Here is a 230,686-nt window from a genome sequence, read left to right as displayed (position 1 = left end):
GTCCGGGTCATCCCACGCAATCGACCCTTCGTCTGTGGGATCGTAATAGTCAGTGCATTTGTATTCGAAGTCGGCCATGTCACTGACGACAACAAAGCCGTGAGCGAAGCCGGGAGGTACCCAGAACTGGCGTTTATTATCTCCACTCAAGTAAACACCTTTCCACCGACCGAAGGTTGGCGAATCTCGCCTTAGATCCACAGCAACATCGAAGACTTCGCCGCTCACAACGCGTACCAGTTTCCCTTGAGGCTTTTCGATCTGAAAGTGCAGGCCTCGTAACACTCCCTGGCCAGAACGAGAATGGTTATCCTGGACAAACGGCAAGCAAATGTTCGCCTCACTCGCGTATCTTTCCGCTTGAAACGTTTCCAGAAAAAAGCCTCTATGGTCTCCAAACACCTGGGGCTCAATCACCACACAATCCTTAAGGTTCGTCGGAACAACCTTCATACCTGCTCCTCAGCCAATCTCATTAGATACTGCCCGTAACCGGTCTTGGCGAGCTGCTGCCCCTTTTCGGCAAGCCAACCCTGGCTTACCCAACCGTTCCGGAACGCAATTTCCTCAAGACAGGCAATTTTTAATCCCTGGCGATGCTCAACCGTTTGAACGAAATGCCCCGCTTCGATAAGCGAGTCGTGAGTTCCCGTATCCAACCAGGCGAACCCTCGTCCCAGCAAACTCACATTCAAATCACCCCGCCTGAGATAGGCATTATTTACATCGGTGATCTCGAGTTCGCCTCGATTTGAAGGCTGAATTTGTTTTGCGATACTCACTACATCGTTGTCGTAGAAATACAGACCTGTCACAGCGTATTGTGACTTGGGATGTTCGGGCTTTTCTTCAATCGACAGTGCCTTACCCGATCCATCGAACTCTACAACCCCGAAACGCTCTGGATCCGTCACATGATAACCAAACACCGTGGCCCCGGTTTCGCGACCAACCGCCTCACGTAACATTTGACTGAAACCATATCCATGGAAAATGTTGTCCCCCAAAATCAGACACACACTATCGTCGCCAATAAACTCTTCACCAATAATGAACGCCTGCGCCAGGCCATCCGGAGAGGGTTGTGGTGCGTAGCTAAGTTCAATACCGAATTCAGAACCATCCCCAAGCAGCTTGGAAAAACTGGGCAAATCCTCCGGGGTGGAAATTACAAGTATCTCTCTAATACCAGCCAACATCAGAACCGACAGAGGATAGTAAATCATCGGCTTATCATAGACTGGCAGCAACTGTTTAGAGACTCCACGAGTGATAGGATGCAGCCGGGTTCCAGAACCGCCGGCTAGAATAATACCCTTCATGCGTTTTCTCCCAGACGATCCAATCGATACTCTCCACTCAACACTCGCTGCCACCACTCAGGGTTATCCAGGTACCACCGGACAGTTTTACGAATGCCCGTATCAAAAGACTCTTGCGGTAACCAACCCAGCTCGCGTTCAATCTTACTGGCGTCTATTGCATACCGTACGTCGTGTCCGGGCCTGTCCTTTACAAACGTAATTAACTCTCGGTAGTGGGCCACCTCAGAAGCAGGCTGCCATTTCAAGTGCGGATAGGTGCCAGGTGGAGACATTTCCTGCAACAGATCACATATGGTTTCCACCACCTCCAGATTTTTCTTCTCGTTGTGGCCACCAATATTGTAGGTCTCTCCTACCCGACCCTCGGTAGCCACGCGCAGCAACGCACGCGCATGATCTTCCACATACAGCCAATCACGAATCTGAGAGCCATCGCCATATACCGGCAAAGGTTTGCCCGATAAGGCATTCAAAATCATGTGCGGTACGAGTTTTTCAGGAAAGTGATACGGCCCATAATTATTGGAGCAGTTGGTGATCACAACCGGTAGACCATAGGTTCTATGCCAGGCCCGCACCAAATGATCGGAACTGGCTTTAGAGGCCGAATACGGCGAACTCGGCGCATAGGCCGTTGTTTCGGTGAACAGGTCGGAAGTACCTTCCAGATCTCCATAAACCTCGTCTGTCGAAATATGGTGAAACCGGAAGATTGATTGTTCCGATTCATCTAGACTCAGCCAATACCGACGAGCTGCTTCTAACAGCCTATAAGTCCCTACAATGTTGGTTTGAATAAAATCTGATGGGCCATCGATCGAGCGATCAACATGACTTTCCGCCGCCAAATGCATAATGTGGGTTGGCTGAAACTCAGAGAACACGCGATCCAATGCCGAAGCATCGGAAATATCTGCCTGAAAGAAGTGGTAACGAGGAGATCCAGAGACCCCCTTAACCGATTCCAGATTGCCCGCATAGGTCAGCTTGTCCAGGTTAGCTACGCTGCACCCAGACATCCGGGCGATATTTCTAACCACGGCTGACCCAATGAATCCGGCACCACCTGTAACCAGAATTCGCATCACTTCGTCCCCGCAAATGGCCCAAGCCAATAACCCCGGTACATTCCGATCTTCCTTTTTAATCGAACTGACAACTTACGCTCACGCTGCCCCAACTTATAGGCTATCAACTTAAGGGCGTTGCGCAGTATGGCCCCAGGCCACAAATAGATTCTCCTAATGCCTAAAAACCCAAGCTCAGATTTCACATACTTCAAGCCTTCACCGCCGGCACCTCCGAACTCCTGACGTATCCATGGCTCCCGGGCATGAAACACGCCCATATCGAAATACCGTCGGAACTCTTCGGAAATAGAATAATTATGAGAGTGACGACAGCTGGCGTCTCCGGCATACGCAACCTTAAAGCCGGCGAGTAACATCCTTGCAGCTACATACATGTCTTCAGCAAAAATAACATGATCAGGGAATCCTCCGACCTCTTGCAATGCCTCCCGACGATACGCAGCGAATGAATTAGATATAAAGGCGGCCTTAATACCTAAAGCCGGTATGTCATCCTTAGATTTGACCCGTGGAACCGGAGGATAGTTAAAAAACCTAGCATGTTGCGCCAAAGGATTTGCGTCGTAGTGGGGTAGCTGACGACCACAAACTGCACCAACGTTGCTGTCCGTGAACGGTGTCAGAATATTTCGAATGGCATCTCTATCCTCAAGATAAGCGTCTTGAGTAAGAAACACATAAACATCATAGTCGGGAAAATCATCCACCATCTTCTGACGCGTACCGCCGTGGTTAAATTCTGACCCGGGAATAACAACAAGTTGCTTTACTTCCCCGGATAAATGTCGACGTTTCGCCAAATCTGCAGTCCCGTCAGACGAGCTAGAGTCGACGATAAACAGGTCAAATTGGGTGGTTTGACATTGCATGCTGTCAAGCAGCCGCTCTAAGTCGTGCCTCCCATTGAACGTAGGCACGATACACGCAACGCGTAACTTGGTAACATTCTCGTTAATCATCAATTCTTAACTCCATTCCTCAGGACATTCTTTCTTCCAATCTTCAAATGCGGCACGCAAAGAATATTTATAGGAATACCCTTTATTCAAAAGATACTGGGGTCGTATATTGTTTGATCGCACCAATTTTCTAATTCTCACCGGACTGAAAGGATGACTTATATTCAAAGGTTTGGCGAAGAATTCAATGAAATATGAACAGGTTAAAAGCAGCCTGTACGATATATTAGGGACCCAACGTTTAACGCCAGCGACATTACAAATAGTATTAACATACTCTTCTATAGATGGACCCGGGTTCATGCTCATATTAAACAGGCTTATTTTTTCGCCATGCTTATCCTGGTTCTCCAGAACCCAGTAAATAGCCCTACAAAGTTCTTTAACGTACGTACCGGCTTTCCTTGTGTTTCGGTTGCCCATATAAAAAAAGTAGCGTCCAAGAACAGCTTTGATCAGCCGAGATACGTTACCGCCTTCGCCAGGACCAAATACTACACCTGGGCGAACAATCACCAGACGACGATTAACTTCGTCCCTGGCCTGCCAGGTTTGATGTATTTTTTCGGCGACCAGCTTCGACCCGCCGTAAGCAGTTACAGGAACCGGCAACGACGCTTCTGTTTTTACCTGTTCACTCGGTCCATAAGGAGAGATAGAGCTGGTGAACACTAACCTGTTACAGTTCACCTTTTCTGCAAAAGCGCACACATTCTCGGCACCTAGCAAGTTGGTCTCGTAATATTCAAGGTCTTCGTGACCAGGCTCTCGATGAATTGCTGCAAAGTTTGCAATCAGTGCTACGCTCTCCAACGGATGCCAATCTACTTCTTCACGTACATCACCAGCTCTATATTCAATACGCGGATCACAGTCAAAAAGACGCATTCTAAATTCACTGTGCTTTTCTTCAATAGATTCACTATCAACGATGTAGACCTTACCTATAGAGCTGTCTTCTAAAATATATTTAGCAAAATACAAACCTATAAATCCAGCACCACCAAATATAACGACACTATTCAAACCTAAACCTCCCTAAAACCGGGCTTTTTAAATCACTATTATTTCGAAAGGACAATCAAGAATTGAAGGTTTTTCGGATACTAAGAACTTGAGCAAAAATACCATTACGGGAACCGACTAATGTCAAATGAACCTTACTCGTTTGGAATTGGTCGAAACCTGCGCTTGAATATTTTTACTAAAAATATCGTCGTGAAAAACGAAACCAATATATAAACACCAAGAGCACTCTGAATTAAATTTACTACGGGAGCAAAAAAAACCACTGCTGACATGTAAGCGTAAAGCGGGAGATACTCTATATTACCACTACAAAATTTATAGTAGCAGACGGTCATAGCTCTCCCCCAAAGGGCTAAAAATAGAAAAGCAAAGAAACCAAAATCTACCCATAGCGGGCCTAGGATTGTTGTATAAATCCCAGAGCGAGGCGAAGCTGACTCCAAAAAATCAGGTCCAACAGAAACTCCGAAAAACTTCGCTATTACGCTAAACGTGTATATTCCAAACTTATGATCGTACTGCTCAAAATTATCAAACAAAAACGAAAACTCTAAAGCCCCGTGAAGATAATATTGTGCAAAATTTATTACTACAAAGTAGAATACCGAAAAAATACCTCCATCTTCGGCCAACTTCTCTCCGAAGCTACTAGGAACTAATGTGAATGCATAATTACTGTGAAAAGCGCTATACAAAGGAGAGATTCCATGCGCCTCAAGCCTATTCAACAAAATCATACCCGAAACGTAGAATAGAGTAATGCCAACAGCTGAAAGCAGTGCCACCGATAGCATTTTTACCTTAAAAACAAACCTAGTATAAAAAAACAAGATAAACAAGGTAACAAGCACGATACCGCGACTTCCTATAAACAAAATCTCAACTGCGGGAACAAAAAACAGTATGATTACAAATAACTTTGACAGGCCCTTTAAATTAAGCACTGTTACAAAGGCAGGCAAGCTTAAGCATAAGGCATAAAATGGCCCCGCAAGAATTCCAAATATCGAAGTTGACTCTAGCGAATATCGTCTTTCCGCAGCGCTACCATATGAAAGAACGTCCCGAACGAGAACCTTGTCCACAAACTTGAAAAACACGCTCAAAACGGCTAATAGAAGAAGAATTTTAAACGCCGCCCTTAAGCTTCGAAGGTACGAATCGGTTAACTCAACCTTGACTGGCCTCGCGCTTGGTGGGACAAATATTCTGCAAGACATCCATCCGATTATCAAGGAAAGCTGCCCTATTAAAAGTAAAAGAATGGCTTCCACCGAGGGAGAGTATTTTACTTCCACTGGAGAAACTAACCACACGGTTAAATAAAAAAATATAGATCCAAAAATAACACTAAATGGTGTCATTACTTCCTTTATCTCCCAACACGCGGAGCAAAGCATGAGCTAACCTTGAAACATTAGCCGCTCGCAGGCATTTTGGATCGGATACTGGCTCACTCACTTCTCCTGGCATAGCATGCTCCAAGAGGTATTTGGCCACTTTAAAAGACACATTGTTATCTGACTGGTATTCCGAGACTCCAGAGATGTCCGTTTCAGAAAGGGAATCAATATTACTTTTTATTACGCTGAAATCTCTGAACGGTGTGTCACCGATTATGTAAACAGACTTACCGGCCAATAGCCGCTCTATTTGAATAGTACCGGTGACAGTAGCAACGAGATCACACATTTCAGAAATGTCAGCCATAGGTACAGCGCGATCTAGAAAGTAGACGTTCCCTCTTGAGTAAAGATTACTGATTTCCAACCTATTCATTTCAAAATACGGTTTTGGATTAGCCTTCAACAACAATACCCAGTCACTGGGCAAAGCCCGCGCAAGTTTTTCTATTATGGCTAATTGTTTATTATTCGGAGCCCCCCACACCTCAAGATTAAATTCCGGCTGCATTTGAAGCGGATACAAAAGAACTTTCTTGTTTATTTTACGAAGTCCATCTAAATCGACTCTGCACTTGTCCCACAATCGTAACTGGGAGATCACCTTTTTCTTTTCAACAAAGTTTTCTAATGGATTTTGTGTATTGAATGATTCTCCCGATAAATATCCCAATAACACCTTTAGAGTATCGAGCTTTTTTAAAAGCGCCTTCTTGAGCCTCGAAATTTTTTTAGTATTTTTTCCCATATAATCGGGAACCGGTCTATTTGTTTCGTAATACTTCAGATAATCCCACACCTGAGAATCAGAAACATCCTGAAGCTTTACGGGATTCCATCGATCGTATTCGAATATACTAATACATCCATTAGGGAACCGTGCGCTTTCTATATCGTAAAAGGGGATGCTGAGCTGTTTCGCTATTAAACATGCGTAATGAGCATAGAAAGTCCCAAGCTCTCCAATTATGAAATCGGGTTTCTCTTGAGCTATAGCCTGCTCAATCATTTTTCTGTAGTACGGGTAGTACCACGGTTCTCGGTTAAAATGGATCGAAAACCTATCGCTTGAAATGACTTTTTCATCTAATCTATCAAATTTTAGATTTTCTATGGTTTCTATTTTTGGAAAACCTAGCTCATACAGCGCCCCTCGCTTTGGTCTATAAAACGGATTCATTATTAACCAACTCAAAACGAGTTCAGGTTTCAAGTCGGATAGTTCGTGTGCGAGACTTTCAAATAGCTTAGTCTTAGATCTTACTTCAACAAACATTAGTTTCATTATCGGAGCCTATTAAGCATGGCAAACTTTATGAAAAGCGAGCACGTTTCTCTTAGTTAGCAGTGTAACGTGAAATTTTCCGCAGAAAACGGAATTAAGGTGCGGGGAGGTAGTGTCTTTTGAAGCTCAAAAGAGATCGGTCAGGTTTTCTTTGACCCAAAGTGGCCCGTTGCTTCCAAGACCTCTCTGACTACAGGAGTATATGCTCTTATTTTCTTGGATACTTGAGTTCCGATCACCCAGTCTCTATTTTTTGGCGGTAAGCCATAACCTGGCCTTACACTTCTAATGCAATCAGCGCTAACTATTTCACCTTTGTTCATGTCCTTGACAAAATATAAAGAGCGCCTGAACTGCACATTTCCTTGTTCACTAGATTTTTGACCATAATCCACATTTCCCAATGCCTTCCAAGCAGTCTTGCTATCTCGACAAAGGGCTGCAAGATCGGCCGGCTCTAGAGAGAAACTGTCATCAGGACCACCACCATTCCTGTCTAGTGTAAAATGCTTTTCAATCAGCGAAGCACCCAGAACAACACTTGCGATGGCCGTAGTATTATCAATAGTGTGATCAGACAAGCCGGTTACCAGGCCAAAGCGCTCGATCATATCCGGAATGGTTCGAAGGTTGTAATCTTCCGCAGGTGCCGGATACCCACTTACACAATGTAATATTGCCAATTGCTGGCAGCCGCCGTCGCGCGCTGCAGCGATCGCTTCTGCTATCTCTTCCGCATTGGCCATACCGGTTGATATAATCATGGGTTTTCCGGTGGATGCAACGTAACGGATCAGGGGCAAGTCAACAGCCTCAAATGAGGCTATCTTGTAGGCCGGTGCATTCAAATCTTCGAGCAAATCCACAGCGGTATTGTCAAAGGGTGAGCTAAAAATCGGAATACCCACCTGGCGTGCATGCTCAAACAGGGGCTTGTGCCACTCCCATGGCATATGGGCCTCTTCGTACAACTCATAGAGTGTGCGGCCATCCCACAGCCCCCCCTTGATTCGAAACTCATCTGCATCAGAATCAAGCGTGATTGTATCGGGCCGATAGGTTTGAAGTTTTACGGCATCTGCCCCTGTTTTTTTTGCTTCCTCAATGATTCGCATCGCCGTCTCAAGCTTCCCGTTATGGTTTGCTGAGAGTTCTGCAATGATGTAGGGAGGATGATTCCGCCCAATCTTACGGCCAGCAATGGAAATTTCCTGAGTCATATTCAGCTCCCTACCATACGAATAAGTTTTTCTTGCATTTTGGGACGTTGGTCGGCCCACTCTTCCGCCAAGAGGCCAAGGCGGTAGATATCAACGTACTTGCCGCTTCGCTGGTATTGATCTCTCAGGATACCCTCCACTTTGAACCCGAATTTTTCATGAAGCTTGATTACAGGTGTGTTGAATGCAAGCACTTCACAGCAGAGTTTATGAAGCTTTAGTTCATCAAAAGCATGATTCAACGCCAGTAACTCCATTCGACTACCCGTACCCTTCGGCGCTGCCGGTGAAGCGTAAAACGCCCAGAATGAATTGGCATTGGAATGGTCGATGCCAGTAAAACCCACAACGCCCAATGGTTGCCCGTTCTGTTCGTAGATGAAATATCTCTGGGTGTCAGACGCCTGAACCTTGGCCCACCACGCCCGATGTTCCGCCAGTGTTATTTCGTGAGTTGTATACATGTTGTCTCGGACGGAGGGTTCATTACGCCACGAAAGCATTAACTCCAGTTCAGTTTCCTGTATCGACCTGAGAGCGCCAAATTGGGCCGGTAGTTCAGTCATTGTCTTACGCCCTTATTACTCGGTTCTTAGATGATTTACTACTCGCACACACCCCAGCCCATCGACCAGGGAAGCACCTGCATTGCTCATAGCGAATAAATTCGCCGCGAATTGTTCATCCGCCAATACGTGTTGGACAGCAGTTTTCAGATCACTGTTGTCTTGGATTACCGCGGCGGCTCCTTGCCTGGAAATAGCTTCTGCGGCGTCTTTCTGGTTTTCGGCTAATACCATTGTCATGGTTGGCAACCCCAAACAACAGCGCTCCCAAGAGGTACTGCCCGCTGCGCCAATACAGAGGTCCGCAAGAAACATGCGTTCTGCCATGTCACTCACGTTCACACTCACGGATATCCTGAAAGGTAACACCTCCGCTTGTCGGCGAACCTCATCCAACGCGGGTGCTGATGCTCCCATCACTACATCCAGTTCGGTTTCCGGTGGTAATTGGCTTTTCGATAACACATCCAACACCTGACCTGTCACATTATCCCGATCGACACCGCCCAGTGTAATCAGGATGCGTTTAAGCTCGGGCGTGCGTCTACGCTCAAGACTGCGTTCCCGGAACTCGGCAAACTCAGGCCGTAGCAGCGCGTAGTGGGGACCAATAAGGCGGATGCAGGTTTCCGGGACCAGTCCGTCGTAGTCCTCAGCCTTTCTACCGAGATTCTGATCTAGCAGCAGCTTACATTCGTGCGGCCTGTCAGCAATGTCATCGATAACCATTACATCTTTTACTCGCCTGGAAACCCTGCGTTCCCAGCGCGCATCCAGAGCGTAATGATCCACTACCAGCCAATCGATGATTGGGCCGTTAAGGGCCTCAAGAGTTTGTTCAGCATCCTGCTGCCAAGTCACTCCCAGCCAGTCTGCGTGCGCCAGCGCAGAATCACCCTCGCTATCTATGTTCCGCTCACCCCAGTCTGCCTGGCTAAGAAGACTCAGCTGAAATCCGCGTTCTGCGATCAGTGTCCCAAGGTTTCCCGAATGATTCCGACAAATAAAGGTGCACTCATGCCCCTGACTGCGCAATGCTTCTGCCAGCGTCAGACACCGCATTGCGTGGCCGGTGCCCATTTGAATGGAGGCATCTACTCGAAAGGCGATGTGCATTAGTCGGCGCCCTGCCCCTGCATGGCCCTGAATAGCCATTCTGCGCGCACCCAATCCTCAGGTGTATCGATATCCTGAACTCGATGTCTCGGCAAGGTTACTGGCACGGCATCTTCCGAGAAGATGGGCTTTTCGTCCTTCCAGGCTTGTGCAACGCCCCAGTAGAACTGGCCGGCATCGTGCCAGGCTTCTTCCAGATCCTGGGATCGAGTCTGGAAATGTTCGGGATTGAACATCGCCACTCGCCCCTTGCTCGTGATGCGAATGGCTCGCTGAATTGGAAAGGCGTAACTGGTTACGGAGAAGGCATAGCTGCAGGCTTCGCTTTGCAGCATTTGTTGACCGCTCTTCAAATCCTCCGGGGAGACAAAGGGAGCGGTAGCATAGAGGCAGCACGCCTCGGATACCGTACTGCCATTATCGCTCAGCCATTCAACAGCATGGCGGATAACGGGTAGGGTCCCAGTGTAATCATCCGATAGGCTGGGTGGGCGCATAAAAGGGATTTCCGCGCCGAATTGCCTGGCAACTTCGGCGATTTCTGGGTCATCCGTGGACACGACGATACGGTCAAAACAACCACTTTTGCGGGCAGCCTCGATAGACCACGCAATCATCGGTTTGCCACAGAACTCTTTGATATTTTTGCGTGGAATGCGCTTGCTGCCGCCACGGGCGGGGATAATGGCTGCAGTGCTCATTGTCAGCCCCCCGCCAGCGCCTTGCGGAGCACCGCAACCACTTCGTCCTGCTGCTCTTCCGTCAGGCCCTGGAACATCGGCAGGCTGATTGCCTCCCGGTAATAGGCCATGGACTGCGGGAAGGTCTCTGCCTCAAAGCCCATATCGCGATAATGAGGTTGGGTGTGCACCGGAATGTAGTGCAGATTTACCCCGATGCCTTGCTCGCGCAGAGACTCAAACACTTCCCTGTGGCTCTTGGTAATGTTGTCCAGCTTAAGGCGAATAACGTAAAGATGCAGGCCGGAATAACTGTCCGGGTGCTGCCACGGCAAGACGATGGGTAGATCCGTCAGCAGCTGATCATAACGCTTCGCTAACTCGTGCCTGCGGGCGACAAAGGCATCCAGTCGTTCCATCTGGCTTACACCGAGCGCTGCCTGTAGTTCGGTCATCCGGTAGTTGAAGCCCAGATCCACCTGTTGGTAATACCAGGGTCCATCCGGCTCTTGAGTCATCAATGCCGGGTCTCGGGTAATGCCGTGGCTACGAAGGAGGTTCATTTTTTCTGCCAGACCATCGTCGTTGGTGACAGCCATGCCGCCTTCGGCCGTGGTGATAATTTTTACCGGGTGAAAACTGAATACGGTTATGTCGCTGTAACGGCTGTTGCCGATAAATTCGCCCTGATACTTCCCGCCAATCGCATGGGAAGCATCTTCAATGACTTTAAAACCATATTCCTTTGCCAGGGCGGCAATCGCTTCTATATCACAAGGCTGGCCAGACAAATGAACTGCTACCACCACCTTGGGCAGACGGTTTTCATGCTTGGCCTGCTCAAGCTTTGCTTTCAAAGCCACCGGGCACAGATTGTAGGTTTTCGGATCGATATCGACAAAATCAACCTGCGCACCGCAATACAACCCACAGTTGGCCGAGGCCACGAAGGTGACCGGCGTTGTCCATAACCAGTCGCCCTGCCCCAACCCGAGTGCGAGGCAGGCAATATGCAATGCAGACGTAGCACTATTTACGGCCAGGGCGTGGTTGGCGCCCACGTGATTGGCAACGGCTTCCTCAAACTTTGGCACCATGGGCCCTTGAGTCAGGAAATCTGACCTCAAGACCCCCAGAACCGCATCGATGTCTGCCTGGTTAATATCCTGCTTACCGTAAGGAATCATAATCAGATTTTGCCAATCTCGTTGAAATGCCGGTCAATCCAGACTTTCAGGTCTTCATCGGCCATCCATTCGGTGTTGTTGTCGCTGGAGTAAACGAAGCCTTCGGGAACGAGCTTACCATCCTTGATTCGCTCCTGACTTGTTCCCCAATTATTGATGTTCGGCAGAATCTTGAAGTGTTCCGGGTATTCGTAAGTAAAGTATGAATCTTCTGCGCCGATCATCTGCTCGTGCAATTTTTCGCCCGGCCGAATGCCCACCACTTCTTGCTCAGCCTCTGGCGCAACAACGCGTGCCAGGTCCGTCACGTTCATGGAAGGGATTTTCTTGACGTAGATTTCACCGCCAACCATGTCTTCAAACGCGTGCCATACCAGCTCCACGCCCTGCTCCAGGCTGATCATGAAGCGAGTCATTCGCGGATCGGTGATGGGAAGTACGCCTTTATCCTTGATTGACATAAAGAACGGAATTACCGAGCCGCGGGAACCCATCACATTGCCGTAGCGAACCACTGAGAACTTGGTTTGATGGCCACCGGCGTATGAATTGCCTGCCACAAACAGCTTATCCGAAGCCAGCTTGGTGGCACCGTACAGATTGATGGGGCTGCTGGCCTTATCCGTAGACAGAGCAACCACCCCTTTGATGCCTTTATCGATAGCTGCATCGATGAGGTTCATGGCGCCGTGAATGTTGGTTTTTACACATTCAAACGGGTTGTATTCGGCGGTGGGTACGATTTTGGTAGCCGCAGCGTGAACCACGTAATCCACACCATCCAGCGCGCGGTAGAGGCGGTCTCTGTCGCGTACATCGCCAATAAAGAAGCGCAGACGATCATCGTCCTGAAACAGTTTGGCCATTTCCCACTGTTTCATTTCATCTCGAGAAAACACGATGATTTTCTTAGGGTTGTACTTTTCCAGGGTCATCGGAATGAATTTATGGCCGAAAGAGCCGGTGCCGCCAGTAACGAGGATGGTGGAGTTTTCGAGCATAGTCACTTTCTCTGGGTTTTACTGTAAAGGTGAATGGTATCACCGCCAGTCAGCGGGTGTTAATCGGTAGAATTGCAGGGTTTTCCAGGCCATTATGAAAACGAAGGCTGATATCAGCCCAAAGGGGACTGCCAATTCTGCAAAAACAGGCGCAAAAAAGGCAGTGCTGGCCAAGAACACCAGAAGGCCGGCAATGTGCGATACAATCAATGGCTTGTCATTGCCTCTGGCATACAACCCGTAGTGAGGGATCATTCCCACTACAAAGAGCCCGGTTGCAAGCAGTAGCCAGCCGAACAACTCGATTTTTTCAAGATAGAGCGGCTTATCAAGCCACTGCAGCAAGGGCATGATCGCCAGCCATGCACAGGCGGAGAAAAAAGCAGTCAGGACGACAGTTTGCCAGGCCAGCTGTCGGAATTTCTTTCGAAATTCTCCAGCATTATTGTTTGCGTGGGCAGAAATCATGGCTGGGTAAAGAAAGGTGAATACCCCCGCATCCATAAAGCCCAGCAACGCCATACACATTCCAATAAACAGTACGTATGCGCCCAGCACATCAAGCCCAGCCAACGCTTCAAACCAATACCTGTCGACTGTGTAGATACCACGTAGAGCAAGTGTGGCAATCAACATGGGTAGAGCAATCTTCAGGCCTTTTCTGAGCCAATCCCAATCGACAGCCTTGAGCCAGCCACCCATCGGTATCTGCCAAAGAACTGCAATCCCAATAAGTAACCCGATGCTGCTGCCTGCAATCCAACCGGTCAACACGGTTGTCAGCTGTTGGCTGGATTTATTGAGGTACATGATAGCCACCACCGCCAAGCACCAGGCACCAGCTCTGAAAAAAAGCACCCAGCTCGCAACCAGTTGCCTTTGAAGGGCAACCAGAATCCGGTTCAGCTCTTGCGTTATATGTTCCAGAACCAGCAACACCAGAAACCAAGGTAGCAGCCACCAGGGGAGCAAATTTAGGCCAAACAGTCCTATGGTAAGTGGTAAAAAGACCGCATACAGAATCAGATTCAGGGCAGCCTGGCTCTTCAGCAGCTGACCACGCTTTTCAGGGCACGCTTTCAGAATTTCCCGTGTTGTGAAGATGTAGAAATCAAAGCCGACAAAATAGAGCGCATAACTGATAGTAACGGTAAGCAAACCGTACAATCCGAGCTCTGCGGGCTCCAGAAACCTCGCCAGCATGAAGATCAGCAAGAACTTGCTGACTAACGTTGTGCCCCGAAGCCCGAGGTTAGTGAGCCGTATCAGAACCTGTTTCATTCAGCGTCAGGACTTGAGGTTCCATTGTTCTTGGGGCTGGCGTCGCGACCACTTCCGATAAACGCCTTTATGAAAACAATGAAAACACCGAGCATACCACCCAGGAGCGTTGCAATTACGCAGATGAGCGCTCGCTTGGGCTCCGCCTTTTCCTCGGCTACAACAGCCGGGTCCACCGTTTTAAATACATACTCTTTCTGAGCATTGGCAAGCATTACCGTGCGGGTTTCATTCTCGATCAGCTGATAGAACACCTGCTGCATCCCTGCAATATTGGTCTCATCCAACTTTTGCTCAAGATAAGCTATGCGTGCCTCGGCCTCGTCAACGTCTGCCTTTCGCATGTACTCATTAATGTCCTGGACCAGCTTTTCAGCCCACTGCTTCGCCAGAACCGGGGAAAAGTGTTTGACGCTGACAGTAATCATGCCTGTATCTTTGGCTTCGCTGACGCTGAAGTGCTCCTCTCTGAATGCTTCTACCATGTCCCAATCAGTGGGTTTATAGGTTTCGCCATCGCTGTCGAGAAGCCACTCGCCTGTGCCAGGGTTGTACTTATCCCGGTCGTACGCCCACTCTTCACTCTTCTTATTCCAGCCTTCAACTGCCATCAAAGGTATTTCCATATCATGGCGATGGAAAAATTTCGTCAGGAAAGCCCGGGATTGAAGGACCTCTTTGGCAATAACGGTCTGGTTGGAGCCGCCACCGCCAAGGTTAATACCGGCAAGACTGGCTAGCCCCCCAAACTGACTGGCTAGCCCGCTTAGGCCGCCGCCCTCTTCCTGAGCCGGGGCAACCAGCACGCTGGATTGGTAAATATTGGGCTTATACAGTGCATAGCCAACGCCCATGGCTGCGAACACCACCGTTGTCAGGACAATGATCCATTTTCCTCGCCAAAGTGTCGCAAACAACTCACGAAGATCAATCTCATCATCCGGATAGTAGGTCTGTTGCGGGATTGTCTCGTTCATCAGAGGTTACCTACTGCTGCCGCGCCCAGCGCGATCTGGTAAACGATCTGGCTCACATTGGTCCAAAGCTCAAGTTGGTTCAGACGGTCTACGTCGATCGGCATAATGATGGTATCCCCCGGCTGCAACTGTTGGCTACGGCCACCAAACCAGCGGCTACGTTCAGGCAACATGACGGAGCCGTCGGCTTTTACCACGTACACCCTGTCTTCATCTGCTTGCCTGGTAGGGCCACCAGAGCGCTCAAGGTAGTCGTCCACTGTCAGACCTGACTGGTGGAGATGACTGGTTGGAAACTGCACCTCTCCGAAGACCGTTACCGATTGGGGAATGGTTGGTACTGTCAGAGTGTCACCGTCCTGCAACCGAATGGCTTGGTAGTCTGGATCATTCAAAACGCTGGCAAGGTTAACAACCAGCCTGCCTACCGGTTCACTGCCCTGCACTTCGTCAAGCAAATCCTTTACTTCCCGAGTTCTATCAGCACTCTGGGCGGAGAAGCTATCACTCTCCAGCTGGACACCAAGCAGGTCACTCTGCAGCCTCTCTTCTGCTTCTCTGAGTCTCTGGGCCTCGAGCTGACGGAGCTTTTCTCGTGAGAATACTGCACCTCTGGGGAAGGCATTGGAGGTAAGCCCTCCAGCCCTTTCCAATACGTCTCTCAAGGTTTCGCCATCCCGGAAGGTGTATTGGCCGGGGTAACGAACTTCGCCTTTCAGTTCAACGGTTCGGGTTTTGGCAAAGTCCGGGATGGATTTGATCAGGATTCTGTCCCGGCTTTCCAACTGCAACGAGGTGTTGCCGGCCATGACGTCAGCGAGATTGATGTTGAGTATCCTCGTCTGACCTACGCCGTTCTCGTCGGTGGTGTAGCGAGCTACTTCCGCCTCGTACAGAGAAGCCGAATCTTTGAGCCCGCCGGCCACAAACACAGCGTCTGAAATATTGCGAGTGGCCGGCATAGGATATTCACCGGGGTAACGAACCGGACCGCTGATACGGATCGTCTGCTGGGGGTCTTCTGGGCTAGCCTGGGCTTTCAGGCGCTGCAGCACTGGCGTGAAGAGGCTCTCGCGGGTGAAATTCCGCCCTTCTTCTCCGCCGTTCACCTTGCCGGCATCCGAGAAAATAAGGATGCGGTCTTTTTCTTCCAGCAGAAGGTCTTCTTTTCCGCCTTTCTGACGCAACGCCTCCCTCAACCGGAGGTTCATCACGGATATGGTGTCTGTTTGCTGATCGGTTCTTACAATCGCTGCATAGCGTTTGTCCGCTGTCGGCATCAGATCGGCATCCAGGTTTTGGAGGAGGGAGCTCACTCTCATTCCCGGCATCCAGGCGAACTTACCGGTGCGGACAGCAGCACCTTTCACTTCAACATATTGGCCGGTGATGTCCGAGATCGAGGGAATTTCAACTTTGTCCCCGGCTTTGATGCGGGCCTGCCGGCCTTTCGGAGCGGTATAGTCGGCTTCGGCAATGATACGTAAGAAATCTTCGTTGGTACGCTCGATATTGATGCGCTGGGGATACGCCTGGGCAGTCAATCCGCCAGCCATTTCTACCAACTCAGCCAGGGTGTTCTCACGTTTCAACTCGTAGAGGGCCGGGCGATAGACTTCACCATCTATGCCAGCGCGTTTACCCACAGACGGTATAAAAATAACGTCGCCCGGCTGTAAACGGTTATCACCCGAACTGTCACCTGCCATAAGCAGATCATATAGGTCCAGCGTGCCTACGAGCTTGCCGTCACGTTTGTGCTGGACAGTACGGAGAGACCCGGTTTGCTTGATGCCACCAGAAACATACAGCGCATTAGTAATGGTCGATAACGAGCTAACGCTGTAGGAGCCGGGATTTCGGGACTCCCCCAACACGAACACACGCATGCTGCGAAGTTCACCTAGCGAAACGCTCGCGTCTACGCCAATGTACTGCTGGGAAACCCGCTTTTTGATTTGCTGCCTGGCTTCATCAAAGCTCAGGCCAGCTATGTTCATTGGGCCAGACTCCGGAAAGCTGATAGAACCATCACGGCTGATCGGCAACTCAAGATTCTGGTTTTCTTTACCCCAAAGTTGAATCCGTAATACGTCGCCTGGCCCAAGAGTATAGTCCGAGGGTACAGGGATCTCAGTTACAGGCGCGAAGGTAGTGGGGTTACCGGCAAATAGGTCGTAGCCGTAAGGTCTTAGGCCATCGTTCTTCTGGGCCTGTTCATCTTCTTTTTGCTTTTCCGCCTGGACTCTCTCGCGCTCCTTGTCGGCAACATCGGAGACTGGCTCAACCACCTCTACCCTCTGGGGGCGCTGCGCTTGACTGCCGATACCAGTCAGGCTGTCAAGATCTACCCCATACTGGCGGGCCAGTGATTCCTGCTGAGCTCTGGGTAACTGCTTGAATTGCTCGATCTGGGCGGGGGATATCGATTGCCCGTAGCTGGTAAGCGGTAGCGAAAGAAGAAGGGCAATAAAAAGTTTTTTAGCCGTCACTGTTTAAATCCAAGCCTATAGAATTTGAATTAGAAGCGGTATTTCCAGGACGCAGAGAGAGACCAACGGTCCTTCTCACCACCCAGGAGCAGAATTTCTTTATCGGTTAGCTGAAGGTTGAGATCCAGCCATCCGCCAAGCAAATCGTTACCGTATCCAAGATTTGCGATAGCCACCTTCTGGGCGCCATCCGGAACGTTGTAAAAAACCTCATCATCAGGCTGGGTAACACGGTTGCCACCATCTTTGTTCAGGTTGGCATAGGTCAGTGTAGCTGTCAGGTTGCTGCCGTCCGGCAAAAAATTTAGTAACCCAAGGGACAACGCTTCGGAATCTGCATCGAAGGTGGAGCCAATTGTTCTGCCGTAGTACTGGTAGCCTGTGGTGTAATTGCCATGGTCGTAGGCATAGTTAGGCCTCGGATCACCAATGAGATCCTCTGCTAGCGTGTTAGTGAATTCAACGAACCACTGCTGATCTGACCTCAGAAGCTGAGTTGTCCAGTCAATGCCAAAGAGCCATGATTTCCGAGAGGGTAGGTAACCGGCTTCATCCTCCCCCATCATCTGGGCGTAAAGCCCCATGGTGTGCTCCCCCAGACGGAATCCGTAACGAACATCAACGGTGGCTATCTGGTTGCTTACATCGTCCTCGCGAGTCTCACCTTCATCTACTTCAATATTATCTTTGCCGATTAAAGCATCCCATACCGTAGAAAAGCCCTCTGGCCTTCCTTCTCCACCGAACATAATGATTCGAGAAAGACCAATCTCAAGTCGTTCAACTGGTACAAAGCTTACCCTCATGCCCAGAATTTTTGCATCGGGGATGGCGCGCTCTTCTTCCAATTGCCCAAGAAACACATTCAACTTCCATGGGCCGATCCATGAGAGCAGGTCCGATTCCGGTGCCAGGCTGTTTTTTCTGTCAATCCATACGGCTGGAATGGGCCTGGCGTTGTTAGAGAGAATCATGGTGGATTGCCAGCCCGGGCCCCACCACCGGTCGATAGCCCCAACACCGAGCACCCAGTTCCCTGCTGTTGCGGCAACGTAAGAGCCATCAAGCCTGAACTCCTTGCCATCGCCAGGATCTGCAACTGCCGATGGTGAAATCCCTGCTGCCCAGGCTTCGCCCTGCCATTGAAGCGTTGCGGTAAGCTGGCCTTCCTCCCGGGGCAGATCGTGGAAGCCACGGAGGAAGGCTGGATCGTTGGCGCCCTCAAGCTTCACTTCTCCACGGAAACCAGTTTCCGCCTGCTGCTCTCTCTCAAACCCCAGATAGGCGCGCTGAGTGGCCACCGAGCTGTCACTGCTTTCATGCATCCCCTGCTCCAAATCTGCCCAATTGATTGGCCAGGTGGTTGTGGATGCATCGAGGTGACCACGGTCGGAAAGTTTCTGGATGGAGTGGCGCGCCCGCGCGTCTCCGGGCCCAAGCCAGGGGGCGGCAAAAGCTTGCAACGGGGCTGCCAGAAACACACCCGCAGACAGTATTGTTATTACACGTCGCATTGATTCAAGCCGAAAAGGTCTGTTTAGTAGATGTCTTTAGAGATTAGTGTCAGCGGCGTTTTGATGAGAATCTTGACGTCCAGCCACAAGCTCCAGTGGTTGATGTAATCAAGGTCGAGCTCTACCCGCTTCTGCATCTTGTCGATGGTTTCTGTTTCTCCACGGTACCCGCTTATCTGAGCCAACCCGGTTATTCCCGGCTTGATGCGGTGCCGCGCCATGTAGGCAATTATTTTATCGGAATAGTAGTCATTATGGGCAATAGCATGCGGCCTGGGGCCGACGAGGGACATATCCCCTTTAAGCACATTGAAAAGCTGCGGCAGCTCATCGATTGAGGAGCGGCGCAGGAATCTTCCAACCGGCGTTACCCGGGGATCGTCCTTGCTAGCCTGCTTAACTTTCTGGTCGTCATGCATACGCATTGAACGAAATTTAAGCACTTCAATGATGTTGCCGTTCCAGCCATGGCGTTTTTGCCGAAAAAGCACGGGGCCGGGAGATGACAACTTCACGGCGACCGCTACAGCAAGCAACAACGGGCTGAGAATCAGTACTCCTGCAAGCGCAAGGGTTCTGTCCATCATTGACTTAAAAAATGCACCACCAGGATATGAGGTAAGCGGGCTTTCATTCAGATTGATGGCAGGCATGCCGCCGAGGTTGTAGATGCTGTGATTCAGTAGCTTGAGATTGGCAAAGTCCGGCACCCAGACCACATCGACACTTGCGTCCAGAAGATCTACGTATAGGCCTTCAATCTGATCGGTTTCCCTTGCGGGCAGCGCGATGTAAACCCGGCTCACAGAATTGCCCCGTATCACAGAGCGAAGCTGACTCACTGTACCTAAAGTTGGAAAATACGGAGTTTCGGCAGCTTGCTCGCAGGCATCTTCATCATCGAGACAAACCATACCAATCATGGCTTCCTTTCGCTCATAGCGAAGCTTGGAAGCGAGTGTCAGTGCGATGTCGCCACAACCGATGATAATCGAAGCGTTGGCAAACCGATGCTTCTTATCGATGCGGCGCAACACTTTGTGGATCGGTACAAATGCCAGAGCTTGAAATGCAAAACCAAGAGACATCCACTGAAGAATAACCTCTCTTGAATAGCTTTCACTGGTCTTCGCAACGAACGCAATGAAAGCGAGACTGGCAATTAAAGTTGCCCATGCGCCAAGTATTCGCGCGATTCCAACCAAATAGCCGTTGCGAATGCTATAGGCACGGAAAAAGGCAAACATCGGTATCGCCAGCATTGAGGAAACCACAGCGAGTAGCCGATAGTGTGAGTCAACATTGTCACCAGCTTTTTCTGTGGCAAGCCAAACAAGCAGACCACACTGAACAATCGTCGCAACCATCCAATGTAGCCAGAAAGCGAGCTGGACGCTGCCATTGGCTTGAGGAGCCAAAGGAAACTCATGAGTCCGCTTGTTCAGCGATACCCGGTTGAGGGAGCCAACCGCAGATTGAATTCGGGACATGTCATTCATTTGAACTGGAGTCTCTCATGCACGCTACCGCCCCACCGACCAGGGCCCAGTGTTTTAAGGTCATGAAGTTGAATTATCTTTAAAGCGACGGGAAACAGGCAAAAGGAAGGGGACAACTGACTCCCAACTGATTCCCTGTCGGTAGATGAATGAACTATTTCAGAAGCGTGGCGATTTTACGGCAATGTCTGTGACAAGCAAGTGACAAAAAGGCTGACACATGGGTTTTCAGGGAGTTAGGTTGGTAAAGAATTGTTAAAGGATTGGAAGTGCAACTACTTCCATTCCACCCTCTCTTCCGGACCGGTCGAATGTGCTTGAGATCCTTCGAAATAGGGGGCAGATGAAGACCTCATCTGACCCCTGAACCACCCCCTGGTTTGGCCAGAGCTGCTTAGTTCATGCCCAGCGTCTGGTCCAACTTGCAGCCCATGATGGAGCAGTTGTGATCGACACGGACTTCATCACCAATGTGGATTCGGGAGATCACTTCCTCATCCACAACCACGAAGGCACCGCTTTGAACGAGGGGCTTTGCGATCTTGCCTTCGCCCACCGGATAACGGTCGCCCCCTTCAGTCACGTTTACGATGTGAACAGCTTTTCCTTCCCTGGCTCCGGTCGCTTTGGTCAGGGAGGTTTTCAGGATGAATTTACCATCGGAGGTCTTAAACCCGTGCAGCACGTAGCCGGTGGGAGCAAAAAAGGCTTTGAGGTCCTCCTGAATCTCGTACACGGCATCTTCTGCTGCGCCACGTACCAGGCTCGGACTACCCTTGTTGCAGTTGGAGCTGCGGGCATCTTCAGAGGCAGAGGCACTTCCCGTGCCACGGAATGATTTCACTCGCTTCAATTCCGGCACCGTGTAAACATCAACCGATAGCCCGACACGGCTTGCGTAGTTGCAGCTCGGCGGCGTTACATGGGTTTCGCCGTCGTCATCGGTCCAGCGGCTGGCCTCCTCGAACTCGGCCCCAAAACTGGCGCCGGTTACGGTGGTGCGTACAGCGTAGTCGGCTACCGGTGCGCCCTGATAGGCGCCAGCGCCGCCCATTTCTGCACGGATAACTTCGTCTTTCAGCTGCGCGGCAAGGTTGCGGTCAACCAGCTCTGCGCCTGCCTGGTTGATGTAGCCGTCCAACGCAAACTGAATGGAGCCACCAGCCTGGGATTCTTCTGCAACGGTTGCATTGGAGGCGTCTACTTCAAAGATCACCACTTTGCTGGTTACAGCGCCATCCGGTGACGGGTTGGTTGCGGAAAGCGGCAGCTGCACCCGGTTATTCATGTCGGTCGGATTCACCTCAACCGAGGCACAACCACCGAGGCTCAGGCCTGCAACAACACCCAGCACTAGCGACTTCTTGATCATTCTTATATCTCCTTTGGTTTTAACAAGATGCATGACGGTTCAACGTCACGTTCCCTTATGCATATTCAGAGCGCGCCACACGCCCCGCTCTTGAACTTCTTCAGCAATCTGGCGATTTGCGGTTTTCTGGGCCGACTCATGGTCCGAAAGCGAACTCGCAGCTGCCTGGTATCGCGCTGACGAAATCTCACTCCCCTGGTTGTCTTCGAGGGCCACGACGGTATCCAGCTGAACGTGGTATTCATCGAATATTTCGCGCTTGGCGGGGACGCCGGAGATAACGATGCGCCCGTCGTAACGCGCTCCGGATTTATCCGCCTCGGCATGCAAACCGAGTTCGAGCAGCATGGTGAGCACTCTTTCTCCGATCTCTGGGGTATTTCTGTCCCACGAGACCGCAAGTGTGAGGTTTTGCTGCAACCGCTCCCGCTCATCCAGCAGGCTCTGGTAATGGGTTAACCGCTGTTGTTTGAGGGCACTGCTCTGGCTTACCGACTGCACCAGCAAGACTTTATCCAAGGCCTCTGAGATAAGAGCTTTTGCCAGTGTCAGGCGATACAGGCGCTTCAGCCTGGAGCTGTTGTCGCTGTCAGAGAGCCGGGCTTCGATTTCGCTATCCAGGCGATTCAGATCGTTGAGGGTGGAGGTAACCAGCGCCTGCCGTTTAACCGAGAGCAACACGAACAACCTGCTGGCCACCTGGGCGCTGTTCTCGGTTTGGTACTCGGAGAGTTCCAGAGCTTCGGTGGTGGTTCTCACCCGGTTTCGGGTGCGCGACTCTTCCCGGCCGTTTTCCAGGCGGGTTTCCGTGAGCACATCCGAGGAAACGCGGGTTTCAAGCTTTCCGGCAATCACCGCCAGGGCATCGTCACGAGCGGTGCGCAACGCTTCGCCCTCACCCACTCCGTAGATGGTGATTGCGTTGTCTGCCGGGGGGTTGAGCACCCATTCTGGCAACTGGGGCACGCCACTGGTGGCGCAGCCGCCCAGGAATAGCATCGGCAGACAAAGTGCCACTCGAACTGCGGCTTGCCATTCACGATCAACCATTACCCAGGGCCTCCGTGTAATTGCCGAGGCGTGTGTTGACCTTCTGCAGGTAGTTCACGGTTTCCTCGTAAGGCAGGTTCTTGAGCAAATGCTCGTACACCTCATCCGGATTCATGGTATTAGCGATATTAATTGCCGGGCGGAGCCTCATGTCTTTTCCGGTAAGGGCCAGCGAGACATTGCCAGGGCCCGTGTTATAGGCCGCGATCGCGCAATAGAGCCGCGACATAGGGTTTTCGATGCCCTTGAAATAGCGGTAATACAAGATGTTGAAGTAGGCCGCCCCCACGCGGATGTTGTTGTCGGCGTTATAAAGGTAGGACGGGGCAAGTAGTCTGGGCTTGCCGAACAGTTTTTCAGTGGCATCCTGGCCTGCGCTGGCAGGCACGATTTGCATCAACCCGAAGGCAGGAATCGAGGATTTCGCCATGGGATTAAAGGCAGACTCGGTTTCGATGATGGCCAGTAGCAATTCAGCGGAAAGCTCGAATTCGCTGTTCTCTTTATTGATGGCAGCTACAAAAGGTCTCGCCCGAGCGGGCAACTGCTCATGCTGAGGTGATTCGATAACGCGGGTGTTCCAGACATTAACGCTTGGCTCGGTGGGAACTGGCCTACTCTCCGCCGGCACAATTTTCTTTGGCGCCGCTTTCTGGGGTATCGCTGTGGACGCAGCTAATGCAGGTTTCTTTTCCTGAATGTTTTCTTGCGCCTTTTCTTCTATCTTTTCTTGCGTTTTTTCCTGAACGGATTTCGCCAACGGCGCTTCAGGCGCTTGAGCACTCTCGCCTGAAGTCAGTGGAAACACCCAACTGACAATGGTCTGGCCCTTCTGGCTGCGAGTGACTTGGTCGCCTGCGGCAAGCATTGCTTCAATCGCCCTTTCCCGCCGCGATTGAGCCACGCTCTCTTGACCGAACAGGTAAGTCGGCAACACAGGGCTGCTATCATCCAGAGTCGCTGTTTCCAGATGCTTGAACTGGCTCAGGCTTTTCTCTTCAACTTCTCTGGCAACCTCGTCTTGCTCGAAAGCATCCCGACGGGTCATCGCCATGAGTGCTTGCAGCATCTGGCGAGCGTTGCTTTTGGTAAAACCAACAGAGCTCACCTGACTCTCGGGCGTGGACCAGACAATCTGCTGCCACTCAAAGTCCACGACCCGCTTCAGGCGGTAGCCGTCTTCATAATGCACCCAACGGGTTTTTGAGGATTGTTCAGGCTCGGCCCATACGTCGGAGATGCGCTTCTCATAGCGCTGCGAGACCTGATCATGGAGTTTGGCGAACTGCTGAAACTCCTTCTGAACCTGCTCTTTATAGCTTGTAAAGCCTTCAAGCCGGTTCTTTTTGAAAGCCTCGAACCCTGAACTTCCGGTGTAACTGTTACCTGCCTCATCCTCAGCGGTCGTGAAGCTCTCCTGGGCAGAGACCAGTAACGGCCACGCAAACACGATCACCGATAATGCAGTACGAAGACGGCTCATTCCTTAACCCTCCAGGGCGTCTTCCAGTTCCTCGGCGGCACGCTTCGCCCGAAACTCCTGGTAAAGCAGCGCTTCGTTGTCTGGTGACATCTGGCGGTTGGAACGATCGATAATCTGCTCGAAAATTTTGCGGTTCTGTTCGGGGGCCATCACGACCATGCTGCAAAACTGGGTGGTCTCGTTTGGGCCTGGAATGTAATCCACCCGCTCCGTAATCGCGCCGTTGAGCATCTGGTCTGTGACTTGTTTGGAAACGCTGGAGAAGGTTGAGCCGGAAGCCGACTCAGCGCCATTTTCAGTCAGGTCCTGATAGGTCTTATCCATTGCCTGAACGTTTACCTGAATCTGCTGGGCCAGGGTGGCACGGGCAAGGGCGGTAGACTTGGACTTGAGAATGCTCATGCTTGCATTCGCCGGCACACACTCCGTCGCCGCCAGGGCACCCTCGGGAACCAGCTTACCCGGGGTAATTACCCATGCCGGCAGGCCACTGGTGGAGCTTTGTTGTTCGGACGGCGCGTTACCGGCGCAGCCGGCGAACAGGCCAGCAGTTACGGCCGCAGCCATCAGTTTTACGGTTGTTCGAATCATTTCGCACTCCTCGCGATTTTGGTGTTGTTACTGGTAGGCGGACAGATAATGCGCAAGATCTGTCGGGCTCAGGATGGAATTCCGGATATCGGCAAGGCTCAGGCGGCCCCAGCCATAGAGGTTCGGATGCACCGCCTCACGAACGCTGTTGCGGTTGCTTTCCGTGGCCTCACCCGTCAGCACGCTTTTATAGAGAGCGCTCAAGCCATAGGCCTCGGTGCCCGCACCGTAGTTGACCCAACCGGCGTATGCTTTCTGGTTAAGTGAGCCACCGCCGAGGTTGACGAGTTCGAGGTACAGGGCGCTGTTTTTGGTCCAACCCACAAGAAAGTCCCCCGGCATGCCTTTAAGGGCGGCAAACGAAAACTCGCCCAGCGGACCACCCCAATCATCGAACACCTGCGGCGAAAACCCTTCCTGCAGGCTGATTACGGTAAACGCAGTTACTTCCCCTGATTTAACCAACAGGGTGAGCAGATACTTCTTGTGGAAGTAGTATTCGGCGCTCAGGCTTTTGCCGAGGTCTTTGGTGACCTGGGGCATGCCGAAGATCTCACGGGCATAGTTCCGATCGATGCCAGCTCGTAGGTAGGAAAGATCTTCGTATTCGGGCAGATTGGTGAATGTGGAGACAACCCTGTCTACGCTGTCTTCAACAATCATCAACGCCTCGGAGAAATTGCCGAGGGCAATAACAGGGAGCGACAGCGCCGCCACCCAGGTAACCATTTTTTGGCGAAAGCCAGCCTTGGGCGCGGCAGCACCCTGCTCTACTGCATCGCTCATGATTAGTCCCCGCTCAGCTCATCAACGGCTCTGGAGACTCTTTCGGAGGCGGTTTCCTTGGCGTTATCCAGTTCCTCGCCAACGCGATCGGAGGCATCATCGGCCATATCGCGCGCGCTCTGAACAATGTCTTTGCTTTTATCTGCGATATCGTCAATGGCGGATTCGGGGCTTTCAGAGCACCCTGAAAGCAGGAGTAGAAGTACAACAGGGGCAAAAAGGCGGTACGACACGACGACTCCTTGTTATAACTAAACGTCCATGAGATAAGATTTTTCGGAACGAATAGTTACAGCAACTACGTGTCGCCGCAATAGTCACATTGTAAAACTTAGTAAACTATATGATTTTATGCGTTTGATTTTAAGGCAGAAATGGGCACCTTCACTGCCTGCTGCTTCTGCATGAAGTTAATCAGTACGATAGCGCGCGCCTCGCCATCGTAGGCCTGGAAGATGGCATTGATACCCTCAAACGGCCCCTCATTCAGCTGTACCGCCTGGCCGGGCTTGATACCACCAAGCTCTGCCACCGACTCCAGGCTGGCTTTGATGTGCTGGATAACATCGTCACTGATGGGCGCAGGCTTGTTGGCGAACCCTACAATTCTGAGCACGCCACGGGTTGAGCGGAGTTTCGCCCACATGGGATCGGTTGTTTCCAGGTTTACGAACAGGTACCCGGGAAAGAGCGGCTCAAGCTTCTTCGTGCGCTTGCCCGCCGTGATTTTTTCAACGGTGATTTTTGGGTAGAAGCAGGCAATTTCCTGATTCTGGAGGTGTGTAAGGGCGCGATCGCCCTGGGCGGGTTTGTGCTGCAGTGCATACCATGTCATGGATGCGGAATATACCAGCTTCCTGCCGCAATGAAATAAGGATTTAACACATCTTGTTTACCGTATTTCAGTGGCTTGCCATCCACCGTTTGAACCTTTCCTCCGGCAGCCACCAGCACCGCCTGCGCCGCACCAGTGTCCCATTCGCAAGTTGGCCCCATACGCGGATAAATGTCAGCGTGGCCTTCGGCAATCCGGCAAAACTTCAGAGAGCTACCAGCCTGCACCAGCTCGTGCTCGCCGAGCCTATCTATAAACTCTCTTGTTTCCGGGTTCAGGTGATTCTTGCTGGCCACCACGCGCTTTACGTCTTTGGGTTCCGTTACCCGAATTCGGTGAACTTTGCCGGTGCGATCGCGCATATGGGCGCCCTCACCGACCACACCCCAGTAGGCTTCTCTCAAAGCCGGAGCGATGACTACGCCCATAACCGGCTCACCGTCCTCAATCATGGCGATGTTGACGGTGAACTCCCCTGTACGCTGAGTAAAATCCCTGGTGCCATCGATGGGGTCCACCAGCCAGAATCGGCGCCAGTGCTTGCGCTCATCCCAGGGAATGTCTTTGCCTTCCTCGGAAAGGATGGGGATGTCGCGACTTATGCTGCGCAGGCCGTGGACGATAATGTCATGAGCGGCTGTGTCTGCAGCTGTGATGGGCGAATCGTCAGCCTTGTAGCTCACCTTGAAATCTGACTGATAGATATGCAGAGCCTTCTCGCTGGCCTCGTCTGCTACCTTTATGACATCCGGGAGGATGGAGCTGTAATACATGCGATTCGCTTCCTGCTTCAGATCAAAACGTTATGAACTATTATGAGTAATAGTAACACTCCCCCAACAAAGAACCAGAAGGACGCCTCTATGAAACTTCGCTTCCTGGGCGGCACAGGCACAGTTACCGGCTCCCGCTATCTACTCTCGGATGACAAGCACCGGTTGTTGGTGGACTGCGGCATGTACCAGGGCGTGAAAACCCTGCGCCGGCGCAACTGGGCGAAGTTTCCGGTGGATCCCTCAACCATTGATGCGGTGGTGCTTACCCACGCTCATATTGACCATTCCGGTTACCTGCCGGCCCTGGTGAAGAACGGCTTCAAAGGCAAGGTGTACTGCACCAAAGCAACCCACGAATTATGCAAGGTTCTGCTTCCAGATGCCGGCTTTCTGCAGGAGGAAGACGCCAAGTACGCCTTCCGCAAGAAGTTCTCTAAGCACGAGCACCCAGAACCGTTGTTTACCGAGAAAGACGCCTGGGAAGCCCTGAAACATTTTGAGTCCCTGCACTACCATGAGACGTTCGAGCCGGTAAAAGGGTTCAAGGTAACCTTCACGCCGGCTGGGCATATTCTGGGTTCCTCCTGCGTTCATGTTCATCACGAGGGCGCAGACAGAACGGTTGTGTTCAGTGGTGACGTGGGGCGGCAGAATGACATCATCATGCGGCCACCCGAGCCGCTTCAAAAAGCGGATGTGCTGTTGTGTGAATCCACCTATGGAGATCGCGCCCACGGTGAGACGGATCCGGAGGCCGAGCTCGCAGAAATCATTACCAAAACGGCTGGCCGTGGCGGCATCGTACTTTTACCGGCGTTTGCTGTTGGGCGGGCGCAAATGCTGCTCTATGTGATTCACAAGATTATGGGCGACGGGAAGATTCCCAAACTGCCCGTGTTCCTGAACAGCCCGATGGCTATCAAGGCGACTGAAATCTTCTGTAAGCACCACAAGGAGCACAAATTAAATGCCGCTCAGTGTGAACTGATTGATGAGAAAACCACGTTTGTTCGCAAGGTGGAAGAGTCCATTGAACTAGACGCCGTGCGTTATCCCTGCGTGATTATTTCTGCCAGTGGCATGGCTAGCGGTGGTCGCGTATTGCATCACCTGAAAACCCTGCTTCCGAATCCTCGAAACAGCATTGTTTTTGCTGGCTTTCAGGCGCCTGGTACTCGTGGGGATGCGTTGGTGAATGGAGCGGAATCGGTAAAGATTCATGGAGAGTACTGGCCAGTTAAGGCTGAGATTCATAATCTGGATTCGCTTTCTGCACATGGGGATTATAACGAGATTCTTGCTTGGCTAGAGCAAGGTTCACTGCAGCCGGAGAAGGTATACGTCACTCACGGGGAGATGGTTGCAAGTGACGTTATGCGAAAGAGAATACGTAACAGATTCGGCTGGGATGTTGAGGTGCCGGAGTTGTTTGAGGAGGTTCAGATATAACGTTCCGCTCGCACGGTAAACTCAAATAACGGTGCAGGCTGCTGGACCAAAAGTAGCTTTCCAACCTGAGGCCAAGTTTGAATCTATCACGCACCGCCATCTACCAGAGCTGTCTCGCTCGAACCGGAGAATCACCCCCGACAAACGCGGATGAGCATTGCCCCCCATCGTCACTTGAACGTGCCCCGAACCGTCACCATTCAGGGTTCCAATGTTGACAGCCGCTGACCCCGAAGTGATATTCGATACGACATAACCTAAGTCTTCATTTGTGACAGCAGCTCCATTTGAGACTTGAGCCTCAAATGGAGCTTTGTATGCTGCGAGCTCTGAAACAGCGCGATTTATCTGAGACTTAAGAACATAGTCTTGATACAGGGGCAGTGACACAGCAGCCAAAATGCCGATGATCGCGACGACAATCATTAACTCTATTAACGTAAATCCGCGAATTTTTGTGGCTATCACCAATGTCACCCTCACCATTTTTTAAAGACACTACTCTTTCAGCAAGCAAGGTTGGGGCCAGCGTTCAATCCATAAACAACTTTATCCATGCGCCTCCTCGGCATAGCAATGTTGTTAGTCAATCCGCCCTTTCAGCCATTCCCTGCAACAGGCAAAAACTGAAAAAGTGGAGGTCGATATCAGCTCCTGCTTCGGCAAGGTAACCCAAATCGTCCAATGCCGTATCGAGAGTGAACGGAAACTCCCGAGCAGTAACCCTCAAAAGATCACACGACAGATCTTTATCTAAAACAATACTTGATAAAACAGCATGCCTCATCACGAAAACAGGCTCTGGCCTGACATCAATCAGACCCGAAATTTCCGAGAACTCGCGCTCAGCGGCTGCGAAGCTCGGCTGACTCTTCACAATATCCACCTTATATGCAGCATGCCCAATTAATGGACTCAACTTTATTAATTCAAGTGAATGAGCGTCGCTGGAATTCATCTCGCTTGAATTAAAGATGCTCACCAGAGAATAATAATCCATGGCAGTGCGCAAGCCAGTGGGAAGAAAAACAATAAAAAATAGTCCACATACTAGCCGAGGTAGCCAACGATCTTTCACGCCTAAGTGAATTCGCGGAAGAAAGGTCGATACGCAGAACATGAAGATCGCAAGGAAAGGGAAGTACCAAAACGAAAATTCAACCATATTTTGGGCCAAAATAATGCCCGCTATGGAAAACATTAACATATTTGAGAGGGAATATTCTGACTTTACAAAATGATAAGCAATGTACATCAGCGCTACCACTAAAACTAAAAGACCGACCAGCCCCCACTCAACCAAAGCCAAAAGGAGTATGTTATGGGGGTGCGACCACAAGTTGTTGCTACTCGCTACAGGGTTCTTCTCCGCTTCTACCCTGAAACTGAAGTTGCCATAACGCCCCAATCCATGACCGAAAACGAAACTATCCATATAGTCCAGGTTTTGAAGAGACTTCTGCCATTCAGAGAATCTCTCTGGGCTAGCAAGGTTGGCTCTGGCCGCAAGCATTGCGCCAGCTGATGCGCGCTCAAGAAGACCGAGCTCCTTCATTTTTTGACCAATTGAATCATCAACGGTCGGCGCAAAGGCCTTAACTAAAGCAAAAAGCAATAGAATAGCTACATACTTTTTTAAATAAGAAGAAATTTGAGGCCTCTTGGATACATTTGAATATCCCGCTTTCAAGTAATAAAAAGCGGGCACCAAAAATCCAACAATGAGGAACAAATACCAGGATCTGCTACCCGTAAGAACAGCACAGAACAAAAACAGAATAACGAGGAGATAGACACCCGCTTTTCGGAAGCCACTGATAGTTTGCAAATAGTAGATGGCGGCCAAAACCGATAGAACAAGAATCAGCGCTGTAAGATTAGCCTGCCCCCAAGGCCCCGCCAGCCTGTCTCCATCCAAAGCCACCCATGGGAGAAAGAACTTTAAAATCCCATAATAGCGAAGCAGCGCTATACAGGAGACGACAACGCCGCTATAAAAAATACCTTTAATAAGGATTAAAGAGACCATCTCCCTGTCGGTATTTTCGATAAGAGTTGGTACCGCAACCGCTATGAGCAGGATCGCGAAGAAGAAAATGAGGTAGGCTTGAAAATACTGCCCTGCTAGTGACCCTTCGCCCTGAAATGCTGTAAGCAAAAAGCTTAGACACAGCAGCAGTATCGCAAAAACACCGGTGGAGCTATAAATCTTAGGAGAATACTTCCATACAATTGCTAGAGAAAAAATGGAAAAAAGCACAATGCCAAGAAAGTCTTTGGGGAAATCACTTAAAGGGTAAAGGTTCAACGGCAAGCCAAAACTTATAGCAAGCAGTATTGGGAAGAATCTCATGATTTTCTCTCGGTGAAATAAAACGCCCACCTAATAAGGTGGGCGTTCTAAAGTCAAGCTAGTGGGAAACGCTTGTTACGGAGCAGCGCCTTCCTGACAACCAGCCGGTACGTAGTTAGACTTCCAGTCGCTTGCACCAGAGCCGTCCACGTAACACGTCCAGGTGCCATTGGTTTCGCGATCCAATTCGATGGTCGCTCCCTGAATGCCTGCGCCAGCGTTGCCACCCAGAGTGACGATCAATGTACCGTCACCGCCGGAGAAGTCGATTGAGTCAGTCACGGTCACTGCATTAGTCAGGTTAGACTGAACAAAACCAAGGTCTTCCCAAGTAAAGCTCACATTGCCGCGGGTTAGGTTCTCTTCCACGGCAGTTCGCAGCGCAGAAATCTCACTGTAGGAACGGTTTACCTGGGTCCGCGCGGTGTAGTCCTGATACTGGGGGATAGCGATTGCAGCCAAGATACCAATGATCGCGACAACGATCATCAATTCGATAAGAGTAAAGCCCTTCTGAGCATGATTGATTTGAATATTTTTCATTCTCGACCTCTGTGTATGTCGGTTTATAAACCTTGCTGGCCCGGGCCCGGTGGAGTCGTGCCCCGCGACCGGTAATTTGAGCCTACGGGAAGCAGTGCACTGACTGTGCCAAGTTTTAATTATTGCAAGAACCCAAAACTTTATTGTTATTTAACAGCAAGTTAGAGAGATCCGTATCGATACCTCTAGACTTACCCGACTAGGGGCTCGCATGCTCATTGGCGTCAGTTGGTGACATTTTTGGTCAGCTGGATAGCAGTGCGAAGCCTTATTCAATGAGGGTGGACCCAAAAAAGGCTTCCCTCTAAACCATACTGGAGTGGCTTATTGCCATCGGTCCTTTCCAAACCGAGGCCAGCCATCTAAACTCACTGGAATTGACAAAACTCCGGTTTCAATAACTTAGGCTGCGTTTCTTATTTAATTTATGTCTACCAACAAAAGCAATATTACCTTAACTGGCCTTGCGAGACGTTTCGTGGATGACGGGCTGCTGGATGAGTCAACGGCAAAAGACGCCTTCCTGCAAGCTTCGCAAAATCGGATTCCTCTGATCACCTACCTTACGCAGAACAACTTGGCTGATAGCTCGAAGCTTGCTTTTTCAGCCGCCATGGAATTCGGGGTATCGGTCCTTGATTTATCTGCATTTCTCCCGGAAATGATGCCGGAGAAAGTGGTTGACGAGAAGCTGGTCCGCAAGCACAACGCTCTTCCTCTCTATAGGAGAGGGAATAGGCTCTTCATTGCTGTTTCAGACCCGACCAACATACAGGCCCTAGACGAGATCAAGTTCAATACTGGTCTAAGCACCGATGCGATATTGGTGGACGACGCCAAACTCCGGGAGGCAATTGATAAGTATCTCGAGTCCCAGGACACGACGATGGGGGATCTGGACGATTCCGATCTTGAAGGTGTTGAAACTGAAGGCGGCGAGCAAGAAGATGACAGCGCAGTTGTTGCCAGCGAAGTAGACGATGCCCCCATCGTAAAGTATGTGAACAAGATGCTTTTGGATGCCATTCGTGGTGGCGCTTCTGACATTCACTTCGAACCTTATGAAAAAGTCTATCGGGTAAGGTACCGCACAGACGGCATATTGAAGGAAGTCTCCCGTCCATCCATCAAGTTGGCCCCAAAGATCTCTGCTCGCGTAAAGATCATGGCTCAACTCGATATCTCCGAAAGACGGACACCCCAAGATGGCCGTATTAAGATGAAGCTGTCCAAGACCAAAGCGATCGATTTCCGGGTGAACACTCTGCCTACGCTCTGGGGTGAGAAGATCGTTTTGCGGATTCTTGATCCCAGCCAGGCAAAACTGGGCATTGATGTACTCGGTTATGAGGAGGACCAGAAACAGATGTACATGGATGCCCTGAAACAGCCGCAGGGCATGATTCTGGTGACCGGCCCTACCGGCTCTGGTAAAACAGTTTCTTTGTACACCGGCCTGAATATTCTGAACACCCCGGATATCAACATTTCCACCGCGGAAGACCCGGCGGAAATCAACCTTGAAGGCATTAACCAGGTAAACGTGAACAACCGTGTGGGGCTTGGCTTTGCCGAGGCGCTACGGGCATTCCTCCGTCAGGATCCCGATGTAATTATGGTTGGTGAGATTCGAGATCTGGAAACGGCCAATATTGCCATTAAAGCGGCACAGACTGGGCACTTGGTTCTTTCTACCCTCCACACGAACAGTGCCGCAGAGACTCTCACGCGGATGATGAACATGGGCGTGCCCTCGTTCAACATCGCTACTTCGGTGAGCCTGATTATTGCCCAACGTCTGGGCCGAAGACTTTGCAGCTCATGCAAACAGCCCTTTGACGTCCCGAAAGACGTGCTATTAGAGGAAGGGTTCACACAGGAACAAATTGATACAGGCTTCACGTTGTACCGCCCCAAGGGCTGTGATAAATGCAATGGAGGATATAAGGGCCGCGTCGGGATTTACGAGGTGGTCAAGATTACCGACGAGCTGGCGAACATGATTATGGAAGAAGCCAGTTCCATCAAAATTGCAAAGCAGGCTCAGGCCGAGGGCTTCCGTAACCTGCGCCAGTCGGCACTTTTGAAAGTGATCGAGGGCGTGACAAGTCTTGAGGAAGCCAATCGCGTGACGAAGGATTAAGCATGGCAGAGAAAGCACAGAAGCTGGAATCATACGTTTGGGAAGGGAAAGACCGAAAGGGCAACAAGTCCAAGGGCGAGTTAACTGGCTCCAACCTGGCACTGGTTAAGGCACAACTTCGCAAACAAGGTATCATCCCGGATAAGGTCAAGAAGAAGCCAAAGCCGCTTTTTGGTGGCAGCAAGAAGATTACCCCCTTCGATATTGCCATGCTGACTCGACAGCTTGCCACGATGATGAAAGCTGGCGTGCCGTTGGTTCAGAGCTTTGACATTGTTGCTGATGGACTTGAAAACAAGGGACTTCAAGAGCTGGTCATGGGGATCCGGAACGATATTTCGTCTGGTACCAGCTTCGCAGGCTCACTTCGAAGACATCCGAAATATTTTGACGATCTTTACTGCAATCTTGTGGATTCCGGTGAGAAGGCCGGCGCGCTTGAAGCAATGTTAGATCGAATTGCGACCTATCTGGAAAAGACAGAAAACCTTAAAAAGAAAGTAAAAAAGGCAATGACTTACCCCATCGCGGTTATCGTCGTTGCGATCATCGTTACATCAATTCTACTGGTGAAGGTTGTTCCGCAGTTTGAAAGTCTTTTCCAAGGATTCGGCGCAGAGCTGCCTGTATTCACTCAAATGGTGGTAGAGCTATCCGAATGGTTACAGAGCTGGTGGTTTGTGGTGCTATTGGGCATTGTTGGCACCATATTCCTCTTTAAAGAAGCCAAACGCCGTTCCCCGAAATTTTCGGACTTTGTCGACAAGTATGTTCTCAAGCTCCCTGTAGTAGGGGAGATTCTGGACAAATCCGCCGTTGCAAAATTCGGCCGCGTCCTTTCAACCACCTTCGCTGCGGGTGTTCCACTTGTTGATGCGCTTGACTCTGTAGCCGGGGCTACCGGCAATGCTGTCTATCGAGACGCTATAGACCGAATCAAAAACGATGTATCCAGCGGTACTCAACTGCAGGCCTCAATGCGCCAACAAGACGTATTCCCTGTGATGGCGGTTCAGCTGACGGCGATCGGCGAAGAGTCAGGTAATCTCGACGAGATGCTGGCAAAAGTTGCCGAGCATTACGAAGCGGTAGTCGACGACATGGTCGATAACCTGACAGCACTGATGGAACCAATGATTATGGCAGTTCTGGGTGTGCTGGTTGGCGGCTTGATCATCGCCATGTATCTGCCAATCTTCCAGATGGGTCAGGTTGTTGGCTGATCATCTGACCCCTTGATTCAAAGTGGGGCACATGAAATTGGGGTCAGAAGAAAGCTTTCTTCTGACCCCGGGTTCATGACCCCGAGTTCGCCCGCCTGATTCTCGGATAATTAATGATTACTCTGGACGCCTTTCTCGCCACTCCCTGGCTGCTTTTCATTTCCGTTACCCTCGTTTCCCTATGCATCGGCAGCTTCCTGAATGTCGTGATCCTCAGGCTGCCGAAAATGATGCACCAGGACTGGCGCTGCCAGTGCGAGGAATTCCTGGAACTACCTGAAAAACAGCGAAAGCAGGAAGACCGTATTACGCTCTCCTCACCGGCCTCCACCTGCCCTTCCTGCGGCCATGGCATTCGGGCCTGGGAGAATATTCCGGTGGTCAGCTGGCTAATTCTTAAAGGCAAATGCGCCTCCTGCAAAGCCCCCATTTCGCTCCGCTATCCGATTATTGAGGCCGTCACCGCGATTTTCTCGGTGGTGACCATTGCTGTCATCGGGCCGAACGAGTCTGCGCTTTGGGCGCTTTTGCTGGTTTGGTCTCTCGTAGCGCTGACGGTTATTGATTTCGATACCCAGTTATTGCCAGACAGCATTACCCTGCCCCTGATGTGGCTGGGCCTGGTACTGAATTATTTTGGTGTGCTTACGGACTTCAACAGTGCCTTTTGGGGCGCGGTAGCCGGTTATCTCTCGCTTTGGTCGGTTTACTGGATGTTCAAACTGGTTACCGGAAAGGAAGGTATGGGGCATGGGGATTTCAAGCTGCTGGCCGCGCTCGGCGCCTGGCTGGGGTGGCAGTTGTTGCCGGCGGTGATTTTGCTTTCTTCGGTGGTTGGTGCGGTTGTGGGTATTAGCCTGATGGTGTTCAGGAAGCATGGGCGCGAGGTGCCCATTCCGTTTGGGCCTTACCTGGCGACGGCGGGGTTGATTTGTTTGTGGTTTGGGAGTGAGATTCAGGCGGTTTGGTTTGGGTTTTTGGGGGTTTAAATGGCAGTTATCGGCCTCACCGGCGGGATTGGTTCCGGAAAATCCACTGTTGCTCGCTTGTTCGGTGACCTTGGCGTGCACTGGGTGGATGCTGATGATGTTGCCCGCGAAGTAGTTGAGCCCGGGACGCCAGCACTGGCAAGGATTGCGGAGCATTTTGGGGAGGAGATTCTCACTTCCGACGGTGCTTTGGATCGCGCGCAGCTTCGCGGGATTGTCTTTCAGGAGCCGGAAGAGCGGGTTTGGCTGGAGGCGCTGCTGCATCCGATCATCCGGGAGGAATTGATTCGGCAGTTGAATCCGGCAAACTACCCGCTTCCCTATGTGCTTCTGGTCTCCCCTCTTCTCCTCGAAACTGACCAGCACGAACTGGTTGACCGCATTATCGTGATTGACGTACCCAAGGACGTTCAACTCGAACGCACCATGGCCCGGGATACCAATTCCCGGGAGCAGGTTGAGCGGATCATCGCGGCTCAGATGTCGCGTGAGGATCGGCTGGCGCGGGCGGACGAGGTGATTGATAATGATCGCCCTCTGGATGATGTAACGCGTCAGGTGCGGGAGCTGCATGAAAGGTTGTTGGTGGATTTTGGCTGACTGGTTTTTCCGCTATCGTTTTGCAGGTCTTGCCGCTGCACTTTCTCTGACGTTCTCTTCCCCAACCTACAGCCTTGAGCCGGTGTTTGAGGTTCAAGAGCGCTCTGTGGCCGAGATTCTGTCTCCGACTCAGCTGCCGATCGGGTTCTACACCTTTGAGCCGGACGAATACTGGGCGGATCCACGGGATTCCTACTGGCTCAAGTTCAGTAACTGGGTGCTGCGGCAGGAGCGTCTTCACGGGCGGAAGATCCAGTCTGTTGGCCAATGGGCCGACCGGACGCTTTCCGGCAGCGCCCAGAGCCTGCCCAACAATGAGAGCTATCTGCGAGTTGGCTTTGCAACGGAATCCGAATACGGGGACCCGGCACAGTTTGAGCCGGAGGCTCGATTCCGGCTGGATATTCCCACCACCCGCCGGAAACTGCGCCTGGTTATCGAAAGCGAGAGCGAAGACCTGATTCCTCTCGGAGAGCGCCAGCGGGACCGCCAGCTTACCGAGCCGGAACGCTCCGACACGGAAGCCACGGGTGCGCTGCGGTACCTGACCCAGATTGGCGATGCCATCAACTTCTCCAACGATGTGGGTGTGCGTCTCCGGCTCCCTCCGGATGCCTTCTGGCGGGCAACGGCCGAGAAGCGCTGGCGCCTGGACGACAAATGGGTGCTGAACGCCCAGCAGCGATTTTATTATTTCCATCAGGACGGCTGGGGCGAGCGGACCTGGATAGGCGCAGGCCGTCCTGTGGGGAATGGTTGGTATTTCCAGTCGTCCTCCGAACTGGAGTGGGTGCACAACGACAAGGAATTTGTGGCGGGCCAGATATTCAGCATGCGCAAGCGCATGAATAACCGGCTGATTGTAACGCCGAGGCTGGGCCTGCTGGGGGAAAGCAAACCTTCCTGGCGCACCACCTCCGCGTTCACAGACCTTACGTTTCGCTACCGGCTCCACAGCAACTGGCTATACGCTGAGCTGATTCCCGCGCTGGAATTCCCCCGGGAGGAAAGCTTCAAAGACCGGGCTTCTGTGGTGTTCCGGGTGGAGATGTTTTTCTCCGGTACTATCGAGGATGATCGTTTGTAATGCCAAGACACCCCTCAAAGCCTGCGGTCGAGGCCCTTACCCTTACGCCAGTTGCCATTACACGCTCCTGCTTCCAGGACAAGTTCGGGGTGCCGCGCCAGCCGGGTCTGACCCGACATGCCCAGGCCGAGTTGATTATCCAACCCCCGTTTGACCGGGAGGATGCGTTCCGGGGGCTGGAGACAGCCAGCCATCTTTGGCTGACCTTTCAATTTCACGAAGCTGTGCGGGCCGAATGGCGGCCAGTGGTGCGCCCTCCCCGCCTGGGCGGCAACCGCAAGATGGGTGTGTTTGCCAGTCGTTCACCGTTCCGCCCCAACAGTCTTGGCCTGTCGGTGGTGCGCAATGAGGGGCTGATTCGCACTGATGGCCATCTCATCCTCCGCATCAGCGATCATGATTTGATCGAAGGCACACCGATCCTCGATATCAAACCCTACCTGCCCTTCGCCGATTCCGTGCCCGATGCCACTTTGGGCTGGGCAGACTCCCCACCAACGGAAAGACTGGAAGTGGTGTTCCTGCCGGAAGCGGAGGCGCAGATCAGCCAACTTTCAACAGACGACTACCCGGAACTACGGCCCCTGATCGAGGATGTTGTGGGCTATGATCCGCGCCCGTCATTCCGACGCGGCCGGGAAGAGGAGCGCATTTACGGCGCCCATTTATACGACCTGAACGTGCGCTTCCGATTCGTGAATGATCATTCACGAAAACGTGTCGAAGTGCTAACGGTCTGTTAAACTGCTTGTTGGTGTTTTTGTAGTCGACACAGGGAATATGTGCCTTGCCTTCAAAGCGGTTGTTCAAACGATTGGGAATACGGCCATTGGCGGCAAGGTTGCTCGCCTACGTGTTGCTGTTCAGCCTGTTCTTGTCTCTGGTGGCAACGGGTGTTCAACTGATAGGCGAATTCGAGCGCCGGAAGAACGACCTGTTGAACGACCAGACACGAGCCGCCGAGCTGGTTTCCGGGAGTATGAGCAACAACATCTGGCTGATGAATTTCAGCGAGGTGGCTAACAGTCTGGATGACATGAAGGCGGTGCCCGCTGTCCAGTATGGCCGGGTAGTGACCAGCACCGGTGAAACATTCAGTACCGGCACTTACCCTGAGGGCCGGGCAATCTCGCAGACCTTTCCACTGGTCTTCGACCGCTCCAGCATTCGCAGTCCTGAGAATGTGGGCACGCTCACTGTTACCTCCTCCATCGACCAGATTTACACAGACCTTCGGAACCGTGCTCTCCTGAATCTGCTATTCCAATCGATTGTGGTAATGCTGGGCACTTTAGGCTTACTGGTGATCGTTCGTTTGACGCTATCCCGGCATCTGGAATCCATGGCCGATTACGCCGCCCGACTGAACCTGGACGCCCTGGTCGATCCGCTGAAACTCAAACGCAAAGCCCGTAAAACGCCGGACGAGCTCTCGGAGCTGGAGCAGGCCCTGAACAAGATGCGCCTGCAGATTCTCGAGGACACCCGCTCCCTGCGCCAGACCACGATCCAATCCCAGGGAGAACGGGACGAGGCGGTGCGGGCCAACCATGCCAAGAACCAGTTCCTGGCCAATGTCAGCCACGAGTTGCGCATCCCGCTGCAGTCCGTGCTGGGCTACGCCAACCTGCTGACCGACACGCCTCTCGATCAGGAGCAGCGTGAGTACGTGCAGACGCTGCTGAGTGCTTCCGAGAGCCTCTCTGCCATCATCAACGATCTTCTGGACATCTCCAGCATGGAAGCGGGCAAGCTGGTGCTGGATGACATTCCCTTTGATCTTCGGGAAACCCTCAATGATCTCGTGCACATGTTGGGTTCCCGCGCCCGGGAGAAAGGGCTGGCACTTGAGCTTCGAATTGACGAGAACCTGCCCTGGGCACTGAAGGGCGACCCGGTGCGAATTCGCCAGATCCTGCTGAACCTCACCTCCAACGCCATCAAATTTACCGATTCAGGTCATGTGCTGATCAGCATCGAGGTGCTGGGCCGCCGGGACGGCAAGGCACGCATTCGCATTGCTGTTGAAGATACCGGCGTGGGGATCAACCCGGAAGATGTTCCGCTGGTTTACGAGCCCTATGTGCAACTGGGCCAACAGTTCCAGCGCCAGTTGCCCGGTGCCGGCCTGGGCCTGACCATCTGCCGCCAATTGGTCGGTCTGATGGACGGCTCCATGGATCTGGAGAGCCGCCCGGGCGAGGGCTCCACCTTCTGGATGGAACTGATCCTGCCCGTGGCACCGGAGAACGCCGCCCGGGTTCGGCCGGATACCCGGATGGTGAAAAATCGCCGGATTCTGGTGGTAGATTCCTACGAGCTGTCCCGCAAGATCACCCTGGAAATGTTATCTCGCCACGAGGTGCACATCGAGGCGGTAAAGTCCGCCGGCGAAGCGCTGACGTCCCTGCGCACGGCATTCGATGGCCAGCAGCCTTTCGACGCCATCATCCTGGATGGCTTTGTACCGGACATGGACAGCGACCTCCTGTGCCGGCAGATCCGAAGCAATCCGCTCTGGTCCGATATGCGTTTGCTGATTCTCTCATCCAACCCCCAGCGGGGCGACGCCGAACATTTCCGGCAAGCCGGAGCCGACGCTTTCCTGAGCAAATCGCTGAGAGAGTCCTGCCTGACTCCGATTCTTAACCAGTTGTTTGCCGACGCCGCCAAAGAGGAAAGGCGTTTCCTGACCCGGTTTTCCCTGCAAGCAGTCACCGATACCGCCCGGCTCCGGGAACTACCCTGTGGCCGGATGAAGGTGCTGCTGGTGGAAGATAATCCGGTCAACCGCACCCTTACCCGTCGACTGCTTGAGAAACTCGGATGTGACGTGATGACCGCAAACGACGGCGAGGCTGCGGCCAGCCTCTGGCAGTGGCACCCGTTCGATCTGGTGTTCATGGATTGTGTTATGCCCCGCGTGGATGGTTTCGAAGCCACCCGACGCCTTAGGGAGTGGGAGAAAACGCACAACCGCGTGCGAATCCCTGTGGTCGCCCTGACCGCCAGCGCCATGGAAGAAGACGAAGAACGCTGCCGCCGGTGCGGTATGGATTCTTTTGTTGCCAAGCCTGTCAATATTGAAATGCTGCGGGCAGTACTGGAACAATACTGTCAGGCGTCTGCTGCCTCCTGAAAGCTGTTTTCTTAAATCAGGGCACAGACATCCAGACACGTTTTCAATACCCGAAGGCAACCATGAACGTTGAATGCCCAACCTGTAAAAAGTCCGTGGAATGGACCGAGACCAACCCCTGGCGCCCTTTTTGTTCGGAGCGCTGTAAACTGATCGATCTGGGGGCCTGGGCCAACGAGGAATACCGGGTACCCGCAGAGAACGCATCACCGGAGGATCTGGACCAGGGCGGCGAGACCACCAAGCACTGATCTGCGAAAAATTAAAGTTAACGGGGACTTACTGGCATTTAAGTTGAGTGCTCCCGGGCGCCCCGTTACCATACCGCCAATCCTGCTAATAACTTAATGAAGGTGCATAACTATGAAAGCGTCCCGGATTTCCCTGATGGTTCTCTCACTGGCTGCCGCGCCTGCCTTTGCAGGTGACGTCGACCTCAGCCTCACCAACGATTCGGTGAAGGGCCAGGTGAATTTCTTCGGTACCAACAATGACATCCAGCTTGGCACCGGTTACACCTACCACGAGGGTGGCCGCGATATCTTCAACGTGGATTTCCATGCCCAGGGCCGGACGGCTATCGGCAACCTGCCCACCACAGCTGGCATCGGTATGCGCGGTATCGCCTGGGATCAGAGCCGAGCAGATGGCGGGGCTCTGGGTCTTGGCGGCTTTGCCACTGTCAACATCCCGAACGTTCCGGGCCTGTCTTTCACTGGTGGCCTGCACTACGCACCCAGCATCCTCTCGTTCGGCGATTCCGATGATATGACGAGTTTGGAGCTGCGGGGCAGCTATCGGGTTATCCGCAATGCCGAGCTTTTCGCCGGCTACCGTTACCTGAACACCGATATCGAGAACTCCTCACGAGACGTCAATCTCGATGAAGGCGTTATGGCGGGCATGAAGATTTTCTTCTGATTCCTGCCTTGTCTGGAACGGGCCCGGCTTCTTGGGCCCGTTTCGCTTTCTCTCCCTGACTTTTTCGTGCTTTTCCTCACGCTTTCCCGAGAATCCGACTGTTAGACTGTTTGCCTGTATTTTCTGCACGGATAGCCAGGCATGCGTTTCACACTCAGTTTATTGCTCTCCTCGACTCTGTTGCTCACCGCCGGATGCGGAAGCGGCGAAGATGCCCTTGAGGGAGCGGCCAACCAGCCCAATGACTTTGCTGGAAACAAGAATCCGGTCGATGATTTCAGCTCCGGCAGCACCGGCGATTCCACCAACACCGGCGGCCTCGCCAGCAACGAAGTCCGGGTGACCATGGAAGTGCCAGGCGGTGTCACCAGCGAGGGCGAGCCTACCCGGCGCAACCTGAGAATCGTACAACCAGACAGGGTAAGTGTTTACTTCACCAACCCCGTCCTACAGAACCTGGGTGAGCCGCCAATCTCCACCCGCACCGACAGCGAAGGCTTCACCATAATTGAATTCACTGAGGGCCTGCCACTGGGGCCGAATGTGATTATCGATGCCAGTTACGGCAACACCCGCATGCGTGCCCTGGCCGCCGATGCCGATCGGGATGTTAAAGTGAACCCTTTTTCTGAATATCTGGTTCGCAACACTCTCAGCAGTTACACGGCAGGCGAGTTCCAGACAATCATGGATTGCGTTGCCGATGAAGGTGGCGAGCTGTGCCTGAACAAGTATGTGTGGTCTACCCTGGCCGATCAGGTGCACGACTTCGAAATTGACATCCCGCCCAATGTTGGCCTGAGCGGCGCTCTGGATGTACTGGAAAATCGGGGAGACTTTGCCCGTTACGTCGGCGCTATGGCCGACTACGCGGTGCTGGATGAGACCTCCTCGGGCAAGATCAGCGCCAGTTCCGCGGACTACAATTCCGTATTCCTCGGCATTGAGTTGGGGCAGACCTTTCTCGAGTCGACCCTGAGCGGGTCCGGACAATGGGGTGTTCGTACCGCTCAGGAAGAGGTGCTTACGGATGAGAACGGCACCGGCTACGTCTACCCTGCCCTGACCCTGACCAGCTTTGATGCGTTCAACATCCGCGTTACCTCTCTGGCCAATGACATCCCCTACGACCGGGAGGCCCTGATTCATCAGGATGGGAACAATTTCTTCGTGCGTGGCTCCGAATACTGGGAACGTAACACCCACTCCTCCTCGCCTGGTGCCGCCACACTTATGGACGATACACGCCTGCTCGCCGGCCGGGCCCTGTACCAGAGCATTACGGGCCGTGGCAGCTCAAAAATCATCGGCTGGACCCGAAATCCCTATTACCTGAATGCCTTCACCAGCCTTCCCGTGGATGAAACCTCAGGGCCTGACCGGGTGATCAGCGGCTACTTCAGTGCCGGCAAGGCTATTGAGCTGGTCGCTGAAGGAGACCGTCTGGAGCGCCTGGGCACGCTGGAAGATCAGTATCTGTCAGTTCTTGAAGTTAACCTGCTTCGGCAAGAAGGCTTCGACGCGGGTACCCTGAGCGGCCGGGATTACAATGTGGTTTACCTGGCAACCCGTTTCAGCGACGACACAACGCCCCTTACCATTGAAGCAGGCGTTGGCCAGTGGCAGATCAATACCGGCACGGTCAGCCAGTCCCAGAGCTTTACAACGGTGCAGCGGGATAGCACAGGAACTGTCACCACAGATGCCACCGGCACCAGAACGGAATCCTGGACCCTGAGCAATCGAACCTCCCGGCTCAGCAAAGGTGATGTGGATATCGGCCGGCTTAACCTGGACATTACCACCGCCTCCGGTGATTTCGAGCAGCCGGATATCGGTATAGGCGCCAGCAGTCCTGATGGCACCCTGATGGCGTTCAATCTGGACGACAGTCCCTTGGGTGACGGCATTCTGATTGCCAACGAGCAAACCGCCAACAGTGCCCCCGCCACCGGACAGTTCCGGCTTCAGGGCGTGGCCCTTGCCCTGACCGCTGACACAAACCGCCTCCGGCATTTTGACAACGCACTGTTAACCATCGACTCCTCCAGCGCGGCGACCCTTTCGCCGGTTTTGCTAACCAGCACCCATTCCGTCAACGACCAAACGGTGACAAAACCCGTTCTGGAGCGCCTTCCGGACGTTACCCTCACTTACAGTCAGTCCGGCGACGGCCAAGTACAGTTTACCGCCGGGAACCTAGTACTCGAGGGCTTTCACACCGCCAGCCAGGACCAATTCTATCTACGCTTCCGAACCACTGAGGGCAATGGGGAACAGATCGGCCTGGTAATCGCGACTCGCCTGCCCTGACCGTAGAAACCACCCGACGAAACCCAACAGGCAGACGCTCTCGTATAACCTGTTATAATTCTTGCTATGTCGACTTTAACGAGAGGCTTTATGTCTGCGGGTAAACGGGCGGTCATGCTAATGGTTCCCTTGATTGCATTCGCGATCGGGGGCGGTTTCTACACGCCAGAGGCGAGCGTTGACCAGAACTATTCCGAAAACTCGGGTTCCGAGCCTGCATTATCCTCCCTGCCGTCTCTGCCGCATTGGGCCAATGACGACCTGCCGGACTTCTCAAAGTACCGGGACACTACGGAGAAAAAGGCCGCTTTCTTTTCGTTTCTCTACCCCAGGATTGTTCTGGCCAATTCCAGGATTCTGATTGAGCGCGACTATCTGGACAACCTCGCCGGAAAGGAAACTCTGACCAGCAAGGAGTATAACTGGCTGGCCCAGCAGTCCGAGCGGTTACGAGTAGACGCAGAGCCTGGCAGCGACGAGCAGTTTGCCCTTTTGCGTAAGCGCCTGGACGTAATTCCACCGTCCCTGATCCTGGCCCAGGCTGCCAATGAGTCCGCGTGGGGCACCTCCCGGTTTGCCACCAAGGGCAACAACCTGTTCGGGCAGTGGTGTTTTTCCCAAGGCTGCGGTCTGGTTCCTCTCAGTCGTGCCGACGGCGCCAACCATGAAGTGGCGAAGTTCTCTTCACCGTACCGGTCGGTTCGGGCCTACATTCAGAACCTGAACCGCCACCCCACTTACCAGCTGTTGCGGGACGTTCGGCTCAAAGACCGCCGCAAGAATGCGCCGCTGTCCGGCCTGGAACTGGCTGAAGGCCTGCTCGGCTATTCCGAACGTGGCGAAGAATATATAGAAGAAATCCGGGCCATGATTCATTACAACAACCTGGAATTCTATGACGACGATTTCCGCACCGTCGTCCGGAACCTCGAACCCGGTAGCCTCGAGCAACTGGCCTCCACGGAAACGGAAACCGGCTTGTTGCCGCGCCAATCATCACTGAACACCAACCCGGCTGAAGGTTAGAGACCCTACCCCATGCTCGATTTTCTCCCAGCGCCGCTGAAGGGCACTTTGGCGGCCCTGCTCATTCTTTGTAACACGTTGGTCCTGTTTCCCGTTCTTCTGGTATTCGCCTTGCTTAAACTCGTGCTGCCGCTTACCGGCATTCGCAAGGGTTGTACGGTGGTCCTGAACAACATCGCATGGGTCTGGATTGGTTTCAACAACCTGCTGATGGATCTTCTGCACAGGGTCGCGTGGGATGTTCGGGGCGTTGAAAACCTCAGCCGGGAGCACTGGTATTTTGTTACCTGCAACCACCAGAGCTGGGCCGATATCCCCGCCATTCAGTATGTGCTCAACAGCCGGATTCCCCTACTAAAGTTCTTCCTGAAGAAACAGCTGATCTGGGTTCCCTTTCTGGGTGTTGCCTGGTGGGCGCTGGACTTCCCATTTATGCACCGCCACACCAAGGAGCAGATCGCCAAACGCCCGGAGCTCAAGGGAAAGGATGTGGCCGCCACCCAGGCTGCCTGCGAGAAATTTCGCTACACCCCGGTGACGATCTTTAACTTTATGGAAGGTACCCGGTTTACGCCGGAGAAACACGACCGCCAGGAATCACCCTACACGCATCTTCTGAAGCCGAGGGCAGGTGGAACCGCGTTTGTGCTGGGCGCTATGGGTGAAATGATCCACACCATGCTGGATGTCACCATTGTGTATCCGGAGGGACGCGCCGGCTTCTGGGATTACCTGTGCGGACGAATCCGCAGGATTGTTATCGACGTGCGGACACGGGAAATACCTGGCGAGTTCCTGGGGATGGATTACGAAAACGACCGGGAAACCCGAATCGCGTTTCAGCGCTGGGTGAGTGAGATCTGGGCGGAGAAGGATGCGCGGATCGATGAACTTAAAGCAGCCCCAGCTCCCGCGCCCGGACAATAGCCTGAGTCCGTGACTTCACTTCCAGCTTGGCATTGATACGACGAGCGTGGGTTTTTACCGTGTGCAGGGAAATGTGCAGTTTGTCAGCAATTTCCTGGTTTGACAGCCCTTTGGCGATCAGTTCAAGCACGCCATGCTCCCGCTCGCTGATGGGTTCCGCCAGGGCATCGACGCCCCCTGCAGCCTCCTGCAGTTCGAACAGCTCACCCAGCGCCTCTTTGAACGTACCATCCGGAAGCTGACCAAAGCCTTTCGCCATCAGATCCTGCAACTCACTCCTCAGCTCTCTGAAGGGGCTGATGAAGTGCTCGGCAGCCGCTTCGGTAACAACGGTGCACAGGATTTTCTGGGCAACCACAGGCCCCTTTTCATCCAGAACAATCACCGACTCGAGCAAGCGCATATGCAGTTCCACGCCCCACGGAATGGTGCCCTCATACCGCTCACGAATGCCCTGGAGGGTTTCCCGCGCTTTTATAAGGTCACCACGGGCCAGATCGACCCGGACCTGAAGACAATCGAGCAGCCCCGGCATCATCGGGAACAGCTCTGGCACGCAGCCGGCTTCCCGGTAGGGGGCCAGCTTCCGGACAGCCTGATCGGCACTATCTATCTGGTTCTGAGATAACCAGCAATTGGCTTTGAGGGCTTCAAGCACCGGAACGAACAGCGATTCGTCGACCTGCCAGGAATGCATGGTGCGCTCCGCCCGGCCAATCCAGACAAAGGCATCCTCGAGCCGGCCCTGGGCACGGCACATCAGCACGCGGATCGTCATCGCCAGCAGCAGACCCAAATCCCGGGTCTGCTCGGCGTGACGCCCGCAGGTAACCAATAGGCGATCTGCCTCCGCTTCACGGCCCTGGTGCCAGAGCACCAACACCAGATTAAGCTGCAACCGCGTCTCACCGATACGGGCGGGACGAGCCAGCTCCTGCATGGCCGTATCCAGACCGGTCCGTAAAAGTTGCTCAGCGTGTTTGAGAGCACCTTTGCCAAGCTCGATCCGGGCATGGGCGTATACTGCCAGGGCTTCCGAGCCGGAATCGCCTGCTTCCCGGGCGAGTCTCGACGCCGCCCGATTGGCTTCCCGGGCTTCCTGGAAACGACCCGCTGCGCACAGGGCACTGGAGCGTACCATCTGGGTTACCAGTTGGCCCTGGGTGCTCAGTTCCCCTTCAGCCAGGGCTCGATCGGCCATTTCCAGGGCCGTAGCTACACTGCCCTCGCCCCGCAGGATAAAAGCTCTCAGAGCACAGATTCGCGCCACCTGTTCCTGTTGGTCAGGCTCGGCCAGACCGTCTATCAGGGCTCGGGCCTGGCGGAACTGACCACCGATAGCATGCACCCAGCTGTAGACAATCCTCAATCGTACACTCCGCTCCAGAAGCTGTGACGGCAAGCTTTTGCGAAGGCGCAGGAGTGAAGCCGTATCCTGCCCCAGCAGCAGAGCCTCAGATCCCTCAGAAGCAATGCGGATAATCTCCTCGGCATCGCCTGCCAGCAGCGCGTACTTGAGGGCTTCCGGGAACTGGTCGCGCACACCGAACCAGCGGCTGGCTTGTAGCATCCGTTCGGCGTGACCGGCCATCACTGGTGATTTCAGCCATTCCTGTAACAGTGGATTGATTCGGTACCAGCGACCGCGGCCCGGCATGGGCTTCAGTGGGAACCCCCTCTCAACAGCCTGGGAGGGGACAAACCCGGTCTCTGGCAGAAGGGGCTCAAGCGCCAGGAACAGTTCATCGGAACACAGTTCAAGCTCAGCGATGCCACGCATGGAACGCATCTGGCCTGGCGTCAGGTTGCCAAGAACCGATTCTTTGAGAAATCGCTCAACGCTTGGGGTTTCCTGAATCGGCTTCCTTTCAATATTCTGGTACACCTCTCGGCGATACAGCGCTAAGGGCGTCGCCCAGCCCTCAGTCATGTCATAGAGATTATCGACGGCGACACTGGTGAGCCCACTGTTTTCCGTGGCCGACCGAAAGAACTCAAAGGTTTCTGAACGAGAGAATTCGAGGGTCTCAGGCCCGATACGGGTAAATCGATTTTCCAACTCAAGGCCGTGAGTTTCGAAAGGCAATGCCTTACGCGAAATCAGAACAATGGAAGCGCCCACCGGAAAATCAGCAACCAGTTGATGAAGCAGATCCACAACGGCGGGGTTGCTGAGATTATGGAGGTTGTCCAACACCAGAACCCGTGGCTGGTTGGAAATATTCCGGGCCAGCGCCGCCTGCATCATCGACAGAGTATCCGAGAAGGTGGCACCACTCTGCAGACCCTGCTCCGGAGTTTCGGGCAGGTCCAGGGCAATGGCAAGCAGCGTCAAGAAACGGGATGGCGCGTTGTCCTGAGAGTTCAGCGCAACCCAGCGAACCTGATCAGCCGCCGTTTCTGCGCTGTCTAACGCTAAAGCACTGACCACGGCATGGGATTTTCCGTAGCCACAGGGCGCCTCAAGAAACAGAACGCTTCTGGAAGCCAGTGCATCAGAAATCTTGCCATCGAGCTTTGGCCGGGCCAGTGAATCAGACGGAACCGGAGGAATCTGAACCCGTTGTCTGAGCAGGTCCCTGACCAACTCGCCCCGTTGAAGACCACTATTCGCCGACTGAAATTCATCGTTGGCTGCACAGCCATCATTGAATGGTTTCACGCACTGCCCCATTTAACTCCGGCCTTAACTGCCTTGCACCGCCGGATAAGTGGATCTTGCACTGACTTTTGAGTGGCGACCGGCATTGGGTACGCCTTTAGTATGATAAGAAGGTTAAACCAATTGAGGGGTAGGCTGCAAAATTTTGACGTGAAAGGATTTTCTCATGTGTTAAAAAAACGGCGGGCCCTAAGGCCCGCCGCTTTTAAAGTCTGCTGAACAACCGCTTATCGGGTACCGGCGCGGCGAAGTGCCGCCGGCGTGTAATCCCTGGAGCGACGCTCAACGCCAAACTCATACGGGTTTTCTTCTTCGTTAGTCAGACCCAGAGCAAGGTAGCGGCCAGAGAGCAGGTCGTACAGAGTCTCAATGGCGTACCAGGGTACGTTCTGGTCGTAGAACTGCATGTTATGGGCTTCAGCGACGCGCCAGAGCTCACCACGACCGTCGTAGTGATCAATGACAGACGCCTGCCAGGAGTCTTCATCAATGTAGAAGTCACGCTGTGCATAGATGTGACGCGAGCCATCCTTCAGGGTTGCCCTTACGTGCCACACACGGTGCAGCTCGTAGCGGGTGTAGTCCTGATTGATGTGGCCAGCCTTGATGATCTGGTCGTAGCTCAGACTACGATCGGTCAGCTTGTAGGAGTTGTACGGAATGTACATTTCCTTCTTGCCGACCAGCTCCCAGTTGTAGCGGTCCGGAGCACCGTTGAACATGTCAAAGTTATCAGACGTACGCATACCGTCAGATGCGGTACCCGGTCCGTCATAGGCAACCTGGGGTGCGCGACGAACACGACGTTGACCGGCGTTGTATACCCACGCCCTGCGAGGCTCAGCTACCTGGTCAATGGTTTCGTGAACCAGCAGTACGTTACCCGCCAGTCGTGCCGGAGCAGTGATGGCCTGCTTGAAGTAGAACAGCACGTTCGGATCCATGCCCGGCTCAAAGTCAGACAGGTAAGTACGCCAGGTCAGCTCGTCCTGGAATTTCACCACCGAGAAGTCGCCGCCCTCGGTCGGGGTTACCTGGCCGACGTTACGCTGGACAGAGCCACCGCGATAACGGGTGATGTGGTTCCAGATCGCTTCCAGACCGTTCTGGGGAATCGGGAACGGAGTGGCGGACTTATAGTCGCCAAGACCATTACCATCCTTGATCAGTTCAACCGTAGTTGCGTTATCAACCGTCTGCTCCATAACCTCTTCAGGGTAGGCGGCGGTACGATGGGTTTCGTACACCGGCATGAAGTAGTCGTCGTAACGCTTAATCATGGCCACCTGGCCCGGTGACAGATTGTCTTTGTACTGCTCGACGTTGCTCTGATCGATCGTGAATTTCGGCTGCTCATCTGCGAACGGATTCAGGTAGATACCATCGCCTTTGTAACCAGCCGGAGGGGTCGTCAGACCCCCGGTCCAGGCCGGAATCGCTCCGCCGTTACCGGCCTTCTCGGCACCCATCGGTGTCAGCGAGTTGCCCAGCTTGGCCGCTTCTTCAGCAGAAACCGCACCCCAGGCCTGGCCGGCAAACATGCTCGCTGCCAGAACGCCTGTGGCCAGTAGTTTCTTGTTCAGTTTCATTTAAATTCCCTCGTTCAACGAATTCTTTCCGGGTTCAGAATGAGTATGAAACGCTAGCACTCACGAAATCGCGGTCAGTCAACTCGTTATACGGCTTGCCGCCGAAAAAGTTTGTGTAACCGACATTACCGGTAATCTTGTTCTGGTATACCGCCTGCAAAGACAGACCGATAGCCTTGCTACCTTCGTTGAAAGCGCCGCCCGGCTGTGGGCTGTAGCCTTCAACATCGTGGCTCCACGCCAGCTGCGGTGAAAGGTTAACACCGGCCAGGGCGTTGGGGTAATCCCAAACCAGGCGCGCACGGTAGCCCCAGGAGAAGTCTGTTGTGAAGCCCTCGTTCTCACAGTAATTCGTATTGATATTCAGGAGCGGACAGGCATCAACACCACCTGCGCTGGGAACAGGGCCAACCCCAAACGTACCCGAACGGCCGTAGCGAGCCTCATCGTAACCCGGCAGGTCGTGGATGTAGGTCGCCCCGAATTCGGAGATCAGTGAGAGTCGACTCGCACCCATCACCTGATCAAAGAACTTGATCAGCGTAAACTGGGCCTGGGACACATTGAAACGGTCGTTACCAGCAACGCTCACACCCGGCTCCAGTGTACCGCCGGCCTCTTCAAGCCTTTGCTTTTCGAGCAAACTGACCGGAGTACCGTCGATAGGATTACGCAGCTGGGTGCCACCATAGAGCAGTTCAAACGCGTTCCACTGGAGGGGAACCTTGTCCCTGAAGGAGTATTCAGCACCGAGAGACCAACCACCCGGGGTGGTCGTGTTGATACTGATGCCATAGAGGTTAATGCCCTCGGGATACTCTACGAAGTATTTCGGGAACTGCTCACCGGTGTCTTTGATTGTGCCGCTTACATAAGGAAGGCGGCTGTTGTACTTGATGTAGTAGAAGCCGAGTTCCGAATCATTGAGCTCCGGCACATACCAGCGCACGGCAACGCCGAACTGATCTTTCGAGTCTGCTTCCTGATCACCAATCCGAGGCGCTACAAAGCCCTGCGCAAGCGCTTGTGAATCGGAAAGCTGCCCTGCCAGAAGCACGGGACCACAGCCATCAGCCGCGAAGTCGTTGGTTGAGAAGAAGGTACCGCAGTCGTCCGGACGAACAGGCTCCCAATCCGCCTGAACGAATGTTTCGACCGTGACATTCTCGGTGATACCCGCAGACATGTAGAACATCTCCACCGGCAGAAGGGCATCTTTCAGCTCGGAACCCGGAGCGCGGAAGGCAGGAACATCAACGGGGTTGATTACGTTAATACCACCCTGGATAAAGGTACTCTCACCCCAGCTTAAAACTTGTTTACCATAACGAAGACTCACTGGCACATTTCCGAAGTACCAATCGGAGAACACATAGGCGTCGAGGATTTCACCACCAGAGGCATTGTCCTTTGCTTGGGGATTCAGTTCCCGCTGCTGACCTACGTAATCTACAGCCCTGCTCTCATCTTTCAATTCAAAGTCGTACCAGTAACGACCACGCAGAAGACCGCCAACACGAGTCAGATAGGGGTTATCAACGTAATAATTGAGGTAAAGTTCGCTGTTACCCTTGACGATTTTGGAGTAGGTGTCTCCGCTTTCGAAGTTAAGGTTACCGTCGTCGTAGTTGTTGGTGGAGGAGCCAATATTTTCCAGAGAGCCGCCGGGCGCGTACTCCGGGCCGAGGTTGCCCTGGGCAATCAGACGCTTGTCTCGATCTTCTACCCGCCAGCCAACGCCCGCAGACAGCGTGGTGTTGAACTGGGCTTCCACATCTCCCACATAGAACGAATAGGCTGCTGCCTGACCGGATACCCCGGCTGCAACTGCCACGGCAAGCGGTAATTTGGTCCAACGCTGCCATTGATGTGTTTTTCTTGTCATTGGAAGGCTACTCCATTGTTGTTCTGAGTCGCTGCTCTGATTATTGGTGTTCACGATGTATTGGAGGCTTCGTGCACAGTGCTCGTGATGTTGGCACTATAGCTAACGCCTTCGGGCGCTTTGATCAGTCAAAAGTATGATTTTGCTCTCACACCTCTATTACCGCCGTTTGCCGCCGGGTTTCTTCGCACAAAATCACTATAGACAACAAATTTGGATGCAACCACTTTGGTTTTGGTGGTTTTTTTTCGGCGGCTGTTAGTTGCGAGGAGCGCCAAGGTGGCGATGGTTCCTCCGAGAACCGCTACTAGCACATCCATGTGCGCTTGGCGTCGGCCATCCATGGCCGCCGACATTCTCGGAGGAACCATCGCCACCTCGGCACCGGGCTTGGGAGTTCGCTATTAACCCACGCCGCGAAAAAAAATGTATGGGAACGAATACCCGGAGGCTCGCCTGGCCGGGGCGGGAGCCCTTCCCGAAACTGTCGGCAGCAGGGATGCTGCCGTCAAGATTACAGGGACGTATTTACAGCGTGTTTCGGGAAGGGCTCCCGCCCCGGCCAGACTCCGAGGCTTAGAGCATCTCGATTGCCATGGCAGTAGCTTCGCCACCGCCGATGCAGAGGGCTGCGATGCCTTTCTTTTTGCCGTACCGCTGGAGGGCGTACATGAGGGTTACCAGCAGGCGGGAGCCGGTGGAGCCGACGGGGTGACCCTGGGCGCAGGCGCCGCCGTGGATGTTGACTTTTTCAGGGTCGAGACCAAGTTCGCGGATGGGCATCATGGCGACCATGGCGAAGGCTTCGTTGATTTCGAAGAGGTCTACGTCGTCTTTGCTCCAGCCGGTTTTTCCGAACAGGGTTTCGATTGCACCAACCGGGGCACAGGTGAACTCGGAAGGATGCTGAGACTGGGTGCTGTGGCCAACTATGCGGGCGAGCGGCTTGAGGCCGCGCTTTTCGGCTTCGGACTCGCGCATCAGGAGCAGTGCAGAAGCGCCGTCTGAGATCGAGGAGGCATTGGCGGCGGTGACAGTGCCGTCTTTGGCGAAGGCCGGGCGTAGGCTCGGGATCTTATCGATGTTAGCGTTGTGAGGTTGTTCATCGTCCTCGACAACCACTTCCCCTTTACGGCTTTTCACGGTCACCGGGACGATCTCATCTTTCAGCAGGCCTTCTTCGATGGCTTTCTTGGCCCGGGTGAGAGAGGTAATGGCGTACTCGTCCATTTCTTCCCGGGTGTAGCCTTTCTTGTCGGCCATTTCCTGAGCGAATGCGCCCATCAGGCGACCGGTTTCAGCGTCTTCCAGGCCGTCCAGGAACATGTGGTCCTGGGGTGCCTGGCCCGGTCCCATGCGGTAGCCGCTCCTTACACCCTGCAGGATGTAAGGAGCGTTCGACATGCTCTCCATGCCACCGGCGACCATGATGTCGTTGCTGCCGGCCTTTATCAGGTCGTGGGCGAACATGGCGGCTTTCATACCGGAGCCGCAGAGCTTGTTGATGGTGGTAGCGCCGGTGTTGTCGGGCAGCCCCGCCTTGCGCATGGCCTGGCGAGCCGGCCCCTGTTTGAGGCCGGCGGGCAGGACGTTGCCCATGATCACTTCCTGCACGTCCGCAGGCTGAAGACCGGCACGTTTGACGGCTTCGGCGATGGTGATCGAGCCCAGGTCTGTGGCGCTGACGCTGGCCAGGCTGCCCTGGAATCCGCCCATGGGGGTACGAACCCCGCTTACGATAACGACGTTGTCTGTGCTCATTTCTGAATCTCTCTGTTGGTTGTCTGGTAGGTTTTGTCGGATTAGCGACGCGTAATCCGACGCCACTTAAGGTTTATGGGGGGCTTCGAGGTACTCCTGGGACTGCATTTCCAGCAGGCGGGATTCGGTGCGCTCGAATTCGAAGCCCAGGCGGCCGCCGGTGTAGAGCTCGGTTATGGGTGCGGCTGCCGAGATGATGACTTTGACGTTGCGGTCGTAGAACTCGTCGATCATGTTAATGAATCGGCGAGCCTGGTCGTCTTTCTCTTTGCCCAGGATGGGCACGTTGCTGACGATAATGGCGTGGAACTGGCGGGCCATTTCGATGTAATCGTTCTGGCTTCGGGGGCCGTCGCAGACGTCCTTGAAATCAAACCAGACTACGTCGTCCGCGTGGGCCTGGGCCGGAATTTTTCGACCGTTGATTTCCATGGTTTTACTGTGTTTCGCTGCCTCGACCGCCAGGGCATCAAAGCTCTTGCGAAGGCTGACGTCCGCTTCCTCATCGAGGGGCGAATGGAACAATTCCGCCTGCTCGAGAGTCCGCAACCGGTAATCTACGCCGCCATCCACGTTGACCACATCGGTGTGCTTCTTGACCAGCTCAATAGCCGGCAGGAACCGGGCCCGCTGAAGACCATCCTTGTAAAGACCATCCGGGACGATGTTGGAGGTACAGACCAGTGTGACACCGCGGCTAAACAAGCCGTCCATCAGGGTGGCGAGGATCATGGCATCGCCAATGTCGGACACGAAAAACTCATCGAAACAGATAACCCGGGTTTCGTCGGCAAACTTTTTGGAGACCAGCTCGAGTGGATTCTTCTCGCCCTTGAGGGATCTGAGCTCGCTGTGGACCCGCTGCATGAAGCGGTGAAAGTGGACCCGCATCTTGCGATCAAAAGGCAGCGACTCGTAGAAGGTGTCCATCAGGTAGGTTTTACCGCGGCCTACCCCACCCCAGAAATACAGGCCCTTGACCGGATCTTCCTTGCCTTTCTTGAGCTTGCGCAAAAGTTTGGCCTTGGGCTTACTGCGATCCCTTTCGGCTTCCACCAGTTTGTCGTACAGTGACTGAAGGCGCTTGACCGCATCTTCCTGGGCCGGGTCCTTCTGGAAATCGGGGCGCTCAAGATCCTTCTGGTAACGTTGCCAAGGGGTCATGGTCGCACTGGTTTCGGAAGACATCGCTTCTGTCATCAAGGTAGTCCCGGAAGTTGATCGTAAATTTGGGCGCCGTATTGTCTCGCATTTGGCGATTTTTCGCCACGTTGGCCGCCTGGGCAGCAATACGACGATTGGCGCAGGCCACAATTATGGGATGATGGAGCCTGGGGCGTTATACTCGTCGGACAGGGGCTTGGCTCACTTCTAGGTAAAAGGACGACACAGCATATGACAAACCTGATTCTGGCAGCGATTGCCGCATTGGTTGTTGGCATTGTCATCGGGGTATTTGTTGGCCGTTCCGGGCAGGGAACGACGCTTCGGCAGCGCCGGGCGGAACAGCAGATAGAGGAACTGAGAAGCGAATATACCCGCTACCAGGCCCAGGTGAATGAGCATTTCATGGAGTCGGCACACCTGCTGCGCCGGTTCAACGATGCCTACCGCGATGTGAACCAGCACATGGCCCGCGGCGCCAACCGTCTTTGCAATGACGAAGACTGGATGGAGGAGTTGGCGCAGGAAACTTCCAAGAAGCGCCTGGAAGAAGTCCGCGAGGACGCTTCCGAGCCGCCACGGGATTATGCGCCAAAGACGGATCCGAAGGATTCCGGGACGCTTGCTGAAGACTTCGGTCTCAAGAAGGGCGAAAAGCCTCAGCAGGCCTGAGTTCTTTTTTGCTCTGGCGGAAGCTTGGGAGTTTATTCTCGATAAGACTGCTAAGTTCGGGGAGGGACCGGGTTAGTCACCCCTTTCCGAGAACCGCTACGAGCACATCCATGTGCGCTTGACGTCGGCCATCCTTGGCCGCCGACATTCTCGGAAAGGGGTGACTACCCCGCTCCATCAACTCTGTGCAATTCGCATCAAGCCTTCGTCTGACCACCTATTCGCGATCAGACCGGGTTGTCGCAATCAATGAATTTGTGGGCAACGCCAAACTCCTCGGCTAACGCCTTCCCGAGCGCTTGTACACCGTAACGCTCGGTCGCGTGGTGCCCGGCAGCGTAATAATGAATGCCACATTCCCTTGCCGTGTGCGTCGTCGGCTCAGAGATCTCCCCACTAATATAGGCGTCCAGGCCACCATCCAGCGCAGTGTTGATGAATCCCTGTGCAGCGCCGGTGCACCACCCGACCCGCTTGATCGCAGTCGGACCTTTGCCGACCCAGAGCGGCTCGCGATGTAGCTGTCTGGCGATGTGGAGACCAAATTCCTCGGGAGACATTGCTTCTTCCAGCTCGCCTTCCCAAACCAAGCCGCCTAACGGACGCGGGTTCTTGATATTGAGAACATCCGCCAGCTGACGGTTGTTTCCGTATTCGGGGTGGTCATCCAGCGGAAGGTGATAGGCGATCAGATTGATATCGTTGTCGAGAAGCTGTTTCAAGCGTTCTCGTTTCATCCCCTGAATGCGCTGGTCCTCACCTTTCCAGAAGTAGCCATGGTGGACCAGGATCATATCGGCGTTTGCTTCGATGGCAGCCTCGATCAAGGCTTTTGAAGCTGTAACGCCGGAGATAACGGTTTTAATTTCGGACGTGCCTTCAACCTGCAGACCATTGGGACAGTAATCCTGGAAATTATCGGGTTGGAGCCATTCGTTGATTTTCTCAAGGATGTCGCTTCGATTTGCCATAAAAACTCCACTCCGGACTATTTCAGAGAAGCTCGACGAGTGAGGCAGACGCCCCTTCCCGGGAATGTCGGCGGCCATGGATGGCCGACGCCAAGCGCACATGGATGTGCTCGTAGCGGTTCCCGGGAAGGGGCGTCTGCCTCACTCTGCCCGCCAACCTAGCAGGCTAGAGGGACCGGAGCCCCCCGATCAAGGCATCGTTCTGCTCAACAGTGCCGATGGTAATGCGCAGGAATTCGCTGATTCGAGGCTTGTTGAAGTGCCGGACAATAATGCCCTGCTCCCTCAGGCCTTTCGCCAAAACCTCGCCCGGCTGATCTTTATGACGGGCAAAGATGAAGTTTGCCTTGGAGGGTAACACCTCAAAACCCAGCCCCTCGAGGGCGGCCGTTACGCGCTCCCGCTCGGAGATCACGCCATCGCAGCACTTCCGGAACCAGGCCTCATCCTCGTAGGCCGCCTTCGCACCGGCCAGGGCCAGGCGGTCCAGCGGGTAACTGTTGAAACTATTCTTCACCCGGTTCAGGGCCTCGATCAGGTCCGGATGGCCGACGGCGAAACCGACTCGCAAACCGGCCAATGAACGGGCCTTGGAGAGCGTCTGGGATACCAGCAAGTTCGGGTACTTGTCCACCAGGGTGATCGCCGACTCGCCGCCGAAATCAATGTAGGCCTCATCCACAACCACGACGCGGTCCGAATTGGCCGCCAGGATCTCTTCAACATGCTGCAACTCGAGATACCGACCAGTTGGCGCATTTGGATTCGGGAAGATGACGCCGCCGTTGGGTTGCTTGAAATCATCCGGGTTGATTTCAAAGCTTTCTGTCAGCGATATCTTTCGGCTCTCAATGTTGTAGAGGCCACAGTAGACCGGATAGAAGCTGTAGGTAATGTCCGGGAACAGGATCGGTTCGCCGTGCTGGAACAGGCCAAAGAAGATGTGGGCCAGAACTTCATCCGAGCCATTGCCCAGGAAGATCTGTTCCGGCTTGACCTTGTGGTATTCCGCGATCGTCTGGCGCAGGCTTTCGCCTTCCGGATCCGGATAGAGGCGCAAGCCGTCGTTCAATTCGGCCTTAATGGCTTCGATGACTTTTGGTGAGGGGCCGAAGGGGTTTTCGTTGGTGTTCAGCTTCACCAGGTTGGCCATTTTTGGCTGTTCGCCTGGGACATAGGGAACCAGGTCGTTTACCAAAGGACTCCAGAATTTACTCATAAATCAGTCCTTAATCCGATATTCCGCCGACCGGGCGTGAGCGGTTAAGCCCTCGCCACGTGCAAGAACCGACGCCACACGTCCCATGCGGTCAGCACCGGCAGCGCTGAAGCCGATGATGGAAGACCGTTTCTGGAAGTCGTAGACGCCCAGAGGTGAGGAGAACCGTGCGGTGCCGCTGGTGGGCAGCACGTGGTTCGGGCCGGCGCAGTAGTCGCCGAGGGCTTCGGCGGTGTAGCGGCCCATGAAGATGGCGCCAGCGTGGCGGATGTCTTCAAGCATGGCCTCAGGGTCTTCAACCGACAGCTCCAGGTGTTCCGGGGCGATGCGGTTGGACACCTCGGCGGCTTGTTTCAGGTCGGCGACGTGGATCAACGCGGCGCGGTCGGTCATGGAGGTGCGGATGATGTCGGCACGCTCCATGGCTGGCAGCAGTTTGTTGATGCTGGCTTCGACAGCGTCCAGGAATTCGGCATCCGGGCTGATCAGGATGGACTGGGCCTGCTCGTCGTGCTCTGCCTGGGAAAACAGGTCCATGGCAATCCAGTCGGGATCGGTTTTGCCGTCACAGATCACCAGGATTTCCGACGGACCGGCGATCATATCGATGCCCACTACGCCAAAAACCTCTCTCTTGGCGGTAGCAACAAAGATATTGCCGGGACCGACGATTTTATCGACGGCCGGAATGGTCTCTGTCCCGTACGCCAGCGCGCCCACGGCCTGGGCACCACCAACGGTGAATACACGATCCACTCCAGCAATGGCTGCGGAGGCCAGCACCATGTCATTCACCACACCATCCGGTGTCGGAACAACCATCACCACTTCGCTGACACCCGCGACCTTTGCGGGAATGGCGTTCATGAGCACGGATGACGGGTAAGCGGCCTTGCCCCCGGGCACGTACAAACCAGCGCGATCCAGAGGCGTTACCTTCTGGCCAAGCACGGTGCCATCTTCGTCCTCATACTGCCAGGACTTCTGGTTCTGCCGCTCGTGATAGTCCCGGATCCGCTCGGCCGCTTTTTCCAGGGCAACACGCTGGTCCTGCGGAATCGCTTCCAGAGCCTTCTGCAGTCGGCTCTGGTCCATTTCCAGTTCGGCGACAGAGCCAGCCTTCAGGCGATCGAACTTCTCGGTAAATTCCAGGACCGCCTGATCACCGCGGGTTTTCACCTCATGCAGGATATGACGCACTGACTCGTTCACCTGATGATCAACGCTGTCGTCCCAGGCCAGCAGTTTGGCCAACGCATCATTAAAGTCACTTTGGGAAGCGTTCAATCTGGTGATCTTTGCGGTCATAACTCAAATCCTGTGTGGGATTAACGACTAACTACTGCTGACCGACTCAAACTCAGAGCCGGCGTTTCTCAACGGCTGCGGACATCTTTTCAATGATGGGATTGATGCGCTCGTGTTTCATCTTCATCGACGCGCGATTAACCACCAATCGGCTGCTGATATGCTCAATCAGCTCGCGGGCTTCAAGGCCATTCGCCTTCAGCGTATTGCCGGTATCCACGATGTCGACGATCTCGTCGGCCAGACCCAGAATCGGAGCCAGCTCCATGGCGCCGTATAGCTTTATGATGTCAGCCTGACGCCCCTGGGCCGAGTAGTATCGGCGGGCCAGGTTCACGAACTTTGTTGCCACCTTGATACGACCGGGCGGCGGAGTCTGATCTTTCGGGCCGGCGGTCATCAGACGACAACGGGAAATATTCAGATCCAGTGGCTCATAAAGTCCTTCGCCACCGTGCTCCATCAATACATCCTTACCGGTCACCCCAAGGTCGGCCCCGCCGTACTGAACATAAGTCGGCACGTCCGTGGCCCGGATGATCAATACCCGCACATGGGGATCCGTTGTCGGGAACACCAGTTTGCGCGACTTTTTGACGTCGTCGATCAGCTCAATGCCCGCTTCTGCAAGCAGCGGCAGGGTCTCTTCCAGGATTCGTCCCTTCGACAAGGCGATGGTTATGGAATCTGTCATGGATCGTTCCGGTTTCCCGTTGTTGTCTTTTACGCTGGCAGGCGGCGGATGGTGGCACCCAGCAACTGCAGTTTCTCTTCAATACACTCGTAACCGCGATCAATGTGATAGATGCGGTCTACGATGGTATCGCCGTCAGCCATGAGACCGGCAATAACCAGACTGGCCGAAGCCCTGAGGTCCGTGGCCATGACCGGCGCGCCGGTGAGATGGTCCACGCCCTTGATGATAGCGGCGTTACCTTCGAGCGTGATATCCGCGCCCATGCGGATCAGTTCCTGCAGGTGCATGAACCGGTTCTCGAACACGGTTTCCACGATGGTGCCAGTGCCTTCAGCCACAGCGTTCATGGCGGCAAACTGGGCCTGCATATCTGTGGGGAAAGCCGGGTAAGGCGCGGTACGCAGGCTCACCGCTTTCGGGCGATTGCCTTTCATATCCAGCTCAATCCAGTTCGGGCCGGTATTGATGTGGGCACCGGCTTCCTCGAGCTTGAGCACCACCGCTTCCAGCAAGTCTTCACGGGTATCCTTGAGCTTGACCCGACCGCCGGTTGCAGCAGCAGCCACCAGGTAGGTACCGGTTTCAACGCGGTCTGGCAGCACGTTGTAATGGCAACCGTGCAGACGCTCAACACCGTTGATTTCGATCGTGGCGGTCCCATGCCCCTTGATGTCCGCGCCCATGGCAATCAGACACTCGGCAAGGTCAACAACCTCCGGCTCGCGGGCCGCATTTTCCAGGATGGTTTTTCCGTCTGCCAGCGCAGCGGCCATCATCAGGTTCTCAGTGCCGGTTACGGTAACTGTATCCAGGAAGATGTGGGCGCCCTTCAGGCGACCGTTAGTCTTGGCCTTGATATAGCCATTCTCAACCTTGATGTCCGCACCCATCATTTCCAGGCCGTGGATGTGCAGGTTCACCGGACGGCTACCGATTGCACAGCCACCTGGCAGGGATACCTCTGCTTCGCCGAAGTGAGCGACCAGGGGTCCCAGCACCAGGATAGAGGCACGCATGGTTTTCACCAGCTCGTAGGGCGCGTGAAAGTGCTTGATGGTATTGGCGTGAATTTCCACGCTCATTTTCTCATCAATAATGACTTCAACGCCCATGCGGCCCAGAAGCTCGATCATGGTGGTTACGTCGTGCAGGTGCGGCAGATTGCCGACAGTCACCGGCTCATCCGCCAGCAGGGTCGCTGCCAGGATCGGCAGTGCGGCGTTCTTGGCACCGGAGATCCGAATCTCACCATCCAGAGGCTTGCGGCCCCTGATCAGAAGTTTATCCACAATAAATATCCTGTTTTGTTCGGGCCACTCAGCCCTGGCGCTCAGCCCATTCAGCCGGAGTAAATGCTTTCGGATGAAGAGCGTGAATTGAGCCATCCATGATCTGTTGGAATAGTGCCTTGTTGATCAGCTGCTGGCGCTTGATAGTCGGCAGGCCTTCGAATACATCACCCACTACGACGACCATGTAATGGGTACCATCAACCTGTACCTGAACTTCACAGCCGGGCAATGCTTCCTTGACCAGCTCGGTGACTTGGGCGGCATCCATAGAAAATCCTCGGGTGTTTTGAAATCAGGGGCGAGATTGTAACCAATTCCGGCGCTCGGGTCAGCTTTACTGTCCGGTAAACAAAGGGCCGAGGCCGGGAGAGTCAGTGGGCGGGGTGGACGGTTTCCGGACCGAAACCCGCGAGCTGATCATCAAGGTTGCTCAGGGACGCCAGAGAGACCAGGCGGCCACTTACCCCCCGGAACGACAGGGAAATACCTGTTTGATGCGCCAAACGTTGCCAGCAGAGCAGCATGGACAGAACCACACTGTGGGCGGTGGCCAGACCATCAAGATCGATAACCAGATCGACAGATACCGAGCGGATCAGTTTCTCGCCCTCTTTTCTCAGGCCGACCACGGTGTCTATGGTCACGTCCCCGGAGACGATAAGGGCTCCGTCAGAGAGCTGAACCCGAGGCTCAACCGCGGTCATGAGTTGTCCACTTCCTGCTCCAGATTCAGGGATTCGACGGCATCACTCCAGCCGTCGATGACCGCTTGAATCTGGCCCCGACTTTCTTCCATTTCCTGACTGAACCGATCCCGAAAAGCCAGACCAATGTTCACGCCCTCAACAATGACGTTTTCCATCAGCCATTTACCCTCGGAGTTCTTGTACATCGAATAGGTTACGGGGTAACGGTTACCGGAGGCACTGATGACTTCCATCTGGACAGAGGCGCGGTTGTCGCTCTGGGGGTTGATGGTCGCTTCCTTGACCTGAATCTCGAAGTTGTCCGCGTTGACCAGAGCCTGCGCATAACTATCAAACAGGCTGCGCTTGAACTTGGCCACAAACTCATCACGCTGCTCGGGAGTCGTCTGACGAGCGTAGCGCCCCATAACGCGGGCAGCTATTCGACGGAAGTCCACGAAGTCTGTCAGGGCCTGATCCATGCTCTCATAGAAGGCTTCCGGGTCCCGCTCATAAAGACCGCGCTCTTCATTGAGTTTCTCGACCAGCCGCTGGGTGTTCTCATCCACATAGTCGCGAAGATCCTCCGCTTCCGCCGCCTGCGCCGGCGTAACCAGAACCAGGGCCATCATAAGGCCAAGCAGAATGTGGTGTTTCAGTGCAAACATCAGGATCTCCTGTTAAATCTGACCGGCCCGAATCAGCGGCCCGATGCAAAGTTGCTGATCAGCCGCTCCAGGTTCATAGCCGACTGTGTCGAATAGAAGGTGTCGCCCTCGTTCAGCGAATCCATCTCGGCCCCGATGGATATATCAATGTACTGCTCACCGAGCAGGCCGGATGTACGTATAACTGCGGAACTGTCCGAGGGGATATTGTCGACGTCCGAATGAATCGACATTTCCACCCGGGCCTGGAACGTCTCTTTGTTCAGACTGATGGATTCAATGGTGCCGACTGTCACCCCAGCCATGGAGACCCGCCCCCGGGGCGTAAGCCCGCCGGTATCATTGAAATTGGCGTAGATGGTGTAGGTACTCTCGGCCGACTTCGGCGACAGCCCGCTTACCTGCAGCGCGAGGAAAAGCAGCGCCGCGCAGCCTGCGATCATGAACAGGCCAACTATGATTTCAGTGGTTCTCTGTGCCATTTCCGGCTCCGGTATGTTTTATCTCGTTAATCGATGATTCAGAAATCGCCAAACATGACAGCGGTAAGCACGAAGTCCAGCCCCAGCACCGCCAGCGATGAGTACACAACGGTTTTGGTGGTCGCCGAACTGATACCTGCCGATGTCGGCACACAGTCATAGCCCTGGTAGACCGCAATCCAGGCGCAAACGAAGCCGAAAACGACGCTCTTGATGACGCCGTTCAGGACATCATCCACAAAATCGACCGACGACTGCATATTGCCCCAGAAGGAGCCCTCAAACACGCCCAGCCAATCGACACCCACCAGCATACCTCCCCAGATGCCGACCACCGAGAAAATCACCGCGAGCACCGGCATGGCTATGAAACCAGCCCAGAGCCGGGGCGCAATGACACGCCGCAACGGATCCACGCCCATCATCTCCATGCTGGACAACTGCTCGGTGGCTTTCATAAGGCCAATCTCTGCCGTCAGCGCCGAGCCTGCCCGGCCGGCGAACAGCAATGCAGTCACCACCGGCCCGAGTTCGCGCACCAGGGTCAGAGCAATCATCTGACCGATCGCCGCTTCAGAGCCATAGTCGCTCAGGATCGTGTAGCCCTGCAGCCCTAGCACCATGCCGATAAACAGACCCGAAACCACAATAATGGCGAGGGACAGGACACCGACGGCGTAAAGCTGCTTCATCAGAAGCGGGAAACCGGTTGCCGGCCTGGGCACACCACCCAGAACGCCCGCAAGAAACCGGCCAGAACGACCGAAAGACGAAACTAAATCAAGCCCGAGGCGCCCGAATGCCGCGATCCTGTCGATCAAGAGACACCTCCGGACAACGCAAAGTCCTGGGCGGCATCCTCGGCCGGGTAATGAAAAGGCACCGGGCCATCTGGCTGCCCCTGGAGGAATTGCTGGACCTTCCCGGACGGATGCGCCCTCAGCTCCTCGGGCGTGCCCTCGCCAATCACCTTACCGTCCGAGATGATACAGGCGTAATGGCAGATGCTGAGGGATTCCGGCACATCATGGGAGACCAGAACACTGGTCAGACCCATGGAACTGTTCAGATCACGGATCAGCTTGACCAGAACGCCCATGGCAATCGGGTCCTGGCCGGCAAATGGCTCGTCATACATAATGAGTTCCGGATCCAGGGCAATACTGCGGGCCAGGGCTACCCGGCGGGTCATACCTCCGGAAAGCTCCGAGGGCATCAGCTGGCGGGCTCCGCGCAAACCGACCGCTTCAAGCTTCATCAGGACGATGTCTCGAATCATATCTTCCGGCAGTTTTGTGTGCACACGAAGCGGGAAGGCGACGTTCTCGAACACGCTCAGGTCGGTGAACAAGGCCCCACTCTGGAACAGCATGCCCATCTTTTCCCGGAGGCTGTAGAGCGCCTTGCGCTTGAGCTTTGGCACCTCATGGCCATCCACCATAACACTACCAGCATCCGGCCTGAGCTGGCCGCCAATAAGCCGAAGCAGGGTGGTTTTACCGGTTCCGCTGGGGCCCATGATAGCGGTTATTTTGCCACGGGGAATATCCAGGCTGACACCGTCGAAGATACGGCGCCCTGAGCGGGAGAACACGACATCCTTGAGCGATATGTAAGCCGGTGAATCCATAGTCCTTACCTTTCAAAGAGGCGCTACATTATGCCATGGGGCGTTCAAGCTCAATCCAAAGAGCGCAAAATGTACTGATAGCAATGATCAGTTTGACTGAACTTTCAGTAACCGGGCATCGTTGCGGGGTGAAAATGGTATACTCTCACCAACATTTTCAATGTCCCGACAGCCAGGCCTAAAGCCCGATGACCGAACAGACTTCCAGCGATTTCCGAACCTCTGCCATCCGCGCCATTCGCATTGAGCGCGATGCCATTGATGCCCTTGAGAGCCGAATCGATGACCAGTTCACACTGGCATGCGAAGTCATTATGAACTGTAAAGGCCGCGTGGTTGTGACCGGCATGGGAAAATCCGGCCACATCGGCAACAAGATTGCAGCCACGCTGGCCAGTACCGGAACGCCATCGTTTTTCGTTCACCCCGGCGAGGCAAGCCATGGTGACATGGGTATGATAACGCCTCAGGACGTGGTGATTGCCATCTCCAACAGCGGCAACACCAGCGAGGTGATCACCATTCTACCGCTGATCAAACGCATGGGCGCGCCCCTGATCAGCATGACCGGCAACGCCAACTCCACCCTGGCCCGGGAAGCCGTGGCCAACCTGGATGTGAGCGTCATGGTCGAAGCCTGCCCACTGGGTCTTGCTCCCACGTCCTCAACAACGGCCACCCTGGTCATGGGAGACGCCCTGGCGGTTGCCCTTCTTGAAGCCCGCGGTTTCAGTGCCGAGGATTTTGCCTTCTCCCATCCCGGCGGCAGCCTGGGTCGCCGGCTCCTGCTTCGGGTATCCGACATCATGCATACCGGTGATCAGATTCCGGTCGTCACAGAGGGTACGCCACTGAGTGGCGCTCTCCTGGAAATCTCCCGCAAGGGTCTCGGTATGACCACCGTCGTCAACCAGGAAGGCTCTCTTACCGGAATATTTACGGACGGTGACCTGCGTCGGACTCTGGATCGATCCGTGGATTTTCATAATACGGCCATCAACGAGGTGATGACCCGGAATGGCAAAACCATACAGGCCGATCACCTGGCTGCGGAAGCGCTCAACATCATGGAGGAAATGAAGATTAACGCCCTGCCGGTGACCGACGAACAGGGCGGTCTCGTTGGCGCCATCAACATGCATGACCTGCTGCGGGCCGGGGTGATCTGATATGAAGCACCCATGGCCGGACTCTCTTCTGGAAAAAGCCGCGAAAATCCGCCTGATTGCTCTCGATGTCGACGGTATCATGAGCGACGGCAAGCTTTATTTCAGCGCCAACGGTGATGAGCTCAAGGCCTTCAACATCCTTGACGGCCTTGGTCTGAAACAACTTATGGCAGCGGGGATCACCGTGGCCGTGATCACCGGGCGAAAATCACCTCTCACCGAAAAGCGCATGCGGGATCTGGGCATTCCGCACCTGATGCAGGGGCGCGAGGATAAGAAGATAGCCCTTCAGGAACTGGTCAGCACCATGGATATCAGCCCGGAGTCCATCGCCTACATGGGCGATGATCTTCCAGACCTGCCAGCGCTCAGGTTCGCTGGACTGGGCATCACTGTTCCCAATGGTTACTGGCTGGTGCGTCAACATGCCGACTACTGCACCCATGCCCGGGGCGGCGAGGGCGCGGTGCGGGAAGCCTGCGATTTGCTGCTGACTGCCCATGGCAAGCTTGAGTCTGCACTTGCGCCCTATCTGGAGCCCGAGGCGTGAACTGGCTCCCGGACCGGCCCTGGCTGCGAACACTGGCGCTGGCTGGCACCGTGGTGGCAGCGGTCTTTTTGCTCTGGCAAAGCGATGAGCCACCGGTGATTGATGATGAGGCAGCGGCGCTGCGAGGCGATGCCGAGCCGGACGGCTTCGTGGTTAATGGCCAGTACACGTCCTTCGACGAATCGGGCAACCTGAAGATCCGATTCACCAGTCCCCGCATTGAACAGTTTGAGGAAGGCAACCTGGCCACCATGGAATCCCCCCGTGCCGAACTGTATGGCGGCGAGAATGCCCTGCCCTGGATTGTTGAAGCCGAGAATGGCAGCCTGCTGCAAAACCAGAATCTGGTGTACCTGACGGACAATGTCCGGATTCAGCGCACTGTTGGTGAACGGGACGCCACCCTGACAACATCTACCCTGACCCTGGATAACGATCGGGGCATGGTATATACAGACGCACCCGTAGAAATACGCGACGTTACCGGTATTACCCGGGCCACGGGCATGAAGGCGTGGATAGACGAGCGGATTCTGGAACTGAACTCCCAGGTGGAAGGACGCTATGAAACCGGAAACTAACCGATACCGGAGCCTGATGGCTGCCCTGCTGACGGTCACGATGACTGGCCCGGTGGCTGCTTTCGACCTTGATTCCGACACCCCCATCAAGGTCACTGCCGACAATGCCCGCCTGGACGACGGCCAGGGCATTGCCACTTATACCGGGACTGTAGAACTCGAGCAGGGCAACACCCGCCTGAGCGCGGACCGTGTGGTTCTCTACCGCACAGAGGGCGGCCTGAGTCGGATAGAGGCCTCTGGCACTCCTGCCAGATACCGGCAACCGACCCAGGAGGGTGAAGGCGAAACCGACGCACGGGCGCTGAATATTACCTGGTCAGCCACCGACAGCCGACTGACCTTTGAACGGGAAGCGGTCATCGAACAGAATGGCAACCTGTTCCGCGGCGATGTCATTCATTATGATACCGCTGGCCGGGTAGTGACCGCTGAAGGCGGCGCGGACACCGGCGAGGGCAGCGGCCGGGTAGAAATGGTGATTCAGCCACGCAGCGCCGACAGACGCACTGATAAACAGGAAACCGATGGCAGTTCTGAGAGCCAGTAATCTGGCGAAGAGTTACAAACAGAAAAAAGTGGTAATCGACGTCTCCCTGGAAATCCGCAGCGGGGAAATTGTCGGGTTGCTTGGTCCCAACGGCGCCGGGAAAACCACCTGCTTTTATATGATCGTGGGGCTGATACCCGCCGATCACGGCCGAATCACGATCGACAGCCGGGATATCACGCCTCTGCCGATGCACGGCCGGGCCCGCCAGGGCATCGGTTACCTGCCCCAGGAAGCCTCGGTGTTCCGCAAACTGACGGTGCGAGACAATATCATGGCCATCCTCGAGACTCGTCAGGGCCTTGGCAAGGCGGAGCGAGAAAAAAAGCTAGAGGAGCTATTGGAGGAATTCCATATAACCCACATCCGGGACAGCGTTGGTATGGCCCTGTCCGGCGGTGAACGGCGACGGGTGGAAATTGCCCGGGCGCTGGCCATGGAACCGGCCTTCATCCTTCTGGATGAGCCCTTTGCCGGTGTCGATCCCATATCTGTCAGTGACATCAAACACATCATCCGGCATCTGCGGGACAAGAGTATCGGCGTACTGATTACCGATCACAACGTGCGAGAGACCCTGGACATCTGCGAGAACGCGTACATTGTCTCCGGCGGCCACATCATCGCCTCCGGCAATGCCGAGGCGATCCTGGCCAACCAGCAGGTCAAGGAAGTCTACCTGGGCGACGAATTCAGGCTTTGACAGCGAATGGCTCATTGTTTTGATGATCTGTAGCAAGTAAACTCGGCAAAGAACTTGCTAGGGTAAAATAAAACCACGGCAAGTAACCGGCATATAAAGATTTTTTCACGACTTATGACACAAAGCGCTGATGAGTGACGGATCCTGAACCATGGTTATGAAAGCCTCCTTACAGTTAAAGCTGGGTCAGAGCCTGACCATGACGCCCCAGCTGCAACAGGCGATCCGGCTTCTCCAGCTCTCCACCCTCGACCTTCAGCAGGAAATCCAGCAGGCACTGGAATCCAACCCGATGCTGGAGACCTCCGAGGACGATGATCAGACCGACGCAGCCACCGAAAACGACGAACGTGATGCCAATGCAGCCGAGTCTGCAGCAGAAGCCGCTCCCGAACCGTCCAGCGACTGGGACGAATCCGAGAACGGTCCGGACTGGTCCTCGGAGAACGAAATTCCGGATAACATTCCGGACGATCTGCCGGTAGACACTGCCTGGGACGACATTTACCAGTCCGCGCCTGCCCCGGCAGCCCGCAATGACGACGAGAACGATCACGATTTCGAGACTCGCAACTCGCCCACGGAAACCCTTCAGGATCACCTGGAATGGCAGCTCAACCTGACCCCCTTGAGTGAGCGGGACCAGGCCATTGCCCATGCCCTGATGGATGCTGTGGATGAGCGAGGCTATCTCACCAGCCCACTGGAAGAAATCCACGCCGGAATGCTGGATGAGAACGAAGAAGACCCTCTTGAACTGGATGAAGTGGAAGCCGTCCTGCATCGCCTCCAGCACTTTGATCCCCCCGGCGTGTTTGCCCGGGACCTCCAGGAATGCCTCCTGATCCAGCTCAACCAGTTGCCACCGGAAACCCCCTGGCTCGCCCAGGCGCGCCTGGTGATCACCCACTACATCAACCTGCTGGGCAACCGGGACTACGCCCAGTTGCTGCGTCGCAGCCGCCTGAAAGAAGACCAGCTGCGGGAAGTCCTGGCGCTGATTACCGGCCTGAACCCACGGCCGGGCGACGTTATTGACCGCGCCGAACCCGACTACGTCATTCCGGATGTGATCGTTCGAAAACACAATGGCCGCTGGCGTGTTGAACTGAATCCGGAAATTGCACCGCGCATCCGGGTCAATGCCAGCTATGCTTCACTTATAAGGCGTGCGGACAGCAGTGCAGACAACACCTACCTGCGCGATCAGTTGCAGGAAGCCAAGTGGTTTATCAAAAGCCTGCAGAGCCGCAATGAAACCCTGCTGAAAGTGGCGACCCGTATTGTTGAGCACCAACAGGGATTCCTGGATCACGGCGAGGAAGCGATGAAGCCGTTGATTCTTTCAGACATCGCCCAGGCGGTGGAAATGCATGAATCAACGATTTCACGGGTAACCACCCAGAAATACATGCATACCCCCCGGGGTATTTTCGAACTGAAGTATTTCTTCTCCAGCCATGTCAGCACTGATGAGGGCGGAGAATGCTCTTCCACGGCCATCCGCGCGATGATCAAGAAGTTGATTGCCGCCGAAACACCCAAAAAGCCGTTGAGCGACAGTAAAATTGCAGCCATGCTAGGGGAACAGGGTATCAAGGTTGCGCGACGCACCGTTGCCAAGTACCGGGAGGCCATGCACATTCCGCCGTCCAACGAACGCAAGCGGCTGGTCTGAATACCCCGGGACGGGACGCAACACCGTATTCGCCGGCGCACAATGCGCCAGCACCCAGACCGGCTCCCGGGAGCCGGCATGATGACAACAGGAGACGCCTATGCAACTCAATATTTCAGGCCATCACGTAGAACTGACTCCCGCACTGAAGGATTACGTTTCAGAGAAGTTCGAGAAGCTCGAGCGTCACTTTGACCACATCAGTAACTGCCAGGTGACCCTGGAAGTGGAAAAGGTGCGCCAGATTGCGGAAGCCACATTGCACGTGGTAGGTGGTGAGATTCACGCAAAGGCAGAAAACGAGGATATGTACGCGGCCATTGATGCCCTTATCGACAAGCTGGACCGTCAGATCCTCAAGCACAAGGAAAAGAATGTAGAACGGATGCACGGAAACGGCTCTCGCTAACTGGCTGTTTTCATGCAAGTCATCTAATCGAGCTGCGACATGAGTAACGTGTCGCAGCCTTTTTTTTAACGGAAATGCAGTCGATCCATGAGCGACACATCCCTGACCATAGACAACATTCTTGCGCCGGAGCTCACCCTCTGCAGGGTACCTGCGTCCAGCAAGAAACGGGCCCTGGAGTTTATTGCCGAGCAGATAAACCATCAGGACAACACGCTCAGCGAGACCCAGCTTTTCAACAACCTCATTTCCCGTGAGCGCCTGGGCAGCACCGGCATTGGCCAGGGGATCGCCATTCCCCACTGCCGTCTGGAAGGGCTTGATCACGTGGTGGGCGTGCTGATGACGCTTGAAGAAAGCGTCGAGTTCGATGCTATCGACAATCAGCCGGTGGATCTGATCTTTGCCCTGATCGTCCCGAAGGAGGCAACGAGCGAACACCTGGAACTGCTCAGCCAACTGGCCGAAAAGTTCAATGAGCGGTCGTTCTGTGATCGCCTCCGGCAATGCGAGGACGCCAGTACGCTGTACCAGCGCATGACCGCCTCAGGCGGATGACATTCATTGCAGTGGAGGTAAGGTGGTCATGAAGCTGATTATCGTCAGTGGCAGATCCGGCTCGGGCAAGAGTACCGCTCTTCATGTGCTGGAAGACCTTGGGTTCTATTGTATCGACAACCTCCCCATCGGCCTGCTCTTCCCCCTTACCCGGGAAGCGGCCAGCCAGACCAAACCTGGCCGGCTGGGCAAGATGGCCGTAAGCATCGATGCACGGAACCTTTCCGGAGAGTTGGCCAATTTCGAAGATATTTATCGGCGCCTTCAGGAAACCGGGGTTACCGTTGAAATCATCTTTCTGGATGCCGACGAGCAGTCTCTCCTTCAGCGCTTCCACGCGACCCGCAGAAAGCATCCGTTGAGTGACGACAAGACCTCCCTTCGGGAAGCCATTACCAGCGAAAAGAAGCTTCTTGAGCCCCTCTCCAAACTTTCCGACCTGTACGTGAATACCACTGGCATGTCCATGTACGAACTCCGGGATATGGTGAAGCAACGGGTGGTGGGTCGAAAAGATCAGGAGTTGGCCCTGTTGTTCCAATCATTCGGCTTTAAACACGGTGTACCGCTGGATTCCGACTACGTCTTCGATGTTCGCTGTCTGCCCAACCCCTACTGGGATACCAGCCTCCGCAAGTACGTCGGTACCGATCAGCCGGTTATCGAGTTTCTGGAAAAAGAACCGGCAAGCCGGAAGATGATCGAAGACCTGAAATCATTCCTGGATACCTGGCTGCCCTCTTTCGCAGACAGTAACCGCAGCTACATGACCATTTCCATTGGCTGTACTGGCGGTCAGCACCGGTCGGTGTACGTGTGCGAGCAGTTGGGTGAGTACTTCCGGCAACGTTACAGCAATGTGCAGGTACGCCACACCGAACTGCCACACCTGCAGACTCGGGAAGAGATCTGATCGAACCATGATTCGCCGCCCCATTACTATTATCAACAAACTGGGCCTGCATGCGCGCGCTACGGCGAAGCTCGTCAACACGGCATCCGAATTCGACAGCAGCGTGCGTATCAGTGGCAAGGGCCGGGATGTGGACGCGAAGAACATCATGCAGGTGATGATGCTGGCCGCCAGCAAAGGGACCGATGTGGAACTCATTGCCGAGGGGCCGGACGAAGAACAGGCCATCGAGGCGCTGGTGGAACTGATCAATGACTATTTCGGTGAGGGTGAGTAATTCCCTTTCCGTACGGCATTCACCTACAACTCTTTCTCACCGATAGCGGCTAACTCCGCTATAATACAGGCGTTTTCTGACGCCGGGTGATTCATGACCGATATTCTGGAAAAAAGCCAGGCCCGCCAGCGCCTTCGTTCTCTGAGCGAAGCCCTGGACAGTGGCGCACTGAAGCAGGTTGCCCGCATCCTGAACGGTGGCCTGAGCCCCAGTGACATTGCCCATCTGCTGGAGTCCTCCCCGCCCCGGCAGCGTGCCCTGCTGTGGAATCTCGTCGACAAGCAACTGGAAGGGGAAGTTCTCCAGTATCTGAGTGACGATATCCGTGGTTACTTCCTGAGCCAGCTGAACGCACAGGAACTGGCGGATATCATCGAGGATTTCGAGTCGGACGACCTGGCCGACTTGCTGCAGCAGCTGCCGGATACGGTGATCCAGGAAGTCCTGGACACCATGGACGAGCAGGACCGACAGCGCGTGGAGGAAGTTCTCTCCTACCCGGAGGACACCGCCGGCGGCCTGATGAACACGGACACCATTACCGTGCGTCCGGACATCAGCATCGACGTTGTACTGCGTTACCTGCGCCGACACCGCAATCTACCGCCGATGACCGACAACCTCATCGTGGTCAGTCGCCGCGATGATTTCATTGGCATGCTGCCAATCACCAAAATGCTGGTGTCCAACCCCGCCTCCACCGTGCGGGAAGTGATGGATACCGACATCGAGCCTATTCCCGTGAGCCTCTCCGACACCAAGGTAGCGACATTGTTTGAGCGCTACGATCTGATCTCGGCGCCGGTGGTAAATGAGGAAGGCCGACTGCTGGGTCGCATCACCATCGATGACGTGGTTGATGTTATCCGGGAGGATGCGGACCACTCCCTGATGAGCATGGCCGGTCTGGATGAAGACGAGGACACTTTTGCGCCGGTGTGGAAAACCACCCGTCGCCGTGCCGTCTGGCTGGGCATCAACCTGATTACGGCACTGACCGCATCCGGCGTCATCGGGTTGTTTGAAGACACCATCGCCAAAGTGGTGGCGCTTGCGGTGCTGATGCCGATTGTCGCCAGTATGGGCGGCATTGCCGGCAGTCAGACCCTCACCCTGGTGATTCGCGGCATGGCCGTGGGCCAGATCAGCGGCGCCAACGTAGGCTGGCTACTCAACCGGGAATTCCTGTCAGGGATATTGAACGGCCTGCTCTGGGCCGCCGTGGTGGCCGGTGCCGCCATGCTCTGGTTCCAGGAGGTACTGATTGGCGCGATCATCGCCGCTGCGCTGGTGATCAACCTGGTTGCCGCGGCATTGGTGGGAACGGTACTGCCACTGTTTCTCAAATCGCGGAATATCGACCCGGCCCTGGCAGGCAGCGTGATTCTTACGACCGTCACGGACGTGGTCGGGTTTATGGCCTTTCTTGGCCTCGCTACGATTTTCTATGCCTGACCAGCTGTCGGATTACGCTTTGCTAATCCGACCTACGGCGGGCGGGAATTTCTATACCTAATCGGGTGTCGGATTACGCTTCGCTAATCCGACCTACGGTTGGGTGCTCTTTTTTTGTAGGTCGGGTTAGCGAAGCGTAACCCGACAACAAGGCTGAACTTATGAAAGACAACCACGACAACGAGACACCAGAATACGACGGCCCCAGCAAATCCCAGGTAAAACGGGAGATGCATGCCCTGCAGGATCTTGGCAAGCGGATGCTGGACCTGAGCAATGATCAGCTGGAAACGCTGCCGATCAGCGACACCCTTCGTGCTGCCATTGAAGAATCGCGTCGTATCCGCCAGAACGAAGCCAAACGACGGCACCTGCAGTACATCGGCAAAGTCATCCGCCAGGAAGACGATCCCGAAGCCCTTGCGAAAGCCATCGATGCCTTTGATGCCGGTAGCGAGGAACACACCCGCCGGCATCACCTGGCAGAGCGCTGGCGGGACCGGATGATTGCAGAGGGTGACTCAGTTGTTGGCGAATTCTTCAGCTATTGCACCACTGCCGATATGCAGCATCTGCGAAACCTGGCGCGCAACGCTCGCAAGGACGTCGAAAAACAGAAGAACACCGGCCAGGCCCGGAAACTGTTCCGCTATCTTCGGGAATGCATCGACGACGCTGAGGCCATGTAAGCTTGTGAATGAGGGGTCAGATGAACGTTCATCTACCCTGCTTTCAGCCTTTGAGCCGACGATGCCCCCACACCGGCATACGGGTACGCAGATTGGCTACCTGATCTGCATCCAAATCAGCGCTAACCAGACCCGGGCCTTCTCCCATTTCCGTCACCACCCTGCCCCAGGGATCACAAATCAGACTGTGGCCATAGGTGCGACGCCGCTCGCTGTTCTGGCCGCCCTGGCCCGGTGCCACCACCCATACCTGGTTCTCAATGGCTCGCGCCCGGATCAACGGGTACCAGTGAGCATCACCGGTCTGCCAGGTAAAGGCGCTTGGCAGGCAAATCCAGTCGACCTCCTGCTCTCGCAGTAGCCGGAACAGTTCCGGAAAGCGCAGATCGTAACAGATAGCCAGGCCCAGCTTCCCCGCGGGTGTCTCCACGGTAACCACCTGCTCACCAGGCTCGAAGGTGTCGGATTCGCGATATTGGCCATGGGCATCCTCTACCATGGCATCAAACAAATGGATCTTGTCGTAACGGGCAACTTCCTTGCCCTGGTCGTCAAACACCAGGCAAGTTGCCCGAACCCGATCGTCCATTTCTGAACCATCCGGCCGCCTGGCCACAGGCATTGATCCACCAACAATCCAGATCCCCAGTTTTCGAGCCTGCTCCGCAAGAAATCCTCTGATAACCGGGTCCGGGCCCGCTTCCTGGCGACCACAATCGATCATCTGAGAGGTGGCCAGGACCGCGAAATTCTCCGGCAGCACCGCAACAGAGGCGCCCTGCGCAGCGGCCTTGGCCAGCAGCCGTTCCGCTTCGGCCAGGTTGGCCTCGATATCATGACCGCTGACCATTTGAATGGCTGCGACCCGGTTGGAAACACGCTTGCTCATAACTGCCTCCGTTGTTGCCGAACAGTAAAATTATTCACCGGTATCAAATACCCGTTGCAGATCCACTTCCGGCTCATCCCATGTGCCGGTCACACTGTAGGTTGCGCTGGTGAGCTTGCTCAGAGGATCGCCCAGAATTTTGTCCAGCACAAACAAGGCGCCGCCAATCGGCGCTCCCGCCCCCATGAGCAGAGCGGCCAGGGGCAGATTCTGGGTCAGCGGCAACACAACCACAAGCCGCATATCCAGCTCCTCACTCGCCATATTGGTGGTGCCACTGAGCTTGAAGGCGCCCGACGGGCCCACGATCTGCAGCTCGGGATCCATGTTCAGCAATCCGTTGATGATCTGGGCTTTGCCCGAAATCGCATCAAAGGCCACGCCCCGTTCGTACAGATCGGAGAAGTCGAGCTTCAACCGGCGCCAGAGGGTGTCGGAGTTCAGGAGATTGAAAACCCGGAACAATTGAGCTGTGTTATTTCGCTCAAGGATCACGCCCTCATCCAATCTCAGGCTGACAGTGCCGCTGAGTTCCGGTATGGAAAACTCATCGGGGCGGCCGGGCCAGTCCAGATCCAGCTCTATGTTGGTACCCTTGTTGGTTACTGGCATCTCGGCGTTCAACAGCTCGTTCAGATCCGCCAGGGCACCACCAGTAATAGACCCCGTAAACCGGCTGGTTTCACGATCCCCGACGATGCTCCAGGTCATATCGCCCAGCAGGGTCAGGGAATTGAGGCGACCTTCAATGTCGCTCACCTTCAGCCGGAACGGCTCGGGGCGAAGCCGGAAGCCCCATCGACCCAGCGATTCGTCGTTTAGCTGAAGTTCAGTAATGGACACATCGATATCGGGCCAACTGCCCATGTCCAGGGCCCGGAAGGCTTCCAGCTGTTCCTCCAGAGTGAGCAATTCCGGCGACTGCTCGCGGGGAGTATCGTTTCGAACGAGCCGTAGTACCTCAAAATCGGCCTTTACCGTATCGCCGTTCTGCGGCAGTACCAGCCGGCCTTCTGCCCGTTGCGAACTGGTGGTAACCACCCAACGGTCACCAAGATCGAGCGCGTTGATATCGATGTCATGCAGTACCTGAGCACCGAGATAGAGACGACCAAGGCGCAAGTCAAATCCAGCCTCCTTCCACAACAGATCGAAAGTGGCCCGGTTTTCCCAGTCGCCGGTAATACCGAGGCCGCCTGTGGCGGATGGATTGATGGTCGCCCGCAGCGGCGCGGCCTCACCTGCTGTTTTTGACAGCGGGTCCGGCCAGTCAACTGCCAGACCTTCAAGACTGGAGCGCACTCGAATGCCGGACGTTGACTCGGCCCCTACATCCAGATCCGCAGTATAGGCAACCCGGCCCTGCAGACCATAGCCGGAGTCAGCCCCGAGCCCTGCCCGGTCAAAGACACCGGGTACCGGGAGAGCGCCTGACTGACGAATGGTAAGTGCGTTGCCTGTCCCGGACTTGCTAAATGCTATGGTTACCGGCTCACCAAAAAATTCCGCGGCCATGGGGCCACCCGAAAAACCGTCTTCGCTGTGGTAAGTCAGCTCACCCCGAACCGATTGCCAGGCCAACCCTGCAGCAGGATAGGAGACGGAGCCTTCCTCTACGGCAATGTTCGCCTCAACCACAGGCGGTTTTTCCGAACCCAGCGGCAGATCAATCCCCAAATCCAGCTGATACTCGCCACCATACTGCAGCTTCTGGGCCTCTGTTCCTGCCATAGCACCCAATGGGCTATTTTCCATCCAGTAACCAACCGACGCACCGGGCACCAAAGCCGAGGTATCAACCCTTATCCGTGTACCTTGATCTGATGGAATAACACGGACGGTTCCGGGATCGAGGTCCAGGCCTCCGGTACGGCCCGCTTCAAGACGGACCAGGGTGCTCCCATTGTGAACCCTGACATTGCCCCGGGCACCTGTGACTTCCGGCCAGGCGTCATCATAACTGACGGATGCCTGATCAAATTCGTAAATCATTGAGGTAACGAAAGAGCCCCTCGGCGCACCGGACCCTATCTGGCCGTGGCCGAAAAAGGTTCCCGAGGTGATGTCTGCCTCGAGAATAGCCGTCGTGAGCCAATCATACAGTCCGGGGTTGACCGCTTTGACCGGAACAAAATCTGCCAGCATCCCGGCATTGCCGTTTTTCACTGAAACCCTGAGGCCAAGATTGTCCTCGCCCTCGCGGTCCATCCTCAGATCAAAAGCACCCTCGAGTTCGGTGGCTTCGCCATAGCGCATCCGGACGCCGTCAGAAAACACGCGGGTAATAGCACCATCGAGTTGCCAGGCTACCGGGCCGTCAAATGCCGGAAACGACCATGCGCCACCGAAAAGCTCCGGGAACTCGAGCGAAACCGGCGACTCTCCGGCGGCGACCCGGACATATCCCTTTTTCCGGTCCAGAAAAATCTCTCCGTTGACCGAGGTGACGCCCGGTGCACCACCGTGGGCCCTGACACTGACTTCGCGCAAACGACCGGAAAGTTCAAAGTCCTCCGGAGCGCCCTCGGGAAAGAAGATTTTCAATTGATCCAGAAAGCCGCCGGGCCGATAGTCACGCAAAGCCCTGAGTGCACGCTCCGGCAATATCGGGAGCCTGGCCGCCAGGCGCCGGGTGGGCGCGAGCGGCAAGGCGTCAGCGATGACGGACATACCCCCCTCAGAGGGTGCCAGGCGGAGACTGAAGGGCGAAACCACATCGCCATCCCAGGTCCACTGGAGCTGCTTCAGATGCCACTCCCCAAGAGCGAAAGCCCCGGACTCGACCATATTCACATCGGTCATTACACTATCGTGGCGACGCCAGCCAAATCGCGCCTCGATGTCTTCGAGGGGCGCAAGGGATTCATACCCGACCCCCAGCTGCAGATAGGGTGTCCGCACCGTGCCGGTCACCTGTTGCAGCAAACCATCGCGGAAGGTGAGCCAGCCCTCTCCGCCCAGATCAAACCCTTCTACCCGGAGCGATCGCCACTGGTATTCGTCGATCAGCCCGTCAAACAGCCGACCGGAATCGACATCAAGGTACAGCTGACCGGTGAAATCGCCTCTGAAAAAATGCTGGCCAACCAGGGCAAAGCTGGCCAGCTGCTGGGTGGTGCCGGACTGCATGGCCCGGCCCGACGCATGGAAGAGCCCTCGGTGGTAGTGCAGGTCCAACTGGGGGATATCGAGATGGCGAAGATTACCCTGATTGTCCCGGATGCCCAGATTGACGCGGGTAATCTTGACGTAAGGGTCGGACAGCCATTTGCCGGCAAGCTCCAGCCATTCCTGCAGCTGATTGCTCACTGGTCCGGGTATGTCCGCCCCCCTCACAGCGACATCGCCGCCGCGTTCCTGATTAACGGTCAGCTCCAGGCCGTCTGCCTCAAAATCCTCAAAGACGATTCTCAGGCGCGTCAGCGATGCGAGCGCATCAAATCGGATATTCAGGTGCTGAAGGTTGGCAACGACGATACCAGTGTCAGGGTGACTGATCTGAATATCTCGGGCTGTAAATGCAGGATCGAGCCAGTACCACTGGGAGGACAGGCGACCAATACTGATATCATGGCCAAGTCGGTCGGAAAGTTCCCGGGCCAGATCATCGCGAAAGCTATCCACATTCTGAGTCAGCTGCCGGCCGAGCCCGGCATAGAGCGCCAGGAGCACCAGCAGTGTCAACAGCATCCACCAGATCAGGCTGGCCAACCGCGCCAATAGCCGAACTGGGGGGCTCTCGGGCAGGTTCTCCGCGAGTGGCGGTTCTTGATCAGCGGAGGACATTGGGGCCCCTTAATCCAGTAACCGGCACAGTTTCCCGGTATCAGAGCAGAACAACATCGTACTGCTCCTGGCTATAGAACGGCTCCACCTGGAAACGGATGGTCTTGCTGATGAAGGTTTCAAGATCGGCCACGTTATCCGATTCTTCATCCAGCAGACGATCCACAACACTCTGGGAGGCCATCACGAGATAGCTTTCGGCATCATAGGCGCGATTCACCCGGAGAATTTCCCGGAAGACCTCGTAGCACACGGTCTCGGTGGTTTTCAGAAAACCGCGCCCGTCACAGATCGGGCAGGGTTCACAAAGCACCTGGCCAAGGCTCTCGGTAGTACGTTTGCGGGTCATTTCCACCAGGCCCAGCTCGGAAACCCCGGTGATCTTGGTCTTGGCGTGATCCCGTTCCAGCATTTTTTCCAGCATGCGGTGGACCTGACGCTGGTGCTCCGGGTCTTCCATGTCGATAAAATCGATGATGATAATGCCGCCAAGATTTCGCAGGCGAAGTTGACGACTAATCGCTCGTGCCGCCTCCAGATTGGTCTTGAAGATGGTCTCTTCCAGATTCCGGTGCCCCACGAACGCACCGGTATTGATATCGATGGTGGTCATGGCCTCGGTCTGGTCGATAATCACATAACCGCCGGACTTCAGCTGGACCTTCCGACTGAGGGCTTTCTGGATTTCGTCTTCCACCGAATAGAGATCAAAGATGGGGCGTTCACCAGGGTAATACTCGACCTTGTCGGCAAACTCCGTAACGAACTCATCGACAAACTCCATCACCCTCTGATGGCTCTCGCGGCTATCGATGCGTACCTTTTCGGTCTGTGGCCGGATCAGGTCACGGATGGTGCGAATGAACAACGGCAAGTCCTGGTACACAACAGCCGGTGCCTGGACCCGGGCAATTCGCTCATGGATCGACTGACTCAACCGGTGCAGGTAAGCCATATCGCCAATCAGGTCCTCAGGCGGGGCCGCTTCTGCCGCAGTCCGGATAATATAGCCGCCCTGAACGTCCTGGTCTTCCGCTGCCGCCTCCTCGACCAGGGTTTTCAGCCGCGCCCGTTCGGTGTCGTCTTCAATCCGCTGCGAAATACCGACATGGCTGACACCAGGCATAAACACCAGGTATCGGGACGGGATTGAAAGCTGGGTGGTCAGACGGGCGCCCTTGGTGCCGATCGGGTCCTTGGTAACCTGGACGACGAGGGACTGCCCCTCGCGGAGCAGCGTGCGAATATCCGGAACGGTCTTCGGGGCATCGGTGGGCTCATCGCCATTGGACTGACTCGGAACCACATCGGAGGCATGAATAAATGCAGCCCGTTCCAGACCAATATCGACGAACGCCGCTTCCATGCCCGGCAAAACACGCACCACCTTGCCCTTGTAGATGTTCCCGACAATGCCTTTCCTGCTGGTGCGCTCTATGTAGGCTTCCTGCAGCATGCCGTTTTCAACCAGGGCCACCCGGGTTTCCACCGGGGTGACGTTGATCAGAATCTCTTCACTCATAACCTTTGGCTCTCCAGACTGCGCGGCCAGTTTTTCCAGACCGGGTAACCGGCACCAGCCAGCAATGCGGCGGTTTCCTGCAGCGGCAGACCAACCACGGCACTGTAGCTACCCCGGAGCTCATTAACAAAAATACCACCAAGGCCCTGAATTCCATAACTCCCGGCCTTGTCCATGGGTTCGCCGCTGGCAACATAGGCTTCGATCTCTGCTGTCGAGAGTTCTCTGAAACAAACCTCGGTAATGACCAGAACAGACTGGCACTGGCCTTCAGTGGCCAGCGCTACGGCTGTCATGACTTGATGGGTGACACCGGAGAGCCGGGCAAGGGTTTCCCGGGCATCCGCCGGGCCTGAAGGCTTACCGAGTATCTTGCCGTCGAGCACAACGGAGGTGTCCGATCCCAGAACCAGACATTCTGGCGAAGACTGGACCACGGCCCGAGCCTTCTCCCGCGCCAACCGTTCCACATACTGTTCCGGGGTTTCATCAGGCTTCGGGGTTTCATCGATGTCCGCCGGACGAACCGAAAATTTCAGGCCGATTTGCTGCAACAGCTCCGCCCGGCGCGGAGAGGCCGAAGCGAGAATGATCGATGGCATGGCTAACCCAGTTTGCGGTTAATGTTGTCCAGCAGGATACAGAATACCGGCCATACCAGCGCACTGGTCAGGGCCGGCCAGAGGTAGCTGAATCCGGCGTCATCGGCACCCAGCAACTGCTTTACGAAATGCACCAGCATCTGATTGATACCCAGCAACAGGAACACCATCAGGCACTGCTGGGGCATCGGATACATGCGCAAACGTTGATGAATGGTTAGCACCAGAAAGGCAATCAGTGCCATGGCCATGGCGTTCACCCCAAGGGGGGTGGCTTCCAGCACATCCAGCAGCAGGCCAAGACACCAGGCCAGCAGGATGCCAAACTGGGCAGGCGCCCGGAAAGTCCAGTAGAAAACGACCAGCCCCAGCCACTCGGGGCGAAACTCGAACCAGCCAACAGGAAACAGGGAAATACTGAACACAAGGGCAACAATCACGGAGAGCACAAAAACCGGATAGCTGATTACCGATAACATCAGTCCTGCCCTCCCTGACTGTTCTCTTCGCCAACATTGACCACAGGCTCGCCCTCATCGGTATCAACTTCGATAGGGGAAGCGTTCTCCGGCGGGAAAACCACCAGCACCAGACGGCTCTGGTTCAGCTGCGCCTTGGGCGTGGTTTCGATGGAGACAAACGGTTCACCCGGCTCCTTGGAAATGCGGCTGACTTCTGCGACCGGATACCCCCTTGGAAACCGGCCACCCAGGCCGGAACTGACCAATAGATCGCCTTCCCGGATATCCGCCGTGTCCGGCACATGTACGAGATCCAGGGTATCGGTATCGCCGGTCCCCAGCAGGATTGCCCGCAAACCGTTGCGCACTACCTCCACCGGCACCGCGTGGCTGCTGTCGGAGACCAGCAATACGCGAGAGGTGATCTGGCTGCTCTGCACCACCTGCCCCATCAAACCATGGGCATCGAGAATGGCCTGGCCCGGCGACAAGCCGTCGCTGCGCCCCTTGTTGATAATAATCTCATGGGAAAAAGGATCCGGGGAGACACCGACCACCTCGCCAACGATAACCCGGTCATCCAGCACTTCAGATGAGTTCATCAGGCGGCGTAGTTCGTTGTTTTCAGACGCAAGAGCGGCGTATTTCAGGGCACGGCGCTCGAGGATCAGCAAGCGGGCCCGGAGGTCTTCGTTCTCTTCCTGAAGATCCTGCTTGTTTTCAAACAGGCCGGCGGCCCAGTCGGCAAACTCGTAGGGCGCATTACCCAGCCAGTACACTGGCGCCAGGCCGGTTGCGATGGTGCTTCGCACGGTTGAGAGCTTGTCGAAACGCGCATCGGCAACCACCAGGGCTGCCGATACGAGAAGAATAATGAAGAGCCTGAAGCCGGGAACCGGCCCCTGGACGAAGATGGTTTTAATGGCTAGCCCTCCCCACAGGATTATCCCTCCTGGGAGAACATTCCGATGCCACCCCGATCAATCACTTCCAGCGCCTTGCCACCACCACGGGCAACACAGGTCAGCGGGTCTTCAGCGATGATCACCGGCAGGCCGGTTTCCTCGCTGATCAGCTTGTCCAGCCCGCGCAACAGGGCGCCGCCGCCAGTCAGAACGATACCACGCTCGGCAATGTCGGACGCCAGTTCGGGCGGCGACTGCTCAAGAGCGCTCTTGACGGTCTGAACGATCTGCGCCAGAGATTCCTGCAGCGCGTCGAGAATTTCTTCGCTGTTGAGGGTGAATGCCCGTGGCACACCCTCGGCGAGGTTGCGACCGCGAACATCGATCTCGCGGATTTCGAGGCCTTCGTAGGCGCAACCGATTTCGTGCTTGATGCGCTCGGCGGTAGAGTCACCGATCAGGCTGCCGTAATTGCGGCGGACGTAGGTGACGATGGCTTCGTCGAACTTGTCACCGCCAACTCGAACCGACTCCGCATAGACGATGCCGTTCAGGGAAATAATGGCGATTTCGGTGGTACCACCACCAATGTCCACGATCATGGAGCCGCTGGCTTCTTCGACCGGCAGACCGGCACCGATGGCGGCGGCCATGGGTTCTTCAATCAGGAATACTTCCCGGGCACCGGCACCAAGCGCGGATTCGCGAATGGCCTTGCGCTCTACCTGCGTGGACTTGCTGGGCACACAGACCAGCACTCTCGGGCTCGGGGTAATGAAGCTGTTCTCATGCACTTTATGAATAAAGTGCTGGAGCATTTTTTCGGTAACGACGAAATCTGCAATCACGCCGTCTTTCATGGGGCGGATGGCGGTAATATTCCCTGGTGTACGGCCGAGCATGCGCTTGGCTTCGGCGCCAACAGCGGCGACCATTTTCTGTGAGTTGTTGGTGCGAATAGCCACTACCGAGGGCTCGTTCAGCACGATTCCGCGCTCACGCACGTAGATCAAAGTGTTGGCGGTGCCCAGGTCGATGGACAGATCGCTGGAGAAGATGCCTCGGAGTCTTTTTATCAACATTCGTGTAGTTTCAACCTGAGAGTTGCAGTCGCAAAGAAAAGATGCGGCAACTTTAGCAGTGAGCACCCCTGCAGGCAAGGCACGAACGGGCCTCACGCCTTACGGTTCACACATTTACCTTATGGGCTGGGGCCTCCCGCGATTGTTCGAATCTGTTACCATGTCGCTTTAATTTTTTGGCTTGGGTGGAGGGCCGCTCGGAGATTCCCTTTCAAAACACGCTACGAGCACATCCATGTGCGCTTGTTTCGGGCCGTCCCTGGCCCTCAACAGTTTTGAAAGGGTATCTCCGACCGGCCCCGAACTTCAGAAGCGCCTTCAATCTCTAAAGATTTATTACCGACATTTCATTTACCTGGGAGGCAATGCGTGACCATTTCCCGTGATGACATAGAAAAAGTCGCTGTGCTCGCCCGCATTCGTGTGGATGACGAGCAGGTTTCGGCTCTGGAGAAGGATCTGGGCAACATCCTGGATCTGGTGGATCAGCTCGGTGCGGCCGACACTGATTCGGTTGAGCCTATGGCCCATCCGCTGGATGCCGTCCAGCGTCTGCGCGCCGATGAGGTCACGGAGACCAATCAGCGGGAGGCGTTCCAGGCGATTGCGCCGGCTACCGAGAACGGGCTTTATCTGGTTCCCCGGGTCATTGAATGAACCAATGAGTGATTCACGGGAACTGAGTGATCTGACGAACAGCGATTTCAGGATTCATCATGCATAACAAATCCGTAGCAGAGCTTTCCCGGGAACTGGAAAGCGGCAAGATTTCCAGTGTGGAGCTGACCCAGCAGTTCCTCGACCGCATCAAGCGGGAAGATGGCAAGTACAACAGCTTTATTACCGTGACCGGAGAGCAGGCTCTGTCCGATGCCCGGGTGGCGGATGAACAGCGCGCGGCGGGGAATGCGACGCCCTGGACGGGAGTTCCGTTCGCGCACAAGGACATTTTCTGTACTAACGGCGTTCGTACCACCTGTGGCTCGAAGATGCTGGAGAATTTTGTTCCGCCCTATGATGCTACCGTTACGGCGAATTTCCGCCAGGCGGGTGCGGTATGTCTGGGCAAGACCAACATGGACGAGTTCGCCATGGGGTCGTCCAACGAGAACAGTTACTTTGGCGCAGTGACCAACCCATGGGGGCTGAGCCAGGGCAATAAACGAGTGCCCGGCGGTTCTTCAGGCGGGTCGGCGGCGGCGGTTTCAGCTCGTCTGGTTCCGGCGGCTACCGCCACGGACACCGGCGGTTCGATTCGTCAGCCGGCGGCGTTGTGCGGCGTTACCGGACTCAAGCCGACTTATGGCCGGGTTTCCCGGTACGGGATGATTGCCTTTGCTTCCAGTCTCGACCAGGGCGGCACTATTGCCCGCAGCGCAGAGGATAACGCGCTGATGCTGAACGTGATGGCAGGCTTTGACGCCAAGGATTCAACATCTATTAACCGCGAAGTGCCGGACTACACGGCCACGCTGAACGAGCCGTTAAAAGGTCTGAAGATCGGATTGCCGAAGGAATACTTCAGTGACCAGCTCAGCCCCGCGATGGAGCAGCAGGTTCGCAACGCGGTTAACGAATACGAGAAGCTCGGTGCCACCGTTAAAGAGGTGTCACTGCCAAACGCGAAGCTGGCCATTGCTGCCTATTACGTTATTGCTCCCGCCGAGGCGTCCGCCAACCTGTCCCGTTTTGACGGGGTTCGCTATGGCTACCGCTGCGAGGATCCGAAGGATCTGATGGATCTTTACACCCGCTCCCGCGCGGAGGGCTTCGGCACAGAGGTGAAACGTCGGATTCTGGTGGGCACCTACGCTCTTTCCGCTGGCTATTTCGATGCCTATTACCTCAAGGCCCAGAAGGTTCGCCGGCTGATCCAGCAGGATTTCATCAATGCCTTCAAGGAAGTGGACGTGCTGATGAGCCCCACCACGCCCTCGCCTGCCTTCATTCAGGGCGAGAAGACCAGCGACCCGGTGACCATGTACCTGGAAGACGTATTCACCATCGCCATCAACCTGGCGGGCGTTCCGGCCATGTCAGTACCGGCCGGTTTCGTGGACGGTCTGCCGGTGGGTCTGCAGATCATCGGGGATTATTTCTCCGAGGCACGTTTGCTGAATGCCGCCCATCAATTCCAGCAGGTGACCGACTGGCACCAGCGTGAACCGCAATAAGCCCGGGACAGGAGAAAGACTATGCAGTGGGACATTGTGATCGGGCTGGAAATTCACGTTCAGCTCGCCACCAAGACCAAGATTTTTTCAGGCTCCAGCACCGCTTACGGCGCAGAGCCCAATACGCAGGCCAACGCCGTTGACCTGGCCATGCCTGGCACCCTGCCGGTGCCCAACGAGCAAGCTTTCCGCTATGCGGTCATGTTTGGTCTGGCAGTGAATGCCGAGATCGAGCGCCGCTCGGTGTTCGAGCGGAAGAACTATTTCTACCCGGATCTGCCCAAGGGCTACCAGACCACACAACTGGAGCGTCCTATTGTCGGCCCCGGTTATGTCGATATCGATCTGCCGAGCGGTGAAACCAAGCGTGTGCGCATCCATCACGCCCACCTGGAAGAAGATGCCGGCAAATCCCTGCACGAGGATTTCCATGGCATGACAGGCGTGGACCTCAACCGGGCGGGCACACCGCTGATCGAAGTGGTCACCGAGCCCGACATGAACAACGCGGAAGAAGCGGTGGCGTTCGCGAAGAAGCTTCACGGCATTGTGACCTCCCTGGGCATCTGTGACGGTGACATGTCCCAAGGCTCTATGCGTTTCGACGTTAATATTTCATTGAAGCCAAAGGGCTCCGACACTCTGGGCACACGTACCGAAACCAAGAACCTGAACTCGTTCCGGTTCATGGAACAGGCCATCGCCCACGAAGTCGAACGGCAGATGGACATTCTGGAGGATGGCGGCACCATTGTTCAGGAAACCCGCCTGTACAACGGCGACCGCGACGAATCCCGTTCCATGCGCACCAAGGAAGAAGCCAACGACTACCGCTACTTCCCCTGCCCGGACCTGTTGCCGGTGGAAATCGATGATTCCTTTATAGAGGAAGCCCGCAACAGCCTTCCGGAACTGCCGGACGCCCGCAAAGCCCGCTTTATGGACCAGTACGGCCTGAACGACTACGACGCCGGATTGCTGGCCGGTGATTCCAGACTGGCAGCCTTCTTTGAAGCTGCCGCTAAGCGCGGCAAAGACGCCAAGCTGGCGTCCAACTGGGTTCAGGGTGAATTTTCTGCACGGCTCAACGCAGAAGAGAAGACCGTTGCTGAGTCGCCAATTTCGGGAGCCCAGCTGGGCGACCTGGTCGTACGGATTGCCGATAACACGATTTCGTCTGCCGGAGCCAAGAAGGTGTTCGAGGCGCTTTGGTCAGGTGAAAACGACAGTGTGGACGCGATTATCGACGCCAAGGGTCTGAAGCAGGTGTCTGATACCGGCGCCCTGGAGGCGATGGTGGACGAGGTTCTGGCCGGCATGCCGGATCAGGTGACCCAGTACCAGAATGAAGAGGATCCGAAAAAGCGCAAGAAGATGCTTGGCGGCTTCATGGGGCCTCTAATGAAGGCGTCGAAGGGTCAGGGAAATCCCAAGCTTTTCAACGAGATTCTTGTTCGCAAACTTGGGGGCTAATCTGCTGGCTTTGGGTCGTGGCTTTTAGTTGCGGCCCTAGCCTTCCCACTCGGGGGAAGGCCTCGGCGGGCAGCTTCTCCCAAAAACCGCTACGAGCACATCCATGTGCGCTTGGCGTCGGCCATCCATGGCCGCCGACATTTTTGGGAGAAGCTGCCCGCCAAGACCATGGATCCTTGCGATAACGCTTGGTAGCTCAGACCAAACGGGCCCACAGGTCATGCTCATCGGCATGCTCAACAACCGCCTGAACAATCTCACCCGGAACAAGGTCGGTCTCGTCGTTAAGGTAAACCATACCGTCGATCTCCGGCGCGTCTGCCTTGGAGCGGCCGATGGCGCCTTCCTCGTCGACCTCGTCAATCAGCACGTCAATCGTCTGGCCGATTTTGGCCTGCAACCGGGCAGCGGAGATCTTTGCCTGTTTTTCCATGAAACGGGCCAGACGCTCTTCTTTGACTTCCTCGGGAACGGCACCTTCCAGTTCATTCGCCTTGGCTCCTTCTACCGGGCTGTACTTGAACGCGCCCACACGATCCAATTGAGCCTCGTCGAGCCAGTCCAGCAGGTATTGGAAGTCTTCTTCGGTTTCACCGGGGAAACCGACGATAAAGGTGGAGCGGATGGTCAGCTCGGGGCAAATTTCCCGCCACTTGCGGATACGGTCCAGAGTTTTGCTGTCGTGGGCCGGGCGCTTCATGGCCTTGAGCACTTTCGGGCTGGCGTGCTGGAACGGGATGTCCAGGTACGGCAGGATCTTGCCTTCGGCCATCAGGGGAATAATGTCGTCCACATGGGGATACGGGTAAACGTAGTGCAAACGCACCCACACGCCCATTTCTCCGAGCGCTTCGCACAGCGACTGCATCTTGGTCTTTAACGGCCGCCCCTGCCAGAAGCCGGTGCGGTATTTGGTGTCAACGCCGTAGGCGGAGGTGTCCTGGGAGATCACCAACAGCTCCTTCACTCCGGCATCCACCAGGCGCTGGGCTTCGTCCATCACATCGCCGATGGGCCGACTGACCAGATCACCGCGCATGGAGGGGATGATGCAGAAGGTGCAACGATGGTTACAGCCCTCGGAGATTTTAAGGTACGCATAATGCCGAGGCGTCAGTTTGATGCCCTGGGGCGGAACCAGATCGGTAAACGGGTCGTGCTGCTTCTTCTGGGGAACGAACTGGTGAACCGCGCCGACTACCTCTTCATAGGCGTGAGGGCCGGAAACCGCGAGGACACCAGGGTGGGTGTCGCGAATTTTGTCGGCTTCCACCCCCATGCATCCGGTGACAATCACCTTGCCGTTTTCGCTGATGGCCTCACCAATGGCGTCCAGGGACTCCTGTTTGGCGGCATCGATAAAGCCGCAGGTGTTGACCACAACGATATCAGCGTCGTCATAGGTGGGGACAACATCGTAACCGTCCTGCCTCAATTGGGTGAGGATTCGCTCGGAGTCTACGAGAGCCTTGGGGCAGCCAAGGCTGATGAAACCGACTTTGCCGTTACCGGAAGCGACGGGGTTCTGAGTGTTATCTGTCATAGAAGGCTTGGAATTCCCGGAGCTCAGCACGAGCCCACAAATGAGTTAAGCGCGCATTTTACACCAGCGACGGGACCCCTTGCAGCAAAAGTAGGACCGGTAAACCCAGCGACATAATCTGACAGACGTCAAAATTTGTGACGTCTTGTTCAGAAAGATTTAATAAATCTGCCACTATAGGCGGCAGGCTTCTTGCTGATCACAAAGTAAACAACTACACTTTCATGCGCTTATCAAGCTTTTAAGTGTTTTTCTGGAAGGGATTTATGGGAAAGGCAGCCTCATTTGCAACCGGACACGCCAGAAGAGTCAACATGAAACCTGTCGCCGCCAAACTGAATTTGCGCAACCAACAGCGGGTGGACGTAGCCACCGACATTACCATTGAGAAACCGGACGGTTGCTGCCTGACCTGTTCGGTGTCCAATCTCTCCCGCACCGGGGTAATGATTTCCTGCAATCGGGAGACGGTGAAACAACTCATACCCGAGCAAAAAGCACCGGCTCCCGGCAACTGGATTGCCGTAAAAACGCGCTTCGCCGTACCAGTCGTTGCAACGCAGCCTGTCTCTATCATTGCCGACGGCAATATTGTTCACATGCGCCGTATTGCACGGGATGAATTTCAGCTCGGCATTCAGTTCGCAGAGTTTGAGGGCAACGGCTTCGACTACGTCGATCGTTACGTCGCCAAGTTGCTGGCAGACTCCCGCAATACAGCCTGATCCTCAACCTCCGGTTTCCCGACGTCCAGAGCCCGCCGCTGCTATATTGTTATAACGCCAATGTCTAGTTGGCCGTCTTCTTATGCCCTTCCCCCCTCTGGTATAGTTGCCGTATTCATTCGCATAGCCAAAACGGCCCGCACGGCGGCAACGGATTATCATGACCACATACAACCTCACGCACCTGAAACAGCTGGAAGCGGAAAGCATCCACATCATCCGGGAAGTGGCAGCCGAGTTCGACAATCCGGTAATGCTGTACTCCATCGGCAAGGATTCCGCGGTAATGCTCCATCTGGCCCTGAAGGCCTTTTACCCGGGCAAACCGCCCTTCCCGTTGATGCATATTGATACCACCTGGAAATTCCGGGACATGATCAAGTTCAGGGACAATGTCGCTGAAAAGTTTGGCCTCGACCTGCTTGTGCACACCAATCAGGAAGGCGTGGATCAGGGAATCGGACCGTTTACTCACGGTAGTGCGAAACATACCGATGTTATGAAAACCCAGGCCCTGAAACAGGCACTGGACAAGTACAAGTTCGATGCGGCGTTCGGCGGCGCCCGCCGTGACGAGGAAAAATCCCGCGCCAAGGAGCGCGTGTATTCGTTCCGGGATGAATACCACCGCTGGGATCCCAAGAACCAGCGGCCCGAGCTGTGGAATATCTACAACGGCAAGATCAACAAGGGCGAGAGTATCCGGGTATTTCCGCTGTCCAACTGGACGGAACTGGATATCTGGCAATACATCTACCTTGAAAACATCGACATCGTTCCGCTCTACTACGCCGCCGAGCGCCCGGTCGTTGAGCGCGATGGCACGCTGATCATGGTGGACGACGACCGCATGCCACTGAAGGAAGGCGAGAAACCGATGATGAAATCGGTCCGCTTCCGGACCCTTGGCTGCTACCCGCTGACGGGCGCCATCGAGTCCGAAGCCAACACACTTCCGGACATTATCCAGGAAATGCTGCTGGCCAAGAGCTCCGAGCGCCAGGGTCGGGTAATCGATCACGATTCAGCCGGCTCCATGGAACAGAAAAAGCGGGAAGGGTATTTCTAAGATGTCACACCAGTCTGATCTCATTGCAGAAGATATTCAGGCCTACCTGAAGCAACACGAAAACAAGGAACTCCTGCGCCTGCTCACCTGCGGAAGCGTGGACGACGGCAAGAGCACCCTGATCGGCCGGCTGCTCCATGACACCAAAATGATCTACGAAGATCATATGGCCAGTCTGAAAACCGACAGCGCCAAGATGGGCACCACCGGCGAGAAGCTTGATCTCGCCCTACTGGTGGACGGCCTGCAGGCGGAGCGGGAACAGGGCATCACGATTGATGTGGCCTATCGGTATTTCTCCACCGACAAGCGCAAGTTCATCATTGCCGACACCCCAGGCCATGAACAGTACACCCGAAACATGGCCACCGGCGCATCCACCGCCCAAGTAGCGATCCTGATGATCGACGCCCGCCACGGCGTGCTCACCCAGACCCGTCGGCACTCGTACATCGCTTCTCTTCTTGGCATCCGCCATATTGTCGTGGCGGTGAACAAGATGGATCTGGTGGATTTCAGCGAAGAACGCTTCAACGAAATCAAAGACGATTACCTGGCGTTCGCCGCCAAGCTGGGGCTGAAGGATATTCGTTTTGTGCCGCTGTCCGCCCTGGAAGGCGACAACGTGGTGAACAAGAGCGAGAACACACCCTGGTTTACCGGTCAGCCGCTGATGGAGATCCTGGAAACCGTGGAAGTGGGCCGGGACAAGAACCTGGAGCATTTCCGTTTCCCGGTTCAGTACGTTACCCGCCCGAACCTCAATTTCCGGGGCTTCTGCGGCACCATTGCTTCGGGCGTCATCCGCCCGGGTGAACAGGTAATGGCCCTGCCCTCACGCCGGACCAGCACGGTCAAAGAAGTCGTCACTTTCGATGGCAATCTGGAAGAGGCCTACATCGACCAGGCGGTTACGCTCACTTTGACCGACGAAATCGACATCAGCCGCGGCGACATGCTGGTAAAAGTGGAAGATGAACCGGAAGTGGGCAACCGCTTCAACGCAAATATCGTCTGGATGACCGATGCGCCACTGGAAACGGGCCGTCTTTACGATATCAAGCTGGGACCAACCTTTACCTCCGGTTCGGTGAAAAAGATCCACCACCAGACTGACGTAAACACCCTGGAACAGCAGGCCAACCCAAGCCAGCTCCAGCTGAACGAAATTGGCCTGTGTGAGCTGACCCTGAACCAGCCGATCGCATTTGACGCCTACCAGCGCAACCACGCCACTGGCAGCTTCATCGTGATCGACCGGCTTTCCAACGTCACCATCGGTGCCGGCATGGTGGCTGGCTTGGCCGATTCCGGCGAATCTCTCGACCCCGTTTCGGTCGAGGAACGCGAACGCCGTCTGGCCCAGAAGCCGGCCATCATTGCCTGCAACGGCAAACAGGCGCCGGCACTGGCACTCGCTGTTGAGCGTGCCCTGTTCGATCAGGGCAAAACCGCGGTTGTGGTCACCGAAGAAAACGCTGGCGATGCCGACGAACGCCGCCGCGTTGCCCAGCTTCTGACTTCCCACGGATTGGTAGCCATTGCCGTTAACCTCGGCACTGACATCGCCAACGCAGCGGCAACCGCCGACAGCGAGCAGGAGATTCCTGAGGCTGTAAGCAAGCTTGTTCAGGAGTTGATTCGCAGTAAGCGGGTCTAAGCTTTGAACTGACTGGAGATATCCCTACTTCGGTGGCTGGCTACTTTCGTGGCTGGCGCCGGGGTGGGGGTATCTTTTTCTTTGTGAAAAGCAACTCGCTTCGCTCAGACATCTTTTCCCGGCAGAAAAAGATACCCCCACCCCACCGCCGGCATACTCTGTTGCCAATTCTCAAAGCAAAAATGCGGAGAAAGATTCGACTACTGCGTTGGGCGGACCGCTTAAAGGCCCGTGGACGTGGGGTAGGTAGGTCTTTTTCTGGAGAAAAAAATGTCTGAGCGAAGCGAGTTGTTTTTTCGTAAGAAAAAGAATGACCTGCCCTGCGGCCCTCCCGCAAACCTTCAGGCTACCAATGAATCCGCCACCAAATCGTGGCAGAATCCCGCCTCTCTGAGTCAACCGAAACAACGAACAGGAGCCAAAAATGGCCATCAAACACCTCCGCACTGCCTTCGCCAGCCAGTACCAGCCGGGCCAGCCTGCCCGCCTCGTGACCGGTGAGGCCCTGCAGGAGCCCGGTGGCGATTACGAAGGGCTGCACAAGCAAATGAAGCGGCTTTTCAATAGCAAACCCGGCAAGAAATACGGCCGGTTCTCCGAGGACTTGGGCGAGTGCCCGTTCAGCGCCTGGCTGAAGGACTATCTGGAAGACAAGCAAACCTTTAGCGCCATGACCGACCGCCTGTTCGGACAGTGGCAGGAACTGCTCACGGGCAGCCAGGAAGAATTCGATGGCCATCTGATGATTGTCCATGATGCCCTGGCAGACGCCGAGGTGGTTTACCTGTTTATTCTGGAAACCGACAGCGCCATGCGTTTCGATGGCAACCAGTCACTGGATGCGACCGACGTCCTCAGCCTTTCCCGTCTGAATCTGGCCGTTCGAATTGAGTTGGACGACTGGCGCAGCAACAACGCGGCTGAAAACTACCTGACCCTGGTTCACGGCCGTGGCAGCGGTGAACCCGGAGAGCTGTTCATTCGACTGTGTGGCTTTAACAATCAGGTCGATGTGGAAAAGGAAACCATGACCTTCCTGGATGCGGTTGAGGCCTTCGCAAAGTCCTCGGAGCCAGAGAAAGCCGGCGAGGTTCGCAATAAGGCTTATGAATTCTGTAAGGAGCAGCACGCCCTGGGGGAGCCAGTCGAAATCGAGGCACTGTCCGGCTACCTGGACGAAAGCGAGCCGCAACGCTTCAAGGAATTCGCCTCGAAAGCCGCCGAACTGCCCGAAAGCGGCGTGCTCCACCCGGATCACCGCAAGGTGAAGAAGCTGGTGCGTATTGCAGGCTCTGGAGGCGGCATGAGTGTGTCTTTTTCATCCGACCTGGTGAATCAGGCGGTCTACTATGACCGTGACAAAGATGCGTTGACGATTACCCGGCTTCCCAAGGCTTTGCGGGAGCAGCTTCAGCGGTATCTTGAGGCTCGCGAGGAGTGACATTTCCCGGGTCATCCCACCGGGGGCGATTGGCCCGCAACTTTCGGACTTCCTGCATCCAACCCACCCCATCGATCAGTTCGCCGGTTTCAGGATCGATGGGCGGGTATGGCAGATTGCGGTCGTCGCAGTAGCGCTTGACTGTCGGCTGACACCAGCGGAAGAGCAGACGGTTGTATTCGTCATCCGGCAAACGACGCTGATCAAACATGCCGGCCAGTTTTCTTTGCCTCTGGGCTTCGGACAGGATAATCGCGCAGGCGGACGAGACGTTGAGCGACTCCACCATCCCCATCATCGGGATAACGATGTGCTCGTCGGCCTGGGCCGCGGCATCGGCGCTGACGCCGTCCACTTCGTTCCCCATAATCACCGTACAGGGCACCGTGTAGTCCGCCTCCCGGAAATCAATCGCCCGATCGGAAAGCTGGGCGGCGTATAGCTTGTGGCCCTGCCCTTTCAGACTTTCGATCGCTTCGTCCATGCTCCGGTGGGTGTGGGTGGTGACCCAGTTGTAGCTACCACCAGCAGTTTTTCGAAAGGCCCGGAAGCCTTCCTTTGGCCAGACCACGTGCATGTTGGCAAGGCCAAACGCGTCGCAGGAGCGGATGATGGCCGACAGATTCCGGGGTTTGTGCACCTGGTCGGTGAGGACGCTCAGATCCGGCTGCCGGGTGTTGAGGGTTTGTTTGATTCGGGCGAGGCGTTCGGGGGTCATGATTGTATTCGGGCTTGATTGTCGATTTAAAGAACCAAAAATAATACCACAAGCGGACTAGCAACTAGCCGAGACAAAGGTGGTTGAAGTTTAAGCACCCCGTTATAATACGCAGTTCCTTTTTGCTGGCGCCTCGTTTCAAACATCCAGTTCCCGGCGCAACATCCATCAGATTACGTGAGACCCATGGCCAAAAAGCTGTACATCAAAACCCACGGCTGTCAGATGAACGAGTACGACTCTGCCCGCATGGCAGACCTGCTCAAGACCGGTGAAACCGTCGAAATGACCGATTCACCCGATGACGCCGACATCCTGCTGCTGAACACCTGCTCTATTCGGGAAAAAGCCCAGGAAAAGGTATTTCACCAGCTTGGCCGCTGGAAAAAGCTGAAAAGCAAAAAGCCCGAGATGATCATCGGCGTCGGCGGTTGCGTTGCCTCCCAGGAAGGCCAGGCCATCCTGGACCGAGCGCCCTACGTCGACATGGTCTTTGGCCCGCAAACCCTGCATCGCCTGCCGGACATGATTACCGAAGTGCGGGCGAAGGGTAACGGCGTTGGTGTTGTGGATGTCAGCTTCCCGGAAATCGAGAAATTCGACAACCTGCCCGAACCTGGCGCAGACGGCCCCTCGGCGTTCGTTTCGATCATGGAAGGCTGCAGCAAGTACTGCACCTTCTGCGTGGTGCCCTACACCCGCGGGGAAGAAGTCAGCCGACCAGCCGACGACGTGATTGCCGAAGTGGCCCACCTGGCGGGCCAGGGTGTTCGTGAAGTGAATCTCCTGGGCCAGAACGTGAACGCTTACCGGGGCGAAACCCACGACGGCGACACCATGGACCTGGCGGAGCTGATCGAACTGATCGCGACCATCGACGGCATCGACCGGATCCGTTACACAACGTCGCACCCGGTAGAATTCTCCGATTCCCTGATTGATGTGTACGAGCGGGTTCCTGAGCTGGTAAACCACCTGCACCTGCCGGTCCAGAGCGGTTCGGACCGGATCCTGGCCGCCATGAAGCGAGGCCACACGGCACTGGAGTACAAATCCAAACTACGCCGTCTTCGCAAGATCCGCCCGGACATCAGCTTTTCGTCCGACTTCATCATCGGTTTCCCTGGTGAAACCGAAAAGGACTTCGAGGACACCATGAAGCTGATCAACGACATCGGCTTCGATATGTCCTTCAGCTTCGTCTATAGCGCCCGTCCGGGAACACCTGCATCGGACCTGCCGGACGATACGCCGATGGACATCAAGAAACAGCGCCTGAGCATTCTGCAGGATCGCCTGAATCAGAATGTAATGGACATCAGCCGCAAGATGGTTGGCAGCACCCAGCGGATTCTGGTGACCGGTCTGTCCAAGAAGGACCCTGGCGAGTACGCGGGGCGTACCGAGAACAACCGAATTGTGAATTTTCGGCATGAGAATCCGGAGGTTGTTGGGCACTTTATTGACGTGGAGATTGTGGAGGCTTATGCCAATTCTCTGCGGGGTGTTCCCGTGGGTTCAGAGCTTTATTGAGTCTGGTTTCCTATTCGTCCGGGGCTTGGTGCATGGCGAGTGGTACAGTCGTCTGCGCGTTAGTAAGCTGAGCATTCGTAGGTTGGATTAGACGAAGTCGTAATCCAACAACGTGCCTGTAACGAGTAAACCAGTCGGATTACGCCTCCGGCTAATCCGACCTACTTGTTTTTTCATATTCGGGCCTGCACATAGATTGATCAGGGCGAGGGCCGGAAGGAGCTTCCAAAAACGTGGAGCGCCAGGGATGGCGCGACCGAGCCCTACAAGGATGTATTTACGGGCGTTTTTTGGAAGCTCCTTCCGGCCCTCGCCCGTTGCACCAAAATCATATACCCGTTCTCCAAAACCAAAACGGAGCACTTTTGAACGCCAACGATCACAGACAATTTGACCTGCACCCGGTGGACCAGCGTCGGCTGGCGACGCTTTGCGGCCAGTTTGATGAAAACCTGAAGATGATTGAAAAACGCCTGCACGTAAAAGTCGGCAGGCGCGGTCATCATTTCCGGGTGGAAGGGGAAACCGAGCATGTTGCAGCGGCCGTTGAGGTTATCCGACATCTGTATCGGGAAACCGAGGCCACGGATGACATTCCGCCAGATACTGTGCATCTGTTTATCCGGGAAACCGGCTTTGAACGCCTGCCGGAAGACGTTCCCTACGATGGTGCCGTGACGGTTATCAAAACGCCAAAGCTGCAGGCCAAGCCCCGGGGTGCTAACCAGCAGAAGTATGTTCACAACATCCGCACCCACGATATCAACTTCGGGATCGGGCCGGCAGGTACCGGCAAGACCTGGTTGGCAGTGGCGTGTGCCGTTGAGGCCCTGAAAGACGAGCAGGTGAAACGAATTCTGCTGGTTCGGCCAGCGGTCGAGGCCGGCGAGAAGCTTGGTTTCCTCCCCGGCGACCTGGCCCAGAAGGTGGATCCCTACCTGCGCCCGCTCTACGACGCACTTTATGAGATGCTCGGGTTTGAACAGGTTACCCGTCTAATCGAGAAAAGCGTGATCGAGATTGCGCCACTGGCGTTCATGCGCGGCCGAACACTGAACAACTCCTTCATTATTCTGGACGAAAGCCAGAACACCACCCGGGAGCAGATGAAGATGTTCCTGACCCGGATCGGCTTTGGCTCTACTGCCGTAATCACCGGCGACACCACACAGGTGGACCTGCCCCGTGGCCAGAATTCGGGCCTGATTCATGCCGCCGGCGTTCTGAGCAAGGTGCCGGGCATCGGGTTTACCCGATTCGAAGCCAAGGATGTGGTCCGTCATCCGCTGGTCCAGCGCATTGTCGAAGCCTACGATTCCTTTGATGACGGGAGTGCAACCGGCCAGTGAGCAAGCTGACAGTGGATTTTCAGCAGGTTTTCGAGGCGCCTGGAATACCCTCGGAGGCGCAGATTCAACAATGGGCGCAACTTGCCTGGCAGGGCGAGGATCCGTCTGAGGTGACGGTCCGTATTGTCGGGACCGAAGAGAGCCAGGCCCTGAATCATCAGTACCGGGGGCGGGACTATCCGACCAACGTGTTGTCCTTCCCATTTGAAGCCCCACCCGGTATAACGGTGCCATTGGCCGGCGATCTGGTGATTTGTGCGCCGGTTGTCGAGACAGAGGCCAAGGAGCAAGACAAAATCCTGGACGCCCATTGGGCTCACATGGTGGTGCATGGCATGCTGCATCTCCAAGGTTTTGACCATATTGAAGACGAAGATGCCGAGGTCATGGAAGCCCTCGAAGTCCGGCTGCTCACGCAGCTCGGATTTGGCAATCCCTACGAAGCAGAGGAAACGGAAAAAGACTCATGAGCGACGATCAGTCGAGTCGCAGTCAGGGCGGAAAGTCCTGGCTGGAACGTATATCACAGGCCTTCTCCAGCGGGCCTGAGTCCGTTGAGGACGTGCTGGAAATCCTGCGGGACGCGGAGTCCCAGAACATCATCGATGTTGATGCCATGAGCATCATCGAAGGTGCCATGCAGGTGATCGACATGCGGGTGGATGAAATCATGATTCCCCGATCACAGATGGTCACGGTCAAGGCATCCCAGGAACCCAAAGAGTTTCTGAGCGAAATCATGGATTCTGCACACAGCCGGTTCCCGGTCATCGGGGACAGCCAGGACGACGTGATTGGCGTTCTTCTGGCCAAGGATCTGCTTCCCCTGGCGCTTAACAACGATCTTAACTGGAACCGTATCCGGGAAATCCTGCGCCCACCCACCTTCGTTCCCGAGAGCAAGCGCCTGAACCAGCTGCTCAAGGAGTTCAAGGAAAACCGCAACCATATGGCCATTGTGGTGGACGAATACGGCGGCACCGCCGGGTTGATCACCATTGAAGACGTGCTTGAACAGATTGTTGGTGAAATAGAAGACGAGCACGATTTTGATGAAGAAACCCACATCAAGGCCCGGGGCGATGGCAGCCACGCCGTGAAAGCAGTGACGCCTATTGACGATTTCAATGAGTTCTTCGAGACCGAATTGGACGAAGAGGAATTCGATACCATTGGTGGCGTGGTTCTCAAGGAATTCGGACACCTGCCCAGACGGGGCGAATCGGTTGAATTCGGAGGTTTGCGCTTTACCATTGCCAACGCCGATAACCGCGTAATCCGTCTGCTGCAGGTAACCCGAAGTGACCAGTGACGCCAGAAACACGAGGGCGCTGAACACTCCGCTGTCCTCCAACACATGGCTGGGCGCCGCCACCCTTCTGGCTGCCGGCGCCATGCAAACCCTGACCTTTTCGCCGTTCAACCTTTGGTGGTTAGGGCCGGTCTCGGTTCTACTGATCCTCCTTGTCACCGTTCCCCTTGCACCAGGGAAGCTATTCCGGGCCGGATGGCTAACCGGACTTGGACTGTTTGGCAGTGGCGCCAGCTGGGTCTACATCAGCATCAGCGAACACGGCAACACCGCGGTCCCCGTTGCCATTCTGCTGACCGTGCTGTTCGTGGCGGGCCTGGCATTGTTCCACGGCCTGGCCTTCTGGTTCTGGGGTAAGCTTGCCAAGGATAGCCCGGCCAGGCGCCTGATCCTTTTCCCGGCTATCTGGATCCTCGGCGACTGGCTCCGCGGCTGGCTACTAACCGGATTTCCCTGGCTGTACCTGGGCACGGCACACACCGACGGCCCCCTCGCCGGGCTGGCACCGTTGGCCGGCGTGCATGGCATTACTTTCTGGATTACCGCTACCGGTGCTGCGCTTTACGGCGGCTGGTGGCTTCTGAAGCACCTCAAACCGGTAGCAACGGGCGTCACGCTCGTGGTTGCCCTGATTCCCTGGCTAGTTGCCCCGGCCATGAACCGTGTCGACTGGACTGATCTGAGCGAAGCCCCTACATCGTTTGCCGCCATGCAGGGCAATATTCCCCAGCAGATTAAATGGGATCCGGAATTTCTGAAGGACCAGATCGTCACTTATCTGGGCATGACCGAAGACCACTGGGACAAGGACCTGATTCTCTGGCCGGAAACTGCCATTCCCATCCCTCAGGACCAGGCCGGCAAGATCATCGATCACATCAGTGAAGAGCTTGGCGAGAACAGTACCCTGATTACCGGCATACCCTGGTACGGTTTCAGCGACCGTATTGAAGATTTCACCTTCCACAACAGCATCATGGCCATCGGCAACGGCGAGGGTATCTACCACAAGCAGAAGCTGGTGCCATTCGGGGAGTACGTGCCACTGCAGAGCGTGTTGCGGGGGTTGATTGGTTTCTTCGATTTGCCCATGAGTGATTTCAGCCGGGGGCCGGAGTGGCAGGATCCGCTCAAGGCCAATGGCGTCAATGTGATGCCCTTCATCTGCTATGAAGTCGCCTACTCTGATTTTGTTGCCTTTAACGCCCGGGGGGCGGGTCTGCTGCTCACTATCAGTAACGATGGCTGGTTCGGCGATTCCATTGGCCCATTACAGCACTTGCAGATAGCCAGAATGCGGGCACTGGAAACCGGTCGCTACATGCTCCGCGGCACCAACAATGGCGTGACCGCGATTATCAATAGCAAGGGCGAACTTACAGAAACCATTCCCCAGTTCGAGCGCGCCACCCTGACGGGCGAAGTGTTCACCGCCACGGGCAGCACGCCTTACATGCAAACTGGCTCCTGGCCGGTCCTGACCCTGGCGGTCATTCTAATTGTCTTTGTCCGGGAGCGGATCATTCCTCCTGTTTCGGCCAGCGGCTCGTAACTCGCTCGTAGTAGTGGGAGCCGCAAGCCTCACAGGGTTCCAGATGGCTGGTAGCTGTGAGGCACCGCATGTGCCCGCAGTTCAGGCACTGGAACATCCCGGCCGTGGCTACCTCGCCTGAGATATACTGGCCTACTTCCTTGTTTTCCAGTTTTTGTTTGAGCTCCAGAAAATCGACCACGGTCTTGTCAGCCACCGAGAACAAACTGTCCGCCAGTTGGTGTTCCAGCAGCGCGATATCAAGCTGCAACCATTCACTCAGACCCTCACCCGTCTCTTCCACAAAATGCAGCAGGTGCTCAAGATCCCGCTGTAGATAGGCCCCGAGAAGGTTTGCCTCATCCCTGGTCATTTCCTCCAGTTCGTACTCGAACTCCACCGCTTTCTGGACCTCTTCTTCCAGGTTCTGAAGCGATGTTTCTTCCAGGTCATGGAGACGCGTTTTTACCCGCTCCAGCATACGATCATAGACTTCCAATGCCTTGCCTGAGAGATGACTTCTTTCTGGTTGTGTCATATCGACTCCTTGATTACCGCAGTTGGGTGCAAGATCCCCGCCAGAGCCTTCCCCATAGCTGTAAGTCTGGCACAAGAACAGAAAATTGGCAGACTACCTGTAAAGGCTAGTGTGCGTTAGAATGTCCGGCCCGCTCCGGACATGATTTTTTAATACAGGCTTTTATTTTTCCACACAAGGTAATTTCGGTAATGGCAGGAATGGACGAGCAATACAATCCCCGTGACGTAGAACAGAATGCCCGTAATTTCTGGGAAGAGAACAAGACCTTTATGGTCAAGGAAGAGCCGGGCAAGCCCAAGTACTACTGCCTGTCCATGTTCCCCTACCCCAGTGGCAAGCTGCACATGGGGCATGTCCGTAACTACACCATCGGCGATGTCATTTCCCGCTATCAGCGCATGCAGGGCAAGAATGTTATGCAGCCCATGGGCTGGGATGCATTTGGTCTGCCCGCCGAGAACGCCGCCATTGCCAACAAGACCGCGCCGGCCAAGTGGACCTACGCCAATATCGAATACATGAAGAACCAGCTCAAGCAGCTGGGTTTCGGATACGACTGGGACCGGGAGCTGGCGACCTGCAAGCCGGATTACTACCGTTGGGAGCAGTGGTTCTTTGCCCGCCTGTACGAAAAGGGCCTGGTGTACAAGAAGATGTCCACGGTGAACTGGGACCCGGTGGACCAGACTGTTCTGGCCAACGAGCAGGTTGTGGACGGTCGCGGCTGGCGTTCCGGGGCACTGGTTGAGCAGAAGAAAATTCCCCAGTGGTTTATCCGCATTACCGACTACGCCGAAGAACTGCTGAACGATCTGGATGAGCTGGAAGACTGGCCCGAGCAGGTCAAGACCATGCAACGCAACTGGATCGGCAAGTCTGAGGGTACCGAGCTGACCTTCCCGCTGAAAGACCGGGACAGTGGCCTGACGGTTTACACCACGCGCCCCGACACCCTGATGGGCGTGAGCTACATGGCTGTGGCCGCAGAGCATCCGCTGGCCAAGGAGGCGGCTGACCGCCATCGCGATGTGGCGGAATTTGTCGAGGAGTGCCGCAACAGCAAGACCGCGGAGGCCGAGCTTGCCACCATGGAGAAGCGCGGCATCGACACCGGTTTCAAGGCGATTCATCCGCTGACCCAGGAAGAGATTCCGATCTGGGTCGCCAACTTCGTGCTGACTGACTATGGTACCGGCGCCCTGATGGCGGTTCCGGGTCATGATGAGCGGGACCATGAATTTGCCCGCAAGTACAAACTGCCCATCAAGCAGGTCATCGCCGCCCGCGATGGCCGTGAAATTGATGTGCAGGAAGAGGCGTTTACCGAGAAAGGCACACTGGTGTCCTCCGGCAGGTACAGCGGCCTTACCAGCGAAGAGGCCTTCGACGAGATCGCCAGCCACCTTGAAGAACACGAAATCGGCAAGCGCACCGTGAACTATCGCCTGCGCGACTGGGGCGTATCTCGCCAGCGTTACTGGGGCGCGCCGATTCCGATGATGACATTGGAAGACGGCACCGAAATGCCGGTGCCCGATGACAAGCTTCCGGTACGTCTGCCAGAAGATGTGGAAATGGACGGTGTGCAGTCCCCCATCAAGGCCGACCCTGACTGGTGCAAGACCGAATTCAATGGCCAGCCGGCAACTCTGGAAACCGACACCTTCGATACGTTCATGGAGTCTTCCTGGTACTACGCCCGGTTCTGCAGCCCCAATTACGATCAGGGCATGCTGGACCCGTCCGCGGCCAACTACTGGCTGCCGGTGGATCAGTATATCGGTGGCATTGAACACGCTATCCTGCACCTGCTTTATGCCCGGTTCTTCCACAAGCTGCTGCGGGATGTGGGGCTGGTGACCAGTTCCGAGCCGTTTAACCGGCTGCTTTGCCAGGGCATGGTTCTGGCAGAGACTTATTACCGCGAAGATGGGAAAGGCGGCAAGGTATGGATCTCCCCCGCCGACGTTACCGTTGAGCGTGACGAAAAAGGTCAGCCTGTTCGGGCAGTACACAAAGAGGATGGCGAGCCGGTGATATCCGGCGGCGTCACAAAGATGTCCAAGTCCAAGAACAATGGTATCGATCCCCAGGCCATCATTGACGAGCATGGCGCCGATACTGTTCGCCTGTTCATGATGTTTGCCGCACCCCCGGAACAGTCCCTTGAATGGTCCGACAGCGGGGTTGAGGGTGCACACCGGTTCCTCAAGCGTGTCTGGCGTCTGGTAAACGAGCAGGCCGCCGCTGGCGCTGCGCCAGCAGTCGATGCAGCCGACCTGAACGATGCCCAGAAAAACCTGCGGCGCAAGACTCACGAAACCATCGCCAAAGTGAGTGACGATATCAGCCGTCGACTGACGTTCAACACAGCCATTGCCGCCGTGATGGAGCTGCTCAACGATGTTGGCAAGCTCCAGGGTGACGAGCCGCAAACCCGGGCGGTCCGACAGGAAGCCCTGGACACCGCGGTACTCGTGCTGTCGCCGATCGTTCCGCACATCTGTCATACCCTGTGGCAGGCACTGGGTCACGAAGATCCAGTGGTCGATGCGCCCTGGCCAAAAGCCGATGAATCCGCCATGTTTCGCAGCCAGATTCAGGTGGTATTGCAAGTCAATGGCAAGGTGCGGGCCAAGGAAGAGGTGCCTGCCGACATCAGTAAAGCCGACCTGGAAAAACTGGCTCTGGAGAACGAGAACGTCATGCGTTTCACCGAGGGTTCAACGGTGCGCAAGGTTATCGTGGTCCCCGGCAAACTGGTGAACGTGGTGGCTAACTGATATGCCCCGGCGCTCCGCTCTGAGATCCTCAGCACACCTGGTATTTGCCGCTGTCATGACGGCACTGCTGGCGGGGTGCGGGTTCCAGCTGCGGGGAGCGCCGCCGGTTTCTTCAGCTCTGGAGCCGCTGGCCGTGGATTGTTCATCACAGGTTCCCGATACACTGTGCCGGGCATTACGTGAGCAGCTCAGCCTTGGTAACATCAACCTCGCGCCAGTTGCGGACGCTGACTATATTCTGCGCCTGAAAAACTTTGAGCGGGACCGTCGCGCGACCGCCATCACGGCCCAGGCCGCGGCTGCAGAATACACGCTGCGTCACTCCGTTGACCTTGAGGTGATCAGCGCAGACCGGGTTCCCATGGTAGCGACAACGCGCCTGACCACCAGCGAAAGCTACCGGTACGATGAAACCAACGTGCTGGCAAGACAGCGGGAAGAGGACACGCTACGCCAGCAAATGGATGATCGCCTCGCGCAACAGGTGATATTCCGGCTGGCTCCGCTAACTCCCCAGAGAATTGAAGCCATTCGGACAGAGTACCAGCGCAACGAGGAAGCCGACGCCTCATCCGCAGGCAAGCCATGAAAACCAATCCGGGACAACTATCCCAACTCCTGAAAAAGGGTCTCTCCCCGGTCTACCTCATTTCCGGGGATGAGCCGTTGCTGGTCCAGGAATGTTGTGATCAGGTTCGAAAGACTGCGAAAGAGGCCGGCTTTCATGACCGTCTGACCTTCCATGCAGACCATCAACTGGACTGGAACGCCGTTGCCGAAGAATTCAGTGCCATGTCCCTGTTCGCAGAGAAGCGTCGCATTGAGATTCACCTGCCAACCGGCAAGCTTGGCGACGGCCGTGCGGTACTGGAACGAGTACTGGCCGACCCTGCGGAGGACATCATCCTTCTGCTGATCAGCGCTCGCCTGGACGCAGCGGAAACCCGCCGCAAATGGTACAAGGAGCTTCAGGCGAAAGGCGTGCATGTGCCTGTGTGGCCCGTAGATGCCGACAAATTCCAGGGCTGGCTCCAGCAGAGAGCCAGCAACCGCGGCCTGAGCCTGACCCGGGGCGCCCTGGCAATCATGGGCGAACGCCTTGAAGGCAACCTGCTTGCCGCCAGCCAGGAGCTCGACAGGCTGTCGTTGCTGGCAAACGGGAATACCATTGACGAGGAAACCGTTGAACAGGCAGTCCAGGACAGCTCCCGATTCAATGGATTTGAACTGGTGACAGAATTGATCAGTGGCCGGGCGCCCCACGCTGGCAAGATAATCACCGTTCTGCAGCAAGAGGGAGAAAACCCATTGGGCCTGTTGTCGGTTCTCAGCCGCGACTTGAACCTCCTGCTAGAGCTGAAGTCTTCAGCCGGTCAGTCTGAAAATCCCGCCGCCTTCCTGAAAAAACGGGGGGTGTTCCAACCCCAACGGGCCCGGGCACTGGAGCAGGCTGCGCGCCGGCTGAACCGTTCTCAACTGAACGAGGCCATCACTCTTTGCAGCCAGATCGACCGTGCTGCCAAGGGTTTCGATCCCCTGACCCCCTGGCACTATTTGCGCGATATGTCCGCCCTGCTCGCGGGCCGTTCGTGATCTGAATCAAACTCCGCCCTCCTTGTGCACTCCTGACGCCCCAGCCCCTTGACAGTTTTTTGCCATCGGGCGCATTGTAAGCACACCAACAATCCAAGGAGGTGCTTGATATGAGTCTTCAAGAAGAGCTCAAGAAGCTGTCGGAAAAGGTAAAGCAGTACCGGGATGAAGCGCGCGTGCAGATGCACCTGGCCCGGGAAGACGTTAAGGATGAATGGGATGATCTTGAACAGGACTGGGATCGATTCAGAAGTAAGATCGATGAGGTTCTGCACGATGCCGAAAACGCATCCCAGGAAGCGCGTCAGACCGCCTCAAAACTGGGTGAAGATCTGAAAACCGGCTATCAGAACATCCGGAACAAACTGAAGTAAAACTGTTAACCCGTTAACAATACGCCACAAATTTCTACCACAAAGGCTCCGTGGTTTGGAGCCTTTGTGCCATACTTCACAGTATCAGTGAACAAAGCGTCATAGTTTTGACCCGCTTGATCAGATTCTGATCGGTCCTGATCAAAGGGGCCCGAATTACCAGGTCGCTTGAGCACACTGCGAGGTATAAAAGGCGTATGAAAAGATTCTTACTGATACCCTCAGCACTCTGCCTGTTACTTACCACCACCCTCGTGATTGGACAAAACACCCGATTCAGCGATCCAGAGACCGTTATTTCCGATCACTTCTGGGGTGACCTCTATGCCAGTGGCGGCAACTCCTTCTTCTGCAACACCGCCTTCACCAGCAAGGGCTTTGTGCTGACAGACGGCTACGTGTACCCGTTGGCAGACATCCGAAGCGCACTGGACTGTGGCACATCACGTCAATGTGAACAGGACAATCGCTACCGCCAGATCGCATCCGACATGCACAACATGATACCGGTTCGGAGCCGAACCGAGATGGGCCGCCGCAACGCCCGTTACGAAGACCTTGGCTCGTCGGTCAGTAAGGATGACTGTGGCATTCGCCAGAGCGCCCAGTTCTTCGAGCCGCCCGTCCGGGTCAAAGGCGATGTTGCGCGCACGGTGGCCTACATGGTGGACACCTACGGCCTGCCCTGGCTGGGCTCCTCCGCGGTATTCAAGGGATGGAACCGGCTCGACCCGCCGGATGATGGTGAGCTCACCCGTCACCGGCGTATTGCGGACATCCAGGGCAACGACAATCCCTTTGTCACTACCCCGGAGAGAATGGAGCAACTGTGAGCGTCCGAGGAACCAGGCTAATTACCAGTCGACCATAAAAAAACAGGCCCTCAGGCCTGTTTTTTTTATGCGTGGTTTTCTCTGCGAGAATCAGAATTCTTCGGCAGTCAACGCCATCATCGAGTCACTTCCGCTGCGAATGCCTTCAGCCAGGGAGACGGTTTTCGGCAGCAGGCGGTCAAAGTAGAAACGCGCCGTTTTGAGCTTACCGCTGTAAAACCCGGAGGTATCAGCCTCTGCCTGAGGTGCAGCCGCTTTGACGATCTTCGCCCACATATAGCCGAGAGCCGTCAGACCGAACAGGTCCAGATAGTCCACAGACGCAGCGCCAACGGCGTCCGGGTTACCACTGGCCTGTTTGATGACGTGCTCGGTGACATCGTCAAGGCGCTCAACCGCCGCAGCGAGAGGCTCAAGGAACGGACGCAGGTGTTCGTCGCCGCTATTCTCCTCAAGGAAGTTCGCCACATCCTGGACAAACAGCTCATAGAGCTTACCCTGGGTTCCAACCACCTTCCGGCCCATCAGATCCAGCGCCTGGATGCCGTTGGTCCCTTCGTAGATCTGGGTAATACGGCAGTCACGAACCAGTTGCTCCTGGCCCCACTCTCGGATGAAACCATGGCCACCGAAGACCTGTTGCCCCATGATGCAGGCATCCAGACCGCGATCGGTCAGGAATGCCTTGGCCACCGGCGTCAGCAACGCCACCATGCCCTCAGCGTGCTTGCGACGCTCGTCATCCTCGGCGTACTTGGAGATATCCAGCCACTGGGCCACGTAGGTTGAGAAAGCACGACCGCCTTCCACATAGCCTTTCATGGTCAGCAGCATTCGGCGGACATCCGGGTGCACGAGGATTGGGTCTGCAGCTTTTTCAGGCTGCTGGGCGCCGGTTGGCGCTCGGCTCTGAATACGGTCAAGGGCATATTCCCGGGCACTTTGCAGGGAAGCCTCGGCAGCGCCGATACCCTGGATGCCCACACCCAGGCGCTCGTAGTTCATCATGGTGAACATCGCAGCCAGGCCCTTGTTCTCCTCGCCGACCAGCCAGCCTTTGGCGCCGTCGAAGTTCATGACACAGGTAGCAGAACCCTTAATGCCCATTTTCTTCTCGAGGGAGCCACAGCTGAAGCTGTTGCGTTCGCCAAGGGAGCCATCGTCATTCACCAGGAACTTGGGTACCAGGAACAAGGAAATGCCCTTGGGACCTTTCGGTGCGTCCGGGAGTTTGGCCAGCACCAGGTGGATGATGTTCTCCGCCATGTCATGCTCGCCCCAGGTAATAAAGATTTTGGTGCCTGAGACGTTGAATGAGCCGTCATTGTTGGGCTCGGCCTTGGTGCGGATAATACCGAGATCGGTACCGGCATGGGGCTCGGTCAGATCCATGGCCCCGGACCAGACGCCTGAGTACATATTGGGCAGGTATTTTTCTTTCAGCTCGTCACTGCCGTGGGCATCAAGTGCCAGACAGGCACCTGCCGTCAGCATGGGGGCCAGGCCGAACGCCATGTTGGCACCCTGCATCATTTCCTCAAACTGAGCCACCAGAGTCTTGGGCATGCCCATGCCGCCAAAATCCGGGTTACCGCCGAGGCCGTTCCAGCCGCCTTCAACGATGGTCTGGTAGGCTTCCTTGAAGCCGTCAGGAGAGGTCACCTCACCGTCATTCCACTTGCAGCCCTGCTCGTCACCCTCTCGATTCAAGGGCGCAAGTACACCGCTGCTGATCTTGCCGGCTTCTTCAAGAATCGCGTCAGCCGTTTCCGGGTCTACATTCTCGGCAACCTTGGGCAGTGAAGCCCACAAGGCGGGGGCATCAAAAACCTCATTCAGAACGAAGCGCATGTCACGTAGGGGTGCCTGATAATCAGCCATCTAAAACTCTCCAAAAATTCTGTCAGTCTGTTCAGGTGGCAATGGGGCCGCTATTCCGGCCGGTCACACCTGCTCGGGCTATGTGTCCGCTGAAGATTATTTTTATGGGCGCCCATTCTACCCTAAAAGCGGACCGCAACTCATGAAAAAAGCCCGCCTCCGGGGAGCGCGGGCTTTCTGTCCTTTGGAACCTTCCTTCGGTGCCCGCGCCTTAGATGGCGAAGGCTTCCTCCGGCATATCCATCAGACTGTCAGCGCCGGCCAGCATGCTTTCTGCGTGGCCCTTGGCACGGGGCAGCATACGCTTGAAGTAGAAGCGTGCAGTCTGAACCTTGGCGTTGTAGAACATTTCTTCGGTCGTCCCTTCTACCATCCGGTCCAGAGCAACCTTGGCCATGCGCGCCCACAGGTACGCGAATACCGCGTAGCCGGAGTACATCAGGTAGTCCACAGAGGCCGCGCCCACTTCTTCCCGGTTTTTCATGGCGGACATACCAATCTTGGTAGTCAGTTCGCCCCACTCCTTGTTCATAGCCGCCAGCGGCTCGATAAATTCCTTCAGCTGCTCGTTGTCAGCGTTTTCCTTGCAGAACACGTGCACCTGCTTGGTGAAGCCCTTCAGGGATTCGCCCTGGGTCATCAGAACCTTCCGGCCCAAAAGGTCCAGCGCCTGAATACCAGTGGTGCCTTCGTAGATCATGCCGATACGGGCATCACGAACGTTCTGCTCCATGCCCCACTCGGAGATAAAGCCATGGCCACCGAATACCTGCATACCCAGGTTGGCTGCCTCGTACCCGATCTCGGTCAGGAAAGCCTTGGCAATGGGCGTCAGGAAGCCCAGAGCTTCGTCTGCCGCGCGACGCTCTTCTTCGGTCTTGCCGCTGTGAACAACATCGGCCTGCTGCGCAGTCAGGTAAATCAGAGCACGGGCGCCTTCAGCAACCGCTTTCTGGGTCAGCAGCATGCGACGCACATCCGGATGAACGATGATCGGATCAGCAATGCCTTCCGGGTTCTTCGGACCGCTCAGTGAACGCATCGCCAGACGCTCCTTGGCGTAGGTCAGCGAGCCCTGGAAACCCAGCTCGGCCGCACCGAGACCCTGGATAGCGGTGCCGATACGGGCAGTATTCATGAAGGTGAACATGCAGTTCAGGCCCTTGTTCTCAGGACCAATCAACCAGCCCTTGGCACCGTCGAAGTTCATCACGCAGGTAGCGTTGCCGTGGATGCCCATCTTGTGTTCGATGGAGCCGCAGGAAACTGCGTTGCGCTCACCGGAGGAGCCATCTTCGTTCGGCAGATTCTTGGGCACGATGAACAGGGAGATACCCTTGGTGCCTTCCGGAGCGCCCGGCAGGCGTGCCAGAACGATGTGAACAATGTTCTCGGCCATGTCGTGCTCGCCGGCCGAGATAAAGATCTTGGTGCCGGTAATGGCGTAAGTACCATCAGCATTCGGCTCTGCCTTGGTGCGCAGGGTGCCCAGGTCGGAACCGCAGTGTGGCTCGGTCAGACACATGGTGCCGGTCCACTCGCCGCTGATCAGTTTGGTCAGGTAAGTCTGCTTCTGCTCTTCGGTGCCATGCTCTTCAATGGTGTTGGTTGCACCGTGGCTCAGGCCCGGGTACATGCCGAAGGACCAGTTGGCGGTACCAACCATCTCACTCATCACCAGACCGAGAGAATGCGGAAGTCCCTGGCCGCCATAGTTGGGATCGGCGGTCATGGAAGGCCAGCCGCCTTCAACGTACTGCTGGTAGGCTTCTTTGAAGCCAGTCGGTGTTTTTACACCGTCTTCGCTCCAGGTACAGCCTTCCTTGTCACCCACCTGGTTCAGCGGAGACAGAACCTGCTCACAGAACTTGGCACCTTCCCCGATAATGGCATCCACCATATCCGGAGTGGCGTCTTCGGCACCTTCCAGGTTGGCGTAGTGCTGCTCGCTGTCCAGCAGCTCGGTCATTACGAATTTGATGTCACGCAGGGGCGCTTTGTACTCAGGCATGGAATCCACCTCGGTTCTCGGTCTCAGCTGAATAAGGTTTTACAGCTTCTGGCCTTGGGTTTGCTCAGACACTGCAACGCACTGCGCCGCAGCCTTAATTAAACACTTGTTTGAAACATACGTTTACAGGCACAGAATTGTCAATAGGCGGGTGCAAAATTTGTGTTGCGAACTGTCACCTGAGCACGCGCCATAACAGTGCGCACAGGGTGCCAGCAGGCTGTAACTGCGGGATATTTATAGGCGGATCAGGTCTTGGGACACCAGAGGATCAGGCCGACACCGGTTCGAAGGACGAGACCCGGTTTTCGTCATCGTTTTGGTCGACCTCTCCCATGGCGGAGACTTCACGGTAGGCATCACTGGCAGCCCTTGATGGCCCCCCAGTCTCGGCAGCAAGCTCTGACTGGGCCTGGAGCATAATCTGCATGGCCTGGGCGGCAACGGCCCGGTCCTGTCCGGAAGGCTCCGCCGGCGCCATGGCCGCCGACCGGACGATCCGCATCTTTTCAATGGTAGCCTGGGGGTCTCCCTGTACGGGAGACAGATCGATGGAGACTTCACCACCTACCGCGTACTGTGCTCCGTCCGGGCCGCGCTGATAGGTAAAGGACATGGCGCCCGCATACTGGCCGCCAACCGCCTGATGCGCGGCTTCGTGGGCACGGACCTCACGATCCCGTGCTTTCAGCTCAGTCAGTTGTTTCAGCTCTTGTTCAGTCAAGCCCTGCGGGCTACCCGAATCCTCACCACCGGGTTTTGACTCAGGGTTTTCTCGCGCGGACTCGGCTTTTCCGGAAGCCTCAGTGAACCTGGCTTCGACCGAGGGCGTCTCGGGCTCTGCCGCTGCTGAGCCGGTTGTCTGGACTCGTGGCGAGGCCTGGCCTTGAAAAGACGCCCCGGGGAAAGATGGAGGGACAGGAGGGAGGGAAGAAAGCACGAACTTGGCGTCCTTTCAGCTGTCAGGCCATGATATCAAGAAGCGTTCCCAATGTTTCGTCCGCGGTTTTTACCACCTGCGCCGACGCTTCAACACTGCGCTCATATACCTTGAGGTCAACAATAGGTTCAATAAGGCTGCCGGGACCTTCTGCGGTCCCCTGGGGTCCATCCGTGCCGCCACGGGCAATCTTGCGGGCGGCATTTTCCATACCGACCATGCCATCCTGAATGCCCTGGATCCCAACTGCGAGAGTGTTATTGATCATAACCGCGATGCCCGATGACCATTAATTGACTCAATTAAGCCACACATTTGGTCAATTTTCAAACAGCACATCAATATTCAGATACCCCGCCAGCATTTCCGGACGCGCCTGCTCCAGCCAGGGAAGGATGCCCAGGCAGGGTGCTCCCATGTGGTTCACCAGGTAATTCAGGGTGTCCTGCTCGCAACTCATGGGCTCAGGCTCTGTACGGTTGGCGACCCAACCTGCCACTTTCAGACCGTCACTCCTGATGGCTTCCGCCGTCAGCAGAGCATGGTTGATACAGCCCAGGCGGAGTGAAACCACCAGGATAACCGGCATGTTCAGTTGGCGCGGAAACTCCGAGTAGGTTTCCCGGTCGTTGAGAGGGACCCGCCAGCCGCCGGCGCCCTCCACCAACAGCAGGTCTGCCGGACGAATCTGCAACCCACGGCAGAATCCGACAAGGCGATCAGAGGTGATGTGACGTCCGGCCTGCTCAGCGGCCACGTGAGGCGCAATGGCCGGTTCCAGTGCTACCGGGTTAATCAACTCGTAAGCCAGCGGCTCCGTAATGGCGTTCTGCAAGATCAGGGCATCGTCGTTGCGGAGGCCTTCTGGTGTCCGATTGCAACCGGACGCGATGGGCTTCATCGCCAGGGTGTGCTTCCCCATGGCCCTGGCCGCGTGAAGGATGGCTGCGGATACCAGGGTTTTTCCAACCCCCGTGTCGTTGCCAGTTACAAAGAAAGATTGCTTGGCCATTATTATTTCCTGTCAGGTAGTCCTATGGTTTCTGCCAGTAAACCCATGCAGCCTCATAGCTTGCCATGATAGTGCCCTCTGGCTCTTGGGGGTACTGCCTGCACATTGCCCGCATTCTCCCGGGTGCCGTGGCCCCTCGTCGCCGACCAGCGCCCCGGAAGCCCGCCCCGAGATGGCGAAGCTCTCCTGCCAGGGCCATCGGCGACTCGTAGGGAAGCCTGATGGTGCGGGTTTCAATGATTGCATCCGGCAATTCGGCGCGCACCTTGGCCTGAAAAGCAAGGTCGGTTTCGAAGCGATTTACGTGCTGATGTTCAGGATCCGCTGCCTGCCAGGCAGCTTTAAGCTCACGCAGCGTGCCATCAAGCAACGTGGAGACCATGAGACGCCCGCCGGGACGCAAGATACGCCGACACTCCCCGAGCACTGCACAGGGGTCATCACACCATTGAATCATGAGGTTACTGAAAATCAGGTCGACACTGTCATCCGGCAAAGGGAGGTGCTCGGCATCACCCAAAATCCAGCTGATTCCGTCTGGCCCATTCGCACGAGCCTGTTCCAGCATACCCGGTGACAGATCAACCCCGGTCAGCGGCCCAATCTGCTCAAGATCAGCAAATTTCCGGGTAAACCACCCGGTGCCACAACCAAGGTCCAGGGCTGTCGAATCGAGCTGCCGAATGTCACGGGACTGGAATTTCTGCAGCATGGTGTTGCCCATAAAACGCTGCAGTCTGGAGGCACTTTCATAGGTGCCACTGGCAGTGCCGAACCCCCTGGCAATATCGGACTTGAGCGTTTCAGAAACACCGGCCGATGCACTCGGCGAACAGCTCATAACGTCCATGACAATGCCTTTTGCGAGGCAAAAAACGCCTGTATCGCGCCCCAACAATCCGAAGCCGAGCAACCGCCCGGCCAGTGCGCCATTCCAGGGACGACCGCATAGTCACTTGAAGCGGGAACCGCAAGATCATCCGCCCGGGAGCTTACCACAACGTCGTTTTCCCCCATCACATGCAGGGCCGGCGTGACGAGTGAACGCCATAACGCCCTCTGGTCCCCAGTTTTTAGCCATGTAAGGCTTGTACAGAGGTGCGCGTGTGAAACCAGGGTTCCTTTTTCCAACCAGGGCTTGAGGCATTGCCGCTCCTGCTTCTCGTTCGCAGCGCCGTTGATCATCAACAACAGGAAATGCAGCCAATACCGCTGGGGGTCCCGTTGGATGCCAACGGCGAAAGCCCGGAAATCCGGTTCCGGCATTCCATGGGGCCAGCTGTCATCGGCAACAAACTTCGGAAAACCACCCAGCGTTATGGCACAGGAAACCGCGCCGGTCTCCCGAGCGGCGGCCTCCATCACAACCTGACTGCCAAGGGACCATCCCATCCAGACCGACGGCTCTGGATAAAGCGACAACAACTCATCAGTCACCTCGGAAAGGGAATGGCAACGAGCCAGCAACTCATCGTCCAGAGACACCGGCACAACCTCCCCCGGCCAGTAACCATAGAGCTCCGACAGCATCTCTGCGCGAACGCCCCAACCCGCAACCACCACCAGACGCGGACAGACCTTTCCGGAGCTCATATCGCCACGTCCGCCTGCTGAACCAGATGACGGCACTCTGAAAGCGCACTCAGCAGACAATCAAGGTTCTCTTGAGAATGTGCGGTACTGAACGTTACCCGCAAACGCGCTTCACCCACCGGAACCGTCGGCGGACGAATTGCCGAGACCAGCAAACCTCGCTCCTCCAGCGCCTGACTCAACGCCAGCGCGTCGTGATTGTCGCCTATCATGATCGGCTGGATCGGCGTCCGTGAAGGCATCAATTCATACCCCATGGCAGAGGCCTCCCGCCGGAACCGGGACACCAGCCCCAATACATGATCACGACGCCCCTGCCCCCTCTCAATAAGGTTCAGACTCGACATGGTTGCGATGGCAAGCGCCGGCGGCATCGCCGTCGTGTAAATATAGGTCCTGGCCTTCTGAACCAGATAATCCATCAACATCGACGGCCCGGCCACGAATGCGCCACTGGTTCCTACCGCCTTGCCCAAGGTACCGATCAGGACCGGCACGTCTTCTTCAGACAACCCCATTTCAGCCACACTGCCCCGGCCCTGAGGTCCGAGCACACCAATTCCATGAGCATCATCGACAACCAGTAACGCATCGTGGGCCCGGCAGACCCGAGCCAACTCCGCCAACGGCGCAATGTCACCATCCATGCTGAACACACCGTCTGTTACCACCAGCTTGTGCCCGGACGTCTCTGAAAGCATCGCCTCCAGCGCTGCCACATCTCCATGGGCATAACGGCGAACCCGGGCACGGCTAAGAATACAGCCATCGATAATGGAGGCGTGGTTCAGCCGATCCGAAAAAATCGTATCGCCCCGCCCGGCCAGCGCCGAAATAACGCCCATATTCGCCATGTAACCGGTGGAGAAAAACAGCGCCGAACTGCGCCCGGTAAACTCCGCCAGACGAAGCTCCAGTTGGTGATGGGCATCATGGTGACCACAAATCAGATGGGAAGCCGCACCCCCGAGCCCGGTCTCCGGAAGCGCATCACGCAGTGCCGCGATATTGGCAGGGTTGTTGGCAAGACCAAGGTAATCATTACTGCAGAACGACAACAAAGGTTTGCCGTCAGCAATTAGAGAGGGCGCCTGAGGACCGGCTACATGCCGCCGCGTCCGGTAAAGGCCGGCCTGTTTCCGCTCTTCGAGTTCAAGGGCAAAGTCCCGCACGATAGCACCTGGAGGTTAACTCAACGGTCCGGGCAACGAGCGGGTGAGGCTCGCTGCCTCCCAAGATCAAAGGCTCAGGCAGATTCCCGCGTAGCGTCATAGAACATGTGACGGGTCGCCTCATACTCCACGGCTTCGGCAATCGCCTCCTCTTCCTGTTCCTCCGACGCACACTGCTCACGCTGCTCAGGGCGAATACCCAGGCGCTTGAACAACAGCATATCGGCATCGGCTTCCGGATTGGCGGTGGTCAGGAGTTTCTCACCGTAGAAGATCGAGTTGGCGCCGGCCATGAAACACAGAGCCTGCATCTGCTCATTCATGTTTTCACGCCCAGCCGACAGGCGAACATGGGAAGCCGGCATCAAGATCCGCGCCACCGCAATAATCCGGATAAACTCGAACGGATCCAGATCCTCAACGTCCTCCAGAGGCGTGCCTTTTACCTTCACCAGCATATTCACCGGCACACTCTCCGGATGGTGGGGCAGATTTGCCAACTGGACCAGCAAACCAACCCGGTCATCCTCATCCTCCCCCATGCCCATAATGCCGCCGCAGCACACTTTCATGCCGGCCTTGCGAACATTGTCGAGCGTGTCCAGACGGTCCTGGTAGGTACGCGTGGTGATGATGTGGCTGTAATACTTCTCAGAGGTGTCCAGATTGTGGTTGTAGTAATCCAGCCCGGCATCGGCCAGCTCCACGGCTTGCTCTTCCTTTAACATGCCAAGCGTCATGCAGGTCTCAAGCCCCAGGGATTTGACCTGTTTGACCATGTCCAGAACATAAGGCATGTCTTTCTTCGAAGGACTGCGCCAGGCGGCGCCCATGCAAAACCGGGAAGCCCCCTTCTGTTTTGCAGCCTTGGCTTCAGCCACCACCTTTTCAATTTCCAGCAGCTTTTCTTTCTCAAGGCCGGTGTTGTAATGACCACTCTGGGGACAGTATTTGCAATCCTCCGGGCAGGCACCCGTCTTGATCGACAGCAGAGTGCTGACCTGCACTTCATTCGGATCAAAATATTGCCGGTGCACGCTCTGGGCACGGAACAGAAGATCGTTGAAGGGAAGCTCGAAAAGCTCGCGGGCTTCCTGCAGTGTCCAGTCGTGGCGGAGTTCTGTAGCGGTCATGTAAAAGTCCTGTTAACCTTTCCCGGTCTCTGGGTTTACGGATGAATCAGATGATAAAGGGACTGAACTGGCTGTCAACCTTCATGGAGCAAAAGGTTAACAGCGTAGAGCACGGAGGACTCTGTGTCGCCTGCTTGTCCGCCAACGCTTTCAACGGGTTATGCCAACCCTGCCGTGACGAGTTGCCCGTCAACCTCTGGCATTGTCGCTGCTGCGCCCTGCCCCTGGCTTTTCCATCTTCTGAGCTGCTCTGTGGCGACTGCCTGAAGCACCCGCCACCCTTCGATTCGTCTCTCGTTCCCTGGCGCTACCAGTACCCACTGGACGGCATGATTAGCCGTTACAAGTACAATGGCCAACGCAAGTTCGGACGGCCGCTGATGGCCGATTTCGCCGGCTTTCTTGAGAAGGCATTGCACGATGGCAGGATCCTGAAGCCGGAGGCGCTGGTGCCCGCACCAATGGATTCGCGGCGACGACGGCAGCGGGGGTTTAATCAGGCCCAGGACATTGCCGAGACCCTCGGGGGCCACCTGAACATTCCTGTGTCTACCGGGCTGGTGGAGCGCGTCCGGAGGGTTCGGGCACAGCGAGAGTTGAACCGTGAGGCGAGGCTTGCGAATCTTCGGGGGGTGTTTGAGGTGACGTCGGTGGTGCCTGAGCGGTTGGCCATTGTAGATGATGTGGTGACCACGGGGGCGACGGTTCGGGTTTTGGCTTCGGTTCTGCGGCAGGCCGGGGCTCGCGAGATTCAGGTTTGGGCTTTGGCCAGGACTCCCGGCTAAGCCAATATCGCTGTTACACGTTCTGCTATCGCCAGACAGGACGTTAACCCGGGTGATTCGATACCAAACAGATTAACCAGTCCCGGCAAACCGTGGTCTTCCGGCCCATCAATTCGAAAGTCTGCGAAACCGCCCTCAGGGCCCGCCAACTTGGGGCGAATGCCGGCATAGGCGGGCTGGAGGCGGGCCGGATCAAGGCCTGGCCACCATTGGCGGATACTGCTGGCGAAGGTTTCCTGGCGGTTTGAGTCGACGGTGTAGTCTTCCTTGTCGATCCATTCTACGTCCGGGCCAAAGCGAGCCTGACCAGCAAGGTCGAGGGTTAGGTGAACACCGAGACCTCCGGGTTCGGGGACCGGGTAGATCAGCGTTTTGAAGGGTGTTTGGCCGCTGTAGCTGAAGTAGACGCCCCTGGCGAACCACTGCTTTGGTTTGTACTCGTCTGGCAAACCGGCCCAGGTGTTTGCCAGTGGGACAGCGCCGAGTCCTGCGGCGTTGATGACGTTTTGCGCTTTCAGGGTCAGCGGATGGTCGCCTCCCACGTGGAGAAGATGCCAGTGGTTGCCCGATTCAGCGGCCACCAGGGGCGACCGGAGAGCGAGTTGGCCGCCGGCATCCTCGAGCTCGCCAAGCAAAGAGAGCATCAGCCCATGACTGTCGACGATACCGGTTTCCGGCGACCAGAGACCCGAACTGGCGCGGATTTCCGGGATTTCGCGGGTGATTCTGTCTGCGTCATGGAGGGCCAGCTCTACGCCGTTGCGCGCTGCAGCGGCCTGAATATCCCAGAGTTTGCCATTCTGTGATTCGTCGGCCGCTACAATCCATTTGCCGCATTTCCGGTGTTCGACTTTATGGGTTCGGCAATATTCGTAAAGCCGCTGTCGGCCTTCAACGCACAGTTCCGCCTTCAGTGACCCTTGCGGGTAATAGATCCCGGCATGAATGACTTCGCTGTTTCGTGAGGAGATGCCTTCTCCAAACCGGCCTGCGCCTTCCAGCACAATCACCTCTTGTCCGGCTATCGCCAGGGCGCGGGCAATGGCAAGCCCCACGACACCGGCGCCGATTACAACAGTTTGGGTTTGAAGGACTTCTGTCGACACTCAGGCTTGCCCCTGCTCTACTGACAAGCCACTGAGCATACCCCATCCTTGCATCCCTGCGAAAACTGGCCCGGGAAGGCTGAACACATTACTCAAGAGCCTATACCGGTTATACTTGCTTCCGGAAAGTAGTGCATGGAGCCCGGCTTATGATGTCTGACAGGAAGCAGTTTGTTCTGGTAATGGTGGTGGCCGCTCTGTTTGTCGGGTGGCTCGGCTGGCGTGGTTTTGAGGTAATCAGCCTGAATGAGCGACTGAAAGCTGACGATGTGGTTGCCAGCTATCCCTACAAGCATCGGGTCCTCAGGGTGGAGGGTGACACTGCCATTATGAGTTCACTGCGATCCCACACCACATCTACCCAGAAGGCCTTGAGCGCGGTATTTCCGAGTATGCGTAATCTTGGGGACAGCCATCGGGACTGGCAGCGGGCAGAACGCGAGCTTGCACAGGTTCAGGCCCGCGCCGGAGACGTGGTTCTCGGGGCGTCTGGCATCAGCCGTATCCGCTGGGAGCTGGATGAAAACTGGTACCATCTGCAATCCATGAAATCCAAATACGATACAAGGCTCTGAAACGTCCCTTTATGACCCCTGACCCATCACTTGCGACATCCAGCCACCCCTACGATTCCCTGACGCCCGATACCATTCTGGATGCGATGGAGGAGGCAGGGTTTGCAGTTAGTGGCCGGCTGTTCGCGCTGAACAGCTATGAAAACAGGGTTTATCAGGTGGGTTTGGACGAAGGTGCCCCGGTCATCACCAAATTTTATCGGCCAGGTCGATGGAGCGAAGCTGAAATCCGGGAGGAGCATGAGTTCACCCTGGAACTTCTGCAGGCGGACATTCCGGTTGTTGCCCCAATGCAACTGGCTTCCGGCGACACCCTCGGTCGCCATGGCGAATTCCTGTTCGCGGTTTTTCCACAGCGTGGCGGTCAGGCGCCGGACACCAGTGTAACCGATACCCTTTATCGGCTGGGCCAGTGGCTGGGTCAGATCCACAACATTGGCGCCCGAAGACCTTTTGCCCATCGCTCCGACATGGATTTGCTAGAGGGCATCGAAGCCAGCAACCGGCTTTTGTTACAGGGCGACTGGATTCCGGCGGATCTCAGGCCCGCGTGGGACAGCCTGATTCCAGATCTGCGAAGACTCTGTGCCGCTCGGGTAGATGAAGCCGGCCCGGTGGAAACCCTGCGACTTCATGGCGACTGCCACGCCGGTAATATTCTGTGCCGGGACGAACAGATGCTGTTTGTGGATCTGGACGATTGCCGCACAGGTCCCGCTATTCAGGACATGTGGTTGCTACTGAATGGCGACGATGTCGAAAGGGGCGCCCAGCTTGGAGAACTGCTGGAAGGCTACGAAATGTTCCGTGATTTCAATCGCCGTGAACGCCACCTGATTGAGCCGCTACGCTGCTACCGGCAGATTGCGCATTGCGCCTGGCTGGCCAAACGCTGGGATGACCCTGCCTTTCCGCGCTTTTTCCCCTGGTTTGCACAACCAAGATTCTGGTCAGACCAGATTCTCTCGCTCCGGGAGCAGTTATCAGCCCTGCAGTCTCCTGCTATCACGGTGCCGGGGCAGTACTGAGCAATACTTTAAATTCGTTTGATTCGAGGTAGGCATGAGCCAGAATGAGGCCCGTTATACTGTTCGCAGCCTGATTGTAACCGCACTGGTCGCGATCATCGGCACTGTTCTCACGTTGGAAATAAGTGGCAAGATCAGTCACAGCGACAATAAGGATCACATGCCAGTTGGTGATTTCCAGGCCATTCACGTGACCGAAGACGATCCGTTCCGAATGTCACCCAAGGCCTCGGAATTGCATGCTGTCTGCGAGAACGGTTATCTGGCGATCGCCGCCGATGTCGACCCATCATTCCGGGGAATCCTCGTGGACTATAAAAACCGGGGTGTCCGCTGCTCCAGACCGTCACCGACAGGGCCTGCCGTTCCACCCTCTCCTGAGGCACCAGACTCCAATGGTTAAATCCCGAAAGCCGTCGGAGGCCCCCGAGCAGGTTACGGACAGGCTGTTTGCCACAGAGCGCCGGCCGGAGGATTTTCGATTCGACGCCTCGGTGGCCAGGGTGTTCCCGGACATGATTCGCCGTTCGGTGCCTGGCTACACCACCATCATTCCGATGATCGAGGTTATTACCGAACAATACGCGCAACCAGCCTCTCACTGTTATGACCTTGGTTGCTCCCTGGGCGCGTCAACTCTGGCCATGCGCCACGGCCTACCCCATGCAGATTGCAGACTCTTTGGCGTGGACAACTCCAGCGCTATGATCGAACGCTGCGAGCATTACATTGCCCTGGACGACAGCCCCCTCCCCGTCACTCTCAGATGCGAAGATATTCTGGACACCGAACTCAGCAACGCCTCGGTAACCACTCTGAATTTCACCTTGCAGTTTGTCGATCCGGAAAACCGGGCCAGCCTGCTCGAACGAATTGCAGAAGCCACTCTCCCCGGCGGCGTCCTGATCCTGTCAGAGAAAATCCGCTTCGAGTCCGAAGCCCAGCAGGCCATTCAGACCCGATTGCATCACGAATTCAAACGTGCCAACGGCTATTCGGATCTTGAAATCAGCCAGAAACGCACGGCCATCGAGCAAGTGCTCATCCCTGAAACACTGGCGGCCCACAAGGCGCGACTTCTGGCCGCGGGCTTCAATGATGTGGTGGTGTGGTACCAGTGCTTCAACTTTGTTTCCATGCTCGCCATCAAGGCCAACGAAACCACCGAATGACCATGGCAGATTTTGACTGGAAAGCCCGTTTCGGGCCAATCATCAATACACTCTCGGAAGACGGACTGGATCACTGGTCTGATTTGCTACGTCAGCAACTGATCCACCGCTTTGAAGACCGCCCCCATGGGGATCTGGATCGCTGGCAGGCCGCCCTGGAGAGCCTGCCCTACCTTGAGAACGTAGAGGCGCAGCTGGGCAGCTCCGCCGTTACCCTGACCTCGCCGCAGCCCCTGAGCGCGCCGCAACAGGAACAGCTGGAGCTCGGGTTGCGCGGCCTGATGCCCTGGCGCAAGGGACCCTTCGATTTTTTTGGCACATACATCGATACTGAGTGGCACTCTGACTGGAAGTGGGACCGGGTATCTCCCTATCTTTCAGAGCTTTCCGGTCGCCGGATACTGGATGTCGGCTGTGGCTCTGGATACCACTGCTGGCGAATGCTGGGGGAAGGTGCCAGCCGGGTGATCGGCATCGACCCCGGGCTCCTGTTCATGTTCCAGTTCTTCAGCGTCAGGGACTACCTCGGCGATGTCCCCGTAGACCTGCTGCCAATTCGGATGGAAGATCTTCCTACAGATCTTGAAACCTTCGACACTACCTTTTCCATGGGTGTCCTTTACCATCGGCGCTCGCCGCTGGATCATCTGCTGGAACTCAAGGGAACACTTCGCCGGGGTGGCGAGCTGGTGCTGGAAACGCTCGTGGTTGAGGGGCCTGAAGGCTTCAGCCTGATGCCTGAGGATCGCTACGGTCAGATGCGCAATGTCTGGTTCCTGCCCACCTGTGACACATTGCTGCGCTGGCTGGACCGCACCGGCTTCCGGAATGCCCGGGTGGTGGATGTGACCGCCACCACTACCGAGGAACAGCGCAGCACTGACTGGATGCGCTTTAATTCCCTGCAGGATTTTCTGGATCCCGACGATCCGGCAAAAACCGTGGAGGGGTACCCGGCGCCGCTTCGGGCCACCGTGATTGCCGAGAAACCCTGAACACGAAAAAACCGCCGTGCCTTTCGGCAGGGCGGTTTCTTTCATCCGTCAGCGATTATGCGCCAAACGGATGACGAAGCGTAATGGTTTCAATACGATCCGGACCGGTTGAGATCACGTCGATCGGCGCTTCAATCTGCTCCTCAAGGAAACGGATATAGGCCTTGGCGTTCTCGGGCAACTGGTCGACGCTGGTCAGGCCAACAGTGCTCTCACTCCAACCGGGCAGCTCTTCATAAACCGGTTCGATGTCCTTATAGCTATCGCAGCCAATGGGCGGCCGGAAAATCTCTCCGTTCGGGGTCTTGTAACCGACACACACTTTCACGGTCTCAAGTCCGTCCAGCACGTCGAGCTTGGTCAGACAGATGCCGGACACACTGTTGATCTGGATGGCGTGGCGCAGGGCGACTGCATCGAACCAACCACAACGGCGGGAGCGACCGGTGGTCGTACCCACTTCATTACCCTTGACGGCAAGGTGCTTGCCCATGTCGTCAAACAGTTCGGTGGGGAACGGGCCGGAACCAACACGGGTGGTGTAGGCCTTGGTGATACCCAGGACATAATCCAGGAACAGGGGGCCAAAACCGGAGCCAGTGGCGGTGCCGCCGGCCGTGGTGTTGGACGACGTCACGTACGGGTAGGTACCCAGGTCGATATCCAGCAGCGAGCCCTGAGCGCCCTCAAACAGGATGTTCTCTCCACGCTTGCGGAAATCGTGCAGCATGTCAGTGACATCCGCAGCCATGGGCAGAATTTCCTCACCCATCTGCTTCAGCTCTTCCAGGGCCGCATCAATGTCTTCAGCTTCTTCTTTGAAGTACTCGGTCAGGATGAAATTGTGGTACGACATGATCTCCCGCAGCTTCATTTCGAAGTCGGCCGGATTACACAGATCACCCAGACGCAAGCCACGGCGGGACACCTTGTCTTCATAGGCCGGGCCAATACCACGACCGGTTGTGCCGATCTTGTCGACACCACGCGCCCTTTCACGGGCCTGATCGATACGAACGTGGGTACGCAGGATGATCGGGCAGGCCAGGCTGATGCGCAGGCGATCGCGTACCGCCACGTCATTGGCCTCCAGCTCCCGCACTTCTTTAAGCAGGGCCTCGGGCGACAGGACGACGCCATTACCGATAAGGCAATAAACGTGTTGCCGCAGGATACCGGAAGGAATCAGGTGAAGCGCTGTTTTCTTGCCGTCAATCACCAGGGTATGACCGGCATTGTGCCCGCCCTGGAAGCGAACAACCGCTGCGACCTTGTCGGTCAGTAGGTCAACAATCTTACCCTTGCCTTCATCACCCCACTGGGTGCCCAGCACAACAACATTTTTACCCATGATTCTCTCTCAATGCGGCTGCCCCGAAGGACAGGCGTTTCGCAAGTTTACCTGTAAATGAATTCACCGAAGCCCCTGGGGCGTCAGCCCAGCTTCTGCACGACCCATTGGCCATTCTGTTTAACCAGCTCCCGGTCACAGCCTCTGACGGCCGGATTAACGCCCTCATCTTCGGGCAAGGCCCGGACAACGGTTTCTGTCATTCTCAGACCGGAGATCACACCTTCGAGGGCGGGGTCGTCATCCGCCGGCGCCCAGACAGCGCCGGCACTGCGTGTCACCCGTTCGCCAAGGGAGACGAGTGATCGTATATCGAGACTGAACCCCGTCGCCGGGCGAGCCCGGCCAAAATCACTGCCGATGGCATCGTAACGACCACCTTTGGCAACGGAATCCCCATGGCCCGGAACATAGGCCGCAAATACCAGCCCGGTGTGATAGTTGTAGCCACGAAGCTCACAGAAATCGAATCCGAAGCTGATGTCCGGATAATCCCGGCCCAACATGTCGGACACCCGTCCAAGCTGGTCGAGCGCCGCGTCCAGGTTGTCAGACGCACCTTGCAGGATCCGGCGGGCTTCACTCAGAGCTTCCGGACCACCACTGACCCGGCCCAGCTCCCGCAGGCGGGCACCAGCTGAGCCTGACGGGCACTGACCGAGCAGTTGATCAAGCTCAGGCACCGATTTACGGGCCATGGCGTCAAAAATCGCGTTCTCAGTATCCCGATCAAAATCCGCTTCGCCAATCAGGCTTTCATAGATGGCCACATGGGCCAGGTCCAGATGGATACGGGGTAAACCCGCCACCCGAAGGGTTTCCAGCATCAGGCTGATCACTTCCATATCCGCCGCTTCCGAGCCACTGCCAAACAGTTCGCAGCCGGCCTGAATGGGGGTGCGACCTGTCAGCATATGCCTTGGACGGGTATGAAGTACGTGCCCGGCATAGCACAGGCGAGTGATCCCCTCCTGGCCCAGGGTATGAGCATCAATGCGTGCAGCCTGCGGGGTCATGTCGGCGCGAACACCCATCATCCGCCCGGTCAACTGATCGGTCAGCTTGAAGGTCTGCAATTCCAGATCATGCCCGGTTCCGGTAAACAGGGATTCGAGATATTCAATGAGCGGTGGGATTACCAGCTGATAACCCCAGCGCTGGCAGGTATCCATTACATCCCGACGCAGGGATTCGATCCGTCCGGCCAGTGGCGGCAGAATATCCTCTACCCCGTCTGGCAGTAACCAGCGATCAGATACTGTCATGAGATTCCGATTTCCGTTATATCCGCTCCGGCACAGTCGGCTGGGGGATCACACAGGATTTAAGGCGGCACTCGGCTAAAAGCCCGACACAAAACCGGCAGAATTTTACACGGTTGGCGGGCACAAAAAAACCGGAATACTGAGGTATTCCGGTTTTTGGTCTCAACCTGCAGGGTTAACGGGCACCCTGCGGGTCGTTCAGGAATTTCATGAACGCGCTCTCGGAATCGATCACCATGATGTCATCCTTGCTCATGAAGGTGTTGCGATAAGCCTCAAGACTCCGATAGAAGCTGTAGAACTCGGGATCTGAACCGTAGGCATCGGCGTAGATTCTGGCTGCTTCACCGTCACCCTCACCCCGGGTTTCTTCTGACTGGGCGAAAGCTTCGGCAAGAACAACGGTTCTCTGGCGGTCTGCGTCGGCACGAATACCCTCGGCCAGCTCACGACCCCGGGAACGGAATTCCTGGGCAAGCTTTTCCCGTTCGGTAGCCATCCGGCGATAAACGTTTTCACTGACCTGCCCCGGAAATTCGATCGCTTTGACCCGGATGTCCAGGACTTCGATGCCGAATTCATTCTGGGCCGTCTGGTTTACCCGATCCCGAAGGGTGTGCATTAGTTCATCACGCTGGCCGGAAACCACTTCAACCATGGTCCGAATACCAAACTCGTCACGCAGGCCGTTATCCACACGGGAGGCAAGCAGAGACTGGGCACGGAACTCGTCACCGCCCGTTGCCCGGTAGAACTGATCCACATCCCGGATTTTCCAGGCAATGTACGAATCCACATCCAGCGGCTTCTTCTCCACGGTCAGGTATTGCCGGGATGGCAGATCCATGGTCAGAACCCGGATATCGAATTCGCGGACCTGGTCGATGACCGGAACCTTGAAATGAATACCCGCCTGGATGTCGGTCTCAACCAGCTCACCAAACCGGAGCAGAACGCCCCGATGGGTTTCCGGAATGATGTACACGCTGGACAGTACCAGCAGGACAACGATAAGGGCGCCTGCAAGGCCCACTACACCTTTAGGTCCCATAATTATCTGCTCCTCCGAACGGTAGTATCCTGCCTGCTTCGCAGTTCCTGAAGAACCTGATCAGTCAGGGTCTGTATGTCCACATTGCCCTGGCTGCTGCCGGAAGAAGAGCCACCGGTGCGGGGCAAGGAGCCCTGGGTCAGGCGATCAAGCGGCAGATACATCATGTTGCCGCTGCTTTCTGTGTCCACCAGGATCTTGCTGCTGTTGGCCAGCACTGTCTCGACCGTCTGCAAATACAAGCGTTCGCGAGTGACTGTTGGCGCCATCTCATAGACTGCCAGCAACTCAAGGAAACGGGCGGTTTCACCGCGGGCGCGTTCGATAACTTCCTGCTTGTAGGCATTGGCCTCTTCGATCATCCGCTGGGCCTGACCGCGAGCCTCGGGTACAACCTTGTTCCGGTAGGTTTCCGCTTCTTCCTTGACCCGTTGCTCGTCCTCGCGGGCACGCTGCACTTCACGGAAGGCATCCTGGACCGGGGCTGGAGGCTGGGTACTTTCAACGTTCACGCGAACAAGCTCCAGACCGGTGCCATAGTCTTTCAGGAACGCCTGAAGCCTTTGCTCTACACGAACGGCCAGTTCCGCACGGCCTTCGGTCAGCACGTCGTCGAGCGTCGAGCTGCCCACCTCATGACGAATGGCGCTGTCGGTAGCGAACGCCAGTGCCTGGTTCGAGTCGCGAACGTTCAGAACGTAGGCTTCAGCGTCGCCTACGCGATACTGAACCTGAAGGTCCACTGTCACCAGGTTTTCATCCTGGGTCAGCATCTGGCCACTGGATTCAGCCGTGCGCACGTTAGTGACACGAACCTTGGTAACACTGTCAATCAGCGGCACCTTGAATCTCAAGCCAGGATTCTCGGTCTGGTGGTATTCACCAAATCGAAGAACAACCGCCCGCTCCTGTTCGTCTACAGTATAGAAAGACTGGAAGATGACGTAGCCAACCACCAGAATGGCTGCCAGCGCGAGGATCGCCCCGAAGCCGCCAGCGCTTCCGCCGCTACTGCCACCGCTTCCGCCGGACTTACCACCTTTCCCGCCCAGCATCTTGTTGAGCTTGTCGAGACCCTTTTTCAGCGCCTCATCGAGGTCTGGCGGCCCTTGATCATTGCCGCGTCGACCACCACCGGTTCCCCAGGGGTCATTGTCGTTACGGTTTCCACCCGGTTCGTTCCAGGCCATAGTGCTCTCCGTTACTGACTTATAAATAGAATGGCTGCAAATACTAGGGATTTATCTCCGCCCCGGCAATAGCCTGCGCGGTTTCAGGCCCGCCCAACGTCCAGCCTGACTGATTTTTCGTTTACTCCGGCCCGGCTCAGCAGTTGTTGCCAGTCCCGATTCTGCAATCGCACCTCCACAACCGTGTCGCCGGTATCCCGGTGATCCTCACTCAGCACTGACCCTGCTTCGTGTAACAGCGCGCGTAACTTGCCATCTTCAGGACCGAGCAAGACAAAGTGGTGAACGACATCTTCGGCCACCCTTTCAACGATGGCGTCGAAAAGCCCATCCAGTCCTTCGCCGGTTACCGCAGAGACCCAGGCCCGCACCGGAATGCCTTCTTCATTGCGTTCGACTCGAGGGGTGAAGTTTTCCAGCAGATCAATCTTGTTGAACACCTGCAGCATGGGAATCTCATCTGCCCCAATCTCGGCCAGAACCTCTTCAACCTGTTCAATATTCTCGTCACGACGATGATCATGGCTGTCGATGATATGCAGCAGCAGTGTCGCCTGCGTGGTTTCTTCCAGGGTGGCCCTGAAGGCTTCAACCAGTTTGTGCGGCAGGTGCCTGATGAAGCCTACAGTGTCCGCCATTACGACCGGCCCGATATCCGGAAGTTCCAGCCTTCGCAGTGTCGGATCCAGCGTAGCGAACAGCTGGTCTGCAGCATATACGGACGAAGTAGTAATACGGTTGAATAATGTCGATTTACCGGCGTTGGTGTAACCAACCAACGATACCGTGGGGATGTCCGCTCTCTGACGGGCTCTTCGCCCCTGATTCCGCTGGCGACGTACCTTTTCCAGACGCTTGTGGATGGACTTGATGCGCTCCCGCAAGAGACGGCGGTCCGTTTCCAGCTGGGTTTCACCCGGCCCACGAAGGCCGATACCACCTTTCTGACGCTCAAGGTGCGTCCACCCCCGAACCAGACGCGTGGACATATGTTCGAGCTGGGCCAGCTCTACCTGAAGCTTGCCTTCGTGGGTACGAGCCCGCTGAGCGAAAATATCGAGGATCACGCCGGTACGGTCAAGCACGCGGCACTTGAGTTCATGCTCAATGTTTCGCTCCTGGCGTGGGCTCAGGGCATGATTGAACAGCACGACATCGGCATCGTTCGCAGCTACCGCGTCACGAATCTCTTCCAGCTTGCCCTCTCCGACGAAAAACCTCGGACTGGGCTGCTTTCGGGACCCGGTAACGGTAACAACAGGCTCGACGCCAGCAGAGGTTACAAGCTCCCGGAATTCACCGGGGTCTTCGGTGCCATCGTGGGCAGTAAAATCGATGTGGACGAGTACCGCGCGCTCACCGACATCAGGACGTTCAAACAATTGGCATCAACTCCGGGGCGATCAAACTATGAGTGTCATAAAAAACAAACACCCGCGGCCACAAGACCCCTCAAAGGGATCTTCTGGAACGCGGGTGGCAAGACCGGGAAGGGGATGGATCAGTCTTCAGACTCGCCCTCTCCTCCCGGAGCCTGCTGCGGAATGCGAACATTACGGGCAGGTACCACAGTGGAAATAGCGTGTTTGTAGACCATCTGGCTGACAGTATTTTTCAGCAAAATCACGAACTGGTCGAAGGACTCGATCTGGCCCTGAAGCTTGATACCGTTGACCAGAAAGATGGAAACCGGAATGCGTTCCTTGCGCAATGCATTAAGGTAAGGGTCTTGTAACGAATGCCCTTTTGACATGTGTTTTCTCCTGTTTTTAGTAAATGCAGATCGTCATTTTTCAAAATTAAATGTGGTGCGAAGTCGGATTTTTTTCAAGGCTGCCTCGGCGATAAGTTTGTCGTCGCTGTCCAGCCAGTCCACATCAGACCACTTGCGCAACCAGGTCAACTGCCGCTTCGCCAACTGGCGTGTTGCTGCTACGCCCTTACTGACAAATGTCTCGTAGTCGTCTTCCCCGGACAAATAACCCCAGGCCTGACGATATCCGACACAACGCATGGAAGGGAGATCAGGGTGCAAGTCTTCCCTGAGCATCAGCGCCCGCACTTCATCCAGAAAGCCTGCATCGAGCATTTTCATAAAACGCAGGCGAATTCGCTCATGAAGCACTCGCCGCTCAGGCGGCATCATGGCAAGTTGAATAACAGTATACGGAAGCAAAGATGTTTCGTCTGCCTGCCAGCGAGTGAAATAGGTGTAATCCTCAATATCACCACCCTGTTCTGCTGGCGCCGGTTGTTCGCCAGATCCAGACTCGGCCCTCCAGAACTCGGAAATCGGCTTACCAGTAAGACGCAGGACTTCCAGGGCCCGCATCAGACGCTGCCGGTTGTTCGGATGAATCCGCTGTGCTGCAACCGGATCCCGACTCTGGAGTTCCCCATGCAGGAACTCCCAGCCACGCTCCTCGGCCTCTTGTTCCAGCGCCCGGCGCACGGCGGGGCTGGCCGATGGCAGACCGGACATACCATGGATCAGCGCCTTGAAATACATCATGGTGCCACCTACGAGCAGAGGAATCCGGCCCGCGGCCGTTATTTCTGCCATCGCCGCCAGCGCATCCCGGCGGAAATCCGCGGCGGAGTAAGTCTCAGCTGGATCGCAGATATCAATCAGCCGGTGGGGTGCCCGCGCAAGTTCTGCTGCAGTCGGTTTCGCCGTGCCAATGTCCATCCCCCGATAGATCATCGCGGAGTCCACGCTGATAATCTCGCAGGGCAGACGGTCACAGAGCGCCATGGCCAGGTCCGTTTTACCTGAGGCCGTTGGCCCCATCAGAAAAATGGCAGGCGGTAGAGACACCTCAGCGCCCCCGGAGAAACAGCTTGTCCAGCTCAGACATGGTCACCAGAGTCCAGGTCGGCCGGCCGTGATTGCACTGACCACTCCGTTCGGTCGCCTCCATATCCCTGAGCAGCGAATTCATTTCCGGAATGGTCAGTTGCCGGTTGGCACGAACGGAACCGTGGCACGCCATGGTCCCCAGCAATTCATGGGTCACCGCTTCGACCCGGTCGCTCTGGCCATTCTCAATCAGATCCGCCAGTACATCACGCACCAGTTGCTCGGTGTCGGCACCACGCAGGAGCGCGGGCACCTGCCGCACGGCCAGGGTTTCCGGACCAATACGCTCAATCTGCAGGCCCAGCTTCTGCAATTCTTCGCCGTGACTCTCGGTCAGGGCTGCCTCTTTCTGGCTAACTGCCAGGGACAGCGGCACCAGCAACGGCTGGCTTTTCAGATCCTGCTCCGCGAGCGCGCGCTTCATACGTTCGTAGGTGATGCGTTCATGGGCGGCGTGCATATCTACTACGATTAGTCCGGCGCGTCCCTGGGCAAGAATATAGATCCCGTGCAGCTGGGCAATGGCATACCCGAGCGGCGGCTCCTGATCACTGTCAACAGGCGGTGTCGGCATTGGCGTGGCAACGCTATCGCTGGAGGGCATGGGCTGCTGACCTTCATTACCCCCACCGGCATTCAGCGACTGGTAAAATGCCATTTGATCGCTGGCACGCCACTCCTGCTGGGGCTGAGACTGCCCACCAAATCCGGCACCTGAGCCGCCCGGATGACCATAGGTTGGCATCGACGGCTGGCCGTTCCAGGAAGCAGCCGCCGGGACATCCGTTGCCGAGCCGGCTTCCTGGGCCTGCGCCGATGCTTCTCGACCGAAAGACTGCGCCACAGCACCACGTAAATGATCGTCCGGGCGAACATCGGCCAACGCCTTGTGCAGGGTTCTGAAAATAAAATCGTGGACCAGGCGACCGTCACGGAACCGCACTTCGTGCTTGGTCGGGTGAACATTCACATCGACGGTGGCGGGATCCACTTCGAGGTAGAGCACAAACGCCGGATGCCGGTTATTGTAGAGTACGTCCCGATAGGCCTGGCGCACTGCGTGAGCCACCAGGCGATCACGGATAACGCGACCGTTAACAAAGAAATACTGGAGGTCGGCCTGACTACGCGAAAACGTAGGAAGGGCTACCCAGCCCCAGAGCCGCAGCCCGGTGGCCTCTGCATCGATAACCACGGCGTTGTCGATGAATTGCTGGCCGCACAGGGCGCCAATACGCCTTTCCCGGTCAAGAGGAGATTCAGCAGGTCTCAGGCTCTGCACAACCCGCTGATTGTGGCGCAGGGTAAAACCGGCATCGAAACGACTCAGCGCCTGCCGGCGCACGCACTCCTCAACGTGGTTGAATTCGGTCTTCTCAGTGCGCAGGAATTTTCGTCGGGCCGGGGTGTTGAAGAAGAGATCCCGCACCTCGACAGTGGTTCCGACCGGGTGAGCGGCAGGAGAGATTCTCGCGTCCATTTCCCGACCCTCCACTTCCACCCGGGAAGCCGCTTCCTGCGACTCAGTCCTTGAGGTCAGAGTCAGCCGGGAGACAGAGCTGATACTGGCGAGCGCTTCCCCGCGAAAGCCAAGAGACGCAACGGCCTCAAGATCATCAAGACTGGCGATCTTGCTGGTGGCATGCCGGCTGAGGGCGAGGGGCAGGTCGTCTTCCTCAATACCCCCGCCGTCATCCCGAACACGAATCAGCTTGACGCCGCCCTGCTCCACTTCAACATCGACCCGGTTGGCACCGGCATCCAGGGCATTTTCGACCAGTTCCTTGACGACAGACGCGGGTCGCTCCACCACCTCACCCGCGGCAATCTGGTTCGCGAGCCGTGGTGACAGCAATCGAATGGGGGGCATGTTACGGAAAAACCTCTTGATCAGGACGCGGGAATACGAATGGTTTGCCCTACCATAACACGGTCATCCCGAAGGTCGTTAAACTGCATCAGCTCACTGACGGTCGTCTGGTTTTTCCGGGCAACGCCGGAAAGGGTGTCGCCGCGCTGTATACGGTAATGGCCGATGCTGTTCCCACCCTGCCGGTTCTGTTTCTGCCACGCCAGCAAAGTCCCGGGGGGCGGCGTTTTCTGGAAGTAGTCATCAATGCCTTTCATGATGGCGCCGGCCAGCTTGTTGCGGTACCACTCGGTTGCCAGGTTTTTCTCTTCCTGAGGGTTCGAAATGAATCCGGCTTCCACGAGAATGGAGGGAATATCCGGTGATTTCAGCACCGCAAAAGCAGCTTGTTCGACGCCAGGCTTGTGCAACTTCGCCACACCACCCAGTTTGCCGAGAACCGAACTGCCGACGCCAAGACTGGCATTGATACTGGCCGTCATCGAAAGGTCCAGCAGAACACCGGCAAGCATGTCGTCCCGGCCATCCAGGGACAGTCCCCCGGCACCACCGATCAGGTCAGAACGGTTCTCACTGTTGGCCAGCCAACGCGCAGTCTCACTGGTGGCACCTCGCTGGGACAGGGCGAAGACCGAGGCGCCCTTGGGCTGCGGCGTCCGGAAAGCGTCGGCGTGTACCGATACAAACAGGTCGGCACTGTACTTCCTGGCCAGAATCGTGCGATTGCGAAGGCCAATGTAATAGTCTCCGGTCCTGGTCAGTTTGGCGGTATACCCCGGGCGATCATTGATCAGGTTGGCCAGGGTTTTCGCCATTCTCAGTACCACGTCTTTTTCACGGGTTCCCCGGGGACCAATGGCACCAGGATCTTCCCCGCCGTGCCCGGCATCAATGACCACGATAACATCCCGCTTTCCGGATGAATCCTGGGTCACCGTGGGTGTGGTAGCCTTCTCCAGCCGGCTGCCACTTTCATCAATCAGATCGACCACCAGTCTGTGGCCATACTGCTGATTCGGCTCAAGCTGGAAGCTCCGCGGCTTTATGTCGGCCTTGAGGTCCAGGACCACACGCAAATCGGTCCCGTTCCTTGGTGCACTCCGGATCCGCTTGATCGGGCTGCCGGAAAGATCCAGACCGGAGAAATCGGTCTTCAGGTTGGCATTTTTCAGATCAATTACCAGCCTCGCCGGACCGTTCAGGGAGAAGATGTTGTGCTCCACCTGACCGCCCGTATCCAGAACCAGCCGCGTGTGATCGGGTGCAGGCCAGATACGGGCGCTCTCGACCTGCGTCGCAGCCGAACCTTGAAACGCCAATGTCGCGAGCAATATCGCAATTGGCCAGACCAGTTGTTTACTCAGCTTTGCACAATTCATAAAGCTTACCTGCCAGTTTATTCCCGTCTCTCGGAGTCGCTAATGCGCCGGACCAATCAGCTCAAGTTCGTTAAGCAGGTGGGCGCCCTGCTCTGATCGGGCCCTGATCACCACAGAGCGCCCTTCGCCCCGGGTCTCCAGATGAATCTCCAGGTCCGGCTCGGGCAATATGCCTTTGCCTCGCTCTGGCCACTCAATCAGACACAGGTTTTCTCCAGCGAAATAATCACGGATGCCCATATACTCCAGTTCTTCTGCATCGCCAAGGCGATAGAGGTCGAAATGGTAAGTCGGTGGGTTAAGGGTTTCGTAGGGCTCCACCAGCGTATAGGTCGGACTCTTCACAGCCCCTTGGTGACCAAGCCCACGCATGACACCCCGACTGATGGTGGTTTTGCCCATGCCAAGCTCACCATCCAGATAGATCACCAGACCATGACCAGATTCCGCGACGGTTCTCGCCAGCTCATGGCCCAGATGCTCGGTTTCAGCCTCGCCCTCCAGAAAAAGCCGGCGCTCATTACCCATTATGCTCATAGCTCTCTCGCCTCCGGGCTCCCTTCTGATTCCCGAAACACAAACGGCAGTGCATCAATCACATCGGTCGGTATCAATCCGATAAACCCATAAGCTTCTGCAGCCCTGTCAGCCGCAGCCAGATGGACCGAAGCTCCAAGCACGGCCGCTTTATGCGCATCTCCAATCTGGCCCAGAACCGCCCCGATAATGCCCGAGAGCACATCACCCATACCCCCGGTAGCCATGCCTGGGTTGCTGCCACTGATGACATCAAGGGACTCGCCTTCAGAAGCCACAACAGTCCCAGCGCCTTTCAAAAGAACTGTACCGCCATAAAGTGCCTGCAATTTTCTTGCTGCAGCCATCCTGTCTGCTTCCACCTCCGGCACCAGGCAATTCAGGAGCCTGGCGGCCTCTCCCGGGTGGGGTGTCAGCACGTGATTATCCGCCGGTACGGCCACCCGGCCCGATAAAAGGTTCAGGGCATCCGCATCCAGCACCCTCGGCTTACCGCTGGCGATTACCTGCTCCAGCATCTGCTGCCCCCAGGCACTGCGCCCGATACCGGGCCCGCACACGACAACCGAAGCGGCGTCCAGTAGCGGCGGCAACTCCGATCCATGAATCAGGCCATGGACCATCACCGACGGACACCTGGCCAGGGCGGCCGTCACGTGCTCAGGGCGCGTTGCCAGCGAGACCAGACCAGCTCCAGAGCGCGCAGCGGCCTCTGCTGCCAGCAGGCCGGCGCCACCAAATCCCCGATCACCGGCAACCACCAGCACATGCCCGAATCGCCCCTTGTGGGCGTTGGCAGGCCGAGGCGGCAGCCAGGACATCACGGAACGCCAGTCACGACGACAGGCTACCGGCTTCTGGCCGCTGCCAGCGATACCATCAGTGATACCCAGAGATTCAAAAACCACCTCACCACACACAGCAGCGCCCTGGCCGGTAAACAGACCGGCCTTGAGTCCGATAAAGGTCACGGTCGTCGCCGCGTTGACTACATCGCCTTCGGCTGCCCCAGTGGTTGCGTTCAGACCGGAGGGCAGATCCACCGCAAGGACCGGCGCTGACGAACTATTACATCGGCTTATCAGGGCCGCAAAAGGTTCCCTCGGCGCGCCGGAAACACCGGTACCGAGCATGGCGTCAACAATCAGGCCTGCGCCGGCAAAACGATCATCCAGTGAAGACTCGCTGAGAGCCTCCAGCTCGAGGACCTCGACACCGTCCGACAGGGCTTTTTGCCAGGCTTTACGGGCGTCGCCGGACAGTTTGTCGGTTGGAGCAACAGCGACACAGCTAACCTCCAGACCATGCCTCCTTGCGCTGGCTGCAACCAGGTAACCGTCACCGCCGTTATTACCCGCACCGCACAGCACCAGCACCGAGCCACAGTTACGCCAGTGCAGAATCAGGCACCGAAAGGCGGCTTGGGCAGCGGACTGCATCAGCTCAAAACCATCAACACCTTGTTGATCAATCACATAGCGATCAATCTGCCGAACCGCATCGGCGGAAAACAGTGCGTCTGGTAAACTGTGCCCAGCGGACGGCGGCATGAACCTTTGCTCCCGTTACAGAAACCGGTTTAAGAAAATAGGCCAGATACCTGTAAAGCATAGCAAAACAGCAGGAAAGGTCATAACTTAATCAGATTAAATATCCGTACTCGGGTTCATCACCGAATTTCAGCATCGGCAGTCACTATGAGCACTACATCAACCTGCACCACTACACATCCGGAACTTGCTGATCTGCCAGCGCTTATCCGCCAGTGGGCAGCTGAATTCGGTTTTGCCGATGTGGGCATTACCAACGCGGACACTGGCGAGCACGCCGACCATTTGCAGGACTGGCTTGCGGCAGGGTACCAGGGCGAGATGGACTATATGGCCCATCACGGTGACAAGCGCTACACGCCAACCTCGCTGGTGCCGGGCACCACGCGAGTCATTTCAGTGAGAATGGACTACCTGCCCTCACCGGATAGCCCGAAAGAAGCACTTACTAACCGAGAGGGCGCCTACGTTACACGCTATGCCCTGGGGCGGGATTACCACAAACTGATTCGCAAGCGGCTTGCGCAGCTGGCAGCAAAGATTGATGAGGCCGTCAGCGGGTACGACTACCGGGCTTTCGTGGACAGCGCGCCAGTGCTGGAGCGCGCCCTGGCCCAGAGAGCGGGCCTGGGCTGGATCGGCAAGAACAACATGCTGATCCACCCGAAGGCCGGCTCGTTCTTTTTCCTGGGGGAAATCTTCACCAGCGCGCCCCTGCCCATTGATGCTCCCTTCGAAACCGACCATTGTGGCAGCTGTACTGCCTGCCTGGACCTTTGCCCGACGGACGCCTTTGTTGGCCCTCACAAGCTTGATGCCAGGCGCTGTATCAGCTACCTGACCATAGAGCTCAAGGGAAGCATCCCAGAAGAGCTGAGGCCGTTATTGGGCAACCGGGTTTTCGGCTGCGACGACTGTCAGCTGGTGTGTCCCTGGCAAAAGTTCAGCAAGCCAACCGGCGAGAAGGATTTTCAGCCCCGGCACGGGCTGGACAACAGCTCCCTGGCAGAACTCTTTCTCTGGTCCGAGGAGCAGTTCCTGAAACGCACCGAGGGATCCGCGATTCGGCGAACAGGCTATGAGGGCTGGCTTCGCAACCTGGCTGTCGGGCTTGGCAACGCGCCCTCAACCATCCCGGTGATTGAAGCCCTGAAACAGCGCGCGGACCACCCGTCAGCGATGGTCCGCGAGCACGTCCACTGGGCCTTGAGACGGCACGACCTATAATTTGAAGAACTGTTCCCGATAATGGCGCAGTTCATTGATGGAGTCCCGGATGTCGTCCAGGGCTAGGTGGCTGCCTTTCTTTTTAACTCCGGCCAGGACATCCGGGCGCCAGCGACGGGCGAGTTCTTTCACCGTGGATACATCGAGGTTCCGGTAGTGGAAGAAGTCTTCAAGTTCGGGCATGTATTTGACGAGGAATCGGCGATCCTGGCCGATACTGTTGCCGCACAGGGGTGACTGGCCCTTTTCTACGTGTTTTTTCAGGAACTCGATGGTTTGCTGTTCGGCTTCAGACTCGGAGATATCACTGTCCTGAACGCGCTTGGTGAGTCCGCTTTCACCATGGGTTCGAGTGCACCATTCATCCATGGAGTCCAGAAAGGATTGTGGCTGATGGACGGCGATAACCGGTCCTTCCGCGACTACATTGAGTTCTGAATCGGTGATGATTGTGGCCATTTCAATGATCCGTTCTTTTTCCGGATCCAGGCCTGTCATTTCCAGATCAATCCATACGAGGCGATTATTGCTCTCTGCCATTGTTTTCCTAGCCTTCTAGATTTGAGTTCACGGCCGTGGGGATGTCATTCCGGGAAACGCTACAAGCACATCCATGTGCGCTTGGCGTCGGCCATCCATGGCCGCCGACATTCCCGGAATGACATCCCCACGCCCGCGTGCAAATTGGGAGATATACAAAATAGGCGCCGCTTCCGGCAAATACTATCGGGATTGCGCCGGTTTGATTTGTCTTTGTATTGTGGACGATTAACGTATGATGTAACACCTCACGCACACCAAATCTGGCACCAGCTAACTACATGGCAAAACGGCGACTGAACAAGCAGCAACAATTCCGTATCAAGAAGGTCCAGGAAGAGCGGGCAGCCCGGGCGGCGCGCAAGGAGAAGAAGGTTCAGGAGCAGGCCGACGCCGGCGAGCTCGGGCCAGAGCAGGAAGGGCTGGTCATTGCTCACTACGGGCAACAGCTGGATGTCGAAGCGCTTGAAGGTGACCAGGAAGGCAATGTGGTTCGCTGCTTTGTTCGCGCAAACATCGATAGCCTGGTGACTGGTGACAAGGTTGTCTGGCGGCCGGGTAAGAATGAAACCGGGGTTATTGTCGCCCGGAGTGAGCGTCGCAATCTGCTGCAGCGGCCGGATAATTTTGGCGCGCTGAAGCCTGTAGCGGCCAATATCGATCATATTATTCTTGTGATTGCGCCGGAGCCGGAACCGCACGATAACCTGATTGATCGGTATCTGGTGGCGTCCGAGATCACAGACATTCCAGCGGTGATTCTGTTGAACAAGACTGATCTGGTTAACGAAAGGAACCAGGAAAGCATCGATGCGCTTCTGGGCCGCTATGAGGCCCTGGGGTATGAGGTGGTGCGAACGTCTGCAGCCGAGTCGGGTGATAAACCCTCGCCGGAGGTTGAGGCGCTGGTGAAGGATCAGACCAGCGTGTTCGTGGGTCAGTCCGGGGTGGGCAAGTCATCCATTATCCAGACTCTGATGCCGGATGAGGCCATTCGCGTTGGGGCTGTGTCAGAGAGCACTGGCAAGGGGATTCACACCACTACCACCGCCAAACTATTCCACCTGCCCCTGGGCGGCGAACTGATTGACTCCCCAGGCATCCGTGAATTCGGGCTCTGGCATATGACGGCGCAGGAAATCGAGTATGGCTTCCGGGAAATCCGGGAGGTGATTGGCACCTGCAAGTTCCGCAATTGCCGACACATGGGAGACCCCGGCTGCGCCATCGACAAGGCCGCTGACGAGGGGAAAATCAGTCCGGAGCGACTGAAAAGCTTCCATCGGATTCTTCAGGACATGACCGAACAGCAGGCCCGGGGACTGAAGCTGGACTGAGGAACCCAGCTTTACCAGTTCAACTCGCCCGGCGCCGGCTCTTGTTTTTCCTGCAGCCATTCACCGCTTTCCAGGCGCTCGCGCGCAGCTTCCCGCTCTGCCTCTGTCGGCTGAGTCAGATCGATCAGTGGCTCGTCCGACTGGCCGGCGCTGCTCTGGATGTTATCGACGGTTTTCTTGTTCAGGACGATGATGGAGATGCGGCGATTTACCGGCGCATTCGGGTCTTCCTTGTCGAACAGCACGGAATCACTCAGCCCGACAACGCGGGCAATCTGCTGCTGACGAACACCCCCTGCAACCAGGGCTCTTCGGGCGGTATTTGCCCTGTCTGCCGACAACTCCCAGTTGGTGTAACCGGGCCGACCGCTGAACGGTGTGGAGTCGGTGTGCCCGGTGATGCTGAGCTTGTTGTTCACGGAGCCCAGGGTTTTCGCCAATTCAAACAGAATATCCTGGGAGTAGTACTTGAGTTCGGCCCGACCACTGTCGAACATGGGGCGACCCGAGCGGTCGACGATCTGGATGCGCAACCCTTCGTCGGTGATATCGATCAGCAACTGATCCTTGAACTCCTGCAGGGTTTGGTTCTGCTCGATACGATCCTTAAGCTCCTGAAACAGCTCTTCCATCCTTCGCTGCTCCAGGGTTTCGGAGAGCTCATCCACCACCTGATCTTCAATCTGGATCTGACTGGACTCAATATCCGGGCTCGCCTCGTTGACCACAGAAGCGCTGCCCTCAAGATCGACCGGGTTCGGAGAGCCACCTTCAGTGAAACCGACAGGATCGCGGAAATAACCCTCCACGGCTTTTTTCTGCTCCGGTGATGCCGTTGCGGTTAACCAGAGCACCAGGAAAAACGCCATCATGGCGGTTGCGAAATCGGCAAACGCGACTTTCCAGGAGCCACCGTGATGGCCCCCGACAATTTTCTTCTTGCGTTTGATGATGATCGGCTGTTCTTCCACGAAGGGGCTCCGGGGTCAGATGCTGGCGATATTACTTGGAGCGAACGTGATCGTTCAGTTCCTGGAATCCAGGCCGTTTATCCGTAGGCAATGCCTTGCGGCCGAACTCGATGGCCATCTGGGGCGCCTGCCCGGAAACGGTCGCGACAATCGACGATTTGACGCACTCGTAAGCCTTAAGCTCGTACTTTGCTGCGTGCTCCATGGCAATGGACGCGGGGCCCACAAAGCCATAGCCCATGAAGATACCCAGAAACGTACCCACCAGGGCAGCAGCCACACTGAGACCGATCTTTTCCGGCCCTTCGGTGAGGAAGTTCATGGTAATCACGATACCGAGCACCGCAGCGACGATGCCCAGCCCGGGCAGCGCATCGGCAATCTTGTTGACCGCGTGGGCGGGCTCCTCAAGCTCGTGCTGGCGACTGTCGATCTCGTTCTCCATCATGCCTTCCAGCTCATGGGTCGCCATATTGCCGGAGCTAATGATCCTGAGATAATCCGTGATGAACGCCAGCAGTTCTTTGGATTTCATAACTGCCGGGTATCTACTGAAAATTTGGCTGTTCTCGGGATTATCGATATCTTCCTCTATCGCCATAACCCCCTGTTTCCGGGATTTATCGAAGATCTCATAAAGCAGACTCAGGAGATCCATGTAGAAAGCCTTTTTATAGGGCGAGCCTGTCAGCAGTTGGAGCCCTTTACCAAACACCTCTTTGAGCGTGTGCATGGGATTGGCAATAATGAACGATCCCAGGGCCGCCCCGAAAATGATCAATATTTCGGTTGGCTGCCAAAGCACCATCAAATTGCCGCCGTGGAGAACATAGCCAGTCAATACGCTGGCCAGAACAATAATCCCGCCGATGATCAGTAACATGGTAACTAAGCACGCCTTATATTCTTGGTTATCGGCCGGAGCCGGAAGCAGTCACGTAAAAGGTGACCTGATAATAGCAAGGCCACGCCATAACCGCGAAGCCGTGAAACAATTTCTATACAGGTGGCACTCTTTGGTAAACTTCGCGCCTTTGAGTGCAAAGGATTAAATTTAATGTTCGACAAGCTTTTTGTTCTGAGCCAGTACATCACGCCGCAACTGGGGGTTTCCAACCTGGCCGGCCGCCTGGCCGACAATGACCGCTCCCCTGCACTCAAGAACCGAGTGATCAAATGGTTTATCGGCCGCTACGGCGTAGACATGAGCGAAGCCGCCGAGCCGAACCCTGAAGCCTACCCTACCTTCAACGCTTTCTTTACCCGAGCTTTGAAACCGGGCATCCGCCCTCTGGCAGACGGGGACAAGACTATGGTCAGTCCCGTTGATGGCGCCATAAGCCAACTCGGACAGGTGACCGGAGACCGTATTTTCCAGGCCAAGGGCCAGTCTTTCAGCCTGAGCGAGCTGCTGGGTGGCGAGGAAGCGACCACCGCTCCCTTTGCCAATGGTGAGTTCTCGACAATCTATCTCTCGCCAAAGGACTATCACCGTATCCATATGCCCATGGCAGGAACTCTGAAAGAGATGATCCATGTTCCCGGCAAACTGTTCTCGGTGAATCCGGTCACTGCCGAGAATGTCCCGAATTTGTTCGCCCGAAACGAGCGGGTTGTCTGCCTGTTCGACACCGATTCCGGTCCCATGGCCCTGGTGTTGGTCGGCGCCATGATCGTCGGCAGTGTGGAGACTCGCTGGGCAGGGATCGTTGTACCCGGCAGCAAGCAGGTTACTGCAACCCGCTACGAAGGCGAGCAGGCCATCCGATTCGAGAAGGGCGAGGAAATGGGCCGGTTCCGTCTGGGCTCCACGGTCATTATGGTTATGCCCAAAGGAGCCGTCACTTGGAACAGCGACCAGGTGGCAGGAAAGACCGTTCGCATGGGCGAGGCATTCGGCGCTCTCGCCTGATCATGCCCGCTCGAACGGAAACGCCAAAACCTCACCGATATCTTGAACCCCCAGCTTGAGCATCAGCAGTCGGTCCAGCCCGAGCGCCACACCGGCGCACCCGGGTAACCCCTGGTCGAGCGCGTTAAGAAAGGCCTCATCCACCGCCATTTCAGGCTTGCCGGAGCGCCTGCGCAGCTCGTTATCGGCCTCAAATCTCAGCCTCTGCTCCTTGGGATCGGTCAATTCCCAATAGCCGTTACACAGCTCCAGACCGTCGATATAAAGCTCGAAACGGTGCGCCGCTTCGTAGCCATCTGACCTAGAGATCCTGGCCAATGAAGCCTGCGACGCTGGATAGCCAGTTATGAAAACGGGCCTGTCCAGGCCAAGGTTCGGCTCCACGGCAAAACTCATCAGCAGATCCAGGCAACCATCGCGACCAAGATCCGCCAATTGCTCGGTGTCCAGCCACTGTTCACAGCGCCGCATCAGTTCGCGATCGGTTGCCGAAAATGGATCAATGCCTGCCCAGCGCTCGAGTGCGTCCCGATACTGAATAATGACCGGCCGCTGACAACCCAGCCAGCCACAGACGAGATCCGACACCTCCTCCATGAGCGCCACGTCATCAAAGCCGACCCGATACCATTCCAGCATGGAGAATTCAGGGTTGTGGCGCCGCCCTTGCTCACCGTTACGGAACACTCGGGAAACCTGGTAGATCGATCCACAGCCGGTCGCGAGCAATCGCTTCATGTGATACTCGGGCGACGTCTGCAGCCAGCCCCCGGTCCGGGAACCGGCAGAGACCTGCGCGTGAATACCATCAAGATTGACATCGGTGACGCCGCACCGACCCAGTACCGGCGTTTCCACTTCCAGCACCCCTCTTTGCGCAAAAAAGCCGCGCACAAACGCTAGTTGTTGTGCACGGCTTTTCAGTGCAGCCTGCGCGGCAGAGGGCTGCCAGACAGGTTCGCGGGTCATGACCGGATCAACTGCTCTTGACCCGGCTCACGTATTCGCCGGAACGTGTATCAACCTTGAGAACTTCACCGATGGTGATAAACAGCGGTACGTTGACCACGGCGCCGGTTGAGAGGGTCGCGGGTTTGGAGCCACCCTGCGCAGTGTCTCCTTTCATGCCCGGATCAGTATCAACGACTTCCAGCTCAACAAAATTGGGAGGCGTCACGGACAGCGGTGAGCCGTTGTAAAGGGTCACCGTGTAGACGTCCTGCTCTTTCAGCCACTTCAGGGCATCACCAACCGCTTTGGCATCCGCCGGGTATTGCTCGAAGGAGCCGTCAGTGAGCATGAAGTGCCAGAACTCACCGTCGGTATAGAGATATTCCATGTCCTGATCAATGACATCCGCGGCTTCAAGACTTTCACCAGACTTGAAAGTGCGCTCCCAAACCCGGTTGCTCATGAGGTTACGCAGCTTTACGCGGTTGAAGGCCTGCCCCTTACCGGGTTTGACAAACTCGTTCTCGAGAATGATGCAGGGGTCGCCATCCAGCAAAACCTTGAGACCGCCGCGAAATTCGTTGGTAGAATATGAAGCCATGAATTGTCCACCTGACACAATGCTGTTTAGAATTCGAAGGGCGATATGATACAGCGAACCCCCGCCCGTATAGAAGCCCACCTTTCCGACCATGAACATCGCAGCTGGCAGCAATTGTTGTCGGAGTCTGTGACGTCGCCGGAAGAGCTGCTCCGCCGTCTGAACCTCCCCGAGGAGCCATGGCTTTCAGCAGCACGACAAGGCCACCGCCTGTTTTCAGTCCGCGTGCCAGAACCGTTTCTTGCTCGCATGGAAAAGGGCAACCCGGCCGACCCACTGCTCAGGCAGGTGCTTCCCCTTGCGGAAGAAACCATCTATGCGCCCGGTTTTGTCAGTGACCCACTGGAAGAGTCGGAAGCCATAGCCACTACCGGGCTTATCCGCAAATACCGCAGCCGCGCCCTGCTCATGGTGACCGGACAGTGTGCGATAAACTGCCGCTACTGTTTTCGCAGACACTTTCCCTACGATGAACAGCGCCTCAATCCTGACGACCGGCAGCGGGTGATTAACACCCTTTCAGCCAGTCCGGAAATCAATGAAGTCATTTTTAGCGGCGGCGATCCTCTGGCTGTCAATGACCGACTGCTGGCCCAGTGGGCAACCGCCATCAGCGGCATTCCCCACATGCGCCGCCTTCGCCTGCATACGCGACTGCCCGTGGTTATCCCACAAAGGGTCTGTGACGAGCTCCTGAAGTGGCTTTCGGCGACGCCGCTTCAGGTAGTTATCGTTTTGCACATCAATCATCCGGCGGAAATAGACACCGCTACTCGCCGCGCTCTGGGGTATCTCCGGGCGGCAGGTGCAACGTTGCTTAACCAGAGCGTCATCCTGAGGGGCGTGAATGATCGGGCGGAGGTGCTTGAAGAGCTTAGCGAGACTCTCTTTGACGCGGGCGTTCTGCCCTACTATCTGCACGCATTTGACCCAGTGGCAGGCGCCCACCACTACGATGTGCCGGATGAAGAGGCACGCACGCTGGTCCGTGAACTACTGTCGCGACTGCCGGGATTCCTGGTTCCGAAGCTGGTTCGCGAGGAGCCAGGCAAGGAAGGCAAGACCCCGATCAACCTGTTTCCGTGACCAGTTTCGCAAAAAAGGGCCTGAATTCACTTGTCAAAGATTGTCAACTCATGATCTCCTCGCTTTTTACAACTGGCTTGCTACTTTAAAGTCCAGTAATGTTGAATATAAAAATATGTATTTACGGCGTTTTCCTGACCGGCCGGCGGACATCCGGTAACCGCCAGCCAGGCAGGGCCAACCCCGGAATACCACCTGTGGTCCAGACATTGGCATGCATTCATGGAAGGTAAGACCCTGAAACCTGATCTCCGCGTTCCCGAACAGAAAACGGCCAGCCTGTCGTTCTGTGACACAACGCCCAAGGCCTTCCGGGTCTGGATAGACCAACTCCCAATGGCCAATATCGGCGAGGTATCGCGGCAGCTCTATCATGCCATTATCGAGCTGAACCACCTGTTTCTGGCTCCCCAGCAACGCATGCAGTTCCTGGAGCTTATCCGGGAAAAGATTCATTTCGTCTGCAACGAACTCTCCCGGCACTACCTCGGCCTGGCCGTGGCGCTTCCTGAAAAACAACGTAAGATCGCCAACCTGTCCCAGGCGCTTCAGTTACATCTGGCCGGCGGGTACAAGCTGTGCGTTCTGGAGTTCATCGACAACGGGGGCCTGGATAAAAATCGCCGTCAGATAGCAACCGCCGCGCATCGGGCCATTTCCGAGCTATCGGAAACCATCCTTAGATCGCATCAGCTCTACTGCCCAAGCCCAGCCCAAAGCTGGCTGGAGTGTCACCGGTTGTTCCGGTTTGCGCATCGCAACAAACTTTCTGTGGTTCAGGTTGAAGACGACACCCTTCAGCATCGTCGCACCAGCTCGGTCGCCGACAGCTATAAGCGAATCCTCCTTCTTGGCTGCGCGCGCCCCAACCAGCTGCGACAAGCTGAACTGCTGCATGTCTATGAACTGTTCGAATCCTGGACGGACCACACCCGATGCGGGCCGGATGTCGGTGACGACAGCCTCTTCGTGATCAACATGGAGCGGGACAACCCGCCGTTTTACCGCAGCCTGCTTGATCAGAAACCCGGCGATGAGAGCTTCGATTTCGACACCCGTGATCTCTCGGCCATGCTCTCTGAAACGCTCCATGCCCGTCGTGAGCACAAAGCAACAGACCACGAGCTGAGGGTGCCAGTAAAGGTAAGCGATACCCTACTCACTCATCTGAGTCAGGCACTGGGCATTCTCGCGAAACGGAACTTCAACCGCATCGCCAGCCAGGGCTCCCTGGAGGTCTGCGTTGGCCTGACAGCCGCGCACTACTTCATTGCCGGCGAAAAGACCTTTACTGAATTCGTGAATGGCAACGATAACGGCCACCAAGAAGAGGAAAACCTGTTTGTTCGGTCTTCGCGTCAGCAACAGGATGCCTGGTCGGGCGCCCACGATGCAGGGCCCAGCGACGAAAAACTCCACGCTGCCGACACACCCATCAATTTCAAGGGTTCCTACGGCAACTCACAGGCTCCATCGACGGACAGGAATCGACCAAAGTCGCACCATTCCCTGCTGATCAACACCAGCCCCGGGGGATACTGCGTTGCCTGGGAAAGCAATGTCCCCCCGTCGCTGCAAGCTGGTGAGGTGTTGGGCGTTCGGGAGCAAAGCACCCACCCCTGGAGCGTGGCCGTGGTGCGCTGGATTCGTCAGATCAAGAACCAGGGAACCCAGGTCGGCATTGAGCTGCTGGCACCCAGTGCTTCACCCTGTGGAGTTCGCCTGATCCAGAAAGTGGGCAACAGCAGTGAGTACCTGCGCGGCTTGCTGTTACCGGAAATCAGCGTGGTCAATCAGTCCGCCACGCTGATCACGCCTCGCCTGCCGTTCCAATCCGGGAGCCGGATTTCGCTGCTCCATGATGGCAGGGAGGATCAGGGCCAGCTGTCTCGCAAGGTTTCCTCCACGGGCAGCATCAGCCAGTTCGAACTCAAGTTGCAGAACGCAGCAACGCTGAATGCTGGTGTTCAGCCGGCATCGTCCGGAGCCAGCGAGGATGAATTCGACTCACTGTGGCCGTCTCTATAAGGTCGCCAAACTGAGACACCGACCCCCCGCAGAGGGTTGTTATTGATCGGCAACCCCTGCATCATTCAGCGTGAGTGAATGAACCGTGTATCACGAGACGCCCTTCGAATGCAGAAAAAGAACGCGACCGTACACCTGCTGATTCTTGATCCGTCCCAAAACGATGCTGAATCACTGGTCAGCCTGCTCCGGAACTCCGGCAAGGCCACCCGAGCCCATAGAATCACCTCAGAAGAAGATCTGGAAGAAACGCTGAAAGCCAGCAATTGGGACCTCCTTCTGGCCCGCGATCTGGACCAGGAATTCTCGGCCGATGACGCCCTCGCCATGATCCGCCGGATGGACAAGGACATTCCGTTTATCCTCTTGACGGAGGAGGAAAGCCGCGAACGCACGGTAGGAATGATAAAAGCCGGCGCCCAGGACACGGTGTCGTTCGAGCACACCGACCTGATCGTGCTGAAGGTTAACCGGGAGCTGGCAGCCCTTGACGAACGCAGAAGGCGTCGCGTTCTGGAGTCCCATCTCCGGGAGGCGGAACAACGCTGCCAGCTACTTCTGGAAAGCTCCAAAGACGCGATCGCCTATATTAATGACGGCATGCACATCTATGCCAATCAATCGTACATGGAATTCCTTGGGTACGACGATATCGACGATCTTATCTGCGTTCCGGTGCTGGACACTCTGACCCCGGAAAGTCAGGAGAAGTACAAGGAATTCATGAAGTCGTTTGCCGAGAAAGGCGAAGACGGCATGACCATGAACTGCACGGCACGGCGCAGTGACGACCACGAACTGAACGTTACCATGTCGGTATCGGCGGCCACCTACGACGGCGAGGCCTGCACCCAGATTGTACTGCAGCCAGAGCACAGTGATGCGGAACTGGAAGAAAAGCTGCGCCAGATCAGCAGCCAGGATCTTCTGACCGGTCTTTACAACCGCCAGTACCTGATGGATGCGCTGGCTGAGGCGATTGCACATGCCGGCAAGAAGAATGAGACCGGTGCCCTTGCCTACATTGCCCTGGATAATTTCATGAGCATGAAGGGCCAGGTGGGCATCTCCGGCGCGGACCTGCTGCTTGGCGATCTGGCCAACCTGCTGAAGGAGCAGGCCGGAGACGACCTCGCCCTGGCCCGACTGAGCGACGACGCCTTCAGCCTGCTGTGTCAGCCCTGCGATGAAACCACCATGGCGGAACACGCCGAGCGCATCCGCAAGGCGGTTGAAGACCACCTGTTTGATATCAACGGCCGCACGGTCCAACTGACCGTTAGCATCGGTGTTGCGGCGATTACCGAGAATTCGCCCAAAGCCGAGGAACTCATGGCCAGAGCCCACACTGCATCGGCCGAAGTGCGCAAGCTTGAAGGTCATGCCGAGGGCAACGGCGTGGTGGTTTACAACCCCGCCGACTTCGAAGCACTGGATGAGAGCAATTCGGTAGAAGCGATTCAGAAGGCCCTGGAAGAAAATCGCTTCCGGCTTCTTTTCCAACCGATCATCAATCTGCGCGGCGAAGGCGAGGAACATTACGAGGCCTTCGTGCGCATGCTCGACAAAGACGACGAGGAAGTCTCACCCTATGACTTCCTGCCGCCGATGGGTCCGAGCGACACCGCGATCAAGATCGACCGGTGGGTCATCCTGCAGACCATCAAGCAGCTCTCCAGCCATCGTTCACGAGGTCATGATACCCGCCTGTTCCTCAATGTGACGGCTGAAACCCTGCAGGATAAAACGTTCACACCCTGGCTAAGTGTTGCCCTGAAAGCAGCGCGCCTGCCGGGTGACTCCCTGATCTTCCAGATACGGGAAGGGGATGCCAATAATTACATGAAGCAGGCGAAGGACTTCGCCAAAGCGGTCCACGAGCTTCACTGCAAGGTGTCCATTGCCCAGTTTGGCTGCGCCCTCAATCCGTTCAATACCCTCAAGCACATCGATACGGACTACGTAAAAATTGATGGTTCCTTCACGGAGGAAATCCAGAAGAGCGATGAGGCCAAGGAGCGGGTGAAGGAGATGGTGAAGAGCCTGCAGTCGAACGGCAAGCTGACCATCATTCCGCTGGTGGAAAATGCCGGGGTTCTCGCCACCCTCTGGCAGGCTGGAGTGAACTATATTCAGGGCTATTACCTGCAGGCACCGGTACCTGAAATGAACTACGACTTCGGCGACAACTGAGCCTGAACGGCTCAGAAGTCGGCATCTCCCAGACTCTGGTTGGTTTCGCTCTCCCGGAAACCAATCAGATATAGGATCGCGTCCAGCCCAAGGGTCGAAATCGCGTGACGAGCTGATTCCTTGACCAGCGGCTTGGCCCGGAAGGCGACACCCAGGCCGGCCTGGCTCAACATTGGAAGGTCATTAGCGCCGTCACCTACGGCAATAACCTGTTCCCTTGAGATATGCTCTTTCTCGGCGATCTCCAACAACAACTCCGCTTTCCGCTTTCCGTCCACGATCTGCCCGGATACCCGGCCGGTCACTTTGCCGTTCTCGATCTCCAGCTCGTTGGCATAGATGTAATCGATCCCGAGATTGCGCTGCAGATGACGGGCAAAGTAGGTGAATCCGCCGGACAGGATTGCCGTACGATAACCCAGTGCCTTGAGACTGAGAATCAGGTGCTCAGCCCCCTCGGTCATTCGTAACCGGGAGGCGATACCCTCAAGCACCGACTCATCAAGGCCCTTCAGAAGCGCGATACGCTCGGCAAAACTCTGACTGAAATCCAGCTCGCCCTGCATCGCCCTCTCAGTAATCTCCGCCACCTGCTCGCCGACACCGGCTTCTGTGGCAAGCTCGTCGATCACCTCGGCTTCGATCAGCGTGGAATCCATGTCAAAGACCACCAGGCGACGATTGCGCCGGAAAATGGAATCCTCCTGGAAGGCGATATCCACATTCATCTCGCCGGCAATATGAAGGAAATCCGCGCGCAGTTGCTCGAGATCCGACGGCGTGCCACGCACCGAAAATTCGACACAGGCAATTCGGTTATCGGAGGCGTTCAGCGAGGGCCTGGCGGAAAGCCGCGAAATGTTATCGATATTCAATCCGTGGCGAGCGGTAATGGCAGAAACCCGGGCAATCTGCTCGGCTTTGATATCACGGGCCAGCAGGGTCACGATGTAGCAGGCGCGGTTCCGAGCCGCGGCCCAGGACTGGTATTCCTCTACCGTGATCGGCGCAAACCGGACCTGCAGATCCAGGGCATGGAGCCGGAACAGCAGATCCCTTATGACGGGCGAGGATTTGGATTCATCCGGAATCTCGATCAGGATGCCCCAGGTGAGATGATCGTGGATGACCGCCTGGCCAATATCCAGAATGCGCACATCATAGCGCCCCATGATGCCGGTGATTTCCGACGTCAGGCCGGGCTTGTCGCGCCCGGAGACATTAATCAGTACCAGTTCACTCACTGTCGGCACCCTCGCTGTCAGAGCCCGCCTCTTCCTGCGCCCGGGCAGCAGAAGGAATCACCTCAATGCCATCAACCCGTTGCAGCCCCCTGGGCAGCTTATGGCCGCGACGGCCTCGCTCACCCAGGTAGTGTTCAAGGTCACTGAACTGCAGTCCCATTTTGCGCTTTCCAGCCCGGATTTCCAGTTGGTCGTCCTGGGCAAATACAGCCACCGCCACCACATACTCTTCCCGGTTCTGGACCCGGGCAGAGGGAATGCTGATGATCTTGTTGCCCTTACCCTTGGCCAGTTCCGGCAGTTCGTTCAGCGGAAATACCAGCATGCGCCCCTCGTTGGACACCGCCCCCAGATACAGCGTTTTCTCCGTGGTCGGTATGCCCACCGGAGGCATGATCTTCGCCCCTTTTGGAACACTGACAACCGCCTTGCCATTGCGGTTCTTGCTGATCATATCATTGAGCGATGTCACAAACCCGTAGCCGCCGTCGGTAACCAACAACGCCTTGCGGGACGGATCCCCCATCAACAGACCCGAGAAGCTTGCGCCCGAGGGCGGGTTGATTCGCCCGGTCAGCGGCTCGCCCTGCCCTCTGGCAGAGGGCAGACTGTGAGCCATCAGCGAATAGGCGCGCCCGGTGGAATCGAGAAAAATCGCCTGCTGGTTATTGCGCCCCTTTGCTGCGAGGGAGAAACGATCACCGGCTTTATAGCTCAGCCCCTCCGGCTCAATGTCGTGCCCCTTGGCTGCGCGAACCCAGCCTTTTTCAGACAGCACAACGGTAACAGGATCGTTCGAGACCAAATCCACCTCACTGAATGCCCGAGCCTCTTCACGCTCGACAATCGGTGAGCGACGGTCATCGCCAAAGGTTTCCGCATCCGCTTGCAGCTCACTCTTGATCAGCTCCCGCAGACGATCCTCGGAACCCAGGATGGATTGGAGCTCATCCCGTTCGGCCGAGAGTTCATCCTGTTCGCCCCGGATTTTCATTTCTTCAAGCTTGGCCAGGTGGCGCAGCTTCAGTTCGAGGATGGCTTCAGCCTGATCGGCGGACAACCCGAAACGGGCCATCAACTCGGCCTTGGGTTTGTCTTCGGTGCGGATAATCTCGATCACCTCATCAATATTGAGATAGGCGATCAACAAGCCTTCCAGGATGTGCAGGCGTGCAAGAACCTTGTCGAGGCGATGTTGGAGACGGCGAATGACGGTGGTGCGCCGGAACGTCAACCATTCGGTAAGGATCTGCTGCAGACCCTTGACGCCAGGCCTGCCATCGTTACCGATCACATTGATGTTGACCCGGTAGGTTTTCTCGAGATCGGTGCTGGCAAACAGATGCGCCATCAGGCCATCGAGATCCACCCGATTGGAGCGTGGCACGATCACCAGACGGGTCGGGTTTTCATGATCGGATTCGTCACGAAGGTCGGCCACCATGGGTAGCTTCTTGGTTTGCATCTGGTGGGCAATCTGCTCCAGCACCCGGTTACCAGACACTTGATGCGGGAGGTCAGTGACCACAATCTCGCCGCTCTCCCGGATCCAGCGGGCGCGCATCCGCAGCGATCCTCGGCCGGTTTCGTACATCTGCCGAATGTCCTTCCGAGGGGTAATAATTTCTGCCTGAGTCGGAAAATCCGGGCCCTTGATGTGTTCACAGAGCTCTTCAACCGTCGCCTCCGGCTGGTCCAGCAGGCGTATGCAAGCCGCGGTCACCTCCCGCACGTTGTGCGGCGGAATATCGGTGGCCATACCAACAGCGATACCGGTCGTGCCATTCAGAAGCACATGGGGCAGCCGGGCGGGCAGTACCGAAGGTTCTTCCATAGTGCCATCAAAGTTGGGCGTCCAATCCACAGTGCCCTGACCAAGCTCACCCAAAAGCACTTCAGCGAAAGGCGCCAGCCGAGATTCGGTGTAACGCATTGCGGCAAAGGATTTGGGATCATCCGGCGAGCCCCAGTTCCCCTGCCCGTCTACGAGAGGGTAGCGGTAGGAAAAAGGCTGAGCCATCAGCACCATGGCTTCATAACAGGCACTATCGCCGTGAGGATGAAACTTACCCAGCACATCGCCCACGGTACGAGCGGACTTCTTGTACTTCGAGGTGGATTTCAGCCCCAGCTCGGACATGGCGTAAACAATTCGCCGCTGAACCGGTTTCAGGCCATCGCCGACATTGGGAAGTGCCCGGTCAAGAATGACGTACATGGAATAATCGAGATAGGCCTTTTCCGTGTAATCCCGGAGCGAAACCCGCTCGAAGCCTTCATCCGTTGTCTGAAACTCTGGCATGGATGCCTCTTTGATTGCCTGTATTGCCTGATTTGAAGAATGTCCGTGATGCTACTCCCTGGGCCCGGAATAATCACCGGTGAACAGGAGCGGACATTATATGGAGCAAGGCGCAGATACACCAACAACCTGCGGATTTATTGGCTAAATCAGTCACCCTGTCGCAGAGATGCCTGATTCCAATAGCGGAATTCCCGCATGGAGAGTCCGTAACGTGGGCCGTATTCTCCTCGGCAGTGAATAGAAGACCGTTTTACCTATCTGACAAGCGGAACACTATGAAACCCAACATCAAAGCCTGCGGGCAAGCCATGGTTACAGCCATGGTAAATGCGGTTCTGGCAGTGGCACTGATGCTCCTCGTAGAGTTTGCAATCAGCGGCAGCTTCCAGGTCCCCGAGCCCTACCTTTGGGCGGGTTTGCTGATCTGGCTGGTCATCTTTGCAGGGCAATTCTGGCGTCAGCGACACCTCTGCAAATCCTGTGAAACGCCAAGGGAATCACCCGACCCTTCCCGATAACCCGCTCCGCTCCCGGTCCATGTCCGGTCCATTTGACCGGGAGCAATTACTCTACTGTTTCTCAAAACAATTCCTTTCCTGCTGCTATGCTTGCCAAGAAGCCAAACTGGGCAACGCGGGAGAGACTCATGGATTTTGGCAAACGTCTGGGACTTCGAGTAAAAGTTGCTTTGCCTTTCGCTATCACGGCTGTCGCTCTGGTCGTTATCGGCTTGTTTGCTGTCAGCACGGTCCGCAACCTCGTCTCTGATACCGACAACATTGCCGACACCTACCTGCCTTCAGTCAGCGAAATCCTCAATGGTGATCGGGATCTCTACCAGGCATTAGTGGCCCAGATGGGCTATGTGGATGCCCAGTTCAACAACGAGGAAGGTGAGAACTACCTGGCCAGTTTCGATGAAAACGCCGGTCAGGCTCTAGACCGCTTCAACAAGGCCGTTGTCAGGCTTGAGGGCACCGGGGTATCTGATGTTGCCCGCGGCTTCGATGCCGCCTACGAGCGCTGGCTAAACTCTGCCCAACGGGTTCTTGAGCTAGCAGCAGCCGGAGATCCGGAGGAGGCAAGATCCCTGGCGACTAGTGAAACAAATAACCTCTTCGACAATCTCAGGAACTATTTTGATGAGGTTGGAGCACACGCTGATGCCCAGGCCCAGGTTCGTGCCAGCGAGGCCTCCGCAGAGGGCCAGAGCAGCTCGATCACCATACTTCTGATCACCGTCATAGCAATCGTTATCAGCGTTCTTCTGTTCTCGGTTTTCCTTAAGATGATTATCAGCTCGATCAAGGCGCTCCGGGATCAACTGGACAACATCGCCCAGGGAGAAGGCGATCTTACCCAACGAATTCCTGTCGAGTTGGACGATGATCTTGGCAAACTTGCGAAAAGCTTCAACCTGGTCCTCGAAAACCTGCAATCGATGATTGGCTCCATCCAACAGCTCACCCGGGAACTGGGCACCGGAGCGACGGATCTCGCGCGGGCCGCCAAGGATAACAACGACGGCGTGACCCGACAGACAGATTCCATTTCCATGGTCGCCACGGCTATCAACCAGATGCAGAGCGCGATCGAAGAGGTAGCCGGCAATGCCTCGAGGGCCGCTGAAATCACTCGGGAGGCCGAAGAGAAAGGCAAGAACGGTGCACGAATTATCCGGAGCTCCTCAGAGCAGGTGCACCGACTGGCCGCCCAGATTTCAAAAGCAGTAGAAGTGATCCGTAAGCTATCTGACGATTCCGACAACATCACATCCGTTCTGGACGTGATAAGGGGCATCGCCGAGCAGACCAACCTGCTGGCACTGAACGCGGCTATCGAGGCAGCGCGCGCCGGCGAGCAAGGCCGGGGTTTTGCGGTTGTCGCCGATGAAGTCAGAACCCTGGCGCAACGAACCGGGCAATCAACGGAAGATATTCAGACAATGATCACCACTTTGCAGGCTGGCGTTGCCGACATTGTCTCGGTAATGGAAACGGGCAGCAAAGAGGCAACCGAAACCGAAAAGCTGGCCACCGATGCAGAGTCTGAGCTCAAGGCCATTCTTGAAGCCATGACAAACATTGCAGATATGAATACCAGCGTCGCGTCTGCCACTGAAGAGCAAACCCAGGTGGTAGATGAGATCAATCGCAGTATTACTGAGATCAATGACTTGGCCACAGAAAGCGCAAGCCGGTCACGGGACATAGGCGGAATCAGTGAATCCCTCGAGGGCTACGCAAGGGAACTGGAGAGTCAGACAGGCAGATTCCGGGTCTAGGCCCGGAATCTGACAATGGCAGGGTCAGCCAGTCTTACTGCCGGATACCCTCGACAGAAATGATGATCTCAACGGTCTCGGAAGCCTTTCCGAGATCCATCGGGATGCCGAAGTCTTTCAGGCGAAGTTCGGTTTCCGCCTCAAAACCCATGCGGTAGCCACCCCAGGGGTCCTCTCCGTGGCCCAGCATTTCGGCGTCGAGAGTGACTTCTTTTGTCACACCGCGAAGGGTCAGGTCGCCAATGATATCGGCCTCCCCTTCTTCATCAACGACCACTCGCTTGCTCTTGAACGTTGCCTGGGGAAACTCGTCGACATACAGGAAGTCTTCGCTGCGCAGGTGCTTGTCGCGCTCGGCGTGATTGGAATCCACACTACCGGTATCAATCGTCACGTTGACGGTGCTGTTTTCCGGATTCTCGGCGTCGTACACGAATTCGCCGTCAAAATCGTTGAAACGCCCGTAAAGCCAGCTGTAGCCAAGATGGGAAATCTTGAAGGTGACAAACTGGTGGGCGCCTTTGGTATCAAACGCATAGGTACCACTATGTTCGTTGGCCTGAACTGCACCGACAATCGCCATCGACACGGCTGAGGCAAGCAGAACTTTTTTCATGTTATCTCCCTTATTTCATTGGTGCCCGATTCCCGGGCGTTAGACGATCGGTAAACAAACGGCAGGCGGGTCACTTACCCAACATACGCCGTAAGGTGCGGTCACGATCAAAAAGATGATGTTTGAAGGCGCCCGCCGCATGAACCACGGCCAAACCCACAATCGCCCAGGTCGACCAATAGTGAATGGTTCCCGCGGTATCCTCCATTCCCTTTATCTGCCCGGTGACTGATGGCACTTCAAACCAGTCGAACACACTGATTGCGGAACCATCGGCGGTTGAAATCAGGTAGCCACTCACCATGGCAACAAATATCAGCACATACAGCAGAAGGTGGGCCAAGTGGGCGCTGCGGACCTCCCAGCGCTTATGACCCGGCAACGGCTCCGGTGAAACGTTCACCCCTCTCCAGGCCACACGGAAAAGCATCACCATCAAAAGCAGAATGCCGATGCTGCGATGGATATCCGGTGCTCTGCGATACCAGTCGTCGTAATACGACAGATCCACCATCCAATAACCAAGCCCGAACAGGCCAAAGACAGCCAGCGCAACAAGCCAGTGAATAGTGATAGCCACGACACCGTAGCTTGCCGGTGTGTTCCTGATTTGCATGGTGAAAAATTACCCTGTTCCCTGGATCAAACGATTGAGCCAAGTTTAGAAACTCGGTCCGGTGAAGAAAATCAAAATCTTTTGCAGCGTTACATCAGAAATTCTGACCAATCTCCGGCCTTTTGCCTTTGGTCGTATACGGGTTTTACGGATTGTTCAAAATTATAGCAACGATAGACTTAATACATATCTGGATGCCCCGTCGGGGGCCTCATTGACCGAGAGGACAGGACATGGAATTCGAATTCGACGAAAGCGTGGTTGTACCCAGCAATAACTGATTCTCTGGCGGTCCCCCGGACCGCTGGGCCTTCCTTCGCTTCTCCAGACAGCGAAAGATACAAACCGTTTCCAGTTTCTACATGAAACAGTGGTAATAAACGCGTTTTTTTGGCAATCTTCCCTCCAAGTATCAATAACTTCGCGAGTTTTCGCGCGTTACCTGTACTTATATAAGACAGTTCAGGCGCCAGACTGGGGCGGCTGATGCGTTCGTTAATTCAACCAGAATCATCTATGTCGAAGCGCCTCCCCGAAAAGCTGACAGCTCCGGAAGTGGAACTGTTATCCCCTATGCTGAACAGGGAAGGTGACACATGGACTGCCGATTTTCGCGGACTGACCCTCAGAACAGCGCTCCAGCCGATCTACAGCATTTCGCACAAGCGCATCGTTGGCTATGAAGCGCTGATCAGGGCCTTTGATACCGATAACTCTGCAGTCCTCCCGCTCCATCTTTTTCAGTTACCGGCTTCCGACACGGAGAATCTGCTCCTTGACCGTCTCTGCCGCTACCTGCATATACGCAACTACAGTGGCATCCGCGATCAACTGAACTGGCTCTTCCTCAATGTATCGCCACAAGTGGTGACCGGCGGTAGCCAGGCCGACTCGTTTTTCGGGCAACTGCTCGCCAAGACCGGACTCCCGCCGCACCGCATTGTGATGGAAATCGTCGAGCAACCAACGGACGATGCAGAAAGACTGCGGGAAACGGTTGCCTACTACAAAAAGCTGGGCTGCCTCACGGCCATTGATGATTTCGGCGCCGGCCATTCCAATTTCGAGCGGATCTGGAACCTGTCGCCGGACATCGTGAAGCTGGACCGAAAACTGCTGACCCGGGCGACAGACGATCAAAAGGCCCGCCAGATTCTGAACGGCATTGTGTCACTGCTGCACCAGTCCGGCTGCCTGGTTCTTTTGGAAGGCGTGGAAACCCGGGATCAGGCGATGATTGCCATCGATGCTGGCGTTGACTTCGTGCAGGGCTTCTATTTCCGCAGACCGAGCACCGACCTTGATCAGCTGGCCCATGCGCCCGCAGATTTCGACCACCTGTTGCAGGAATACAAGACCCGCAACCAGGTTACCCTGGACCCGACACGGCAATTGCTCGATTTTTTCAGCGGCTTTTTTGACCATGCCATCACGAAGCTTCGCAGTGGAATGAGCATGCAACAATCCTGTCTGGAACTGTTGAACCATCCTGCGGTCTCCCGCTGCTATCTGGTCGATGACAAGGGCGTCCAGATAGATGACACCCTGGTTTCCGACGCCGGTACCCGCAGCATGGACCCGCGTTTCAAGCCGTTGGAGAGCACCAGCAGCGCGGACTGGTACCGCCAGCAGTATCTTCGCCAAGCCCTGGCCCAACCGGAAAGCCTGCACGTCACAGCACCGTATCTTTGCGTCACCGGGGCCTATATGTGCGTGACCCTGTCACTGGGATATTATCAGGATGGAAAGCTTCAGGTGCTGTGCTGCGACATTCTCGCCAACCCGACGGAACCGCACTCATAGACCGGGAGTGATGTCGTAGACCACGGCAATAACCACAACGGTAACGGCACCAATAAACACGTTCATGGGTAAACCGACCCGCACAAAATCACTGAACCGGTAACCACCAGGCCCAAATACCATCATGTTGGTCTGATACCCCAGCGGCGTGGCAAAGCTGGCGGACGCGGCCATCATCACCGCGATCACAAACGGCTCAGCGGCCACGCCCATACTGTTAGTCATCGACAGAACGATGGGAATGACCAGGACCGCCGCCGCATTGTTGGTAATAACCTCGGTCAGGACCGACACCACGAGATAAACCAGCATGATCGTTAACAGGACGTCGCCCTGACTGAATTCAAGGATGCCTGCAGCCACAAAGCCTGCCGCCCCGGTCTGCTCCAGGGCCGCGCCCATGGCAAAGGAAGCCGCAATGGTAAGGATCACCGGCACATCCACGGACTTCTGGGCCTGGCCCACCGAGCAGCAGCCGGTCAGAATCATTCCTGCGGCGCCCAACAGGGCCGCGTTAAGCATACTCAGGGTGCCACAGGCAGCCAGACCCACCAGCACCAACAGGATTCCCCAGGACAGCCACGCCCGGTCATGCCGCGGTGTCTCGGTTTCCAGATCATTAATAAGCAGGAAGTCCTTGTTATAGCGCTGCCGGCTCACAAACGCCGGGCGGGCTTCGAGAAGCAGCACATCGCCGGGTTTAAGGCGGATATTCCCCAGATTACCGGAAACACGCTCCCCACCCCTGGCAACAGCCAGCACAACAGCACCGTAACGGTCCCGGAAGCGGGCATCGCGAATGGTCAGGCCCAACACATCGGACTGGGGTGATAATGCCGCCTCCACCAGGCGCCGTTCCGCCCGGTCCTTGCTCAAACTCGGCTCGTCTTCATGGACTGACGGGACAATACCGTTTATCCGCAGGAGGTCGGAAATGGCCTGGGTATCGCCAGCAAACACCAGACGGTCGCCGCCTCGAAGCCGCTCCTCCGAAGGCACAGCGGTGACCACGCTGCCATCCCGTTCAATCTCGACCAGATACAGCCTCTCCAGCTCTCGAAGCCCGGCCTCACCTACTGTCTTCCCGACCAGGGGACCGTCAAATGACACCGCAACTTCCAGGGTAAATTCCCTCATAGAGCCGAATTTCTGCTGATCCTTGCGATCCGGAAGTGCCCTGGGCATCACCAGCAACAGGACCGCGACACCAATTATGGCTACCGGCAATCCGACCGCAGTAATGGAGAAGATGGAGAACCCCTGCTCGCCGGTCAGCTGCTGATACTGGCCATTGACGACCAGGTTGGTGCTGGTGCCGATCAGCGTGAGAGTACCCCCGAGGATGGCGGAGTAGCTCAGAGGTATCATCAATTTCGACGGCGAAATACCGATTTTTCGGGACCAGGCATGCACCGCCGGAATCATGGTGGCAACAACCGGGGTATTGTTGAGAAAACCACTCAGAAGGGATACCGGGAGCGCAATCCGTGCCTGGGCAGACCGGACGGTCTTGGGATTGCGAAGCAGATGGTGTACCAGCAGATCGACACCACCGGAATGGTGAATACCCGCCGCCACTACGAACATGGCGACCACGGTAATCAGGCCACTGTTACTGAAACCGGCAAGAGCCTGATCCGCTGAAACAATTCCACTGGCACTGAGCACCACGAGCACCCCCATCATCACCAGATGGGGCGCAAATCGCCCTGCACTCATCAGTATCAGCGCGGTGCCTGCGAGGCCCAGCGCAAACCAGCCTTGCCAGTCCATCAACGGTTCTTCCCGATCAGAAAACTGGCAGGATAACGACTTTGCAGAATACAGAGAAAGAATAAAGGATGCTTTTTATAGCACCTTAGAGTATATCAGACCTCGATGTCTGCCATATTGCCGTAGGCCTCCAGCCACGCTCTCCGATCGGATGCGCGCTTCTTGCCCAGCAACATGTCCATGCGGCTGTCGGTATCGTCGCCGTCCTCGATGGTCAGCATAACCAGGCGGCGGGTGTCCGGAGCCATGGTAGTTTCGCGCAGCTGCAGCGGGTTCATTTCACCCAGGCCCTTGAAACGGGTGACCGAAATCTTGCCCTTGCGCTTCTCAGCCGCAATCCGGTCGATAATGCCCTGCTTTTCGTGCTCGTCCAGGGCGTAGAAAGTTTCCTTGCCCAGATCCACCCGGTAAAGCGGCGGCATGGCCACGAACACGTGGCCGGCGGCAACCACCGGGCGGAAATGTTTGACGAACAGGGCGCACAGCAGGGTGGCAATGTGAAGGCCATCGGAGTCTGCATCTGCGAGGATGCATATCTTGTTGTACCGAAGGCCATCCAGCTGGTCAGAACCGGGATCCACGCCAATGGCAACGGCAATGTCATGGACTTCCTGGGACGCCAGGATCTCGCCGGAGTCCACTTCCCAGGTATTGAGGATTTTGCCCCGTAGCGGCATGACCGCCTGGAATTCCCGGTCCCTGGCCTGCTTGGCAGAACCACCCGCGGAATCACCCTCAACCAGGAATAGCTCGGAACGGGCGGTATCGCCGCCAGAACAGTCCGCCAACTTGCCAGGCAGTGCCGGGCCCGAAGTGACTTTCTTGCGGGCCACTTTTTTACTGGCCCGCAAGCGACGCTGTGCATTGCTGATAAACAGCTCGGCAAGCGCTTCGGCCACATCGGTATGCTGGTTGAGCCAGAGGCTGAAGGCGTCCTTCACGACTCCGGAGATAAACGCAGCAGCTTCCCGAGAAGACAGGCGCTCCTTGGTCTGCCCCGAGAACTGTGGCTCCTGCATCTTGAAGGACAGAACATAGGCTGCCCGTTCCCAGATATCCTCGGGTGAGAGCTTAACGCCACGGGGTAACAGGTTGCGGAACTCACAGAACTCGCGCATGGCTTCCAGCAAACCGGTGCGCAGTCCGTTTACATGGGTCCCGCCCTGGGCCGTGGGAATCAGGTTGACGTAGCTCTCCATGATGGCTTCGCCACCTTCAGGCAGCCACTGAATCGCCCAGTCCACCGCTTCCTTGTTACCGGAAAAGCTGCCGGTGAACGGTTCCAGTGGCACCGCCTCAATATCTGCCAGAGCGGTACGCAGATAGTCCCGTAACCCGTCTTCATAGAACCATTCGTCTTTCTCGCCAGTTTTCTCCTGGTGGAAAGTCACCGTAAGACCCGGACACAGAACCGCTTTTGCCCTCAGGTTGTGGCGAAGCCGGCTAACAGAAAAGTTGGGGCTATCGAAATAGCTTACGTCGGGCGTGAACTTCAGGCGGGTGCCGGTATTGCGCTTGCCGACAGTATCGATCACTTCGAGCTCTGAAGCCTTGTCACCGTTGGCAAAGGTCATCCGGTGCAGCTGGCCATCTCGCTTGATAGTCACTTCCAGATGGGTAGACAGTGCGTTGACAACGGAAACACCGACACCGTGTAAGCCACCGGAAAAGTTGTAATTGCCCTGGGAAAACTTGCCGCCAGCGTGGAGGCGGGTCAGGATGAGCTCCACACCAGGCAGACCTTCTTCCTTGTGAAGGTCCACTGGCATGCCCCGGCCGTCATCCTCAACACTCAGAGAGCCGTCACTGTATAACACCACGTCGATACGCTTGGCGTGGCCCGCCAGCGCCTCATCCACACTGTTATCAATGACTTCCTGCGCCAGGTGATTGGGCCGACTGGTGTCTGTGTACATCCCCGGGCGCTTGCGCACCGGGTCCAGGCCGCTCAGTACTTCAATAGCATCGGCGTTATATTGTTGCTGGCTCATGGGCAGGAACTGACTCCGCGATTGATATGAAAAGCTGAGCCATAGCTTAGGGATTCGTGAAGAAAGATCAACGGTTGTTTTCGGCGCGGGTGATCTGGATACCATCCCAGCCTTCAGCGGTCACCGCGATGACCGCACAGGGGGTAGTTAGCGCCTGAGTGACGATGGTTCCGGGTGCTGGCTCGGTCACTCTGACCCTCAACTCCAGAGTTCCGCTCCGGATCTCGGAGGAATCCAGGGTTACGCCGAAGCCCCCGGTCGGCTTCTGGCCAATTGCCGCCAGAACGAGGTGTTCTCTCTCAAAGTCGATATTTTTCAAAGACTCAAGGGAGAGGTTTCGTCCGGGCAGAGCTTCCAGACGCTGAACCTCTTCACGACTTGTCAGGTGAACCTGACCGGGAGCCGTAAGACCACAGTGAGCGGACTGGGTGATCTGGCGAGCCAAGGGACCACCTTCTTCGGTTTCCGAGCGGCTACTCGCACAACCAGACGCAAGAAACATTGCTACCAGCAGGCAACAAACGCGAGCATGTATGGGCATCAACGATTGGTCTCCAGGGTTCTTACTGGTTCAGCGGCGGTGTTTCCAAGGTTTTTCAGACGATAGCCTTCGAAACCGAGACGTGGCAGCCCCATGGACGCGATGGTCGGGCGCCGGAAGCTTGTGCTGAGCGTGACGCCGGTGACCCTTTCTTCCCCGATGACAATCTTCTCTGGCAACCCGTTCACCGGGTACTCGGCACACGCCTCGCCGCTCTCGCAGATAAAACCGTTGTTGTCCGTATCCGTTCCCGCTACCAGGAAATACTCCCCGGGCTCTATGTCATCGAACGAGAAGCTGTAGCTTCCATCACGCGCCGTCACCACGCGCTGCTCTATGGTTTCACGGCTTACATCAGGGCTTACCAGCAACACGTAATGACGACCCGCATCTCGCTCGTCAGTCAATGCCCTGAGGTCTATGGAAACCGGGACTTCAATGGTTCCCGAATCGGCTCCGGCACTGTAATCGATTTCGATTGTAGTGGCATAACTCTGTCCTTCAACGATATTTGCCTCTACCACTGAGACTGCCACCGAGTCCGGCAGAGCATCTCCGACCGTAGGAGCCGGCTCAAGCGTGATCAGATCGGTATTGAAGGCTACACCATCAACCACGACCGACTCCCCTTCGGGATAAACGGTAAAGCCAAGATCGCTACTGAAACGCGCCAGATCAAACTCGATTGCGGAGGGCGAGGAGAGGACAATCGTATTCACTGATCCGTCGAGGGCCGCGTCAACCGACCTAAGCGCATTTATCAGACCGGCTCCATATTCGGTACTGCTACCAACGCTCTCTGTCAGCCTACCGCTGGCCAGCCACGCTCGAAATTGGCCGGGAGTAACAGCTTCAGCGTTAGCACCTTTCATCAAGGCATAAACCCCGGCAACGTGCGGAGCAGCCATCGAAGTGCCCTGCAGTCCTGCATAAGAGCGGATGAACTCGCCACCGTCGTCAACACCCCAGGTGCTGATGACCAGGTCGGCATTGCCATCCAGATTCGCGTCTCTGGTCGCATCCCCACCCGGGGCAACAAGATCCACGGAACCACCAAAATTGGAATATGAGGCCCGTACCTTGCCTGCATCGACTGCGCCAACGCCAATTACTCGCTCGAAGGCTGCCGGATAGGTCAACTCATCGGTACCCTGGTTGCCTGCCGCAGCGACAACCAGCTTTCCATTTCCATCCGCCCGGTTTATGGCTGCTTCCAAAACGGTGCTCGGGCCAACGCCTCCAAGACTGAGGTTTATAACGTCGATATCAGGATTGTCGGCAGCCCAGTTCATCGCCGCGACGAGATCATCAAGCGTTCCTGCTCCGTCCCTGCCCAATACCCTGACTGGCCACAGGCTGATCTCTGGAGCCACCCCATTCACGCCTTCGCCATTCGCCAGAGCCGCAACAATGCCTGCAACGTGGGTACCGTGGAAGTTACTGCTCTGAGGTTTGCCGTCGCCCGGGTCGGCAGGATTATTGTCATAGCCCAACCGATCATTGAACTGCGGATCTATGTCCAGGTCGGCAGAAACATAATCCAGGATTCTGTCGGAACTGAACGGAACAACATTCGCATCCAAATCAAGGTGCCAGTTCCCATAGGTTTGGGGGGTAGACGTAAACAGGCCGGTATCCATCACAGCGACCCCGATAGAGCTACCTCGGGCCGGTGCAGCCTGCCAGGCGAGAGGCAGACTGATCAGAGGCAGGTTCCACTGAAGAGAAGAAAGATCGCGGTCCGTCTGAGCCCGGTAGACATAATTTGGCTCTGCCACCTCAACGCCGGGCTCCGCCTTCAGTTCGGCGATCCAACGAAGCGTCTCATCCCGCAGGCCACCTACAGAGCCGAACGATTGCGAAGCGACTGCGCCAACAGGATTACGCCTAACCAACCAGGCACCCTGCCCAAGTGACTTCGCGGATGAGACCGACAAGGCTCGGGCCAGGCCCTGCGAATTCACGTTCCCCTGCCCCTCTGACGACATCAGCACAATGGCCTCATCTGGCACAAACTCCGGTTGGCTGTAATGAGAACCCTGGAAATTATTGACGCCGGCTGTCGAAACAGACAGCACGTATCGGAATGGTCCGCCACTGGCGGTGCCAACACTTATCTCTGCGGGCCCCTCATCGGGCGCGCTGACCATTAAGGGCGTACTGCCTGTCCCGGACGCTGAGTCTACGAGTGCCCCGCCCTGGGCAACCGACAGCGTAATCGTGGGGGCCGGGAAGTCCGAGTCCCGGAAAACCTGAACGGCAATGGTGCTCCCCGCTGCGAGATCGGCGCGAAATGTATCCTGTCCATCGACTACATACTCAAATACGAATTCGTCAGAATCCGGATAGCGGCCAGAGGTATTACTCAGATAGCCACCCAGAATACCTGTTGACGGCACTAATTGAGCAGTGCTGGATGAATTGTTGGAAATCGCTTCGTTAAGCCGGCTGTCGTCTGCCGTATCCGAATCAACTCGCGTTCCACTTTCAATTGTAATCGTGCCACTCAACCCAGGCTCCTGCGAGTCCAGGCCGTCGCCACTGCTGCCTCCACCGCAACCCGCAAGGAGAAGAAGGAAGAAAATCGGGACCAAATGTGAGGGGACAAACGAATTCATAGGCCAGGCCACTGGATGCAGGTCGTCTTTGTTTCCTAGGGTATACCAAACACGTGTCTCACAGGTGTTCGGTTTCGTTCAAACTACGTTTTCTCTTGTATTCCAGATGCAAAAAGCCGCCTGAAGCTTCCCCCAGACGGCGTTATTTATCTCATTTCAACATTACAACGCGTAGAACAGCATCGGCACAAAGGCAACAAACACCAATGTCGGGCCCATAACGGCCAGAGGCAGCAGCAGGCGTTCATAGCGATGCCAGAACGAACCGGTGCGCTCTGCCGCCAGCACTTCCGTCTCGCCCACAACCTGACGAGTAAGGAGGTGGTTCAATGCCACTGGCGGGCTCAGATAGCCAAGCTCGAACGCCACCAGGCAGACAATCCAGAAATGCAGCGGATCAATACCCAACTGGATCGCTGGCTGAGCAATGGTGGCCGACACCAGGATTACCGCGCCGAACGGGTCCATAACCATGCCAATTACCGTGAGCATGACCACAATCACCAACATGGCGATCCAGGGACTGGTAAGGTCCTCCGGGAAGAGTGCATGAACGATATCGGAGCGCTCCAGGATTCCCCCAAGACAGATCGAAAACCCGATAAGCGCAAGCAGAGCTCCGATATGCACTGCCGAATCGCTGGCAGCGGCGGAGCTTCGGCTCCAGAATGCCTGAGAGCGGGTCTGGCCCTGCTCCTCACTGCTCCGGCCGGAATCCAGCAGCAGCAGCGCCAGCATGACCAGTGGCAGGATCAACGGGGCGCTGTACTCATTGAACTTCAAGCCGAGAACAACCCAGATGGACAGGATAACCAGAGCCGCCACCGCCACATAAGGCAGCAGGGCTCGGCTTTCCAGGAGCGCAGCGCGGAATGCGCCCGGCGCCGGACGGGGCTTCCAATTTCCCTGGGTCTTGCAGACAATCAGAGAAAACAGCGTTGCCGACATAATGAATACCCAGAAGCCCCAGCTGTACATCTCTGTGGTCGTGACTTCTTTATTAAGAGCCGCCACGACAACAATAAGCAGGCATGGGTTTAGGACCACCCCGAGGCTTCCCGACATGGCAGTCGTTGCCAGGGAAAGCTGGCGCCCAGCACCAGCGCGGCGCAGCTCATCATAGACAACACCGCCTACGGCCAGGATGAAAATACCGGATGCGCCGGTAAACGCGGTTGGAAACGCGGTTGCGAAGATGATCACCGAAGCCAACATCGGCGCTGGCAGATTGAAAGGTTTAATGAGATTCAGCAGAAGCTCAGGAATCCGGGTCTGCTTCAGCATCATACCCACCAACACATACAGGCCGATGTTGATGAACATGGACGACAGGTTGGACATCATTCCGAAATAGATAGCCAGCCCCGAGGCGTAACCGTCTACCAGGAAGAAGTAGCTCATGGCGATCAGGCCCATGGCGCAATACAGCGGAATCACCAGGCCAGAAGATGCGGAAAGACCGCCGGGGCGAATCCGTTCCGGAACATTCAGGAACCGGACGGCATTAATCACCATGAACAGGCCGAAGACCCCACCCCAGGCATACTGCAGACTCATGGTGTCTTCCGAACCCGGCGACGTGGCCAGTTTCCCAAGATAGGCGTTCAGCGACAGCAGCATCAGGCCATTAACCACAAACTGCACACCCTGGCTCAACCGCCATTCGGCACGGTTTCGAGGCAGGCGAAGTGCAATATGGTCGGTATCCAGTGCAGCGATCGCCGCAGCCATCGCAAACATCGCGATGAACAGGTACTTGGTAAGCCCAATGTTCTCGAGCAGGAAATTCGCAAGACCCTGCTCTACGGTCTTGAAGGCCCCGAGAGCTGGCGTGGCGTGGGCAAGGTTCTGCTCATAGACATCGTATTGCTGCTGGCAGAGTTCCAGATTGCTCTGGAGGGATTTGCGAATGGCTTCCGGATTAGGCGGTGAACTGAACAGGTCATCCGGATCCGGCTTGTAATTGGCTACCCGCCGGGCCACCTCGGAATCAATATCCATCTCCAGCTGACACGACGGCTCCGCGGCATCCGGATTCAGCAAATAGTAGTTTGGCCACGTTTGTTCGCCGACCCAAAGCAGTCGGGAATGCAGCGAATTGCCCATCCCCAATAGCAATGTAAACATCAGCAAGAGCAGCAGAACGGCCCCATACATCCGATGTACGGGGTAGAGAGTCCTTGCAGCCGGAGCGGTGATTGCTCGCCAGTTCATGAGGGTTCCGCCCTGTTATTCGCGGTTGGCCGCAGTACACTCGGCAGCAGCGGGGTTACTTGCACAGCGGATCTTGCTGAGCAGCCCCATCATCTTCGGGTGATACACATCCGGCGCGCCGTTCAGGCCATCGCGCATCTCGATGCGGTTCTCCCGGAACATTTCCTGGTAGCCACGGATGTCTTTCTCAGGAATGCGTACCCATTTTTCTTCGGGAATGGCCGCTTCCTGACCTTCAATCAGCCCCATGGCTTGCGGGAACATATTCCAGGCGACTTCCCGGGCTTTCTGGCCGGTATCGTCATCCAGGACGTCATCACGGGCGACAATCTGAAGTGTTAGCTGTGCCAGCGGATAGTCCACCACACCACCGTTCTCACCGATGCCCTTGTAGAGTTCCAGAGCTTCGTAAGCAAAGGCTGGCGCATAGGCAGTATCCACCGAACCGTTGTTGAACTTGCCGGCGAAATTGGTGATGTCGGACGGCACCACCGTGGCCTTGACGAAGTTCACCATGTGGATCGCGTCTTTCTGATAGTCGAGGGTCGCCATCCGCTTGCCCGCCAACTCACCGGCGGTATCAATACTGCGGTCATTTACAAACAGATAGCCGGCACCCACCGGAATGATCCCGAGCACTTCGTACCCGTTATCCTTCATCAATGGCGCTGCTTTCGGCTGTGCCAGCGTCGCCAACAGGGTTTTCAGGTTGTCGTAGGTGGGCAGCGCTCCCACGGCGCTGATGCTGCCCGTGAACTTGTTGAATGGACGAATCCGGATATCCGTGGCGGCAACCGCATCGCATTGCCCGGCGTTAAAATCACCAATCGCCACGCCCTCGTCGGTGTAAGGTTTCAGCTGGAAATCCACGCCGTGACCTTTCATTTCCAGAGCATAGTCTTTGACGAAATTGTAGAAGTCTCCGTTCGCACCGATGACATCGAACACACACATGGATACAGACTGCGCTGATGCAAAGGGGGCGGCGGCTACGAGGGCCATGGCAGTCAGGGATTTGCGGATCATAACGACCTCCGGGTCATTCTTGTGTTTGTCAGTTTTCAGAGGATGTCGGCAACCTGCTTTAAAGCAGGTCGTCCAGATTCATGGTTTCAACATTTTCGGTTTGCCGCTTCGGGCTCATCTTGCCGAAGAAGGATTGCGGCGTCCGATAGCCGTAGTTGGCAGTCCAGTGCTTGTCGGAAGAGAAGCGAACGACTCCGGCTGCGACCTCATCCACCAGGCGGTAATCATCCCAGACCTCAATCGTTGCATCGGCCTCGGCGAAACTGGCGATGGCTTCAGCAAGCTTTTCCGGTCGGCCAAAGGTTTCGGCGGCGACAGCCTGGAGCGCGTGTGGAACCCGCATGCCTTTTTCAACGCCCAGCTCCCGGCTGTGCTCCAGCACCTGCCAGGGATCCGGCGCCAGCGCCGGACGGGTATCCGGCAACAACAGCCAGACCAGGGCTCGGATGGCATTTGGCATACCGCCCCACTTTTCGTTATCCAGACAGGTGGCGGCACGCTCGGCCTGAGGGGCAATATTTCTGGGCACTCCGGCCATGGCGCCGGAATTGGCATCGTTCACGATGGCCTGCATGCCAGTCAGCAAGCCGAGCAGGAAGGTTATTTCATCCTGCTCGGTGAACAGGAAGGGACATTCAAGAGGGTCAGCGCCGGGATCGAACTCATAGGCGGCCATCGCTCGCTGAAAAGACGCATACCGGCGTTTCGCGGTCAGCGCATTCAACCGCTTCGCAACTTCCCTGGCGTCTTTGGCCGCTTCAACGTCTCCTTCATAATCCGCTCTGAGGTAGGCAAGCTCAGCTTCCCAGGCCTCGTACTCTGCACAGTTGCCTGCCAGAAGCATCAGTAAGGAGCCGGTAGTGTCAGGCGCATCGGTAACCCGCGAGAAGGAATAAAGCAGCGGATCCACGCCCTCACCCAGCGCACAGGCCATCTGCGCATCGGACATTTGCAATACGTAGGGCGTGGCTTCGCCCTCCGAATAATTGGAGAGTACAACGCCGGTGGTGGTGTAGATGGGATTTGCCGAGCAGCCTGCGAGTACCGCAACCGCCACCAGCGAGAGAACCTTGAAGCGAGCCGCAAAGAGGTGCGGTCTGAGCCTTGCCAGAGAGGAGATCATATTTCACCCTGCATCACGTTGTTTTTGTTTGCCCGATCTGAACTCGGTTTTTATCAACGGGTGCAAGAATGCGGTGAAAACTGTCCTACAAAAATGGCTCGAATGCCGATTTCGTTATGCCGATCGGGCCAATGGCCCGGAGAGAAAAGGGCTTCTCATGGTTTTCTTGATTTAAAACAATGACTTTTGGGAATGCCCTTCCGCTTACAGAGCCATCATCGCCATTACCTGATCGGTCAGGCCATCCAGTGTCAGACCTCCCCGCTCCGGTTTGTACCAGGTTACGGTCCAGCTGAGGGCACCGGTCAACATCCGTCGAACAACGAAAGGATCCGCTTCCAGAGCGCCCTCGCGTTTCAAGGACTCCAGCACATCCAGCCACAGCTTCTCGTAGATGTCCCGAAGCTCCAGCACTTCGCCCTGGGACGGTGCCGACAGACTCCGCCATTCAAATACCAGGACCGCCATGGCCTCACCAGTCTGGCCATTGATCGACTCAAGCTCCGCACGGACCAGGCCTCGCAGTTTCTGCCTGTTGGTATCGGCAGCCTCCAAAGCCGCCTGCATAAGAGCAGTGTTCAGCCGGATAGTTTCGACCATCACCGCTTTCAGAATCTCTTCCTTGGTCCGGAAATGGTGGAACAGGCTACCGGACTGAATACCCACAGCAGCCGCCAGATCACGAACCGTGGTGCGCTCGTAGCCTTTTTCCCGGAACAGCCGGGCGGCCTCAGTGAGCAGGCGGCCGCGGGCACCACTGGGGTCTGACACAAGGTTTTCAGCGATCAGGGACTGGAGGATCTGGTTCTGGCTCACTAAGGCTATCCGGTTGGCATAAGAGGCCTTTAATTCTACCTTAAACTTGCCTGTTTACAAACCAAGCGCTTGCTTGGTATTGTCAGCTTCATCGTGAGACAAAACCGCGATTACCACAGGCATCGAATCGGCAACCATAAACAGGGCACAGGAACATGGCTGAATCCTCCAAAACTGTTCGCATCGGATGCTCCGCCGCTTTCTGGGGCGATACGGAAACCGCCGCCGCGCAACTGGTTCGTCAAGGCAGCATCGACTATCTGGTGGCCGACTATCTGGCAGAAATCACCATGTCCATCATGGCGGGCCAGAAAATGAAGGATCCGACCCAGGGGTATGCGCGGGATTTCGTCCAGACTGTCATGGGCCCCTTGCTTTCAGAGATCAAGGAAAAAGGTATCCGCGTTCTGGCCAACGCCGGCGGCGTAAATCCGGTCGCCTGCCGCGACGCCCTGCAGGCACTCTGCGAGAAGGCAGGTGTGGACATGAAGATTGCTCTGGTGCTGGGCGATGACCTGCTGATGAAGAAGAAAAAGCTGACCGATATGGGTATCAACGAGATGGGTTCCGGCCAGCCGATGCCTCCAATGATGGTCAGCCTGAACGCCTACCTGGGAGCACCAGGTCTTGTTGCGGCCCTGGAACAGGGCGCCGACATTGTTATTACCGGACGGGTCGCCGACAGCGCATTGGTTCTGGCGCCGCTGGTGCACGAATTCGGGTGGGGCTGGGAAGACTATGACAAGCTGGCCCAGGGCAGCCTGGCCGGGCACCTCCTTGAGTGCGGGGCGCAGTCCACCGGCGGTAATTTTACCGACTGGGAAGAGGTTGCCGGTGGCTACGCCAACATGGGCTTCCCGATTGCCGAAGTGAGTGCCGACGGCAGCTTTTTTATCACCAAGCCTGACCATACCGGCGGCCTCGTCAGCCGGGGCACTGTGGCCGAACAGCTGGTTTACGAGATTGGCGATCCCAGAGCCTATCTGCTGCCGGATGTTACCTGCGATTTCACGGGGGTGGAACTGGACGAAACCGGGAACGACCAGGTTCAGGTTCGGGGCGCCCGGGGACTTCCTCCCACGGACAGCTACAAGGTGTCCGGCACCTGGCCGGATGGCTTCAAGTGCACAGTCACCTTTCTTCTGGCCGGCATGAATGCCAAGGCCAAGGCGCAGACCGTGGCCCAGGCCATTCTGGCCAAGACCTCACGCATGTTCAGTGAACGTGGCCTGCCCGATTACAGCGAGACAAGCATCGAGCTTCTGGGCACCGAAACCACCTATGGCGCCCACGGTCGTGGCGACGACTGCCGGGAAGTGGTAGTCAAAATCAGCACGGCCCATTCCAAGAAAGAGGCCCTGGTGCTGTTTTCCCGGGAAATTGCCCAGGCAGCAACCGGCATGGCGCCGGGGATTACCGGAATTGTCGGGGGACGGCCCACGGTGTGGCCGAAAATACGGTTGTATTCCTGCCTGGTGCCGAAAACAGAAGTCGAGGTATCCGTGGATCTGGGGAGCGATCGGCAAGCCGTTGAGGTTGAGACCAGCGGTGGTTTCGACGACAGCGACCTCCAGCCCCAATCGTTCACACACGAGACAGGCGCCACGGATACCACTGTGCCTCTGGTGAAACTTGCCTGGGCCCGGAGTGGCGACAAGGGCGACCATACCAACATTGGCGTGATTGCCCGCAAGCCGGAGTATCTTCCGTTTATCGAAACAGCATTGACGGAAGCGGCCATTGCGGACTGGATGGCCCATACCCTGAACCCGGAAACCGGCCGGGTGACCCGCTGGGCCATGCCCGGGTTGCACGCCATCAATTTCCTGCTGGAGCACAGTCTTGGCGGCGGCGGCGTTGCCAGCCTGCGGATTGATCCCCAGGGGAAGGCGTTTGCGCAGCAGCTACTGGAGTTTCCGGTGCCTGTTCCTTCAAAAATCATCGACTAATAAACCATGGAGCACGCGCTCGGGCCGTTGGCCCCTCCCGGGACACGCTGTGAATACGTCCCTGTACGCTTGATCGCAGCATCCCTGCTGCTCACAGTCCCGGGAGGGGCCAACGGCCCGAGCGCCCGAACATTGGAAAAGGTTTTCGAGATATGAGCTATCAATCTGTTTTTAATCCGGGCCTGTTCAAGGACCAGGTGTTTATTGTTACCGGTGGTGGTTCTGGCATTGGTCGATGTACGGCCCATGAGCTTGCTGCCCTGGGTGCGCGGGTTGCCCTGGTCGGTCGCAAGGTCGAAAAAGTGGAATCCGTAAAAGCAGAGATCATCGAGGACGGCGGCATTGCGTCCGCCCACGTCTGTGATATCCGCGAAGAGGAATCGGTCAAAGCTACGGTGAAGGCGATCATTGCCGAGCACGGAGGCCTGAATGGTTTGGTGAACAATGCCGGCGGGCAGTTTCAGGCACCGTTGACGGGGATCAACCAGAAGGGCTGGGAGACCGTGGTGCGCACCAATCTGACCGGCGGCTTTCTGATGGCACGGGAAGCCTATACCCAGGCGCTGTCCAAAACCGGGGGCGCCATCGTCAATATCGTGGCCGATATGTGGGGCGGCATGCCCGGCATGGGGCATTCGGGCGCGGCGCGAGCCGGGATGGTGAATTTTACCCAGACAGCCGCCGTGGAATGGGGGGCTTCCGGCGTTCGGGTGAACGCGGTCGCTCCGGGCTGGATTGCCTCAAGCGGCATGGACAATTACCCCGAACACATGAAGCAGTGGATCCGCAGTCTTGGCGACAACGTGCCCATCAAGCGAATGGGCACTGAATCCGAAGTCAGCTCTGCCATCTGCTTTTTGCTCAGCCCGGGCGCAGCGTTCATCAGCGGAGATTGTCTCAGGATCGACGGCGGTGCGTCACAAGGAGGCCGAGTCTGGCCGTTGCCGAAAGCCAAGAACAACGAGCCCTACAACGGCTTTCATCGGGCTGTCACCCCGAAAGTTCTGAGCGACGACTGAGGAGCCGAACATGCAGGAACTTGAATCCACCGTAAGCTCCCAGTCCGAAGACTTCCGCACCAACGCCGAAGCCATGGAAGCCCACATCACCACGTTCCGGGACGTTGAGCAGAAGGTCCTGGATCTGGCGGAAGCCGCCCGCGAGAAGTTTATCAAGAGGGGCAAGCTGCTTCCGAGGGACCGCATTAACCGGTTGCTGGATCGGGGAACACCCTTCCTCGAGCTCTGTTCCCTGGCCGGCTACAAAATGCACGACGACAAGGACGGCAGCCAGGCCGGCGGCGGTATCATCGCCGGTATTGGTTATGTCAGCGGCATCCGCTGCCTGGTGGTGGCCAGCAACAGCGCCATCAAAGGCGGCACTATTACGCCAGCCGGCCTGGACAAGACCCTCCGGCTGCAGCAGATCGCCATGGAGAACAAGCTCCCGGTGGTATCCCTGTCTGAAAGCGGCGGCGCCAACCTTAACTACGCGACCGACATTTTTGTACTCGGCGCCCGGGGCTTTGCAAACCAGGCCCGCATGTCGGCTGCTGGAATCCCCCAGGTAACGGTGGTCCACGGCAACGCTACGGCAGGCGGAGCCTATCAGCCTGGCCTGTCCGACTATGTGATCGTGGTTCGCGAGCAGGCCAAGATGTTCCTTGCAGGCCCTCCGCTTCTGAAAGCGGCCACAGGTGAAGTCGCCACCGACGAGGAACTCGGTGGCGCGGAGATGCATGCAACGGTGGCGGGTACAGCCGAGTACCTGGCCGAAAACGATGCCGACGGCATCCGCCAGGCGAGAAACATCCTCGAAGCCCTACCCTGGAACGAGCAACTTCCACCCCGACGCGAGCTTCAATGGGAGGAGCCTCTCTACCCGGCCGAAGAACTGTTGGGCGTGATTCCGGCAGATTCCAAAAAACCCTATGACGTTCGCGAAATCCTTGCCCGTATCGCCGACGGTTCCAAGTTCATGGACTTCAAGAACGAGTTCGATGATCAGACCGTCTGCGGCACCATCCGCATCGAAGGCCATTCGGTCGGCATCATCGGCAACAACGGCCCGATCACCCCGGCGGGCTCCGCCAAGGCCGCGCAGTTCATCCAGCTCTGCGACCAGGCCGGAACACCGCTGCTGTTCCTGCACAACACGACCGGTTTCATGGTGGGCACCCACTCGGAGCAGAACGGCATCATCAAACACGGCTCGAAGATGATCCAGGCCGTGGCCAACTGTCGGGTGCCAAAGGTCGCAATTGTCATCGGCGGTTCCTATGGTGCAGGTAACTACGCCATGTGCGGGCGCGGCCTGGACCCAAGGTTCATCTTCGCCTGGCCTAACAGCCGAACCGCGGTCATGGGCCCGGCCCAGGCCGGCAAGGTGATGCGCATTGTGGCAGAGGACAAGCAACGCCGCGGCGGTATGGAGCCAGATCCGAAGACATTGGATTTCCTGGAGCAGGCGACGGCGAAGAAACTGGAGGAAGGCTCAACGGCGCTGTTTGGAACAGCCCGGCTGTGGGATGACGGACTGATTGATCCGCGGGATACCCGGCGGGTTCTGGCTCTGGTTCTCGATGTTTGCCGGGAAGCCGAGGCTCGGCAGTTGCGACCTAATACGTTTGGGGTGGCCCGCCTGTAGGCTTTCTGGGTTTGGTGGGGCCCGCCTATTGGTCTTCGGAATAAGCTGCAGGAACCGATTGGGCCCCTCTGTCCAAAAAACGCTACGAGCACATCCATGTGCGCTTGGCGCCGGCCATCCTTGGCCGTCGACATTTTTGGACAGAGGGGCCCAACCGATTCTTCAGGATTCGGAGTTAAAGCCTTCAGTGAGAGCGCTTTTCAGAAGTATGCGAGAAACAAACGTAGGTCGGATTAGCCAAAGGCGTAATCCGACAAAAAAAGCCAGGCCACCCCGCCAATCTGTCGGGTTACGCCTTTGGCTAACCCGACCTACAAAAACAACAAAACTGCCAGCAGGCAGCAACCAGTTTGCAGACATAAGCGGCTGTGTGGGATCGGTTTCAGAAAATGTCGGCGGCCATGGATGGCCGACGCCAAGCGCACATGGATGTGCTCGTAGCGGTTTTCTGAAACCGATCCCACACAGCCGCGTCCCAAGCTAACAAACGTGCACCAACACCAAGAAGGCACGGACTCTCTACCAGCAGGAGAACAAAAACGTGAAATTCACAGCCGAACACGAAGCCCTTCGAAAAACCGTCCGCGATTTCGTGGAGAAGGAAATCAATCCCCACTGCGACGAGTGGGAAGCCGCCGGGGAATTCCCGATTCATGAGCTGTTCAAAAAGCTCGGCAACCTGGGAATCCTGGGCATCCAGAAGCCGGAAGAATACGGTGGCATGGGGCTGGATTACAGCTACAACCTGGTAGCGGCTGAAGAACTGGGCATGGCCCATTGTGGTGGTGTTCCGCTTGCCATCGGGGTTCAGACCGATATGTGTACTCCGGCGATTTCCCGGTTTGGATCTGATGAACTGAAACGCAGTTTCCTCGCGCCGGCCATTGCTGGTGATATGGTGGGCTGTATTGGCGTCAGTGAAGTTGGCGCAGGTTCTGATGTGGCAGGAATGAAAACCACTGCCAAGAAAGACGGTGACGACTACATCATCAACGGCTCCAAGATGTGGATCACCAACAGCCCCAAGTCGGACTTCATCTGTCTGCTGGCGAACACCTCGGACGACAAGCCCCACAAGAACAAATCCCTGATCGTGGTGCCCACCAACACACCGGGCATCTCCTTCAGCCCCCACCTGAACAAACTAGGCATGCGCTCCTCGGAAACCGCCCAGATCTTCTTTGACGACGTACGCGTTCCTCAGCGTTACCGCATTGGCGCCGAAGGTACCGGTTTCATGATGCAGATGCTCCAGTTCCAGGAGGAACGCCTCTGGGGTGCGGCCAACGTGATCAAGGCGCTGGAAAACTGCATCACCAAGACCATTGAGTACTGCCGCGAGCGCAAAACCTTCGGCCAGCCGCTGATCGACAATCAGGTCATCCACTTCCGCCTTGCAGAACTGCAAACCGAAGTCGAAGCCCTGCGTGCCCTCACCTACCAGGCCTGTGAACTCCACGTTGAAGGCAAGGATGTGACCCGCCTGGCTTCCATGGCCAAGCTCAAGGCCGGTCGCCTGGGTCGTGAGGTTACCGACAGCTGCCTGCAGTACTGGGGCGGTAATGGTTACATGTGGGACAACCCCATTTCCCGCGCACACCGGGATGTTCGGCTGGTCTCCATTGGCGGTGGTGCCGACGAAATCATGCTCGGGATTATCTGCAAGATGATGGGCACCCTTCCGGGCAAGAAACGCGACTAAGAAACAGACGGTGGAGTGATTTATGGACCAGGTACCGCATTGCGAAACACTGCTTCTGGAAAAACAGGGCCCCACCCTGTTTATCACCATCAACCGACCGGACGCTCGGAACGCCATGAGCCTGGAGATGGTGGCGGAACTGTCCGCGGTATTTACCCAGATCGAAAACGATCTGCATATCCGAGCCGTCGTCATCCGGGGCGCCGGTGGTCATTTTTGTGCCGGCGGTGATATCAAAGACATGGCCGGTGCCCGTGGCCAGAAAGCTGCCGAGGGTGAGGCCGATCCGTTCTATCGCCTGAACCGGGCCTTCGGCCAGATGATCCAACAGGTCAACGAATCCTCGAAAGTTGTTGTCGCGGTCACCGAAGGCGCCGTCATGGGCGGCGGGTTCGGCCTGGCCTGCGTTTCCGACGTCGCCATCGCCGGGCCAACGGCCAAATTCGGCATGCCGGAAACCTCCCTCGGCGTCATTCCCGCCCAGATTGCACCGTTTGTGGTTCAACGAATCGGCCTCACACAGGCCCGACGGCTGGCCCTGCTGGGCTTGAGAATCGATGCGAACGAGGCTTGCCGTCTTGGCATCGTTCACCAGGTGGCATCTTCGGATGATGAACTGGAAGAGATGCTGGCTAGCGCTCTGGATCGTGTTCGTCATTGCGCACCGGTTGCTACCGCTGAAACCAAGGCGTTGCTGCATCGGGTGGGTCATGAGCCGATGAGCGGTTTGCTGGACAGCGCGGCGGAAAAATTTGCGGAAGCCATCCGGGGAAGCGAAGGAACGGAGGGCACCATGGCCTTCATGCAAAAGCGTCCACCAGCCTGGGCAGAATCCAACGACTGAGTTACGGGGGAGCGAGTGGGTGTGGGGTGGCTTTCAGGAAATGTCGGCGGCCAAGGATGGCCGACGCCAAGCGCACAGGGATGTGCTCGTAGCGGTTTCCTGAAAGCCACCCCACAGCCGCTCGCGGACTGGCACCAATAGATGAGACCAGCACCATGTTAAGAAAACTATTAATAGCCAACCGCGGCGAAATCGCAGTCCGGGTGATCCGTACCGCGAAAGCCCTGGGGTACCGCACCGTGGCCGTCTACTCCGAAGCCGACGCCAAAGCCATGCACGTGGAACTGGCCGACGAAGCCGTCTGCATTGGCCCGGCTCAGGTATCCGCCTCCTACCTGAACAGCGACGCCATCCTCGATGCCGCCCGCAAAACCGGCGCCGACTGTGTCCACCCCGGCTACGGTTTCCTCTCCGAAAATGCCGCCTTCTCCAATGCCTGCAAAGATGCCGGCCTGGTCTTCGTTGGCCCGCCAGCCTCGGCCATCGAACTTATGGGCAGCAAACGCCGATCCAAAATCGCCATGCAGGAAGCCGGCGTGCCCGTGGTGCCCGGCTATGAAGGCAACAACGCCAGCGACGACGAACTCATCGCAGCGGCCAAAGACATCGGCTATCCCCTGATGATCAAAGCCTCCGCCGGCGGCGGTGGCCGGGGTATGCGCTTGGTCGAAAGCGACTCCGACCTCGCCGACAACATCAAGCGGGCACGTTCGGAATCAAAACAGGCCTTTGGAGATGACGAACTGATCCTTGAAAAAGCGGTTATTGAACCCCGCCATGTGGAAATCCAGGTGTTCGCCGATCGCCACGGTAACGCGGTGCACCTGGGAGAGCGGGACTGCTCGGTGCAGCGCCGGCACCAGAAAGTGGTCGAAGAAGCGCCCTCCCCCTTCGTGACGCCGGAATTACGCCAGGCCATGGGCGAAGCAGCAGTCAAAGCGGCGCTGGCCTGCAATTACGAAGGTGCCGGCACCGTCGAGTTCCTGGTGGACAAACACCGGAATTTCTATTTCCTGGAAATGAACACCCGACTGCAGGTGGAACACCCGGTCACCGAGCTGATTACCGGCCAGGACCTCGTGGCCTGGCAGCTCACCGTTGCCGAGGGGCTTTCGTTGCCTCTGGCCCAGGACGATATCCGCCTGAACGGCCACGCCATCGAAGTACGGCTTTATGCGGAAGACCCTGCCCAGGGTTTCACGCCCCAGACCGGCCCGCTGTATGCCTTCGAACCCGCCGAGGGGGAAGGCCTTCGATACGATACGGGCGTTCGCTCCGGGGACAGCATCACTCCCCACTACGACCCCATGCTGGCAAAAGTAATTGCCTGGGGCCAGAACCGAGATGAAGCCCGCCGTCGGCTGATCCGCTCGCTTGAGGACACGACCGTGTTCGGTGTGACCACCAACCGCCATTTCCTGAGCCGGATTATCGCAGACGAGACTTTCGGGGCCGGCGGGGCGACCACGGCCTTCCTTCAACAGGCCTTCAAGGACGATCCGTCCCTTCAGCCGCAAAACCTGACCATTCGCCAGCTTGCCCTGGCCGCCTGCGTGCTCGACCATGGCAGTTCAGGCCAGAGCGCCTGGAGCAATGCGCCGGCCACCATGACACCAATCAAGCTGGAAACCGGCGAAACCACCGTTGAGTTACTGGTTACCCGCAGCGGCAACCGGTTGTCTGTCAGTATGGGTGAAACCCAGCATACCCTGGTCCTCGAAAGCCAGCGCGATGGCCTTTTATGCATTATCGACAACGGCGTTCGTCAGACTTGCCAATATCACCGCCAGGGCGATTCTCTATATTTGCAGGCGTTCGGGCAATCCTGGTCGGTGCGGGATGTTACCCACCAGCCTGCGCAGGGTGCTGGTGGTGCCGGCAGCGGCCGAATTCAGGCAACCATGGATGGCGCTATCATTGACGTGTTGGTCGAGACTGGCCAGAGCGTTCGTCAGGGCGATACGCTGGTGATACTGGAAGCCATGAAAATGGAACATCCGGTGAAAGCCGACCGCGACGGTATTGTTGGCGCGGTCCAAGCCAGCAAAGGTGACCAGGTGAAACGAAGCCAGTTGCTGGTTGAGATTACTGCCAACGAGACGGCCGAACAGGAGAGCAACGCATGAGCACATTGCGTAACCGCACCGTTTTTATCACCGGCGCCAGCCGGGGCATTGGCCGGGCCATTGCCCTCGCCTGTGCCCGGCAGGGCGCCAACGTGGTGATTGCTGCCAAATCGGACACACCGCACCCGAAACTGCCCGGCACGATTCATACGGTGGCCGAGGAAGTGTGTGAAGCCGGCGGCCAGGCACTGCCACTGGTCCTGGATGTCCGTGACGAGAAGCAGATTCGCCAGCGTGTCGATGAAGCTGGCGAACATTTCGGCGGCATCGACGCCCTTGTGAACAATGCTGGCGCCATCCGACTGACGGGCGTGGAAAACCTCAAGGTCAGTCGATATGACCTGATGCATCAGGTCAATGCACGGGCGGTGATGGCCTGCAGCCAAGCGGCCCTGCCCTGGCTGAAGGAGTCTGACCAGGCCCATATCCTGAGCCTGTCGCCGCCTCTAAACCTGAATACCCGGTGGTTCGCCCAGTATGGGCCCTACACCACCACAAAATACGCCATGACGATGCTGAGTCTGGGCATGGCCGAGGAATTCAAGCGGTACGGCATTGCGGTTAACACGCTGTGGCCAAAAACGCTGATTGCCACGGCGGCCATCGAATTTGAAGTGGGCGGGCCCCAGATGATGGCCCAGGGCAGGAAGCCTGACATCATGGCCGATGCTGCCGCCAGCATCCTGAACCGGTCGTCGGAAACCATGACCGGCCAGAACCTGATCGACGAGGACCTGCTCAGGCAGGACGGCATTACGGACTTCGATCATTACCGGTATGAGCCGGGCGACAAGCCCCTGATGCCAGATCTGTTTCTGGACTGAGCCCGAGGCATGCGTTGTTTCGGGCTCAACGTCCACACAATAAAAGGGACAAACGGAAAGACCATGAGCCAAGACAACGTATCCGCACTGGACATAGCCCGCAGCCTCCCCGGGATTTTCCGCCGACTGCCGGCCATTACCCGGGGCTTGTACTACTACTCCCTTAAAAACCAGAACCGGGAACTTACCCTCGGCACGCTTATCGAAAACAACGCCCGAAACCTGGGTAACCGGTCAGCCATTCTGTTTGAAGACCGCACGATCACGTGGAGCGAGCTCAATGGCTGGGCCAACCGCATCGCCCGCTACCTTCAAAACCAGGGGCTTGCCAAAGGCGATGCCATCGCGGTATTTCTTGAAAACCGCCCGGAACTGCTCGCCGTGGTAGCCGGTGCCGCCAAACTTGGCGTCGCCTGCGCCATGCTCAACACCTCCCAGAAAGGCAAAGTACTCGAACACAGCATCAACCTGATTGAACCCAAGATGGTGATCGCGGGCGAGGAACTGGTAGACGCCTTCGACGTTATCAAGGCGGAGATCAACACCGACCATCCGCAACCATTCCAGTTTCTGGCGGATACCAACACGTTAAACGCCTTTGGCGATGCGCCAGCCGGCTACACCAACATGGCCCGTGAGGTAAGCACCTTCAACAGTGATGAGCCGGTTCTGAGCGATCCCCCGACGATGGGTGACATCGCCATCTACCTGTTCACCTCCGGCACCACCGGCCTGCCCAAGGCTGCCCCGGGCTCCCACCGGAAATTCATAAAGGCCTATGGCGGGTTCGGCCTGATGTCGCTGGCCATGAAGCCCGAGGACGTTCTTTACTGCACACTCCCCCTTTATCACGGCACCGCACTGCTGGTCTGCTGGGGCTCAGTCCTGGCCGGCGGCTCCGCCATTGCCCTGCGCCGCAAATTCTCCGCCAGCGCCTTCTGGGACGACGTTCGCTATTACCACGCCACCACCTTCGGCTACGTCGGCGAACTCTGCCGCTACCTGCTGAACCAGCCACCCAGCGAACAGGACCGGAACCATAGCCTCACCAAAATGATCGGCAACGGCCTCCGCCCGTCCATCTGGAAGGAATTCAAGGAGCGCTTCGGGATAGAGACAGTCGCAGAGCTCTACGCCTCCAGCGAAGGCAACATCGGCTTCAGCAACTTCTTCAACATGGACAACACCGTGGGCTTTTCCACCGCCCCCTACAAGCTGGTGAAATTCCACGACGGCACACGGGATCCAATTCGTAACGAAAAAGGCTTCATGCAGGAAGTGGCTAAAGGCGAGCCCGGCCTCTTGATCGGCGAGATCACCAAAAAATGGTCGTTCGAGGGCTACACCCAGAAAGAGGCCACGGAAAAATCGATCCTCCGCAACGCTTTCAAGAAGGACGACGCCTGGTTCAACACTGGCGATGTCCTGAAGGAAATCGGGTGCGGCCACCTTCAGTTCGTCGACCGTATGGGCGATACCTTCCGCTGGAAGGGCGAAAACGTCTCAACGACGGAAGTGGAAAACATCATCGACGGCTCGGGGATGGTCGAGGAAGCCATCGTCTACGGCGTCGAGATCCCCGGCACCAACGGCAAGGCCGGCATGGTGACCCTGGTTCCCCACAGCAATGGCCGAGAGTTTGACGTTAATAGGTTGTTCGCCTATCTGCGGGACAATCTGCCGACCTATGCGGTTCCGGTATTCGTACGGGTAACCCACGCCATCGAGAAGACGGGGACGTTCAAGTACCGGAAGGTGGATATCCAGAAGCTCGGCTATTCGCTTCGGGACGGCGAGGAAGTCTACGCCTGGCTGCCCGGGACTGACGGGTATACCTTGCTGACGCGGGAGCTGGTTTCGGAGATTGACTCGGCTTCGGTCCGGTTTTGATGATTGGCCTTTTGTCTGGGCCCTAGCCTTATGGATTAGCGGAGCGGTGAGGATGGCCGGCGCCAAGCGCACATGGATGTGCTCGTAGCGGTTTTTGGGAAGTGCTTCCAACCGGCAACCTCCCAAAGCTTTCAGGCTTCGATAAAACTCAGGAGCCGACTTTAAGCACAACCTTGCCGGTCGCTTTCCGCTCGGTCAAAGCCCCCAGCGCCTTTGCGTAATCCTCAAATTCGTAAACCGCACTGATCTTCGGATCAATCTTGCCTTCGGCATAGAGCTTCATCAGCTCCATCATGTTCTGGGCGCTGGCCTCCGGCTCGCGCTGGGTAAAGCTGCCCCAGAAGACGCCGACCACTGAACAACCCTTCAGAAGAGTCAAATTTGCCGGAATTTTCGGAATGTCGCCGGCGGCGAAGCCGATGATCAGGTGGCGGCCATTCCAGCCCATGGCACGAAGAGCCTGCTCGGTGAAGTCACCGCCGACGGGGTCGTAGATCACGTCCACGCCTTTGCTGTGAGTGAGTTTCTTGACTGCGTCTTTGAGAGGCTCCTCGGCGTAATTGATCAGCTCGTCGGCGCCGGCCTCCTTGGCAACAGCAAGCTTTTCGGCCGAACTCGCCGCCGCAATAACCTTGGCGCCCATCGCCTTTCCGAGCTCAACGGTGGCCAGGCCAACACCGCCGCTGGCACCAAGAACCAGAAGCGTCTCGCCAGGCTGGAGGTTGCCGCGCTGCTTCAGGGCGTAATAGGAGGTGCCGTAAACCATCGTGAAGGCGGCTGCCTTCTCATCAGACATGCCATCAGGAACAGGCAGGAGGTTCTGCTCCGGTACGATCACTTCTTCTGCAAAGGCGCCATAACCGGTGAGCCCTGCAACACGATCGCCCACTTTGAAACGGGTTACCTTGTCGCCAACCTCAATAACCTCACCCGCCATTTCACCGCCCGGGGAAAAAGGCAGACTCGGCTTCAACTGGTATTTGTTTTCAATAATGAGGGTATCCGGGAAATTCAGGCCGGCGGCTTTCACGCGCACTTTCACGCCGCGACCCTTCACCTCAGGACTTGGGACATCTTCGATAACCAGCGTCTCGGCCGGGCCGTATTCCTTGCAGAGGATGGCTTTCATGGACTCTCCGTTTTTGTTTGATCAGGTTCCAGGCGACACTCGCCTGTGATTGTTATCCGTCAAGCTAAACAGAGTCTTATCATGAAGCAAATAAAGTTCTTTTATCTAAACGCATAAACGGCGCTTATTTCGACTGCTATTACTTCAAAGCATGGAACCGCCAACCACCAGAGCCCCGACGAGAACCAGGCCCGCTGCAATCAGCCCCATCTTCATCCCGGAAGACAATACCTGAGGCGTTTCGCCCACTGATTTCCGATCGTGATGGTTAACCATATTCTGATCGTGGCTGGAATTGCGAATTAGCTCGATCATTTTTTCGCACTGATCGGAAGTGAAAGACGCCGGCTCAAAGGATTCGAGCCCCTGCTCGTCCAGAAACTTCCTGACGTCCCGGGACAGCGGCACGTATTTCATCGACCAGTTGCTGAAGGTCCGGCTTCCCAATGGCTCCTCAATCAAAGTCACGATGTTGCGATGGCGATCATCCTTCAAAATCCGGTCGTAGGTGCTTCTCACCGCGTTCTCTTCACCTTCCAGGTACTGAAAAAAACAGTTATTTCCGTAATAAAGGCCGCCAACCAACTGGTCTTTGGCATTGTTCTTACGGGAAGTCATCAGAATCCGTGCAACGTGGGGCTCAACACCCTTTTCCACCGGTTTGGCTTCGAACGTGGCTTCACTGGCATAGGCCAGGCGCATCAAGGACATAGAAACTCCGTACAACGGGATAAAGGTAAGTTGGATACAAGATACGCCCGAAACTGTCGTCATGGATCACAGTTCAGAGGTTTCCGGGAGCCACCAGAGGACTCTTGAAGGTGAAAGGCAAGGTCTTTTCGGCTATCCTGCGCGCTCAGAGTGGCCATGCCTGCCCAACCCTTGGCTCTACCTAGGGATCCATCATGCTAGACATCATCTACATACTTGAAATGATTGGGATCGTTGCTTTTGCGGTTTCCGGCATGATCGTCGCACGTTCCAAAAATATGGATCCTGTGGGCGTATTTACCATCGGATTTATCACGGCCCTGGGTGGCGGAACCCTGCGGGACCTGATCATGGATAATCACCCCCTTTACTGGATCAGGCATGAGGAACAACCCATGCTTATTCTCGCCATGGCCGTTATCTTCAGCTACTGGCAGCGGGCCGAGCGGCTGAGGGAATCACGAATCGTGTTTCCGGACGCCATCGGACTCGGGGTTTTTTCCATTCTTGGCGCCCAACTGGCGCTCGACCTGGGGCACTCGTGGTTTATCGCCTCACTGCTCGGAGTCATGACCGGTACCTTTGGCGGCGCACTGCGGGATACGTTGTGCAACGAAGTGCCCTACATCTTCCGCAAGGACCAGATCTACGCGTCCATTTCCTTTGCCGGATGCTGGCTGTATTTCGTGTGTCAGTGGTTCCTGGATAATGAAGTCCTGCCTCTGACCCTTGGCCTGCTTTTTATCGTGACTATGCGCATGCTGGCCGTAAGGTTTGATATCCGGCTGCAGCGGGATCCACACAGCAACTAGCGCCACCGTCAGTTTGACGAACTGTCAATCATCCCTTGGCCTGAGACGGATGAGCCGGTAATATTGCCGTTTTTTCACGCAATTCACGATTTCCGCTCAGACCAGACTCTCAAACACTAACTTCCAGCATCCTGTGAGGCAGACACCCGTCATGCTTGAACGACTGTTCCAACTGCAGGCCCACGGCACCACTGTTCGTAAAGAAGTGGTTGCGGGCATTACCACCTTCCTGACCATGGCGTACATCATTGTGGTCAACCCGAGCATACTGTCATCCACCGGCATGGATTTCGGGGCTGTGTTCGTTGCTACCTGCCTTGCAGCCGTGATCGGCACTCTGATCATGGGGCTGTGGGCCAACTACCCGATCGCCCTGGCGCCAGGCATGGGGTTGAACGCCTTTTTCTCCTTCACAGTCGTTGGCAGTATGGGCTACAGCTGGCAGGTGGCACTGGGGGCTGTGTTCATCTCCGGCTTCCTGTTCTTCCTGCTCAGTATTTTCAAGGTCCGCGAATGGATCATAAACAGTATCCCCATGTCCCTGCGTTTTGGCATTTCCGCCGGCATCGGCTTTTTCCTGGCCCTGATTGCGCTTAAGAATGCCGGCATTGTAGTGGACCACCCGGCCACGCTCGTGGGCCTGGGCGAGGTAAAGGTTGCAGAGAGCCTGCTGTTCTTTGGCGGCTTCGTGCTGATCTGCGCGTTGTCTTTCCGCCAGGTGACCGGTGCCGTCATGATTGGCATCATCGCGGTTACCGGCGTCGCCATGGCACTGGGGATGGTTGAGTACAAGGGCCTGGTTTCCGCTCCGCCCAGCCTCGCGCCCACGTTCATGCAGCTGGACCTGGCTGGCGCCCTGAACATAGGCATGATCAGCGTGATCTTTGCCTTCCTGTTCGTCGACTTGTTCGATACCTCCGGCACACTCATCGGCGCTGCCCAGCGCGGTGGCCTGCTCGACAAAGACGGCAAGCTGCCGCGCCTGGGCCGCGCCCTGATGTCGGATTCTGTTGCCACTATGTCCGGTGCTGCCCTCGGCACCTCGACCACCACCAGCTACATCGAATCCACCGCGGGCATTTCCGCCGGCGGCCGAACCGGCCTGACGGCTGTGGTTGTTGCCGCACTGTTCCTGGCGTGCCTGCTGCTTTCACCCCTTGCCAGCATTATTCCTGCCTACGCCACCGCTCCGGCACTGCTTTACGTTGCAGTTCTGATGGCCAGCGGCCTCAAATTGATTGACTGGGATGACGTAACCGACGCAGCCCCGGCTGTGGTCACCGCCCTGATGATGCCGCTCACCTTCTCCATCGCGAACGGCATCGCGCTCGGGTTCATCACCTACGCCATCCTGAAGGCACTCAGTGGCCGCTGGGCGGATCTGAACGCCAGCGTTGTTATCATTGCTGTTGTCTTTGTTCTGAAATTCATTTTCCTGGATGCAGCCTGATCCGCATCCATAGCATTAACCGGAACGTTTATGGATTATTTTTCTGAGAGCATCAAAAAGGCTATTCGCACCGTCCCTGACTGGCCAAAGCCCGGCGTGTCCTTTCGTGATATCACCACGGTACTGCAGGACAAAACCGCCTTCCGGAAGCTGATTGATGCCTTCGTACACCGCTATCACGGCCACAAGATTGATGCCGTGGCAGCGGTGGATGCCCGCGGCTTCATCATCGGCTCGGCCCTGGCCTATGAGCTCAACGCGTCCCTGGTACTGGTCCGCAAGAAAGGCAAGCTGCCGTTCGATACGCTGGTTGAAGACTACGAGCTTGAATACGGCACTGCCTCCGTTGAGCTGCACAAGGATGCCTTCAAGCCGGGCGATAAAGTGGTCCTGGTGGACGACCTGATTGCCACCGGTGGCACTATGCTGGCGGCTACCCGCCTGATCCGCAGGATCGGAGCGGAGATTGTGGAAGTGGCAGCCATGATCGACCTTCCGGATCTCGGTGGCTCGCGCAAGCTGCAGGACGAAGGTCTTCAGGTTTATACTGTCTGCTCGTTTGAAGGGGAATAGCCAACAGCAAACAGGAGGCGACCATGCCGGATTACCAACACCACTGGAAAGACGGCACCCCGGTTCATCTTCCGCTCGGGAAAATCGTCTGCATTGGTCGCAATTACGCAGAGCATGCCCGGGAACTTAACAACCCGGTGCCGGATGAACCTCTACTGTTCATCAAGCCCGCAACCTCGGCCGTGCATATCACCCGCCCCCTGGATTTCCCGAGAAACCAGGGCGAGGTTCACTTCGAGACAGAACTGGCGGTTCTGATCGGCCGCCCCCTGACCCGGGCTTCAGCCAGCGAGGCCGAATCCGCCATACTCGGCTACGGCCTTGCACTGGACCTGACCCTGCGGGAGCTGCAAAGCAAGCTCAAGGATAAAGGCCAGCCCTGGGAACGGGCCAAGGGCTTCGATGGCGCGTGCCCGCTGTCGCCATTTGTCTCAGCTGAGAAGTTTTCCGGTGCGCCCATCCACTTCACACTGGACATCGATGGTAACCGCCAGCAAACCGGCGATACCGGCGATATGCTCAACCCCATTGTGCCCCTGATCGTCCACATCAGCAGCCAGTTCACATTGCTGCCGGGCGATGTGGTGCTGACGGGCACGCCCAAAGGCGTTGGCCCACTGATTTCTCGCCAGACCCTGTCGCTTGAACTGGAAGACCTGCTGTTCGTGGAGACCAAAGTGGTTTAACGTGCAGGGCCGGCTAAACCCAAATCCGGTCAAAGGCGTACATCTGTTTATGGCAAAGAAACCGGTAACCTCCCGACGTGGTCGCTTCTTCAAACTCGCTGGCATGACGGCCTCTGTGGCAGGTCAGTACGCCGGTCAGCGCGCGCGTCGACTATTCCGCTCAGAAAATGACGAGGGCGCCCAGAGCGAAAGCTATACCCGCATGGCCGACCAGATTGCCGATACCCTCGGCGAACTGAAAGGGGCGGTCATGAAGGTTGGGCAGATCGCTTCCCAGACCCAGGATTTCCTGCCCAAGGAATTCTCGGACGCGCTGGAGAAACTCCAAAAAGAAGCGCCGCCCATGCCGTTCGAGGTCATTGTGGGGCAGATCGAATCGGAACTGGGCAAACCGGTCTCCGAGCTTTTTGAGTACCTGCAGGAGACGCCCTACGCAGCGGCCTCCATCGGCCAGGTGCATCGCGCCCGGCTTCACGATGGCACAGATGTTATTGTGAAAATTCAGTACCCTGGCGTTGACGAATCCTGCGATTCGGATCTCAAGCAGTTGCGCATGGCTCTGAGACTGGGCGGCCTGCTGAAAATGCCCAGGGAATCCGTCGACCGGCTGTTCGCTGAAATTCGGGAGAGGCTCAAGGAAGAACTCGATTATGAGAACGAAGCCAGAAACATCGAGCTATTCCGGGAGTTCCACAAGGATCAGCCCTGGGTTCTCATCCCTGAAGTAGCGAGTAGCCATTCAACCCGCCGGGTTCTGACCATGGAGCTGGTTGAGGGCGATCACGTCAGCAAGGTCACGAAAGCGCAGTACGACCAGGATACAATTAACCTGATCGGCCACCGGATCTTCACCCTGATGGCGGACCAGCTTTTTCGATTCCAGTGCATCCATGGTGACCCCCATGCCGGCAACTTCGCCTATCGGCCGGATGGTTCCATTATCATGTACGACTTCGGCTGCGTGAAAAAACTCAAACCGGAGATCATCGAAGCCTACCGGAATGCCCTGGTTTCAGCACTGGAGGAGGATTACGAAGCGCTGGATCGGCACCTGATCGACCTGGGCGCAAGGGTCGGCAGCCAGCCTGCCGTGGATGAAGCCTACTACGCCATGTGGCGGGATATTCTGGTGGTACCCTTCGAACAGCGTGATGTGCCCTACGACTTTGCCGAGGCCGACATCCACAAACGCGTGGCAGAGAAAACCAGCACCGTTTTCAAATACCTGGATTACTTCAAGCCACCGGTGGAAAGCATCTTTATAGACCGGATGATTGCCGGACACTACTGGATGCTGAAGCGGTTGGGCGTTCAGGCGGCGTTTCGGGAAGAGCTGGAAAGTTACCTTCAGATTTCTGAGCGCGCTGGCGCCGAGAGTTAGCGGAGACTACTCACCCACTCGGCCATCCCCTCACTGGCGCCCTTACGTATGATCCGAGCCCGGGATACCGAAGCGGGGGCGCCCGGATCAATTACCGTAATGGGTACGTCCCTGTCCACTTCGTACACCAGCCCGGCCGCCGGGTATACCTGCAGAGACGTTCCCACGATCAGCAGATGATCGGCCGTACGGACAACTTCGGCGGCCTTCTCCAGCATGGGCACTTCCTCGCCAAACCAGACAATGTGGGGGCGAAGCTGGGCGCCGCGGTCGCAGGTGTCACCCGGATTGATATCGCGGTAACCAATCTCGTAAACGAGCTCTGGATACTTTGAACTACGTGCCTTGGTAAGCTCCCCGTGGAGATGAATCACGTTGCTGGCTCCACCTCGTTCATGCAGATCGTCCACGTTCTGGGTGACAACCGTCACCCGGTAGCGCTGCTCGAGTTGCGCCAGCAGGCAGTGAGCCTGGTTGGGCTGGGCAGATGCCAGCTGGCGCCTGCGGTCGTTGTAGAACCGCAACACCAGCTCCTGATTCCGGGCAAATGCCTCGGGCGTGGCCACATCGTAAACACTGTGCTGCTCCCACAACCCGCCATTGTCACGGAAAGTGGAGAGGCCGCTCTCGGCGCTGATACCAGCGCCTGTCAGTACAACGATGTGGTCCTGCATCAGTCGAAAATCTTGCCGGGGTTCATGATTCCGTTGGGATCGAATACCTGCTTGATCCCTCTCAGGTAGGCGATTTCCGCCTCGCTGCGCGTGTACTTCAGATAAGGCTTCTTGGTCATGCCCACGCCGTGCTCTGCCGAGACACTGCCCTGATAGCGCTCGACTATTTCGAACACCCATTTGTTGACCTGCTGGCACTTCTCGAAGAAATCCTCGTTGGCCATATCTTCCGGCTTGAGGATGTTGAGGTGCAGGTTGCCATCACCGATATGGCCGAACCAGATAATCTCGAAGTCCGGATAATGCTCGGTGACAACCGCGTCGATTTCCTGCAGAAAGCCCGGCACCTTGGACACGACCACGGAAATGTCATTCTTGTAGGGCGTGCGGGGCGCGATGGATTCGGAAATGCGCTCGCGCAGTTGCCACAGGTTCTGGGCCTGAGTTTCGCTCTGGCTAATCACGCCATCCAGCACCCAACCGTTCTCCACGCATTGCTCAAAGAGGGCCATGGCATCGTCCATCACCTGATCGGAGACAGCTTCGAACTCCAGCAGCGCGTAGTACGGCGCCTCGGTTTCAAACGGCGCCTGCACCTGGCCATGGGCCAGCACATGCCCCATGGCCTGATGGGAGAAGAACTCATAGGCGGTGAGGTCGATCTTTTTCTGGAAGGTCTGCAGTACGTCCATGGTGTTGGTCAGGTCGTTCAGACCCAAAACCAGTACCGTCAGGTTATCCGGCTTACGGGACAGCTTCATGGTAGCTTCCGTGATAAAGCCCAACGTGCCCTCCGCGCCGATAAACAGATGGCGCAAATCATAACCGGTGTTGTTTTTCTCCAGATCTTTGTTCAGATCCAGGATATCGCCCTTACCGGTCACGACCTTGAGACCAGCAACCCAGTCCCGGCTCATGCCGTAGCGAATTACCTTGATACCGCCAGCGTTGGTAGACAGATTACCCCCGAGCTGGCTGGAACCGGCGGAGGCAAAATCTACCGGGTAATAGAGACCGTTCTCCTCGGCTGCATTTTGCAACTGTTCCGTCACAACGCCAGCCTGGCAACGAACCGTGCGGTCACTGGCGTTGAAATCCAGGATCTGGTTCATGTTGTCAAACGCCACAACCACTTCCCCGTTGGCAGCCACCGCACCGGCGCTCAGACCTGTGCGACCGCCAGAGGGCACCAGCGCCACCTGATTCTCGTTGGCGAACCTTACCAGCGCCTGAACCTGCTCCGTGGTCTTGGGTAACGCGATCGCCAGGGGCTTGGGTGGGTAGATCTTGGTCCAGTCCTTGCCATAAGTGTCCAGATCCGCCGGGTCGGTCAGCACCTTGCCGGGCGCATCGCCGGTGGCCATCAGGTCTTTGAGAGAAGCAATGATCTGTTCAGAATTCATGGATTTTTCGGTCTCGTCAGGTTTGGGCCGGAGCTTCCTGCAACAGGAATCACAGACAGTTGATTCAGGCAAACCGGCGCGCTGTGAAAATCTTTGTTTATGGTATCATACCGCCCCTGTTCTGTGAGCCAGCCCCGACGATCACTGGCCACGGGTCATTTCACGTGACGAAAGGTTCGGAAGCAAGCCCATGTCAAATACGTCTCTTGAGAAGAGCAAAATCCGTATCCTGCTGCTGGAAGGCGTGCATCAATCTGCCATTGATACCCTGAACGCTGCGGGCTATACCAACATCGAGTATCTGTCTCACTCGCTGGCCGAGGAAGAGCTGATCGAGAAGATTGCCGATGCGCACTTCGTCGGCATCCGTTCCCGCACCCAGTTGACCGAGAAAGTATTTGAAGCCGCCAAGAAACTGGTGGCCGTGGGCTGTTTCTGTATTGGCACCAACCAGGTGGATCTGCAGGCAGCCACCCGGCGCGGCATTGCCGTCTTCAACGCTCCCTTCTCCAACACCCGGAGCGTCGCGGAACTGGTTCTTGCCCAGGCCATCCTGCTCCTGCGCGGTGTCCCGGAGAAAAACGCCAAGGCCCATCGCGGCGAATGGCTGAAGTCCGCCAAAGACAGCTACGAAATCCGTGGCAAGAAACTTGGCATCATCGGTTACGGCAACATCGGCACCCAGTTCAGCGTCCTGGCCGAGGGTCTGGGCATGGATGTGTATTTCTACGATGTGGTCTCCAAGCTGTCGATCGGCAACGCCACCCAGGTGGGTACTCTTCAGGAGCTGCTTAACATTGCCGATGTGGTCAGCCTGCACGTGCCGGAAACACCGGCGACCAAGTACATGTTCAAGGCTGAGCAGTTCGCCCAGATGAAACCCGGCAGCATTCTGATGAATGCCTCGCGCGGCACCGTGGTAGACATTGACGCCCTCGCCGAGGCTTTGGCGAGCGGTAAGCTGCTGGGTGCAGCCATTGACGTTTTCCCGGTTGAACCCAAGTCCAACGACGAGGAGTTTGTGTCTCCTTTGCGGGAATTCGACAACGTGATCCTGACCCCGCACGTGGGCGGCTCCACCATCGAAGCCCAGGAAAACATCGGCCGGGAAGTCGCGGAAAAGCTGGCCATGTACAGCGACAACGGCACTTCAGTCTCTTCTGTGAACTTCCCGGAAGTGGCATTGCCGTCACACCCCAACCAGCACCGTCTGCTACATATCCACGAAAACGTGCCTGGCGTGATGTCAGAGATCAACCAAGTGTTCTCCGAGAATGGCATCAACGTTTGTGGCCAGTACCTGCAGACCAAGGAAGACATCGGCTACGTGGTGGTGGATGTCGACAAGGCCTACGGCGAGCTGGCACTTGAGAAACTGCTCAAAGTGAAAGGAACGATTCGCTGCCGCGTCCTGTTCTGATTCACGGGCTGGAACAAAAAAACCGGAGCATTTGCTCCGGTTTTTTTATGACTGCGAATGCCTCGCTTACTGCATGGGCACCAGCGTCAGCTCGACTCGACGGTTCTGCTCGCGGCCGGCCGAGGTATCGTTGGACGCCACCGGATAACGCTCACCGTAGCCAACAGCGCGGGTACGCTTGGGCTCAATTCCCTGGTTCAGCAGAAAGTCACGAACAGAGGAAGCGCGACGCTCACTGAGCAGCTGGTTGTAGCTGTCTGAGCCGGAGCTGTCGGTATGACCCTCGATCTGGATAATGGTCTTGTCATACTCCTTCAGAACCAGAGCCACAGATTCCAGTGTTCCGCTGAATGACGGCTTGATGCTCGATTCATTCAGGTCAAAGGTGATATTGCCTGGCATCACCAGCTCAATCTCATCGCCATTACGAACCACGCGGACACCGGTGCCTTCCAGCTTGCGACGCAGTTCGGCTTCCTGCTTGTCCATGTAATAACCAATGCCGCCGCCAATGGCCGCACCACTGGCCGCGCCAATCAGTGCGCCTTTACCACGATCACTCTTGCTGGAGGTTGCCGCACCAACGGCAGCGCCACCAATGGCGCCAATGATACTGCCTTTGGTCGCACTGGAGGTTTTCTCCTCGCCGGTGTATGGGTCATAGGTCATACAACCGCCGAGACCAAGAGTGGCCACTGCAAACGCAAGTATTGTCTTTTTCACTACTATCTCCTGTGCTTGATATTCCTGACAGAGACCTCTAGCGGGTCTGTGATGTCGAGGTCGTGAATGAATCAATGATGGTATTGAATACGGTTGCCTGCAAATCCTGAGCTTCGTTCACAAGATGATGACGTCCGTCAGGGATTTTCAGTTCCTCCACAGAGGAAAATTTATTCCGGATAATGCGCAAATTGTGTTGCCAATCGACTGTCAGATCCTTCTCACCTTGCACTACGGTCACGGGAAAGTCGACAGGCCTGGCTGATTCGATATGGGGCACCCATTTCCGCAGCGCGCTTACCCAATCCACATGCACCGCACGTGCCTGGAGCGGATCGTGTTCCCGCAGAAATTGCAGAAAGCGAGTGTTACCGCTGTTTTCCGCAAACACCCGGCGCCATCGGGAAATAAAGGGTTTCGCCATGCTATGGAGCACCTTTGCCCCCAACCAGCCCGCGGGTCTTACCAGGGGTGCCAGAAGCACTACTTTCCGGAAGTCGGAGGTCTGCTGGTTGTGCTGATTGGACAACAGGTAGTCGATCAGGATCGCACCACCGGTACTCTGACCGACCGCAAACCAGGGCTGACGCACCTTTTCTCTGACCTGAGCCATCACGTCTGCCAGAACCCCCTGGTACTCCAGAAAACTGCCAATGGCCGCCGGTGTGCCGCTGGAAAGACCATGCCCCGGCTGATCGTAAGCCAGCACATCAAAACCAGCCCCCAGACAGCGATCAATTAACTGGCTATACAATCCGACATGATCGAAGTAGCCGTGCAGAATGAACACGGTACCTCGCTCAGCTGCCTGCTCCGGCAACCGGAAATAGTGCACCATAACCTCGTGATCACACGCTTTGACGTAACCCTGATGATAAGCAACGTCCGGATGTTCCACCCAGAGATCCAGCCCGTAAAAGCGGCAATAGGCCACCATTTCATTACTGAGATCCCGCGAGCCGGCCGGGTCGAACGGTTCGAGTCTGTCGAGGAGCGAGTGCCTGTCCCAGTTCGGTATTTCTATGGTATCTGTTTTCCAGTACACGTAGAGTTAAACGCCTGTCATGAATGAGTTATAAGTTTTGGGCTTTCAATCCTAACCCATAGCGGGCCTAACCCATAGCAGGGGAAAGACGGAGATGTTGCAGTACCTTCTGGAAAGTACATTGCGCCAGACCATGAAACGACTTGTCAGGCCGTTCCTCAATCCGGCGGTACCGGTTCCACTTCAGCGACGCATTGTCCGCCAGGCTTACCGGAGTTCGATGCCGCCTCGGGGGGCTAGGTTCGAGAACACCACGGTGGGCGGCATTCCCGCCACAAGGACCGGCTTCGGCAACAATCCCCACGGCGCTGTCCTCTATCTGCACGGCGGTGGCTATATCATCGGTTCCTCCAGCACCCACCGGGGCATAACCGGGCACCTGGCCAAAGCCAGCGGCTGCACCATCGTTACGCCCGATTACCGGCTGGCGCCCGAATTCCCGTTTCCCGCCGCTCTGGATGACGCCGAAGCCTGCTGGAACGGACTGCTGGAAGAGGGCTTCAAACCAGAGCAGATTGCTGTCGCCGGCGATTCCGCCGGAGGGGGCCTCGCCGTTACCCTTGCCATGCGGCTACGCGACAAGAATCACCCGCTTCCGGCATCGCTCACGGTGTTCTCACCCTGGGTAGACCTTACTCAGGAGCAGCTCTACGCGCCGGAATGTGAACCGGTACTCCAGGCCACCTGGACCAGCAAAGCCGCCAAGCTCTATGCAGGCCAGGAGTCTCTGACCAATCCGCTGATCTCACCGCTATTCGGGGATCTGAGCGGCCTGCCACCCTTGCTGATCCAGGTGGGCAGCCAGGAAATTCTGCTCAATGATGCCGAACGGCTGGCCGAGGCTGCAAACCGGCATGATGTGGAAACCCGGCTCGAGATTTTTAACAGCCTTTGGCACGTTTTTCAGGTGCATAGCGGTCAACTGGACCGGGCAACCGCCGCAATGGAAACCGCCGGCGAACACATCAAACGTCATCTGGCAGGCTGAGCTCGCCCCGGGCAAGGGCTTCTTTTCTGGGCCGGGCCCACTGTTTAATGTGCCACTCCAGCCGTGAAGCCCGGCTTCTATCCCCAGCCTCTGCGCTGAACACAAGCTCCAGTGGCCCCTTGCCCCTCAGACTGCGCGCCCCCCTGGGAGCACCCGACTGATGTTCGTTGAAACGCCTTTCAACGTCAGTGGTTATTCCGGTGTAGAGCGCCCCCTTGGCGGTTCGCACCATGTAGACAAACCAGCTAGCTGCCAAGATTCAGGGCCTCTTCCCGATCCTTCACTTTTTTCTGCTGGATCCAGAGCCCCATCATGATCAGAACCAGCCCGATGTAGGTGGAGGGCAGGATATGCTCGCCCAGAATGAAGTAAATAAACACCAGTGAAAGGAACGGCGAGATGAAAATCAGGTTGCTGACCTTCGAGGTGTTCTCCGCTTTCTTCATGGCGTAGGACCAGAGCACAAACGCAATGCCCATTTCAAACACCCCAACATACACCGCAGCGGCGAGCGACGTGCCGGTGGCAAAGTTCAGGCCCTCCGTCCACCAGCAAATCAGCAGAATTACCGGCAGCCCACACAGAAAATTCAGAAACAGGCCAACCACAGGATCACGGGTATCCCGGGTGGCAATAATCCAGTAGGACGCCCAGACAACGGTGCTGCCAAGGGCCAGAGACACCCCGAGCGGATCCTCGAAACTCAGGGACGTCACGGCGCCGCGTGTGGCAATCACCACCACCCCGGCATAGCAGATCAGCCCGGCTACAATATCCAGTTTACGCAGCCGATGCCCCAGAAACGGTACCGACATGTAGGCCAGCACCAGGGCCCAGGTGTAGTTCAGCGGTTGCGCTTCCTGGGCCGGCAGCCTGTCAAAAGCGCCAAATAACAAGAAATAATACAGACAGGGATTGATCAGCCCCATGCCAAAGGACTGTGCGTACTGTTTGCGACTGAGTGAAAACACCAGATGCCAGCGGCCCTGAAGCATCAGAATAATGGCCATCACAACCACCGACGCGCTGCAGGCAATCAGCAGCATCTGAACGGGAGCCAACTCCCTGAGGGAGAGTTTGAACGCGGTTGCCACAGTGGACCACAACAGCACCGTGCCAAGGCCGTATAGCATCGCCTGCTTCTGGTTCGTCATTCACGGCCTCCTGCCAGCCACGGGAACTTCATCGATTCTCTCCTTTAACCACTGGATCTTTTGGCCGACAGTGTAATCCAATAGAGCCCTGTTACCCACGGCAGCACCGCATTCTTGTGTTACCTTGTATACCAATATCAAACAAGGATTGAGAAAACTGGAGTCCCCGTTATGCCCACCACCCGTTTCAGGTTCTGGCCATTGAGCCTCGCATTGGCCATTGCACTGACCGGTTGCTCAGACAACCAGAATGACCGTGGGAACGAGACCTCAGAGGCACCGGAACCGCCTGAATACCCTGTTACATGGCGCTTCGCGCTGGAAGAAATCGAGGGCAGCGTTCAACACGCCTATGCCGAAGCACTGAAAGAGCGCATAGAAGAGCGCTCCGATGGCAAGATCGAAGTTGATATCTTTCCCTATGGCTCGCTGGGAACCTCGGCTCAGCTTACTGAATTGGTCCAGAATGGTTCGGTCAGCCTTGCCTTTGCCTCCCCCGGGCATCTTGCCAACACCATTCCGGAAGTCGGCGTTTTCACCATGCACTATATTCTGCCGGACGACGCTGAAGTCACCCGACAGGTTCTCGCGAGCCCGGAACTGCTCGATCTGTTTGAACAGCCGTACGCCCGGCAGAGCATGAAGCTGCTGGGCTTTGTGCCCGAAGGCTGGATGGCGTGGACCGCCAACAAAGCGCTTCGCACACCGGAAGACTTCGATGGGCAACGGATCCGCACCATGACATCCGATATGGCCGAAGAGGCCTTTCGAGCCTATGGTGCCGAACCAAGCCAGATCCCCTATTCTCAGGTCTATAGCGACCTTCAGCTCCGCAAGATCGATGGCCAGAGCAATCCGGTTTTCGCCATCGAGGAAATGGATTTCTACGAAGTCCAGAGCACTATGACGCTCGCCCGACCGGCCCAATTCGTTGCGTCCGTGGTTTCGAATCTTGACTGGTACGACGCGTTGCCGGAAAACCAGCAACAATGGCTCGATAATGGACTCAACGATGTTGCTCAGATTGCCTGGGAGACCCAGGCAGAGCTTAATCAGACCCGGCTGGAAAAAATGCTGGAGGAAGGACAACTGAAAGTCGTCCGCCTCACCGATGCAGAACGCGAGGCGTTCCGCCAAGCAAGCATGCCGGTGCGTGACATCTATCTGGAACACACCGGCGAGAGTGGGCAGCGTATTTTTGAGCGGTTACGCCAGTTGATTAAAGACACCGAAACCGGAAATCAGAGTTCAGCGGGTTCCGGCGACGGGGGCTGAGACAAAACTGACGCCTTCGGAGGCAAGCGCACTTGCTCCCTTTGCCGTCAGCTCGGAAATGAAGCGAAATTGATCCTTCAACTCGACCGGATAGGCCTTTAGCCGGTAACACATACCCCACGGCTTGTTGGAGACCACCACAACGACAGGACGAAACGTCCGGGTCAGAGGGCATGTGTAAGCCACATCCCGGAGAACGCTCATAACCCGGCTGACATCGTGATGGGGCTCAAGATTGAACTCCGCCACACACATCAGGTTGTCAGTACCGTCGTTGGCATTGGCAATCAGCGAAGCCCAGAGTTTGCTGTGGGGTATTACCACCACGGTGTCATCGGGCGTGACCAGCTCGGCAGCCCTGGTGCCAATCGAGCGTACCTCCCCGTATTGGCCGTCCACTTCGATCCAGTCCCCCGGGCGATAAGGCATTTCGTAGAGGGTTACAATGCCGGCAATCAGGCTGTTCGCGTAATCCTTGAAAGCAAACCCCAGGGCCAGTCCCAGCGCTCCGAAAATGGCGACCATGTTTTCAAACGAAGGCTCCACCAGTATCGGGACCACAATGATGATGGTCAGAACAATAATGACCAGCCGCAACAAAGGCACCGACGCCAGGATATAAAACCGGGGTTTGCCCCCGAGTTTACCTGCGATTCGCGGGAACAGCTTCTGGATGGCGATGGTCAGGCCCGTTGCCAGCAGCACAACCATTAATGATTCCAGCAAGGCTTGGGAAGTAATCGCTGAGAACGCCTCTCGAATGCCGAGATCACCCATGGCTCATCTCCTAAAATGTGTCGACCGGGAAGCCCCAGCTCTGCAAGTGCCGACGGATCGAAGGGTATCCATGTGCAGTAACCCTCCAGCAAGCATCAGATGCCTCATACTCAATGAGCTCTGATCGCGCCAGCCGCGCCAGAACAAATCCCATCTCATACTCCGCGACGCCGGTTACCAGCTGCAAATCAGAACTGTCCAGGCCATCGTGCAGAAGCAAGGCATGCAAAAGCAGGCCAATGTTATCGCCCTGGCTCTGGGGTACCGTCGGAAGCCCTAATTTATCAAAAGGGACAACCCAAACCTTGGCGACTGCGCCATTTTCACCGGAAACCTCGCCAGACTCTTTGGTGTCTGCATCTTCTTCGGGTCTGGCTCTGAGTGCGCGCCGCCAGATCGACAGCGCAACGCCCGGATTTCCCCTCGCAACGGAGGCGAGATCCCGGAGAAAGCCGCTATGTTTGCGTTTTTGCCCATCACTCTCATCCGCCATCGGCAAAACCCATAAACCATCGTCTGCCATTCGGGCAGTGATTGACTGATTGCTATCACCGGCAGCAAGGGATTCGAACCATTCACCAAGATCCACTGCCGCCATCGGCGACGGTGTCATCGGCGAAAAGTGCGCATCCTTGAAGTAAGAGGACCAGAATTGCCAGCACCAGCTCGAGCAACCAATAACGCCAGGAGCAAGACCTCCGGCGGCAACCCGACGGAGTAATTCCCGAACCAGAGCCAGGCCGGAAAGATGGCGCAACCAGAAATCAGCCAGTTCGGAAACCACCCACGGCCTGGAAAGATCCTGCTTGTCCCACCACTCCCGGGCCCCGCGGTCATCGAGAAGCAGGTTCTTGGGAGGCAGGATCAGCGACCACCGGTCTGCCTCGCCTTCTCGCTGCGGTTCACGTTCGGGAAAACACTCCAGGGCAGAACGAATACCCGAGAACGGTGGAGCCACCAGTAAACTAACTCTCTTGCCGGAGTCGTGGCTGGGCTCTGTCTCTTCAAGGGCTCTTGAGAGGGTATCCGCGAGCGCGCGGAGGTCGGGTCGAGGTGCAAAGGATTCAAGCTTGGCTGTTGACAGTTCAGGAAGGTTATCGAGGCTTTCAAACACCTCCTTTTCTGCCACTACACCCGCACGAATCTGAGCGAGGGCATGGCGCAAGGCATCTTTCAGCGAACGTCTTACGGATGTTTCAGGCACTTTCCATTGCTCAACAGGGATCAGACCTCCCGGCATACACGTGGGTTCTGCCTCGTTTGCTGGCTTATCCTTCAACCTCATCGCTCCATTGCGTGCTGTCGCTCCAACTACTCCGGAACCAGCCAACCAATATCATGTGACAGATTCAAGACATCCGGCCCGGCAACGTCGTTCATCATTGCGGATAACCGGGAATCAAAGCCCCAGGGCGGATTAACCACCAGCATGCCTGATCCGATCATACCTCGCTCTGGCGGATTTTCCAGATGCACCTCACTGCACAGTATCTTGCGTACTTCAGAATCCCTGACCGCGTCTTTCAACTGCTCCTGAAGGCCACTGGTGAGTATGGGATACCAGACAAGATAAACCCCATGACGGCACTTTTGCCATGCTTTTCCCACGGTTTCGGCGACCTCTACGTAATCAGATTTGATCTCGTAAGAGGGATCAATGAGTGTTAGCAAACGCGGCTGTTTCGGTGGTAGCTGACTGAGCAGCCCCCCCAGGCCATCCTGCCTGACCACGCGAATGGGAGCCTCGGAAGCCCAGCCGGCCAGCTGCTCGCTTTCGGAGGGGTGGAGCTCGAAAAGCGTCAGTGCATCCCCGCCCCGCAGGAAACGCTGGAACCACGCCGGAGACCCCGGGTAAACGGAGAGTTCGCCACTTCCAGCATTGAATCCTGTTAGCACATCCAGAAACGGCTTCCAATCCTCGGAGCGAAGCCGATCTTTGGCACTCCAGAGTTTCTGAACGCCGTCATCGGCTTCTCCGGTTTTTCTGGCCCGTTCACTGCGCAAATCGTAAATGGCGCTTCCGGCATGGGTATCGAAACAGGCGATGCCGGAGTTCTTCGCCTGCATCATGGACAGAACCAATGCCAATGCTCCGTGTTTCTGAACGTCGGCGAAGTTGCCGGCGTGGAAGGCGTGCAGATAACTCAGCATACAGAACAACTCCTTGGTAACCGCGTTATTAGGCCCGATCACCATCGCTTAGGGCAATAGGCCATGGAGACACAAACCTTTTTATGCTGGTCGCTTCATCTGGTCTGATTGCCCGCAACAGCCGTACTCCGGACTCAAGGATACGGGGCCACACTGGTATCCTTTCGAATCATTTTCCGGAGGACAGCGGTTTGCCCGAAAGCAGAAAGGACACCATCGACCAGCTTTACAGTCTGATTGCCAACGAAGAGGACGCGCGGGTCTGTAAAGACATTCCGGAGGAAGCCTGTCGCGAGGTACCCCGTAATTTCTTCCTGATTCTCGCCAGCAACGTCCTGACTAAACTGGGCGACCTGCTGATCAGCCCCAAAACCGTATTGGCCTGGTTAATGAGTGCCATCGGTGCACCCGCCCTGGTGGCCTGGCTGGTGCCGATCCGGGAATCCGGTTCGCTCGTCCCACAGATGGTCATTGCGGCCTGGGTCCGCCGCAAACCTGTTCGCAAGTGGTTCTGGACTCTTGGAAGCTTCGGACAGGCCGCCAGTGTTGTGGCCATGGCGGCCAGCATCTGGTTTTTTGAGGGTTATGCCGCAGGCTCCGGGATCATCGCCGCCCTCATTGTGTTTTCCCTGGCCCGCGGGTTCTGCTCCGTGTCCATGAAAGATGTTCAGGGCAAATGCATTCCGAAAACCCGCCGGGGAAGACTTGGCGGGCTGGCGTCCACCATTGGAGGCACGGCCACGGTTGTGTTGACCGCCCTGCTGTTCTGGGAACGCGGCGACCCGACGATAGCCTTTTATACAGTGCTCCTGCTTCTGGCCGGTGTACTCTGGGTGATTGCCGGTTTTCTGTTTGCCGGAGTGGAAGAGTTTGACGGAGAAACCGGTGGTGGAGGGAACGCCATAAACGAGGCGTTTCAGAGCCTTTCTCTGCTCCGCGATGATGTTCCCTTCCGACATTTCGTGATCACCCGGGCCCTGCTTCTCTGCTCGGCACTGGCGTCGCCCTATTTTGTGGTTCTTGCGCAGCAGGAGTCTGATATCGGTTGGATGCTGGGCGTTTTCCTGCTGGCCAGCAGTCTCGCAAGCTCCCTTAGCGCCAGCTTCTGGGGATGGGCCGCGGACACATCCAGCCGGAGAGTCATGATCCGTGGTGCTGCGATGGCCAGCGGCACCTGCCTGATCGTCGGCATTACCGCCGCTGTCGTTGGTAAAGATATCGGCAGTGTGTGGTTCTATCCGATCGCCTTTTTCGTGCTGAGTATCGCCCACGCGGGTGTCAGGCTGGGGCGTAAAACCTATCTGGTGGATATGGCAGGGGGTAACAAACGCACCGATTACACGGCGGTGAGCAACACGGTTATCGGTGTTCTTTTACTCGTCACCGGTGGCCTCACCGCCCTCATATCAATGATCTCGGCAGTGGCGGTCATCATTGTTCTGGGCCTCATGGGACTGGCGGGCATGCTCAGTGCCATGCGGCTGAAGGAAGTCACCGAAGACTGAAATGAAAAGAGCCGCTTTGGTTGCGGCTCTTTTCATTCTTACCAGCATCTGTATCAGGGCACTGAGACGTCCGTTTTGCTCGCACAAACCGCCTGCACATTAACTTCATTGAGCAAAGACAGTAACGATGGCGCAAACTCAATTTCAACGGAATCAAAGCGCTGCTCTGTCTGGAAAACCAGGAAGCTTGTGTCTGCTCCTCCCAGTAGACCGGACGCACCAAGCAGATCGAGATCCAGCACACCAGCACCAGTGCTCTCTTCCTGAACTTCCCCGTTAAGCCTGGTTCTCACGATCAAATCGCCACCCAACAAGTCAGCCTGCAAAGCCTGAGCACTTTCGCTAAAGGCCACACCAAGAGCATTTGCACCAGAGTAGGCAAAACCTGTGGTCGTCGCGACTCTCAAAGTCACCGTCGAGAGCCCCAACAGGTCGGTGTTCTGCATCGTCGCTACATTGGAGAGATCACTGTCTACCACGTTGCCCGGAGACTGGACGTCGCAAAGCAGCCCCAGGCCGAGCAGGCAACCGGACAGATCTTTTGACGCCTCGGCTGACAGGTCTGAGTCGGTGGCGAGTATGGGTGTAAACTGCTCACCGTTAATTCCGCAGGCATACTCTGCATCGTTTACAAGATCGCAGGCATCTCCGATGCCGTCACCATCGGTATCGGACTGATCGGAGTTGGAGACTCTCGGACAATTGTCTAGAGACTGACCGATTGCGTCTTCGTTATTGATACCGTCACCATCTACATCAGAATCACAGACGTCGCCGCTACCGTCCCCGTCAAGATCCTCCTGCCCGGGATTCGCTATGGCAGGACAGTTATCGGCGCCGTCCGGAATACCATCGCTGTCGCCATCATTTTCACAGGCGTCGCCAACGCCATCACCATCAGCATCATCCTGACTGACGTTTGCTACCAGAGGACAGTTATCGCCTCCGTCAGCGGTATTTATAACAGTGAACTTCCCGTCGCCCTCGTCGGCTTTATCAGCAACTGTATCGCCATCGGCATCCGTGTCGCAGGCGTCTCCGCTAGCGTCTGAATCAAGATCAGATTGACCATCGTTCGGCACCAAAGGGCAATTGTCTCCTCCGCTGGAAGCTGCCAATGCGGAGAAACTCCCGTCTCCATTATCTACCTTGTCGTCAACGCCGTCGCCGTCAGCATCGGTGTCACAAACGTCGCCAAACAGATCTGAATCCCGGTTCGCCTGATCGCTATTAGCAATATCGGGACAATTATCCGCGCTATTCAGGATGCCATCGCTGTCCAGATCATTTGACGTGCCTACGTCAGTATCGCAAGCGTCATCGATCCCGTCAGCGTCGGCATCTACGCCGGTATTGGCAACATTAGGGCAGGAATCCTGATTGTCGGGAACGCCATCCTGATCTGCATCAAATACCGTCGTGCCACCATCGGAGCCGGAATCATCAGCTAACTCTGCTGGGCTGCTGTCGGACCGGCATCCCGTTAAGCCGAAGACAAGAGCAACCAGAACTACCAAGGACCATCGCATTGTTATTGAAGTCATTTTTTTCATCCCACGCTCACTCGGAAATCACGTTGAACTCGACACGACGATTGCGCTCTCGCCCTTCGTCGGTTCCATTACTCCGGATTGGTTTGGCTTCGCCATATCCCTCGGCTTCCAATCGTTCCGGAGCTACTCCCAGATCGATCAGGTAGTTGCGAACAGAGTCAGCCCGTTCCTGGGAAAGCTTGAGGTTATAGCTCTCCGCCCCAACGCTGTCTGTGTGCCCCGCAAGTTCAACCCGAAGATCAGGCTGTCCCTTCAGGGCATCCGCGGTCTTAACCAGGATGTCCTTTGCATTGGCCGTCAGGCGAGCAGAATTAAACTCGAACGAAACTCCCAGCAAAACAACGCTCTGCTCCTGGTCAGTCGCCACACAGCCAACCGAGTTCACCTGTAGCCCTTTGAGCGTGTTAGGGCATTGATCAACGCCATCAACCACCCCGTCCGCATCTGAATCAGCCATGCCGACAAGCTTCTCTTTCTCCACAACCACTGGTTTCTCGATGTACTGGATCTTTTCGACAACGTGGCGCTGTGTAGCCCCCAGAGGGAGGGTTATTCCGGCTGAAAGGTGGACATCTGAAAGGCCATCGTCAAAGGAGTCGTACAGATACCTGACCTCGGCGCGGAACCTCAAACCGAAGTCAGTAGTGGGCGACGTCAGAAAACCCACACCGAGATTCCCGTAACCGCCAATTTCACTGTCGTCATGATTAGCTACATCGTTTCTGGAGACGCCAATCCCGGCGAGTGCAAAAGGCGTAAAACCTTTGTTTCGAAACAGTCGATAGGACATATCGATACCAGCAGCTTGCTGGTAATAGTCGGTCAATCCGGTACGCCCTGTTTCGAAGACACCGGCAGAAACAGTTGGCTCCAGCCACCAGTATTCTCCAAGTTGTTTACCGTAGCTGACTCTGAATGCCGTGCCGTATTCATCCGTTCGATCATCATCTGGGATGATGTAAGACCCCATGATCGACAGGTCGTTTCGATATTCCAGCGTCTCTGCCTGAATTCCTGTTGACGCTAAAACCAGCAACAGGATTGGAATTGGTGTTGAAAGTGTTGGTGCTCTGCTCATGCCTGCATCCTTCTTTTTTTTATTGCCATTGCCACCGCGCGCCTTTTAAAAGGAAGCTCAGATCAATGCGAAAGGAGATTAGGAAAGCTCAGCAGGCCAAACCTTGGCCGAAATTGCCGGGATTTGCGTCAGAAATGACACCGCATAGGGAAGGAAGGCATTAGCTTGAAAACAAAGTGAAAGGAAAAACTTTAGTTTTCAGGCATATATTTAAAACCAATATGAATAATGAGGGTGGACCATTGTTTCCATCGGTTTCTCTTTATACGAGAAAATTTACATTGTCTAACAGTTCCACAAGAGAAGGAACTCTTGAAAACACTCAGGAGGGCGCCTTGCCATCATTCAGGGCCAGGGCGCCTTTAACGACCCGGTAGATGATCCAGATAGAAATACCAAGGAGAATAAACCAGCCGATGATAATCGGCGTTGTCACTATGCCAATCACGGTCCAGAGCAGGCCGATCCAGAAGGTGCGAATCTGCCAGCGGAAATGACGCTCCACCCAGGTGTTACGGACATCGTCCAGTTTGACGTAATTGATAATCACGCCAACCAGACCGGTAATCCCACCGACGAAAAACGACAATGCCTGAAGGATGTAGACCACCACCGCAAGATTGCGGGCCGGGTCTGACCGACGGGATGCGGGATCCGAATCGGCGGGTATGAACTCCGGTTCACTCAAGACAACTCTCCTCTCGGGCTAATCACCGGAGTCTATCACAGCTATTACAGGCGGAAATCCCGCAGCAGTCAGTGATTGTCCGGACGATACCCAACCCGGAAACCACCCCAGTGCTTGCCGTTTACAAAGATCGGCACCGAGAGGTCGTGCATGATCTCCCCGGTATCCCGGCGATAGGTTTGCAACAGCATGTCCTCGGTATGCTGACCGCAACGAATACCGGTGCGGTCATTGAACAGCCGCTTGCTCCGGCTCTTCACCAGATCCACCTTCGGATCTCCGGTCGGAGCGTGGGCGAAATCGCGATTGTGGGTCGGCACATACCCGTCCGGGGCCGCAGCGATAGCAAAGACAATGGCCTCATGGGCATTCTTCACCTGCTCCTGGATGGTCGGCAGGTATTGATCGGTAAACTTATCGAAGCTGCTGGAGTACTTTGGCGGGTGCGTGTTCGAAATCGGGTTACGGGTCTTGTCGAATAGCGCGCTTTCCGAGAGCTTGCCATCCCTGATTGCCTGCTCGAACATCTGGCCAATCTGGTCAGCGCCCGCTCGAGCCTGATCAAAGAAGGGCCGGTGATAACTGACTTCGCTGTTTAACGCGAATGAGGCATTGGCTTTTTCCGCCAGTTCCATCAACGTAGCGGCCTGCTCCGCTAGCGAGGAAACACTGGTGTCGCTCTCGGAAATCTGGTCACGAACCGTTTCAATAGCGGAGAACACCTGGGCAAGGCTCTGCTCATTGTTCTGGTCAATTTCAGCAATACGGGCGACCTGCTGCTGCACCCGTTCAGACTGATCGCTGATCTGCTCCAACCGCTCCCCAACACTTTCCACGGAGGTCAGTCCCTCTTCAATGCTGCGGGCAAGGTCTTCGATTCGGGACACGATCAGAGTGGTATCGGACCGTATTTCCTCCAGGGTTTCCGCCACTTCCCCTGTCGCCTGAGCCGTTCGACCTGCCAACTGGCGCACTTCATCGGCTACCACTGCAAAACCGCGACCCTGATCACCTGCCCTGGCCGCCTCGATGGCAGCATTGAGGGCAAGCAGGTTGGTCTGTTCAGCGATTCCCTGGATTGTGGTGGTTACACCCTGGATCTTGTTGGACTTCTCGTTCAACTCCTGGATCAGCCTAAGGTTCTCCCCGGACTGCTGATGCACCGCCCGCACACTGTCGATGGCCGAGATCAGGGCTTCACGACCCTCGGTACTCACCTGCTTGTTCTGCAGCGCCATAGTGGCTGCATCGGTGGCCTGTTCTGAGGATTCCCGAACAGTCTCGGTAATTTGGCCGGCGTAATCAGCCATCTGGGCGGTCTCTTCAACCTGGCGGTCCAACCGGAGCTTCAGTTGATCGGCCGCGAAAGACACCTGGGCAGCGGAAATGGCATTTCGATCAGCACTTCCGGAAAGGGTTTCCACCAGAGCGCGCCCTGCCCTGGCGTCGGCAAGCAGTTGGCGGCACTGGGTCTGTAGCGGATGATTCTCGGCCAGGCTGCCGTCATTCAGAGCCTTGAGGCCCCGCTCCGTAGGCTCCAAAACCCGAACAATCAGGAAGCCACCAGCGGCTATGAGGCCGATGACGAACCCAATAAGAATCGGGGCGATTTCTAGACCTAACACCGGCGCCACCACTGCACAGATGACAGCAAGAACAACGGCAAACGCCCCCCCCCATAAGACTGAAGCTCGATCCAGCAACCCCATAAAAACCTCTTCTTTTTTGTTTCTACTGCAAACATGTTGTTATTGAAGGCCATTGTGGAGACTAAAGAATTGACATGAGTTAATAACTGATACTTTAGTGCATATAACACAGTTATCGGCGGGCGCGGGTATTTCTGAAACAAAAAACCGCAAACCCGACGCACTCTGTTACCGAGTGGCCGGGTTTGCGGTGTTCAGATGGTAATTTCGGCGTTGGCTCAGGCGCCAATCACGCCAGCGTCATCACGCGTAACAATCACGGTTGCATCGCGTGGACGCGGATCGCTGGAGTCCGGCCAGTTGCCCTCTGGGTGCTGAATATTGACGAACATAGTCTTCACATCCGGTGTGGAAACGACACCCGTAACCTCACAACCCTGGGGACCTACAAAGAAGCGCTTGATTTCGCGGGTCTCCGGGTTGGCGGCCAGCATCATGTTGTTCTGATACGGCGCGGCATCAGAGCCGTCGGTCTGGATCCAGAGTCGACCGTTGTAGTCGAACCAGAGGCCATCCGGGCTGTTGAAGATGTTGTCGTCGGTGAGTGAGACGATGACCTCGTCATCCACCACGGTTTCCGTACCCTGCTCGCCGGCAAAGACGAAGATATCCCAGTCAAAGCTGGTAGCGGTGTGGTCGTTGCCTTCCTCGCTCCAACGAATGATATGGCCAGTGCGGTTGATTTCATTGGGGTTGGCGGCATTAACACCGTCATAACCATCCTTGCCACGGTTGGAGTTGTTTGTAAGGGTGAAATAAACCTGACCTGAGTTCGGGTCGACGGCACCCCACTCTGGCCGATCCATCGTTGTCGCTCCAGCAATGTCAGCCGCCAGGCGAGTGTTCAGCAAAACATCAGCCTGGTTCTGGAAACCGTCAAACTGGATATCCCCCACCATGTTGCCTTGCGCGGCAGCAACCTTGGCTGCAAAGTCTGCATCGTCCAGATCCAGAGATAACCAATCACCCGAGCCATCCTCATTGAAGCGGGCCACGTAAAGAGTACCTTCATCAAGCAGGTAACCACCGGCCGTCGCAGCGTAGTACGGCTTAGACGAAACGAACTTGTAGATGTATTCAAAGCGGGAATCGTCACCTGAGTAGCAAACCACCGGCTCACCTTCCTTGGCCGGCGCGAAGATAACACCTTCATGGCCGAAACGGCCGAGGGCAGTGCGCTTTTGAGGCTTACTCTCCGGAGTGAACGGATCGATTTCGACCATGAATCCATAGGTATTGGCTTCATTACGGTAGTCATCAACTGCAGATGCGCCTGTCGGCGTCACATTGAAGCGAACGTACTGGTCCGCACCGCTGTCGGCAAGCTCCCAGTCGTAGCGGGAAGTCTCATCAACTCCATGGCGCACTTGCTCACGTGGGCGGTCTGCATCTGTATTCTTGAAGTAGCCGTGCCAGTTTTCCTCAGCAGCCAGGTACGTTCCCCAGGGCGTCGGACCCATGGCACAGTTGTTGAGGGTTCCGCGGGTCTCGGTGGCGTCCGGGCTGTACTTGGTTATCAGCTTGCTGTAACCGCGAACCGGGCCGCGGATGTCCATTTCGGTGTTACCGGTGATGCGACGGTTGAAGGGGCTGCCAAAGACGATGTCCCACTTGCCATTGGTGTCACGCTTGATGTGCACGACAGAAACACCGTGGGCTGCGATTTCCTTGCGAACCTCATCCGCAGGACGGACTCCACCATTATCTGTTGCTTTGGTGGCGCCATTAGCATGCAACGCGCCCTGGTTGATGTACTCATGGTTCATCACCAGAAGACCTTCGCTGGAGCTGTTACCGCCAGCTTTCAGATCGATCGGGAAGAAGTGCACGCCATCATGGTGCATACCCATCTGCTGCTCCTGCTCAGCACCGGTATTCGTGCCATCAGGTTTGTATTCAGGGTAGGAACCGGTAATGGGGGTGCCCCAGGGAAGAAACGCTTCTGAAGAGTAGCCCTCAGGAACGACCACCTCATTTGCCGTGGAGGTCGGTACAGCCTTGAAGCCAATATCCGTGCTGGACACATTGCTGCTTGTGGTGCTGTCGTTGCTATCGCTGCCACAACCAGCCAGCCCCAGACCCATCACACTGGCAAGAGCAGCACCAACGCTGCCTTTCATCACAGTGCGCCGTTGCATGCGCGCAGCCAGGACCTGGTGGAAGGGGGTGTTTTCAGCGTGGTTAACTACCGGCTCGTAGTTGGGATCCAGGTAATTGGGATCAAGGTCATGCTTAGCCATGTTGTTGCCTCTCTCAAAGAACAGCGGGTCGATGTTGTTGAGAGGCCAGTTTCGGCGGGAAATGTGACAGTAATCGTAAGGTTAGAAGACAAATGCGTTAACGTTATCTTACATGGGCGAACAATGAAGCGCTGACCGCCCCCAAACACCATGGTTCAGCGGGCGGCCAGACCACTCAGTTACTGCTGGGTGGCTTCTTCGTAGCCTTCTTCGATGGAATCGCCTGCTTCTTCAGCGGCATCAGTCATGGCATCACCAGCTTCCTCTGCGCCTTCCTGCAACTCGCCCATGGCACTTTCGTCCTGGCCAGTTGCCTCTTCAACGGCTTCCTCTGTGGAATCGGCCGCGTCCTCCATCATGTCTCCGGCGTTATCCGCAGCCTGCTCGACATCCACCCCCTCGTTGTCTTCCGAACTGCAGGCAGCAAGGCCAAGTGTCAGAACCATCAATAGCGCACTCAGTGTGAGCTTGTTCATACCATATCCCTCTGTTGGTAAGTATTTACAGCGAAGCACAGAGTACGGCCGGGTCGGACCCAAGGCAATTACCGGTCGATTACCCTTTCGTTAACCGGCGCTGTCAGAGAGCAACTGGCCATCAATGGTAATCACGTGATCAAACGGAAGCATGGTACCCCGCCCGAGCAGCAAAAAGTCCCGACCGGCCCGGCTGAAGAGGTCGCGAATGACATCATGAACCATGCAGATCTGACCGGCACTGTCCCGGTAGACCACCTCAGTGAGCCTGCCGGAAGACAGGTACTCCCGAAGTATCCCCTGAACAGAGTACGAGGCGGTCGCAGACGAAGGATTAGGCATGGCTGATTCTTCCTTGTGATCAAGCTCTTCTTATCTGGGGAGCCTCGGAATAACGCCGGGGCCCTCGCTGAGTCTGGCCCAGAAATCCGCTTTCTGCCAAAGAAATGCCATTTGTCATTTCGAGCCAAGGTTCTTACCGATCCTGGACGGCCGTTGCATTGTTGGATTGTCCGACATAAATTTCAGATACGCGCACCGAACGGGAGAGAACAATGAACGCCAAAACCCCAGACCATCTGCAATCAAACCAGATCACTTCACCTGCCGGAAAAGACTCCACTGGCAAATGGAAAGACCCGAAACGCTACATGTGGTTACTAGGCCCAGCTCTGCCGGGCATCGGACTGGCCGCTCTGACCGGTTACGCCGTGGCCCCAAAAAAACTGAAGGCCCTGGCCTGGACCGGCCCGGCGCTGGTGCACGGCATCATTCCTGCCCTGGACCGGGCTATTGGAGAGGACCAGAGCAATCCACCGGAGTCTGCTGTCAAGACACTGGAGCAGGACAAATACTACGACCGGATCGTGAAGGCGTTTATTCCGACCCAGTACGCCATGACTTTTATGGGTGCCTGGCTTGCCAGCCGCAAAAACACCCCGCTGGACGACAAGATAGGATTGACGCTGACAGTTGGCGCCATCAATGGCGTAGGGATCAACACGGCCCATGAGCTGGGCCACAAATCCAACAAACTGAACAAGTTGCTGGCGATGGCAGCCCTCGCCCCCACCGGCTACACCCACTTCGTTGTCGAGCATAACTTCGGCCATCACAAACGGGTGGCAACGCCGGAGGATCCGGCCAGCAGTCGTATGGGGGAGAGTTTCTGGAAGTTCCTGCCGCGTACGGTGGTGGGTGGTATCAAATCGTCCATCAAGATCGAGAAGGCGAGGCTTGCCCGCAAAGGCAAGAATTTCTGGAGCCTGGACAACGAACTGCTGCAAGGCTGGGCCATGAGCGCTGGCTTCTTTGGCGCAACAACTCTGGTTTGCGGCCCGAGAGCGGTTCCTTTCCTGGCGGCCCAGGCGGTGTATGGTGCCAGCCTGCTGGAAAGTGTGAACTACATTGAGCACTATGGCCTGCTGCGCCAGAAGGACAAGAACGGCCAGTACGAGCGCACCCAGCCCGAGCATAGCTGGAACAGCAACCACATTGTGACCAATTTGTTCCTGTATCAGCTGCAGCGGCATTCAGACCATCACGCTCACCCTCAGCGCAGCTTCCAGGCTCTGAGGCATTTCGAGAAGGCACCACAGTTACCCGGTGGTTATGCCTCGATGCTGCTGCCGGCCTATCTGCCCCAGTGGTGGTACGAAACCATGGATAAGCGGGTGATTGATCACTACGAGGGGGATCTGAGCAAAATCAACTGGGATCCGGATCGGAAGGCGGAGCTGATGGCCAGGTATGCGGACTACGCTGCTGAGGTAGCGGCTGAAGCGAAGGCTCGCCGCGAATCCGGGAAATCCGAGGCTGCCTGAATATAGCCGCCTGCCAGCTCGGGCCCCAACCTTCAGGGTCGAGTGCAGGCGGCCGACCAATCACCCCTGCCGGGAGACGCCGTAAACCCATCCATGGGGGCTTGATCGCAGCATCCATGCTGCTCACACTCCCGGCAGGGGTGATCGGTCAGCCGCAGCCAGTTCTGGTGGGGCAGTCCTTACTGCTGAGGCGCACAGCCTAACGGCCCTTGAACACCGCCTCTCGCCTCTCCAGGAAAGACTGAATCCCTTCTTTGACATCCTCACTGGCCATAACCGGCTGGAGATCCGGGAACAAACGCTGCTTCGCAGCCTCCTGCCCTTCGCTGACAGCAATTTTTGAGGATTTAAGACTGCCCTGGACACCCAGTGGCGCCGCCCTGGCAATTTTCTCGGCAATTTCCAACGCGACGTTAAACTGCTCGCCGGGTTCCACCAGTTCCTGAATCAACCCCCATTGATACGCCTGATCGGCGGTCCACTCATCGCCAGTCAGCAGGTAACGCTGGGCATTGCCCCAGCCGATTTCACGCTGCAGGCGAATGGTGGCGCCGCCGCAGGCAAAGATGCCGCGCCTTACCTCCAGCTGCGCGAAGCGAGTGCCTTTCGCCGCAACTCGCACGTCGGTGTTCAGCATCATCTCAACGCCGCAGGTGAAACAGATACCCTGGGCGGCAAAGACCACAGGTTTGCTCAGCGACTGACCGGTAATATGGAAGGGGTCCAGTTCACCCTCGCCCGGCTCGATGCCTTTGCCATTGGCAAACACGCCCGCCCAGTCGTCCAGTTGCAGGCCGCTGGTGAAGTGGTCGCCTTCAGCGTACATCAGGCCGACCCTTAGCTCAGGGTCATTTTCCAGCTGGTAATACGCCGCCGCGATCTGGTGGTACATCTCGCGGTTCATGGCGTTCATTTTTTCCGGGCGGTTGAGACCAATCAACAGGATATGGCCCTTCTTTTCGACGTTAACCAAAGCCATCAGAACCACTCCGATTTCATGTTCAGGCAGGTATCGTCCTGATTGCGTAGCAGCACCAGATCCTGAGCCACTGTTGGCAACTCCCAGTGGAAGAAGTACTGGGCCGCCTGCAGTTTGCCCTGGTAGAAGTTGCGCTCGTCATCGGTGTTCGCCGAACCCAGGGCGTGAGCTGCAGCGTTGGCCTGACGCAGCCACATCCAGGCCACCATAATGTGTCCGAACAGGTGCAGGTAGCAGGAGGCGTTGGCCAGGGTTTTATCGGGGTCGCCTTCCATGAGGGATTTACCCAAACTCTGGGTGACTTTTACCGCCTGCTGCAGGGTTTCGCTCAGAGACAGCGCCCACTGCTGGCAGCGATCGGTGGTGGCTGCCTGCAGATCCACCTGCATTTCCTGCATCAGCAGTTGCAGGCCGTGGCTCTGATCCTGCCAGATCTTCCGACCCAACAGGTCGAGGGCCTGGATACCGTTGGTGCCCTCGTGAATCGGGTTCAGGCGGTTGTCACGCCAGCATTGCTCCGCCGGATACTCCCGGGTGTAACCCGCGCCACCATAGACTTGAATGGCCAGGTCGTTGGCCTTGGGGCCGTATTCGGATGGCCAGGCCTTGATGACCGGAGTTAGCAGGTCCAGTAGCTTTCCGGCTTCCTGGCGCTTCTGTTCGTCCGGATGGGTATGCTGGTCATCCATCAGTCGGGCGCCGTAGAGGCAGAGAGCCAGACCACCCTCGCTGTAGGCTTTCTGGGCCAGCAGCATACGACGGACATCGGCGTGATCAATGATAGGCACCTGTGGGGATTCCGGGTTCTTCTCGCTGGCCTTGCGGCCCTGCAGCCGGTCTTTGGCGTATTCCAGGCTGTGCATGTACCCACGATAACCGATTACGGCAGCGCCGAATCCGACGCCAACCCGCGCCTCATTCATCATCTGGAACATGTACTTCAGGCCTTGATGAGGTTCGCCAACCAGATAGCCGTGGCAGGGAGCATCATCACCGAAGCTCAGGGCGGTGGAGGTGGTTCCGCGGTAGCCCAGCTTGTGAATCAGGCCAGCGAGGCTGACGCCGTTGCGTTCTGTAGGGTTGCCTTCGTCATCCACCAGAAACTTGGGCACGATGAACAGGGAGATACCTTTCACGCCCGCCGGCGCGCCTTTGATCTTGGCCAACACCATGTGAACGATGTTGTCAGTGATGGACTGCTCGCCACCGGAGATATAAATCTTCGCGCCCTTGATCAGGTAGTGGCCTTCATCTGTGGGCGACGCCGAAGTCCGGATATCCGCGAGGGAGGAACCGGCGTGGGGCTCGGTCAGGGCCATGGTGCCGCTGAAACGACCGCTGAGCATGTTCGGCAGGAAGGTGGCTTTTTGCTGGTCGTTGCCAAAAACCCGGATCAGGTTGGCGGCGGCGGTGGTGAGGAACGGGTAACCCGCGGTACCCGGGTTGGCCGCAGTGAAGAAACCATTGCAAGCGGCCATGACCGATTCAGGCAACTGCATGCCGCCCAGCTCATAGTCATAGCGTCCGGCGATGAAGCCGGCCTGGGCGTATGCATCAAAGGCTTCTTTGACCTGCGGCAGCATCTCGACCTGGCCGTTGACGAACTTTGGTTCGTCCTTGTCGGCGGCGCTGTTATGGGTGGCAAACTTTTCCCGGGCCATCTTGTCGGCGGTTTCAATGACGGCATCGAAGGTGTCGCGGTTGTGTTCGCTGAAGCGCTCGCGGGTGGTGAGGTTTTCGGTATCGAGAACTTCGTAGAGCTGGAACGCCAGGTCGCGGCGGTCGATCAGGGTGTCGGTCATGCTTGGTCTCCTGTTTGTTGTCATTAGCCTCTCACAACTGGTTTTTTCTGGAAACCGGCGTTTATGACATAATTATGGTCAATATTGCCACTGGTGACCTACTTTGGAGAATGTATGCGAACGGTCTCTGTTATCGGTTTTGACGGGGCACTTGCCAGTGCTATCACCGGAATTATTGATCTTTTCCGACTTGCCGGCGTTACCTGGGCGCGGATTAACGATGAAGCGCCGACACCCCGGTTCACAACCCGGCTTCTGACGAAAGACGGAGCCCCCTGTCGCTGCATTAACGGGCTGACCATTCAGCCAGACGGAGCCTGGAATGATCTGCTACCGGGTGGCGACGGCAGTGATCTGGTGGTGATCCCGACTATTGGGGGTCCGATCGAGGTTGTTCTGGCCGGGAATTCGGAACTCATTGAGTGGCTCGGCGCGTTTCGGTCGTCAGACGCCGGGCAGGTCCGGGTGGCCAGTAATTGCACCGGGGCGTTTTTGCTTGCCGAGGCAGGCCTGCTTGATGGTCGTCTGGCGACGACTCACTGGGGGTTTAGTCATCAGTTCCGGCAGCGCTTCCCAACTGTGAACCTGCAGCCGGACAAGCTGGTGACGGTGGACGGCGACATTGCCTGTGCAGGGGGCGGTATGGCCTGGTGGGATCTGGGAATTTACCTGGTAGAAAGATATGCGGGGGCACAGGTCGCGCGGGAGCTGGCGAAAGCGTTTGTAATTGATGCCGGCCGGACCAGTCAGGCGCCCTACAGTGCCCTGCAGGCCCGGCGTTACCACTCCGATGCTGCCATTCTGAAATTACAGGACTGGCTGGACAGCCATTACAGCGAACCGGTAACCCTCCAACGTCTGGCCCTATTGGGCGGATTAACCGAGCGTTCTTTGATTCGCCGCTTCAAGGCGGCAACCGGCGACACGCCAACCGGATACCTGCAGCTGCTGCGGATTGAGGTTGCACGTCAGCATCTGGAGAAATCGCGGTTACCGATTGATGAAATCACCCAGTTAGTGGGGTATGAAGACGTGAGTTCGTTTACTCGGCTGTTTCGTAAACATACTGGACTGTCTCCGGGCGCCTACCGCTCGCGCTTTGTCAGGTAATGCCCGCGCTATCCTGGATGGCCCGGCTTATGCATTGGTTTTCAGCGAAGGCCAATATCCGGTCTGAAACGTAAAGATTACCGACAGGTGTCACTATGGGGAGGTCCGCCATGAACGCACCAATCAGACAAAGCCAGGCAGACATTCTGAGCAAGCTATACGACATGAAGCGCAAGCAGATCGAGCAGGCACTGCATCAGGGAAACAGCTTTAGATGTCAGGTACTTGAAGCGGAAGCCGAGGCGATTTCCAATGCCTTGAAAGCCGCCCGCTAACGATTTTAAATCCTTCTATCCGGAGCCAAACTTCTTCAGACGGCGGCTCCAGCGCTGCTTCGCATACCGGCGAAGGTTAGAGACATTATCGGTTTCATCCATGATTTCGGTGCCCAGAAGTGTCTCCAATATGTCCTCCAGCGTCACTATTCCCAGCCAGGTACCCAGCTCATCATAGACTACGGCCAGGTGTTGCCGCTCTCTGAGCATGTCCGAGAAAAGAAATTCGATATTGGTGTTGCCTTTGACCCGCTTTATTTTCCGCATGTGCTCCAGCAGGTCGACATCGCCATCGAGATTGATCAGGTCTGCCCGATGCAGGTATCCAAGCGCCTCGCCGTCTTCATCGATTACCGGATAGCGGGAGAACGGTGATCTTCTGACCTGCTCCCGAAACTGGTCGTAGGTGATGTCCGGGTCAACGTATTTGCAAACCGTCCGTGGCGTCATCACGGAACTGACCTTGATTTCATGGAATCGCAGAACGTTTTGGATCATCCGCCGTTCGTCTTCGTCCAGGGCTTGCTGATCCTTTCCTATCTCTGCCAGGGCGCTGATCTCCGCGCGGATATCAACGTCCGCCTCGCCGGATCCAATTCGACGGGTTACCTGTTTGGACAACCAGATGAACGGCAACAGCGCCTTGATCATGAAGCCCAGGATTGCCGGCAACCGTGGCGCAATACTCCGCCAGTACTTGGCACCGATGGTCTTGGGAATAATTTCCGAGAAGATCAGGATGGCAAGCGTCATAACAGCAGAAGCAATGCCCAGCCAGGCCTCACCAAAAACCACCGTCACCTGGGCGCCAACACCCGTGGCGCCCACGGTATGGGCAACCGTGTTCAATGTAAGGATTGCAGACAGCGGATCGTCCACATCATCTTTCAGTTTGCGCAACCGGGCGAAGAGCCGCGGATTCTCTTTCTTTAATGAAGCGATGTAGCTCGGAGTGACAGAAAGCAACGCCGCTTCAAGAATGGAGCACAAAAAGGAAAAGCCAATCGAAAGCACTGCGAAGGCAATTAGTAATGTCATAGTTTGGCTGCGACTTCCGTTCCTTGCCGGATGGCCCGTTTTGCGTCCAGTTCTTCGGCAACATCAGCGCCACCGATAAGATGAGCGTTCATCCCAGAGTCCGACAAATAATCGAAAAGTTCCCTGAAGGGTTCCTGACCGGCGCAAATGATCACATTATCCACAGCCAACACTCGAGTTTCCGTCACCTTACCGTCTTTATCAGTCAGGGAAATATGCAGTCCCTGATCGTCAATCCGATCATAGCGACAGCCCCTCAGCATCTCGACTTCGCGATGTTTCAGACTGTTGCGGTGAACCCAGCCCGAGGTCTTGCCCAAGCCGCCACCCACCTTGCCAGTCTTTCTCTGCATCAGGTAAATCTTGCGAGGCGACGGTGTCGGTTGGCGCTCCGCCAGGCCACCGGGGCCTTCAAACTCCGGGTTAACGCCCCACTCCGCCTGCCAGTCGGAAACACTGACCTGCTCTCCTTCAGCATGATGGCTGAAGTCATGTGTCAGGAATTCGCTGACATCGAAGCCTATGCCGCCGGCACCAATGACCGCCACGGTCTCTCCAACCGGTTTGTTGTGACGAAGCACATCGAGGTAGCCGAGCACTTTGGGGTGATCAATGCCATCGATTTTCGGGGTTCTTGGTTTCACGCCGGTGGCGATCACCACATCATCGAAACCCTGTTCCTTCAATGAGTCTGCGTTCGCTCGAGTGCCAAGCTTGAGGTCGATCTCCAGCAACTCGATCTGACGCTGGTAATAGCGAAGGGTTTCGTAAAATTCTTCCTTGCCCGGAATGCGCTTGGCGTAATTGAACTGGCCGCCGATCTGGTCGTCCGCTTCGAACAGAGTCACCTTGTGGCCCCGTTTCGCGGCCGTTGTCGCAGCTGCCAGCCCTGCGGGCCCAGCACCAACCACGGCGACCCGGCGCACAACTGGCGCCACCGTCAACACCAGCTCGGTTTCGTGGCACGCTCGCGGGTTCACGAGGCACGATGCCCGTTTGGCCTGAAAAGCGTGGTCCAGGCAGGCCTGGTTACAGGCAATGCAGGTGTTGATTTCGTCACTGCGCCCCTGCTCGGCCTTGCGTACAAACTCACTGTCCGCCAACAGAGGCCGGGCCATCGACACCATATCCGCCTTGCCGGCTGCAAGAATTTCTTCCCCTTTTTCCGGGGTGTTGATGCGGTTGGTGGTACACACCGGGATATCCACCTCGCCGTAGAACTTGGCGGTGACATCGGCGAAACCGCCCCGGGGAACCGAGGTGACGATGGTGGGCACCCGGGCTTCATGCCAGCCAATGCCGGTATTGATGATGGTAGCGCCCGCCTGCTCGATGGCCTTGCCCAGTGTCACGATCTGATCCCAGCTCTGGCCGCCCTCGACCAGGTCCAGCATGGACAGCCGGTAGATAATGATGAATTCAGGCCCAACGGCTTCGCGCATACGGCGGACAATTTCCACGGGCAGGCGCATGCGGTTCTCGTAAGGGCCGCCCCATTTGTCCGCCCTCTTGTTGGTCCGCTCACACAAAAACTGGTTAATGAAATAGCCTTCGGAGCCCATCACTTCTACGCCGTCATAACCAGCGAACTTGGCGAGTTTTGCGGCATTAACGAAATCATTGATCTGACTTTCAACCCCTTTCGAGGAAAGGGCGCGGGCCTTGAACGGGCTGATTGGCGCCTTGGTTGCCGACGCCGAGACAATCAGCGGCTGGTAGCCATAGCGTCCCGCGTGCAAGATCTGCATGCAGATCTTGCCTCCCGCCTCATGCACCGCCCCGGTAACATGACGATGTAGCAGGGCCGTTGCCCGGTTGTTCATTGTTGAGGCAAGGGGAGCCAACTGCCCCACCAGATTGGGCGAGAAGCCACCCGTGACCATGAGCCCAACGCCGCCTTCTGCGCGCTCGGCAAAGTACCGCGCGAACTTGTGGATGTTCCAGAACCGGTCCTCAAGGCCCGTATGCATGGACCCCATCAGCACCCGGTTCTTGAGTTCAGTGAAGCCGAGATCCAGGGGTTTCAGAAGGTTGGGATAGATGTCGCTCATGAGAGTCTCTCTATAAATATTTATCGCGAGTATACACTTGATCAATGGCAAGTTGACTTGACCTTCCAGACGGGGCACGTATCATCGGCAATCAAGTTTGACTGACGGAGCAACCATGACCGCAAGGTCCTACGGCTGCACAAGAGTTACCCGCCCACCTGTTACCGCTGACATCGCGCGGCACCGGGGACGTCTACCGTACTTCCCGGACCCGCCTGCTTCCTGCTGATCCACCTCACTCTCCATGCCGTAAAGGCATCGGTGCTTAATGTGCAGGGTGGCCGGCCGGAGACTAGACTCAGGCGAACATGCCTTTAATACTCACGTAAAAGAAAACCAATAACGAGGTTGCGATGTCGCTACCGCTGGTTGTTTTACTGCCTTTTCTGGGCGCCATAGCCGCCCCCCTGTTCGCCCAGGGCGGCAGAACGGCGATTGCCGTTGCATCTTCTGTACCCGCGTTGATTGCACTCGCAGCCCTTTTCCCGCATTGGGATACGCTTGCCGGTGGCGGCGTGGTTCTGCACAGCTACGAATGGCTGCCGGCCCTCGGGCTCTCCTTCAGTTTCCGGCTGGACGGGCTTTCCCTGCTGTTCGCCCTGCTGATCCTGATTATCGGGCTGCTGATCATTCTCTACGCCCGCTATTACCTGAAGGCTCATGAAAACGTCGGCAAGTTCTACGCCCTGCTGCTGTGCTTCAAGGGCTCCATGCTCGGCATCGTGCTCTCAAGCAACCTGCTCCTGATGATGATTTTCTGGGAGCTGACCAGCCTGACCTCGTTCCTACTGATCAGCTTCTGGACCCACAAACAGGACGCCCGTCGTGGCGCACGGATGGCACTTGCCGTCACCGGCGGCGGTGGACTCGCGCTGCTGGCCGGCATACTGATCATCGGCAATATTGTCGGCAGCTTCGAACTCGATGATGTTCTGGCGGCCGGTGACCAGATCAAGGCCCATGCCCTGTATCCGGTCGCTCTTACCCTGGTTCTGCTCGGGGCCTTCACCAAATCGGCCCAGTTTCCGTTCCATTTCTGGCTACCGCACGCCATGCAGGCGCCGACCCCGGTATCTGCCTACCTGCACTCGGCCACCATGGTCAAAGCCGGTATCTTTCTCATGGCCCGGCTGTATCCGGCCCTGGCAGGCACGGAACAGTGGTTCTACATGGTCAGCTTTACCGGCATGGCCACCCTGCTCATCGGCGCCTATGTCGCCATGTTCAAGCATGATCTTAAGGGACTTCTGGCGCACTCAACGGTGAGCCATCTGGGCCTGATCACCCTTCTGTTCGGTATGGGCACGCAGCTCGCCGCCGTGGCCGCCGTCTTCCACGTGATCAACCACGCCATCTTTAAAGCCTCTCTGTTTATGGCGGCCGGGATTATCGATCACGAGACCGGCACCCGGGACATGCGCCGCATCAACGGCCTCTGGCGCTACATGCCCCACACCGCGACCCTGGCCATGGTGGCCGCTTCATCCATGGCCGGTGTCCCCTTGCTGAACGGCTTCCTGAGCAAGGAGATGTTCTTCGCCGAGTCACTGGAGTTGAACCTGCCGGGGCTTTGGGCCTGGCTACCACCAATTGTCGCCACTCTCGCCGGTATTTTCGCTGTGGCGTATTCGGCCCGCTTTGTCCACGATGTGTTCTTCAACGGCAAGCCCGTGGATCTTCCTATTTATCCACCTCATGAGCCTCCTCGCTACATGAAGTTTCCGGTTGAGATCCTGGTGTTTGCCTGCATCATGGTCGGTGTTTTCCCTGCCATCTCTGTCGGCCCTCTGCTCCATATCGCCGCCTCGGCCACGCTCGGCGGCGACGTGCCGGACTACACGCTTTCTGTCTATCATGGCTTCAACCTTCCGCTGATCATGAGTTTTGTCGCGTTCTTCGGTGGTCTGTTGATGTACAGTCAGCGTCAGCGCTTCTTCGACTTCCACGCCCGATTCAAGGAGATTGATGAGAAGGCGGTGTTTGAAGCGGTGGTCCTGCGAATTGTCGATATGGCCAACAGATTCACCACGCGCATCGAAAATGGCTCGCTTCAGCGATACGTCATGCTTCTCCTGGTAAGCGCCATCGCGGTCGCAGCCATGCCGCTTCTTGGTCTTGGCATTTTTGTTGGCGAAAACGGGCTAAGCCCGGTAGATATGCCAACGGCGATCGCGGCCGGTCTGTTGATCCTCTGTGCACTGACAACAGCCATCCTGCACCGGCAGCGGTTCTATGCGCTTGTTCTTCTGAGCGTGGTCGGCCTGATCGTAGCTCTGGCTTTCGCCCGCTTCTCAGCACCAGATCTCGCAATGACACAGCTTTCCGTCGAAGTCGTGACCATTGTTCTGCTGATGCTTGCGATCTTTTACATGCCTGCATGGACTCCAATCGAGACACCGCTGAAACGTCGGCTGCGGGATATTGCCATTGCGGCGGTTGCCGGGATTGGCATGACGCTGGTCACCCTGGCCATGCTGACCCAACCGTTCAGCTCGATTTCTGATTTCTTCCTCGAAAACAGCAAATCCGGCGGTGGCGGTACCAATGTGGTCAACGTGATCCTGGTGGACTTCCGGGGCTTCGATACCCTGGGCGAGATCACCGTTCTCGCCATTGCGGCCCTGGGTATTTACGCGATGCTCAAGGACACCGCCCTGACGCCACCGCCCAGCGACGGCGAGGGCCATGCGTGGACGCGGGATTCCCACCCGTTGATGCTTCGGTTGATTGCCCGACCCATGCTGCCACTGGCACTGATGGTATCCGCATTCATTTTCCTGCGGGGCCACAATTTGCCCGGTGGCGGCTTTATCGCCGGCCTGGTCACTTCGGTTGCCCTTATCCTCCAGTACATTGCCAGCGGCATGAACTGGACCGAGGACCGAATCACTTTCCGCTACCACAACGTGATCGGCCTGGGCCTGCTCTTCGCAACGGTTGCAGGCGCCGGAAGCCTCGCCTTTGGCTATCCGTTCCTGACCTCCACGTTCGATTACATAACCTGGCCCGTGGTTGGCAAATTTGAGGTCGCGTCTGCCCTTATCTTTGACCTGGGCGTCTATCTCACCGTGATCGGCGCTACCCTGCTTGCGCTGGTAAGTATCGGCCGGATATCCCCCCATTCCGCCATAAAGAGTAAAAAGGAGGGTGCATAATGGAGCTTGTTTTTGCGCTGGTCATTGGTGCCCTGACGGCATCCGGCGTTTATCTGATTCTGCGGGCTCGCACCTTTCCTGTAGTCGTGGGACTCACCATGCTGTCCTACGGTGTGAATCTTTTTCTCTTCTCCAGCGGTCGCCTGGCGACCGGCCAGCAACCGGTCCTCGGAACCGCTGCGAGCTATTCCGACCCGCTGCCACAGGCACTGGTACTGACTGCTATCGTGATTGGCTTCGCCATGACCGCGTTCGTTGTCGTACTGTCACTGCGCAACCTGGCAGACAACGAGGACGACCATGTGGATGGTAAACAGCCCTACAAATCGCCGGCTCCGGAAGAAGAGGAGGTAACCGGTAAATGAACCACTGGCTTACCGCTCCTGTTCTGATTCCGCTGCTAGGTGGCATTCTTCAGGCTTTCATGGGCTATGCACCCATCAGTCTTCGCCGCACGCTGGCACTGGCTACAACCGTTTTGATGCTGGTTTCTGCCATCGTGCTGCTGGTAATGGCAGACGACGGCAGCTATCGCATCTATGCGTTCGGCAACTGGCAGCCACCATTCGGGATCGTATTGGTCCTGGACCGCCTGGCGGCACTGATGCTGGTCATGACGGCCGTGCTGGCCCTGTTCTGTCACATTTATTCGATCGGCGGTGCCGACGAGGGTAACCGCCAGTTCCATGCACTTTTCCTGTTCCAGCTGATGGGGCTGAACATCGCCTTCCTGACGGGTGACCTGTTCAACCTGTTTGTTGCTTTCGAGGTACTGCTTATTGCCTCGTACGGGTTGCTGATGCATGGCGGCGGCACGATAAGGACCGTTCCGGGCCTGCACTATGTTGTGCTGAACCTGATTGGCTCCGCCGTGTTCCTGATCAGTGTCGGCATGATCTACAGCGTCACTGGCACTCTCAACATGGCAGACCTGGCCGTCAAGATTCCGCAGGTGTCCGGGGAAGGTCTGAACATCGTCAAAGCCGGCGGCATGATGTTACTGGTGGTTTTCGGTCTCAAGGCCGCAATCCTTCCCCTATGCTTCTGGTTACCCCGTGCCTACTCCAAAGCCACGGCGCCCGTGGCCGCGCTGTTCGCAGTGATGACCAAGGTTGGCATATACGCCATTCTGCGGGTGTATCTCCTGATCTTCGGCGACGACGCCGGCGAACTTGCCAATCTGGGCATGGACTGGCTATTCCCAATTGCCCTGGCCACCCTCGCCATGGGGGTTATTGGCGCGCTGGGGTCCGGCAGCCTGAAAACCCTGGTCGCGTGGCAGGTCATCATTTCCGTGGGCACGTTGCTGGCGCCGATCTCGCTCGGGTCCGAAGCAGGTCTGTCTGCTGCCCTGTTCTATCTTTTGAGCACCACCTGGACGGTTGGCGGCCTGTTCCTGGTATCGGAGTTGGTGGCCAACCAAAGGGGCTCGGCCAAGGACCGAATCGTTACCGCCCCCAAAATGCAGAACCGCACCTTCCTGAGCGTGCTGTTCCTGGTCGGTGCCGTAGCAGCAGCTGGTCTTCCGCCATTGAGTGGCTTTTTCGGCAAGGTACTGATTCTGCAATCTGTTCAGTCGGGAACCGAAATGGCATGGCTCTGGTCAGTACTTCTGATCGGCAGTTTCCTGACCGTTATCGCGTACAGCCGCGCTGGCAGTATCGTTTTCTGGCGCACGGTGGATGGTCATCTGGAAAAGCCAGATCCGCTCAACGGCCGGATTTCTGTCGCAGCCGGTGCCCTGACCGCACTGGCAGTGGTGATCGTCGTGCTGGCCGGCCCGATTACCCGCTACACCGATGCCACGGCAGAACAGTTGCACAACAAGGATGCCTATATTGAGATCCTGCAAACCAAGATGGTCAGGGAGGATAGCTGATGCTTGATCGCCTGAGTTTTCCCCAGCCCTGGCTGAGCCTTACCCTTTTTATCACCTGGCAGTTTCTGAGTGACGGAATAAGCGGCGGCAGTGCGGTACTGGGCCTGATCCTGGCGTGGGCAATACCGCAGATAACCCAGGGCTTTTGGCCTGATCCGCCGGCGTTCATAAAAGCCTGGAGAGTGCCGGCCTACCTCCTGCGCGTTGTCTGGGATATTGTTATCGCCAGTGTTGAAGTGGCAAGGCTCATCCTCAGCCCGCGGCCGGCACGACCTGCATTTGTCTGTTATCCCCTGGAGCTGGAGCACCCTCTGGCCATCACAATTCTGGCAAGCACCATCTCGTTGACGCCCGGCACTGTTAGCGCTGACGTCAGTGATGACAACAAGCTGCTACTGATTCACGCGCTCGACGCGGAAGATGATCAGACAGTTATCGACACGATCAAAACCCGCTACGAGAAGCCTCTGCTGGAGATGTTTCAATGATAGTTACCGCCCTCTACATCACCATTGCCATGGTCACTGTGGCGGCGCTTTTAAATGTATACCGTCTGATCAAGGGACCGGATGCGCCCGATAGAGTGCTGGCACTCGACACGCTCTACATCAACGCCATTGCTTTGATCATTCTGCTGGGCCTCACACTTGGAACACGCATGTACCTTGAGGCGGCTCTACTGATTGCTGTAATGGGCTTTGTTGGAACCGTCGCCATGGCCAAATATCTGAAACGGGGCAGCGTCATTGAGTAAGCCCACACCCGGCAAACAAATGCTCCTGGAGGAAACACCCGATGAATCCCTATGCTGAATACGCCATCTGCCTGCTTTTGCTTATCGGCGGCGCATTTACCCTGATCGGCGCTATTGGCCTGGCTCGCTTACCTGACTTCTTCACTCGCCTTCATGGCCCCACCAAAGCCACCACGGTTGGGGTAGGCGCTATTGTAATCAGCTCTGTGATCTACTTCAGCACACTTGGACAGGGTATTGGTATTGAGGAATTCCTGATCACCGCCTTTCTGTTCATGACAGCGCCTGTGAGCGCCAACTTCCTGGCAAAAGCTGCCATGCATTTGAAGGTTAAAACCACAGAAAACACCCGGGGCCACCCCTGGGACCAGTAATTCAGTCAATAACTCAAAGAACTTTTTTTGCTAAGGAATCGTATTAAATACTGATTATAAAAACCGCCGTTAACTGCAGGACGTTTTAACTTGGGTCTTAAAGGAGCACCCTTGAATGATGTTACTGGCTGTGCTTTCGGGATTTTTGCTGGCTGTGGCGGTTCCCACGCTCTATCGCGTTGCAGGCAAACACATTGGCTGGGTGCTGGCCCTTCTCCCCGCATTGCTGACGGCCTATTTTGCCAGCCTGATCCCGGCGGTCAGCGACGGTGAAACTCTTCTGATTCGTAACCAGTGGATGCCTGGGCTCGGCGTCTCGCTGGATTTCATGGTTGATGGCCTGGCACTGGTCTTCGCGCTTCTGATCAGCGGCATCGGAACCTTTATCCTGATCTATGCCGGCTCTTACCTCCAGGGCCATAAGGATCTCGGCCGTTTCTACGTCACCATGCTGTCGTTCATGGCGTCGATGCTGGGGCTGGTGTTATCCGATAACCTCATCACTTTTTTCGTGTTCTGGGAACTGACCAGCATCACGTCCTACATGCTGATCGGCTTCAACCATGAAGATGCAGAAGCCAGGAAATGCGCCCTGCAGGGACTCTTCGTCACAGCGGGAGGCGGCCTGGTACTGATGGCCGGTCTGATCCTCCTGATCTTCATCACCGGCAGCTATTCGTTCTCCGAGATACTGGCATCCGATCTCGCCATTCACGACCATGGTTACTACACCGCGGCGGCGGTTTGCATACTCATCGGAGCCTTCACCAAGTCTGCGCAGGTACCTTTTCACTTCTGGTTACCCAATGCCATGGCTGCGCCCACTCCCGTTTCTGCCTACCTGCACTCGGCGACCATGGTCAAGGCCGGCGTCTATTTGCTGGCACGTCTGAATTCATCCATGGACGGGGATGCGCTATGGAGCAACTCCCTGATGTTTTTTGGCGCTGCAACCATGCTCACTGGCGCCTACCTGGCCTTCAGTAGCACCGGCATCAAGAAGGTGCTTGCATACTCGACGGTCATGGCACTGGGCACCCTGACCATGCTCATCGGGGTCGGCACAGAAAAGGCGATCATCGCTTTCGTCTGCGTTCTGGTGGCGCACTCGCTTTATAAGGGCGCCTTGTTCATGCTTGCGGGCGCACTGGACCACGAAACAGGCACCAAAGACATCACGAAAATGGGCGGGCTCTGGCGCAGCATGCCGAGGACCGCGGCTATTACCGGTCTGGCTGCATTGTCGCTGGCAGGGCTTCCGCCACTTTTCGGTTTCGTTGCCAAGGAATTGATGTTCGAGTCGGTTATCAACTCGCCGGGGTGGCCCTGGGCGCTCCTGACAGCGGCTGTCGCTTCTTCGATTCTGGTCGTGGCCGTAGCGGGACTGGTTTTCCTGAAGCCGTTTTTCGGTCCCGTTCGCACCACTCCGAAACAGCCCCACGACGCCCCCGTCGCCATGTTGATTGGCCCGGCCGTATTGACCCTTCTGGCGCTGATTTTTGGCGTGGCGCCGTTTTTGCCCGCAACCTTCGTGCTGGATGCCACAGTCTCATCCGTCTATGGCAGTGGGGTAGAGACGGCTCTGGCCCTGTGGCACGGAGTGAATGTTCCGTTGATGCTGTCTGGCGCCAGCCTCCTCGCAGGCTCCCTGCTTTTTGTGACCTGGCAGCGACTGCATTCGACGCTTTACGCCGTCAACACCGCCGCCAGCCGCTTTGGTCCTGAGGCGGGCTATTTCCGATTCATGCTCGGAATCACCCAGGTTGCAAGCTGGCAAACCCGAGTGCTGCAGAACGGGGTTCTCGGCATCTATCTGCTGATCCTCGTTCTGGTCACTTTTGGTCTGACGGGCTACACGCTGTTCACCCGCCACGGTTTTCAGCTGGATTTCGATTTCAGCAACGGCTACTTCTACGAGTTTGGCATTGCTCTTCTTATTGTCGCGGCAACGATCTTTGCCAGCGTCACACGGTCCCGGCTGGGTTCCGTTGCCTCAGTCGGTGTGCTGGGTTTCGGGGTGGCCCTGATATTCATCCACTTCAGCGCTCCCGACCTTGGCATCACGCAGCTCCTGGTGGAGACCCTGACTGTGATATTGCTGGTTCTGGTGCTCTTCAAACTGCCGCCTTTCGTCAACCTCTCATCGCCGTGGGAACGTTATCGGGACCTGGCGGTGGCGGTTTTTGCCGGCGCGATCATGACCCTGCTGATGCTTGCGGTACTGGATATCCAGTACTTCGACAGTATCTCCAGTTATTACATTGAAAACAGTTATGGCCTGGCCTTCGGCAAAAACATCGTCAATGTAATTCTGGTGGATTTCAGGCAGCTGGACACCCTGGGAGAAATCTTTGTTCTGGGCCTTGCGGCGATGGGTGTTTACTCAATGGTCAAACTCAGGGCGGAGGACCAGCACAAGCCATGAAAACCAACACGCTCATTCTCCACACCGCCGCTCTTGCCATTATGCCGCTACAACTGATGTTTTCGGTGTTCCTGCTTTTGCGCGGGCACGACGAACCCGGCGGCGGTTTTATCGGTGGACTGGTGGCGGCAAGTGCTTTTGTGCTTTATGCCTTCGCCTTTGGCGCTGAATCAACACGCCAGCTGCTGCGTGTCAGCCCTCGGGATATTCTGGCAGCCGGTTTGCTCTTCGGTCTCGCCTCAACAATCCCTGCCTTCTGGACTGGCCAGGCCATGCTTACCGCACTCTGGTGGGAGGTTCCACTCCCCGGTGAAGGCTACCTGAAACTATCAACCGTTCTGATTTTCGACATTGGCGTGTACCTGGCCGTCCTGGGCACGCTGATGACCTTTGTGATCAGCCTGATGGAGTCGGAAGAATGAACGGTGCATTCATTGCCAGGGAGGTGTCTCAGTTATGGAAACATTGATGGCCTATGTCGTTGGGCTGCTTTTTACAGCCAGCATATACATGATGCTGCGCCGCTCTATCGTCAAACTCGTCATTGGCCTGATCATTCTGAGCAATGCGGCCAACCTACTGATTTTCGTCGTCGCGGGTTTGACCCGGGGCGCGCCACCTCTGATTCCTGATGGGGCGAGCGAAGTCGTTGGAGCAGTGGCCGACCCATTGCCACAGGCCCTTATTCTCACCGCCATTGTGATTGCTTTCAGCGTCCTGGCGTTCGCCGTGGTTCTGATCCGTCGTGCCTACGAAGTGGTCGGAACCGATGACCTGGACAAGATGAAGGATACGGATACTTGAACCCGGAACTCGTTCTCCCGATCCTGATACCCCTGACAGCCGGAGCTCTGTCCCTGGCATTCTGGCGCTCCATCAAGCTTCAGCGGATCCTTGCAGTTATTGCCACCGGGCTGTTGCTGGCGGCCGGCATCTGGCTCATGCACTCAACTATTGAGCAGGGCTTCCTGGTGGTGGAAATGGGCAGTTGGCCTGCACCCTTCAGCATCGTGCTGGTGTCCGATGTTCTTGGCGCCATCATGATTGTGCTAACCGGCATTATCGGCCTTGCCATCGCAATCTATTCGCTGGCCTCAACGCCGAAAGGTCATGAAAAATTCGGTTATTACCCCCTGATGCACCTGCTACTCGCCGGCGTGGCCGGAGCCTTTCTGACTGGCGATATATTCAACCTGTTCGTCTGGTTCGAGGTGATGCTGCTCGCATCGTTTGCTCTCCTGACCCTGGGCGGAGAGCGGGCCCAGATGGAAGGCGCCATCAAGTACGTGACCCTGAACCTGTTCTCGTCGGCTATTTTTCTCTCCGCCGTGGGCCTGCTTTACGGGATGGTGGGCACCCTGAACATGGCGGACATCGCCCAAAAACTGAACAGCGTGGAAGACCCGGGCATGGTGACGGTGGTCTCCTTGATGTTCATGGTATCGTTCGGCATCAAGGCGGCGGCGTTCCCGCTGTTTTTCTGGCTCCCTGCCTCCTATCACACGCCGCAAGTCGCCGTCTCAGCGCTGTTTGCAGGGCTCCTGACCAAGGTAGGGGTTTACGCACTCTATCGGGTGTTCACGCTGATCTTCACGCAGGACGTCGCCTACACACACACCATATTACTCTGGGCCGCGGCCCTGACAATGCTGACCGGCGTTCTCGGCGCGGCGGCGCAGTTCGAATTCCGGCGAATCCTTTCTTTCCACATTGTCAGCCAGATCGGCTACATGCTGCTCGGGCTGGCGCTATTCACGCCTCTGGCCCTGATTGGCGGCGTGTTTTACATCATGCACCACATCATTGTGAAGACGAATCTGTTCCTGGTGAGCGGCATCACCTACCGTCTGCTTGGGAGCTATGAGCTGAAGAACCTGGGCGGTGTTTACCGTCAGCGCCCGTACCTCGCTCTGTTGTTTTTGATTCCGGCGCTCTCGCTCGCCGGTATTCCGCCTTTGTCCGGTTTTTTCGCCAAGTTCATTGTGGTGAAAGCCAGCCTGGAGGCCAGTGAATATGTGATCTCCGCCATCGCTCTGCTGGTTGGCTTGCTGACCCTGTACTCAATGATCAAGATCTGGGCGGAAGTCTTCTGGAAAAAGGTTCCCGACCATGTGACCGATGTCGGCAGGCTCAACGGCGAGATAAAAAATACGCACAACTGGGCCTACTATGTGCCGGTGGTCGGGCTTGCGGCTTGCACGCTCATTATTGGCCTGTACGGGCAGCCCATTTACGTTCTGGCCGAGACGGCCGCAGACCAGTTGATGAACCCGCAGCTGTACATAGAAGCGGTTCTTGGAGGGACGCCGAAATGATTGGCCTGTTCTGGAACCTGCTGCTTGCAATCGCCTGGGTGGTTCTCAGTGGCAGCGTCACTGCCATGAACCTGCTGGCCGGCTTCTGTTTTGGCTACATTGCGCTCATGGTTCTACAAAACCAGGTGCCCGCTTTGAAGGGCTACTCCCGGAGAATTCCGAGATTAATCGCCTTCCTGGCCTTTTTCCTGAAAGAGCTGGTGAAATCCAACCTGCGAGTTGCCTACGATGTCGCCACGCCGGTTTGGCACATGAAGCCCGGTGTGATCGCATTTCCGCTACAGGCGCGTACCGATATGGAGATCATGTTCGTCAGTAGTGTGATCTCACTGACACCGGGGACCCTCAGCCTGGATGTTTCCGATGATCGACGGGTGCTGTTCATCCACGCCATGTTTCTTCAGGACGAGGAGCAGCTCAGAAATGACCTGAGAGAACTGGAACACCGAATCCTGAAGGTTATGCGCTAGGAGGCCACCATGCTTGGAATCGCCATTAATATTGTTTATCTCATGCTGTCCCTGGCGTTACTTTTTGCCTTCATCCGGTTAACCCGGGGCCCTTCCCTGGCAGACCGAGTGGTTGCACTTGAGCTGATTGCATCCGTGGTGGTTGGCTATGTTGGGGTTCATGCCATTGATACCGGTGTTTCCAGTTTTCTTGATGTGGCTATCGTGATATCACTCACCGCTTTCCTCGCGGCAATAGGGTTCGCCAGGTTCCTGGAGCGCGGAGGCCTCAAGGATGAGTGAAATTTTCGTTTCTATCCTGTTACTGGCAGGGGCCTCGTTCATGGTGCTTGCAGCCATCGGCATCGTGAGGTTGCCGGACCTGCCAACACGCATGCATGCATCCACCAAAGCGGGTGCGATGGGCGCCATACTGACGATGGCCGGGGTGGCGCTTCATTTCTCCGACAGCGCTGTCGCCGCAAGGGCGATCGCGTTCATCGTATTTATCCTGTTAACGGCACCGATTGCTGCTCATGTCATAGGGCGGGCGGGTTATTTCACCGGTATTTCGCTTTGGAGCGGTACCACCAAAGACGAACTGCGGGAACGATACGATCCAGACACTCACAAGCTTTACAGCGGACTTGAGACTGAAACAGAGCGGCCAATATCCCACAACAGTAAGGACGCCTCAGACTGATTATTTTGTCATTGGAAGTGCACAAAATTCCCGTATAGTAGTCGCCCAAACTTATTCCAGGAGCCCAGCACATGCTGCAAGTAAATGAATATTTCGACGGCCAGGCCAAGTCCATTTCTTTCCAGACCTCGACCCTGCCAGCCACCGTTGGTGTGATCAGCCCGGGCGAGTATGAGTTCGGTACCAGCAAGAAAGAAACCATGACTGTCATAAGCGGTGCGCTCACCGTGCTGCTCCCCGGCATGGAGGAGTGGATGACCTACGGAGCCGGCGAGAGTTTTGACGTAGCCGGGCAGGCTAGCTTCAAAGCAAAGACCGACATCGATACCGCGTACCTCTGCACTTACGAGTAATACTGCCGCCCTGACGGGCACGTCCGCAGAGCGAAACGGACATCACATCTAAGCTACCGTTCGCTCTGCATTTTTTCACTGTTACCGGTTCCTGTTTCAGCCAATCTGTGTCAGATTTATTCCTGTTTCTCGCGATAACACCAACAACTGGGAAAGAGGAAACAAGTAATGGCACAGACCCGCATCCTATCTCCGGCTGACAACGCCTATCAGTACCCACTTTTGATCAAACAGCTCCTGCTTTCCGGCCCTCGCTATAATCCGGATCAGGAAATCGTCTACTCTAACCGCAGCAAGTACACCTATACCGATCTGGTTGAGCGCATCCACCGCCTGGCAAACGCCTTGACCGATGCCGGTGTAAAACCGGGGGATACGGTTGCAGTGATGGACTGGGATACACCCCGGTACCTGGAGTGCTTCTTTGCCATTCCGATGATTGGTGCCATTCTGCACACGGTCAATATACGGTTGTCCCCGGACCAGATCGTCTACACCATGAACCACGCCGAGGACGATGTGGTTCTGGTGCACGACGACTTCCTCCCGATCATTGAGGCCGTCAAAGACGAGATCAAAACGGTCAAGACCTGGATTCAGCTCACCGACAGCGATGCCGCGAAAAAGGCACCTGTTGATGCTATCGGGGAGTATGAGGGCCTGCTCGCCAAGGCCAATGACAAGTTCGACTTCCCCGATTTCGACGAAAACAGTGTGGCGACCACCTTCTACACTACGGGAACCACAGGCAACCCGAAGGGCGTTTACTTCAGCCACCGCCAGCTGGTACTGCACACGCTGGCCATGACAGGCACCGTGGCGTCATTCGACGAGATGCCGCTGATGCGTTCCTCGTCGGTTTACATGCCAGTGACGCCCATGTTCCATGTGCATGCCTGGGGTGTACCCTATGCCGCCACCATGATGGGCATCAAGCAGGTTTACCCCGGCCGCTATGAGCCGGAGCTGCTGGTCGATCTGCTCAAGGAACACAAAGTG

General features: G+C 56.3%; 207 protein-coding genes and 2 pseudogenes (2 of these 209 only partly in view). 93 read left to right on the top strand and 116 right to left on the bottom strand.

Annotated elements, in window-relative coordinates:
* The 26 genes from rfbC to cysQ form a co-directional block, all read right to left on the bottom strand.
* On the bottom strand, positions 1–453 hold the 5' portion of the coding sequence (rfbC, locus tag FMN52_RS16025; protein ID WP_148609564.1) for a dTDP-4-dehydrorhamnose 3,5-epimerase. 90 nt of this gene lie to the left of the window's left edge; 453 of the gene's 543 nt are visible here — the first part of the coding sequence; the start codon lies at positions 451–453; the stop codon falls past the left edge of the window.
* On the bottom strand, positions 450–1,322 hold the full coding sequence (gene rfbA / locus FMN52_RS16020; protein ID WP_148609563.1) for a glucose-1-phosphate thymidylyltransferase RfbA: 873 nt from the start codon (positions 1,320–1,322) through the stop codon (positions 450–452). Before rfbA ends, rfbC begins: the two co-directional genes overlap by 4 nt.
* Positions 1,319–2,410, bottom strand: coding sequence for a dTDP-glucose 4,6-dehydratase (rfbB, locus tag FMN52_RS16015; RefSeq protein ID WP_148609562.1), 1,092 nt, complete (start codon positions 2,408–2,410; stop codon positions 1,319–1,321). The genes rfbA and rfbB overlap by 4 nt, the downstream gene beginning before the upstream one ends.
* Positions 2,410–3,375 carry a glycosyltransferase gene (locus FMN52_RS16010; RefSeq protein ID WP_148609561.1) on the bottom strand — a complete coding sequence of 322 codons (966 nt, stop codon included), beginning with the start codon at positions 3,373–3,375 and terminating at the stop codon, positions 2,410–2,412. Before FMN52_RS16010 ends, rfbB begins: the two co-directional genes overlap by 1 nt.
* A 6-nt stretch (positions 3,376–3,381) precedes the next feature.
* Positions 3,382–4,401: an NAD(P)-dependent oxidoreductase gene (locus FMN52_RS16005; protein ID WP_148609560.1), complete on the bottom strand. Its 1,020-nt coding sequence runs from the start codon at positions 4,399–4,401 to the stop codon at positions 3,382–3,384.
* Positions 4,402–4,535: 134 nt separating this feature from the next.
* Positions 4,536–5,768 (bottom strand): hypothetical protein, encoded by a 1,233-nt coding sequence (locus FMN52_RS16000; RefSeq protein WP_148609559.1) that lies wholly within the window; start codon positions 5,766–5,768, stop codon positions 4,536–4,538.
* Positions 5,755–7,092: a hypothetical protein gene (locus FMN52_RS15995; protein ID WP_148609558.1), complete on the bottom strand. Its 1,338-nt coding sequence runs from the start codon at positions 7,090–7,092 to the stop codon at positions 5,755–5,757. The genes FMN52_RS16000 and FMN52_RS15995 overlap by 14 nt, the downstream gene beginning before the upstream one ends.
* Positions 7,093–7,232: 140 nt before the next feature.
* Positions 7,233–8,312, bottom strand: a complete 1,080-nt coding sequence (pseI, locus tag FMN52_RS15990; protein WP_148609557.1) for a pseudaminic acid synthase — start codon at positions 8,310–8,312, stop codon at positions 7,233–7,235.
* A gap of 2 nt (positions 8,313–8,314) precedes the next feature.
* Positions 8,315–8,878, bottom strand: coding sequence for a UDP-4-amino-4,6-dideoxy-N-acetyl-beta-L-altrosamine N-acetyltransferase (gene pseH, locus FMN52_RS15985; RefSeq protein ID WP_148609556.1), 564 nt, complete (start codon positions 8,876–8,878; stop codon positions 8,315–8,317).
* A 15-nt stretch (positions 8,879–8,893) separates the two neighbouring features.
* Positions 8,894–9,994, bottom strand: coding sequence for a UDP-2,4-diacetamido-2,4,6-trideoxy-beta-L-altropyranose hydrolase (gene pseG / locus FMN52_RS15980; protein ID WP_148609555.1), 1,101 nt, complete (start codon positions 9,992–9,994; stop codon positions 8,894–8,896).
* A complete protein-coding gene (pseF, locus tag FMN52_RS15975) occupies positions 9,994–10,695 on the bottom strand; it encodes a pseudaminic acid cytidylyltransferase (RefSeq protein WP_148609554.1) in 702 nt (233 codons plus the stop codon). Before pseF ends, pseG begins: the two co-directional genes overlap by 1 nt.
* 2 nt (positions 10,696–10,697) lie before the next feature.
* On the bottom strand, positions 10,698–11,861 hold the full coding sequence (pseC, locus tag FMN52_RS15970; RefSeq protein WP_148609553.1) for a UDP-4-amino-4,6-dideoxy-N-acetyl-beta-L-altrosamine transaminase: 1,164 nt from the start codon (positions 11,859–11,861) through the stop codon (positions 10,698–10,700).
* A gap of 2 nt (positions 11,862–11,863) precedes the next feature.
* Entirely contained in the window at positions 11,864–12,862 is a 999-nt protein-coding gene (pseB, locus tag FMN52_RS15965; protein WP_148609552.1) for a UDP-N-acetylglucosamine 4,6-dehydratase (inverting), read from the bottom strand.
* A gap of 39 nt (positions 12,863–12,901) precedes the next feature.
* Positions 12,902–14,143 (bottom strand): oligosaccharide flippase family protein, encoded by a 1,242-nt coding sequence (locus FMN52_RS15960; protein WP_148609551.1) that lies wholly within the window; start codon positions 14,141–14,143, stop codon positions 12,902–12,904.
* On the bottom strand, positions 14,140–15,120 hold the full coding sequence (locus tag FMN52_RS15955) for a Wzz/FepE/Etk N-terminal domain-containing protein (protein ID WP_148609550.1): 981 nt from the start codon (positions 15,118–15,120) through the stop codon (positions 14,140–14,142). The genes FMN52_RS15960 and FMN52_RS15955 overlap by 4 nt, the downstream gene beginning before the upstream one ends.
* On the bottom strand, positions 15,120–17,612 hold the full coding sequence (locus FMN52_RS15950) for an SLBB domain-containing protein (RefSeq protein WP_148609549.1): 2,493 nt from the start codon (positions 17,610–17,612) through the stop codon (positions 15,120–15,122). Before FMN52_RS15950 ends, FMN52_RS15955 begins: the two co-directional genes overlap by 1 nt.
* 29 nt (positions 17,613–17,641) lie before the next feature.
* Positions 17,642–18,937, bottom strand: a complete 1,296-nt coding sequence (locus FMN52_RS15945) for a capsule assembly Wzi family protein (RefSeq protein ID WP_240339499.1) — start codon at positions 18,935–18,937, stop codon at positions 17,642–17,644.
* Between the two features lie 212 nt (positions 18,938–19,149).
* Entirely contained in the window at positions 19,150–20,625 is a 1,476-nt protein-coding gene (locus FMN52_RS15940) for an undecaprenyl-phosphate glucose phosphotransferase (protein ID WP_205424934.1), read from the bottom strand.
* 394 nt (positions 20,626–21,019) lie between these two features.
* Entirely contained in the window at positions 21,020–21,997 is a 978-nt protein-coding gene (locus tag FMN52_RS15935; protein WP_148609547.1) for a hypothetical protein, read from the bottom strand.
* Between the two features lie 45 nt (positions 21,998–22,042).
* Entirely contained in the window at positions 22,043–23,047 is a 1,005-nt protein-coding gene (locus FMN52_RS15930) for an LPP20 family lipoprotein (RefSeq protein WP_148609546.1), read from the bottom strand.
* The gene (locus FMN52_RS15925) at positions 23,040–24,530 is read right to left on the bottom strand and encodes a transglycosylase SLT domain-containing protein (protein WP_148609545.1); all 1,491 of its coding nucleotides are present in this window, start codon (positions 24,528–24,530) and stop codon (positions 23,040–23,042) included. Before FMN52_RS15925 ends, FMN52_RS15930 begins: the two co-directional genes overlap by 8 nt.
* A 3-nt stretch (positions 24,531–24,533) precedes the next feature.
* Positions 24,534–25,121, bottom strand: a complete 588-nt coding sequence (locus tag FMN52_RS15920) for a hypothetical protein (RefSeq protein ID WP_148609544.1) — start codon at positions 25,119–25,121, stop codon at positions 24,534–24,536.
* A gap of 27 nt (positions 25,122–25,148) precedes the next feature.
* A complete protein-coding gene (locus FMN52_RS15915) occupies positions 25,149–25,907 on the bottom strand; it encodes an ETEC_3214 domain-containing protein (protein WP_148609543.1) in 759 nt (252 codons plus the stop codon).
* A gap of 2 nt (positions 25,908–25,909) precedes the next feature.
* Positions 25,910–26,140 carry a hypothetical protein gene (locus tag FMN52_RS15910; protein ID WP_148609542.1) on the bottom strand — a complete coding sequence of 77 codons (231 nt, stop codon included), beginning with the start codon at positions 26,138–26,140 and terminating at the stop codon, positions 25,910–25,912.
* 116 nt (positions 26,141–26,256) lie between these two features.
* On the bottom strand, positions 26,257–26,742 hold the full coding sequence (gene rfaH / locus FMN52_RS15905; protein WP_148609541.1) for a transcription/translation regulatory transformer protein RfaH: 486 nt from the start codon (positions 26,740–26,742) through the stop codon (positions 26,257–26,259).
* The gene (gene cysQ, locus FMN52_RS15900; RefSeq protein ID WP_148609540.1) at positions 26,739–27,515 is read right to left on the bottom strand and encodes a 3'(2'),5'-bisphosphate nucleotidase CysQ; all 777 of its coding nucleotides are present in this window, start codon (positions 27,513–27,515) and stop codon (positions 26,739–26,741) included. The genes rfaH and cysQ overlap by 4 nt, the downstream gene beginning before the upstream one ends.
* A 90-nt stretch (positions 27,516–27,605) precedes the next feature.
* On the opposite strand from cysQ, the gene FMN52_RS15895 reads away from it, so the two are divergent.
* A complete protein-coding gene (locus tag FMN52_RS15895; protein WP_148609539.1) occupies positions 27,606–28,967 on the top strand; it encodes an MBL fold metallo-hydrolase in 1,362 nt (453 codons plus the stop codon).
* Positions 28,968–28,988: 21 nt separating this feature from the next.
* Here FMN52_RS15895 and FMN52_RS15890 read toward each other — a convergent pair whose 3' ends face one another.
* From FMN52_RS15890 to FMN52_RS15880, 3 genes are all read right to left on the bottom strand, one after another.
* Entirely contained in the window at positions 28,989–29,453 is a 465-nt protein-coding gene (locus FMN52_RS15890; RefSeq protein ID WP_148609538.1) for a pilin, read from the bottom strand.
* 100 nt (positions 29,454–29,553) lie between these two features.
* Positions 29,554–31,320: a Wzy polymerase domain-containing protein gene (locus FMN52_RS15885; protein ID WP_148609537.1), complete on the bottom strand. Its 1,767-nt coding sequence runs from the start codon at positions 31,318–31,320 to the stop codon at positions 29,554–29,556.
* 75 nt (positions 31,321–31,395) lie between these two features.
* On the bottom strand, positions 31,396–31,863 hold the full coding sequence (locus FMN52_RS15880; RefSeq protein ID WP_205424933.1) for a pilin: 468 nt from the start codon (positions 31,861–31,863) through the stop codon (positions 31,396–31,398).
* A 427-nt stretch (positions 31,864–32,290) separates the two neighbouring features.
* Between FMN52_RS15880 and pilB the strand changes: the two genes are divergently transcribed.
* The 12 genes from pilB to FMN52_RS15820 all read left to right on the top strand — a co-directional run bounded on the left by pilB (position 32,291) and on the right by FMN52_RS15820 (position 46,231).
* Positions 32,291–34,006 (top strand): type IV-A pilus assembly ATPase PilB, encoded by a 1,716-nt coding sequence (pilB, locus tag FMN52_RS15875; RefSeq protein WP_148609536.1) that lies wholly within the window; start codon positions 32,291–32,293, stop codon positions 34,004–34,006.
* Positions 34,007–34,008: 2 nt separating this feature from the next.
* Positions 34,009–35,229, top strand: a complete 1,221-nt coding sequence (locus tag FMN52_RS15870; RefSeq protein ID WP_148609535.1) for a type II secretion system F family protein — start codon at positions 34,009–34,011, stop codon at positions 35,227–35,229.
* Positions 35,230–35,342: 113 nt separating this feature from the next.
* The gene (locus FMN52_RS15865; RefSeq protein WP_148609534.1) at positions 35,343–36,218 is read left to right on the top strand and encodes an A24 family peptidase; all 876 of its coding nucleotides are present in this window, start codon (positions 35,343–35,345) and stop codon (positions 36,216–36,218) included.
* Entirely contained in the window at positions 36,219–36,818 is a 600-nt protein-coding gene (gene coaE / locus FMN52_RS15860; RefSeq protein WP_148609533.1) for a dephospho-CoA kinase, read from the top strand.
* Complete coding sequence (locus tag FMN52_RS15855; RefSeq protein ID WP_148609532.1) at positions 36,811–37,905, top strand: hypothetical protein; 1,095 nt, start codon at positions 36,811–36,813, stop codon at positions 37,903–37,905. Before coaE ends, FMN52_RS15855 begins: the two co-directional genes overlap by 8 nt.
* Positions 37,905–38,648 (top strand): tRNA (N6-threonylcarbamoyladenosine(37)-N6)-methyltransferase TrmO, encoded by a 744-nt coding sequence (tsaA, locus tag FMN52_RS15850; RefSeq protein WP_148609531.1) that lies wholly within the window; start codon positions 37,905–37,907, stop codon positions 38,646–38,648. Before FMN52_RS15855 ends, tsaA begins: the two co-directional genes overlap by 1 nt.
* A 44-nt stretch (positions 38,649–38,692) precedes the next feature.
* Positions 38,693–41,044, top strand: a complete 2,352-nt coding sequence (locus FMN52_RS15845; RefSeq protein ID WP_148609530.1) for a response regulator — start codon at positions 38,693–38,695, stop codon at positions 41,042–41,044.
* A gap of 62 nt (positions 41,045–41,106) precedes the next feature.
* The gene (yacG, locus tag FMN52_RS15840) at positions 41,107–41,295 is read left to right on the top strand and encodes a DNA gyrase inhibitor YacG (protein ID WP_148609529.1); all 189 of its coding nucleotides are present in this window, start codon (positions 41,107–41,109) and stop codon (positions 41,293–41,295) included.
* A gap of 112 nt (positions 41,296–41,407) precedes the next feature.
* Entirely contained in the window at positions 41,408–41,965 is a 558-nt protein-coding gene (locus FMN52_RS15835) for a YfaZ family outer membrane protein (RefSeq protein ID WP_148609528.1), read from the top strand.
* Between the two features lie 141 nt (positions 41,966–42,106).
* Positions 42,107–44,278 (top strand): hypothetical protein, encoded by a 2,172-nt coding sequence (locus FMN52_RS15830; protein ID WP_148609527.1) that lies wholly within the window; start codon positions 42,107–42,109, stop codon positions 44,276–44,278.
* Between the two features lie 90 nt (positions 44,279–44,368).
* The gene (locus tag FMN52_RS15825) at positions 44,369–45,304 is read left to right on the top strand and encodes a glucosaminidase domain-containing protein (protein ID WP_148609526.1); all 936 of its coding nucleotides are present in this window, start codon (positions 44,369–44,371) and stop codon (positions 45,302–45,304) included.
* Between the two features lie 12 nt (positions 45,305–45,316).
* Entirely contained in the window at positions 45,317–46,231 is a 915-nt protein-coding gene (locus tag FMN52_RS15820; protein ID WP_148609525.1) for an acyltransferase, read from the top strand.
* Here FMN52_RS15820 and FMN52_RS15815 read toward each other — a convergent pair.
* The 5 genes from FMN52_RS15815 to zapE all read right to left on the bottom strand — a co-directional run bounded on the left by FMN52_RS15815 (position 46,197) and on the right by zapE (position 55,292).
* Positions 46,197–48,905 carry a LuxR C-terminal-related transcriptional regulator gene (locus FMN52_RS15815; protein ID WP_148609524.1) on the bottom strand — a complete coding sequence of 903 codons (2,709 nt, stop codon included), beginning with the start codon at positions 48,903–48,905 and terminating at the stop codon, positions 46,197–46,199. The two genes, FMN52_RS15820 and FMN52_RS15815, sit on opposite strands and share 35 nt — an antisense overlap.
* Positions 48,906–49,120: 215 nt before the next feature.
* On the bottom strand, positions 49,121–50,482 hold the full coding sequence (locus tag FMN52_RS15810; protein WP_148609523.1) for a DUF1329 domain-containing protein: 1,362 nt from the start codon (positions 50,480–50,482) through the stop codon (positions 49,121–49,123).
* Positions 50,483–50,516: 34 nt separating this feature from the next.
* Positions 50,517–52,367, bottom strand: a complete 1,851-nt coding sequence (locus FMN52_RS15805) for a DUF1302 domain-containing protein (protein ID WP_148609522.1) — start codon at positions 52,365–52,367, stop codon at positions 50,517–50,519.
* A gap of 576 nt (positions 52,368–52,943) precedes the next feature.
* A complete protein-coding gene (locus FMN52_RS15800) occupies positions 52,944–54,128 on the bottom strand; it encodes a thiolase family protein (RefSeq protein WP_148609521.1) in 1,185 nt (394 codons plus the stop codon).
* A 66-nt stretch (positions 54,129–54,194) separates the two neighbouring features.
* A complete protein-coding gene (gene zapE, locus FMN52_RS15795; protein ID WP_205424958.1) occupies positions 54,195–55,292 on the bottom strand; it encodes a cell division protein ZapE in 1,098 nt (365 codons plus the stop codon).
* A gap of 231 nt (positions 55,293–55,523) precedes the next feature.
* Here zapE and FMN52_RS15790 point away from each other — a divergent pair, with 231 nt between their 5' ends.
* Complete coding sequence (locus FMN52_RS15790; protein ID WP_148609519.1) at positions 55,524–55,964, top strand: DUF1043 family protein; 441 nt, start codon at positions 55,524–55,526, stop codon at positions 55,962–55,964.
* A gap of 227 nt (positions 55,965–56,191) precedes the next feature.
* Here FMN52_RS15790 and FMN52_RS15785 read toward each other — a convergent pair whose 3' ends face one another.
* The 11 genes from FMN52_RS15785 to FMN52_RS15735 all read right to left on the bottom strand — a co-directional run bounded on the left by FMN52_RS15785 (position 56,192) and on the right by FMN52_RS15735 (position 64,917).
* Positions 56,192–56,935 carry a Nif3-like dinuclear metal center hexameric protein gene (locus FMN52_RS15785; protein ID WP_148609518.1) on the bottom strand — a complete coding sequence of 248 codons (744 nt, stop codon included), beginning with the start codon at positions 56,933–56,935 and terminating at the stop codon, positions 56,192–56,194.
* Positions 56,936–57,101: 166 nt separating this feature from the next.
* Complete coding sequence (gene hisC / locus FMN52_RS15780) at positions 57,102–58,154, bottom strand: histidinol-phosphate transaminase (RefSeq protein WP_148609517.1); 1,053 nt, start codon at positions 58,152–58,154, stop codon at positions 57,102–57,104.
* A gap of 3 nt (positions 58,155–58,157) precedes the next feature.
* Positions 58,158–59,462 carry a histidinol dehydrogenase gene (hisD, locus tag FMN52_RS15775; RefSeq protein WP_148609516.1) on the bottom strand — a complete coding sequence of 435 codons (1,305 nt, stop codon included), beginning with the start codon at positions 59,460–59,462 and terminating at the stop codon, positions 58,158–58,160.
* Positions 59,463–59,514: 52 nt separating this feature from the next.
* A complete protein-coding gene (hisG, locus tag FMN52_RS15770; RefSeq protein WP_148609515.1) occupies positions 59,515–60,156 on the bottom strand; it encodes an ATP phosphoribosyltransferase in 642 nt (213 codons plus the stop codon).
* Positions 60,157–60,185: 29 nt separating this feature from the next.
* Complete coding sequence (murA, locus tag FMN52_RS15765; RefSeq protein ID WP_148609514.1) at positions 60,186–61,448, bottom strand: UDP-N-acetylglucosamine 1-carboxyvinyltransferase; 1,263 nt, start codon at positions 61,446–61,448, stop codon at positions 60,186–60,188.
* 28 nt (positions 61,449–61,476) lie between these two features.
* Positions 61,477–61,719 (bottom strand): BolA/IbaG family iron-sulfur metabolism protein, encoded by a 243-nt coding sequence (locus FMN52_RS15760; RefSeq protein ID WP_148609513.1) that lies wholly within the window; start codon positions 61,717–61,719, stop codon positions 61,477–61,479.
* Positions 61,720–61,822: 103 nt separating this feature from the next.
* The gene (locus tag FMN52_RS15755; protein WP_148609512.1) at positions 61,823–62,155 is read right to left on the bottom strand and encodes an STAS domain-containing protein; all 333 of its coding nucleotides are present in this window, start codon (positions 62,153–62,155) and stop codon (positions 61,823–61,825) included.
* On the bottom strand, positions 62,152–62,805 hold the full coding sequence (locus FMN52_RS15750) for an ABC transporter substrate-binding protein (RefSeq protein WP_148609511.1): 654 nt from the start codon (positions 62,803–62,805) through the stop codon (positions 62,152–62,154). Before FMN52_RS15750 ends, FMN52_RS15755 begins: the two co-directional genes overlap by 4 nt.
* A gap of 32 nt (positions 62,806–62,837) precedes the next feature.
* Entirely contained in the window at positions 62,838–63,287 is a 450-nt protein-coding gene (gene mlaD / locus FMN52_RS15745; RefSeq protein WP_148609510.1) for an outer membrane lipid asymmetry maintenance protein MlaD, read from the bottom strand.
* 38 nt (positions 63,288–63,325) lie between these two features.
* Positions 63,326–64,108, bottom strand: a complete 783-nt coding sequence (gene mlaE / locus FMN52_RS15740) for a lipid asymmetry maintenance ABC transporter permease subunit MlaE (RefSeq protein ID WP_148609509.1) — start codon at positions 64,106–64,108, stop codon at positions 63,326–63,328.
* On the bottom strand, positions 64,105–64,917 hold the full coding sequence (locus FMN52_RS15735; protein ID WP_148609508.1) for an ATP-binding cassette domain-containing protein: 813 nt from the start codon (positions 64,915–64,917) through the stop codon (positions 64,105–64,107). The genes mlaE and FMN52_RS15735 overlap by 4 nt, the downstream gene beginning before the upstream one ends.
* A 188-nt stretch (positions 64,918–65,105) precedes the next feature.
* Here FMN52_RS15735 and FMN52_RS15730 point away from each other — a divergent pair, with 188 nt between their 5' ends.
* From FMN52_RS15730 to yjgA, 12 genes are all read left to right on the top strand, one after another.
* The gene (locus FMN52_RS15730; RefSeq protein ID WP_148609507.1) at positions 65,106–66,086 is read left to right on the top strand and encodes a KpsF/GutQ family sugar-phosphate isomerase; all 981 of its coding nucleotides are present in this window, start codon (positions 65,106–65,108) and stop codon (positions 66,084–66,086) included.
* A 1-nt stretch (position 66,087) separates the two neighbouring features.
* Entirely contained in the window at positions 66,088–66,636 is a 549-nt protein-coding gene (gene kdsC, locus FMN52_RS15725; RefSeq protein ID WP_148609506.1) for a 3-deoxy-manno-octulosonate-8-phosphatase KdsC, read from the top strand.
* Positions 66,633–67,217: an LPS export ABC transporter periplasmic protein LptC gene (lptC, locus tag FMN52_RS15720; RefSeq protein WP_148609505.1), complete on the top strand. Its 585-nt coding sequence runs from the start codon at positions 66,633–66,635 to the stop codon at positions 67,215–67,217. The genes kdsC and lptC overlap by 4 nt, the downstream gene beginning before the upstream one ends.
* Complete coding sequence (gene lptA, locus FMN52_RS15715) at positions 67,201–67,767, top strand: lipopolysaccharide transport periplasmic protein LptA (protein WP_148609504.1); 567 nt, start codon at positions 67,201–67,203, stop codon at positions 67,765–67,767. The genes lptC and lptA overlap by 17 nt, the downstream gene beginning before the upstream one ends.
* A complete protein-coding gene (gene lptB, locus FMN52_RS15710; protein ID WP_148609503.1) occupies positions 67,745–68,470 on the top strand; it encodes an LPS export ABC transporter ATP-binding protein in 726 nt (241 codons plus the stop codon). The genes lptA and lptB overlap by 23 nt, the downstream gene beginning before the upstream one ends.
* A 151-nt stretch (positions 68,471–68,621) precedes the next feature.
* Positions 68,622–70,148: an RNA polymerase factor sigma-54 gene (locus FMN52_RS15705; RefSeq protein WP_240339497.1), complete on the top strand. Its 1,527-nt coding sequence runs from the start codon at positions 68,622–68,624 to the stop codon at positions 70,146–70,148.
* Between the two features lie 100 nt (positions 70,149–70,248).
* The gene (gene hpf, locus FMN52_RS15700) at positions 70,249–70,557 is read left to right on the top strand and encodes a ribosome hibernation promoting factor (protein WP_014577741.1); all 309 of its coding nucleotides are present in this window, start codon (positions 70,249–70,251) and stop codon (positions 70,555–70,557) included.
* An 87-nt stretch (positions 70,558–70,644) separates the two neighbouring features.
* Positions 70,645–71,115, top strand: coding sequence for a PTS IIA-like nitrogen regulatory protein PtsN (gene ptsN / locus FMN52_RS15695; RefSeq protein ID WP_088827622.1), 471 nt, complete (start codon positions 70,645–70,647; stop codon positions 71,113–71,115).
* Between the two features lie 28 nt (positions 71,116–71,143).
* Complete coding sequence (rapZ, locus tag FMN52_RS15690) at positions 71,144–72,028, top strand: RNase adapter RapZ (protein ID WP_148609501.1); 885 nt, start codon at positions 71,144–71,146, stop codon at positions 72,026–72,028.
* 7 nt (positions 72,029–72,035) lie between these two features.
* On the top strand, positions 72,036–72,305 hold the full coding sequence (locus FMN52_RS15685; RefSeq protein ID WP_148609500.1) for an HPr family phosphocarrier protein: 270 nt from the start codon (positions 72,036–72,038) through the stop codon (positions 72,303–72,305).
* A gap of 93 nt (positions 72,306–72,398) precedes the next feature.
* On the top strand, positions 72,399–73,760 hold the full coding sequence (gene mgtE, locus FMN52_RS15680; RefSeq protein ID WP_148609499.1) for a magnesium transporter: 1,362 nt from the start codon (positions 72,399–72,401) through the stop codon (positions 73,758–73,760).
* 161 nt (positions 73,761–73,921) lie between these two features.
* On the top strand, positions 73,922–74,449 hold the full coding sequence (gene yjgA, locus FMN52_RS15675) for a ribosome biogenesis factor YjgA (protein WP_148609498.1): 528 nt from the start codon (positions 73,922–73,924) through the stop codon (positions 74,447–74,449).
* A 43-nt stretch (positions 74,450–74,492) separates the two neighbouring features.
* Here the strand turns inward: yjgA and FMN52_RS15670 are convergent, their stop codons facing one another.
* The 7 genes from FMN52_RS15670 to FMN52_RS15640 are packed head-to-tail and all read right to left on the bottom strand — an operon-like array spanning position 74,493 to position 83,693.
* The gene (locus FMN52_RS15670) at positions 74,493–75,338 is read right to left on the bottom strand and encodes a carbon-nitrogen hydrolase family protein (RefSeq protein ID WP_148609497.1); all 846 of its coding nucleotides are present in this window, start codon (positions 75,336–75,338) and stop codon (positions 74,493–74,495) included.
* A 30-nt stretch (positions 75,339–75,368) separates the two neighbouring features.
* A complete protein-coding gene (locus tag FMN52_RS15665; RefSeq protein WP_148609496.1) occupies positions 75,369–79,124 on the bottom strand; it encodes an AsmA-like C-terminal region-containing protein in 3,756 nt (1,251 codons plus the stop codon).
* Between the two features lie 40 nt (positions 79,125–79,164).
* Positions 79,165–80,646, bottom strand: coding sequence for a ribonuclease G (gene rng, locus FMN52_RS15660; protein WP_148609495.1), 1,482 nt, complete (start codon positions 80,644–80,646; stop codon positions 79,165–79,167).
* Positions 80,643–81,248 (bottom strand): Maf family protein, encoded by a 606-nt coding sequence (locus tag FMN52_RS15655; RefSeq protein ID WP_148609494.1) that lies wholly within the window; start codon positions 81,246–81,248, stop codon positions 80,643–80,645. Before FMN52_RS15655 ends, rng begins: the two co-directional genes overlap by 4 nt.
* A gap of 2 nt (positions 81,249–81,250) precedes the next feature.
* Positions 81,251–81,727, bottom strand: a complete 477-nt coding sequence (gene mreD / locus FMN52_RS15650; RefSeq protein ID WP_053112679.1) for a rod shape-determining protein MreD — start codon at positions 81,725–81,727, stop codon at positions 81,251–81,253.
* Complete coding sequence (gene mreC / locus FMN52_RS15645; protein ID WP_148609493.1) at positions 81,727–82,623, bottom strand: rod shape-determining protein MreC; 897 nt, start codon at positions 82,621–82,623, stop codon at positions 81,727–81,729. Before mreC ends, mreD begins: the two co-directional genes overlap by 1 nt.
* A gap of 29 nt (positions 82,624–82,652) precedes the next feature.
* Positions 82,653–83,693, bottom strand: a complete 1,041-nt coding sequence (locus tag FMN52_RS15640) for a rod shape-determining protein (protein WP_008170134.1) — start codon at positions 83,691–83,693, stop codon at positions 82,653–82,655.
* Between the two features lie 372 nt (positions 83,694–84,065).
* On the opposite strand from FMN52_RS15640, the gene gatC reads away from it, so the two are divergent.
* Genes gatC through gatB form a run of 3 tightly spaced genes read left to right on the top strand, consistent with a single transcriptional unit; the run spans position 84,066 to position 87,343 of the window.
* Positions 84,066–84,353 (top strand): Asp-tRNA(Asn)/Glu-tRNA(Gln) amidotransferase subunit GatC, encoded by a 288-nt coding sequence (gene gatC, locus FMN52_RS15635; RefSeq protein ID WP_148609492.1) that lies wholly within the window; start codon positions 84,066–84,068, stop codon positions 84,351–84,353.
* A 59-nt stretch (positions 84,354–84,412) separates the two neighbouring features.
* Positions 84,413–85,870 (top strand): Asp-tRNA(Asn)/Glu-tRNA(Gln) amidotransferase subunit GatA, encoded by a 1,458-nt coding sequence (gatA, locus tag FMN52_RS15630; RefSeq protein ID WP_148609491.1) that lies wholly within the window; start codon positions 84,413–84,415, stop codon positions 85,868–85,870.
* 21 nt (positions 85,871–85,891) lie between these two features.
* Positions 85,892–87,343, top strand: coding sequence for an Asp-tRNA(Asn)/Glu-tRNA(Gln) amidotransferase subunit GatB (gene gatB, locus FMN52_RS15625; RefSeq protein WP_148609490.1), 1,452 nt, complete (start codon positions 85,892–85,894; stop codon positions 87,341–87,343).
* 196 nt (positions 87,344–87,539) lie between these two features.
* Here gatB and rimO read toward each other — a convergent pair whose 3' ends face one another.
* Positions 87,540–88,886, bottom strand: coding sequence for a 30S ribosomal protein S12 methylthiotransferase RimO (gene rimO / locus FMN52_RS15620; protein WP_148609489.1), 1,347 nt, complete (start codon positions 88,884–88,886; stop codon positions 87,540–87,542).
* Positions 88,887–89,200: 314 nt separating this feature from the next.
* On the opposite strand from rimO, the gene FMN52_RS15615 reads away from it, so the two are divergent.
* The 4 genes from FMN52_RS15615 (at position 89,201) to FMN52_RS15600 (ending at position 93,781) form a co-directional block, all read left to right on the top strand.
* A complete protein-coding gene (locus FMN52_RS15615) occupies positions 89,201–89,611 on the top strand; it encodes a PilZ domain-containing protein (protein ID WP_148609488.1) in 411 nt (136 codons plus the stop codon).
* Between the two features lie 160 nt (positions 89,612–89,771).
* Complete coding sequence (gene cysD, locus FMN52_RS15610; protein WP_148609487.1) at positions 89,772–90,680, top strand: sulfate adenylyltransferase subunit CysD; 909 nt, start codon at positions 89,772–89,774, stop codon at positions 90,678–90,680.
* 1 nt (position 90,681) lies between these two features.
* A complete protein-coding gene (gene cysN, locus FMN52_RS15605; RefSeq protein WP_148609486.1) occupies positions 90,682–92,340 on the top strand; it encodes a sulfate adenylyltransferase subunit CysN in 1,659 nt (552 codons plus the stop codon).
* A 424-nt stretch (positions 92,341–92,764) separates the two neighbouring features.
* A complete protein-coding gene (locus tag FMN52_RS15600) occupies positions 92,765–93,781 on the top strand; it encodes a nucleoid-associated protein (RefSeq protein WP_148609485.1) in 1,017 nt (338 codons plus the stop codon).
* On the opposite strand, the gene trmH is transcribed toward FMN52_RS15600, so the two are convergent.
* The gene (gene trmH, locus FMN52_RS15595; RefSeq protein ID WP_148609484.1) at positions 93,717–94,499 is read right to left on the bottom strand and encodes a tRNA (guanosine(18)-2'-O)-methyltransferase TrmH; all 783 of its coding nucleotides are present in this window, start codon (positions 94,497–94,499) and stop codon (positions 93,717–93,719) included. The two genes, FMN52_RS15600 and trmH, sit on opposite strands and share 65 nt — an antisense overlap.
* Before the next feature lie 186 nt (positions 94,500–94,685).
* Here trmH and miaB point away from each other — a divergent pair, with 186 nt between their 5' ends.
* The 5 genes from miaB to lnt all read left to right on the top strand — a co-directional run bounded on the left by miaB (position 94,686) and on the right by lnt (position 100,245).
* Positions 94,686–96,032: a tRNA (N6-isopentenyl adenosine(37)-C2)-methylthiotransferase MiaB gene (gene miaB, locus FMN52_RS15590; protein WP_148609483.1), complete on the top strand. Its 1,347-nt coding sequence runs from the start codon at positions 94,686–94,688 to the stop codon at positions 96,030–96,032.
* 365 nt (positions 96,033–96,397) lie between these two features.
* A complete protein-coding gene (locus tag FMN52_RS15585) occupies positions 96,398–97,381 on the top strand; it encodes a PhoH family protein (protein WP_148609482.1) in 984 nt (327 codons plus the stop codon).
* Positions 97,378–97,851 carry an rRNA maturation RNase YbeY gene (gene ybeY / locus FMN52_RS15580; RefSeq protein ID WP_148609481.1) on the top strand — a complete coding sequence of 158 codons (474 nt, stop codon included), beginning with the start codon at positions 97,378–97,380 and terminating at the stop codon, positions 97,849–97,851. Before FMN52_RS15585 ends, ybeY begins: the two co-directional genes overlap by 4 nt.
* On the top strand, positions 97,848–98,693 hold the full coding sequence (locus tag FMN52_RS15575; protein WP_148609480.1) for a transporter associated domain-containing protein: 846 nt from the start codon (positions 97,848–97,850) through the stop codon (positions 98,691–98,693). The genes ybeY and FMN52_RS15575 overlap by 4 nt, the downstream gene beginning before the upstream one ends.
* Positions 98,683–100,245: an apolipoprotein N-acyltransferase gene (gene lnt / locus FMN52_RS15570; protein WP_148609479.1), complete on the top strand. Its 1,563-nt coding sequence runs from the start codon at positions 98,683–98,685 to the stop codon at positions 100,243–100,245. Before FMN52_RS15575 ends, lnt begins: the two co-directional genes overlap by 11 nt.
* Here lnt and FMN52_RS15565 read toward each other — a convergent pair.
* On the bottom strand, positions 100,214–100,762 hold the full coding sequence (locus FMN52_RS15565) for a zinc ribbon-containing protein (protein WP_104320207.1): 549 nt from the start codon (positions 100,760–100,762) through the stop codon (positions 100,214–100,216). The genes lnt and FMN52_RS15565 overlap by 32 nt on opposite strands.
* Positions 100,763–100,962: 200 nt before the next feature.
* On the opposite strand from FMN52_RS15565, the gene leuS reads away from it, so the two are divergent.
* The 5 genes from leuS to FMN52_RS15540 all read left to right on the top strand — a co-directional run bounded on the left by leuS (position 100,963) and on the right by FMN52_RS15540 (position 106,348).
* Complete coding sequence (gene leuS / locus FMN52_RS15560) at positions 100,963–103,548, top strand: leucine--tRNA ligase (RefSeq protein ID WP_148609774.1); 2,586 nt, start codon at positions 100,963–100,965, stop codon at positions 103,546–103,548.
* A gap of 1 nt (position 103,549) precedes the next feature.
* Positions 103,550–104,137, top strand: a complete 588-nt coding sequence (lptE, locus tag FMN52_RS15555; protein ID WP_148609478.1) for an LPS assembly lipoprotein LptE — start codon at positions 103,550–103,552, stop codon at positions 104,135–104,137.
* Positions 104,134–105,141, top strand: a complete 1,008-nt coding sequence (gene holA / locus FMN52_RS15550) for a DNA polymerase III subunit delta (protein WP_148609477.1) — start codon at positions 104,134–104,136, stop codon at positions 105,139–105,141. The genes lptE and holA overlap by 4 nt, the downstream gene beginning before the upstream one ends.
* 110 nt (positions 105,142–105,251) lie before the next feature.
* Complete coding sequence (locus FMN52_RS15545) at positions 105,252–105,515, top strand: hypothetical protein (RefSeq protein ID WP_148609476.1); 264 nt, start codon at positions 105,252–105,254, stop codon at positions 105,513–105,515.
* 197 nt (positions 105,516–105,712) lie between these two features.
* Entirely contained in the window at positions 105,713–106,348 is a 636-nt protein-coding gene (locus FMN52_RS15540) for an endonuclease (RefSeq protein WP_148609475.1), read from the top strand.
* Positions 106,349–106,438: 90 nt separating this feature from the next.
* Here the strand turns inward: FMN52_RS15540 and FMN52_RS15535 are convergent, their stop codons facing one another.
* From FMN52_RS15535 to bioB, 9 genes are all read right to left on the bottom strand, one after another.
* On the bottom strand, positions 106,439–108,229 hold the full coding sequence (locus tag FMN52_RS15535) for an acyl-CoA dehydrogenase C-terminal domain-containing protein (RefSeq protein ID WP_148609474.1): 1,791 nt from the start codon (positions 108,227–108,229) through the stop codon (positions 106,439–106,441).
* A 211-nt stretch (positions 108,230–108,440) separates the two neighbouring features.
* The gene (locus FMN52_RS15530) at positions 108,441–110,240 is read right to left on the bottom strand and encodes an acyl-CoA dehydrogenase C-terminal domain-containing protein (RefSeq protein WP_148609473.1); all 1,800 of its coding nucleotides are present in this window, start codon (positions 110,238–110,240) and stop codon (positions 108,441–108,443) included.
* Positions 110,241–110,511: 271 nt separating this feature from the next.
* On the bottom strand, positions 110,512–111,180 hold the full coding sequence (locus FMN52_RS15525; protein ID WP_148609472.1) for a putative metalloprotease CJM1_0395 family protein: 669 nt from the start codon (positions 111,178–111,180) through the stop codon (positions 110,512–110,514).
* Positions 111,181–111,202: 22 nt separating this feature from the next.
* Entirely contained in the window at positions 111,203–111,448 is a 246-nt protein-coding gene (locus FMN52_RS15520; RefSeq protein ID WP_148609471.1) for a flagellar basal body rod C-terminal domain-containing protein, read from the bottom strand.
* 51 nt (positions 111,449–111,499) lie between these two features.
* Positions 111,500–112,192: a dethiobiotin synthase gene (gene bioD / locus FMN52_RS15515; RefSeq protein WP_148609470.1), complete on the bottom strand. Its 693-nt coding sequence runs from the start codon at positions 112,190–112,192 to the stop codon at positions 111,500–111,502.
* Between the two features lie 22 nt (positions 112,193–112,214).
* The gene (bioC, locus tag FMN52_RS15510; protein WP_346341311.1) at positions 112,215–113,042 is read right to left on the bottom strand and encodes a malonyl-ACP O-methyltransferase BioC; all 828 of its coding nucleotides are present in this window, start codon (positions 113,040–113,042) and stop codon (positions 112,215–112,217) included.
* Positions 113,030–113,785 (bottom strand): alpha/beta fold hydrolase, encoded by a 756-nt coding sequence (locus tag FMN52_RS15505; protein ID WP_148609469.1) that lies wholly within the window; start codon positions 113,783–113,785, stop codon positions 113,030–113,032. The genes bioC and FMN52_RS15505 overlap by 13 nt, the downstream gene beginning before the upstream one ends.
* Complete coding sequence (gene bioF, locus FMN52_RS15500) at positions 113,782–114,957, bottom strand: 8-amino-7-oxononanoate synthase (protein WP_148609468.1); 1,176 nt, start codon at positions 114,955–114,957, stop codon at positions 113,782–113,784. The genes FMN52_RS15505 and bioF overlap by 4 nt, the downstream gene beginning before the upstream one ends.
* Before the next feature lie 74 nt (positions 114,958–115,031).
* Positions 115,032–116,090 (bottom strand): biotin synthase BioB, encoded by a 1,059-nt coding sequence (bioB, locus tag FMN52_RS15495; RefSeq protein ID WP_148609467.1) that lies wholly within the window; start codon positions 116,088–116,090, stop codon positions 115,032–115,034.
* Between the two features lie 41 nt (positions 116,091–116,131).
* Here bioB and FMN52_RS15490 point away from each other — a divergent pair, with 41 nt between their 5' ends.
* On the top strand, positions 116,132–116,875 hold the full coding sequence (locus FMN52_RS15490) for a ComF family protein (protein ID WP_240339496.1): 744 nt from the start codon (positions 116,132–116,134) through the stop codon (positions 116,873–116,875).
* Here the strand turns inward: FMN52_RS15490 and FMN52_RS15485 are convergent.
* The gene (locus FMN52_RS15485; protein WP_148609466.1) at positions 116,872–117,981 is read right to left on the bottom strand and encodes an NAD(P)/FAD-dependent oxidoreductase; all 1,110 of its coding nucleotides are present in this window, start codon (positions 117,979–117,981) and stop codon (positions 116,872–116,874) included. The two genes, FMN52_RS15490 and FMN52_RS15485, sit on opposite strands and share 4 nt — an antisense overlap.
* Before the next feature lie 152 nt (positions 117,982–118,133).
* Between FMN52_RS15485 and FMN52_RS15480 the strand changes: the two genes are divergently transcribed.
* Genes FMN52_RS15480 through cmoB form a run of 5 tightly spaced genes read left to right on the top strand, consistent with a single transcriptional unit; the run spans position 118,134 to position 121,751 of the window.
* The gene (locus tag FMN52_RS15480) at positions 118,134–118,556 is read left to right on the top strand and encodes a hypothetical protein (protein ID WP_162851875.1); all 423 of its coding nucleotides are present in this window, start codon (positions 118,134–118,136) and stop codon (positions 118,554–118,556) included.
* Positions 118,557–118,567: 11 nt separating this feature from the next.
* Positions 118,568–119,584, top strand: coding sequence for a serine/threonine protein kinase (locus FMN52_RS15475; RefSeq protein ID WP_148609464.1), 1,017 nt, complete (start codon positions 118,568–118,570; stop codon positions 119,582–119,584).
* A 34-nt stretch (positions 119,585–119,618) separates the two neighbouring features.
* Positions 119,619–119,987: a kinase gene (locus FMN52_RS15470; protein WP_148609463.1), complete on the top strand. Its 369-nt coding sequence runs from the start codon at positions 119,619–119,621 to the stop codon at positions 119,985–119,987.
* Positions 119,980–120,756 (top strand): carboxy-S-adenosyl-L-methionine synthase CmoA, encoded by a 777-nt coding sequence (gene cmoA, locus FMN52_RS15465; RefSeq protein WP_148609462.1) that lies wholly within the window; start codon positions 119,980–119,982, stop codon positions 120,754–120,756. The genes FMN52_RS15470 and cmoA overlap by 8 nt, the downstream gene beginning before the upstream one ends.
* A gap of 2 nt (positions 120,757–120,758) precedes the next feature.
* The gene (gene cmoB / locus FMN52_RS15460) at positions 120,759–121,751 is read left to right on the top strand and encodes a tRNA 5-methoxyuridine(34)/uridine 5-oxyacetic acid(34) synthase CmoB (protein ID WP_205424956.1); all 993 of its coding nucleotides are present in this window, start codon (positions 120,759–120,761) and stop codon (positions 121,749–121,751) included.
* Positions 121,752–121,806: 55 nt separating this feature from the next.
* Here the strand turns inward: cmoB and FMN52_RS15455 are convergent, their stop codons facing one another.
* The 11 genes from FMN52_RS15455 to FMN52_RS15405 all read right to left on the bottom strand — a co-directional run bounded on the left by FMN52_RS15455 (position 121,807) and on the right by FMN52_RS15405 (position 134,804).
* Positions 121,807–123,102 (bottom strand): adenylosuccinate synthase, encoded by a 1,296-nt coding sequence (locus FMN52_RS15455; protein WP_148609460.1) that lies wholly within the window; start codon positions 123,100–123,102, stop codon positions 121,807–121,809.
* Between the two features lie 83 nt (positions 123,103–123,185).
* A complete protein-coding gene (locus tag FMN52_RS15450; protein WP_148609459.1) occupies positions 123,186–124,367 on the bottom strand; it encodes an ATP phosphoribosyltransferase regulatory subunit in 1,182 nt (393 codons plus the stop codon).
* A 175-nt stretch (positions 124,368–124,542) separates the two neighbouring features.
* Positions 124,543–125,418: a protease modulator HflC gene (gene hflC, locus FMN52_RS15445; protein ID WP_148609458.1), complete on the bottom strand. Its 876-nt coding sequence runs from the start codon at positions 125,416–125,418 to the stop codon at positions 124,543–124,545.
* Positions 125,419–125,420: 2 nt separating this feature from the next.
* Positions 125,421–126,608, bottom strand: a complete 1,188-nt coding sequence (hflK, locus tag FMN52_RS15440; protein WP_148609457.1) for an FtsH protease activity modulator HflK — start codon at positions 126,606–126,608, stop codon at positions 125,421–125,423.
* An 83-nt stretch (positions 126,609–126,691) separates the two neighbouring features.
* On the bottom strand, positions 126,692–127,990 hold the full coding sequence (gene hflX / locus FMN52_RS15435) for a ribosome rescue GTPase HflX (protein ID WP_148609456.1): 1,299 nt from the start codon (positions 127,988–127,990) through the stop codon (positions 126,692–126,694).
* A gap of 119 nt (positions 127,991–128,109) precedes the next feature.
* Positions 128,110–128,361 carry an RNA chaperone Hfq gene (gene hfq / locus FMN52_RS15430; RefSeq protein ID WP_008170056.1) on the bottom strand — a complete coding sequence of 84 codons (252 nt, stop codon included), beginning with the start codon at positions 128,359–128,361 and terminating at the stop codon, positions 128,110–128,112.
* Between the two features lie 33 nt (positions 128,362–128,394).
* Positions 128,395–129,399, bottom strand: coding sequence for a tRNA (adenosine(37)-N6)-dimethylallyltransferase MiaA (gene miaA / locus FMN52_RS15425; RefSeq protein WP_148609771.1), 1,005 nt, complete (start codon positions 129,397–129,399; stop codon positions 128,395–128,397).
* A 28-nt stretch (positions 129,400–129,427) separates the two neighbouring features.
* Positions 129,428–131,338, bottom strand: a complete 1,911-nt coding sequence (gene mutL, locus FMN52_RS15420) for a DNA mismatch repair endonuclease MutL (RefSeq protein WP_148609455.1) — start codon at positions 131,336–131,338, stop codon at positions 129,428–129,430.
* Between the two features lie 20 nt (positions 131,339–131,358).
* A complete protein-coding gene (locus tag FMN52_RS15415) occupies positions 131,359–132,717 on the bottom strand; it encodes an N-acetylmuramoyl-L-alanine amidase (RefSeq protein ID WP_148609454.1) in 1,359 nt (452 codons plus the stop codon).
* Between the two features lie 39 nt (positions 132,718–132,756).
* A complete protein-coding gene (gene tsaE, locus FMN52_RS15410; protein ID WP_148609453.1) occupies positions 132,757–133,254 on the bottom strand; it encodes a tRNA (adenosine(37)-N6)-threonylcarbamoyltransferase complex ATPase subunit type 1 TsaE in 498 nt (165 codons plus the stop codon).
* Positions 133,251–134,804 carry an NAD(P)H-hydrate dehydratase gene (locus FMN52_RS15405; RefSeq protein ID WP_148609452.1) on the bottom strand — a complete coding sequence of 518 codons (1,554 nt, stop codon included), beginning with the start codon at positions 134,802–134,804 and terminating at the stop codon, positions 133,251–133,253. Before FMN52_RS15405 ends, tsaE begins: the two co-directional genes overlap by 4 nt.
* A 147-nt stretch (positions 134,805–134,951) precedes the next feature.
* Here FMN52_RS15405 and queG point away from each other — a divergent pair, with 147 nt between their 5' ends.
* Positions 134,952–136,031 carry a tRNA epoxyqueuosine(34) reductase QueG gene (queG, locus tag FMN52_RS15400; RefSeq protein WP_148609451.1) on the top strand — a complete coding sequence of 360 codons (1,080 nt, stop codon included), beginning with the start codon at positions 134,952–134,954 and terminating at the stop codon, positions 136,029–136,031.
* Here queG and orn read toward each other — a convergent pair.
* Positions 136,026–136,571 carry an oligoribonuclease gene (gene orn / locus FMN52_RS15395; RefSeq protein WP_148609450.1) on the bottom strand — a complete coding sequence of 182 codons (546 nt, stop codon included), beginning with the start codon at positions 136,569–136,571 and terminating at the stop codon, positions 136,026–136,028. The genes queG and orn overlap by 6 nt on opposite strands.
* 281 nt (positions 136,572–136,852) lie before the next feature.
* Here orn and rsgA point away from each other — a divergent pair, with 281 nt between their 5' ends.
* Complete coding sequence (gene rsgA / locus FMN52_RS15390) at positions 136,853–137,908, top strand: small ribosomal subunit biogenesis GTPase RsgA (protein ID WP_148609449.1); 1,056 nt, start codon at positions 136,853–136,855, stop codon at positions 137,906–137,908.
* Between the two features lie 11 nt (positions 137,909–137,919).
* Here rsgA and motB read toward each other — a convergent pair whose 3' ends face one another.
* Together motB and motA are read right to left on the bottom strand one after the other, a co-directional pair.
* Positions 137,920–138,879 (bottom strand): flagellar motor protein MotB, encoded by a 960-nt coding sequence (gene motB, locus FMN52_RS15385; RefSeq protein ID WP_148609448.1) that lies wholly within the window; start codon positions 138,877–138,879, stop codon positions 137,920–137,922.
* Between the two features lie 31 nt (positions 138,880–138,910).
* Positions 138,911–139,762 carry a flagellar motor stator protein MotA gene (gene motA, locus FMN52_RS15380; protein WP_148609447.1) on the bottom strand — a complete coding sequence of 284 codons (852 nt, stop codon included), beginning with the start codon at positions 139,760–139,762 and terminating at the stop codon, positions 138,911–138,913.
* A gap of 174 nt (positions 139,763–139,936) precedes the next feature.
* Here motA and asd point away from each other — a divergent pair, with 174 nt between their 5' ends.
* Positions 139,937–140,791 (top strand): archaetidylserine decarboxylase, encoded by an 855-nt coding sequence (gene asd, locus FMN52_RS15375; protein ID WP_148609446.1) that lies wholly within the window; start codon positions 139,937–139,939, stop codon positions 140,789–140,791.
* Here the strand turns inward: asd and epmA are convergent, their stop codons facing one another.
* Together epmA and efp are read right to left on the bottom strand one after the other, a co-directional pair.
* Positions 140,792–141,760: an EF-P lysine aminoacylase EpmA gene (gene epmA, locus FMN52_RS15370; RefSeq protein WP_148609445.1), complete on the bottom strand. Its 969-nt coding sequence runs from the start codon at positions 141,758–141,760 to the stop codon at positions 140,792–140,794.
* Between the two features lie 7 nt (positions 141,761–141,767).
* A complete protein-coding gene (efp, locus tag FMN52_RS15365) occupies positions 141,768–142,343 on the bottom strand; it encodes an elongation factor P (RefSeq protein WP_148609444.1) in 576 nt (191 codons plus the stop codon).
* 45 nt (positions 142,344–142,388) lie between these two features.
* Here efp and epmB point away from each other — a divergent pair, with 45 nt between their 5' ends.
* The 3 genes from epmB (at position 142,389) to FMN52_RS15350 (ending at position 147,650) form a co-directional block, all read left to right on the top strand.
* On the top strand, positions 142,389–143,429 hold the full coding sequence (gene epmB / locus FMN52_RS15360; protein ID WP_148609443.1) for an EF-P beta-lysylation protein EpmB: 1,041 nt from the start codon (positions 142,389–142,391) through the stop codon (positions 143,427–143,429).
* Between the two features lie 222 nt (positions 143,430–143,651).
* Complete coding sequence (locus FMN52_RS15355) at positions 143,652–145,457, top strand: GTPase (protein ID WP_148609442.1); 1,806 nt, start codon at positions 143,652–143,654, stop codon at positions 145,455–145,457.
* A gap of 108 nt (positions 145,458–145,565) precedes the next feature.
* Positions 145,566–147,650 carry an EAL domain-containing protein gene (locus tag FMN52_RS15350; protein WP_148609441.1) on the top strand — a complete coding sequence of 695 codons (2,085 nt, stop codon included), beginning with the start codon at positions 145,566–145,568 and terminating at the stop codon, positions 147,648–147,650.
* 11 nt (positions 147,651–147,661) lie between these two features.
* Here the strand turns inward: FMN52_RS15350 and serB are convergent, their stop codons facing one another.
* Positions 147,662–148,894, bottom strand: coding sequence for a phosphoserine phosphatase SerB (gene serB, locus FMN52_RS15345; protein ID WP_148609440.1), 1,233 nt, complete (start codon positions 148,892–148,894; stop codon positions 147,662–147,664).
* Entirely contained in the window at positions 148,887–151,196 is a 2,310-nt protein-coding gene (gene parC, locus FMN52_RS15340) for a DNA topoisomerase IV subunit A (RefSeq protein ID WP_148609439.1), read from the bottom strand. The genes serB and parC overlap by 8 nt, the downstream gene beginning before the upstream one ends.
* Positions 151,197–151,474: 278 nt before the next feature.
* Between parC and FMN52_RS15335 the strand changes: the two genes are divergently transcribed.
* Positions 151,475–151,717, top strand: coding sequence for a hypothetical protein (locus FMN52_RS15335; protein ID WP_104320166.1), 243 nt, complete (start codon positions 151,475–151,477; stop codon positions 151,715–151,717).
* A gap of 128 nt (positions 151,718–151,845) precedes the next feature.
* The gene (locus tag FMN52_RS15330) at positions 151,846–153,483 is read left to right on the top strand and encodes a methyl-accepting chemotaxis protein (RefSeq protein ID WP_148609438.1); all 1,638 of its coding nucleotides are present in this window, start codon (positions 151,846–151,848) and stop codon (positions 153,481–153,483) included.
* A gap of 34 nt (positions 153,484–153,517) precedes the next feature.
* On the opposite strand, the gene FMN52_RS15325 is transcribed toward FMN52_RS15330, so the two are convergent.
* Both FMN52_RS15325 and FMN52_RS15320 read right to left on the bottom strand, forming a co-directional pair.
* A complete protein-coding gene (locus FMN52_RS15325) occupies positions 153,518–154,099 on the bottom strand; it encodes a YceI family protein (protein WP_148609437.1) in 582 nt (193 codons plus the stop codon).
* 70 nt (positions 154,100–154,169) lie between these two features.
* Positions 154,170–154,715: a cytochrome b gene (locus tag FMN52_RS15320; protein ID WP_148609436.1), complete on the bottom strand. Its 546-nt coding sequence runs from the start codon at positions 154,713–154,715 to the stop codon at positions 154,170–154,172.
* Between the two features lie 516 nt (positions 154,716–155,231).
* Between FMN52_RS15320 and FMN52_RS15315 the strand changes: the two genes are divergently transcribed.
* Positions 155,232–156,518: an EAL domain-containing protein gene (locus tag FMN52_RS15315; protein WP_148609435.1), complete on the top strand. Its 1,287-nt coding sequence runs from the start codon at positions 155,232–155,234 to the stop codon at positions 156,516–156,518.
* Here the strand turns inward: FMN52_RS15315 and FMN52_RS15310 are convergent.
* The 8 genes from FMN52_RS15310 to FMN52_RS15275 all read right to left on the bottom strand — a co-directional run bounded on the left by FMN52_RS15310 (position 156,513) and on the right by FMN52_RS15275 (position 168,629).
* Positions 156,513–158,291, bottom strand: coding sequence for an SLC13 family permease (locus FMN52_RS15310; protein ID WP_148609434.1), 1,779 nt, complete (start codon positions 158,289–158,291; stop codon positions 156,513–156,515). The two genes, FMN52_RS15315 and FMN52_RS15310, sit on opposite strands and share 6 nt — an antisense overlap.
* A 95-nt stretch (positions 158,292–158,386) precedes the next feature.
* On the bottom strand, positions 158,387–160,282 hold the full coding sequence (gene parE, locus FMN52_RS15305) for a DNA topoisomerase IV subunit B (protein WP_148609433.1): 1,896 nt from the start codon (positions 160,280–160,282) through the stop codon (positions 158,387–158,389).
* Between the two features lie 67 nt (positions 160,283–160,349).
* Positions 160,350–160,823, bottom strand: coding sequence for a protease complex subunit PrcB family protein (locus FMN52_RS15300; protein ID WP_148609432.1), 474 nt, complete (start codon positions 160,821–160,823; stop codon positions 160,350–160,352).
* Positions 160,823–163,333 (bottom strand): S8 family serine peptidase, encoded by a 2,511-nt coding sequence (locus tag FMN52_RS15295; RefSeq protein ID WP_162525036.1) that lies wholly within the window; start codon positions 163,331–163,333, stop codon positions 160,823–160,825. The genes FMN52_RS15300 and FMN52_RS15295 overlap by 1 nt, the downstream gene beginning before the upstream one ends.
* A 270-nt stretch (positions 163,334–163,603) precedes the next feature.
* The gene (locus FMN52_RS15290) at positions 163,604–165,655 is read right to left on the bottom strand and encodes a TRAP transporter large permease subunit (protein WP_148609430.1); all 2,052 of its coding nucleotides are present in this window, start codon (positions 165,653–165,655) and stop codon (positions 163,604–163,606) included.
* A gap of 15 nt (positions 165,656–165,670) precedes the next feature.
* Entirely contained in the window at positions 165,671–166,681 is a 1,011-nt protein-coding gene (locus tag FMN52_RS15285; RefSeq protein WP_148609429.1) for a putative solute-binding protein, read from the bottom strand.
* Between the two features lie 58 nt (positions 166,682–166,739).
* The gene (locus tag FMN52_RS15280) at positions 166,740–167,804 is read right to left on the bottom strand and encodes a hypothetical protein (RefSeq protein ID WP_148609428.1); all 1,065 of its coding nucleotides are present in this window, start codon (positions 167,802–167,804) and stop codon (positions 166,740–166,742) included.
* 204 nt (positions 167,805–168,008) lie between these two features.
* Entirely contained in the window at positions 168,009–168,629 is a 621-nt protein-coding gene (locus FMN52_RS15275) for a TetR/AcrR family transcriptional regulator (RefSeq protein WP_148609427.1), read from the bottom strand.
* Positions 168,630–168,775: 146 nt separating this feature from the next.
* On the opposite strand from FMN52_RS15275, the gene FMN52_RS15270 reads away from it, so the two are divergent.
* The 8 genes from FMN52_RS15270 (at position 168,776) to FMN52_RS15235 (ending at position 180,601) form a co-directional block, all read left to right on the top strand.
* Entirely contained in the window at positions 168,776–170,569 is a 1,794-nt protein-coding gene (locus FMN52_RS15270) for an acyclic terpene utilization AtuA family protein (RefSeq protein WP_148609426.1), read from the top strand.
* A 152-nt stretch (positions 170,570–170,721) separates the two neighbouring features.
* Entirely contained in the window at positions 170,722–171,588 is an 867-nt protein-coding gene (locus tag FMN52_RS15265) for an SDR family oxidoreductase (RefSeq protein WP_148609425.1), read from the top strand.
* Positions 171,589–171,598: 10 nt separating this feature from the next.
* Positions 171,599–173,215 carry an acyl-CoA carboxylase subunit beta gene (locus tag FMN52_RS15260; RefSeq protein WP_148609424.1) on the top strand — a complete coding sequence of 539 codons (1,617 nt, stop codon included), beginning with the start codon at positions 171,599–171,601 and terminating at the stop codon, positions 173,213–173,215.
* A gap of 541 nt (positions 173,216–173,756) precedes the next feature.
* Positions 173,757–174,917, top strand: a complete 1,161-nt coding sequence (gene atuD / locus FMN52_RS15255; protein ID WP_148609423.1) for a citronellyl-CoA dehydrogenase — start codon at positions 173,757–173,759, stop codon at positions 174,915–174,917.
* 22 nt (positions 174,918–174,939) lie between these two features.
* Positions 174,940–175,761, top strand: coding sequence for an enoyl-CoA hydratase-related protein (locus tag FMN52_RS15250; protein ID WP_148609422.1), 822 nt, complete (start codon positions 174,940–174,942; stop codon positions 175,759–175,761).
* Positions 175,762–175,916: 155 nt separating this feature from the next.
* Positions 175,917–177,887: an acetyl/propionyl/methylcrotonyl-CoA carboxylase subunit alpha gene (locus FMN52_RS15245; protein WP_148609421.1), complete on the top strand. Its 1,971-nt coding sequence runs from the start codon at positions 175,917–175,919 to the stop codon at positions 177,885–177,887.
* Complete coding sequence (locus tag FMN52_RS15240; protein ID WP_148609420.1) at positions 177,884–178,711, top strand: NAD(P)-dependent oxidoreductase; 828 nt, start codon at positions 177,884–177,886, stop codon at positions 178,709–178,711. The genes FMN52_RS15245 and FMN52_RS15240 overlap by 4 nt, the downstream gene beginning before the upstream one ends.
* Positions 178,712–178,774: 63 nt before the next feature.
* Positions 178,775–180,601 (top strand): long-chain-acyl-CoA synthetase, encoded by a 1,827-nt coding sequence (locus tag FMN52_RS15235; RefSeq protein ID WP_148609419.1) that lies wholly within the window; start codon positions 178,775–178,777, stop codon positions 180,599–180,601.
* A 148-nt stretch (positions 180,602–180,749) separates the two neighbouring features.
* Here the strand turns inward: FMN52_RS15235 and FMN52_RS15230 are convergent, their stop codons facing one another.
* Both FMN52_RS15230 and FMN52_RS15225 read right to left on the bottom strand, forming a co-directional pair.
* On the bottom strand, positions 180,750–181,730 hold the full coding sequence (locus tag FMN52_RS15230) for an NADPH:quinone oxidoreductase family protein (RefSeq protein WP_148609418.1): 981 nt from the start codon (positions 181,728–181,730) through the stop codon (positions 180,750–180,752).
* A 144-nt stretch (positions 181,731–181,874) separates the two neighbouring features.
* Positions 181,875–182,441: a BLUF domain-containing protein gene (locus FMN52_RS15225; protein ID WP_148609417.1), complete on the bottom strand. Its 567-nt coding sequence runs from the start codon at positions 182,439–182,441 to the stop codon at positions 181,875–181,877.
* 194 nt (positions 182,442–182,635) lie between these two features.
* Here FMN52_RS15225 and FMN52_RS15220 point away from each other — a divergent pair, with 194 nt between their 5' ends.
* The 5 genes from FMN52_RS15220 to FMN52_RS15200 all read left to right on the top strand — a co-directional run bounded on the left by FMN52_RS15220 (position 182,636) and on the right by FMN52_RS15200 (position 187,343).
* Positions 182,636–183,253: a trimeric intracellular cation channel family protein gene (locus tag FMN52_RS15220; RefSeq protein ID WP_148609416.1), complete on the top strand. Its 618-nt coding sequence runs from the start codon at positions 182,636–182,638 to the stop codon at positions 183,251–183,253.
* Between the two features lie 151 nt (positions 183,254–183,404).
* Positions 183,405–184,703, top strand: a complete 1,299-nt coding sequence (locus FMN52_RS15215) for an NCS2 family permease (RefSeq protein WP_148609415.1) — start codon at positions 183,405–183,407, stop codon at positions 184,701–184,703.
* 30 nt (positions 184,704–184,733) lie between these two features.
* Positions 184,734–185,276: an adenine phosphoribosyltransferase gene (locus tag FMN52_RS15210; protein ID WP_148609414.1), complete on the top strand. Its 543-nt coding sequence runs from the start codon at positions 184,734–184,736 to the stop codon at positions 185,274–185,276.
* 23 nt (positions 185,277–185,299) lie between these two features.
* A complete protein-coding gene (locus tag FMN52_RS15205) occupies positions 185,300–185,962 on the top strand; it encodes a fumarylacetoacetate hydrolase family protein (RefSeq protein WP_148609413.1) in 663 nt (220 codons plus the stop codon).
* A gap of 49 nt (positions 185,963–186,011) precedes the next feature.
* Complete coding sequence (locus tag FMN52_RS15200; RefSeq protein WP_148609412.1) at positions 186,012–187,343, top strand: AarF/ABC1/UbiB kinase family protein; 1,332 nt, start codon at positions 186,012–186,014, stop codon at positions 187,341–187,343.
* Here the strand turns inward: FMN52_RS15200 and FMN52_RS15195 are convergent.
* Positions 187,340–188,017: a Sir2 family NAD-dependent protein deacetylase gene (locus FMN52_RS15195; protein ID WP_148609411.1), complete on the bottom strand. Its 678-nt coding sequence runs from the start codon at positions 188,015–188,017 to the stop codon at positions 187,340–187,342. The genes FMN52_RS15200 and FMN52_RS15195 overlap by 4 nt on opposite strands.
* The gene (locus tag FMN52_RS15190; protein WP_148609410.1) at positions 188,017–189,420 is read right to left on the bottom strand and encodes an FAD-binding oxidoreductase; all 1,404 of its coding nucleotides are present in this window, start codon (positions 189,418–189,420) and stop codon (positions 188,017–188,019) included. Before FMN52_RS15190 ends, FMN52_RS15195 begins: the two co-directional genes overlap by 1 nt.
* Before the next feature lie 190 nt (positions 189,421–189,610).
* Here FMN52_RS15190 and serA point away from each other — a divergent pair, with 190 nt between their 5' ends.
* A complete protein-coding gene (gene serA / locus FMN52_RS15185; protein ID WP_148609409.1) occupies positions 189,611–190,840 on the top strand; it encodes a phosphoglycerate dehydrogenase in 1,230 nt (409 codons plus the stop codon).
* A 66-nt stretch (positions 190,841–190,906) separates the two neighbouring features.
* Here the strand turns inward: serA and FMN52_RS15180 are convergent, their stop codons facing one another.
* Positions 190,907–191,563, bottom strand: coding sequence for an OmpA family protein (locus FMN52_RS15180; protein ID WP_148609408.1), 657 nt, complete (start codon positions 191,561–191,563; stop codon positions 190,907–190,909).
* 37 nt (positions 191,564–191,600) lie between these two features.
* Positions 191,601–192,608, bottom strand: coding sequence for an alpha/beta hydrolase (locus FMN52_RS15175; RefSeq protein WP_148609407.1), 1,008 nt, complete (start codon positions 192,606–192,608; stop codon positions 191,601–191,603).
* 94 nt (positions 192,609–192,702) lie between these two features.
* Here FMN52_RS15175 and FMN52_RS15170 point away from each other — a divergent pair, with 94 nt between their 5' ends.
* Entirely contained in the window at positions 192,703–193,596 is an 894-nt protein-coding gene (locus FMN52_RS15170; protein WP_148609406.1) for an alpha/beta hydrolase, read from the top strand.
* Here the strand turns inward: FMN52_RS15170 and FMN52_RS15165 are convergent.
* Positions 193,574–193,852, bottom strand: a complete 279-nt coding sequence (locus tag FMN52_RS15165; RefSeq protein WP_275898193.1) for a GIY-YIG nuclease family protein — start codon at positions 193,850–193,852, stop codon at positions 193,574–193,576. The genes FMN52_RS15170 and FMN52_RS15165 overlap by 23 nt on opposite strands.
* Complete coding sequence (locus tag FMN52_RS15160; protein ID WP_148609405.1) at positions 193,842–194,750, bottom strand: DMT family transporter; 909 nt, start codon at positions 194,748–194,750, stop codon at positions 193,842–193,844. Before FMN52_RS15160 ends, FMN52_RS15165 begins: the two co-directional genes overlap by 11 nt.
* 171 nt (positions 194,751–194,921) lie before the next feature.
* On the opposite strand from FMN52_RS15160, the gene dctP reads away from it, so the two are divergent.
* Positions 194,922–196,025: a TRAP transporter substrate-binding protein DctP gene (gene dctP, locus FMN52_RS15155; RefSeq protein ID WP_148609404.1), complete on the top strand. Its 1,104-nt coding sequence runs from the start codon at positions 194,922–194,924 to the stop codon at positions 196,023–196,025.
* On the opposite strand, the gene FMN52_RS15150 is transcribed toward dctP, so the two are convergent.
* From FMN52_RS15150 to rlmJ, 3 genes are read right to left on the bottom strand one after another with little or no spacing between them, the layout of a single operon-like run.
* Positions 195,999–196,802: a mechanosensitive ion channel domain-containing protein gene (locus tag FMN52_RS15150; RefSeq protein ID WP_148609403.1), complete on the bottom strand. Its 804-nt coding sequence runs from the start codon at positions 196,800–196,802 to the stop codon at positions 195,999–196,001. The genes dctP and FMN52_RS15150 overlap by 27 nt on opposite strands.
* A gap of 10 nt (positions 196,803–196,812) precedes the next feature.
* Positions 196,813–198,087: a hypothetical protein gene (locus tag FMN52_RS15145; RefSeq protein ID WP_240339495.1), complete on the bottom strand. Its 1,275-nt coding sequence runs from the start codon at positions 198,085–198,087 to the stop codon at positions 196,813–196,815.
* Positions 198,088–198,113: 26 nt separating this feature from the next.
* Entirely contained in the window at positions 198,114–198,953 is an 840-nt protein-coding gene (rlmJ, locus tag FMN52_RS15140) for a 23S rRNA (adenine(2030)-N(6))-methyltransferase RlmJ (RefSeq protein ID WP_148609402.1), read from the bottom strand.
* Positions 198,954–199,144: 191 nt separating this feature from the next.
* Here rlmJ and FMN52_RS15135 point away from each other — a divergent pair, with 191 nt between their 5' ends.
* The gene (locus tag FMN52_RS15135) at positions 199,145–200,458 is read left to right on the top strand and encodes an MFS transporter (protein ID WP_148609401.1); all 1,314 of its coding nucleotides are present in this window, start codon (positions 199,145–199,147) and stop codon (positions 200,456–200,458) included.
* 53 nt (positions 200,459–200,511) lie between these two features.
* Here FMN52_RS15135 and FMN52_RS20115 read toward each other — a convergent pair.
* The 8 genes and pseudogenes from FMN52_RS20115 to FMN52_RS15100 form a co-directional block, all read right to left on the bottom strand.
* Positions 200,512–201,351: pseudogene (locus FMN52_RS20115) on the bottom strand (thrombospondin type 3 repeat-containing protein); the annotation flags it as partial.
* 103 nt (positions 201,352–201,454) lie between these two features.
* Positions 201,455–201,987 (bottom strand): annotated as a pseudogene (locus FMN52_RS20110) (thrombospondin type 3 repeat-containing protein); the annotation flags it as partial.
* Between the two features lie 31 nt (positions 201,988–202,018).
* Positions 202,019–203,089, bottom strand: coding sequence for an OmpA family protein (locus tag FMN52_RS15125; protein WP_148609399.1), 1,071 nt, complete (start codon positions 203,087–203,089; stop codon positions 202,019–202,021).
* A gap of 322 nt (positions 203,090–203,411) precedes the next feature.
* Positions 203,412–203,777, bottom strand: a complete 366-nt coding sequence (locus FMN52_RS15120; RefSeq protein WP_148609398.1) for a hypothetical protein — start codon at positions 203,775–203,777, stop codon at positions 203,412–203,414.
* Between the two features lie 68 nt (positions 203,778–203,845).
* Positions 203,846–205,486, bottom strand: a complete 1,641-nt coding sequence (locus tag FMN52_RS15115) for a methyl-accepting chemotaxis protein (RefSeq protein WP_148609397.1) — start codon at positions 205,484–205,486, stop codon at positions 203,846–203,848.
* Positions 205,487–205,704: 218 nt separating this feature from the next.
* Positions 205,705–207,726, bottom strand: coding sequence for a PhoX family phosphatase (locus FMN52_RS15110; RefSeq protein WP_148609396.1), 2,022 nt, complete (start codon positions 207,724–207,726; stop codon positions 205,705–205,707).
* Positions 207,727–207,905: 179 nt separating this feature from the next.
* The gene (locus FMN52_RS15105) at positions 207,906–208,202 is read right to left on the bottom strand and encodes a DUF4175 domain-containing protein (RefSeq protein WP_148609395.1); all 297 of its coding nucleotides are present in this window, start codon (positions 208,200–208,202) and stop codon (positions 207,906–207,908) included.
* 90 nt (positions 208,203–208,292) lie between these two features.
* A complete protein-coding gene (locus FMN52_RS15100) occupies positions 208,293–208,544 on the bottom strand; it encodes a hypothetical protein (protein WP_148609394.1) in 252 nt (83 codons plus the stop codon).
* Between the two features lie 212 nt (positions 208,545–208,756).
* On the opposite strand from FMN52_RS15100, the gene FMN52_RS15095 reads away from it, so the two are divergent.
* On the top strand, positions 208,757–210,025 hold the full coding sequence (locus tag FMN52_RS15095) for an alkane 1-monooxygenase (RefSeq protein WP_148609393.1): 1,269 nt from the start codon (positions 208,757–208,759) through the stop codon (positions 210,023–210,025).
* Between the two features lie 199 nt (positions 210,026–210,224).
* Here FMN52_RS15095 and FMN52_RS15090 read toward each other — a convergent pair whose 3' ends face one another.
* Both FMN52_RS15090 and FMN52_RS15085 read right to left on the bottom strand, forming a co-directional pair.
* Positions 210,225–211,004, bottom strand: coding sequence for a crotonase/enoyl-CoA hydratase family protein (locus FMN52_RS15090; RefSeq protein ID WP_148609392.1), 780 nt, complete (start codon positions 211,002–211,004; stop codon positions 210,225–210,227).
* A complete protein-coding gene (locus FMN52_RS15085) occupies positions 211,004–212,806 on the bottom strand; it encodes an acyl-CoA dehydrogenase (protein ID WP_148609391.1) in 1,803 nt (600 codons plus the stop codon). Before FMN52_RS15085 ends, FMN52_RS15090 begins: the two co-directional genes overlap by 1 nt.
* A gap of 114 nt (positions 212,807–212,920) precedes the next feature.
* Here FMN52_RS15085 and FMN52_RS15080 point away from each other — a divergent pair, with 114 nt between their 5' ends.
* Positions 212,921–213,916 (top strand): GlxA family transcriptional regulator, encoded by a 996-nt coding sequence (locus FMN52_RS15080; RefSeq protein ID WP_148609390.1) that lies wholly within the window; start codon positions 212,921–212,923, stop codon positions 213,914–213,916.
* A 110-nt stretch (positions 213,917–214,026) separates the two neighbouring features.
* Positions 214,027–214,191 carry a hypothetical protein gene (locus FMN52_RS19870; protein WP_162851874.1) on the top strand — a complete coding sequence of 55 codons (165 nt, stop codon included), beginning with the start codon at positions 214,027–214,029 and terminating at the stop codon, positions 214,189–214,191.
* A 15-nt stretch (positions 214,192–214,206) separates the two neighbouring features.
* Here FMN52_RS19870 and FMN52_RS15075 read toward each other — a convergent pair whose 3' ends face one another.
* Together FMN52_RS15075 and FMN52_RS15070 are read right to left on the bottom strand one after the other, a co-directional pair.
* Positions 214,207–215,229 carry a CNNM domain-containing protein gene (locus FMN52_RS15075; protein WP_148609389.1) on the bottom strand — a complete coding sequence of 341 codons (1,023 nt, stop codon included), beginning with the start codon at positions 215,227–215,229 and terminating at the stop codon, positions 214,207–214,209.
* Entirely contained in the window at positions 215,226–217,280 is a 2,055-nt protein-coding gene (locus FMN52_RS15070; protein ID WP_148609388.1) for an NADPH-dependent 2,4-dienoyl-CoA reductase, read from the bottom strand. Before FMN52_RS15070 ends, FMN52_RS15075 begins: the two co-directional genes overlap by 4 nt.
* A 353-nt stretch (positions 217,281–217,633) precedes the next feature.
* Here FMN52_RS15070 and FMN52_RS15065 point away from each other — a divergent pair, with 353 nt between their 5' ends.
* From FMN52_RS15065 to FMN52_RS14995, 15 genes are all read left to right on the top strand, one after another.
* Positions 217,634–220,435, top strand: a complete 2,802-nt coding sequence (locus tag FMN52_RS15065) for a monovalent cation/H+ antiporter subunit A (RefSeq protein ID WP_148609387.1) — start codon at positions 217,634–217,636, stop codon at positions 220,433–220,435.
* Positions 220,435–220,800 (top strand): Na+/H+ antiporter subunit C, encoded by a 366-nt coding sequence (locus FMN52_RS15060; protein WP_088827508.1) that lies wholly within the window; start codon positions 220,435–220,437, stop codon positions 220,798–220,800. Before FMN52_RS15065 ends, FMN52_RS15060 begins: the two co-directional genes overlap by 1 nt.
* Complete coding sequence (locus tag FMN52_RS15055) at positions 220,797–222,314, top strand: monovalent cation/H+ antiporter subunit D (protein WP_148609386.1); 1,518 nt, start codon at positions 220,797–220,799, stop codon at positions 222,312–222,314. Before FMN52_RS15060 ends, FMN52_RS15055 begins: the two co-directional genes overlap by 4 nt.
* Positions 222,314–222,802 (top strand): Na+/H+ antiporter subunit E, encoded by a 489-nt coding sequence (locus FMN52_RS15050; RefSeq protein ID WP_014577867.1) that lies wholly within the window; start codon positions 222,314–222,316, stop codon positions 222,800–222,802. Before FMN52_RS15055 ends, FMN52_RS15050 begins: the two co-directional genes overlap by 1 nt.
* A complete protein-coding gene (locus FMN52_RS15045; RefSeq protein WP_088827505.1) occupies positions 222,799–223,068 on the top strand; it encodes a K+/H+ antiporter subunit F in 270 nt (89 codons plus the stop codon). The genes FMN52_RS15050 and FMN52_RS15045 overlap by 4 nt, the downstream gene beginning before the upstream one ends.
* 41 nt (positions 223,069–223,109) lie before the next feature.
* Positions 223,110–223,442: a Na+/H+ antiporter subunit G gene (locus FMN52_RS15040; protein WP_148609385.1), complete on the top strand. Its 333-nt coding sequence runs from the start codon at positions 223,110–223,112 to the stop codon at positions 223,440–223,442.
* Between the two features lie 115 nt (positions 223,443–223,557).
* Positions 223,558–225,867: a putative monovalent cation/H+ antiporter subunit A gene (locus FMN52_RS15035; protein WP_205424931.1), complete on the top strand. Its 2,310-nt coding sequence runs from the start codon at positions 223,558–223,560 to the stop codon at positions 225,865–225,867.
* Positions 225,864–226,289: a Na+/H+ antiporter subunit B gene (locus tag FMN52_RS15030; protein WP_148609384.1), complete on the top strand. Its 426-nt coding sequence runs from the start codon at positions 225,864–225,866 to the stop codon at positions 226,287–226,289. Before FMN52_RS15035 ends, FMN52_RS15030 begins: the two co-directional genes overlap by 4 nt.
* A 34-nt stretch (positions 226,290–226,323) precedes the next feature.
* Positions 226,324–226,671: a Na+/H+ antiporter subunit C gene (locus tag FMN52_RS15025; RefSeq protein WP_148609383.1), complete on the top strand. Its 348-nt coding sequence runs from the start codon at positions 226,324–226,326 to the stop codon at positions 226,669–226,671.
* Complete coding sequence (locus FMN52_RS15020) at positions 226,668–228,182, top strand: Na+/H+ antiporter subunit D (RefSeq protein WP_148609382.1); 1,515 nt, start codon at positions 226,668–226,670, stop codon at positions 228,180–228,182. The genes FMN52_RS15025 and FMN52_RS15020 overlap by 4 nt, the downstream gene beginning before the upstream one ends.
* Entirely contained in the window at positions 228,179–228,652 is a 474-nt protein-coding gene (locus tag FMN52_RS15015) for a Na+/H+ antiporter subunit E (RefSeq protein ID WP_014577874.1), read from the top strand. The genes FMN52_RS15020 and FMN52_RS15015 overlap by 4 nt, the downstream gene beginning before the upstream one ends.
* A 9-nt stretch (positions 228,653–228,661) precedes the next feature.
* The gene (locus tag FMN52_RS15010; protein ID WP_148609381.1) at positions 228,662–228,934 is read left to right on the top strand and encodes a monovalent cation/H+ antiporter complex subunit F; all 273 of its coding nucleotides are present in this window, start codon (positions 228,662–228,664) and stop codon (positions 228,932–228,934) included.
* Positions 228,927–229,334 carry a monovalent cation/H(+) antiporter subunit G gene (gene mnhG, locus FMN52_RS15005; protein WP_148609380.1) on the top strand — a complete coding sequence of 136 codons (408 nt, stop codon included), beginning with the start codon at positions 228,927–228,929 and terminating at the stop codon, positions 229,332–229,334. Before FMN52_RS15010 ends, mnhG begins: the two co-directional genes overlap by 8 nt.
* A 71-nt stretch (positions 229,335–229,405) precedes the next feature.
* The gene (locus tag FMN52_RS15000) at positions 229,406–229,687 is read left to right on the top strand and encodes a pyrimidine/purine nucleoside phosphorylase (RefSeq protein ID WP_088827498.1); all 282 of its coding nucleotides are present in this window, start codon (positions 229,406–229,408) and stop codon (positions 229,685–229,687) included.
* 168 nt (positions 229,688–229,855) lie between these two features.
* On the top strand, positions 229,856–230,686 hold the 5' portion of the coding sequence (locus FMN52_RS14995) for a fatty acid--CoA ligase (protein ID WP_148609379.1). The gene runs 813 nt beyond the window's last position; only the first 831 of its 1,644 coding nucleotides appear in the window; its start codon is at positions 229,856–229,858; its stop codon lies beyond the right edge, outside the window.

Source organism: Marinobacter sp. BW6 (genome assembly GCF_008107725.1).
In the GTDB taxonomy this organism is placed as follows: Bacteria; Pseudomonadota; Gammaproteobacteria; order Pseudomonadales; family Oleiphilaceae; genus Marinobacter.
The sequence above is the reverse complement of the archived record's forward strand: the minus strand, read 5'-3'. Positions and strand labels throughout refer to the sequence as shown.

Bases quoted from the DNA above. Each gene is read 5' to 3' on its own strand.
- rfbA (WP_148609563.1), bottom strand. From the start codon at position 1,322: ATGAAGGGTATTATTCTAGCCGGCGGTTCTGGAACCCGGCTGCATCCT.
- rfbB (WP_148609562.1), bottom strand. From the start codon at position 2,410: ATGCGAATTCTGGTTACAGGTGGTGCCGGATTCATTGGGTCAGCCGTG.
- FMN52_RS16010 (WP_148609561.1), bottom strand. From the start codon at position 3,375: ATGATTAACGAGAATGTTACCAAGTTACGCGTTGCGTGTATCGTGCCT.
- FMN52_RS16000 (WP_148609559.1), bottom strand. From the start codon at position 5,768: ATGACACCATTTAGTGTTATTTTTGGATCTATATTTTTTTATTTAACC.
- FMN52_RS15995 (WP_148609558.1), bottom strand. From the start codon at position 7,092: ATGAAACTAATGTTTGTTGAAGTAAGATCTAAGACTAAGCTATTTGAA.
- pseI (WP_148609557.1), bottom strand. From the start codon at position 8,312: ATGACTCAGGAAATTTCCATTGCTGGCCGTAAGATTGGGCGGAATCAT.
- pseH (WP_148609556.1), bottom strand. From the start codon at position 8,878: ATGACTGAACTACCGGCCCAATTTGGCGCTCTCAGGTCGATACAGGAA.
- pseG (WP_148609555.1), bottom strand. From the start codon at position 9,994: ATGCACATCGCCTTTCGAGTAGATGCCTCCATTCAAATGGGCACCGGC.
- pseF (WP_148609554.1), bottom strand. From the start codon at position 10,695: ATGAGCACTGCAGCCATTATCCCCGCCCGTGGCGGCAGCAAGCGCATT.
- pseC (WP_148609553.1), bottom strand. From the start codon at position 11,861: ATGATTCCTTACGGTAAGCAGGATATTAACCAGGCAGACATCGATGCG.
- pseB (WP_148609552.1), bottom strand. From the start codon at position 12,862: ATGCTCGAAAACTCCACCATCCTCGTTACTGGCGGCACCGGCTCTTTC.
- FMN52_RS15960 (WP_148609551.1), bottom strand. From the start codon at position 14,143: ATGAAACAGGTTCTGATACGGCTCACTAACCTCGGGCTTCGGGGCACA.
- FMN52_RS15955 (WP_148609550.1), bottom strand. From the start codon at position 15,120: ATGAACGAGACAATCCCGCAACAGACCTACTATCCGGATGATGAGATT.
- FMN52_RS15945 (WP_240339499.1), bottom strand. From the start codon at position 18,937: ATGCATGAAAGCAGTGACAGCTCGGTGGCCACTCAGCGCGCCTATCTG.
- FMN52_RS15940 (WP_205424934.1), bottom strand. From the start codon at position 20,625: ATGAATGACATGTCCCGAATTCAATCTGCGGTTGGCTCCCTCAACCGG.
- FMN52_RS15935 (WP_148609547.1), bottom strand. From the start codon at position 21,997: ATGATCAAGAAGTCGCTAGTGCTGGGTGTTGTTGCAGGCCTGAGCCTC.
- FMN52_RS15930 (WP_148609546.1), bottom strand. From the start codon at position 23,047: ATGGTTGATCGTGAATGGCAAGCCGCAGTTCGAGTGGCACTTTGTCTG.
- FMN52_RS15925 (WP_148609545.1), bottom strand. From the start codon at position 24,530: ATGAGCCGTCTTCGTACTGCATTATCGGTGATCGTGTTTGCGTGGCCG.
- FMN52_RS15920 (WP_148609544.1), bottom strand. From the start codon at position 25,121: ATGATTCGAACAACCGTAAAACTGATGGCTGCGGCCGTAACTGCTGGC.
- FMN52_RS15915 (WP_148609543.1), bottom strand. From the start codon at position 25,907: ATGAGCGATGCAGTAGAGCAGGGTGCTGCCGCGCCCAAGGCTGGCTTT.
- rfaH (WP_148609541.1), bottom strand. From the start codon at position 26,742: ATGACATGGTATGCACTGCAGCACAAACCCGCCCAGGGCGATCGCGCC.
- cysQ (WP_148609540.1), bottom strand. From the start codon at position 27,515: ATGTATTACAGCTCCATCCTCCCGGATGTCATAAAGGTAGCAGACGAG.
- FMN52_RS15895 (WP_148609539.1), top strand. From the start codon at position 27,606: ATGAAACTTCGCTTCCTGGGCGGCACAGGCACAGTTACCGGCTCCCGC.
- FMN52_RS15890 (WP_148609538.1), bottom strand. From the start codon at position 29,453: ATGGTGAGGGTGACATTGGTGATAGCCACAAAAATTCGCGGATTTACG.
- FMN52_RS15885 (WP_148609537.1), bottom strand. From the start codon at position 31,320: ATGAGATTCTTCCCAATACTGCTTGCTATAAGTTTTGGCTTGCCGTTG.
- FMN52_RS15880 (WP_205424933.1), bottom strand. From the start codon at position 31,863: ATGAAAAATATTCAAATCAATCATGCTCAGAAGGGCTTTACTCTTATC.
- pilB (WP_148609536.1), top strand. From the start codon at position 32,291: ATGTCTACCAACAAAAGCAATATTACCTTAACTGGCCTTGCGAGACGT.
- FMN52_RS15870 (WP_148609535.1), top strand. From the start codon at position 34,009: ATGGCAGAGAAAGCACAGAAGCTGGAATCATACGTTTGGGAAGGGAAA.
- FMN52_RS15865 (WP_148609534.1), top strand. From the start codon at position 35,343: ATGATTACTCTGGACGCCTTTCTCGCCACTCCCTGGCTGCTTTTCATT.
- coaE (WP_148609533.1), top strand. From the start codon at position 36,219: ATGGCAGTTATCGGCCTCACCGGCGGGATTGGTTCCGGAAAATCCACT.
- tsaA (WP_148609531.1), top strand. From the start codon at position 37,905: ATGCCAAGACACCCCTCAAAGCCTGCGGTCGAGGCCCTTACCCTTACG.
- yacG (WP_148609529.1), top strand. From the start codon at position 41,107: ATGAACGTTGAATGCCCAACCTGTAAAAAGTCCGTGGAATGGACCGAG.
- FMN52_RS15835 (WP_148609528.1), top strand. From the start codon at position 41,408: ATGAAAGCGTCCCGGATTTCCCTGATGGTTCTCTCACTGGCTGCCGCG.
- FMN52_RS15830 (WP_148609527.1), top strand. From the start codon at position 42,107: ATGCGTTTCACACTCAGTTTATTGCTCTCCTCGACTCTGTTGCTCACC.
- FMN52_RS15825 (WP_148609526.1), top strand. From the start codon at position 44,369: ATGTCTGCGGGTAAACGGGCGGTCATGCTAATGGTTCCCTTGATTGCA.
- FMN52_RS15820 (WP_148609525.1), top strand. From the start codon at position 45,317: ATGCTCGATTTTCTCCCAGCGCCGCTGAAGGGCACTTTGGCGGCCCTG.
- FMN52_RS15815 (WP_148609524.1), bottom strand. From the start codon at position 48,905: ATGGGGCAGTGCGTGAAACCATTCAATGATGGCTGTGCAGCCAACGAT.
- FMN52_RS15810 (WP_148609523.1), bottom strand. From the start codon at position 50,482: ATGAAACTGAACAAGAAACTACTGGCCACAGGCGTTCTGGCAGCGAGC.
- FMN52_RS15805 (WP_148609522.1), bottom strand. From the start codon at position 52,367: ATGACAAGAAAAACACATCAATGGCAGCGTTGGACCAAATTACCGCTT.
- FMN52_RS15800 (WP_148609521.1), bottom strand. From the start codon at position 54,128: ATGAGCACAGACAACGTCGTTATCGTAAGCGGGGTTCGTACCCCCATG.
- zapE (WP_205424958.1), bottom strand. From the start codon at position 55,292: ATGACCCCTTGGCAACGTTACCAGAAGGATCTTGAGCGCCCCGATTTC.
- FMN52_RS15790 (WP_148609519.1), top strand. From the start codon at position 55,524: ATGACAAACCTGATTCTGGCAGCGATTGCCGCATTGGTTGTTGGCATT.
- FMN52_RS15785 (WP_148609518.1), bottom strand. From the start codon at position 56,935: ATGGCAAATCGAAGCGACATCCTTGAGAAAATCAACGAATGGCTCCAA.
- hisC (WP_148609517.1), bottom strand. From the start codon at position 58,154: ATGAGTAAATTCTGGAGTCCTTTGGTAAACGACCTGGTTCCCTATGTC.
- hisD (WP_148609516.1), bottom strand. From the start codon at position 59,462: ATGACCGCAAAGATCACCAGATTGAACGCTTCCCAAAGTGACTTTAAT.
- hisG (WP_148609515.1), bottom strand. From the start codon at position 60,156: ATGACAGATTCCATAACCATCGCCTTGTCGAAGGGACGAATCCTGGAA.
- FMN52_RS15760 (WP_148609513.1), bottom strand. From the start codon at position 61,719: ATGGATGCCGCCCAAGTCACCGAGCTGGTCAAGGAAGCATTGCCCGGC.
- FMN52_RS15755 (WP_148609512.1), bottom strand. From the start codon at position 62,155: ATGACCGCGGTTGAGCCTCGGGTTCAGCTCTCTGACGGAGCCCTTATC.
- FMN52_RS15750 (WP_148609511.1), bottom strand. From the start codon at position 62,805: ATGTTTGCACTGAAACACCACATTCTGCTTGGCCTTATGATGGCCCTG.
- mlaD (WP_148609510.1), bottom strand. From the start codon at position 63,287: ATGGCACAGAGAACCACTGAAATCATAGTTGGCCTGTTCATGATCGCA.
- FMN52_RS15735 (WP_148609508.1), bottom strand. From the start codon at position 64,917: ATGGATTCACCGGCTTACATATCGCTCAAGGATGTCGTGTTCTCCCGC.
- FMN52_RS15730 (WP_148609507.1), top strand. From the start codon at position 65,106: ATGACCGAACAGACTTCCAGCGATTTCCGAACCTCTGCCATCCGCGCC.
- kdsC (WP_148609506.1), top strand. From the start codon at position 66,088: ATGAAGCACCCATGGCCGGACTCTCTTCTGGAAAAAGCCGCGAAAATC.
- lptA (WP_148609504.1), top strand. From the start codon at position 67,201: ATGAAACCGGAAACTAACCGATACCGGAGCCTGATGGCTGCCCTGCTG.
- lptB (WP_148609503.1), top strand. From the start codon at position 67,745: ATGGCAGTTCTGAGAGCCAGTAATCTGGCGAAGAGTTACAAACAGAAA.
- FMN52_RS15705 (WP_240339497.1), top strand. From the start codon at position 68,622: ATGGTTATGAAAGCCTCCTTACAGTTAAAGCTGGGTCAGAGCCTGACC.
- hpf (WP_014577741.1), top strand. From the start codon at position 70,249: ATGCAACTCAATATTTCAGGCCATCACGTAGAACTGACTCCCGCACTG.
- ptsN (WP_088827622.1), top strand. From the start codon at position 70,645: ATGAGCGACACATCCCTGACCATAGACAACATTCTTGCGCCGGAGCTC.
- rapZ (WP_148609501.1), top strand. From the start codon at position 71,144: ATGAAGCTGATTATCGTCAGTGGCAGATCCGGCTCGGGCAAGAGTACC.
- FMN52_RS15685 (WP_148609500.1), top strand. From the start codon at position 72,036: ATGATTCGCCGCCCCATTACTATTATCAACAAACTGGGCCTGCATGCG.
- mgtE (WP_148609499.1), top strand. From the start codon at position 72,399: ATGACCGATATTCTGGAAAAAAGCCAGGCCCGCCAGCGCCTTCGTTCT.
- yjgA (WP_148609498.1), top strand. From the start codon at position 73,922: ATGAAAGACAACCACGACAACGAGACACCAGAATACGACGGCCCCAGC.
- FMN52_RS15670 (WP_148609497.1), bottom strand. From the start codon at position 75,338: ATGAGCAAGCGTGTTTCCAACCGGGTCGCAGCCATTCAAATGGTCAGC.
- FMN52_RS15665 (WP_148609496.1), bottom strand. From the start codon at position 79,124: ATGTCCTCCGCTGATCAAGAACCGCCACTCGCGGAGAACCTGCCCGAG.
- rng (WP_148609495.1), bottom strand. From the start codon at position 80,646: ATGAGTGAAGAGATTCTGATCAACGTCACCCCGGTGGAAACCCGGGTG.
- FMN52_RS15655 (WP_148609494.1), bottom strand. From the start codon at position 81,248: ATGCCATCGATCATTCTCGCTTCGGCCTCTCCGCGCCGGGCGGAGCTG.
- mreD (WP_053112679.1), bottom strand. From the start codon at position 81,727: ATGTTATCGGTAATCAGCTATCCGGTTTTTGTGCTCTCCGTGATTGTT.
- gatA (WP_148609491.1), top strand. From the start codon at position 84,413: ATGCATAACAAATCCGTAGCAGAGCTTTCCCGGGAACTGGAAAGCGGC.
- gatB (WP_148609490.1), top strand. From the start codon at position 85,892: ATGCAGTGGGACATTGTGATCGGGCTGGAAATTCACGTTCAGCTCGCC.
- rimO (WP_148609489.1), bottom strand. From the start codon at position 88,886: ATGACAGATAACACTCAGAACCCCGTCGCTTCCGGTAACGGCAAAGTC.
- FMN52_RS15615 (WP_148609488.1), top strand. From the start codon at position 89,201: ATGAAACCTGTCGCCGCCAAACTGAATTTGCGCAACCAACAGCGGGTG.
- cysD (WP_148609487.1), top strand. From the start codon at position 89,772: ATGACCACATACAACCTCACGCACCTGAAACAGCTGGAAGCGGAAAGC.
- cysN (WP_148609486.1), top strand. From the start codon at position 90,682: ATGTCACACCAGTCTGATCTCATTGCAGAAGATATTCAGGCCTACCTG.
- FMN52_RS15600 (WP_148609485.1), top strand. From the start codon at position 92,765: ATGGCCATCAAACACCTCCGCACTGCCTTCGCCAGCCAGTACCAGCCG.
- trmH (WP_148609484.1), bottom strand. From the start codon at position 94,499: ATGACCCCCGAACGCCTCGCCCGAATCAAACAAACCCTCAACACCCGG.
- miaB (WP_148609483.1), top strand. From the start codon at position 94,686: ATGGCCAAAAAGCTGTACATCAAAACCCACGGCTGTCAGATGAACGAG.
- FMN52_RS15575 (WP_148609480.1), top strand. From the start codon at position 97,848: ATGAGCGACGATCAGTCGAGTCGCAGTCAGGGCGGAAAGTCCTGGCTG.
- FMN52_RS15565 (WP_104320207.1), bottom strand. From the start codon at position 100,762: ATGACACAACCAGAAAGAAGTCATCTCTCAGGCAAGGCATTGGAAGTC.
- leuS (WP_148609774.1), top strand. From the start codon at position 100,963: ATGGACGAGCAATACAATCCCCGTGACGTAGAACAGAATGCCCGTAAT.
- lptE (WP_148609478.1), top strand. From the start codon at position 103,550: ATGCCCCGGCGCTCCGCTCTGAGATCCTCAGCACACCTGGTATTTGCC.
- holA (WP_148609477.1), top strand. From the start codon at position 104,134: ATGAAAACCAATCCGGGACAACTATCCCAACTCCTGAAAAAGGGTCTC.
- FMN52_RS15545 (WP_148609476.1), top strand. From the start codon at position 105,252: ATGAGTCTTCAAGAAGAGCTCAAGAAGCTGTCGGAAAAGGTAAAGCAG.
- FMN52_RS15540 (WP_148609475.1), top strand. From the start codon at position 105,713: ATGAAAAGATTCTTACTGATACCCTCAGCACTCTGCCTGTTACTTACC.
- FMN52_RS15535 (WP_148609474.1), bottom strand. From the start codon at position 108,229: ATGGCTGATTATCAGGCACCCCTACGTGACATGCGCTTCGTTCTGAAT.
- FMN52_RS15530 (WP_148609473.1), bottom strand. From the start codon at position 110,240: ATGCCTGAGTACAAAGCGCCCCTGCGTGACATCAAATTCGTAATGACC.
- FMN52_RS15520 (WP_148609471.1), bottom strand. From the start codon at position 111,448: ATGATCAATAACACTCTCGCAGTTGGGATCCAGGGCATTCAGGATGGC.
- bioD (WP_148609470.1), bottom strand. From the start codon at position 112,192: ATGGCCAAGCAATCTTTCTTTGTAACTGGCAACGACACGGGGGTTGGA.
- bioC (WP_346341311.1), bottom strand. From the start codon at position 113,042: ATGGACGTTATGAGCTGTTCGCCGAGTGCATCGGCCGGTGTTTCTGAA.
- FMN52_RS15505 (WP_148609469.1), bottom strand. From the start codon at position 113,785: ATGAGCTCCGGAAAGGTCTGTCCGCGTCTGGTGGTGGTTGCGGGTTGG.
- bioB (WP_148609467.1), bottom strand. From the start codon at position 116,090: ATGACCGCTACAGAACTCCGCCACGACTGGACACTGCAGGAAGCCCGC.
- FMN52_RS15490 (WP_240339496.1), top strand. From the start codon at position 116,132: ATGAATCAGATGATAAAGGGACTGAACTGGCTGTCAACCTTCATGGAG.
- FMN52_RS15480 (WP_162851875.1), top strand. From the start codon at position 118,134: ATGTCTGACAGGAAGCAGTTTGTTCTGGTAATGGTGGTGGCCGCTCTG.
- FMN52_RS15475 (WP_148609464.1), top strand. From the start codon at position 118,568: ATGACCCCTGACCCATCACTTGCGACATCCAGCCACCCCTACGATTCC.
- FMN52_RS15470 (WP_148609463.1), top strand. From the start codon at position 119,619: ATGAGCCAGAATGAGGCCCGTTATACTGTTCGCAGCCTGATTGTAACC.
- cmoA (WP_148609462.1), top strand. From the start codon at position 119,980: ATGGTTAAATCCCGAAAGCCGTCGGAGGCCCCCGAGCAGGTTACGGAC.
- cmoB (WP_205424956.1), top strand. From the start codon at position 120,759: ATGGCAGATTTTGACTGGAAAGCCCGTTTCGGGCCAATCATCAATACA.
- FMN52_RS15455 (WP_148609460.1), bottom strand. From the start codon at position 123,102: ATGGGTAAAAATGTTGTTGTGCTGGGCACCCAGTGGGGTGATGAAGGC.
- FMN52_RS15450 (WP_148609459.1), bottom strand. From the start codon at position 124,367: ATGACAGTATCTGATCGCTGGTTACTGCCAGACGGGGTAGAGGATATT.
- hflC (WP_148609458.1), bottom strand. From the start codon at position 125,418: ATGGGACCTAAAGGTGTAGTGGGCCTTGCAGGCGCCCTTATCGTTGTC.
- hflK (WP_148609457.1), bottom strand. From the start codon at position 126,608: ATGGCCTGGAACGAACCGGGTGGAAACCGTAACGACAATGACCCCTGG.
- hfq (WP_008170056.1), bottom strand. From the start codon at position 128,361: ATGTCAAAAGGGCATTCGTTACAAGACCCTTACCTTAATGCATTGCGC.
- miaA (WP_148609771.1), bottom strand. From the start codon at position 129,399: ATGGGGCCAACGGCCTCAGGTAAAACGGACCTGGCCATGGCGCTCTGT.
- mutL (WP_148609455.1), bottom strand. From the start codon at position 131,338: ATGCCCCCCATTCGATTGCTGTCACCACGGCTCGCGAACCAGATTGCC.
- FMN52_RS15415 (WP_148609454.1), bottom strand. From the start codon at position 132,717: ATGAATTGTGCAAAGCTGAGTAAACAACTGGTCTGGCCAATTGCGATA.
- tsaE (WP_148609453.1), bottom strand. From the start codon at position 133,254: ATGAGCATAATGGGTAATGAGCGCCGGCTTTTTCTGGAGGGCGAGGCT.
- FMN52_RS15405 (WP_148609452.1), bottom strand. From the start codon at position 134,804: ATGCCGCCGTCCGCTGGGCACAGTTTACCAGACGCACTGTTTTCCGCC.
- queG (WP_148609451.1), top strand. From the start codon at position 134,952: ATGAGCACTACATCAACCTGCACCACTACACATCCGGAACTTGCTGAT.
- orn (WP_148609450.1), bottom strand. From the start codon at position 136,571: ATGGCAGAGAGCAATAATCGCCTCGTATGGATTGATCTGGAAATGACA.
- rsgA (WP_148609449.1), top strand. From the start codon at position 136,853: ATGGCAAAACGGCGACTGAACAAGCAGCAACAATTCCGTATCAAGAAG.
- motA (WP_148609447.1), bottom strand. From the start codon at position 139,762: ATGTTACTGATCATCGGCGGGATTATTGTTCTGGCCAGCGTATTGACT.
- asd (WP_148609446.1), top strand. From the start codon at position 139,937: ATGTTCGACAAGCTTTTTGTTCTGAGCCAGTACATCACGCCGCAACTG.
- epmA (WP_148609445.1), bottom strand. From the start codon at position 141,760: ATGACCCGCGAACCTGTCTGGCAGCCCTCTGCCGCGCAGGCTGCACTG.
- efp (WP_148609444.1), bottom strand. From the start codon at position 142,343: ATGGCTTCATATTCTACCAACGAATTTCGCGGCGGTCTCAAGGTTTTG.
- epmB (WP_148609443.1), top strand. From the start codon at position 142,389: ATGATACAGCGAACCCCCGCCCGTATAGAAGCCCACCTTTCCGACCAT.
- FMN52_RS15355 (WP_148609442.1), top strand. From the start codon at position 143,652: ATGGAAGGTAAGACCCTGAAACCTGATCTCCGCGTTCCCGAACAGAAA.
- FMN52_RS15350 (WP_148609441.1), top strand. From the start codon at position 145,566: ATGCAGAAAAAGAACGCGACCGTACACCTGCTGATTCTTGATCCGTCC.
- parC (WP_148609439.1), bottom strand. From the start codon at position 151,196: ATGCCAGAGTTTCAGACAACGGATGAAGGCTTCGAGCGGGTTTCGCTC.
- FMN52_RS15335 (WP_104320166.1), top strand. From the start codon at position 151,475: ATGAAACCCAACATCAAAGCCTGCGGGCAAGCCATGGTTACAGCCATG.
- FMN52_RS15330 (WP_148609438.1), top strand. From the start codon at position 151,846: ATGGATTTTGGCAAACGTCTGGGACTTCGAGTAAAAGTTGCTTTGCCT.
- FMN52_RS15325 (WP_148609437.1), bottom strand. From the start codon at position 154,099: ATGAAAAAAGTTCTGCTTGCCTCAGCCGTGTCGATGGCGATTGTCGGT.
- FMN52_RS15320 (WP_148609436.1), bottom strand. From the start codon at position 154,715: ATGCAAATCAGGAACACACCGGCAAGCTACGGTGTCGTGGCTATCACT.
- FMN52_RS15315 (WP_148609435.1), top strand. From the start codon at position 155,232: ATGTCGAAGCGCCTCCCCGAAAAGCTGACAGCTCCGGAAGTGGAACTG.
- FMN52_RS15310 (WP_148609434.1), bottom strand. From the start codon at position 158,291: ATGGACTGGCAAGGCTGGTTTGCGCTGGGCCTCGCAGGCACCGCGCTG.
- parE (WP_148609433.1), bottom strand. From the start codon at position 160,282: ATGAGCCAGCAACAATATAACGCCGATGCTATTGAAGTACTGAGCGGC.
- FMN52_RS15300 (WP_148609432.1), bottom strand. From the start codon at position 160,823: ATGCCCATACATGCTCGCGTTTGTTGCCTGCTGGTAGCAATGTTTCTT.
- FMN52_RS15290 (WP_148609430.1), bottom strand. From the start codon at position 165,655: ATGAACTGGCGAGCAATCACCGCTCCGGCTGCAAGGACTCTCTACCCC.
- FMN52_RS15285 (WP_148609429.1), bottom strand. From the start codon at position 166,681: ATGATCCGCAAATCCCTGACTGCCATGGCCCTCGTAGCCGCCGCCCCC.
- FMN52_RS15280 (WP_148609428.1), bottom strand. From the start codon at position 167,804: ATGATCTCCTCTCTGGCAAGGCTCAGACCGCACCTCTTTGCGGCTCGC.
- FMN52_RS15270 (WP_148609426.1), top strand. From the start codon at position 168,776: ATGGCTGAATCCTCCAAAACTGTTCGCATCGGATGCTCCGCCGCTTTC.
- FMN52_RS15265 (WP_148609425.1), top strand. From the start codon at position 170,722: ATGAGCTATCAATCTGTTTTTAATCCGGGCCTGTTCAAGGACCAGGTG.
- FMN52_RS15260 (WP_148609424.1), top strand. From the start codon at position 171,599: ATGCAGGAACTTGAATCCACCGTAAGCTCCCAGTCCGAAGACTTCCGC.
- FMN52_RS15250 (WP_148609422.1), top strand. From the start codon at position 174,940: ATGGACCAGGTACCGCATTGCGAAACACTGCTTCTGGAAAAACAGGGC.
- FMN52_RS15245 (WP_148609421.1), top strand. From the start codon at position 175,917: ATGTTAAGAAAACTATTAATAGCCAACCGCGGCGAAATCGCAGTCCGG.
- FMN52_RS15240 (WP_148609420.1), top strand. From the start codon at position 177,884: ATGAGCACATTGCGTAACCGCACCGTTTTTATCACCGGCGCCAGCCGG.
- FMN52_RS15235 (WP_148609419.1), top strand. From the start codon at position 178,775: ATGAGCCAAGACAACGTATCCGCACTGGACATAGCCCGCAGCCTCCCC.
- FMN52_RS15230 (WP_148609418.1), bottom strand. From the start codon at position 181,730: ATGAAAGCCATCCTCTGCAAGGAATACGGCCCGGCCGAGACGCTGGTT.
- FMN52_RS15225 (WP_148609417.1), bottom strand. From the start codon at position 182,441: ATGTCCTTGATGCGCCTGGCCTATGCCAGTGAAGCCACGTTCGAAGCC.
- FMN52_RS15220 (WP_148609416.1), top strand. From the start codon at position 182,636: ATGCTAGACATCATCTACATACTTGAAATGATTGGGATCGTTGCTTTT.
- FMN52_RS15215 (WP_148609415.1), top strand. From the start codon at position 183,405: ATGCTTGAACGACTGTTCCAACTGCAGGCCCACGGCACCACTGTTCGT.
- FMN52_RS15210 (WP_148609414.1), top strand. From the start codon at position 184,734: ATGGATTATTTTTCTGAGAGCATCAAAAAGGCTATTCGCACCGTCCCT.
- FMN52_RS15205 (WP_148609413.1), top strand. From the start codon at position 185,300: ATGCCGGATTACCAACACCACTGGAAAGACGGCACCCCGGTTCATCTT.
- FMN52_RS15200 (WP_148609412.1), top strand. From the start codon at position 186,012: ATGGCAAAGAAACCGGTAACCTCCCGACGTGGTCGCTTCTTCAAACTC.
- FMN52_RS15195 (WP_148609411.1), bottom strand. From the start codon at position 188,017: ATGCAGGACCACATCGTTGTACTGACAGGCGCTGGTATCAGCGCCGAG.
- FMN52_RS15190 (WP_148609410.1), bottom strand. From the start codon at position 189,420: ATGAATTCTGAACAGATCATTGCTTCTCTCAAAGACCTGATGGCCACC.
- serA (WP_148609409.1), top strand. From the start codon at position 189,611: ATGTCAAATACGTCTCTTGAGAAGAGCAAAATCCGTATCCTGCTGCTG.
- FMN52_RS15170 (WP_148609406.1), top strand. From the start codon at position 192,703: ATGTTGCAGTACCTTCTGGAAAGTACATTGCGCCAGACCATGAAACGA.
- FMN52_RS15160 (WP_148609405.1), bottom strand. From the start codon at position 194,750: ATGACGAACCAGAAGCAGGCGATGCTATACGGCCTTGGCACGGTGCTG.
- dctP (WP_148609404.1), top strand. From the start codon at position 194,922: ATGCCCACCACCCGTTTCAGGTTCTGGCCATTGAGCCTCGCATTGGCC.
- FMN52_RS15150 (WP_148609403.1), bottom strand. From the start codon at position 196,802: ATGGGTGATCTCGGCATTCGAGAGGCGTTCTCAGCGATTACTTCCCAA.
- FMN52_RS15145 (WP_240339495.1), bottom strand. From the start codon at position 198,087: ATGAGGTTGAAGGATAAGCCAGCAAACGAGGCAGAACCCACGTGTATG.
- rlmJ (WP_148609402.1), bottom strand. From the start codon at position 198,953: ATGCTGAGTTATCTGCACGCCTTCCACGCCGGCAACTTCGCCGACGTT.
- FMN52_RS15125 (WP_148609399.1), bottom strand. From the start codon at position 203,089: ATGAGCAGAGCACCAACACTTTCAACACCAATTCCAATCCTGTTGCTG.
- FMN52_RS15115 (WP_148609397.1), bottom strand. From the start codon at position 205,486: ATGGGGTTGCTGGATCGAGCTTCAGTCTTATGGGGGGGGGCGTTTGCC.
- FMN52_RS15110 (WP_148609396.1), bottom strand. From the start codon at position 207,726: ATGGCTAAGCATGACCTTGATCCCAATTACCTGGATCCCAACTACGAG.
- FMN52_RS15105 (WP_148609395.1), bottom strand. From the start codon at position 208,202: ATGAACAAGCTCACACTGAGTGCGCTATTGATGGTTCTGACACTTGGC.
- FMN52_RS15100 (WP_148609394.1), bottom strand. From the start codon at position 208,544: ATGCCTAATCCTTCGTCTGCGACCGCCTCGTACTCTGTTCAGGGGATA.
- FMN52_RS15095 (WP_148609393.1), top strand. From the start codon at position 208,757: ATGAACGCCAAAACCCCAGACCATCTGCAATCAAACCAGATCACTTCA.
- FMN52_RS15090 (WP_148609392.1), bottom strand. From the start codon at position 211,004: ATGGCTTTGGTTAACGTCGAAAAGAAGGGCCATATCCTGTTGATTGGT.
- FMN52_RS15085 (WP_148609391.1), bottom strand. From the start codon at position 212,806: ATGACCGACACCCTGATCGACCGCCGCGACCTGGCGTTCCAGCTCTAC.
- FMN52_RS15080 (WP_148609390.1), top strand. From the start codon at position 212,921: ATGCGAACGGTCTCTGTTATCGGTTTTGACGGGGCACTTGCCAGTGCT.
- FMN52_RS19870 (WP_162851874.1), top strand. From the start codon at position 214,027: ATGAACGCACCAATCAGACAAAGCCAGGCAGACATTCTGAGCAAGCTA.
- FMN52_RS15075 (WP_148609389.1), bottom strand. From the start codon at position 215,229: ATGACATTACTAATTGCCTTCGCAGTGCTTTCGATTGGCTTTTCCTTT.
- FMN52_RS15070 (WP_148609388.1), bottom strand. From the start codon at position 217,280: ATGAGCGACATCTATCCCAACCTTCTGAAACCCCTGGATCTCGGCTTC.
- FMN52_RS15065 (WP_148609387.1), top strand. From the start codon at position 217,634: ATGTCGCTACCGCTGGTTGTTTTACTGCCTTTTCTGGGCGCCATAGCC.
- FMN52_RS15060 (WP_088827508.1), top strand. From the start codon at position 220,435: ATGGAGCTTGTTTTTGCGCTGGTCATTGGTGCCCTGACGGCATCCGGC.
- FMN52_RS15055 (WP_148609386.1), top strand. From the start codon at position 220,797: ATGAACCACTGGCTTACCGCTCCTGTTCTGATTCCGCTGCTAGGTGGC.
- FMN52_RS15050 (WP_014577867.1), top strand. From the start codon at position 222,314: ATGCTTGATCGCCTGAGTTTTCCCCAGCCCTGGCTGAGCCTTACCCTT.
- FMN52_RS15045 (WP_088827505.1), top strand. From the start codon at position 222,799: ATGATAGTTACCGCCCTCTACATCACCATTGCCATGGTCACTGTGGCG.
- FMN52_RS15040 (WP_148609385.1), top strand. From the start codon at position 223,110: ATGAATCCCTATGCTGAATACGCCATCTGCCTGCTTTTGCTTATCGGC.
- FMN52_RS15035 (WP_205424931.1), top strand. From the start codon at position 223,558: ATGATGTTACTGGCTGTGCTTTCGGGATTTTTGCTGGCTGTGGCGGTT.
- FMN52_RS15030 (WP_148609384.1), top strand. From the start codon at position 225,864: ATGAAAACCAACACGCTCATTCTCCACACCGCCGCTCTTGCCATTATG.
- FMN52_RS15025 (WP_148609383.1), top strand. From the start codon at position 226,324: ATGGAAACATTGATGGCCTATGTCGTTGGGCTGCTTTTTACAGCCAGC.
- FMN52_RS15015 (WP_014577874.1), top strand. From the start codon at position 228,179: ATGATTGGCCTGTTCTGGAACCTGCTGCTTGCAATCGCCTGGGTGGTT.
- FMN52_RS15010 (WP_148609381.1), top strand. From the start codon at position 228,662: ATGCTTGGAATCGCCATTAATATTGTTTATCTCATGCTGTCCCTGGCG.
- mnhG (WP_148609380.1), top strand. From the start codon at position 228,927: ATGAGTGAAATTTTCGTTTCTATCCTGTTACTGGCAGGGGCCTCGTTC.
- FMN52_RS15000 (WP_088827498.1), top strand. From the start codon at position 229,406: ATGCTGCAAGTAAATGAATATTTCGACGGCCAGGCCAAGTCCATTTCT.